The sequence below is a fragment of the Gimesia aquarii genome, from assembly GCF_007748175.1.
GTDB classification, from domain to species: Bacteria; Planctomycetota; Planctomycetia; order Planctomycetales; family Planctomycetaceae; genus Gimesia; species Gimesia aquarii_A.
The window spans coordinates 6,494,506-6,725,191 of the sequence record NZ_CP037422.1 but is presented as its reverse complement, the minus strand read 5'-3'; the positions used below and the strand labels follow the sequence as shown (position 1 = coordinate 6,725,191).

Genomic DNA, 230,686 nt, shown 5'->3' with positions numbered 1-230,686 from the left:
CACGCTGGAGTCGTGATTACGATTGTCAAACAACCGCATGCTGATACGCGAAAATTGACTGATGATGTGATGGCGGCACTGAAAGATGCAGAATCAACACTTCCTGCCGATATTGTGATCAATACCAATCTATTCCAGCTCAAGAGTTTTATTGATCGAGGGATTTACTACGTTGAGGAAGCGCTTGTGATTGGAGCTGTTCTCGTTGTCATCGTACTGTTTTTGTTCCTGCTCAATCTACGCACGACGTTCATTACGCTGACGGCCATTCCTCTGTCTCTGGTGATCACAACTCTTGTATTCCGGATTATTGGTGTCATTACTGGAACTGAACTCTCTATTAATGTGATGACGCTGGGGGGAATTGCAGTTGCCATTGGTGAACTGGTGGATGATGCGATTGTGGACGTGGAAAATATTTTTCGACGTCTGGGAGAAAACAACATGAGTCCCAATCCTAAACCCGCTATTGTTGTCGTATATGAAGCAAGCAAAGAAATCCGTTCGGCAATCATATTTGGCACAGCAGTCGTTGTGCTGGCTTTTATGCCACTTTTTGCTCTGTCTGGTGTGGAAGGTCGCCTGTTTGCCCCACTGGGAGTTGCTTATATTGTCTCTATCCTGGCGTCCTTACTGGTTTCACTGACTGTCACACCGGTACTTTCTTACTACCTTCTGCCTCAAGCAAAGGCAACGCATAACCACCAGGATGGTCGATTACTGCGAGTGCTAAAGTGGGGAGCCAGCTTCCTGATTCGTTTCAGTATACGACGTGCAGGAATCTTACTGGTTTTGACCTGGGTATTGGTTGGTTTTAGTGTTTGGGAATTGTCGAAGTTAGGAGCTGATTTCCTACCCAAGTTTGATGAAGGCAGTGTGCAGATCAACGTGACTTTACCGGGTGGATCTTCCCTCAAAGCATCGAATGAAGCATCTGCCCTGATCGACAAGCAACTTGTGAAAATGCAGAAATCTTCGGACAACCCAAATGGACCAGTGTTACACTTTTTTCGTAGGACCGGTCGGGCCGAACTGGATGAGCACGCTCAACCAGTCAATGTGGGTGAGTACATTTTGACAATGAACCCCGATTCCGATCACGGTCGTGATGAGTTTCTGGATACTTTACTTTCAGATTTGCGTTCCAACGTGCCCGGGGTGGGAATTGAGGCAGAACAACCGCTTTCACACCTCATCAGTCATATGTTGTCCGGCGTCAAAGCCCAGATTGGTATTAAGCTTTATGGGGATGATCTGGATAAACTGCGCGAGTTGGCCGGACAGGTTCGCGATGTCATCGCTGATGTACCAGGTGTCACGCCCCCGATCATCGATCCACAAGAACGAGTAGACGAGTTGCATGTTGTTCTCAAGCCAGATGAACTGGCCTTTTTCGGACTGAGTCGGGAGTACGTAGCCAATTTTGTGCAGACTGCATTAAAAGGCGAAGCGATATCACAAGTATTAGTGGGGCAACGACGATTTGACCTGGTGATTAAACTCAATGAGCTATACCGTTCCGATCCCTATAACCTGGGAGAGCTGCGCCTTGATCTTCCTGATGGACGAGGGCAAATTCGTTTACGAGAGGTGGCTGATTTCCCGGGGTCAGCCAGTGGTCCTAATCTGGTCAATCGGGAAAATGTCAGAAGGCGACAAACAATACGTAGTAATGTCTCAGGACGTGACCTCGCCAGCGCTGTCGTTGAGATTGAAAAACGAGTGCGTGATCAGGTCGCTCTGCCGACCGGTTACTTTGTTGAGTTCGGAGGACAATTTGAAGCACAGAGGTCTGCCACGTTTCTAATTACTATTCTGGCGATAGTTTCAGTCGCAGGAATTTTTATTGTTCTTATGATGCTCTATCCGTCAGTCCGAATCACGTTTCAAATTTTGAATGCCATTCCGACAGCCTTCATTGGTGGTGTCTTCGCACTGGTACTAACTAATCAGACTCTCACGGTAGCAAGTATGGTAGGCTTTGTGTCTCTCGGAGGAATCGCCGTTCGCAATGGAATTCTGCTAGTCACTCACTATTTCCATTTAATGGAAAAAGAGGGAGAAGCTTTTACCCCTCAAATGGTATTGCGCGGCAGTCTGGAAAGACTTTCTCCGGTCTTGATGACCGCGTTGACTGCCGGTATTGCATTAGTTCCTCTTGTTGTCGGTGGTAACAAACCGGGGCTGGAAATTTTATACCCCGTTGCCACTGTAATCTTAGGAGGATTAATCACTTCAACGTTTTGCGAATTTTTTATTCACCCCGGACTATTCTGGAAGTTCTCGGGGAAAGATGCCGATCGACTAGTCCGCAATGAAAGTTCTGATGAAGAACTACTGCGAGCTGTATAAAGATGAAATACACTCTCACTATTTTTCTAATGCAAAGGAAAACAAAATGATGTATACAAAAATTTTAAGCCTGATTCTAGCGGCGTCAATTGTCACAGGTTGTTCAGACAAAGGCGGCACAGACGCTCCGACGACTAAAACCACACCACAACCCGAAAAGAATAATGAAGTCAATAGCAACAAAGAACAGGCACCACACGTCCACGGTGCGGGACCGAACGGAGGTGTTGTATTTGATCTTGGCAAGCATCACGCCGAGTTCACCGCCGATCATGCCAAGCAGGAATGCATGATTCTTTTTATCGGTGACGATGAACAAACACCAGTGGCGGTTACAGCCAAAGAACTAACTTTAACTACAAAAGAAACAAAGACAGAAGAGGGAAAAGTCGTGCCTCCCATGACAGTGAAACTGGTCCCCCAAGATGAAACTGACGGGAAAGCAACAAAGTTCGTGGGGACAGATCCTGGAATTGGTAATGTAGCCAACTTTGAAGGGACTGTTCTGGGAGAGGTTGATGGCAAGCCTTCTCAAGGTGAGTTTAAAGAATAAACTATCTGGAATGAAGCTAAGAAACCTATTGAGGTCGCCGCCATTGCTTAAAAACAGTTGCGGCGGTCTTTTGACACTGTCACATAGATAAAAACAAGAAAATAGTTCTGCAATTTCTGCTAAAAAAAAGTGCGGTCCACAAAATCTGTTTTCTTGCATCAGTAACGCCACTGTTGTAAGGTGAAAACACTTACGTTGAAGCCGCATTCGATAATCCTTCCCGCCATCTTGCAATGAACAGGAATCTACAGCATGAACCCCAAACTCATTCTCGCTATCGTATTCCCACTTCTATCCCTCAATAACGTTGCGCTTGCACAGAAGTTGACGTCAGATATTCCATACGTAGAGAACGGTCACAATCGTCATGTTCTTGATATTTACACGCCGGAAAATCCTACCAAGAAGAGCCTGCCCGTCCTCTTCTGGATTCACGGTGGCGGATGGCAAGTTGGGGACAAGAGTGATGTCGCACTGAAACCGAAAGTACTGACCGATCGCGGTTTTGTCTTTGTTTCAACGAATTATCGACTTCTTCCGGAAGTGAACATGGAGGAGTTGATTGCCGATGTCGCCAAGTCGCTCGCTTGGGTGCACAAACACATTGCCAAGTATGGCGGTGATCCCAACCGAATCTTTGTGGGGGGACATTCCGCCGGCGCTCAGTTGGCAGCATTAATTTGTATCGACGATCGCTATTTAAAGAAAGAAGGGCTGTCGTTTGATGTGCTCAAAGGTTGTATTCCGGTTGACGGAGATACTTACGACATCCCCAAGATCATCATGACAGCAGAGTTCCGCCAGGCACTCTACGGCGGCAAGATGTTTACCTTTGGTCATCGGCAAAAATTCGGAAACGATCCGGAGAAGCATGTTGATTTTTCTGCCGTAACACATGTGAAGAAAGGCAAAGGCATACCGCCGTTCCTCATCCTCTATTTTCCCGGCAATCCAAACACAAGAGCTCAGGCGCGAAGATTGGAAAGTGTCCTGAAGGCGTCGGAGATTCCCACAACAGCATATGGTAAAAGCGATAGTAACCACAGTCGCCTGAATAACGACCTTGGCAAACCCGATGACCCGGCAACACAGCAACTTTATCAGTTTCTGGATCCATTAGTTTCGCAGTGATAAGTGGTATGCGAGAGATAATGCCGACACTCCGGTTGTGTCTTCCGATTCATTCGCGCAACTCTCAGATTATTGGCAGGTGATGATTTTGCACAAGATCTCCAAATCAACGTCGTCCATCTTGAAAAAATGGAGAAAAATCACCACGCGTTAGACACGAGAGAACCGCAGCAGTTATAATCATGGCTGTCTATATCTGGAGCGTTTCCAAGCTGATTCATATTAGGAAATCTCTGTTTATGATTTTTTCCAAATTACTGTAGTTAGATTTAGATAAGATTAAAGAAATAATTTTAGGAAAGCTGAGAAATCAAATGGTTCGTGTCCAGTTTGCTTGTGTTCTACTTCTAGGCATTTCGCTGATTGTGGGTTGTGGCAGACCTGCTACTCAATCAGCTCCCACAAGTTCGACACCCAAAGATCCTGAAGAAGCAGCATTGCGAACTGTTGCAACAATTTATGGATTTTGTGCGATGAAGCATAAAACTGGTCCCAAGGGTTGGGAAGTGCTTGAAGAGCATGCCTCCAGTTTGAGCAGCCCGGCTCGAGAAAAAGCTCTAGATGCAATCAAGAAACTACAGTTGCTGGGTTATAAGGTTACCTGGGGGATCGACATGCTAACGCTTGTGCAACAGGAGAAGGATCCGAATGAATTTATCATTATTGAATCGCCAGATGGGCGGCTGAAAGCTCCCTTCAGTGGGAATAAAATTATAAAAGAAGAAGTTGATCAAAAAAAGCCAACTTCTGATACCGAAAATTCTGACTCAGGTGCTCCCAAGTAACGGCGGTTATTTTTGGGTTTTCATACTTAGATTATGATATTGAACTCACCTCATAACCCATCTTGACGGATTCCATTTTCGCCCAGGGTGGCGGCCGCGTGTGACCTGCTGTAGATGGTTACAAGATTTTTAAATCCGCTGTCATGTCGATCTTTCCTAATCAACTCCAATTGGGGACGCAAGTCCATATCGTATCAATTGATAATAGGCAGAAGTCCTGATAAATTTAAATAGAATTTGATTCTGTCTATCAATAGTTAGATATCTTGATACTAATGAATACAAACTATTTAAACACTGATTTAGATTTAAAAAGTTATCAAGAAATTACGCTGCTCGGTAAGCATTTTGATAAACACGCTGATTTGCTCCGTTGTGAAAATGATGATGGTGTTTGGTGGGCGGTAGTTGAAGATTCCCATTCAAATTGTAACGCACTTCCAACTGACAATATCAACAATCTTCTTGATGTGATTCAAAATTTGGAGCCTGATCTCAAAGCGATTTTAGATACTTGTCATGTTAAAGATTTTAATATCGGTATAGAAACTGGCGACACTCACGGTTTTAATCTTGGTATCGACCACGCAACACTCAAAAGGATCGTAGATCTTAATTTCACTATTTCTTTCACCACGTATCCAAACTGCGACGAATAACCTAACACGTATGTGGATTTGTTCGTCAAAGTCGCGTATGTTGATTTGTTGAAAAAGAAAACAGTTTTTTTCTATCATCTGTAACGTTCTGTGTACCGACTTTTGCGTTCTGTCGGACACTCTATTGCAAATAGGGAGGATTTCTCTTGAATACATTGGAAGCCATTCGCAATCGTCGTGCGATCAAGCATTTTGACCCTGAACACTCTCTTTCCGAAGCTGAGGAACGTAGCTTGTTCGAGGCAACCATACTTGCCCCGACAAGTTTTAACATTCAGCACTGGCGTTTTGTCGTTCTGCGCGATCCGGAGCTCCGATCGCGGATTCGCACGGAATTCGGAAATGACCAGTCGCAGATGACCGATGCGTCCCTGCTTGTGCTTTTCACAGCAGATATGAAAGCATGGCAGAAGCAACCGGAACGATATTGGGTCAATGCGCCAAAAGAGGTTGCTGAACTGCTTGTGGGCTGGATGGGCCCGTTTCATGAAGGACGCGAATGGCTGCAAAGGGATGAAGCCCAACGGTCAATCGGTATGGCAATGCAAACGCTGATGCTGGCGGCGCAGGAACTTGGTTATCAGTCTTGTCCCATGATTGGCTTTGACATCGAAAAAGTGGCAGAGCTCATCAATCTACCGGACGACCACGTCATGGGACCGATGGTGGCCATTGGCAAAGGCCTCAAAGATGCGTGGCCAAAACCGGGGCAGTTACCTCTCGAAGAGATTGTTGTGGATAACAGCTTCTAGTATCTAGTAATAGAACAATCCGTAGCATCGGAGCCCGGTCGATACCTTTTAAACTTGCAATTGATAATAGACAGAAATCCTGATAGATTTAGACAGAACTTAATTCTGTCTAGTAATTGGTATGCCGCAAACTTGAGGGCACTTACAATGGCTCGCAAAAAGACGAAGACTACGCCCAAACGAGCCGCTGCAAAGCCGAAACTGCTCACGGGCGGCAATCCACAAATCCCGAAAGGTGATGGCGACGCTCCAGTTCAGGCTTACATCAAAGCCATGCCAGAATGGAAAAGTGAGATCGGGCGGCGTTTGGACGAAATGATCGTTTACACTGTGTCCAACGTACGCAAAGCCGTGAGGTGGAACACGCCGTTCTATGGCATCGAGGGTCAGGGCTGGTTTGTCGCCTTCGACTGCACCACAAAATATGTCAAAGTGGCCTTTTTCGCGGGCATGTCTCTTAATCCTGTTCCGCCAATAGAATCCAAGCAGAAGACCGTGCGGTACTTCCACATTTATGAAAATGACGAGCTAGACGAAGAAGCTTTCACGAATTGGGTACGTCAGGCCTCTGAATTACCCGGCGAAGACGTATTCTAAAGGTGTCTGCAATTTCAAAGCGACATAACAAGGCGTTGCACCAGAGCCACCGATCTAGTCGTTTTCAAATGGTGAGTCACTTGGCGGCGGTCCGGTATTGCTGGTCATTATGTTCAAAAACTTTGTGAAATCAAATTGCAGGATGAGACATGATTTATAAGGTTCTCGACAAACGCAATCAAAGTGAAGTAACAGACCTTTTTAGGTCAGTCTTCACAGCATCTGAAGGAGAGAAAGAAGGCAAATTGATTGGCAATCTTGCCTCAGAGTTGTCTTCAAATATCGACAATCAAGAAATAATCTGTCTTGGCACATATGAAAATGAAATACTCATTGCAGTGATTTTCTTTACTCGTCTTCGATTTAATGAGTCTATCCGGGTTTACATGCTTGCTCCTGTTGCAGTAAGCATTGACCATCAGAGAAAAGGCGTCGGACAGGCACTAATCAATTATGGGCTTAATGAGCTCAAAAACCGTGCTGTGAATGTTGCTGTCACATATGGCGATCCCGCTTTCTACTCCAAAGTAGGATTCGAAGCTCTGTCAGAAAATGTCATCCAGGCTCCCTTGGAGCTTTCAATACCGGTAGGTTGGCAAGGGCAATCTTTATCAGAAGAACCAATCCCAGTGATCAAAGAACGTCCTATATGCGTTAGTGAATTCAATGATCCCGTTTATTGGTAATGAACATCACAACGCAAATTAACTTCGATTGCTAATGCCGCTGCGATTCATTCGCTGCGAGTTGTGGAAATGAAGGGGTCTAAGAAGTCAGGTTTTCTATTATAAAGTTCCTAGCCGCCCACATTACTTTTGGTACCAATCTGACTTATGATTGTAGGGTCTTTAATTTTTTTGTCATCTGCCAGCAGAAAGGCTTTGCTGAGAATAATCGAGAGCACGTTGTCCCCTTCAAAGGGAAGAAACAGGTTTTCGGAGCTTTTATCGACGGCCGACTGTTTACGAACGATGCAGAGATAGGCGTCGTTAGGAGACATTAAAATGTTACCGCTACCCAGATGAATTTTATAGCTGCGTATTTCTCCTTGGACCACCAGAAATTTATCCTCAAACGAACATTGTTTTGCGATTTTGAGCCGAGGGATCAAACGCTGTAAAATTTCTTTACGGGTATTTGCTGACTCGGATAATTCGCCGAACGAGTACTCATGCCAATAATTTACATAACGTCCTTCCGGGCCACCATCAGACCAAGTCGGATCGTTGGCAACGGAAGCCACTCCCACAAACAGGTCGACATCACGCATCAATTCACTTAGTACCAAGGGCGGAATTTCTTTTAATTCGATCGGGGTGTCACTCCCTTCCTCTCCCCATGTAGCGTAGCCGCCTCCGCTAGCATGGGCTGTGCGTTGGGGTGCAGTCAGTGGGTAAAACCGAACCTGATCGGTGGCGAGATAGAGATACGTACCGGTTTCGTTTGTGTCCGTTCCATAGTTGTCTCCTACACCTTCCACCCAGAACTCGACGCGCAAGTCCCACTTGGGTAGCATCTTCATGGCGGGGGGATAATCACCATCGACCATCAGCCGTAACTGGTTTTTCCATCCTCGGGCCGCGCAAAGTGCATTGAATTGATGTTGCTTGATAATATGAGCCGCGTAACGATTGGAATAAACGTTCGTGTTTCGTTCTGCGTCTGTCAGCAAATACACTTCACGATGAGCCTGCTTGAAGGGCTGCTGAATTTCATGTTGCTCAAGCCATTCACGCCATGCTAAAATCTCTTCTGTTGATTTTTCAATGGAATGCCAAAGTTCAACAGTGGTATCTGGATTCAGATTGCTGAGGGGATTACTTTCGTGGTCCACGATTTTGTCATCAAGCCAGATTCCATTGACGGTTTTGTTATCCGTATTGAATCGCCAGATAATTCGCCGGGCGAGAGTTCCCATCAGAGGATGGTTGAGATACCGCTCCTTCCACGTTTCGTACGGCCATACTTTTTGTTCTAAAAAAAGGTTGTCGATGCGTTCTCTTTGGGCGGGTAGCATCTTCTGAATATCTTTGGCGGTGGCCTTGAGATCTTTGAGTTCTTCCGAAAACTCCTTCTTGACGGCAGCCGGAACTGACTTTTGTGTTTTGCCATCAGGTTTGATCCACACGAGTTGCGTTGTGGTTGTTCCGGTAATATTGAGCTGGGCTGTAAATTCTCCTAATGTTTCTTCCAATTGTCCGACGTCAGTCAGTCCGTAGGCGGGAACCCCCATTTCTTCGATCTCATCGCGGGGGACATTCAAGCGTTCGGCGGTCGCGTTCAGTGCTTTCTCGATCCCAATTTGTGCAGTTCCGAATTTGACTTTCACTTTCAGAAATGCCAACTGGCTGAGTGCCGTATCACTGGGAATCTGTCCCAGTGACCAGACACAGGCATTTCCCACTTTGATCGCACGAGGACCAACGCCAGGAATTTTTTTATAAGTTGAAATCGCTAATGCCGAGATGGCTCGTGTCAGCTTTGCATTCTCGACCAGGCTACAACACCAGAGTAGCCCTTTGAGTGTATCCTGATGCTGTAGCCAGTTCCATTCATTCAAAGATCCCGTGTTTTGTTTATCAACCAGTGGAAACCATTCCAAAAGCGACTCGATGAATAGCTCTTGTCCCACTTCGGCGAGAAGCGATTCCGCTGTCTTTAGCCATTTTTTAGAAGGCTTGCCTGCTGATGCTGTCTGGCAATGCAACAGCAATGCCGTCCATGCAATTCGTTGTGGATCGGTCATCGTTTGGCTGTCCGCCAGTGCTCGATCAGACCAAGCTTCTCCCGGTTGCAGAGGAAACTCTACCTGGTCTGCAATGATACCCTCGAGTGTTTTAAAGTACTTTAGGTCATTCCCAGAATATAATGACATTTGCGATTCTAACAAATTAACAAGCGATTTTCTTAGCTGTTCATCTAGCTGCTCCTTTGAATGGTCTAGATACCTTTTGATGTGATTGATTAGTGCCGGGAGATGCGGATTTTTCCACTTATAGATATCTTGGGCTTGGGTACAGCGATCTGCCAGCCAGGCATATTCTTGTATGCTGAAAGGAAAGTTTCGGAGCAACAGTCGGGCCGCAGTCTGAATTGCTATGATTGCAATACCTGGTCTCTTATCTGGCAGAGATTGATATAATTTTTTGAGACATTCCGGCCAATCTTCCGAATTGGGATCATGATACATCAGCCCGAATGTCAGAAAGATAAAATTCTTTTGCACAGTTTTCTCTTCTGCTAGAATTTCCTTTACGATGGGGAATGTACCAACTTCATTCAAAGTATAAATTTCCCTATCAACATCATTCAGTAATTGCCGGTAGAGTTCGTCAGCGCGAAGAGAATATTCCATAGGAGTGAATCTGTCTTGTGCTTTTATTGTTTGTGGAGTTGTTGGATGCGGCAGGTTTTCAAGCTCGTAGACTAATAAATGTCAGCGGATCAGCCTCCCACCAGGAGAGTCAGTTTCAGAAACGTTACTTCGGTTTGAGGGGAAACCGTGATTTCCTCTTCCAGTGTTTCGGCTTGATGATCGTTGATCAGGATCAGCACCTGATTCCGTTCAAACGCCTCAATGACTTTTTCATACTGTTGATTCCAGTCGATTTCACGGCGTGTTTTTTGTTTGAAGCCATTGAGTGTTTCTTCGGTATCTGTTGGACGGACCAGGCCATGAAAATGCTCAGGTTGTGTCGTGTTATAGTCTTTCACTTCCTGATAAACCCGACTGCGAATCAACTCGCGCACGGTTATGGTTTCTGTCAGAAACTCTAAAGTCAATTCTCCGGTAATGTTTCCGGTCATGGTTTCATCACGAATTGTCAAAGTAGTCGCTGACATAAGGGGGTCCTTCTGAAAAACTCGATGAAACGTACAACGTGATCAATAAATTAAGGGGTGAGATACTCAAATTTGATTCACTGTACGATTATACTCTTACATAGTCCCTGGTTCCAGCATCGAGGAAGCGATTGACTTCACATCTAGGTAAATGGCTTAGTGAAAATACTCGCGATAGTATTGACAAAGCACACTTATTGCTTTGTCTTATTTCTCTAATATCCATGGCCCTGATCAACAATTCTGAAATGGGAATTGTGTGCTTGTAATTTCAGGAATACGACCATTTTTGTACGCATCATTCACAAAAACCGGTTCAGAGACTAGAATCTGCTACACACGTCGAACTCATCCGTTTCGAATGTGTCTCTTTAGGTATCCGTAGTAGTATATTTGCCAGAACTTGATATAAAACCTTAACTTAGAAGCAGCTATGATTACGATTGTCGATTATGGAATGGGAAATCTGCGAAGTGTCCAGAAAGCCTTTGAAAAGGTGGGCTCACAGGCGGTTATCAGTTGCCGGCCGGAAGAAATTTCGCAGGCGTCTAAATTGGTGCTCCCCGGTGTGGGAGCCTTCCGAGACGCAATCCATGCTTTAAAAGAGCAGTCGTTAGTCGAACCCATTCTGGAGCAGATTCAATCCGGCAAACCCTTTCTGGGAATTTGCCTGGGTTTGCAATTGCTCTTCGAAACCAGTTATGAAGACGGAGAATACGCAGGGTTGGGCGTGATTCCGGGAAAAGTGATCCGTTTTCAGGATCAGCCCGGTCTGAAAATTCCACACATGGGTTGGAATCAGATTGAACCAACGGCCCCTCATCCGATTCTGGAAGGCATTCCCGAACAGGAATATTTCTATTTTGTGCACAGTTATTATGTCGCCCCTGAAGAGGAATCAGTTGTTGCTGCTTACACTGATTATGGCTGTCGCTTTGCTTCGATGGTTGCCCGCGATAACATTGTCGCTGCCCAGTTTCATCCTGAAAAAAGTCAAAGTGCAGGATTGAAACTACTGGAAAATTTTGCTTCATTCTAATTCGAGACAAATCGAATTAAACAGGAATCTAGAAAGACTGATCAACTATGGAAATATTGCCCGCCATCGATATTCGAGGAGGCAAGTGTGTGCGTTTGCGACAAGGCGATTACGGCCAGGAAACCGTCTTCGGTGATGATCCCACAGAAATGGCACTCCGCTGGGCAGAGGGAGGCGCACAACGTTTGCATCTGGTGGACCTCGATGGCGCCAAGGCTGGAAAACCCGTCAATCATGAAGTCGTGAAAAAGATTGTGGATGCAGTCTCAGTGCCCTGTCAGATGGGTGGTGGAATCCGGGATGAAGCCGCGATTCAGTTGATGCTGGATGACATTGGCATTGATCGGGTGATTGTGGGTACGCAGGCGTTGAAAGACCCGCAATGGTTCAAAGAAATGGTACAGCGTTATCCGCAAAGGCTGGCATTGGGTCTGGATGCCCGCGATTCGAAAGTTGCTACCGAGGGCTGGCTGGATGTCTCTGAAACTTCAGCCCTCGATTTGGCGAAAGAGTATGTCGGCGTCGATCTGGCTGCCGTCATTTATACGAACATTGCCAATGACGGCATGATGCAGGGAGTCGATGAAGCCACGATTCAGGACATGATCCAGTTAACAGAACTCGGGTTGCCTGTCATCGCTTCGGGGGGAGTCACAACGCTCAAAGATGTTTCACGTCTGGGGGAAGTCCATCAACAACATCCTCGATTAATGGGCGCAATCATTGGTCGTGCCTTATACGAAGGAACGATTGAAGTCCCCGCCGCCATTGCTGCCACAAATCTGTAATCGATTTTGGCAGTAGCAGGAACAGATTGCCTTCAATCATGAATGACGTTGATCGTAGAAAGCTGTTCCGAGCCCGACTCTTAATACTTTTGGCTTCCGTATTGTGGAGTCTGAGCGGTCTGTTTATTAAGTCGCCACCTTTCTTGTCCATTCCTGAGGCAGACCGCGGGCTGATTCTGGCCTGTTATCGCGTCTTCTTTGCGGGTTTATTCCTGCTGCCGTTTGTTAAATTAAACCAAATCCGTTGGCGCCCTGTTTTGATACCACTCTTGGTTACCTTTGGTTTGATGAATCTACTGTTTATGGTCGCGATGACCAAGACATCAGCGGCGGCCGCGATTTTTCTGCAGAATACAAGTGTGGCGTGGGCGATGCTGTTTGGTTTTCTCCTTTTGAAAGAGAGAATTGAACGAGGATCGATTCTCTCCATTTTGATTGTGATGATGGGAATTGGTTTTATCGTGTTTGCAGATGGCGCGGGCAAAAATTTTATGGGAAATCTGTTTGCTTTGTTGAGTGGGATTACTTATGCGCTTGTTGTCATTTTCTTTCGAATGTTGAGGGATGAACATCCCGCCTGGCTGGTTGCGTTATGTCTGTTGTTTTCTTCCGCACTGGTCGCTCCCTGGGCGCTGACACTGGGAATCTCTCTCACTGGTGTGCAATTTGGTCTGATCGCCTTAATGGGTGTGATTCAGATGGGAGCCCCGTATGTGATCTTTTCCCACGCGGTCAAAACAGTCAATTCACAGGAAGCGGCACTATTGGTTCTGGCTGAACCGATTTTGAATCCGATCTGGGTCTGGATATTTTGGGGTGAGACTGTCTCGTTCACAACGCTTGTTGGCTGTACGTTGATTGTTCTGGGGTTAGCAGTACGATTTTTGTTTTTCAGACCAAAATTGATTTTGGAACCGAATCCGGATCAACCTTGAGAGAGCTTCACTGTTTGCATCTCATGGTAGCGTGCGCCCTGAGATCTGAGTTCCGACTGATAAAATTTGATTGTATCAATCGTGGTTTCACCCCATTCTGCGTTTCGCCGATCCTCTAAAATTTGAAACAGTTCATCCGGGGGTTGAGTTTTGATACGGGCCAGTGTGAGATGTGGATGAAAACTTTTGCGTTCAGGAGCATAGCCCAGTTTCCCTGTTTCTGTTTCTAAATACTCTGCCATTTCTGTTAACACCGTAGCATTGGTAGTGATACCTGCCCAAATCACATTCGGGCGGTCAGGGCGGGGGAATGCGCCCAGGCCCTTGAATGCCAGTTTTGTACGTGAAAATTGAGTTCGCATGGTTTTCAGAATCGAACTAAGGGGCATGATGTCATCTAAATCAGTCGGACCCAAAAACTTCAACGTAATATGCATCTGATTTACGGGAATGGGTCTCACTCCTGAGCCTAGTTTTTCCAACTTGGGCATTAGTTTTTTGAGGCCGCGCGGAGGTTGAATGGGGACAGCGATAAAAGTGCGGGTACGATTCGTGTGCATCATGAGTCAATTTGTATTTCTGTCAGCATCGCAGAAATTTGATTTCCCTATTTCTTTTTCTGGTTCCAAAGTGCTTTTAATTGATCGAAACCTTGTAATGGCTGCTCACCCGATTTCATTTCATCCGAAAGTTTAGCCGCAGGGGGCGTCTTCTTTTTCGGAGTTCGTTTCTTTTTGGGTCTCTGCTCAGTTTGACTGGATCCTGAGGGAGTGGGCTTTTTTTTGTCGAACTGTTTTTGAGGAGCCTTTGGTTTCGAAAAGGATTCTTTTTTCGACTGGCGATCCGTACCCGGTTTGATCAGCGTCAGTGATACCCGGCGCCGTTCCAGATCTACACCTAGAACCCAGGCCGTAATCACATCACCCACGGATACAAACTGATAGGGATTTTCAATGAAGTGAGTGGCCATTTCGCTCACGTGAATGAGTGCGCTGTCTTTTAAACCAACATCGACAAACGCACCAAAATCAACGACGTTCAGAACGGTTCCCTGCAACTCCATATCTTTGACCAGTTGTTCAAGTTTTAAAACTCCTTTCTTGAAAATTGGTCCGGGTAAGTCGGAACGTGGATCGCGTCTTGGTTTTCCAATCGCCTCCAGAATATCTTCCAGAGTTGGTAAGCCGATCTTGAGACTCTCACTCAATTGCGTTTTATCAACCTGAGAGACCTTTTCAATAATCGCAGCGCGATCGTTGGCTGACGTTTTCAGGCTGTCCTGCGGTAGATTGAGTTGTGTGAGAACTTTGTGAGCGTGTTCATAACTCTCTGGGTGAATCCAGGTCGAATCGAGAGGTTCATCGCCTTCGTCAATTTTCAAAAAACCTGCGGCTTGTGTAAAAGTGGCTTCCCCAATTCCAGCGACATCGAGAAGTTGTTTTCGATTCTGGAATGAGCCATGTTTGTCGCGCCATTCTGTAATTCGTCTGGCGATCAATTGATTCATACCTGAAACATGTCGTAGTAATGACGCACTGGCGTTATTCAGATTTACGCCAACATAATTGACACACGATTCGATTACCTCATCCAGTGATTCTTTAAGACGCTTCGAATTGACATCGTGTTGATACATGCCGACACCCAGATGTTGAGGATCGATTTTTACCAATTCGCTCAAAGGGTCCTGCAATCGTCGTCCGATGGAAATGGTGCCTCTAATTGTTGCGTCCAGGTCGGGGAATTCTTCGCGTGCCACCGGGCTGGCAGAATAGATGCTGGCTCCCGCTTCGTTCACGATTAAATACCGTGCTTCGGGTAAGTTCTGCTCGATCATCTCTGTAATGATTTCTTCCGTTTCCCGGCAGGCAGTACCGTTACCAATGGCGACCAGTCTGCATTCGTGTTCCTGCATGAACTCAGCTAATTTGTTGCGTGCATAATCTTTTTTCTCTGCGGAACCCGTGACATATACCAAGTCATTCGCCAGACAATTTCCGAGTTCGTCAAGTACCGCTAATTTGCAGCCGGTTCGTAATCCGGGATCGATGGCCAGGATGCGTTCGCCTCGCAAGGGGGGCTGGAGCAGTAAGTTTTTCAGGTTACTGGCAAAAACGGAAACAGCATGTTTTTCTGCTTTTTCGGTCAGCTCGCGGCGGATTTCGCGTTCGAGGCTGGGTAGGATCAAACGTTGTTGCGCGTCGTTGATTACCTGTGTGAGAAATTTTGCAAAGCGATGGTGACTTAAATTCAATTGGCGGGCGATTGATGTGCAGGCAGACTCTTCGTCCCATTCAAAGCGGACGCGCAGTGCGCCCGACTTTTCTCCTCTGTTCATCGCCAATGTGCGATGATGAGGCACTTTGACAACATGCTCTGAGAACTTAAAGTAATCGCGATATTCCTGACCGGACTCTTCAGCATTCTTTGTGGCATTCGCAACCAGCCGTCCCGATTTCCAGGCAATCTTGCGAGAGATTTCACGCACGTCGGCATCTTCACCAATCTTTTCCGCCAGGATGTCAGCAGCCCCCTTTAATACCTCATCCGTTGTGCGGGCTCCTTCTTCACCTTTCGTATATTTTAATGCTTCTTTTGAGAGATCCTCAATGTGAGCGTCACCTTTCCAGATCGCATCTGCCAATGGTTCGAAACCACGCTTTCTGGCAGTCGCGGCACGGGAGGTTCGTTTGGGCCGATAGGGGCGATAAAGATCTTCGAGACGTTTGAGTGTATCGGCTTTTTCTATTTCTGCTTTTAACTCAGGCGTGAGTTGCTGTTGTGCTTCAATTAAACGCAGGATTGTGGAAGCACGTTCCCATATTTGTCGTTTTGATTGTACCCGCTTTTGAATATTGCGAATCTGAACTTCATCCAGATTGCCAGTTCGTTCTTTTCGGTAGCGTGTAATAAAGGGAACCGTATTCCCTTCATCCAGCAATGCAATCACATTGAGAATTTGCTGTGAGGAGAGATTCAAATCCAAAGCCATTTGCTCTGCATCGTGTTCAGAGAAATGCTTGTTCGACTGATTCGATTTTATCTCAATCGTATCCATCCCGATCTCGATTCGTTCCGATCAATTAAGTTTTTTAAACTCAAATTTTGAATTAGATTCAATGACAGGATCTACTGACAAACAATTTATTAAGAATAACGATTTTAAGAAAAAATAGAAACGGTAACACGGTATCATCCAATGAGAGGACTGCGCGGCATTTCTGGAAAGTGTAATGGGGAATGCTCAAGTCTGATAGGCTTAAGTGGCCCAAAAGATGCCTTGCGAAACCGGATTCCACTTTGAAAGTAAGTGACTCATCCGCTTTTTGAGCTTCACAATTCTATGTCTTTTCTTATGTCTTTAACATGTGTGGTTACTTAACAGTACAAACAAATTTGAGCATCACATTTCAGCCAACTTTTTTCTGCTGATTGTCTGTAACAGGAAGTAGGGTGACATTGCTTAACATGTTGTGAGTAAGCCATCTCAAGCCTTTTGCTTTTAGTGTATGTAATTATCTCTCTTATTCTTTCGATAGAATCGTTTTTCTCGTTAGGACCGAACCTTTTGTCTGCCGATACAAAGACAAAGGGATAGCCTCAAATGGTTATCGGTCTGACATGCGCAAGAGGGGCCTTCGCGTACTGACGAGTGATTCTACCACGATCAAATTAAGGGGGAGATGGCATGACGACTGCCGTCAAAGTAAACACGTATCTGCTTATCTTATTAGTGGTTAGCTTAGCAACTACTGCCGAAGCCGAAGCAGGCTGGCCTTGGCATTCTAAAGAAGAAAAAGAAGCGAAGTGGGCAGAGAAAGCTGCTCGACCTGTTGGCTCCCGACAAAAATACAAATTTGGTGAGCTTTGGCCGCCAGTTCCCCGACCCACTGGACCAAAACGGCACTTTTGGAACAAATACCATCATGCTCACTATTGGCCGTATCCCTATAATTGTGAAGATCAGGCTTACGTGCGTGACATCATGGCGCGACAGATACACAACGGATGGACCGATCAAACAACGCTTTATGATTATCACTTTGATAAAGATGGAAACAAGTTGACAGAAGCAGGTTTAATCCATTTACGTTGGATTTTGGAACATGCTCCTGAGAACCGTCGCGTGATTTTTGTTCAGACAGCAGATCATTCTATTGCGAGCCAGGAACGATTGGCGAATGTCCAATATGCGGCTTCTGAGATGTCAGGTGGTCAAAGTATTCCATCGGCAATGCTAAGAGTCGCTCCTGCCTATGGTCGTCCGGCACGCGAAGAAGATCTGAAATACCGAGCCTACGTGGGTTCTATTTTAGCACCGCGAATTCAGTATACAGCCGGTGGAGGTTCAGCCGCTAATGGGGGGGAATAACTCCTGTTTTTTTCTGCTGTGACTTCGTTGGTATTTCTAATTCACTTTAGTGTAAACGTTAACTAAAATGATTGATCGACCTACGGAAGACGAATCTCAGAATCCACCCGATGATTCCATTTTAGAGTATATGAAAGGCTCTACAAAAGAGACAGGTTCAGAAGAGGAGCCTCGATATACTGCGAAGAACCACGATCTCTCTGATTTGTATAACGACTTGTTTCAGAAAAAAAAGCCGACTGAGGACCCACAAAAAGTCGTTGTCAAAGAGGAACCCGAAGAGGTCGTTCCTTTAGGCAACGACCAGTATGAGGGCGAATCGATTCCAGCGCCACAGACACTGGAAGAGAGTGGCTTGTCCTTAATGCAGCTGTGCAATCTGGTTTTGAAGCAACTCTATTTGCAAGGCAGTGCTCTGGGAATTGAAATCTCCCGCAGCGCACACCTTCCGTTTGGGATTATCGATGAAGCATTGATTTTTCTGAAAGAAGACAAATGCATTGAGGTGAGTTCAGGTAAGATGATCGGTCGATCTTCGTATCGTTTTAATCTGACTGAACTGGGACGTATTCGCGCACGGGAAGCGTTTGAACAATGTCGCTATGTCGGACCTGCTCCAGTTCCACTACATGATTATGTACGTCAGTGTCGTTTGCAAACTGTTACAGGCATTGATTGTACTCCCGAGAAATTAGAGCATGCCTTTGAGGATTTCATTCTGCGCGAAGGACTTCTGAACGAATTGGGCCCCGCAGTCTGTAGTGGACGTTCGATATTTATTTATGGTCCGCCCGGGAATGGTAAAACATTGATTGCAAAAGGATTGGGGCAATTTCTGAATCGTCAGGGAGGAGACATCTATGTGCCCTATGCGTTGCAGATGGAAAACAGCATTATCACATTGTTTGACCCAACGATTCATCAAACAACCGACGATCTTGAATTGCAGGAACGGAATTCGGTTGAAACGCAGAATGCCGACAGAATTTCAAAAATGAAAGACTGGGATAAGCCTGAAATTGACCTGCGATGGCGACGAATCAGACGGCCGGTTGTGATTACCGGTGGCGAACTGACCTTAGAAATGCTCGATTTACGTTACAATAAATCCAGCAACTATTATACAGCGCCACTTCACATTAAGGCGAATGGCGGTGTGTTTCTGATCGACGATTTTGGGAGACAGTTGGTTAGCCCCAAAAACCTTCTCAACCGGTGGATTTTGCCGCTTGAAGACCGAGTAGATTACTTGACGCTGGCAACAGGCAAAAAATTCTCCGTTCCCTTTGAACAGCTGATTGTATTCTCGACAAATTTGGATCCCAATGATCTTGTAGATGAAGCCTTTCTACGGCGGATTCGACATAAAATTCAGATTAGCGCTCCCTCCCGGCAGATCTTTACAGAAATTTGCAAGCTGTGTTGTCGTCAGCGCGACATCGAATATGATCCATCTTTTGTAAACTACCTATATGACAATTGCTATCGTCAGGGAAAAGCTCCCAGATCAAGCGACCCGCGAGATTTACTGGAGATTATTCAGTCAATCTGCCGATTTAAAGGACAGAAACCCATCATTTCCACCCAACTAATCTCAGAAGCAGCGCAACGTTTCTTCTGTCAAATATAAGTTCCTTTCTTACATCGCTTGATTGAACCTTTCATATAAGGTCATAAAGCAACTGGATTCTTTCATTTTATTCGTACCTGCCAATTGCTGTTTTTCCATCAATTGGAAATCACAATATGAATGGGTAGTGCCCCATCAGAAAAATGATTGATTCGCAATTCACGTCTTTCACGTGCACCTCATGGAGGTAATGAAATGTCAGTACGGATGACTAAACAAACATGGATTACTGGAATTGCCTGTGCCTTACTACTCTGTAATGGTTGTTCTTCGATGCGCCAGGCATCAGTTGCCAGTACAGATGAAGCACCGACCAGTTTGAAAGATAAAATTTTTGTTGCGAAACAAAAACTGAAAGATCCAGACAAGTTTTACATTACGCATGGTCAGCTTCAGGAAAAAATGGGCGATGTGAAGACAGCGCGTTCTTCCTATGAAGTTGCTTTGGGGCAAAACCCAAAATCAGTAGAAGCTGTGTTGGGACTTGCCCGCTTAGATCAGGTTGCCGGCGATAAAGCTTCTGCAGAAAAAGGATTTCAGAAAGCGCTCGAAATGGCCCCGGAAGATCCCAAGGTCCGTGCCAGCATCGGTCAATTTTATGCGGCTGAGAAAAAGTGGGATCAAGCGGTCGCTCTGTTAAATGAAGCAGTGCAGTCTGCTCCAGCAGATAAAAACATTCGTTATCAACTGGGAATCGCAATGGCCTCTTCTGGTGACTATCAGGGAGCAATGCCCCATTTGATTCGTGCTGTGGGTGAAGCAGAAGCCCATTATAACATTGGCTACATTTTAAGAGATCGAGGACAGCTACAGGCGAGTGAGCAGCAGTTCCTCCAGGCAGTCTTATTGAAACCGGAATTCAACGAGGCGCAGTATTGGCTCGACGAAATTCGTCGAGAGAAAGAAAATCGTCTGATGTTAGCAGGAGTGACATCAGGTGAAACGAAAGGCCTCAATGCGGGAGCCAAACAGGTTTCGTATTCCAACTCACAAGCAAAAAATCAAAGGTCAGCTCAAGTCAGGCAACAAAAATCGGGTGCTGTACAAGGCATGAGCCGTGCAAGCGTATCACCACAAAAACATAAATTGGGATCCAATGCGAAATCAGCCGCACCACCTGCAAACCTGACTGCTGAACAACTGGAACAGTGGCGTAATCAACGAAAGTTTTAATTCAGAGACATCGACTAATAATTGTATCAACGCAACAAACCCTGGTAATTACCAGGGTTTGTTGCGTTGATGGCCAGTGATTTTCAATTAGGCGGAGGCAGTTGCAGCCTGAAGTTCGATCGCCAGTTTTCCACACAAACGTTGTAGAAGTGCAATTGAGTCTCGCGCCTGTTCTTCTGTCATCGTCATGGGGGGGCTGACGCGTAATACGTTGCCGGCCAAAGCACCCAGCAGGTGAATGCCGTCTCCACCTTCTTCACCAAGATAACAGGCTTTGACAAACTCGATAGCGACTTCCTGGCTGGTTTTACCACCCAGTTCGGCGCACTCAATTCCAAATACCATTCCTTCTCCGCGAACTTTGGCGATGACCCCTGTTTCTTTCAGACTTTGCAGGCCTTCGATATAGATTTTCGAAAGTTTCTGAGTGTTTTCCATCACGTCAGTGCTTTCGAATTCATCAAGTGTCGCCAACACAGAAGCAGAGGAGACGGGGTTTGCACTCCAAGTGTCGGATGCTTCCCCATACTTCAGGCAGGAAATGACATCAGAGCGTCCTACAGTCGCAGCGACAGGAATTCCATTTCCCAGCCCTTTTCCGAGTACTACGAAGTCAGGTTCGATCTGGTATTTTTCGAAGGCATACATGCATCCGGTACGCCCAAAGTTCGCTTGAACTTCATCCAGAACTAACATGATATCATGCTCCCGGCAGAAATCCTGCAAAACTTGATGGTATTCAATCTGCGGATGGTAACTTCCCCCTCCACCAAGATAAGGTTCGGTAATCAAGCAGTTAATCCGGTCGCCATAGGCATTCCAGAGTTCTTCTAACTCGTTCCGATATTTGTTTGTATCCAGAGGTTGATTACATTTGGTGACATCATCACATTCTGTCCGGGGGAAACTGATAAATTTCACATGGGGATCGCGATCCGGATCTGTCTCTGATCCGGTGACTGCACCAGCCAACCCTTTTTTACCGTGAAATCCATAACGTGTTGCCAGGATAATATCTCGCTCGGGATCTCGGTGTAAACAAGCCCAAAGTGCCTTTTGCACGGCTTCTGACCCTGAAGCGGCCCAGATAACCTTGTCGCAACGATTGCCTCCCTTGAAGGATTGAATATTGGCGATGAGCCGTTTGCTGGCTTCCGTTTCAATTTCAGTGACGGCGTTATAGGCGGTGAGTGTGACTGCTTCAAAGTAATCACCTTCCCCTTCGCCGGTAATGTGTTCGGGTTTCCATCCAAGATACTCACTGAACCGCTTCATCCAGCGTCGAGGGTTGTGCCCTAAATTTGCAACGAGCACACCCGAGGTGAAGTCATACAGACGACGTCCTTCAGGCGTCCAGTGAAAGCAACCTGCTGATTTTGCGAGCACCGCTTGACTGGGAGTGAATGTCCGTAAGGCCAGGGGTTCTGTCTGAAACAGATCTTGACGAATCGCGTTCGATTGATTTTCGTTATCAAATTGAATGGCTGTGGTCATAGTTTTCTCTTTTGATTTAGGATGATAAAGGGACACTAAAGAATGTTTTAAAGAGTGAAAAATTCATTAAAGCTTAAACCGTACCTTCGTAAAGCACTTCTGCCTCCGATGAGCCTGGACTGAAGAGGACCAGACCGCCACGTTTGTCGTTAACACGGACGACGCAATCCGGTTCACCTTGAACGTGTTTTTCGAGAATCGCTTCCAATGCCTGCACGGCTGCAACGGTCTGGCGGTCAGCTGATAAGTCGTTGTAACTTAATCCTCGTACTTCTTCCAGACGCTGTTGGCGTTCCGCTGAGGGACCGCCATGCTCAATGAAAGCGACCTCACGGGCAAAACGTTCGATGACCTCAATGCCATAACCGCGTTGTGAACAGGTTCCCCAGGGTTCGACAAAAGTGCCGTTATAATGGTTGTTCATCGAGTTTTTGAGTGTGAATGGTGTTTTCTCTTCTACCGTACACTCAACACCACGTTTGCGGGAATGGCCGTTCCATAACCCATTGTCGAAACGAAATTGAACTTCCTGTTCGACATAACCGGGAAAATTATCCGGTGTGACCCATGATGTGTGAATATCAAAGGCGGCTTCGCGTCCGGAGTCATATTCATAAACCATCCGCATCTGGCAACTATCCCAGGTAGGACCATATTTCTCGCCAACCAAACCACGTTGACCTGATGCGGTAATCGTTTTTAGTTTTCCACCAAACGTAAAATCAATCAGTTTGATATAGTGAACGGCGACATAAGTACCCGGGTTGCGGCCGGTAATCCACTGTGCGAACTGACTTCCAGAAATGGATTTGGGCTCCAGCAAAGAGCAATAGCCGTTATTGACATGTTGCAGCACATCGTCATGGACGAGCGTTCTCAGTTTTTTATGATCGGGATCGAGCAGCTTATGATAAACAATCTTTGCGGCAACATTATTTTCCTCAGCAAGTGCAGTCAGTTCGTCCAGTTCCTGCAATTTCAGAACCGAGGGTTTCTCAACGATCAAATGTGTTTCGGACTCGAGAACTTTTTTACAGGAATCAAAGTGGCGATCATCGGGAGAAGCAACACAGGCAAAATCCAGTCCCGAAGCGACCATCTGTTCAATCGCATTATTTCCTGAGAAGCTTTGAAATCCTCCCACTTTTTCACCACGTTCAGCCAGATACTTCTCAGCACGAGCACCGGTTCGCGTAGCGACCGCCTCCAGTGAAATCTCAATGGGACCTGTGTTGCGTTGGTAGAGGCCCGTTTCGTGGACTGTTTCAAAGAAGGGACGATATGTCTCATCAACGATCATCCCAAATCCGACCAAACCAGCTTTCAGCTTGTTTTCTTGTGTTTTTGAACTCATGAAATATTCCTAAGTGAATTCAGATTATGTGGATTTAAAGTCTGTAAAATTCATATAATCTGTTATAATCAGGGTTGTGTGAATCTTGCGCTCAATGTTATTCTCTTGAAGTGAATGCACTTTATGCGTTTGCTGAGGGATTGTCAAGTCAATCAGAGGGCTTTGTCAATCAAAGAAGCTGATCTCGCAGTGTCCGTTCTGGCTATTTTAGTGATTGTTAGATTTCGAACTTTTCAGATGAAACGAGGTTCGCGTGACTAATGACGTTTCTTTAGTATCCGATTTGAGTGAACAAAATGTTCGAGAAGACGATGAGAGTCTTTCTCTTGTCGATGAGGTTTATCAGAAACTGTTACTCAGGATCATTCGTTGTGAACTTCCCGGCGGGACGGAACTGAAAAGTACGCAATTAGCACGTGAACTTAGTGTGAGCCGAACTCCAGTAGTACAAGCTTTAGCCCGTTTACAGGCTGATGGAATTGTGATTCAGCAAAAGAACCATCGTGCCGTTGTCAGAGAAGGGGCTGAGAACTGGTTAGTCGAAATTCATGAACTGCGATTGTTATTAGAACCCTCCGCTGCTGCGATGGCCGCACAAACGATTACTGAAGCTGAGTTGATACAATTGGAAAACCAGGCGGCTGAAGTCAAAGCCTGTCAGCAGCAGTATGAAGCGGGAGACCATTCTAGCGAACACTTACAGAAGTGGAGCACGGCATCTCGTTCGTTTGACTACGCTTTACATCTGGCCATTGCCGAATATTGTGGGAATTTACCAATTTCTGAAGCCATTCATAAATGCTGGAGTTATAAGCGGGTTTCCTATTCCGCAGCTGAAGAAACTCCAGAAATTATGACGCGGGGCTTATATGATCATACTGTTCTCCTGGATTCCTTAAAGAATCGCGACTCTGAAACCGCTTCTGTTGCCATGGAGATGCATTTACGAAATGCTTCCCGGATGCGGCCCGATCGCTTGATTGTTTGACAGGTGCAACTGGTAGTTCGATGATCAAAATGATGAAATGCAGTTGAAAAGCGAGTGCGATTTTCTCCTGGCTCTTGAAAGTTATCCCCAACCTGTCAAAAATGGCTTCGACGAAGACAATTTCGTTGGTTTACTCTTTTATCCGCTTTAGATTTTGAAACAAAAGGCAAAAATTCGTCATGTCAGACAACCCACGTGTGATTTTAAGTGCATTTGCAGATGAAGCAGCAAATCATAAAACTGCAATTGAACAAATGGTGGCACTCTCTGCTTTAGGGCTGAAATATTACAGTCCTCGGTTTATCGATGTGAAGGGTGATGGAAACGTCAAACATGTCGTGGATTTGAATAAAGCGGAATATAAACAGCTGCTTAAGCTGCATGATGAATATGGCATGAGCGTCACCAGCATTGGAGCCCGTGTTGGAAAGATCAAGCTGGTTGATAAAGATGATGGTTCTCATAATGTGTTTGTACCCTTCAAAAAGTATTTGAAAACAGAAGTTGCCAACACGATTAATGCCGCCACCACGTTGGGAACGAAGTTGATTCGAGGTTTTTCTTTTTATCCTCCCAAAGGAGAAGATCCCAAGCCCTATATGAATCAGGCCGTCGACCAGATTGGTCAGATTGCTGATCTTTGTGCGAAAAAGGGTTTGATTTACGGTCTCGAAATCGAGCCGAACTTAATTGGAGAAACCGGACCCTTACTGGCTGAGCTGGCGCGTAAAGTCAAACGCGCTAACATGGTAACTATTTATGATGGCGGAAATATCGCGGCGCAGAATAAAGATGCAATGCAGTGTTTGAGCGAGTTTCATGATATGAGCAAATCGATGGGTTGGCTACATATCAAAGACTATGCCGTCGATTCTGATTTGGAATGGACCGGCGTTGTCGATGAAGAACGCTTGAAAAACTTTGTGCCGGCAAACGTTGGTGATGCCGGGCACGAATTTGTTTTACGTGAACTGCGTACGATTCTTCCAAAAATGGAGAAAAAAATGAAGAAGCTGGGGGCGCCCGGTGTCTTTCTGGAAGTAGAACCACATTTGAAGGGCGGGGGACAATTTGGCGGGTTTAGTGGACCCGACGGCATTGGAGTGGCGGTAAGAGCCCTTTGTTCGGTTCTCGATTATGTCGGCATTGATTATGATCTACGAACCTTCAAAGATATCCAGATTTTACGCGGTTTCTAATTCCTCTTATTTGCTTTTCAATGAGTATCGAATGGTAGAAATTCCTGGTTCAAGAGAAAACCGTGGTTGCCTGCTGTATTTGTTACAATTACACTAAAGTTGTCCAAGAGTAAAAACAATGTCTTTTGATCCTCAGCATTTGCAGGACATTATCGCCTGTCCGAAAACAAAAGCAAAACTTGTGCGTGATGGTGATTTTCTAGTTTCTATCGATCCAGCATCGCGGTTGAGGTATCCTATCAAAGATGGGATACCGGTGATGCTGGTGGAGGAAGCGACTAAAGTTCCTCAGGAAGAGTGGGCTGAAATCATGAAACGCAATGACCGAAATCCTGTTTCAGGAGAGTTGGTTTCCTGAACTAAATTCCTGCCAGAGGAGAGAAACTGATGGATGCATCGCAGAAATTTCTAGCTTGGAATCGTTTCATCAGATTCTCATTTTATGTTCTGGTAAGTGGTGGGTTTACTCTTCCGCTCATTGCCGATGAACCTGCGACAGTATCTCAGAAGCAGAGCCAGCAGGATTCAAAAAAAACGCTCTATACTTATCAGCGGGATCATGACCCGAATGGTATCGGTAAATTCTATCGGGGACGCGAAATCGCCCGTGTAATGGGTTATCAGGGAGCTCCCTGGCTGGAACGCAAAACACGCGAGCAGGAAGAACGACTGTCTTTGCTTCCGAAAGCATTGAAACTGAAGCCCGGCATGGCGATTGCAGATATCGGTGCGGGCAGCGGCGTCATTTCCGTGATTCTAGCCGATCATGTGAGCCCTGACGGTAAAGTTTATGCGGTGGATGTTCAAAAAGAGATGCTGGAACTGCTTAATAAAAAACTTGAAAAACAAGGTGTCAAGAATATTCATCCCGTGTTGGGAACTCAGAAATCACCCGGACTCAAACCAGAATCAATTGATGTAGCGATTATGGTAGATGTATATCATGAATTTGAATTTCCCTTTGAAATGATGCAGGAAATTTCAAAAGCATTAAAGCCGAAAGGGCGTGTGGTGCTGGTGGAATATCGCAAAGAAGATCCTACTGTGCCGATCAAACTCGTCCATAAAATGTCCGAGGCACAAGCGAAAAAAGAAGTCTCTCGACCAGAATTGAATTTGAAATGGAAAGAGACCATCGGGATTTTGCCTCGACAGCACATCCTTATTTTCGAGAAAACCTCAGCAAAATAAAATCTGATCTGAAGATCACATCAAGCCCACTTCACACACTGAAAACGGATTCCAGACTGCGGTCAACTCGCTGAGACAAGCTCCTTTAACCGGTGAAGCTCAAGCTGAATCCTGAATCGTTTCAGCACTATCCCTCCTGCCTCTCTCCTTCTCAAAGCGATCAATCCGAACGGGCCGATAAAACCGTTTGTTCTGTTTGGAATAGTTTGCTTGAGAGCCCTCTTACTTCGATTCTTTCGTGTTCTAATTTCATGGTAAAATATTGGATTTATAGCGAAAAAGCATCCGATCAACAAAAGTATGAGTAGGTAGAACTACTATAAGACGGGCTGAAACAAGCTATAACATGTGAAAACGTGAATACGTCCATCTATGATTTTGGCACTGAAGAATAGATAGGTTTAGGTTCGGTATGCAGCTTTTGAACTTGCTCGATGAGCAGAGGCAATGGTCTCCGTGCATTCTATATGTAGATGACCAGGCAAACCATTTTGTTGAATTTGAGAGAATTAATACAGAAGAGGGATATGAAATACATCATTGTCTGGATGTAAAAAATTCATTGTTGAAAGCATTAGAACTTAAGCCAGACATTATTATCTTAAGCCTCGAAATCCAGGAGATGGATTTGATTGAGGTGATCGGGTTTTACAAATCACACGCAGTACTCGCCAATACTGCGATTATGGCTACATCTCAGTTCCAGGAATCGGAGAAAATCACCATCGCGCTTGCGAATGGCGTGGATGATTTTTTGCTGCGACCTTATTGCCCGGCACTTGTTCACAAACGCATTCGAAATACACTCCAGATCATTGCCAATCAGAAGTCTGACCGGATCCAGATGGCACTGAGCAATGTGCTCGAAGAATCATTAAACGAGATTTATATTTTTGACGCCGAATCTCTGCAGCTTTTTTATGCGAGTCGGGGTGCCACAAAAAATCTGGGTTATACTTCGCAGGAACTCAATTCGATGACTCCTTTTCAATTAGTCAAGGAAGATTTCAGAGCGCAACTTGAAGAGGTATTTCATTCTTTATTAGAGAGTCACGATTCCCAAACATTTCTCAATGCAGAATTTAAAAGAAAGGGAGGGACCTGTTATCCTGCTGAAGTTTATCTTCAGAGAACTACGGTCTTTTCTAAACCGGCGATTGTGGCTCTGGTGATGGATATCACCAAATTGGTACAGGAACGAGAGCAGGTCGAGCGGTTGGCACGCGCGATTGAATCAAGCGCTGATGCAGTCTTTATTACAGACACTACAGGCACAATCACTTATGTCAATCCAGCTTTCTCTGAACTTTATGAGTGGTCGGCTGCAGACGCTCTCGGGCAGACTCCGCGTTGTCTCAAGAGTCATCTCAATCCTGAAGAAACATATCAGGAAATGTGGAATCAACTACTTTCAGGAAAAACCTGGAAGGGAACGTTAATTAATCGTCGCAAGGTAGGTCAAACGGTTTCAAGTTTACCTTTATTAGGACAGAGTTCACGGCAGGAGAAAAACTGGCTGGAACAATATCGTTGGATACACATGACGGTTTCCCCGATCTATGATAAACAGGGGGAATGTATCTCCTATGTGGCAGTACAAAGAGATATTACGAATAAGGTTTTGAACGAGAAAAAGCAGTCTCAGAAACATCTTCAAGCTGTCATTCGAGCCAGGGTGGCAAAAAGCTTACAACAACAGACGTCTCTGAAAGAAAAGTTGGATCAGGTATTGAGTGCACTGATTGACATTCCTGAATTCCAGCATCTGAAGCGGGGGTGTCTCTATCTGAATAATACAAAGACTAAACAATGTGAACTGCTCTCTCGTTTTGGAGATTTTGTTGTCTCTCCTCACTTCACCTATCATGAGTATTGGTTTAAAGAAGAGTATGCAGAATATCCTCATTCGGTGATTCAGACACATATCATTAATCAATGTCACTGTGACTCCAAAACTAAAGCAGAAGGTCAATCAGACGGATCGCATGGCCATTACCTGGTTCCCATTTCGCATCTGGGAGAGTCTCTCGGCGCAATGGTTTTATCCAGTGAAACGTTTCCGGATGATGATCCTGACCAGATACGGTTCTTGCAATCCATTGGTGATTTGATTGGTATGGCCATTATTAATGATCGATTGACTGAAGATCTGAAAGCGGCTCAGCAGCAAGCAGTGGAAGCAAACATCTCCAAGGATTTATTCCTGGCAAATATCAGCCACGAAATCCGTACTCCGATGACTGCTATTTTAGGGTATTCAGAAATTTTAACGGAGCAATTGGAATCCAGATCCCAAGTGAAAATGATTGAGACCATTAAACAAAATGGCGATTACTTACTTTGTTTGATCAATGACCTGCTCGATCTCTCAAAAATCAATTCACAAAAAATGACAGTGGAATTGATGCAATGTTCTCCCACACAAATATTATTCAATGTAGAGTCATTGCTTAAAGTACGTGCAGACAAGAAGAGTATTGAGTACACAACACAATTTGATGGCGCCATACCAGAGTATATACAAACAGATCCTACGAGATTCAAACAAATACTGGTCAATCTGATCGGGAATGCCATCAAGTTTACGGACCAGGGGGCGGTAAAAGTAATTGCACGTTACTTGGTTGAAGATCAGGTTCCTTTCTTACAAGTTGAAGTCGTAGACACCGGAGTTGGTATTACAGACAACCAGATGCAACAACTATTTCAACCCTTCATCCAGGCAGATGTGTCAATGACCCGACGTTTTGGTGGTACGGGACTGGGGCTGACGATTTGTAAAAAACTGATCGAAATGTTGAATGGGTCAATTTCTGTGACCAGTGTTTCAGCAGTAGGTTCTACTTTTGTCCTTAAAATTCCAACGGGAGTCCCGGCAGACGTGAATCTGGTTCATTATGATTCTGAAGGACAACAGGATCTGGTGATTGAAGAAGAAGCCTCGCCTGCTGTACCAGACAGTCTGAAAGAATACTTTGGTTTTTCTCCACGAGTACTGGTGGCAGATGATGGGGCTGATAATCAACATTTACTTTCTTACATACTCAAAAAATGGCAATGCGAATATGAACTTGCTGAAAATGGAAAAGTGGCTGTAGAAGCAGTACAGACTGCAGAGGAGAAGGGAACTCCTTTTGATATTATCTTAATGGATATCCAAATGCCGGTGATGGATGGTTACACTGCTACGAAAACGCTAAGAGCTTCCGGCTATTCGAAACCAATTATTGCGATCACGGCGCATGCAATGAATACCCAATTGCAGGAGTGTATTGCAGCAGGCTGTGATGCCTATACAAGCAAACCGATTAATCGTAAACAGTTGCTGAGTCTGATTTGTAAATACACTATGCGAGAACAAGCACAAACTACGAACTGAGCTGAATCTGAAAATGAACTTGTCAAATTCCATGATTGGCTTTGACTGTGAAAGGAAACAGTTGGTCTTTAAGTTCTTTTAAAGAGCGTGCAAAGACATCTGCCGTATTGATTTCCTGCTCGCTAACACGATGCCCGGTTCCTACGAGCGCCGCTGTCTTCAGCCGAGCGGCTTTTCCTGCTTTGATATCAGACAATTTATCTCCCACTAAGATTGACTCTGAGAGATTCAGATTGTGCTTTCTTTCTGCTTCCAGCAACATCCCTGGCTTAGGCTTTCGGCAGGTGCAGTCAATTCGATAGCCTCCCATTCCATGTACTGGATGATGTGGGCAGTAAAAAAAGTCTAAAATCGTAAGATGCCGTTTTGCAAACTCATCCACAACCCAGGACATCAAGTCAATGAATTGTTGTTCTGTGTAGTACTCACGCGCAATTCCAGACTGATTTGTGACTATGATTAAGCAATATCCCGACAATGTTGCCGCATGACACAACTCGAAAATTCCTTCGATAAAATCGAAGTCTTCGATCAGATGCAGATAGTGTTTTTCAACATTGACGACACCATCACGATCAAGAAACAACGCTTTTTGCAAAATGAAAAAACCTCTCTTTCAAGGTTTAAAGATCAAAACCAAAAAGTTCCGCTTCCACGCATTCACACAGGGTGTGCTCAAGAACTAAGTGTACTTCCTGGATTTGGCTTGTGAGTTCGCCCGGAGCAATCACACAAACGTCGCTCCATTTACGAACTTCCCCTCCATCGTGTCCCGTAAAAACAATGCTCGGAATTCCCTTTTCCTTGCATGCCTGTAGAGCTTTTACAATATTGGGAGAATTACCTGATGTGGTGATCCCCAGGAAAACATCATGCGTTGTGAGCTTCCCCCTAATCTGGCGAGAGAACACAGAATCGTAACCATAATCATTTCCAATGGCCGTTAAAATAGAAGAATCTGCCGTTAATGCTTCAGCAGCCAGTGGTGCACGGTCTTTTGCCAGTCGGCTCACAAATTCTGCGGCCAGATGTTGTGCATCCGCGGCAGATCCACCGTTTCCTGCAATATAGATTCGGCCTCCCTGATGATAGCTGTTAAGAACTAAATCAACAGATTTCGAAAACTCATTCTGGATATCCGGGTTTTCCAGAAGCAGTTTTTTGGCTTCAATCGATCTCTCCAAATTACGGCAGATGATTCTGATTGCCTTTTTCATATGATTCGCTCCAAAATCTCTATGCCAAAATTTTCAAAGTGGATCGGATTCGAAAAATGATCACCGATGAAAAGAGCCAGACGAGATTTTCCTGCTATTGCTACAAAGTTTGAATAGGTTGTATCAAGAGATTTACTGAGATAGGAGTATAGTTGAATCAGAAAAAGGATGACAATATTGATTCAAATCCATCTCTTTGTTTGCTGGAACATTTCATCAGCAACACGGAAATGAGAATTCATGACTTATTACATAGGTATATTTGATTTCCCAATTTTCATATCCAGGTAGCATTTTAAAGTACTTCGTAATCAGCTTTTCAATGAGGGATAACTTCAATTCAGGTGAATGCAGACAAACTTCTTCGAAAAATTGATGACCAGAGAATATCTCGGAATTTACAAAAGGCATCTTAGTAAAGTGTATGGCGCCATGTTGTCACATGGATGAATTAAAATTTGTTGTAAAAAATACAAATTGCTCTATACAGGAATAAAAATGATTGCCATTTATGTTGAAAAGTCAGGAGTTTCAATTTGAATAGACGACTCAAGCTTCACCAAAACGTCCGCAATGGTTACGGATTTCGTTTTGACGGACTCTAAGCATGCAGAACTGAAAAAAACAGGCAAATTCCTTCGATACTTAAACTTTACCATTCTTTGGTAACTAGCATGAAAAAAGCTGATCAATTACGAAAAGTGATTCTCTGCATTCGCAGATATGAACATGTCTGCTGAAGATTACGATATACAAAGATATCAATCCATAGTGTAAGGAGACACCTCCTTAATTACCGTATTAAAATGGGAAAGGATTCCTCGTGCCATCAGCTCTGAGCATTCGAGTTTCATGTTGCCTGATCTTGGCCAGTATTCTTAATGGCTGTGCAGCCGTGAATAGTATTGCGCTCATCCCACAACGTATAGGAGAGAAATGGACGTATCGCTCCAAGATCGCGCGCGAAAAACAGCTAGATAAAGCGGCCGTTCACGAAGCAAAATTGGCAGATTTAGAAGATGAGCGGGTTGTTCTCAAGATTTCTCGTGATGTTTTAGTAGAAAAACGTCGTGCTGAACGAGAAGCATTAATGGCTGATGCCAGAGCTGAGATTGAAGCGAGCCGTCCAGAATTTCGGGAGCAACTAGAGACGGATCTTGGCTTGAAATTCAACCAGCGGTTAAACGTAGGACAGTTACAAGTTGATTTAAAGAAAATGGAAGCGCTGCTTGATGATCGAAAGCAGGAGCAGAAGAAGCTAGATGAAGACTATGCGAAAAGACTAAAGTTGCATCGTGAGAATTTAGCGAAACTAAGAAGTGGAAAACAAAATTTAGAATCAGGGAGTGAAGATTGTGCGCGGCCACTTAAGGATAAATTAATAGATAAAGAAAATCTGGAAGCACCCCCAAAATTAGCTATCTTGCCAACAGAAATCCCATTGATGCTTCCCGTAACCTTGAATGTTGAATTACAAAACCCTTCATTAAGACAATCAAATATCAAACGTACCACAGTTCCACTTTTAGAGTGTAAAGAAGCGCTGGAGGATGAGTGTTGCAAAGGCTGTCTTGATGGTTGCACTCAGTGTTTGCCAACAACAAAGAAAAAACGCATATTTGGTGGTTTGGGACAAACCTTAGCTCCTCCTGCTGTTTATCAGACAGCATCTGAAGACTCGATTTTAGGGGGATTTGGGAGTGAATCTTTACCACCTGCGCCACAATCTCCCGAAAATTAACTTTCCCAGTTTCTTTTCAAGATTTTCTTTGAGAATACTTTACTAATATAAGATTAGTCCCTGGCGCCCCAAATTAAAGTTGCTCTATCAATATCATCTTGCCCAATCTCGATATCTGGTTGATATCTTTTAAACATGATGTTTCCAGGAATATCAGTGTGGTGTAGCCCAAGAATATGCCCAAATTCATGAATGGCGGCATAAAGAAATTTATCTTGTGTCCAGGTTTCGGAGATATCAAATCGTACCTCCATCAAATTCTTTTCAGGCGGCCCAACATCGGCATCAGCTAGTTTAGCCCCCAACCCGTCAAGCGCAGCACCTCGAATGACGACATTTGCTGAATCAGAACTAGTGGCTTCTTGAATATCCAGTTTAATAATACTAGCCCAGATACTCCATGCGTCAGCAATTAAGTCTATTGCATCAGGTATGTTTGGTAATGAATCTATTTCAATTTCATAGCGAAGTTTTGGCTCATCACCATCTTCGCCACCATCTGGCGATGCGTTTGGAGCGTTATTACCACTTGCTGTAAAGGTGCGAAATGCTCTTGTACCCAAACAGGATGGTAATTGTAGGAAGTTAAGAGTCTGGTTTCCAAGAATTCCATCGACAGTCACATGCTTCTTCACTGATTCTTGGAATTTTGTAATAGATTCGAGAACACGCTCAAAAAGTAGATCGCTAACAACCTCAGGCGTTTCGATATCAATCGGATTTAATTTAAGTAAGCCTTCTTCAATTAGCGTATGAATACCATTTGCTAAGCCAACTTCAGAAGGGATGCTGCCAGCGGAAAGAGTCGGATCACTCTTATTTTTTTCATTGAGTCTTTTGGCAATGTTCAAGACTAATGTGGCTATGGCGAACCCAGTAGTTGCAGGCATGGTAAACTCCAATTTAGTCTAGTCGTAGTTTTGAAAGAAAAAATAATCTTTGCGATCTATTGTTGAGGCAGTTTTTGCAGTTTCCGTCGATATTGTAAAACTTTTCGTCGATATTTTAGTGCGCGTTTCAGACTGTGTGCATTGTTAGTGTCTGGTAGTCTATTTGGGTAAAGACCCTGTAATTGGTTGATTACATTCGTAGATGATGTGCTGGTCGTACTTTGTATTCTTGTTACATTTCCTGTTCCCAAATTTCGAGCAGTCTCATATTTTTGCCTATTAATAAGCCCATTCCTGATCGCATCATATGCAAGTCGAGTTTGTTTAATATTTCCTTGCTGTTCTATGACTGACAAATCTTTATCTACTGTCTTAAATAGTGATTCCCATTTCTTACTAGCATTAATTCTTGCAAAAGAACTGGTATTTGGCTTTCCAGCAATTTTAATTGCTATGCCTGGCCTAGCCATTTTTTTAAAGAATGCATTACGCTTGGTTATCAGGTCTTCTGACAACTTCCGAATTTTTTGATTAGAATCAATTCCTTTGCTGGATTCCAGAAGGTCTGAATAGAGCTTAACTAGAAAAGGGATTGTTTTTTTATCATTTTGAGGGTCGAGTTGAATCACATCTCGATGAGCATTATAAAGATCGATAACCGTCTTATTGAGAGCCGCTAACTCATTTTCTTTCGAAGGAGAATCTGGAACAGAGAGAGTTGAATCTCTATCTTCATTAGTCTTTTCAATTGCTTTTACACTATTCAATAACTCATCATAAGCAGCTTTTTTATTGGCTTCGGTAGCTTTTTTTGCTTCAAGTATTTTTTCTACAGCAATTGTTTTTTTTACGGCTTCCAGAAGATTTTTTAATAATTTATCTTCTGACGGATTTAAAATATCAGCTTCTTCTTTTATGAACTTTTCAAGTCTGTTTTCAGCCTCTTCGAGATCTAGTTTTTTTGCTTCTTCAGACGTAATTTCATTTTCGAAAATTGCCTTTGATTTATCAAAAACACTTTTGAGTGCTTCACGACTTTTCTTTTGTTCTGCTTTTGCTTTTTTGGTCGCAACGGAAGCTTCTTGCCATTCACCTTTTAGTTCTTCAAGTTGCTCAGCCGTCGCATTTTTAAGAATTTCTATCGTGTTTTCATTATTTTTGTCATTTAATTTGGCATTGAGTTGCTTAATCTTTGCTTTTAGGTCTTTTATTTCTTGGTCTTTTGCTGCATCAGCGCACGTGAAATTCACCGCCAGGGAAAGTGCCATTACAAATACCATGGACTTTAAAAACAGATTTCTCATTTTCGCGGTTCCCGATTGTTTGTTGATAGTAATAGACGTGTGCCTGAATGAGGCAGACACATTCGCGATTCTCCAGATCACTCTTTGATGCCAGTTATGAATACTCATAACGCATGATAGAATATAGATTACATATACAATAATGCCCGTATACAATAATGAACTCAAGCATATATATGTGTAAATCTGCGCTGTTTTCGCAAAATTCCTATTTTACGGTTTATTCAGAGTAGCTGTCTCACGCCTCTAATCATTGGATACCAAGATTAACGATTGTTTAAGCATCCCAATTAGGGAGAGTGTGCGTTTTTACTTAGCGTGAGAGGCGATTCAAAGCACATGAGGTAGCAGAGAGAATGCACACCATACTGAGATTTGTGGGGACTTTGAATGATTCTAAATCACAGTGATTCTTAATTTCGTATTAACTGTGATACAGAATTTGATAGCGCTATTCGACTAAAATTGAAAAGGGTGAGTAACGGGGGTCGAACCCGCGACCTCCGGAATCACAATCCGGCGCTCTAACCAACTGAGCTATACCCACCACATGAAGTCGACTGGCTGATGATTTTGCCAGTTTCTGTCAGCATAGATCCGATTCTAACTAAATATTGTACGTCTGAAAAGACTCCTGCTGAGACAAAAGGTTCAATTTTTACGTTATCAAAGCGGATTTAGAGATGCAACGAATCTATGGCTTCGAATCAGTAAAATTCCCTCTATACGTGCATCTCCTGTCAAGAATCTGTAGAATTGATGCATCAAGATTTCCCTATGAAATCAACACAGAACAAACACAATGAAAACAGGGAAAAAAACATGAAAACACTTAGACTCACCTGCATGATTCTAATCACTTTCGTATTGAGTCTCTTTCAATTAGCAACGCAGGCTCAGGATTCCGTGAATTTTCCAACCATTGGAGAAGTGGTCAGACTTGATCCGCGGCTGGATGAACTCATTGATAAAGATGCCAAGATCCAGGTTCTCTCCTCTGGATTTGATTGGAGCGAAGGTCCTGTTTGGATCGGAGATGCCAAGGATGGATATTTGCTATTTTCGGATATTCCCAAGAACTCCGTAATGAAATGGAAAGAGGGAGTTGGTGCCTCATTGTTTCTGAAACCCTCTGGATACACCGGAGTTGTCAAATATGGGGGAGAACCCGGATCGAATGGTCTTTTACTAGACCAGAAAGGGCGTCTCGTTTCCTGTGAACACGGCGATCGTCGTGTTTCGGTTCTTACTAAAGACGGAGGAAAGCGGACGCTCGTCGATAACTATATGGGTAAGCGACTCAACAGTCCCAACGATGGGGTTTATAAGTCAAATGGCGATCTCTATTTTACAGACCCGCCTTATGGTCTGCCGAATCGCTATGACGATCCTCGCAGAGAACTTGATTTCTGCGGTGTCTATCGACTGGCAAAGGATGGCACGTTGACTTTATTAACGAAGGAAATGACACGCCCGAATGGGATTACCTTTTCTCCCGATGAAAAAACATTATATGTGGCACAATCTGATCCCAAGGCGGCAATCTGGAAAGCATTCCCTGTGAACGAAGATGGAACGTTGGAAAAAGGGAAAATACTCTATGATGCCACTTCAGCCGTTGGTAAACTTCCGGGTTTACCCGATGGTATGAAAACGGATCTTAAGGGCAACATATTTGCAACAGGACCAGGTGGCTGTTATGTTTTTACCCCATCAGGAGATTTATTGGGCAGAATTAGTACCGGTGAGCGCACAGCCAACTGCGCCTGGGGTGGTGATGGTTCAACACTCTATCTGACCGCTGACACTTATCTGGTACGCATACCAACCAAAACCAAAGGCCGTATTGGCGCTGCTAAATAGTTGATTTCACAACGATATCAAACTCTTGTCCTCTGGTAGTTCCTTTAGCGAGGAGCTGCCGGGGTAGGGGTTCCTGTTGAGTTTTTAAACACAAAGAGCACTTTGATTGGTGTTTTCGTTTGATTGAGATTCCGCGATTTAGAGAACGGTAGAGAACGGTTTTTAGTAAGGTGAGTCAGTTTATCGGTCGCTTTATTCCCAGTCGGTTTTGAGGCAGCGAGAGGAGATTCCGGTGATGGCAGTGCCCCCGCTGATGACCCCAATAGCATGGATTTTCTGCCTTTGGTGGCTTTAGATCGTACTAATGTTTCTTCAGGGAGTTGCATGCGATAACGAGTCTGAAATGAACGCGAAAGATCCCGTTTTAAATCTTTACCGACTTTTGAATCGGCAATCGTTTTTTTAAACTTTGCGGATGAACGATTTTCTTGTGCCGCTCCATTGGATTTTTCAGTATCAGTAGGTTTTTTTGCTCCATTTTTGGCTTCAAAATAAGCATCATGATTAGATCGTGGCGTGTTGGATTTGTATGCCAGAAGTTTTGGCAGTTCTTCAATCTTCTCAGTGAGAGACCGTTCGCTAATCGCAGGCTGTAATGAGAGGCTCACAAGCTGATCTCGTTTAAGATCGTTTTGGAACTCCTGGAGTGCCGTAGATAATTGATTGTCAGTGGCTTCCACGTAGACAGCAAACAATTCATTTTCAGATTCGTCCCTTCTCTGAGCCAGTGATTGCCCTTTGGCTTTGAGTTCACTTTTAGAACTGGATTGAGGATTCTGAAGCTGGCGTTCCACCTCAGACTGTTTCTTTTGATTAATGGGAATATTGTTGCGCGCCAGAAGCAATTCCATCGTTCCCAGAGCCTGTTGAACATCGACAACACGAACTTCAATCACTGCCACTTTTCCATCAATATCACCAATGTAAGGTAAAACGTCTCCAATACGAATGGTATCGAGAGGAATATGAGCGGGAATCCCTTGTGAAGGAGGTACCATAGAAGTCCTGAGTCTATTGCTAGAATGGTCACTAAAATTAACACCCTCAGGAAGTTTATTCATGACCGAGAATTTACCCAATGATTTAGCTGCCGTTGGTGCATTCAAACTTTCGACGACCATTTCCTTTTTGCCAGACGAGACATTTCCTCTAAGACCAAGACGATTAGTCTGATTATCGGCCATCAGAACATCAAGTAATGCAGTGACCTTCTCATTTTGGTGGGCTTCTAAGTCTGCACTAACGCCGTCTGTACTCACATCGGCACTGGCGTTTTCTTCTCGAACGAGTTCTGTTGTTTTAACTGCAGTTTCCATGCTGGAGCGCGGAGTAGACGGTCGTGATATAGCAAAACCTTGGCTGAATTCTGGTTGGGTGGGAGTTACGTAAGAGTTCATCAACAATACGAATAAAACGAGTGCCGCCAGTGAAGAACAGGTACTAACTGCAACAGCAATACGATAACGAAATACAGAGGGAGTATGTTTTACTGCAGCGTGAGTTGTTTGAGTCAGCAGAGTTTCCTGCTCAATTCGTTTACGAATGGAAGGTGCCAGTTCAGGTGGGGCAGATTCCGTAGCAGTTTCCTGAAGAAGTCGGGAAAGTTCTCCGATTTCGTGTAGTTCCTGCCGTGCTTCAACTGAATTCTCCAGAAGCGACTCTAATTGTCTGCGCTCCTCGGATGAGACTTCATGATCGAAGTAAGCAGAAAGATCTTCGTTTGATGGTTGTTGACTACTCATTTTGATTCACTTACCGATGACTCGTGGTCAGATTTGAAAGCACGCGAGACTGGTTCGGTCTGGAAAAGCGTGTTCAATTTCTGTTTTAATTCGTTCCTTCCTCTAAAAATGCGGCTCCTTACAGTTCCTAATGGAATTTCCGTGATCTCTGCAATTTCCCCGTATGACATTCCCTCCAGTTCTCGCAGTATCAGAGGGGTACGATATTCCTCTTGTAATTCATTTAAGGCCTGATGGACCATTTTTTTTCGTTCGGAGAGTTCGGCAACATCGGAGGGGCGGTTTTCAGGGTGTGTATCAACCAGCCAATTGCCAGCCGGGTTATCTTGTGTATCCAGTGTGGTGGAAGTTCGTTTTATTTTTCTTTTCTGAGTAATCGCGGCATTGAAGGCGATGCGAAATAACCAGGAATAAAATGCGGCTGTTCCTCTGAATGTGTTCAATTTAAAAAAAGCCTGTGTAAAACCTTCCTGTGCCGCATCGCGCGCATCATCATTCGAACCCAGAATCCGCACTAACGTTCGAAACAGGCGATCCTGATATTTCAGAACCAGTTGATCGAACGCCTCTGTACGACCTGCCAAACATTCTTGAATCAAGTGTTGATCATTGTTGGTCACAGTATCTAATTGACGAATGAGAGACAAAATAAGTTCCCGCTCTCAAAAGAAAACGGGGATTTTAGGGGATATGTAAGTATCTTCTTATTTTTTAACACGTTACGTCAATACCAGATGGTAAATACAGACCAGGAAAGTAGATTTCAGTCTATTGAGGCTCAATTTAAGGTGCAATTGTCAATCAAACGAGTGGTTCCTACAAAAGCTGCCACCAAAGCGACCATTTTGGGGTGAGGAGTTTCTATCTCTTCCAGAGTCTGGGCATCCACGATGGTGGCGTAGTCGAGTTTTACCAACGGGGTTGTTGTTAAAAGTCGTTGCATCTCGGTTTTAATGTGGCTCAGGTTGGTTTCGCCAGCTTGTATTTTTTCTTTCGCCAGATTCAGAGCATGTGAGAGTGATAAGGCTGACTCACGTTCCGTCTCTGAGAGATATGTATTTCGGCTGCTTAGAGCTAAGCCATCCGCATCTCGAACAGTAGGGCAGGTTTTAATTTCGACAGGGATATTCAAGTCGAGGCACATCTGTCGAATGATTGCCTGCTGTTGGTAGTCTTTCGCTCCAAAAAACGCTTTGTCTGGCAAACAACTCAGGAGGAGTTTGGTAACAATGGTCGTGACACCCTGAAAATGATTTGTACGTGTTGCCCCTTCGAGAATTTCAGAGAGTGTTTTCACTTCAACATATGTCGAGAAATGAGGAGGATACATGATATCGGTTGTTGGTACCCAGACCAGATCTGCTCCTGCTGTCTGGCATTTCTCCAGATCTTGTGCTAACAATCGAGGATAGCTGTCAAAGTCTTCATTTGGTCCGAATTGAGTCGGATTCACAAAAATGGAAACGACAACAAAATCACATTCTTCTCGTGCTGCCTCAATCAGGCTGACATGACCAGCATGAAGTGCTCCCATCGTAGGAACGAAACCAATCGAAGCGTCCTGTTTTCGTTGTGATTGGATCAACGTTCGTAGTTCGGGAATTTCCTGGACAGTTTTGATAGGTGAGGTGAATGGTTCCGACATGAGATCAAAACTTTCAGGATGTGCTAGATGTCCTGATTAAACCGGAGTGTCAAGTCATTAGACTATTTCAAGTGACTGAGACAACTCAGCCATCTTAAAATAACCGTTATGTCGAAGACTTTTTAGAAGACCGTGAGCGATTTCCACCTCGCTTATTAGACGAGCGTCGTGATCGTTTAGGGTGTCTTCGATTGGGACTTTCGGACTTCGATGAAGATTGTTTTTCCCCCTCGTCGTCTTTACCTGATTTACTATCAACAAGTTTAGGATTCAGAAGATAGGAAATTGCTTCTTCCCAACTTGGGACGTTGGGATATTTATTTTTTGCTTCACTTTTATTTGGGTGTGAAGAGGATTCGTCTTCAGAAAGTTCTTCCAAGTCGGTTGAATCCGAACGAGGCGTTTTTTTACGTCTACGGGAGCGCCTTCGTGAAGGTCTCTTCGATTTGCGTTCTTCAGATTCCTCTAATTCTTCATCTTCGCTGTCAGTCTGGAGTTCGACATCTTCGTCTTCTTCACCTTGTTCGTCTTCAGCACTCTCGATGGTCTCCTGATTTTTACGAGAACGGGAACGCCTGCGTCGCCGACGCCTTCGGGGACGTTTTGTTTCCGTTGATTCTGCTTCTTCTTCACGTTCCTCAGCGACAGCTTCTTCTTCTGATTCGAGTTCGTCTTCATCAGAATCAAAGGCAACTTCCTCAAATTCGACTTCTTGAGAAATGAGGCCAAAACCGAAGGAATCGTCATCGTCAAGGCGCTCATCTGCTCGTGTTTGACTATTTTTTGCAGGCTTAGAACGAGACTTTTTCGCTCGCGGTTTCTTCTGAGCAGGTTGTTTTGATTCAACAGTTTCGTCTAGGGCCTCATCATCTTCCTCAGTTGCGTTTACGTCGGTACTTACAATCGCAGAATCATCTTCATCCCAATTCCAGCCATCAAGCGCGTCCCAGTACGTATCTTTTTCTTCTTCTTCGGCGTCGTCTTCCTCTTCTATTTCAGTCATATTTGAAACAGGGGAGAACTCAACCTCATTTTCTTCTAATTCCTCTTCGGCTTCAAAAACCTCGATGAACTCTTCTTCCAGGTCTTCCTCTTCAATTTCGAAGTCAGCCTCGGAATCAAGATCTTGCTCTGTGTCGTCGGCTGTTTCAGGAACTGAGGGACTGAATTCCTCATCTTCTTCAAATATGGATGAACCGAAATGATTGTCATCTATATATGCTTCTGATGAAGTCTCTGATACCGGTTGCTCAACCGGAGGTTCTTCTGCTGGAGTCTGTTCTTCAGAGGATGCTTCTTCGCCCTCATCTGCCAGTTCCTCTTCAATATTCGTAGGTACAGGCTCAACTTCTTGATTGAAATCGATTCCAAACAGATCACCAGCGAGAGACTCCCAGGAGTCACCTTCGCCTGACGGATTGATGCCAAAAGGCTCTTTGCTTTTATTCATATGCGCAAAGTACACGTTCCCCGAGGATTTTTCAAGATTTGCCTCGGGGTGAATCAAGCTTCTCAGCGAAATTAGCGTCCTTTTGCGTATTCGATATGTCGAATTACGGCCTGTAATTTACGGGCTTTTTCCAGCATCGCGTGGTATCGAGGAACTTTCGAATAACCAATCTGCCGCGCTAAGAGATCTGCTTCTGAGCTGAGAATGACAGTACAGGGTATCGATTTTACCTTCAGAACGTTGGCAATTTCTCGATCTTTGTCAAAATCCAGATGAACTGGTTCAAAGGCTTGATTGAGATATTTAGCCATTCTGGGGTCAGAAAGTGTATCTTTTTCCAGCTTTCGGCAGTAAGTACACCAACTGGCATCAAAGACAATAAAAATTGGCTTATTGCTTTTTAATGAAGCTTGATGTGCTGTTTCCAGATCCGTATGCCAGTTAATGGGATCTTCCGTCTGACTGGCTGAACGCGTTTTCGTTTCTGCCTGAGAGAGATCGAAAAATAACCCCACTAACAGGACAGTCAATAAGCAAGTCAGGATCCATTGATTTTTAGTTTGAAGTCTTTGCATTTCTGTGACTCCTTCACAAGTACAAGCTGCAATTCCTTTGCAACTGTCTTATATGAGTGATAATTTGATGACCCGGTTAAGAGAGCTGAACTTACAAAATCGTTATAACTCATCCATTAAGCTTTATCGGTAGGAGATGAGGATCTTTCATGAACGATTCGATCCGAAATTTCCGCATAATATGGACGTGGCCAGTAAAGTTTATCTAACCGGTAGAGCGCGGGTTCAGGCGCCTATAAAAGAAGCCGTATCTGAGGGATACACTTGCAGACGGAAGTGCACCATCGATTCGGCTTTATAAAAATGCTGGATTTATGATCAGTTTTTTTGAGGCGTTTTGGACTGAGATGGTTCTTTTGGTTTTGCTTTGGGAGCTTTTGCAGTACCCGTTTCTTTTTCTTTCGTGGACTGCTTGGCTGGCTGCTTTTTCGGTTGGGTATCAGATTCCTTCTTCGAAGGACTTGGTTTCTTGTTGGGTGAAGGCTTGGGTTTCGTAGAACCAGCATTTGGTTTTGGGGCTGGTTTACCATCCTTGGCTGCTGGTTTGCCTGCACCTTCTGGAAGAGTTGTTTTGCTGCTTTCCTCTTTGGGTTTCTCAATGGGTTCAATCAGTGCTTTGCGTGACATTCTCAGAGTTTCAAAGCTCTTAGCAGAAATCACATAATACCAGTCTGCAAAACGTTCATTCAGTTTTTGTACGATTTCATTACCCTTCACCACTTTCTCGTCATACTCTTTCAACTTCTTTTCATAAGTCTTGAGTTCTGACTGATACTTTTTCATCGCAATTTCGTATTCTTCTTCAGGGGTGGGTTTTTCTTCCTCTTTCTTCTTGTTTTCTTTAGAGGTGTCCTCTTTTTTGTCAGCAGGTTTGGTATCGACTTTCTTTTTATCTTCCGCCTTTTTTTCTTTGAGACCCGCGGGTTTTTGGGGCTCTTCTGGTTTTTGTGGAGGATCACCAATAAAGGAAGGATTAAACGAAACAGTCACGAATAAATAGCGACTGGTTTTTAAGGCACTATCATCCGTCTTTTCGTCTTCTTTTTTGTCCGCATCTGTTTTTTCCTCTGAATCAGAAGCGTCTGCTTTTTCTTTTGGTTTTTCTTCTTTCTTTTTTGCGCTGTTACCTGCTTCAATATCCAGAGTACTACCAGTAAATATTTCTCCGAAGTAGAGTGAATACAAGACGCCTTGATTTGTAGCGACGATCACTTCTCCTTCATTAGAGACCAGCTGTTGATTTCCCTGGGGGTCACTGGCCAGGATAAAGCCCTTACTTTGCAGATCCACAAAATCGAGGGGATCAAGCCGTAGATTACCCGAAGTTTTCAGTTCCTTGGCAATGCCAGGAGGTTTAGGACGAATACCCTGGATTTTTAAATCACTTAACGTATTGATCATCTGGTTGACATCACTGGTATTCAGCTTTTCGGTTTCTTTATTCAAACCTTCCAGTTCCCAGGGCTCAGTCGATTTTTTACGTTTTAGCGTGGCCAACTCCCGGTTCACGATCCGCCGTTGTTGTGTATCAATTGAATACTTATTGACAATGATTTCAACCAGCCTGTCTCGTTCCACTTTCAGCAGATCTGGCTCAATCCAATCAGAAAATTCTGAGGAGAGATCCACATTGAGTTTGGTTCGATACACAGAATCTTCGTCAATTTTGCGGACGTAATACTCGTTTGATTGTTCAGGAACTTCCTTACCAATAATAAAATCGACCAGTGGTGTCCCACCTTCTTTTGCGAGCGTCAGCCTTTGCCCACGACCTTTGAGATTCGTATTCGATTCGTCTAATGGATCAATCACACCGAAGCGTTCGTGGTCACTTTTTCGTCTGCTTTCCAAAGCACCCCGCACAACGCCTACCAGTGATGCTGCGGTTTCAGCCAATTCGTCTTCGGCGTCAGCCGGATAATCGTGATGCGAAGGGATTTTCCAAACGCCGTCTTTGAATTCGACATTGAAGATTTTCAGAGTAGCAGAATCTTCGTTGTAACTGACGACACGCAGTGATCTGGCTTGTGTCGGATCAGAAAATTCAGGATAGAATTCCTCTCCCACATTTTCATAGCCAGTTAATTGAGCCGGTTGAGATGCGCGATCGGTGATGAAAGCCGCTACTAAAGCAACGGCAGCAATCCCTACAAAGGTCAGTGTTTTGGTCGTTTCATTCATGGTAAACGATTTTACTTAAAAACAGTGGTTTCAATTGAATTCAAACAGGACGCAGTTCAACTTCTATGTGAGATCACAGGCTGACTTTTTCAGTGAGCCTGCGATTATTTCTTTAATCTTCGGTCAGGGGAAATGTTCTGGTTTTCATTGGTCGTTCTGAAAAACAGGAAGCAGATCCCTAACAGAATTGCCGGAAAGGGTGGCACAAGAATCGCATACCAGCGGATACGGTCTTCGATTTCACGAATCTGGCGTTCTGTCCTGGCCTTGATTTTTGCAACTTGTTGTTGTTTTTCCAACTCAATATTCGCTTCATCAACTTCCAGACGTCGTTTTTCATTTTCTTCGGCCATGCGTAACATGATCTGTTTCGTTCGACTATTAAGTGCTTTATCCTGCTCGATTTTCTCCCGTTCCGCCTTCAATCGATCACGGGCATCTTGCAGTTTTGCTTCTGCATCTTTCGTCGCTTTTTCGCGTTCCTCGTTACGTTCTTTAACAAAGACAGAGGTTTCCCGTTCAACAAGCGTCAGTGTGCGATGCTTCGAACGACGTTTTCGTAGTGCAATATAGGAATCATCGCCCGCTAATTGATCGACGCAGTTAAGTAAAAATGTCACATTATCAATCTTTAAGCCGAATGCCTGTCGTTCACGAATATTGAATAATTCATCGGAAATCAAATCAGCATCTGCGACAAAAATGACATTGATGTTCTTCTCTTTTGACTTCGATGTTGAAGTGATATGGGCTGCCAGCACATGGGCGTCAGAATCAATCTGCCGCGGTGGATCTTGAGCAATCCGAATCGAGTTGAAGAAGGGGCTGGTGATTTCTCCCCAATCCAAAAGTCCCGAGTTTGGTCCCGTTCTCAGGAGCGGTTCAAAATTGAGGTCTCTGCCTTTACGAGGACGAATGCTACCGGGGAAGAACGTTAAGATTTCCTGTAATCCACTGGTGATGTTACTGTCTAAATTAAAGGCTCCCCGTGTACCACTTTTCGGAGTAATGAAAATCAACTCAGGACGTACGACTTCAGAAAATTCAGGATGAGGATTGAAATAATCGAATACAACTTCACCGTTATTCCACGCAATCTGTAATACGTTGAGCAGCGAGGTCAATCGGCCTTCATCTGCTTTAGGGGTTGGAGGAGGTTGCCGCATTCCCATCATGCCTCCGCCCGGGCTGGGTTTGGGCATACGTGGAGCGGCTTGAATACCTCGACCACCACCAAAGACAGGCAGTGGGTCATCACAAATCAGCGTTGGTTTTCCTTTTTTCACGTAGTCGACCAGATTCTTTAATTGTGGTTGTGTCAATGAGGAAGGCAGAACAGCAATCAATACATCATATTCCGTATCACTAATGGGCGAGTCGGGAGAAACCTGTTGTACGCGGTACTGTTTCTTGAGTTCACTGACAATGAGCCAGGGGGGCTGGTTACCGCCTGCTGCCATATTAAATCCACCAAAGATGTTGGCATCGGTATTTAAGATTCCTACTGTCAGCCGATCATCTTTGGAGACGGTACGAATCGAACGCGTTAATTCATATTCAATGGGAGTTCCCACGTTAAAGAATGGAATGACAACTTCATCGGTACCACTTTTAACGACAGCCCCCATGAAGATCGTATCGACATAGGCACGACCGCCGCGTTCTGTTTGAACTTGTTGTGGAGTAATATTCAGCAGTCTGGCTTCTTCCTCTTCTTTACTGAAAGGCACGACATCAACAAACCGGACCTGTAATTTTTTCCCACCGATCTGATTGTATTCACGTAACAGGCCAATTAAGCGTTTGCGAATGGGGACATACTCTCGTGCAACATCGGGGCTGATAAATGCTTCCATTGTGACGGGATTCTTATCATCGATTTTCGAGATCAGATCCTTGGTTGTTTGTGACAGACTGAATACTTTTTCATTGGTCATGTCGATACGGCTACTGCCATAAGAGACGATAACGTTCACACTGATCAAGATGACTGCCAGAGAAACTGTGCGAGCCAAAAATTGTAATCCCATGGAGTTTTGTTCTTGAGAACTCCAGTGTCTGCGGGTAATCAGCACTCGGTTCAAATAAAGCATCATCACAGCCAGCGAGATGAAATACAGGATCGAGCCTAATGGCAGGACCCCTGTACCAAAATCTTGAAATTGTGTGACCAGACTCAAGCCCTGAACCAGATTATTAGTGGGGGCAACCTGACCGATAAAAATGGGGATCGCACAGATGGCGGTTCCCAGAACAAAGGCAACAGTGGTGCTACTGGTTAATGCGGAAGCAAACATCCCTGCCGCCAGTAAAGACGCACCGGCGAGCCAGTATCCAAAGTATGTGGTAAACATTAAACCGATATCCGGATTTCCAATTCGCAATAATACCAGGATGTGTGTGACAGAAAACAGGAGCGCGATCGTATAGACGGCCAGCACTGCAAAGAACTTGCCAAGTAAGACTTCGACATCGGAAGCAGGGAGTGTAAACAGCAACTCATCGGTGCCCATTTTCTTTTCATCAGCCCAGACGCTCATCGTAATTGCCGGGATAATGAATAGCAGCAATAAGGGGTACCAGAGAGTCAGTTGATCCAGGTTTGCCTGGTTGTTCGCGAAAAATTGTTGATTGAAGGCGGCAAAAGCACCAGCAACTACGAAGACGACAATAAACAGATAACCCAGCACTCCAGAAAAGTAACTTTGTACGTTTCGCTTGAAGATGGCCAGTACAACGTTGTTCCGCAACATAATAGAAGGGTCCTTACGTCAGCTTTATCATGAATTAGAATGAATCGGTTTAGAGTTTACGCGTGTGTCAATTTGTGGAAGCTGGTTTCCATATCATCCTGACTGCCACCGAGGTCTGATACAGATCCATCAAAAACAATGGAGCCCTGATTAATCAGAATTACACGACTACAGACAGCTTTCACTTCCTGGAGAATATGTGTGGAAAGCAGAATCGTTTTTGTTTTTCCCAGGCTGCGGATCAAATCGCGCACTGACTGATTCTGATTCGGATCGAGTCCACTCGTTGGTTCATCCAATATTAAGATATCCGGGTCATGCAGTAATGCTTGTGCCATGCCTACGCGTTGTCGAAAACCACGCGACAATTTCCGAATGGGTTTCTTCCAGACGCTGCTCAAGTCGCATTTATCCATCACGAACTCTAGCCTGTTACTGAGTTCCGCTTTTGACATACCTCGCACACCTCCGGCATACTTCAAAAAGCCTCGAGGTGTCATTTCTTCATAAAGTGGTCCATTTTCTGGAAGGTAGCCCAGTTTCTGACTGGCCTCAATCCGATGCGTACTCACGTCAAAACCACCCACGCGCGCGTGACCTTCACTGGGAGAAAGAAAGCCCGAGAGCAGTTTCATTGTGGTTGATTTGCCCGCGCCATTGGGACCGAGGAAGGCGGCCACCTGACCGCGGGGGACAGAAAATGTGACATCTTTTGTTGCAGTGAACTGACCATAGAATTTGCTCAATCCAATGGATTCGATCATCATCTCCTGAGCTGAACTGTTTGACTGTTCTGCAGGAGATTGCTGAACCTGTTCCGACATTGCAATAATACTCCCGATGATTGTCTTGTGGGTTGATTCAACAGAATAAGTCTATGTTTAGGGTTTCGTTGAAACTCAAAAGTCTTCGATTCGTAGCCAGTGAGGATGGCATGGTAAATTTACCGAACTTGTCCATTTTTAACTTGATAGCGTTAAAAACACAACGTAAGAGGGAGTCTACGTTTTGACTTAACTGAATTTCTTTTGTTTAAAAAATCATAAATCAAAAAAACTGATAAGTCTCTTTGACTACCTATGGTCTATTTTCAATGAAATACGACCAGCGGTTTCCTATATGATTAATATACAAATTTCATGATGTCCAGTCTTTTCGCTGGTGATTTTTGAAAAATAGTTTCTCATAAATCTAAAAATCAAAACGTCGGAAATTAAGGGCATACGCCTATCAATACGGAGGCAACCCTTTTTCTGTTAGCAAAAAATTAGAATTTATTCGACGTTTTCTTCAGGTCCTTCCACCTGCTCAAAGAATTTCTGAACCTGATATTTTTCTTCAATGCCACGGCTCCATTCGTAGTTAGTCTGCTGTTGTTCCATCTGAGCTAGTGGGAGATAAGGAGAGAAAAAGAAGAATAAGTCTGTTTTTAGAAATTCCTGGTACATGGCAGTGAGCCCGCCCGAAGTCGAAGGGATACGATTCATTACTTTTACCACGTAGCAGATTGATTTGTCTGCATTCATGACGACTGCTACATCACCGTTATCCATGTTATCGAATACCTGTTCCATAAATTCATTCCCGGCACCATCAATGGCGCTAATACTGGATAACTCGGGACGAGGCATTGAAAACGGATTACTGGCTCCAGCAGTGGAAGTTCGCATCCAGCTGAATGACTCAGTCGTTTGAGTTAAGAGTTCTTCTCCTTCTTTTTGACCAGTTATTGTTTGACCTTTGAGCGCTTCGGCCATTTCTTTATCACCGGCATCGGTAATTAACTTTTTCAGTTCTTCTGCCCGTTTTGTGGCAATCGGGCGGGCACCTTCTATTTTTAATTGCTGAGTAATCGATTCCTGGGTTTCCGGGTCAGAAAATTTTGGAATCGTGGCATCAACATGTTTCACTTTCCAGTAAGCAATTAATGCACTTGAAAATGAGTCTTCTGCTTCATAGGTCGTGTAAAGCAACTCAAGGGGTGTCTCAAACAATTGTTCAATGACGGTTCTGGGTTGCGCAGTAAATTGATTGAGGCTGGGTTCTTTTGCCGTTCCCAGTGGATATTTTTCAGACTCTTCAATTTGCTGAGCCGACATCAGAGGAGTAATGTTGTAGATCAACTGGTGTTTGGCCGCATAAGCTTTCAGTTTTTCTGTAATTTCTTTTGGTGTGGGCGGTGTTGTACCTTCCGCAGGGCTATTAATGAGGTAGCTAAGATCGTTCATGAAGATCACAGCAGCCGCAATTTTTTCCTTCATCAGAGCGAGAGTACGTTCTCTTAATAATTGATCACGAATTTCACTTTTTAAATCGTCGTCTAGTGGACGATAAGGTTCGAGTGGTGCTGGAGCTGTCGTAGGATTTTTTTTCTTATCCTCAACAGGCGGTGTATTAGGTTTCGTTGCGACCGTAGGTTTTTCTGAGGGCTTTTCATCTAATAGAGAAACAAATGTGGTGAGATCGGAATCAAGCGCGCTCGATTCTTCTTTCTTTTCTGTCGCATTTTGGGGCGTGGGGTCTTTGGGTTTGGTTTCTTTTGAGGGTTCTTTATCTGCTTTAGATGAGGGTGTCGTTTCTTTCGTTGATTTCTGATCATCGTTGACTGGTTTCACTGCTTCGATTGGTTGGTCTGGTGCAGAGGGCGCTTCCATGTCAGGCATATCCGGAATCGGATTGTTCTTATACAGCCGCTCTTTATTCACTTCATAAAAAGCGGTGATTTCCTCTTCAGTTACAGGGGGGACCAACTTTTCAGTCTCTTCATAGTCGGCCATTAAATATTCTACTTCCACTTTTTGTGGTTGACGCAATCCCGGAGATCCGGGGCCTGTTTCATTGGGGAAAACCGCCTTGTATTTCTCAAAGAATTCTTGTTTTTCTGCTTCCGTAGGGGCAGGGACCTGATCTTCAAAGTCTTTGACTGGTAACGCGACCACTTCTAATTCTTCGCGCACGTTGAACTTTTTGTAGAAGTTCCAGTATTGATCGGGAGTCAGCGAAACTTCAGGCATGAGTAACCGAAATACGAGACGTGCTTTGAGTTGATCTTTGAAAATCGTATAGATCTGCCCTTCCGTTATCCCCATGCTTAGGCAGGTTTTCTGAAAGGATTCACTGCTGAGTTTATTATTGGTATAGCGTGAAATATATTGAGTCACTGCATCGTCAGAAACGATGAGATTCATTTTGTCAGCTTCTTTGCGGAACAGGAATTCCAGAATGATGTCATCTTCTGTATCCCGACCAAAACCAAACATATATCCGCGTGGCGGTTGAGCACGCTGTCGTTCTTCCTCGGTCAATGACTCAAAGTAAGTCCTGACAATGAACTGATTCGCAATTTGTCGATTCCTGATGAGTTCCTGAAATTCCCGTTGGTCGATGTCACCTGCCGTAGTGGTCACAACCATCGCAGCACCAGGTCGGGGCATATAAGCATAGCCCAAAAAGAAGCCAATAATGATACCAATGACAGCGAATAACGTTCCCTTGCCGCGATCTTTTCCCAGGTACCAGAATAGGGCGCCAAAGACCAGCATTCCTAAAATCGGTGGAAATTGCTCAGGTTTCAACTGGTCCATGACGATAAATGCGAACATTGCCAGGATGGTGAGCGGAACCATTAACACTTTTTGTTTTTTACGAAACAATTCCAGTGGCGAGGCCATTCTGTTTCCTTCTTCAGTCTGCAAGTCGAATGAAATCGAATTTTGGTAGTGAAAATTTGACTGCAACCATGTCTGATTGACGAGATCACTACTTTTCGTATCTTCAAATTAGAAAAGAGTTTTCTGTTTATTTTATGTGTTGTAATTTATTCGGGCCATTCGTGAAAGTCTTCTCTCAAAGAATCCTGTTGTTTCCTGGCTGATCTTAAGGCAAAAAGTACCTCATTCTGAGAGCACATTAGGGATGAAAAAATAAATACAGGCTTGACAGAGAGTTTTGTGGCGGTTATGGATTGCCGAGATAAAGTATCAATCTGATCCGGCTAAAGATCTCAAAGTAAGAAAATAATGGCAGAAATTAAGCCGCGTATTGTATCCAAGATTACATTGGTGACAAGGTTTACGCCGGTTTCTCAGGAAGGGCAGGTCTGGTGGCAAAGAAAAAGCTGAAAGCATTGGTGATTGTTGAATCACCGGCCAAAGCCAAGAAAATCGGTGGCTATTTAGGCAGTAAGTATCGGGTCCTGGCCAGTATGGGGCACGTACGTGATTTGCCTGCAAAGGCTTCTGATGTTCCTTCCGAATTCAAGAAAAAGCACAAATGGGCTACCTTGGGGGTCAATACCGAGTCAGAATTTGAGCCTTATTATCTGGTACCCAAAGAGAAGAAAAAGACGGTAAAGGAACTCAAAGACGCGCTAAAGGATGCCGAAGAGCTCATTCTTGCGACTGACGAAGACCGTGAAGGTGAAAGTATCGGTTGGCATCTGACTGAGCTATTGAAACCAAAAGTACCCGTAAAACGCATGGTTTTCTCTGAAATCACAGAAGATGCCATTCAGGAAGCGATTGCTAATCCGCGGGAACTTGATTTGAATCTGGTCTCTGCCCAGGAGACGCGACGTGTACTGGACCGTTTGTATGGATTTACATTAAGCCCCCTACTTTGGAAAAAAGTTGCCCGTGGACTCTCTGCTGGGCGTGTGCAGTCTGTCGCGGTCCGAATTCTGGTCCAGCGGGAGCTGGAACGACTTGCTTTTCGAAGTGGTACCTATTGGGACTTGAAGGCATTATTAAAGACTTCTGATGGAGCCGAATTTGAATCGATGCTCTCAGCGGTCGGAGGCAAAAAAGTTGCCAGCGGTAAAGATTTCGACGAGTCCACAGGCAAGCTGAAGACCGATGCGGATGTGTTGTTGTTGAATGAGCAGCAGGCAGACGAATTGCTCGAACGTGTCAAAAAGTCTGATTGGACTGTCACTTCAGTCGAACAACGACTGCAGTCACGCAAGCCCCCTGCGCCGTTTACTACCAGCACGTTGCAACAGGAGGGGAACCGCAAGTTAAACATGTCGGCCCGTGAAACGATGCAGGTTGCTCAGCGTTTATACGAAGATGGCCACATTACTTATATGCGTACTGACAGCGTGAATCTCTCGAATGAAGCGATTTCTGCATCGCGAGATCGGATTGAAGATTTATATGGCAAAGATTACCTCAACCCGGAGATACGCCGATTTGATACGAAGTCCAAGGGCGCCCAGGAAGCACACGAGGCGATTCGACCCGCTGGCAAGTCGATGAAAACGGCAGAAGAGATCGGACTAAAGGGACAACAAGCCAAACTGTATGCAATGATCTGGAAACGGACGATGGCCACACAGATGGAAGAAGCCAAGCTGCGTTTTCAAACAGTGACCATCACCGCCGATAATGCTGAGTTTCGTGCCACAGGACGCCATGTGGAATTTCCTGGCTTCTTCCGTGCCTACGTTGAAGGGGTTGACGATCCGGAAGCCGCTTTGGACGACAGTGAATCGATGCTGCCACCGCTGGAGGAAAATCAGGCCCTCGAAACCAACCAGGTTGATCCCCTCAAGCACGAAACAAAACCCCCCGCGCGCTATACAGAAGCGACTATCGTGCGGAAATTGGAGAGTGAAGGGGTGGGACGACCGAGTACGTACGCTTCCATCATCGGGACCATTCAGGACCGCGGCTATGTGAAAAAGTCAGGTAGCCAACTTGTGCCCACATTTACCGCACTGGCAGTCACTCGCTTACTGGAACAGTTCTTCCCCAATCTGGTGGACCTGCAATTTACGGCCGCCATGGAGCAGGAATTAGACGATATCGCCGTCGGCGAAGGGGATCGGTTACCGTATTTGAACCAATTCTACCGAGGAAAAGAAGGCCTCGATGAGCAGGTCAAATCCAAGGAAGAAACAATCGATGCGCGGGAAATCTGTACGCTTAATTTAGAAGGGATTGAGTCGGCAGTGCGCGTCGGTCGTTATGGGCCGTATGTCACTGACGGTGCAGAAGAAGAACCTGTTTCTGCTTCGATTCCCGACAATATCGCACCAGCAGATCTCACCAATGAACTTGCAGAAAAACTCATTCGCCAGAAAAGTGAAGGGCCGAAGTCACTCGGGATGCATCCTGAAGAAAACACGCCCATTTACAAGTTATTTGGTCCTTTTGGTCCCTACCTGCAATTGGGGGATGTGATTGAAGATGGACCAAAACCAAAACGCGTCAGTATTCCCAAGACGGTCGACCCGGACACGATCGGTCTGGAAGAGGCGCTCAAATACTTGAGTCTGCCACGTTTTTTGGGTGAGCATCCCGAAACAGGAAAGAAAGTCAACGCGGGCATTGGTCGCTTCGGTCCCTATGTCTTGCACGACAAGGTCTACAAATCTCTGACGAAGGATGATGACATTCTGACGATTGAGTTACCTCGTGCTGTAGAACTCTTAAAGCAGGCGCGTCAACGAAGTGCACCGACACCCATTCGTGAATTAGGAAAACATCCGGAAGACGAAGAAACGGTTGCCATTTTTGATGGTCGCTACGGGCCTTATGTAAAACATGGCAAAATCAATGCGACCATTCCCAAAGGGTACGAAGTTGAAAATGTGGTGCTAGAACAGGCGCTCGAATGGTTGGAAGCGAAAGCAGCCAAAAAAGGTACAAAGAAGAAGGCCGCCAAGAAAAAGACAACTAAGAAATCAGCGGGGACCAAGGCGAAAAAAACAGCCGCAAAGAAAACACCTGCCAAGAAAGCGAAAGCAGCTGCGAAGAAAACCACGAAAAAAGCAGCCGCCAAAAAGAAGACAACGAAAAAAGCAGCTAAGAAGAAATCCGCCAAGAAAAAAACTGCTGAAGAATAGACGGCTGATTCAGGTCAAGCAGACACTTTGGGGTCATCTCCTTCCGCCGGATCTAGGGAAAGCGCATTTTGTTCTGCTTCTTCCTCACATCTCCTACGATCTACTGATTTGACTTCTTTATCGCTCAAATCAAATTCTTCAATTAGTTCACGACGGCGAATATTCACCTGACGGTCAAACTCTGAGAGCACATCCAGCGCACGATCACGCGAAGTGACTAAGCCGATAATCAAGTATTGTGTAATCGCTATTCCATAACAGACCCAACCTATCATGTCGGGGATGATTGCTGACAAAATCGCAAATACAGGGGAGGAGCGATTGATATGCTGGCACACAACCCCCTTCAGAATGGCTCGCCATTTTTCTCTCAGTTCCCGGAAAATGCCATATTTTTTTGATAACAATAGCTTGGGGGGACCAGGGTGAATGATTGAAAATAATTCCTGATCGGGCATGGCTTCAATCACACTAATAGCCAGCAAGATCCTAAATCCTGTCAGTATTATACTCTCGATTCCCTGTAGGCTTGGGGAGACCTTGTCAAATAGGTCAGGTACCCAGGCAAACAGAGCTGCTTCCATATTCACTGTCGCTACCAGAAGTAACAAAGAACCGCGAAACCATTGTTCGAGATCCTTTTCCAATTCTGCATCTAATTCCTGAACACGAATAACCTTGTTAAGGATCAGATGAAAAATCGGGATCGCAATAAGCCCGACAATAAAACGCGTTAATGGTTTTAACAGCGGTTTTACCAGGTAATTTAAAAATCCACCCACAATAATTCCTTACATTTTGTGAGAGTATGGCATGAAAATGACTTATTAGTGTATAAAACGGATTCCAATTAAATTGGGATTAAACAATCACAGTTTTTTCCAGCAAGAAGGGTAGTAGAATACCTATTATGCATCAATCAGAGCCAACATACCAAGGCAAATTCATGTAGTGAAATTACCAGCGGATTTGCTGATAAAGCTGGAGTAAACGTTGGCCACGATTTGGGTTCAGTTGTTGAACATAGGCCACGCGTCCTCGGAGATGACTGGCGAAATCGGGGTGACCTTCCCGGTTTTGGCTGGCAGGCCCCTTTCGAATGCAATTCGTGAGGATCGCTTTCAACAGATCGAATTCTTTGCGCGGCACATTCGTGTGTTCATTCACAACAACGCCAGTCACTTTTTGTTGTTGGTTATTTCGGAGGATGCGTCGTTTCGATTGATTGACCTGAAATCGTTCTGACCGAATGATTTGCTCCACCAGTGGAATAAAGACACGCAGAGAACGCAAAAATTGGTCGGAACCGGAAAAGGTTAAATCGTCGGCATAGCGTGTGTATTCTGCATCAAACGATCGCGCTAAACCTGAGAGCCTGACGTCCAGGGAAAATGCAGACAGATTCGCCAGTGCAGGGGATGTTGGTGCGCCTTGCGGAAGATGGCGAGAGAGATAAGGATATAGTGGTCGCAAACTTCCATCAGGAAAAGGCATGCTCATGGGAATGGCAGTCGTCGTCAGCCGCGCGAGCCAAATCGCAGCTTCACGACAGTAGCCAACACTGCGATAGATGGAAATGACGCGAGAGAATTTGACACTGGCATAAAAGTTTTCCAGGTCAAATTTCACTACCACACGTTTGCCTGTATGAGGTACTGCATTGGTCACCTGAGAATGGCCGGTGACGAATCCATGTGCAGTTGGATGCGCTGGGATTTTATTGAGTATGTCTTGTAAAATCTGTTGTTGAGCCATTTTCATAAAGGGTTTCGGGGATTCAATTAGCCGATAGCCATTCCGTTTTGGAAGCCAATGATAAGTATAATGCGATTCATTCACATCATCCGGTCGATCAGCTTGATTAAATCGGTGAGTTAGCCATGCCAGTTTTCCGAGAGGGTATTCGAGCCAGTTTGCAATTTCTTCGGGTGTAGAAAACGCGGGTAGATGGTATTGTCTTAGTTTTTGATGATCCACATCTTGAGTCATATCAAGATAATGATCAGATTGTGATCGGTATCGCAGCAGTTCATACGGGCGTGCAAGCTTATACGGCAACGGTGATACATCAACCATGTCAGGTGAATCGCGATTTTTCTTTTTGTTAAATCGCAGTGGTTGTAGACGTGGTTTGCGACGTGGCCGAGAAGGCTTAATTTGTTTCAGGGCTGAATGGGTATCTGCAGGCGCAATTGGTCTACTTGGTGATGAACCAAACAGGAGCCGGCGTATGAATTGAAATATGCCCATTCAGAAACCCTGCAGTCAGGTTAAAATATGGTATTACTTTACTCAATAAAGTAACAAAGATGACCAGCGGGCCGCACAACCGATCCTGTAGCGAAGTATTGCTACGATAAGAGTCTATCGTAGCGATACTTCACATATCGTAGAATGGTCAATACTTCTCCCACGGGGTATCCCCGCAGTACTCTAAGTGATCCGTCAGGATTCAGTTAGAGTCAGAACTTGTGCGACCCACTGCCCATCAAGACTGCAAATCGTATCCTTTTCGTGAACTGCGTCAATGTTAAGTCTTGTGAATCTGGATAAAGCCCCTATATTCCAACACGATTTCAGTACTGTAAACTGATTCAATAAAAACTGATACAAAAAAAGTAGCATTATGCATGTCACATGAACTGCAATTGCCTTGATTTTATAGCTAGGATACATTTGAAACAGAATTAAGAGATTCCAGCGATGAACGATTCAAATAGAAATCGAGTATGCTGTCTGGTACTACTTTAGTTTCTCATTACTGCGGAGCCGTTTTGCTAATAGTGAAAATAGAAAGTTAAGATGATGCTGGGGAACGTTAATCCCACAGAATTTGATTTGCGTTTCTCTCTGTTTGGGATTCCAGTCCGCGTACATCCATTATTCTGGGCTGTGTCAGCGTTCATGGGATGGTACCCCGATGATCCAAAAATGACGCTGATCTGGATTGCCTGTGTTTTTGTATCAATTCTGATTCATGAGTTGGGTCATGCCGTCATGGCAAAACACTTTGGTTGGCCCCCTGAAATTATGTTATATCATTTTGGAGGTCTGGCCACGTTTCAGCCTTATTCGGGGATGACAACCCAGCGGTCAATCATTGTATCAGCAGCAGGACCATTGGCCGGTTTCGGACTGCTCGGAGCAGTCATGTTTTTTAAATACATTTCCATAAGGTTCGGTTTTTGGAATAACTTGGATCAGCAAGGGGCAATCTATGTTAGTACTACATTCCATTACTTGTATTTCATCAATTTATATTGGGGATTGATTAATCTCGCTCCCGTGCTGCCCCTGGATGGGGGACACATTTGTGAGGATATCTGCAAAGCCGTCAAACGTTATCGAGGTGATGTGTTGGCTCTACAGATTTCAATGGTCGCTGCGGGCGCACTAGCCTTTTATTTTTTCAAAGAGCAATATCGCTTTGCAGGCATTATGTTTGCTTTATTTGCCTTTTTTAACTTTCAGGCATACCAACAGCGGAATAATCCCTGGTAGAAGTGTTTCTCGTGTCTAGAACCCGAGACCATCACCGTTGAGTTCGGCCGTTTTGACTGTTCCATCAGTGATGTTAAACATACCCGGATAAGAGCGTGTCCACTTTTTGTTTGGGCCAGGGCAATATTGGCGGCCATTACCTTCAATTGCGGCTATGGTTGGAATTCGAGCCGCTAAACTGGCAGAATGCAGAAAAGAATAACCGCAGCAAGTCAAATCCTGCACACAGAGAAACATATCAAACTTCTGCGCGGCAGCTCCCAAAAACAGTGATTCCGTTTGACCTTTGCAGGCTTTTAAAGCGACACCTGAATAACCCAGATCGCGACTTAGTAACAGCGAATCATAGTCGACCAGAGATTCATCAATGACCACTGGTTTGATCTTGGCTGCTTCATGCATTTTATTTTCCGGATTGGCTTTAAGGTCCCGATTTGTGGGTTGTTCGATATATTGAACTCGATCAAAGGCAGCCGGTGTCTGCTCGCGTATTTTGTTCAAAAAGTCGAGAACATAATCTACATTTTCACATTTCTCATTAAAATCCAGTGAGTAAAACCAGGTATCTTGCCCTCGTTCTCCTTGTGCTTTGACTGCTTCATTTTCAATAGCAATCACACGGCTGATATCCCAGTCGAGATTATCGCCAGAGAGCTTGATTTTTAGATGGGTCAGCCCGTCTGCTTTGATCCACTCTCCCAGTGTCTCAGGTAAACCATCATCAATGCGTTCAGAAACATCGGCTTCAGTAATCGGATCTAGCGCTCCCACAAGATGGTAGAGCGGCAGCATTGGTTTGGGGTCACGGAGTGTGTACTGATCCAGGTATTCTCCCTGGAACTGATCGTCCAGGTATTCCATCAGATCATAGTTCATATATTCCGAGGAGAGGCCGTTATAGCTGTTGATATGATTCGCACGTCCAAAACCATCATGAATGGCTGCATCCAATGGACTGGATGCAACGAGCTGGGCCAGCTCGGGAATTTCCTCCTCAAGGCCTAGTTTTTTCGAAAGTTTTTTTCCCATGAAATGGTACTCAGCCGAAATATGATACATCAGATCAATCGGGTGCGCAATTTCCGGACAGATATTGGCAATTTCGACAGCTTCTTCCAGGAACGCGATCATGGCTTTCAGGCCGTCATCGGGGCTGACAACAGTCGATGGCCAAGCCCAGATGTTTCCAGCAGGCATGCTGCCAATTCCGATACCCTGTTTTCCATTGCGTGTTTCAACAACGACTTCCACATTTAACAGGACACTGCTGTCCATTACTCGTCCACCGAATTTCAGAGGGGTACGAAATGGAACTTCTTCAGTTGAAAATTTCGCCTCAACAATTTTGATATCAGTTGACTTGGACATCGCTCTGTAATTAATCCTTCATACTGCGTGATAAACTATTGCAATGGTTTATTTTTTGTTTTGTAGATCATCCGCTAGAATGTCATTTCCTAAGTTGATTTTATAACCATTTCGTTTAATCTTCAAGAAACGAATGCGATTCATTCTCGCTTGTGAAAAAACGGGAAAAAAGGGAATTTTCTGTTTTCATTTCAGGCCATAGCTTGTTAATGATGGCCTTCGCGTTATTTTCTCTCCGGGAATCCGCTTGAAAAAGCCGCGTATACTCGACGATTCTCTCAGCCAGTGACTGGAGACAGGATTGGTGGTTCTCTCCGACTCCATAAACTGAACAGATGGGAGAACCATTTTGAATGACTGTTCCTGGATGGGGGATATCAGCGAGTTCCGGGATTTGGTAGAGGTCTTTTGACAAATTGTGGTTCCAATCAATGTCAGGACAAGTCGTATCCTGAGCCGCGTAGAGAATCCCTTTGGCAATTTGAGGTCGCGTCTGGTTTTGGGCTTCTAGAAGCTGTTTTTGTAGTTGTAACGGAGTCTCAAAGTCGATCTTTTGCTCTTCAAAGGTGCGACAGGCGGCCATGTGCCAATATAGGATTGGAAGCTGAGATTGTAGTTCAAATAATTCAGTTAACGCTGTATAGCGCGGGTTAACTTCATTCAACCAGATTCGATTTTCTTGCATTGGGTCCAGGATGAGATCACAGCCAAAAATGCCCTGTATGTGACACCGTTGTGCAATTGTTTGCCCCAGTTCTTGTATGGCATGATTCCATGAGGATGGAAAAGAATTAAGTGTGACTCCACCACAAAATTGAAATGGTTTCGCATTGAGGGCGGCATTTCCAACAAATTGCATGGAAATACCCACTAAAACAGAGACGTGGCGAAAAGCAATAAACAGGGCCGAAAGTGGAATTCCAGGTTGGTAGCGCTGTATATAGCAAGCTTTGTTTCTCAGAGACTTTGAATAGGTCGCGTCCACAAAATGGATTCCGTGGCCTCCTGAACCATGCGTTGGTTTACTCAACCATTTCAAATTTCCATCTGGCTTGGAGTCAGCCGTAAGACAGGTGGGAGTTTGGACTTTTGTTCGAGACAGGATTTCTTCTAGGAAAAAAGGATCCCGGGCATAAGACAGACTTTCTGGATCACAGCCTCGCAGCTGATGTTTTAGACTGATTTGCTCGATAAATTTCGGATGATTTTCCATTCCCCCAGTATAGATCCACTCCATTGAAGAACGTTCGTCAAGGTCCTGCAACCAATTTGATTCATCGCTTGTTTTGGGAAGCATTTGCGCAATTTCACGAAGATCCTGGTCGGCATATTGATCTACACAGAGCGGCTGGAATTGGGCACGCAGGGCAGAAAATGCGGCAGCTCGTGTGCTCGCTCCAACAATGAGTAGCTCAGGGTTCTTTGGAATTTCTATCTGTTCTTGTTTATTCATCAAATTGTGAATTGGGAGTAGGTGATAATATTTTATGAGGATTTAGTGTGAATTCTAGCGGATTACTGGCAATCCTGTTCTTAAATTGTTATTAAATAGGACAGGCTACGAATGATCCAAGGCGAATCAAAACGAGAGTTTGCTTCGTCGTCCCTCCAGGACTGCGGTATTCGTGATCCGTTTTAATTTGTGCACTGCGCATAATTGTAAGAACCTAATACGAAATGGAGAACGAAGAATGTCAATGTTTGTCGGTGAGTCACTTGTTGGTGAAGGTAATGAAGTTTCTCATATCGATTTATTGATTGGTGACAAAAATGGTCCTGTCGGAGTGGCTTTTGCAAATGCTCTCTCCAGCCAGAAAATGGGACATAGTAATCTGCTTGCGGTACTCTCACCTAACTTGGCTGTGAAACCTGCTACAGTTATGGTGACAAAGGTAACTATTAAAGGGGCTAAGCAAGCAGTTCAAATGTTTGGACCCGCTCAGTACGCTGTTGCAAAAGCTGTTGCAGACAGTGTTGAAGCAGGTGTCATTCCCAAAGACCAGTGTGAAGATCTCGTGATTGTCTGTGGTGTATTCATTCACTGGGAAGCAGATGATGACAAGAAGATCTTTGATTACAATTACGAAGCCACCAAGGAAGCAATTGCTCGCGCCATGAAAAGCGAGCCTTCTGCTGACGAAATGCTAGCCAAGAAGAGTGAAGCCTCTCATCCCTTCTACGCTGGCTAAAATTTTTGATTAGGTGGAAAGATCGAATTCAGACCCCTGTTCATTCAGAGCAGGGGTTTTTCGTTCTGTCTATTACAATTCCCTGGCTTTGATGAGTTTCAGAACTAACATGAAAAAGATATTGATTCAATTGGATACTGATGCGCAGCCCAGCACATTTGATCGTGTTGTCGCCATCGACGCTGGTGTTGATGAGCTGATGAGTTACGGTGATATCACACCTGAAAATGTGACACCATTGGTACATGGAGCGATGTTTACTCGCGGGGCCAAAGACTTGCATCACACGGCGTTGTTTGTGGGGGGGAGCCAGATTCAGGAAGGGGAGACACTCTTTCAAAGAGTTCAAGAGTTGTTTTTCGGCCCGGTTCGTGTCTCCGTAATGATTGATTCCAATGGCTCCAATACGACAGCGGCCGCTGCAGTCTTGGCGGCGGGGAAGCATCTCAACTTTTCTGAAACGACTGCATTGATTTTGGGAGGAACCGGTCCCGTTGGTCAGCGTGCAGCACAATTACTGGCAAAACTCGGGGCAAATGTGATTGTGGCTTCCCGTTCTGAAGAGCGCGCTCAGGCTACCTGTGATGCAATTACTACTGTTGTGCAAGGAGCACAATTAAAAGCCCTCTCTTTAAAAGACCACAAGCAGATTGAAGCAGTCAATCAGGATACAAACCTCATTATTTCCGCTGGTGCAGCGGGGGTGAAACTGCTCCCGGCAGCCTGTTGGAAGCCGATGAAGCAGCTTAAAGTTGCCATTGATTTGAATGCGGTTCCACCAGCGGGGATTGAGGAAGTTGACGTGATGGATAAGGCTACAGATCGGGAAGGGGTTCTCTGTTACGGAGCGATTGGAGCAGGAGGTACAAAGATGAAGATTCATAAAGCGGCCATCCAAAAGCTGTTTGAATCGAATGATCTCCTGCTGGATACCGAAGAAATTTACCAGATTGGCGTTGATCTTAAAGACTAAATGCTGCTTAAGAACTGGAGAATGAGCAATTCAGGTTGCATCGACTCTCTGAGTCTCGATAGAATTGGTGAGTTGAGAATACACTTCCAAATAAGGGAAATGCGTTTTGTAAGCTCTTGGAGCTATAGCAGTTTAACTTCCGGATCATTTTCATGTATGACGATGCCACCATTATGAAACGCGTCTGTGCAGGAGAGTATCTTCTGTTCGATGAATTGGTGGTACGTTATCGTAAGCGTCTGTTACGGTTTGCCTGGAGTAAATTTGGTCATTTTTCGGCCGCGGAAGATTTGGTGCAGGAAGCATTTTTGTCTGCATTCGCTGCACGTGAGACCTATAATCCTTCATTTGCATTTTCGACCTGGCTCTGGACTATTTTTTTAAACTTGTGTCGTCGTCATTATAAGCGGGAACAACGCCAGCCGCGTGAAATTGTTCATTCGTCAATGACTGATGCAGTTGTGGTACCCGAACCCAGTTCGTCAGAGACTCCCTTACAAATTGCCTTGAAAACAGAACAATTTGCGCTATTGGCGCGATACCTTTGTGAATTACCGGAAGTGCAAGCCGATGCGCTGCGATTGCGTTTTTTCGGCGGAATGAAATTTACTGAGATTGCTTTAACCATGGATTGTAGTTTGTCAGCAGCAAAAATACGTGTGAAAAACGGATTGCTTCAATTGGCCCATCGTTTTTCTGAAGCTTCGACTTCGGAAGGAGATGTATCATGAATTGTGACGAAGCGTTTGATCTAATTACTCATCCTACTGATCACAATTGCGAAGAGTTGCAATGGCATCTTCAATTGTGCTCTCGCTGTCGGCAGATGAAAGAAACTCTTGCGCCAGCATTGGATACATTTCATCAGATTCTAAATGATGATATGGCAGCTGATGATTTCAACGAGTACGGTACTGATCTTCATCAGACTCAGGATCAGAAATCTTTCGGCCTTTTCCCACAAGCTGAGCATCCATTTTTGTCTGCAGAATCTGTACGGATGGCGGATCAAGCGGCAACACGTTTAAGGGCAGAAGCAGAATCGCATCAACTTACAAAACGGTCTGCAAAGTCAAAGCTTTATCAAAGACGGCTTATGAACGCAGCGTTGATTCTATTTGCTGGGATTCTAATGGGGTGGGGAGTTTCTACATTTGCTCCCGAAAATCACATCCCCATAGGAGCAAATAATTTACAGAAACAACAGTCCTGCCTTTGGATCGCCCAGCGTGAAGAGAAAGCGAATCGAACTTTTCGGGCAAAAATGGATAAAATGTCAGCCAGCAATGTGGTTTTGTCCTGTGTTGCCTGTCACTTAAGTTCAACCACTGACTAGCAGATGGATCTAATTACCGTCAATCAATTCAGTCAATTCACTTCGCCTTTCCCGTCTTGATATCTCGCATGATACGTGTAACAAAACTTGTAAGTCTTACAAGTAATTTTGCCACAAACAGTACTTTTTTCAATTGATGTCACCAATTCTGATCGTCATTGAAAAACTCATCTTGCGGCTGTTTTCAATTTCCGTTATTTGTACGTAACCCACTGTTAACCGGAGGGAACATTTCCTGTCTAACACTCCCTTTTCTCATTTCCTCCCTGAGATCACAGGGCCATTGAAAAAGAGATTTTCAACCTGTCACACAGAAGTGAACCTCGTATCTTTTCTCGCAAAAATTACAATTGGATTCGACATGATAAGAGGTGTCTTGTCTGACACCAGATGCGGCAACGCATTGCGATGGGCATCGAGCCTGATCCTGGTACAGATTATTTTGTTCGGAGTCTGCATCAACGGGAATTTTCCTGTGATGAAATCAGCCTCTGCGCAGGAAGGAAAAAAGAGCGCCATATCCTTGGATGAACCTCTTTTCGACATCCGCGTGGAAGGAAATGAGTCCATTCCAGCACTCTCGATTTTACAAAAGACCAAAAGCCAACGCGGCCGACCTGCCTCACGCACACAAGTGCTTGAAGATATGCGGCTCCTATTTGCGACCCGTTGGTTTTCCAGCGTGGAACCCGTTTATCGAAAAACGGAACAGGGTTTGGTGTTGATCTTCAAGGTCAAAGAACGTCCTATAGTGGAAAAGGTCGAATTTCGTGGTAATAAGAAAATCAAAACCAAACGCCTGGAAGCGACAACCGGTTTAAAAGTCGGTTCCCCGTTTGATGTTTCTGCTAATCAGGAATCAGTACATCGGATTAAGCAACTTTATGTAGAACGCGGATATCGTTTTGCCGAGATTACACTCGTCAAAGGAGGTCTTGCCGATGATCGTGAAGTGATTTTCGAGATCAAAGAAGGCCCCAAGGTGGTTGTTTCAGGAATCAAATTCCGGGGTAACAAATTTGTGAGCTCAGGTGTGCTCAAAACAAAACTGCAGACCAAAAAAGCGCCTCTTGGTCTGAGTATTTTGGGAGGAAAATATGATCCTTCCACAGTCGAAGATGATCTAGTCTCTCTGAAGCAATACTACAACGGTCTGGGTTTTTTCGATGTGAAAATTAAGGAAAAGGTAGGCTATAACAAAGATCGTTCTCGCGTTCAAATTGAATATACGATTAACGAGGGTAAACGCTACAAAATTCGTGAAATCCTGATTCAGGGAAATCGGATTTTCTCGGAAGAAGAAATTCGCGACGATTTTAAATTAGTCTCGGGAGAGTTTTTCAACAGTCGTACTCTTTCAAAGGATGTTGATAAACTAACCACAAGATATGGAGAAATAGGGCATTTATTTGCAAAAGTGAATCCGGTTCCCCGATTTTTGGAAGCACCAGGCCAAGTCGATTTGGTCTATCAGATCAACGAAGACAAACCGTACCGTATTCGTCGTATTACACCGCATATTGCAGGAGACAATCCGCGCACCAAGAGTTCAGTTTTAACGAATCCATTGCTTGTTGCTCCCGGTGATCTGGCAAATCAACGTTTGATTCAGAAGAGTAAGCGTCGTATCGAAGGGGGACAGGTTTTTGAAAAAGGTCAAAATGGACCACGGATTAACATAACAAAAGTCGATCCGCAACGCGAAGTGATTAACAGTCGCAAAAACGATGTTTTGCGAGGTCAAAATAATGAACGTGACCAAAATATAAAACGTACCCGATATAACGAACTCGACCAAAATTATGAACGTGGGCAAATTTACGATGACGGTATTTTAAACGAACAAAATCGAACCCAGAAAATATTACGTGGACAAAACAAAATATTTCGCGGACAAAATTACGATAATGGCATTCCAGAACCTCTGAATCCTTTATTTGGCAACAGCCCACTTGGCGATCCAATGGGAACCGAATTTCCCCAGCAACAACCGGGTTGGGTGGATTTGGATGTTTATGCTTCCGAAAGCCGTACTGGGCGTTTGATGTTTGGAGTCGGCGTCAATAGTGATGCGGGGGTTGTTGGTTCGATCGTTCTGCAGGAAGAAAACTTTGATATTCTAAGACCTCCCCGTAGCATGGAAGATCTGCTGGACGGTACTGCTTGGCGTGGTGGCGGGCAACGTTTCCGTGCGGAAGCAGTTCCCGGTGATCAGGTCAGCCGATATTTACTCAACTGGACCGATCCTTATTTCCTGGATACTAATTTCAGTTTGGGAGTCAGTGGTTTTTACTTCACACGATTCTATGAGGATTGGGATGAAGAACGCGTAGGTACACGTTTGACTCTGGGGCGTCAATTGACTCAAGAGTGGTCAATTAACGGACAGTTCCGACTGGAAAATGTCGACCTGCGAAACCCGCGCACACCGACACCTCCCATTGTTCAACAGTCTGTCGGTAATAATTTGCTGAATACATTTCGAATTGCCGCCACACATGATACACGTGATGCAGCGTTTCTACCGGCAGAAGGACATATTTTCGAAGCTGCAGTCGAGCAAGCTGTGGGAGATTTTGATTATAGCCGACTGGAAACCAATGCCAGTCAATATTTTACTCTTTTCAGTCGCCCCGATGGTGGCGGACGTCATATCCTCTCTATCAGTGCCTCGCTGGGTTGGACCGATTCAGATACTCCCGTATTTGAACGATACTATGCCGGTGGTTTCCAGACCTTCCGTGGTTTTGAATTCCGTGGAGTCACACCGCGGGAAAATGGAATTGCCGTAGGTGGTCGATGGAGCTTTCTGGGTAGTGCACAGTATATGGTTCCGATTACTGCCGATGAGATGATCCAAATGGTGTTCTTCAGTGATTTTGGTACCGTTGAAGAAAGTGTTTCTCTCGATCAGTTCCGTGTTTCTGTTGGTGCCGGTCTTCGTTTAACAGTTCCTGCAATGGGACCTGTTCCAGTAGCTTTGGATTTTGCTGTTCCATTGGCAAAAGAGACATTCGACGAAACACAGGTCTTCAGCTTCTATGTTGGGTTCACCCGTTAATTGATCAATGTTTCCCGACAACGCTTTTGTGTGAATATAACTGCTGACAGGACGGAATTTCTACGTCGCCACCAGTTTCATCGGGCTTTCTTCTGGGCTATGATAGTGGATTGTTATGTGGCAGATTGTTCGTTCAGAGAGCAGCTCAGATGATTTTGGAAGGCATTGTCAGCAGTAGAAATCGACAGGGAGAATTGAATATTGCCCCGATGGGACCACTGGTCAATCCTGAGATGAGCCAGTTTGTGTTACGACCATTTCAGACGTCTCGAACCTTCCATAATCTGAAGGAGACCCGTTGCGGAGTATTCCACGTTGTTGATGATGTGTTATTGCTGGCAAAAGCGGCTATCAGTCAGTTGGATGAGCCCCCAAACACATTTCCTGCGGAGCAAATTGAAGGTGATGTGATCTCCTCAGCTTGTCGCTGGTATGAATTTCAAATCGATACGATTGATGAATCTGCCGATCGCACTGTGATGCAGGCTTCAGTAGTCCATCATGGTAGAATTCGGGATTATTTTGGCCTTAACCGGGCTAAGCATGCTGTGCTGGAAGCAGCGATTCTGGCAACACGCATTCATATAATAGAGAAACATGATTTGCAGACACAGTATCGTGCTTTGGCAGAGATTGTGAAAAAAACTGCCGGTCCGGAAGAACACACGGCTTTCAACTTACTGGAAGAGTATATTTCCAAAGCGTATGCTTAGATGATCGTGAACCAAAAACTCAACAACTCTCAGAAGCACTTATCTGTCATGTCACGCGAAGTCATCGTAACCACGGGAAGCCGATTACATTGGGGATTGCTGTCAATTGCCCCGTTAGCAGGCCGGGAATTTGGTGGCATTGGTTTAATGGTCGATGAGCCACGATTGACTCTCTCAGTAAAAAAATCAGCTGAAGAAAAAGATCATATTGTTTGTAGTGAGAATTACATTTCAAAAATTGAAAATGTGATCAACATGACTCGCCGAAATCTGACTGGTGCGTCACGTGAGTGTTATTATTCTGTAGAAGTACAATCTGAAATTCCACAACATTGTGGTTTTGGTTCGGGAACTCAATTGAGTTTGGCAGTCGCGCGCGCCATTTTGATGTTAAATGAAAAAGATCAGTTTTCTTCTATGGAGTTGGCACAGTGCGTTCAACGTGGGGCACGCTCTGCCCTCGGGATACATGGTTTTGAATCGGGTGGATTTATCGTAGAAGGAGGCAAAAACGATTCAAGTGAAATCAGTCCCTTGGTTCTGCGGGTTGATTTTCCCGTAGACTGGAAAGTTTTATTGATCACACCCACTGATCGGGCAGGCATTTCCGGTAACATAGAAGCGAAAGCCATTCAGAAGTTAGGCTCTATGCCTGTTTCTCTTACCGACAAGCTTTGTCGCCTTATTCTGATGCAGCTTATTCCGTCAATAAGGGTACAGGACTTTGAAGGTTTTAGTGCGGGTTTGACAGAGTATGGACACGCTGTAGGTGAGTTTTTTCAGCCTGCTCAAGGGGGAATCTTTGCTCATCCCCGGATGGCCGAGCTAGAAAATTTACTGAGTTTAAAAGAAATTCTGGGAATGACCCAGACCTCCTGGGGGCCGACTTTATCGGTCGTTTGCCGGGATTCTACACACGCTGAATATGTTTCAAGTATATTATTTGAAAATGGTTACGGAGAATTTTGTTCGATTAAAATTGTAAAGCCTTTAAACCGTGGTGCTTATACTCAGTTGAGAAACATTGCATGAACATTAGATATAGATTTCTAAGATCTCGAAACATATTGAATTCTACTAGAGGAAATCTTCGCCAATAGTCGAACCTTGTTATAATGTTACCATCCCGAAATAAAACAATGTAATCCATAAAGTAGTGAGAACTGTCTTTTATGCGTTCCAAGCAAAATCACTCCGAGGTATCGCGGCGAGATTTCCTGCGTGTCGGAAGCCTGAGCTTCGCCGGATTGTCAATGTCTGAGCGAGCTGCCTTATCAGCTTCGAAAAGAGATCGTTCACAGAAAAACTGTATCTTGATCATGATGACAGGTGGCGCCAGCCAACTGGAAACATTTGACCCTAAGCCTGAAGCGCCTTCTGAAATTCGTGGTCCACTAAAAGCAATTTCGACGTCTGTTCCTGGTGTTTTTCTTAGCGAGTGCTTTCCTCAATTGGCCCAGCGAGCTGGACAGTTCTCGATAATAAGATCAATGTATCACGAAGCTGCTCCCATTCACGAGACGGGGCATCAACTCATTCAGACAGGAAGATTGTCGCGAGGAGCAATCAATTATCCTTGTTTTGGTTCAGTCGTATCCAGGCAATGGGGGCCACGTGGTGATGCACCTCCCTTTGTTGTTTTACCACGCTTGATCGGCTCATTAGGAGTGAATACCTATCGTGGACAGCAGGCAACATTTTTAGGCGAAGAATTCGAGCCTGCAACATCAATGGGAGAATTATCGGCTACGAGCGAACATGAGATTGAAGTCGCCGGAGAATCGATGGCGATCCAGCAACAATACGGAAAACAGCGATTCGGCAGGTTACTACTTCAGGCTCGGCAGCTAGTCGAACGGGGGACGCGGTGTGTGATTGTCAATTTGTTTGATAATCTACATCAGCAATTGTCCTGGGACTGTCATGGCACAGGAGCGGGAACATCCGGAAAAGTTTATGATTATCGGGATTCACTGGGGCCCGCCTTTGATAAAGCATTATCAACATTACTTGATGATCTCTCTTCAAAAGGATTGCTTGATGATACGCTTGTGGTTACGACAGGAGAGTTTGGCCGCACCCCACAACTCAATGCTTATGGCGGTCGGGATCATTGGCCTCATGTATGGTCGGCATTGATTGCCGGCGGCGGCACACCTGGAGGGCAGGTTGTGGGGGCAAGTGATGCGCGGGGCAGTGCTCCCGTAGATCGTCCCGTTCATGCGTCTGAATTGACGGCAACGATTTATCGTCATTTGGGTTTAAATCCTGAGAGCCTGCTTGCCCAAACGGATGATCAGGAAATCAAACTGATAGAAGCAGCACCGGTTCAGGAATTAGTAACAGCGTGACCAGAATTCAAAATTTGAGTCAATAGCGACTCATGCAACATCTGTATTGTGTTGTTCATTTTCTTCAGTCAGGATGGTTTCTATTTCAGACACACTGTGTTGAAAACAGTTACTGATTTCCTGTACTGAAAATCCTGCCTGGCTGAGGAAAACAATCATTGATCTCTGTTCAAGTGATGCACTGATTTTTCGAGAGCTCTCATACATTGAAATATCTGGTCCCGGTTGATTAGTAGGTTCGCTGGAATTCTGTTGGGTGAGAGCCAGTTGCTGACGTAGTCGATTAATCTCTCGGTCTGCATCCTGCAATAACTCATCAAGGACTCGCAGGCGGTCATCGGAACGCGCTTCTACTTCTCGACCGTAATCAAAGAGCTTGACTTCAAGTTGATTGAGCCGGTTGACTTGTTTTTGTTCGGTTCGGGCAATTTCGTGTTTTGCTTCTTGTAACGGATCACGATCGCGTACGCGCTTTTGCATGCGAAAATTCTTCTTTAATGACCATGCAATTGCAATCAATAATATACCTGTCAGTATGACATTGGGGTCACTTAAATTAAACATGATTGGTAAGTCATCCTTTACTTCCAAACAAGATCAGACGTGCTGATCCAAAAGTGATCTCTTGACGATCTTCCTGATCATCTTTAAAGAGACTTTTAGTGGTCGTGGTCGTGGTCGTGGTCGTGGTCGTGGTCGTGGTCGTGGTCGTGGTCGTGGTCGTGGTCGTGGTCGTGGTCGTGGGGCACATTTGCATCGTTAAGATTGGGGCTGTTACTTGATTTGCTTTCAATCATAAAAGCTGCTTCAGCCGCACGATAAATGGTTCGCAATGAAACTCCTTGCTCTACCGCAATCAGTGCGCACGATTCATATTCCGGAGTAAATTGTGATTGCTGATGTTGTGTCAGAGAGATTTTGCCTTCAACATGTCCCCAAGCTGTTTTCACAGTATGTTTTTGGCGAGGCCGAATCGAACGTTGCAATTGATGCCGACGAATCCCCAGTGTTTCTGTTTCCTGAAAAAGAATCGATTCGAGTTTATCCGATGATTCCGGTTTACAAATGACACTGAGCAGGGTGGCAGGTCGGTCTTTTTTCATCTGAATTGCAGAAGAGTAAACGTCCAACGCCCCCGATTCCAATAGTTTTTGTTTTGTATAGCCTATAATTTCTCCAGAAATGTCATCGAGATTGGTTTCCAGTAGAGTAACGTTGTCAGTATTATTTTTTGTAGCGAGCTCCCCGACAAAAATTCTTAAGAGATTCGCTCTTTCGGGAAACGTTTTCGTACCCGCCCCGTATCCGATTTCTTCTATGGTCATGGGCGGGATCATTGAAAAACGATCAACAAGTGTCGAAATAATGGCTGCGCCCGTGGGAGTCGTTAGCTCTGCTTCAATGGGAATGTCTGCAAGAGGAATCCCTTTCAAGAGTTCAGCTGTGCCTGGTGCAGGGACGGTACAGATTCCATGATCGATTTTTATTTGTCCGAAACCTGTGGGAACAGGACTTGAAATCACTTGTTCGACACCCAACAGGTCGAAACCAATTGCCACTCCTACAATATCGACGATTGAATCGATAGCACCGACTTCATGGAAATGAACTTGATCGATTGTAGAACCGTGAACCTTGGCCTCCGCTGATGCAATTGCTGTGAACAGCGAGAGTGAAATTTCAAATTGCTTCGCAGTGAGCTGATTGGATTGTTTCAGGATTTTAACGATATCGCTTAAGTGGCGATGAGCGTGTTGCTCCGGATGGTCAATTTGAACTGACGTTGCATGAAAACCACCTTTCATGGTGGAGGAAAAAGTCAGCTTTACATCAGGCAGGCCAAGCGAATCAATGCCGGCACAAATCTGATCTGCACTGACACCGGCGTCAACCAGTGCCGCCAACGTCATATCACCACTGATTCCGGTAGAACAATCTAAATAGGCAATCCGCACAGTCAGTATCCAAGTGTGTTAATATTTGGGGGATCTGGAAAATTTCGGAAACGAATTCTAAGAGTAATCCGCTGGTTCTCCAAGGTCAATTCGAAGCCAGTCGGATTTGATAGAATACGCTAACTCTAATAATATCAAACAGATGCCAGAGAGCAGAAGATACTGGTTTTAGAAAGAGGGCAGTTTTCATCGCTTTTAGGCTGAGTGACATCACTCGATCTACGTTTGAACCAAAACAGGTTAAGTGTTTCAGGCATGAGAATCAGGCTCAATTCAACGTTGGTAGATCGGCAGGTACTGATATTCGACGGCGAGAGCCAGGACCGCGAGAGAAGTGGAATAAACTTTACCCGCTCCCTTTTCACTGCCTTTCGTAGCGAGCCAGCTTCCATCATGTTTCTGCATTTCCAGTAATTGCGGAATAATTGCTGCTCGTGTCTTTTTCCAGTACTCTCCCCCCATTTTAAACATGCCCACACTGCAGTAATAGGCTCCATAGTAGTAATAAAATTCATCGGGTTTCAAAGGGTGCTGAACCAGGTAATCGCCTGCTTCCAGCGCGTCTCTCGTATGGTGTTTTCCACAGATTTCCAGAGCGAGAATTCCTGTACCCGTTCTTGTTGCGCTGGGAGCTCCGCCGGGTTGGTATGCAAAGCCAACATTATTTCGTCCCCGACAATGACGCACATAGGCGACTGCCCGGTCGATATGGTCTGCAGAAATATCACATCCAATATTCTTTGCGGCACGTAGTGCTAATAGTTGCCACCCTGTGACACTCAGGTCGCTATCTTTACTCGTTTGAGAATAACGCCAGCCACCCGCGTTCCTTTTATCTTTAGCAACATCCTGCGCAGAGATGATCACTTTCACGGCGCGTTCCAATACCTGACGGCATTTTTTCTCTCGTTCTCCTTTCAGCATTCCCGCTACTTCTGCCAGCATCAGTGTGCTGATGCCGTGGCTGTACATCGGGCCGTGACTTTTATGATGTACGACCAGGCCGTTCGCTGCCTGATGAGACAGGACCCAGTCGATGCCTTTATTCATCTGCTCGCCGTAGGGGCCTTCTTCTGGAACATAGCCTGCGGCCATAAACGCCATGATTGCCAATGAAGTCGCAGCCGTTGATTCACCGTAGGAATTGAAGGACCAGGCTCCTGAAGGCTGTTGTGAGATTGACAAAAACTGAATTGCCCGTTGAATACCTTCATCAAGTTGTTTTTTTTGTTGATCGAGTTCTTGGGCCCAGCAATGTGTTTGCTTAGATACAGAAAAAACAAGAACAATGCATACTACTAACCAGCGCATCATAGGAAATTTCCTGTTATAGAGCTTTGAATCTAAGGCTTAGTTGTTATCAGATTTCGATTTGGCAATTGCTTCAAAATAGTGTTTGATCAAACGCGCGTACTCCGGATCTGTTTTGCTTCGCGAGCCTTGCAAAATTTCCGTATCCAGATTACCCGGTAGTTCTCCCCAGTTCCGACTGGACATCGCTTTTAACTTTGTTTTGAGTTGTGAAAAGTCGACACTGTTTATGGCACCCCCGCCTTCACTTTGGCCTTGCCCCTTTCCAGAAGCCATATTTTTGGATGCGGTCTGTGATTCCTGTCCTTTTCCGGGATTCGAGCCTTGTTGAGCTTTTGATTTCAGTTCTGTCGCTGCCTGTGAAAGCGACTCTGCTGCACGTTTCAGCGCTTCTGCTGCTTTTTTAGATGAAGAGGATTGAGAAGGTTTTCCGGATTTCGATTGTTGACTCTGACTTTTTGAATTCTGGGCGACCTGTTCTTTCGAGGATTGTGCGTCTTTCCCGCGCTTTGTATCCTCTAATTTGTTTTGCTCTCTGGCTTGAGAGTCTTCTTGTTGTGATGACTGAGTTTGATTTGATTTTGAGTTCGATTCTCCGGATTTCGCCTGGCTCTTTTGAGCCAGAGTTTGGTCACCAGCTTTAAACTCAGGGGTTTGTTCAAGTTGTTTTTGTGCGTTACGTAGTTGCATCGCGGCATCAGTAACCTGATTACCGACTTTTTCAGGAACGGGAGTCTCTGCCTGACGCTGTGGTCTTGATTTTTGAGCCTGTTGTGCCGCTTCTTGCAGTGTTCTGGCTGCTTGTTGTGCTTGTTGAGACGCGCGTTTGAGGTCTTCTTTCGAAAGGTCTTCCACTGCTTTCTGCATTTGCTGTTCGGCTTTTGCAGTTTTCTCTTGGGTGCGTTCCGCTTGTTTTCCCTCTTTTTTCAATCCAATCGGATTCGTGTTTAGCTTTTGTGAAGTTTCTGCCAGTTGTTGCGACAATGCTTTTGTTTGTTGTGCCAAGGCTTGCTGTGAATTTTTAAGTGCCTCCTGACGCAAAGCTTCTGATGTGGAAGCTTCTTCCAGTTTTCCTGCGAGCTCTTGCTGCATATTCACAAGTTTCTCAGTTTGCTCTTTAAAAGCGTCTCGTTCTGTCTGGTCTTTATTTTGCGCCTCGTGTGCACTCATGATTTCTTCGGCGATTTTGGCGGCACGATTGGCAGCCTGGCTGGCTTCATGTAAGCGACCGGCGTTTGCCTCTTTTTGTGCCTTGATTGACTCTTCGGCTAATTGAGTCGCTTTGCGAGTCGGTTCCGATTGGGGACCAAATTCTTGTGCTGCTTCCAACACAAAATTTGTTGCTGCTGCGGCTAAATCTTGTTGTTGTTTTTGTAAATCCAGAACAGATTCTGACAGATTCTGAGCCGCAGGAGTATTCGTGGGACTCATTTGGGGTTCGGTTGCTTGGGCTGTTTTCACCGGTTCAGAATCTCCAGGGCCAGCTGCTGCCGTTTGGATCTCAGGCCCTTTAGCGGTTTCATTTCCAGGGGTAGAAGCCGTTTGAGGTTGATTTTCAGAATCTTTGTTTTTTACATCCTGGGCAGCTGATTGATTTTGTGGTTCATTCGTATCAGGTTTACTGGCCGCTAAAGGTGCCTGCTGCTCTATAGCCTGGGCAAGCTGTCTTTGTGGTTCGACAAGCTGAGAAGTTTGATTTACCAGCGAATCTAGCTGCTTTAATTGGAAATTACGAGCCGCATCTACCAACTCCGGCCTGCGTTTCAGTAAGTTGTTTAACTCCTCGGAAAGTCGCGACTGGCGGTGCTTCAGTTCGTTTTGAAAGTTAGCCAGATCCTGTTCGATTTCGGGTGACAACTTTTGCTTTTCCGCATGCTGTTTTTCTTGTGAATTCGGAGTTTTTTGATTTTCATTTGCTTTTGTATCTGGCTGTTGTGTCGCAGACTCTACTTTGTCGTTAAAGGCAAGTAAATCATTCGCGAGATGGTCTGTCTCTTCGGCTAGCCGATTCAGATTGAGTAGATCATTCTCTAACTCAACCAGTTTCTCGTACTGCTGAGCAAGCTCGTCGAGTTTCTTGTCTGTTGCAGACATCGCCTTAGGAGTTGAACTCAATTCTTTTCGCGCCTGTTCAATAGTTTCTTTATCAGCCGCTGATTTCAGTGTGTCATGATGTTTGACGAAATCATGACGTGCAACTTCTTGCGTTTGTTCTGCTAGTTTCTGATAGAGGGGCAGCTGTAGAAAATCATTGGCTAAGGCTTCTAGGCGTTGCGCGATTTTGCGTTCTTCTTTGCTCAACTCTTGTAATTCTTGTTGATCCTCTCCTTTTAGTTTTCCTTTTTCCTTTGGCTGTTTTAAATTTGCAATCTTTTGATCAACGGCCTTCTGATGTTTTTTAAAATCCTCTTGAATTTTTCTAAGCTCATCTCGCAGTTTCTGTTGGCGAGCGATCACTCCTGCTGAAAGTTGCTCTTCGGCATTTTTATCAATCCCGAAAACACGTGGTGTTGACCAGACGACATTTGGTGAGGGGACTTCTCGATTATCAGCAGCACGGACTCGATAAGTAAAGATATCAGCTTGTTTCGCTTTGATTTCCTTGAGGTCAATTTTAAACTCATGACTGACCGATTTTGTTCCCAACTGTTCCGCAGGAACTTTGATCAAGATCGGTTTTTCATCCAGCTTTTGAACATGGACTTCCAGCTCTTTGACAGAATAATCATCGATGACTTTGACGGGGACTGATAGTATTTCATCAGGCTTAAAGAATTCTGACTGGTTATAAAGAGAAATTTCAATTTCAGGGGCATGGTCTGGAATCACTTTTACAAGATGTTCTGATGTTTTCGTCGTCAAATTTCCCTTTTCACTTTTGAATTCAATATGGAACACAAAACTTTTTTTATGGACAGGAAGTTCGAGTTGTGCTGATAGCCGGTCTTCACTCAATACAAATTTTTGATGTTCAACTGGGGGGCGCTGTTGGTTATCGGAACCTGCCAAATAATACTGGTATTGAAGCTTCGCATCTTTAACAGCGCGGTCAAAGGTGAGATTGATTTTAAATTGGCTTTGTTCTGGAACACTGATTTCGCTGGGGAGCACTGTGAATTCTTGTGGTTTTTTGTGTGTGTATCCTGGTGGCATGATCGTCAAAAGGGTATCAGTGATCGAAGGAGGCTCAGAAATCTGAATTGTATATCGCTTACTCCGGCTGCGTTCAGTTGTGATAATATATTGGAATCCACTCAGCAGACGCGGAAACTGAGTAGTGTATTGCCCTGTTGTCTCGTTTAGATCCATACGTCTGGAAAAGGGTTCGCCTTGTGAGTCTTCCCATTCAATCCACACTTCTTTGATTGTTTCAGGCTGCTTTGTGTGCCAGTGAGGAGTCGCTAATATTTGCAGATCTTTACCACGCGCAACTGTTTCGTCTCCCGGTTGAACTTCAAAATAAAGTGAACTAACGGTTGCAAAATTACCCCAGGGAATCACACTTCGCGAAAGTAACAGTTTGTACGCATCAGGCCAGACGAGTAAGGGAGTTAAAAACAGGAGAATGGCGATTCCCGCACTCATGATAAACCGCATGGCACGATCAGAGGGGACGGAATCTGTGATATTGAATGTTGTAAGCGAAGCAATCGTTTCTTTTGCTAAATGCTCCCGCATTAAAATCGAGCTGGATTCATTTTGAACCGATGACAATTCCAGCACAGATGTCAGTCGCTCGTTGAGCGTCGATTGCGATTCTTCCACAATCGCAGCCAATTCGACAGGCGTCCTTTTATGAAATACCCTGCGTAGCATCGCAAACCAAATACAGCCGACCAAAACCGTCAGAGAGAGAGAACTCAAGACAACGCGTGCGGTTGTGCCTAATGAGAACAGAAAATCCAGACTGATTTGTAACGTGATCAAACAAATCAGAACGAGAATTACCAAACCGAGTCCGCGTAACAGAGCCAACGAACGGATTCTGCGGTCAAGCTGGTTTAACTGTCGTTTCAGTTCGTTCACAAAAAGAGTTAACTGCCCATCCATAGTTGATCTCTGCGGGAAGTGGTTTTTAAATTGAAAGCTGCGAATTATTGAGCCTGTACCTCTAGCTATTGTATCATCAGAATGACTTCGCAGACCAGTTACCCTGATATTGTAACAATATTTGGTGGTAAATAGTGATGAAAAAATGGTTTACAGCCCAAAATCTTTTCAAGGCAAACCATTCAATTTGCGAATGGCCCATTCCACGGTGAGAATACCCATGATCAAAACGAGAATAAACCAGTGATCCCAAAGCGATATTTCGTCCTGATTCGTCGTTTCCTGGCTTAATGAAGGCAATAATTCCAAGAGTTGGTCCATGGTCTGGGGAGTCAGTAATTGCCCTCCACTGGACTCAGCGATTTCTGTAAGTAATTGCGGGTTCGAAGTCAAATTTCCCAGCTCAATCGTTTTAATTTCATGAACAAACAAAGGAGTTGTGATTTCCTTTCCCTGGGCTACTTCCGTAGAGGTGATTAGTTTGAGTTCATATTCACCCGCCGGAAGCGATGGAATGTTGGCTTCATGAATGAGTGGCTGGTTCTTTTGTCTGATTAATTCGAATGAATTAATGACTTTTTCCGGGTCTGTGGTTTTGTAAATCGCAACGGTGGATTTCACATCCGGGAATTGATCAAGATACGCCTGTGTCCAACGCGCGGTGGCGGTCGAAATTTCGCCGGCATAGATATCTGTTTTACTCAAACTGAATTTGACAAATTCATTACCTGCGGCTGCTTTGTTTCGCGCAGCCCAGCGTGCTAATTGTCCCCAGAAGCGATGGTGATAGCGGTCGCCTACACGAAATCGCCAGCGCCAAGTACTATCGATGCCAATCCAAATCACTTGACCGGCTCCATAGTGACGATGAATGATGACGCCATCTTTACTTTCGTCCAGGGGAGCATTGAATGGAGAGACGCCATAGGCTAAGACTGTTGTTCCTGGTTTTTGATCTCCCTGGATGAACCAGAGGTGCCCTGGAAGTTGATCCCAGATCTCACGGTTGAATTCCGGTGTCACATCAAACTGGAACAGTGACTCTTTTTCTCCTTCTGGCGTGAGTCTGAGACGCATACCTCGTTCTGCAGGAGGTACTTTGAAATTCGCCTGATTCCAGTTCACGATTTTCATTTTATCGATTGGTAGTAATTCTTCTAGAATTTCAGAGCGATGTGCTAAGGGAAGATATTTTTTCCCTGCCAGCAGCACTAGAGTGCCTCCCTGTTCTGCGACAAATTTTTTAATATGATCCCAATTCTCTTCTTTGAGATGATTGGGTGAAACATCTCCAATAATAATCAAATCCTTTTCACCAAACGGATTTGAACTTTTATCCTGGTTTGGTGGTTCGTTTTCAGGAGGGAATTTTGTTGATAATTGATTTGGAAAGAACGGTTTTGGTAAAAGTCCCAGATAAGGTTGCTCGAACAGAACCTGTTCCAGATCGATTCGCTTATCACGCTGCAAAGCATTATGCAAGAAACGAAATTCCCAGCGAGCCGTCTCATCAACCAGCAAGACATGGGACTTATCATCAACGATATTAATGGCAAAGTTTTTTTCGTTATTATCATCACGAGTTTCTCCTGGCAAGATATCTGTTTGCAGCGTAAATTCCTGTCTTCCCAGTTTGTCTGCCTTCAATTCAAATTCAAGAATTTTGCTCTTGCCCCGAGCGGTGAAATTTCTTACGTCAAGCTCACGATCATTTTGTTTCAAGATGACGCGGACGTCTTTGCCTTCGTACCCATTTGTACCAATCCGAGCTTTTAATAATGGTCGATCATCTTTAAACGCAGTCTGTGGAAAATCGAGTGCGGAAACAGAAATATCTTTTGGTTGATATGCTGATCCGAGCACAACCGGATAAACGGGAATCTGGATCTGCCCCAGTTGTTCTGCCGTAGAAACAGGATCAAGCTGGCTGTTATCTCGTCCATCGGTCAGCAGAATATAACTGGAGATGGGGGCGGCACTCGTATCAGAATTACTCGGGGCAGATTTGAGCGCTTGGGAGAGATTTGATAGTTCCATATGGACTTGATCGGGCACATCAGTCAGTGTTTTATTCAAGACTTCCCTCTCTGTAGAAATGGCATCACCTGCAAAGAGGACCAGATCGACTTGTCCTCGCTCTTGCAATTTCTCCAGAATGGGATTCGCGGGATTCAAGAGCAATTTTTGCGCAATTTCCTTACGGGAGAGTTGATCAAGTTCTTCAAAAATGGATTGAAGGTTGCTTTTGCGACTGCTGGCTAATTGCGCCTTCTTTTCGGGATTGGCGGTTTCATTTTCGTCCACCCATTCTGGTTCCTTATTCGCAGCGTAAGCGGCTTCCCAGCGATCAAGCCGACTATCGACATTTTTGTTGCCGATCATTTTCAGAGCACGCGCCAATCGCAGTTTTTCCAAATCAGTAGCGTGTCGGTCCTGGGTATTCATACTGTCAGAAACATCAAGGGCTACGACGAGTCGTCCGGTCTTTTCGGTATTAAAAGACCAGGTGAGAACGGGCTCCAGAAATGTGAACAAGATTAATACAAGTGCGATTATTCTGAGAGCGATAAGTGTATTTCCAACTGAGTGGGTGACTAAACGACGCTCATAGCGAAACAGCAGAACGATGGTGACGATCGCCAGAATTACAGCGCAGACTCCGACGATAGTCCACCCGCTTAATTCAAATCCATTAAACTGAAAGTGCCGTTCACTCATTTTAGTAGAGATCTTACTACAGTGTATTGTTTGATTGTTCTAAACCATCGGGGAGCGCACTATGGCCACCTTGTACAAGTCGTCGGGTGAGAAATAACTCTCCGATCATTAAAAGCAGAAAGAACAATAAGAGAACTCTCCAGAACTCCGTTTCCGAGACGTCGGAAAACATAGCCTGTTTCAGTTCATCCAGTGTCTTAAAAAATGTTAGTTTGTATTCATCAGTCAGAGTTTTCTGTTGTTCTTCAGAGAGCGGAGTCAAATCTGATTCACTGCGATCAAAATTGACAACAAAGCGGTCTGGCTTGAGTTCTGTCTTAATACCAGGTTTCGGATTCAAAGCATAAATGCCGGGCAACGATGTTTGTGAACAATGAAAGGTGCCGCCATTGGTAGATTCATCGATTGTTCCTGTCACAGGTTCACCATTGGGATCCAGGAATTCTAATTGATTAATGGTTGTTTTGGCCGGCACTCCAACGACAATCGGTTCATCAGTATTGATATTACGAAACACACGGCCGGATGAAAGTTCAAAAACTGCTTCATGTAAGAAGGGGACGTAATCAGGTTTGGCAGGTAAATTATTCCAATCTGCATCGAGCGATGATGTCATTAAGAGCACGCGGCCTCGTTGATGATTCATCAAGAGCATCAGTGGTTTGTCATTAGAAAGTTGGGCAATTTCAATAGGAGCCGTTTGAAGTTTCGTCTCTGATTCTGTCTTATCATCTGGCAGAGGTTTTTTATTTGCAATCGAAACATCCCACCACTGATTATAGCGGGCTGAGGTGAGTCCGTTTGCATATTCTCCACGAAATCGTGTCAACCAGGGGGTCTGTAAACTATTTGACTTAATTTGGGTCAGGTTTCCGAATTCGACACCGCTATTCGTTTCACGGGTCTTTAAGTTGAGAGGGATTAAGCCCTCAGGATGGAACAATAACTTCTGATATTGTTCAACATCAATTTGATCGCCCAACGTGATCATCACTCCCCCACCTTGGTGATTGACAAAATCAATCAACGCTCCTGCTTGGACTTCCGTGAGTGCATCAACATTTGCCAGAATGACAACAGCCTGGTTTTTTAGGATCTCGCTTGTTAGCTGTTCTTTTTCGATAATGGTTGTCTGGATCCAGGGAGTACGATTAGTGGGAGCCATTAATGCTAAATTGGCGAAAAAAACTTCGCTTCTTGTTGCATCAAAGTTGGGGGTCCCATCAACCAGTAGAACAGGTAGCGCGCTAGTGACGTGTAATGCGGCATCAGATCGATCATCGCCCGGTAGCTGATCGGAATCGAGTACGACGCTTACCACATGAGTACCTTCATTCTCGAATCGATGTTGGAATTCAATAGCTGCTTCTCCGTGATTTTCGATTTTCACAGATTGGGTTTTTTCTTTGATACGCTGCCCATCTACCTCGAAATACACCGGACAGATCAGAGTCGGCTCTGGCCCATCATAACGAATGGTTGTCGAAATTTTTACAGGGAGGTTTTTGACACAGACTTCGCGTGAGACATCCAGTTGTCCTACTCGTAAATTTGATTGTAAACCCTGGTTTCTTTCCCCGGAAACATTTGTGGCCCACAGGTCAATGGGAACTGCAGATTGCTGCAGTAGATCTTGCACTTGTTCCCAGAGGATCGGGTCTTCTGGAGTCCAGCATAGTGCTTGATCATCTGTCAGAATAATGATTTCCCGTTCCAGGTTGGTTGTTGTACTGAGAGTTTGAATGGCTTTGGAAATCGAATTTGCCAGATTCGATGTGCCGGAAGGCGGGGGTAGATGATTTAATTTTTCTCGTACTGCTGCAAACTGATGTGTAGGTGACTCCGTTACCAGCCGTGGTTGATTGCGAGCATCGATAATGGAAACCGTATCGCCAGGATTCAATTCTTCCATAAAGCGGTGAACCCACTGTATTGCAGCAGAATGAGGGGTTGTGGCCTCACCCTCCCATCCCATGCTGTAAGAGCCGTCAATGATGAAGACGACATCGCGAGATTGTGTCGAAATATATTTTGATAAAAAGCCGCCAGAAACCCAGGGACGAGCCAATGCCAATGCGATGAGTGCAATGAGCAGCATGCGAATTGCCAGTAGCAGCCAACCTTCGAGCCGGATTTTACGTCTGGTGCGCCGTCCCAATTGCAGAAATTGCATAGCGCCCCACTGAACAACGTCATAGCGTTTACGGCTTAGTAAATGTACTAAGATGGGTAACGCAATGCCCAACAGGCCTAGCAGCATCATCGGATTGAGGAAATCAAATGTCATTATCGCTGAAACTATGTGCGAGATGAAGAATTTGCATGGGAATCGTTTAAAATCTGGTTCATATATAATTATATGTTGAAATCGTCGTAAATGGTATTGCTTACATAATTAACACTCTAAGTCGGAGATAAAAACGGATTTGCGGCGGAAGGTTTGGAATTGACGAATGATTGATTATGATGGACTGATCGAGTTCATGTAAGCATGTGAGGTGTTTTTTTATTTTTCACTAAAAAACACGAAATGATTTGATGAACTTAAATCCATAGTCACAGCTAATACGAAATTGAGCCGGTCTTTGTTAGTAATGATTCTGTTTATCGTCTTTTTCAAGATAGTAAGTAGGAAATGTGTAAGTGCTGAGCAGCTCAGATTGAACGTAAAATCTTCGATCTAAATCCCCAGCTTAAATATTCAATCATATAAAACGATCAAAGCGTTCCTGACGCGATAAGGTAAATACATGTTGAATCGTGTTTTCAGATATATCCTGAGCCTCTTCATTTTTGTGTCTTCGTACAATCTCTTTAGTCAGAATCTTCAGGCAGATCTTTTTACCTATGTAGATGAATCTGGCCAGTCAGTCACCGTTGAGGCAATGCTCTATGGATCTGGAAAGAGACGGGGAGAGATGCTGCATGCTTTAATACTACCTGATGGGTCTATCCGTCTTGTTCCACAGGGAAAAATCAAAAAACGCATGCTGAAAGAAGCCCCCAGGCCTCTGACAGTACAAGAGATGTCTGAAGGACTAGCAACGAAATTTGGTACTGAAAAATTTCGATTTCATTTGCAGAGCCCATTCCTTGTGGGTGTTGTACTGGCTGCACCATTGGATGGGACTGACAGAACAGAACTTCGTGTCAAAACGTTTCTGGAGAAAGCAGGACGATTCTTAAAAAATGTGGAAGTCATCTTCGAAACTTATAGTAAAAAAATGGGTATTGAATTGACTGATTATGAATTTCCAATGGCAATGCTCATCTTCGAATCAGATGATGATTTTGAAGCGTATGCTAAAGAAACAACTTCACTGGGGGCTGGTGTCAAGAATGTATTAGCCTATTATTCCAGCGTTTCTAATAACTTGATCCTTCGAATGAGTGAATGTAGTTCTTTTGAAACGCCTTTACATGAAGCCATTCATTTACAGACATCCAACCGAGGTGTTGTGAAGCGATTTGCGCCGATTCCGACGTGGTTTATGGAAGGGATTGCAACCGGATTTGAAGGTAAAGGGGATCGAATCAATGTAAGTCCCGAGCGAATTAATTCACATTATGCTCTGATGTCAGGCGTCGCAGAATTGCTGAATTGGGGAGAAGTGGTTGCACTCAATGGAGTATTTCGTGGGAGTATTTTATCAGGAGATGCTTATGTGCATGCCTGGGGTCTGCATTGGATGCTGGTCAACCAGTATCCGAAGGAGTATCTCACTTACGTGCAGAGTCTTTCGGCTAAAGAACCGTTCGAAGAGTCATCGCCGAAGCAGCAGTACGAAGAGTTTGTTGAAATTATGAAAGTCCGCCCGGAGTCTTTGCAGCTTAAATTTAAAGTCGAATTAGTGCAATCGATTCTAAAGCAGAAGCTGAAACTTCCTCCCTTAGATGACAAAACTGTTCATCTGGAAAAACATAAGCAGGAGATGGCCATTGTGAAAATGACGGCGACATCATACTCTCGGCTTGCTCCTCCGCGAATAGAAGGTTGGCTGCAGAATATTTCTCCCTTTCGTCCTATGACGTTTCATGTCACAGTACAGACAAATGCTGGTACTTATGCAGAGTGGTACTTGCCTAACGTCGGGATTCGTAAGAAAATTAAGCTGAAGCCACAGAATGCTAAGCAATTGATGCAGGGGGGGTTAGGAGGCAATTGGAAAACATACCATGTTGAGGTGGAATCGGCTTATCCAAACAGTAAAACTGCAAAGGAATGGGCCGAGGGGAACTTACCGGTTCCTGTTTTTTATCGCAGAACGACAACTCCCTCAAATTAATGTTTGAGATTGCACTCTTAGATTGATTGAAAGGTAACAGATGAAGCTTTCACTTTCAGTGAGGATTGCTGAAGCTGCTTGCAAGACAAAGTTAAATATTTCATTTACAGAATTAGCGGATATCGCCGTTGAGTCTGGTTATTCAGCACTCTGTATGCGAGCCAGTGTGGTAGGCATTCAGAGTTCGCAGTCAGAGCTGGATCAGATTCGGTCCATAGTGGATCGGGCAGGGCTGGTCGTTTCGATGGTCACAGCCGACTTTAATATTCCACAAAATAACGATCACGCACCTGAAGCACTAAAAGATATCGAACCCAGTTTGAATGTGGCCGAGACGCTGGGATGTAAAATGATTCGAGTCTGCTTGAAATCTGAAGCAGACATTTTCCATGCACAACGAGCTGCCGATCTTGCTGCGGAACGAGGTATGCAACTGGTACATCAGTTCCACCCAGCTTGTCTCTTTGAGGAAGTAGAAAAGTCTGTTGCCATTCTGAATCAAATTGATCGTCCCAATTTCGGTCTGATTTATGAACCGGCAAGTTTACTGATGTGTGGTCAGGAGTACGGGGAGAGAACACTCAAAAAAATTCTGCCCTGGCTCATGAATGTTTATGTTCAGAACTTAGTGATCACAACGGATGGTCCCGATCATCTTGAAACCTGGTGTCTGGGGGATCGCCCTTTTCAATTATTACCTTATTGGGATGAAAGCGGGCGAGGAATTGACTTTAAGCACATGATGTCCGGATTAAAAGCAGTCGACTTTAATCGCTTTTTTACAGTTCATCAGGCAGAGGGCATTGTGACCGCCGCCGACGCACGTGCATATGCTGTGCGGTGTAAGGCTTGGTTTGACTCCCTGAGTTGATGACAGGTACATATAGTGATATGAAAAAAGCGTTTATCGTCAGCTTTGAACAATTGCCAGCTTGTATGCTGGGCTGTTACGGTCATCAGTGGATCGAAACACCAAACTTTGACCGGTTGGCTTCACTTTCCATTCTTTTTGATCAACATTTTGCCAATGATTTGCGCACCACCCAAAACTCGTTTCCCTGGTGGACTGGGAAAACCATTCCAGATGTATTTGAAGCAGGCGAACAAAACAGTGCTTCTTTCATTTCACATCTTAAAACAAAAGGTGTGAAGTCAAGCTTGCTAGTGGAATCAGATAGTCAAACGGGGCGCAATGCAGTTGATCGATCTCAAGCGGACTTTTTTGAAGAATTCGATCAGGTCGAGACGATCGTTGGAAAAAACGGATTCAAAGTCAGCGAAGAAAAAACTCCCGTAGCGCAGTTGATGCAAGCTGCAATCGAACGACTGCCAGAGTGGATGGAAGATTCTCATGAGCAATTAATCTGGATTCGGTCCGCAGGGGTCCCTTTCTCGCCGTTAGCTCCAGAGTTTTTCTCTACGTTGTATCTTGATGAAGTACTCGATCAGGGAGATACGGAAGAAGAGAATTTTGATGAAGTTAATCTTGTAGGAGATCATGCTGAGCATAGCTTATCAGAGGAAGATGAACCGTCGGATTATTCAGAACCAGATCTTGATGCAGAGGACTGGCAGGAATTGATCACGGTTGTCGCTGAGTTATTTACCAATCCTGAAGAGTTGTCTGAACTCGATGGCCATGAACGACAGATGGCACGGGCCATCTATGCAGGTTATGTAACATTGCTCGATCAATGGTTTGGACGTTTCCTCGATCGAATGTTAGATTATGCAGAAACACATTCATTTCTATTGATAGTGACGGCAGCGAAGGGGGGGAATGCGCTTCTAGGACCAGTTCGGCAAGCAGAGAACTGGGGGCTGTTTGAAGAAATGAGCCACGTACCTTTGTTTATTTACGATTCCAGGAACGAACAGCAAGGAAACAGACGGCAATTTCTCTCGCAGCCAGCAGATCTTCCCGTTTCAGTATCATCCTGGTTCGGAAAACCACTCGAGAAAGATCCCAGCCTTGGAAATAATTTACTCGATGTGATTCTAGATCGAATGGCTTTTCCAGAGCCCATAATTTATGCCGCCAGTGATCAGGCTATTGCATTACGTTCGACAGATTTTTATTATCTGCGACTAGCAATTAATCGGGAGTCTTTCGATTCTGAAGAGACTGAAATGTTGAGTGATAACCTGACAACGCAACTTTATCAAAAGCCGATGGACCGATGGGATGTCTACGAGTTGCATGCACAACTACCTGAAGTCGTAGCACAGTTTTCCTCTCGACTTGAACAGAGCAAAAAAAGATGATCAAAATTTATCATAATCCACGTTGTAGTAAGAGTCGTCAAGCACTGGCTCTGATTGAAGAATCAGGTAATCAACTACAAATCGTCGAATATTTAAAATCACCTCCGACTGCTGAAGAGTTAGATTCCATATTGAAAAAGTTAAATCGAGAGCCGCAAGAATTAATGCGTAAAGGAGAAAAAATTTATCGCGAACTGAATCTTGCTGAACAGGAGATGTCTCGCGAAGAAGCGATTGCTGTTATGGTAGAGCATCCCAAATTGATTGAACGACCCATCGTGGTCAAGGGACGAAAAGCTGTACTGGGACGGCCTCCAGAGAATGTCAACGAACTCTTATAAAATATTAATTCTGAGTTGCGTTTGGAGCGGCAGGTAGCACATTGGACATATTTCTGCCTACAAGCAAACCGATTGAAAAAGTCAATGCAGCAAATGTAATTAGAATAATCACCCAGGTTCCCGTGGGTAGTTCATACTTTGCAGAACGTTTCAACCGCGCTTTCTTTTTTTCTACCAGCATATCGGCGGCACGTTTTTGTGCGAGGCTGGCTAGGTTGGTCAATTCGTGTTCATGGTCTAAATCGGTTGGGTTGACTTGATCTGTTGCTGCTGACTGGTTGACGGGAGCTACTGGTGTTGCCGGCATCGGAGTCGGGTTGATTTCTTCAACTTGTTGAACCAGGGCACTATGATTAATTTCCCTGACTGGGATGGCTTTGAATGCCTCTGCTGAACTTGGCTCTTTGACTTGAGGTTCAGGGGCTGTTGAATTAGGAATCTGAAGATCGGGGTCGTGATCGGAATTTACTTGCTTGTCAAGCGTAACGTTAGTGCCGATTGACGCTAATTCATCCAGCGCATTAGACAACTCTGAATCTTTTAGATTCAGCTTAGGCTGAGGGATGGGGGCAATTTGACCATCCAGACCAGGGACTCGCACCGATAAACCGCAGGTCGGGCAGTCTACAATTTCGCCTGCTTTGGAGCGTGAAATTCCCATGAGCTGATCACAATGTTGACACCGAAATTTGATAGGCATTCGAAAGTTTCTTTTTGATCGCTTTCAAGATTGGAGGATTGGTTTAGTGCATCATACTGATAACGTCTGTAGAACTATTTTTACTACAATGAATTCATGTTGAAAAGTAAGTAAAAAGAATCGGAGAATTTTTTGTTCAGTTCTTAGGGATAACACGTGTTTTAATGTAACAGAAATGGGGCTCCTTCATAGAATGAAGGTCTGACAAACGTACTTATACCTGATATAATAATAGACATTCAATTGTGCATAATAAATCCATGAACTGAATGAAATACAAAAGTTCTTATGAGTCCGTAAGTTAAGCGAGAGGTTTTTTGTGGACGTAGAAGAATTTCTGAAAAGAGACGTGAATCGTCGTCAATTTCTAGATCGAAGTGCGCGAAATGCTGCCGGAATGGCTGCGGGCGTTGTTGGCTTGGCCAGTAATGTATCACTGGCAGAATCTTCGCCAAATGAACGAGTCGTCTTGGCCGGGATTGGCGTTCGTGGGCAGGGGAAATTTTTAACTTCCAGTATGGCCGGTTTTTCCGATGTCCGATTCAAGACCATCTGTGATGTAGATGAATCAGTAATACCTGCAGCTATGAAGTCGATTGAAAAGGCACAGGGAGTAGGACCAAACTTCGTAACCGATTTTCGACATGTACTGGATGACCCGGAAATTGATGGAGTTGTCATCGCGACGCCTGACCATTGGCATGCATTGATGGCAATCATGGCTTGTCAGGCGGGAAAAGACGTCTATGTAGAAAAGCCTGTTTCACATAACTTCAATGAAGGAATGAAGATTATCGAGGCAGGGAGAAAGCACCAGCGTGTGATTCAATCCGGAATTCATCAACGTAGTGGTGCGCATTTTCAATCTGCAGTTGATTTTGTACGTAGTGGAAAATTAGGCAACGTTAAATTGGCTAAAGCCTGGATGATTCATCGTCGGAAACCAATCGGTAAAAAGAAAAATGCATCAATTCCGACCGGAGTGAATTATGACCTCTGGTTGGGACCGGCTGCGAAACGTCCTTTTAATCCAAATCGATTTCATTATAACTGGCACTGGTTCTGGGATTATGGAACTGGTGAGATGGGCAACTGGGGAGTGCATATGCTGGATATTGCACGCTGGGGCCTTGGTGTAGAACTACCAGAGAAAATATCCGCTTCAGGAGGAAAATATTTCTTTGACGACGATCAGGAAACACCAGATACCCAAACTGTACAGTTTAGTTATGCAGATAAAACACTTCTATGGGAGCATCGACTTTGGAGCGTGCATGGCATGGAAGGTCGAAATGCTGCCGCTGCTTTTTATGGGGATCGAGGAACACTTGTGGTCGATCGAGGGGGGTGGAAAGTTTACGATCAGAAAGAGGCTGCTACTTCCGGAACCAGTGATCAGGCTGTAACACATCATCGCAATTTTGTGGATTGCATCAAGACAAGAAACAGACCAACTTCTGATATTGAGATTGGCCATACTTCAAGTGCTTTATGTCACCTGGGTAACATTGCTTATCGAGTCGGTAGAGAAATTCACTTTGACAAAAAACAAGCTTGTTTTGTCAATGACGAACAAGCAAATGGATTCCTGGGACGAGAATACCGACAAAATTGGGAATTGCCACAGATCTAATCTCAACTGATTCATACCAAAATATAAAACTTCCTGGTGAGGTACCTCGCCAGGAAGTTTTTATTGAATTCAAAGATCTGGTTAACGGTTTCCAAGATCACGGAACAAATCAGTCGTACTATTCAGACTATCGCTTCCACCAGAATTGAAGAAGTTAGAAAGTTCTACAATCGCCGGTCCCAACAGGAAGATATAAATCGCAGGCATCAGACAAAGAACAGTGGGAAATAGTAGTTTGAACGTTGCTTTGTTGGCTTTTTCATCTGCACGTTGCTGCAGACTTTCTCGCATATTATCACTGTATTCTTGAAGCGCAGATGTTACATCAGTTCCCATTTGGTCCGTTTGAATCAACAAAGAGGCGAACGAATGAACTTCGGGAACGTCAATTCGCTTACTGAAATTCGAAAGTGCTTGCGAAAAGGTCCCAATATTTGTCTGTTCAATCACAATTCTTAGCTCCTGTGCTAAAGCTGGATAGACTTTACCTAATTCACCACTCACTCTTTGCAAGGCACGAGGAACCATCATCCCTTGCGACACACACATATTGAGCATGTCTAGCATATCGGGAATTCCCTGTTCAATTTCACTTCTTCGGTCGGAAGCCTTGCTGGTGATGTAGAGGAATGGAGTCGCCCAAACAAGGATGGGCACCAGAATCATGCCAATCAGGATCGGGATTTCAAATCGTTCTGGTGCCAGGATCAATGCGATACCAAAAAGCATGAGTGTGCCGAGAATCGAAAGATAACGAATCGCAGAAAAGTTTTGTAGAGCGTGTGGTTGATAGTAGCCCGCTGCCTGTAACTCTTTTTTCGTTTGAACTTGTCTGCCTTCAGATTCCGGCATCATTTCAGCCAGGGCAGGGGTCGCTGAGCCAAATACATAGTCATCAGTACCCATCACGGGGACATCGGCTGCTTCGACTTGTGGTAGAGCGGTCACAGAATCTTGTCCGCTTGTAGTATTAGAGGAAAACAACTGACGGTTTTTCCACGTTACAGGGGCAGATGCTGATGAAGTCGTTGAAGGTGTTAATGACGTTTCTTCAGTTTCAATCGCTGCTTCATGAGTTTCCTGCTCTATTGGCTGAGGAGTCTTTTTTCGGATAATGCGATACAACATCCACAGAATGATAAGACCACAAACTGCATAAAAGACTGTAATTGTTGTTGGTGTAAACATAGGATTGCCCTCGCCATCTTGTGGCAGGTCTCATTAATATAGTTTGATCAGGTACGTTGACTTGTTTTAAGGACTCTTAGAACCCAGATGGATCCAATTATTTGTAATGCGATAGCAGTAAATGTCGCTCCACGACCCCAGGAAGACGCCATCAACGTGGTCAAATAAGTTGAATCACGTAAGATGAAGAACCCTAAAATCAAAGGGGGCAGGGCAATCATCAAAACTGCCGTCGCACGGCTACCAGCAGTGGCTGTACGCAATCGACCCAAAAATAACATACGGTCACGAATGGTTCTTGCCAGTCGTTCAAGAACTTTGACCAGGTCGCCCCCGGTTTCCTGGTGAACAATTAATGCCATCGAAAGAATGTTCAAACTCGCTACACCGGTTTGTTCGTAAAGTCCATCCAAAGCCGCCTTCATCGAAACGCCCATTTGTAACCTTCGAGCTGACTTTTTGAGTTCATCACCTAAAGGTGCTGCGGTTTTTTCTGCGACATCGATAAAACAGTGGGTTAAGCTACGTCCCGTTTTTGCAGAACGAGCCAGTTCGTCAATCATATCCGAAAGTTGTTCATTGATTTGTTTCTGGCGTCGACTGCGTCGAAAAATTAAATAGCCGATAGGTAGCATGGCCCCGAACATTACAGCCATCGATGTGGAAAGGAAATTTTCCTGTAAAATAAAGACCAGTCCGCCTAGCAGGATCGACATCATCAAGCAGAAAAACAAGACAACACTTGGATGGGCGTCGATTCCAGATTGGACAATCAACTCATCAAAACCACCATTTACGCGATTCCCAATTTCTTTAGAATCGGTGGTGGCATATTTATTTCGATCGCGGAGAATTTCGGAAAAATCATCTGCAGAATTTCGGGTATTAATTGCGGCATCGGTTGCCATCGGTAAATCTCCTATTCATCCTGCTTGTCTGATGGTTTTTGAGTTAATTCTAATTCACGTGCATGAAAGAGGTCTTCGGAGTCGTTAAAGTTAGTCTGAGTTAACCAGTTCATTGCAACCGGTTTATGCCCGGTGGCATAAAATGAGCCATGCACTTCACCTTCTGAATCAACATTCGTAATGCGATAGACAAACAGGTCTTCCACCATATATTCGCCATTCTGGAACCCGATCAGTTCCGAAATACGCATAACTTTTCGTTTACCATTAGGGAGTCGAGTAATGTGTACCAGCAAGTGAACGGCTGAAGCGATATAACGACGGGCAATAGTGTTAGGAAGCTCTGCCCCGGATAGTGCGATCATCAACTCAAGCCGGTCTAAGGCGTCACGTGTATCATTGGCGTGAACGGTACTCATCGAACCATCGTGACCAGTATTCATCGCCTGCAGCATTTCCAATACTTCACCGCCACGCGATTCACCAACAATAATGCGATCAGGCCGCATTCGAAGACTGTTTTTCAATAAGTCTCTCTGGTTAATTTCTCCTTGACCTTCAATGTTGGAAGGGCGGGCTTCGAGAGAAACCACATCTGGTTGCTGAAGTTGTAATTCCGCCGTCTGTTCGATGGTGACAATTCGTTCTTTACCAGAAATATAACGGCTCAGATTATTCAAGAGCGTCGTTTTTCCAGCACCAGTACCACCACTAATCAGGATATTAAGGCGACCATTAACCGCGATTTCCAGAAACTTTGCCATGTCAGGTGCTAACGACTCCATTCGCACCATATCATCAAAGAGTAAAGCCTGTGTTCGGAAACGTCGAATAGAAAGTGTTGGACCTTTTAAAGCCAACGGTGGAATCACTGCATTTAAACGGGAGCCATCGGGAAGTTTGGCATCGACCATCGGCGAGACTTCATCGATTCGGCGACCAGCGCGACCCACGAGACGGTGAATCAATTGGATCAAGTGTTCGTCGTCGGCAAAGTTGATATCGGTTTGTTCCAAAACCCCGTTACGTTCAATGAAAACTTTGTCGGCACCATTTACCAGCACATCGCTGATGTCAGGATCACTCATTAATGGTTCCAGTGGACCAAAACCGTAGATTTCGTCCAGGATTTCGCGCACCATCACATCGCGATTATTTTGGTTCAATTCAATATCTTGTTGCATGCAGAGATGCTCTGCTAATCCTCGCAACTTCACACGCAAATCTTCCTCAGGCAGTTCCCCTGCTTTCGAAAAATCAATGGCGTCAACCATCTGATGATGCAGTTGCGTTTTCAACCTTTGAAAGGCTTTTTTGGCTTCTACTGTTGAAGTCTCAACGGTAGTTTCGCTTTGTAATACCATTTTAATCTCCGCCCTTACTGGGTCAGATAAAGCTTGTAAATGTATTTATTTTGACGTTCTTCTTTGTTGTCTTTTTCTTTTGATGCTTTCTGAGCAGAATTTGAGTCTGTTTCAGATGGAATTATTTCTGCTAGAATCACAGCACGCGATGTGATCACTCCGGGTTGAAGAATGATTTCGCACGACTGATTATCAAGTCTCTTAATCGCCATAATTCTTCCGGCAACCATATTTGTACAATCGGCAGTCCCATTAAAAGATCGAGATGTCGCATCGACTTTGTCATACAAGAAACAAATACGGCACTGACCAATCATTCGCTGAAACGCATCCTGCTCACTATCTTCAATATTGGGGCTACAGGTAATTTGGATTGATCCTGAATCAAACAGTAATTGACCATGAAAGTCTTTTAAATTCTGTTCGGACAACCCTGATAAAATTTGTTGATCAACAATTTCAGAATTAAACTTTGAGCCGAAGTCCAGAATTTGCATATTCGCGTCTGAAATATTTCCTCGACGTGGTTTACTTGTCAGTCGAATTTCCGGGATTCCGTCAGAACCTTTTTTGACAGTTTGAGTTTCAGGGTCGAATTGATATTCGTCTTTTCCTTGTTTTTGATCAATCTGAAGCTCCCAGGTCTCCATGTGTTTTCCAGAAGGATCATTCTTCAGAATTGCCAGCGGAAATGCAGGAATAGAAACATTTTCAAAAGGACGGACCCCAATAATATTGTTGTCAACGGAAGCTTCAATCTGTGCCCCGGCTGTTCCCAGATTTGTCTGCATTAAATCAGACATGAATTCTGCCACAGGGTTATTAAGTCGATTTGCATGATACGTTTTAATTTGAACGCTCGTTGGTCGATTATCGGTTTGGACAAATTGTCTCACTCCGGTGCCAGCCACGGGAATCGATTTCCCAAAGAGTAAATTGTCACCTTTGGTCAGTTGAATTCCAATTCTTTGCCCTGCGACAGTATTCAGAATAATTGCTTTGTTGGCAGTCTTTTCGGCTCGATTCATCAGAGTCTGAAAATCAGGTTTTTCCTTCAACAACTCATCAGATGCCAATTCATGGCCAGCCGCTAACACTGCTGTTTCGACACAAGTCGTCACTTCCAAAGAAGCCGCATCTAACCAGAGGCGATTCACAATCAGTGCGATCCCTGCCATTACAATTAGCATCACCATCGCAGCCAGAGGGGTTATGATCCCTCGTCGACCAGCGATGGTCTGTGATACTCTGGTGGTAGTTTTCGGATAACGTTTCATGAGTGTCAAATTCAGTAATCAACGACAACTGGAATAAAAATAACGAGAAATTCTGTGGTTCTTTAACGTCCCACTCTTCGGTTTAGTGCAAAAGAACGAGCGTTCGTACCCTGTCTACCACTGGTAGCACCTTGAGGGCCTCTTTGCGCGGATGGTCCTACTTCTCTTTGACCATTACCTTGGGGACCTGATGCTCGGTTTGCGGGAGCACTGATGGAATCTCTGTTATAGGAGTCGTATCCTTGACCGCGTCCCCAGTCCGGGTTGAGATATCCTCCGGAGTTGAATGCACGGCCTCTACCACGATTGAAATTGTTATAATCACCAATACGCAAACCGTTACGATCGAATTGATTTACGCTGCGACTGGAACCATAATAGCCTTCGATTACAAATGGTTTGGGAGGCTCCGCTATTTTTTCGGGGGCTTTTAATCCTAAAATTTCATACAGAGTGGCTCGATCTGCACTACTGACAGCCACGCCTCCATCTCCCTTACCTTCTGGGTTATAGCTCATCGTGATATCACCCTTGTCACGAGCGAGAATCATGATATTGGCCTGTTCTGGAGTTAACTCAAGTGTCACATTTGTGCCTCGTCTTGAATTAGCACTTTGTGTATAGCTTCGATTGATGGCAATGACACGCACGCCTTTAAATAAGGTGAGAGTCAGTCCGCCATTCAAGCGTCTGTCATCAGTCATACCAGTGGGAGTCATGTGGACGTCAACGTATTCTCCTGGTTTTATCAATCCATCTACAAGATCAACCGATGATTCAAGAGGCACAGAGATGGCACGCATTCCTGGATCGATTTTAAGAGGTGGAGTTTCTCCGGCAGGGTAGAGCTGGCTGGTTGAGATTGGAGTAGCAGCTGGAATTGGCTCTTTCACAATTCGTCCGACAATGACACGATTTGAAGTCATCATTTCCGGCTTCAAATCTTTGATAGCGATCGGACCCAATCCCAAGTGCTCTTCAGTAACCAACGTACCTGGCTCTAATTCACTGATTGCCATAGGAATGTTTCGTGTTGCCACAGGCGGTGCTTCTTCTTTTCCCGCCAGTAGTCTCTTTCCGATATAAGCTGCAATCAGGATACCAAAGATGCCAAACATCAACAGAGTCACTTTTGCAGGGGTCAGGCTTTTCACCGGATCAATCTCCCATTACTGAATGAAGCAGTATATTCAAATGCTTCCAACATTCCCTCCCGTTAATTCGTCGGAGGGCTACACGGTTATTTCAATATTTAAAAATGATGTTGAGTAAATTTGTTCTTGGCTTACTCTTTAATCATTCTGGTTTCTGAATACAAATTTTGTTCTGTTAAGTCGTAACCAATGGGCCAAAGTAAATTAGGAGATGCCAGTGACATGGGTATGCTAACAGCAACTGTAACGACATCTCCTGCATGTTCTCCCAGCTCCGTTTGGATTACAGCCCCTTGGCCTAATTGTGGTGGAAGTATTTTGAGTACTTCTTGTTCTACATTTTCCTGTGTTACACCTGGTAATGTTGCCAGACGAGCACCAATGCGGCTGGCTTCAACTACATCCGCACGAGCGTAAAAAAGGAGTGTAAACTCCAAAAGTGCAAACAAAACAATTCCGAAGATTGGTAGTACCAACACGAGTTCCATACTCAGAAACCCGCTTCGCTTTGTTTGCTTCTTAGTTCTTTTATGAATTCGTTTGAATTTCATAGTCGAATTCTTTCATCGGTTTTTCTTATCTCTTTTTTTCTGCAGACGATCTCTACTGGAGTACTACAGATTTAACCACCATCCAGGTCGTCACACTCCAGGTTGCCAATACAACAGGAAGTGCAAAAGGCATCAGGCCTCTCTTTTGCTTTTGTTCCATTGTTTCAGGTTTCTGTTTCTTTTTACTCTTTAAGGTCTTACCAGTTGCCAGATAGGTTTCTTTCGTTTTACGTGTTCCCTTTGTAATCACACTCCAGAACAATATTGCAAATGAGCCAAACAGCACAAAGACCGTACCAACAATCATGACAGCAAGTGTCGCTTTAAAACCTAACCAAACAGATAAGGCGCCCATCATTTTCACGTCTCCGGCAGCACCACTACCCACGATCCAGATCAGGAAAAATGATCCAAACCCTGCCAGAAAACCTAATCCACCATACATCAAACCTTCCCAGCCATTGAAAACCGCTTGATAAACAATACCAAGAACAAAGAAAGGGACGGTTAATACGTTATAGATTTTTCTCGCTTTGAGGTCCGTGATGGCTGCAATGACTGTGAAAATCCCCACACTTATTGCCATGACATATAGTGAGAGCTGTGTTAACGGAAAATCCATTTGTTGTCTTTTCAATCAGATTTGTTTTGTTATGAAATATCTACCATGACTGATGGGTAGCATTATGAGTGCATCAATTTGGTACCTATTACTAGGTGTTGAAAATATACATCATGTTTCCTACCCGATGCATTTTATCTGAAAAATTTCCGCATGTTGACTTGCTTTACTGTTTGCAATACGCAACACCGATTAATGGAATTGATAGATCAGTTACAATCGTATTACTTAGTTCAATCGTGAAAATCGTTACAATCTGTCTGTCATAGTATGCGTGGTGACAAGTCAATCAGCAGATAAATCTTAGGACCAGTGAAATAGACCCGGCAAAATAACGTAAGCGGTTGCCATCATTGAAGTCAGAGAATGTGTGTTTTCGATAGGCAGGGAGTTTTGAGTATTCGATGAAGGTGGAAAAGAATTACGAATTCAAAATGCTGATGGTTCACGATTAGTCATGAGATTCTTAGAATAGCATTAGATTGAATAATTGTAATAACCCGAAAAATGGTACGTTTTTCTGAGGATTTTATCTGATTCTAATGCGACATCATGAATTGGCATTTGGAATCTGATTTGAGATCGATGTAGACAACGGCTCAAAACACGTTTCAAGGAAGGTATCACATTGAATTCCACTGAATTGATAAAAACTGCTGAGACTGCTGCTCGACTGGGAGCAAAATGCCTGCTGGATTGGGTTGACAAGTTCCAAGTCTCTGAAAAAGGAAGAGCCGATCTGGTAACGGATGCTGATTTTGCATCACAAACGGCAATTGTAGAACATATCAGCCAGCAGTTTCCGTCTCATCATATGTTAGGCGAAGAGGGACTGGCACACCAGGAGGGAGAATCTGACTATCGTTGGGTGATTGATCCGCTTGATGGTACATCAAATTACGTCCACGGCTTCCCCTACTATTGCGTGTCTATCGGCCTCGAATTTAAGGGTGAACTGATCTTGGGAGTTGTCTACGATCCTAATGCTGATGAGATGTTTTCTGCCTTTCGTGAACAGGGAGCAAAGTTAAACGGGAAGCCTATCACCCCTTCTCAGATTCCGTCTCTTGATCAAGCGATGGTAGTGGCCAGCTTACCAGTTGGGACTTCAGCACAAGACATTGCCGTTAAACGATTTTTAAGAGTGCTACCTGAAGCACAGACAGTCCAACGTACGGGTTCCGCTGCTTTGAATTTATGCTATGTTTCGGCCGGTCGAATCGATGGATACTGGTCCAGCAATCTGAAACCGTGGGATATGGCAGCCGGTGTACTCATCTGCCGTGAATCTGGAGGTACGGTGACATCCATCGAAGACGGTTCCTATTCCATTGAAATTCCTAGTATTTTAGCAACAAATGGAACAAATATTCATAACGAGTTACAAACATTGTTAGCTGAGCCTCTTTTTTAGTCAGCTTTGAGATTCGTTCTTTAATGTGCCCAAAATACGACGTATGATATACAGTGTCAAAGGGGACGTAATGAGAACTTGATTTTGATGAAATGTGAACATATGTGACTGTCTGCTTTTAAGGCCGGAAGACTCTCATTCTTTCAGCTTTTAGAGGACGGGTGTGGGGGATTCGTTGTGTATTCGTTCCCTCAAGAAAAGGTATCATTTTCAGTCAAACTTTTCTTGCTCCCGCAATATGGAATCGACCTTCGATTATGTCATTTTTTGCTCGTTTACTTATAACCTCTTTGGGGCTGACTGTGCTGTTGTCATTCGGCGCGGAACGTGCGTCTCACAATCTTTATGCGCAAAAAAAGTCTACTCCCACAGATAGTGCTCAGAAAAGTGAGAGTAAATTCGACAGAGAAACAGATCTTAAAAAATCTGCGAACTTAGGAAAAAATAGTTCAAAATCAGTTTCTAGTTCCAAAGAAACAAATATTGAGAAGCCGCAGGAAAAGACAAACCCCAAACAAGAAGTGTTTTTCAAAGGAGACGACGATCAGTATTTTCCAGTACCTAACTTGAGCTTAGATCAAGTACTTGATTATCTGAAACAGAAGCAGGCGGTGCAGCCAGAACACTCACCGAAGTATGCGGTTTCCTCTGTGTCTCTTTCTGGCAAGGTTGAAGACGATCGTGCGATTCTTGACGTGCAAATTGTTGTGTTGATCAATGAAGCAAATTCATGGGTCCGCATTCCTTTGAAGCTCAATGAATCAATCTTCCTGAAAACAAGTTATTCCGGTGATGGAGAGTCGAGCCCTGGTGGATTTAATCGTAACGATGGATATCTCTGGTGGTTTCGAGGTAAAGGCACCCATAAAATCAATCTCACGTTGAGCATCTCACTTAAACAGCAATTACCTTCAAGACGTCTTCAGTTATTATTACCTCAGACTGCCGTGAGTAATTTACAGCTAACAATCCCATTACCACAAATCAGTCTGGAGGTTCCGACAGGAGTTGCTGTATCAAAGAAGGCAATTTCAGCTAACCAGAGCTTGATCGAAATGTTCGGGTTAGGTGATCAACTGGATCTTTCCTGGCAGCCAATTCCTGATGAGAAGAAAGTTGAAACTGTTTTACAAGCTGAAACATTGCTTACAACTGATTTCACTTCAGATTCTGTTTTACTGAATGCATCACAATCAATCAAAGCCTTAACGGGGAGCTTCCAATCAGTCAAAGTCAAATTACCTGAGGCATTTCGATTACTGGACGTGAAATGTGAGAGTTATAAAAGCCATAAAGTTACAAAAGGGAATCTAGTAGAGGTGTCTCTGACTGAGCCTACTGTTGGCCCGATTGAATTGCAGTGGACACTGGAAACAGATTTTCCCGAAGTGGAAGGTCATTTTTTAATTGATGGTTTCGAGATAGACCGCGCGAAGAGACAAACTGGTATTATTGATATTCAGACACTTGATGGATATCGCATTTTTCGGGAAGAGGGGCAAAATCGATTTGTCTACCAAATCAAATCAAATCAGAAAGATTTGGATAGTTCGTATCGCTTTTTGAAACAGCCATTTCGACTGCCTCTGAAAATAGAGCGAGTCAAACCATACTTTTCTGCCAAGCCCTTTTATCTAGTACAGATGTTTGGTAACCGGGCTGAACTCGAAGCACGAGTACAAATTAATGTCTTTCAAGGTGCATTGGATAAAGTCTCAATTAACTGGCCTCATCGCATTGAAGAAGGCTGGGAATTGGAATTGATGCAGGAACCTTCATTGACTGAAGCGATCGAGATTGATCAGGGCCAGGCAGAAAAGATTAACATCAATTTATTAAAACGATCTAAGGGGGAGTTCGAAGTTACCTTCCGCGCCCGACGTCCTGTGATTGCAGATGAGGAACCATTTAGTTTTACTCTTCCTGAAATCACGGCGCCCAGTCTTTCTGCGACTTCCCTGGTGATAGCCAATGATTTCAACGTCGTAACTGATCTAACCCCATCTCCTAAAACACAAGTCCTTTCCTCACCGTTAGTCCAAATCGAAAAATTTTCTTTGCCTGCTAAAGTTCAAGCATTGAGGAAGGATGAATTCCAAATTCAACCTGGTGTGAACGAATTTTCTGCTGTTGTTTCAATTCATAGTCAAGAAATTATTGCGACAAGTGCAGCACAACTGGAAATGGATGATTCCAAGGTGCGTGTCGAGCAGGAAATTAAATATTTGGTAGAGTATGAACCACTTTCGGAAATCCGATTGCTTGTACCTCTGTCGTTGAAAAATCATGTTGATTTTTATTTGGATGATGAGCAAAACCCTCTTGTGCCGACTTGGATCTCGGATGAAACAGATCCCATTCAAAAAGCACGACTTTCATTACGAAGCAAAAAATTGGGGCCTGTGAAAATCACTGCCATTTACTTATTACCTCAGAAATCTGAAACAGAAGTCTCTGTGCCACTCATTCGCTCTGATGATGTTCCTTATTCAGAAAGTCGATTTGAACTTTCAATACAGAATCAAGAGGGGGCACAGTTCATCGAAGTCGAAAGTACAGATACTGCCTGGCAACAACAGTTAGCCATGAATAAAGATGCGTTTTGGAGAGCCGTTGATCCTGAGGAAGACATCAACCTGAAACTGAAAAAAAGTGATTCACGATCTTTATTTTCATACGCGATCCGTCAGGCTTGGATTCATTGTAGTTTCGATTTAGCAGGTCTTTATAAAGCTCATGCTCAATATGAGTTTCCCGCTAACCCACAAACGCTTTCATTCAGAATGCCTGAAAATGCGAACGTTAAAATAGATGAGGTTTGGTGGAACGAGGAGCCAGTCACATTCAATCAAGTCCCTGGAAATTCCACTGAATACCAACTCAATTTGCCGCAGATTCAAAGAAACGAAAATTCTTTAAACGTTCTTACTATCAAATACCATTCCACAAAACGCATGCGAGAATCACAATTTAGTCTCCTCTCGGTTAGTGCCGCTGAATTTTCTAATAATTTGTGGGTGGAAAAGACAATGTGGAAAGTAAGTCTGCCCAACAGCCAACATCTATTCACAATTCCACGTGGATATACCCCCCAGTTTCGTTGGAAGAATCAAGGAGTTTTCTGGTCACGTGAGTTTACAGGACAGGATGAGATTCCTGTCGCTTTGAAGAATGTACCTCTGGAATCAAATGATTCAATTGGAATGAATAGCTATCAGTTTTACCGGCTCGGTCCAGCGACTTCTCTGGAATTTCATGCCTTATCTCGTTCGATGATTGTATTCATTGGTGCCGGAACTTCGCTCTTACTGGGGTTCATTTTAATGAGTATCTCTCCCCTCAGAAGTGTTTTAGTGTTACTGATTATGATGACTGCTGTTTCTGCTGTTGCGTTGTGGTATACCGCTCCTGTGGAAGTACTTCTGCAGCCTGCTATTTTTGGATTATTATTAGCCGTTGTTGCAGCTTTGATAAATGGTACTTCAAGAAAACGAAGAGAATCCAAGCTTTTAGCAATGTCAGCACACAGCGATTTTATACCACCGCCTTCGTATTCTGAACGCATTCAACCTTCGGAAGTTGATCCTGAAGACATCACAGCTGTCAGACCTGGCTCTGAACTTATTGACAAACCCGTATCTTCATCAGAAGCTGGGGCGAATCGATGACAGCGAAGTCAAGAATACAGATGAATCAGAGCTTTACTCTTAAAATGGCCTGCCTCTTTTTTCTCGGAATGATATTTCTGTCCCAACCGGCATTGATAAGGGCTGCTGAGAATCAGATATTCAATATCTCGCCTTCATTACAAATAAAAGAAGTTAAGGTATCCGGCAAAGATCCTTCTCAATGGCCTGAGGGAAACTGGTACCCTTTTTCTGCAAAAAAATACCACTTGCTTAAAAGTAAAGCGTTACTAAAAAAAAATACTCCCAAAAGCTCCTGGATTCAAGAAGCGACTTATGAGGCGACACTAAATGATGATCACCTAGTTAATGGCCGTTTAACCTACGTTCTACATAGTTCCAAACGTGAACCGCGATTTGTTGAACTCTCAAGTTTAAATCTTGCGATTCATGAATTCAAATGGGGCAATCAAGATGCGGTTTGGGGGTTGGCACCTGATCAAAAAAAATTGCTACTCGTCGATCATTTTAATGAATCCTTAGCTGGTCAATGGAGCCTGAAAGGTCGACAACTTCCTCGCCGAACAGAATTTTTTTTCCAATTACCAGAAACAGTTGTGTCTCGGATTCATCTCAAGATACCACAAGGAATGATTCTCACAACTTCTGTAGGTTATGTCTCTGAACCAATAAAATCAGATATCCCCAAGTATGATTTATGGAAGATCGAGTTAGGTGGCCAGTCTCAGTTTCATGCAGTGATTCATCAAAAAGAGAAACTACAAAATTCTCCTGCACAGATTCTTTATCATCAATTTGCTCAAGTAGGTATTAGAGAAGATGGGTTACGATTGCGAGAAGATTTTCAAATTGAAGTTTTGAATAAACCCATCAGGAAATTGGAATTTGAAGCTGCGCCAGAATTTGAAGTTTATTCGGTAACTTTGGGAAATGATTTATCATTACCATTTGATATTAAAAAACAGAAAGACAAGAGTCTGATCATTGTTGATTTGATCGACCCACTTATGGGTATCAGCCGTCCCTTATCGGTTCGCGCACTGGCATCCCCTTCTTTAGAGGAAGAAGTAATAATTCCTCGATTAAATTTAACCCAGGCCCATTTTTTGGGGGGAACAGTTCATGTTGATATCTCTGCTCCATTAGAAACCCATGAGATTAAATTAGCTGATTTACGCCAAACAGGGGTACTGATTCAAGAAGAACAGGGAGAGGCCTATGACTTCAAGCAGTACTCTTCTGACGCGAAATTGTCATATCGATTAGCCTTACCTGATCTCAATCTTTCTGCAAAAGTTCACAGTCTGATTCAAGTAGAAGATAAAGAATGGAAATTGAAATCGCGTATACATTGGTCTTCTGCCGCTGGTTCTACATATCGTCTTGAATCCATTATCCCCGCTGGATGGGAAATAACTCAAGTGAAAAGTCTGGCCAAGAATACTTCCGGGGATCTAGTTTGGGATGTCGAAAAAAGAGGGAAGCAGCAAAACTTGGGAATTCGGCTTCCCATTTCCGTATCACCTGATTCTCCTTATTCGATAGAGATCCAGGCGAAGCAAATCATTCTTGGATCGAATCGAACCATTGCCCTTTCCTGCGTTAAGCCATTGGGATGTAATAATATTGATCGGTTTTTGGAACTCACTACAACTTCAGAAAATCAATTAGTATTTGAATCTGTTAAAGAGGTTGAAGAGATCGAGTCCAGCGCGCTTCCCCAAAGCTGGAAATATCCAGTCTCGAACTTAGGTAAATCTCAGTTTTTTCATCTCTCTCCTTATTCCGGTTCGAGATGGGGACAAGTAAATCGTTCTGAGTTGGACCAATCATTACAAGTTGTTGCTAATACATATATTACACTTAATAACGATATGGTTCAGGAAAATTTTATTCTCAATTGTACTCCTTCTATTCGTGGTATGAAGCGCGTGTTGGTTTATTTATCAGAAAGCAAAGAGGGTGATCCCGTAACATGGTCACTCTCTTCGGAAAGTAGTTTACAGTCAAAATTCAGTAGTCAAAAGCTAGCTATTTCCAATCATCAAAAGTGGAATGTCCCCAATTTAGGTGAACTGTGGGAACTGACATTTTCAACTCCGATTTTTAAAGAAGTTGAGATTCGGGGGGAACGCAGTCGCCCGTTTTTGAATAATGTACGGACATCTTTGGTTTACGCTCCTCAAGCTAAACCATTTCGTGGCATGATTCGTGTTTTGAATTCAAACGAATTAAATTTACGCATCAAAGCGGAAGGTCTTGTCATAAATTCCGAACCAATGACAAAGAAGACTTTTCAGAGAAAACAGAGAAATTATGAATGGGAATACGAGCAACCATTCGGTGCATTGACTATTGGGCGATTTTCAGAAATGTCAGATAATAGTTCTGAGCAAGGCACTGCAACAATTAGCGTTGACACACAATTTGGGCACGGTGATGGAGAGCCTGATGTGCATCAAGCGACAGTAATGCTTGACTTATCAAAATCATTTGATGATAAATTCATGTTCCGTTTTCCAGCAAACGTGAAACTGATTTCAACTTCAGTTGGAGACAGAAGAATCACGCCGATTGAGTTAGAGGATCAATATTTGGTTCCGTTATTTGATCAGTTAAATTCTTACAAGATCACTATTCAGTATCAAACTTTGTCATCACCAAACCAATTGACTGTAACCCGTCAGATCCCTTTTCCTCAAGTCAACCAACTTGTATTGGCAACAGACTGGAACTTTATATTGCCATCTGGGATCAGACTCGTCAGTGGACCTGAAAATATGGCCTTGCAGGAGGCTTTACCTGAAGAATCATTATTCCGTCGATTCTTTGGAGTGCTGGGGCAAAAACAAGCGGAAACTGATAACTCTGAGACAAAATGGCATGCTATTGTCTTCTTTCCAGTGAAGTATGCAACTCTTGAAACGTCAAACACAAATCAAGGAAAGATTTTCTCTTGGATTGTTTTATTAGCAACAATTTTGACTGGGCTTTTTTTACGAATTTATCGTATAGGCATTCGTAATAAGCTTTGTGTGATTTTAGCACTACTCTCTTTGATATTTTCCTGGATATTACCTTTTACGTTAGCGCAGATTGCTGGAAGTTGTTTTACTGGTATCTTAATTGTAATGCTGATTCCACGACGATTTCTCTGGCAGGAAAATAAAACCCAGGTAGAAGATCAAAGTACGAAAGCATATCAGCAACCAGTTTCGTCAATTTATAGTACAGCCCGATTATTAATATTTATTATCCTGAGTGTCACGGCAACTGGATATGCACAAAGTTTACCCGTGGTACCTAATTCACCAGTCAAAGGTCATTCTACGGAACGACGAACAGAATTAGTTCTCTTGCCGAATAAGTCAGACTCCAGTTCAGAATCAATTGTTTATCTTACCTCTGAATTAATTCAAGAATTAGAAAACTTTGTAACGGAGTCTGCTCAACCAGAATACCTGCTGAACTCTGCGCTTTATGAAGGTTCGATGCGTGACAATCAACTTCTGACCGTTAAGGCAATGTTTCAGGTTCAAATCCCAGCAGAGAGATCATTCGCATTGATCCAATTACCCATGAGTGGGGGTAATTTGGGAGGCCCTGACTCATGTATGGTTGATGGTAAAGTGAGCCCTGTTTTATTAAGCGCAGATGGGCGAAGCATATTAATCAAAGTAGAAAATAAAAAAACTCAGTTACCAAAAATACTACAAAAAGGGGGAGAACCCGTTGAAGCTCAAAAACCAGTACTTCCTTTTACATATCAGGATCACCAGATCCAGTTAGTGTTACATCCGGCTGTGAAATTAAGTCCAACTAGTGGGCAGTTTGAAATAGGAATTCCTCGTATCTCTAAAAATCAGCTCGCTTTTCAGTTCGAAGATTCTATCAATCTTATCGAAATCACTGAAGATAGTAGGATTTCTATTTATGAGTTAGCAGGCAAAAAGCAATTTTCTACTTTTCTTAAAGAGAGTTCACGACTCAATATAAAATGGATGACAGATCGAGATTTTGATGATAATCCATTACAACTGGAAGCGGTCGTTTTCGTAAATACTGAAGTTTCCCCTTCTTTAATTCATCTGGAAGTAAAAGCTAAATACAATGTAATTAATGGAAAAGTGGATTTTCTAACGTGGAAACTTCCATCTGGAATGATATTACGTAGTGTGAAGTCTCCTGAAATTAGTATCAAGTCATCATTGAACATAGTACAAGATAGTAAGACCCAAGAGTTACTCTTAGAATTTTCTGAATCCAAAACAGGTGAATTTGTAGTTGACGCCGTATTCGATTTTGCTGTCAATAATTCTCAAGGGCAGAAAGTCAGTATTCCAGTCTTTGATTTTAGTTCTGAAAAGGACAAACCTAAAACCTCAAAGACTAAGGTGGTGTCACACCAAATAGGTGTACGAGCTGGACCTGAATTTGAGATACAGCAGGTAGGAACGCTGCCAGATGGAGTCGTCACTATTTCGTTTAACCCTCTTGGAAAGCAAATCGAAAATAGTATCTTAAAATCTTCTGCTTTGTTATTTCAGGTTAATCAACCTGCGCCTATTTCGTTGATTCTCAAATCCAAACAACCAGAACGAAAAGCACGTATCAATCAGTCTGTTGTAGTGAATAGGAAAAATATCGATTGGAATTTTTCCGCAGAACTACGGGTCAGTCAGGCACCTGCCTTTCGGCATTCCATCATCGTTCCAGAAGGCCTCAGAATTGAATCACTTTCTATAAAAGAAGAAGACGTAGAACGGTTGGCTCATTGGCATCGAATTGGAAACAAAATTATATTGTTTTTGAAAAATAAAACCTCTGGGTTACAGGATCTCACACTAAATGGATGGCTACCAGTCCGAAAATTTGGAAAACTAAATGTTCCAAATATTCAAATTGAAGGAGCTGAAATTGAAGACTCACAATTGACACTATTTAAAAAAAATCAAGTTGACGTCAAGTTCATCTCTTCGCATTATCAACGAATTGAAGATGATTCAGCTAAAGCTGTTTCAAGTACAGATCTCGATTCATTTGTCGGACGCTTTCAGGCCATTGAGTCTCATCATCAGCCGCTATCACTTCTCATCAAACCGCGGAATTTCATGGTATCTGCTGATTCTCTGACCATTGTACAATTATTAGAAGATTCAAAAATTGAAGTGTCTCAATCTTTGCATTTTTCAATACCTCCTGGTGAGAACAAAAAACTATCTCTGATAGTCCCTGCAGATTATAGTAGTGCATTCACGATAGATGGAATGCCATACGAAATTCTGGATAAAATGTCCGATGGTAGACAAAGAGTTGAGTTACAACCCGGTAACTCTGAAACGAGTGACAAGACAGTAACGGTCAGGTCTACGATCTTGAAACCTGTCAACGAATTCGATGTGAATCCCATCATTATGGAGAACTCTGAAACAGAAAATCACTTTCTTTTGTTATCTTCTTCCCTTAAGTATGAATTAACGAATCAAGAAAAGAGGAATATCGTTGCACCAGAAAATATTCCGGATTGGATCCAAGCCAGGTGTAATGCATCTCCTGATTTAGATTGTGAGCGATTATTTATTTCTTCACAGATGCCATGGAAACTGAATGTTACATTGTCTAATACAGGTGAATCTAATCAAGAATTTATTCCATTTATGGAGTCAGAAATTCTTTTAGGGAATGACGGCACGGCTATTGGTTCTACTTACATTAAGTTATTTAATCATACGAACCGAGAGCTGATGTTAGAGTGGCCTGAAAACACTAAGTTGATGGCAGTTCTGATGAATGATGAAGTTGATACAACGATCGAACAACAAAATGGAATGCTGACAGTTCCATTAAATGGTGGGCCACTTTTTTATGAGATTACCTTGTTCTGGAAGTCTCAACATATCGATCGTCAATTTTTTGGGGAAAAGATCGATTTAGAAATTCCGCGACCATCGAATATTCAATTTGATAAGAACCTCATCAAAGTTGTAACATCAGAAAAGAATAGAACATTTTTATCAAACTATGTCATTCCCTTTATATACATAGCAGACAAATTAGAAGCACATCTCAAAATTGCTGAAATTGAGTTGGAACTAGGGGAAAAGGCAAACGTATCGCAATCTACTTGGGACGCTATTCAGACGGAGTTCAATCAGCTGGAATCAATTCTGTCTAGCTCTTCTAACAAGTTTCAAAGGATTCGTGAAAAACTGAATCGTTTTGATATTTTGAAGGATCGAGTTTTCGTAATAAAACAATATGTAGAACCAGCAAAACAAACGCCTCCCCAAGAACACTCATTTATGAAGCAGTTTCAGCGTAACTTAGCAACCGTTCCCATAGACAGGGTACGATATTATGCCAGTTCTGGGGACTCAGTCACAAACCAGGAAGCTTTAGTTGCATGGAATATCCCCAATCATTTTCTGGATATTACTATCGCGTGTCTGAGTCTACTAATTTTGCTTCCCATTACCAGTAAATGCATTCAGCCACGGTCTGCTGCATGGTTAAATGCTCATCCCACAGTTGGATTACTGGTGCTTGGTTTGCTCTGGATTCTCTTTTTATCTCCACAAGTCATTGGGATAGTGATTGTCTCTATTTCTGTCTTCATGGCACTTAATACAAATCGAACAGCTCCGCCCAGGTCAAACCAGCCGATTACAAACTTCTCTGGAACGCAAAGCTTAAAAGAATAAAAGCCAATGCTTGAGATCGTTGTGTCAAGTAAAACCTGATTTTATTGTACTTGATAACAACAGACATTAAATTCGGTCCAGGCTGTCTGCCCAGCGACCAATTTCTTCTAAAAATGGTTTGTCAAGATATTCCCCAGCTTGATTCTTACTCTTAATCATTTGGAATACCGTTGGATAGTTCATTTTGCGTAAGATTTCTATTTGCGGTTTTAGGAACTGATTAAAGGGGTTTTGGGCATTTAAGACAAAGTAGATGCTGAGTGGGAAATCAGGGTCGGTTTCAGGAGGCTTACTTTTTATGGATGATTCTGAAACGGCAATTCCTCGAAAGAATTCTCGATACTTAAATACTAGATGGAAGGCGAAATCACTCCCGTCAGTGTGGCTAAGCAGAAAAATGCGTTTTGGATCAATAGAATATTGAGCCAGCATTGATTCAACGACTTCTTTGACAAACTCGGATTCACCTCGATTCCAACGAATCACATCTTGTGCTGTCGGACCAACAATGATGATTCCACGTTGCTCACAAATACTCTTCCAACTCTTTAAAATATTGGATTCCATCGTATTTCCGTGAGGGTGAATCCATACCATCAGACCATATTGGTTATCGGGATTATAGTCCTCAGGGACATAAGCCCAAAATTTTTGTTCATCGCCGGGGAGCGTATCTTTAAAGTGCCCTTTTTTGAAAGCTGGTTTGTTTTTGAGGGCAGTTTTAGATGAAACGATCTGGCTTGGCAAAGTATTTTCGACAGTATGCGGAATCGATTGTAAAGTGACTTTAACTGTTAACGGTTGTTCTTCACGTAACAGCAATAATTCTGCAGAATCACCAGGACGTAAATGGTTGACCATTGATGCCAGTGATTTGGAATTGGTAACCTTCTGCCGATTAAATTCTAAAATCTGGTCATTTAATTTCAAGCCTGCTAGTTCAGCGGGAGATTTTGAAAACACATACCGGACACGTACTCCTCTTTCTGATGGATCGTTGAATTCTCGTTGGGGGAGTATTCCTAAAAATCCTGATTCAAATGGAACTAGTTTTTTTACCAAGGTTGCTTTAAGAGTTAGAGGTTCTTTTGAGCCGGTTCGAGTAACTGTGAGGCTAACTGATTCGCCAGCATACTTATTCATCAAGACATGTTTTACTTGGGAATGCATACTGACGGTGTGGCCGTCCAGCTTTGTCAAAACATCGCCAGATTTAATTCCAGCTTCTTGAGCAGGGCTTCCATAGCGAACGCGATCCAGTTTCATATCAGTAGACAGATTTCCCTTTCCACTCAATGTGATGCCTAATAATCCAGGATAGAGATCTTTTCCGGTATTCAGTCGAGGAATAATTTTTAGTACATCTTGTATGGGAATCGCAAATCCGATTCCTGAGTCGTACCATTCAACGCCCGCTGTTTCTCCGGTTGCTCCAGGAGAGAGCGGGACCAGAATGCCCATCAGGCGACCATTAATGTCTACCAGTGGACCTCCGTAATTGACCGGGGAAATTTTTGCATCGGTCTGAATGGCTTTTCCCCAGATTCTCTCCAAGGCACTCACAATTCCGACAGATACACTTGGTTGTTCCAAATTAAATGTTCGTCCTAGGGCAATCGACCACATACCTACTTGGATTTCATTTTCAGGGACTGCCAAAGGGACCGGAAGGTTTTGTGCTTCGATTTTCAATAAAGTCAGCATCTTCAAATGGTCACTCGCGACAATCTGTGCTGGAAAGCGGCGTTCATCTGGCAGAGTCACTAATATTGAAGTTGGTTTTCCAATAAAATTGAAGGCACTGGATATAATCAAACCATCTTTGCTAACAATGACACCGGAAGTGGGGCCGGTACCGGTCACAATTTTTCCTACGCGTTCTTGCCCACCGACAGTTTCAATTCTGACGATAGAGGGATTCATAAACGCGGCAGCTTGTTTGAAGGCTCGTTCTTCCAGTAATTCCAGGTCAGGTTGAGAAGACTGACCATGAACAGCTTGAAGCTGCACGCTGATAATCGTTGTCAAAGTGAGAAATAATTTTGTGATTGTCTGAGTCATAATTTATCGATTGTATATTAGTTATTTTTTTCAGGTGGGACTTGGAATTCAATAGAGACCAATTGATTCTTACGACGAACAACCAGACGTAGTAAATCGCCAGCTTCAAGCTTTCCTAGTTCAGCATTAAGTGTCTTACACGATTTAACGAGTTCATCATTTACAAAAACAACCAGGTCATCAGGTTTCAGACCCGCTTTAGCGACTAACGAACCAGGAAGGACACTATCAATATAAGCTGGAGTGCGATACAGGACATCGGGTACCATTACCATTCCGAAGTCGACAGGGCGATATCGTTCTGGTGCTTGTGTTACTGTTTTTTTTTGATTTTCGCTAGATTCAAATTTGCCGGTAATAATTTGCTCGATACTTTTACTTAATACATCAATTGGGAGAGAGTAATTGACCCAAGTGTTGGTTTTGGCATTTCGAACCTGTTTTCCGATCATTCCTAATAGTTTGCCATCATAAGTCAAAATGGCCCCTCCAGCAGCGCCCGGGTTGTTGGTAATGGCATCGACAACATAGACATCACCTGAGTAAGCGAGTTCGAAAGCACCTCTTCTTCGAGGTAATTCCGTTCGAGCTTCAATCACTCCATGCAATACAGATACTGGTTCATCCCCTGTAGCAACACGAAACATGTTACTAAAACCCAGTATTCGTGTACCTGGACCAGCGATTACTTTTTCACGAAAGTCGAAATAGGGCAGATTCAGTTCACGTTCTGTTTTTAATTTGATTATTGCCAAATCAAGATATGGTTCGGCTCCAAGCACTTCTGCATCAAATCTTCGTCCATCGTTGAGGACAACTGAAAGACGATCAGTGTCAAGAACAGGACTCCAAATAGTAGCAATATGTCCTTGAGGAGATACCAGAAAACCAGTGCTATATGCATATAGATTCTTTACACCGCCGGCACCAAATATTTTTACCAATCGCGGTAAAGCATGATTGATCGTTGATTGTGAGGAGGCCTTGGCTGTAAGCGGGACTATCAAGCAAGAACCTATTAGACATAAACAAACGAAAATGACTTTTACTATGTTCTCTTTTTTCACTGAAAATTAACTTTCATCTCTAACGAAATCTATTTTTTCATGTCCTCTAAAGTTTCTAGTTTCAACCGTTCAATTTTTAATTTCATGACGGGACGATTTCCAATAAAGACATCTAATTCGCTTGGGAAATCTTGTCCATTGAGAGTTTGAAATTGCTCAAAACGAATTGTACAAACTTCTGAATTTTCTGTGAGATAAAAGTCAAAGCCTCGCAGAGAAAGGTCTGATTTACTGAAGTACCAGCGGGAAATGGCACCTGTTAGTGTGCCGACCAACACATCAACCATTTCATTTTTTCCGTCAAGGGGTTCACTACCCAAGTAATAAAAGTCGGTGAAGCGCTTCGTCTGACCGGATAGTAATAACCGGAAGTGATGTAAAGCTGCCAACAGGCCACCAGTTCCAGGTGGTTCATCCACTAGGATTCCGGACTCCAGTGATTGCAGGAACACCTCATCGCCAATTTCAAAGCCCACGCCTTTATCAGCTAACGTGAGTGTAAATTCATCGCCATCAATCTGTTTGCCGGTCAGAGTCCAAGTTCCTTTACGGTCAGAAAAATCACTACGATCCGTTAAGGTTTGTAATAATCGGTCTTGGTGTTGTTGATTAAAGTAATAATTTGCAAACCCGGTTTTAGGAACGTAGAGATGTTTATATTTCTCTGGAGGTGGTGTCACAGTTGGTTTTGCATGTGGATTAGGAATCCGAGGAGCTTTTTTGTCTTCAGGTGTGGGGGCCTTATCAGGAATCACTTTTTTTTGTCCTGCTTGTTCCTGTAGTTCCGAAGCGCTATGCAAATTTTGAAGGCGCACATAGATTTTCGTCTTTTTCTCATCCCGTCGATAGACAAGCGGCAAAGTCCAGCCTGCAGGATAGATTCCTAAGATATTTTTAAATTGGTTGACACTACGCATAGGGCGGCCTGCAAAAGATACAATCTCATCACCCAACTGCAGACCTTTTCGATAAACGTCTGATTCTTCCAGAATCTCAGAAACATCAATCGTAGAGTCAGCACCCGTGGAAACAGTTGCTCCCAAAGCGGCATGGTCTACGATGCGACCACTCTTGAGATGATCCCAGAAATGTTTGATCTGATTAATAGAAATGGCGTATCCCGCACCTGAATTAACTCGTCCTCGTTTTTCAAATGAGCCGCGTCCATTAATTCCGATTAATTCACCACGCGCGTTAAACAGAGGTCCTCCCGAGTTTCCTGGATTGATTGATGAATCAACTTGAATACAATCTGTATATTCTAAAAATGTGCCAGCGGGATATTGATATCGATGTACTCCACTGACAATTCCATAGGTAATTGTCGGTTGAAAATCAGTTGCCAATAAAAATGGGTTTCCCATGGCATAAGCCCAGTCCCCAACTTTGACCGTATCACTATTTCCCAATTTTGCTATGGGAAAGTCATTACGCCCGAGTAACCTGATCATTGCGACATCACCAGTGGGATCAATACTCACAATAACAGCATCATAGAGTTTGCCATCGTTGAGACCACACTTCATGAAGTTACCAGCTCCGGAAACAACGTGAAAGTTTGTCAGAGCATATCCATCTGGAGTAACGAGCACGCCCGAACCTCCTCCTTGTCCAGATCCACCAAAGATGGCAACGACTGAAGGAGAGACTGCTTTAATGACATCAATACGCTGTTTTTGCGCTGCCAAGACTGCTGGATCGACAACTGCTGACTGTGAAGAAGCAGGCAGCAACAAAATCAACAGAATGCTAGTTACTATCTGAGTACAGACGAATTTTCTCTGCATCTAATTTCCTTTATACTTCAAAAAGTAAGGTAAGCAGCATTATATCGCTAACTTGCCTGGTACAGATCATTTAATGAAGCGCGCATCGCATAAATCGAGATGATCACAAATTTCCAAGTTATCACCAAAATCAACTAAAATATCAAAATCACGCACCCCGCGAATGTCGAGATTCAACTCTACTGGGGGATCTGCACTGCGCACATTTCCGGAGTAAAGTATTCGGCCATCGCCTTTGATTTCGACATAGACAAATCCAATTCCGGGAACAGAATCATCAATACCCATGACAGCCCGAAAATTCCGATATTGATTTCTAATGCGATATTGCAGGAGTGTCTTTGAATGGATGTAAAGTCCGCGGGTATACTCTTTACCATCCAGACGAAGTGGGCCTCCATCACGATGTTTGTCTTTGCGATATTTCCAGATAGTGTCGAAGAAGGGGGTGTATTCTATATTACGTGGTTCCAGATCTGATAGGTAACATACTTTTCCTTGGCTGAAATCCAGATTCGCAATCGATTCTGTGACAAACTTAGTTTGAACGCCGTTTAGTAATGTTGCTTTAAATTCGTTATCGGCATATGTAATTGACGACGTCTGGATCAATCCATTATTCGTTAATCGGATCGTACAAAATGACGACGTTTCTGGAAGTGGTTCTCTCGCATAAATGATTCCAAAAACTCGCTTGCGATTGACGGCGACTTCATCATCTCCTGTAAAAAATTGAATTTTTTCATCTGTCACAGAACCGATCACACCATCAATAAAATCAAGTACGTTTTCCTTCTGAACGATGAGCAGATCTTTACTATTTTTGCCTCTCGCTAGCTTTTCCCAGGCTTCTCGAATATTTGAATTCAGTGGCTCAAAGCGAATTGAGGAGATATTCTTTGCTGGTAAGATTAATGTCCCAGTTAGCTCTCCACTTACTTTGGTCTGTCGTTCATTGCTTTGTAAAGACTGGACAGGAAATTTTGATCCATCAGTTAACCTGACTATAATTGGTGATTGCAGGCTGCGTTGAAAACGGTTTTTGGGAAATCGAATGTTGAGTACACCTGAAAGTGAAATCTCTTTTGCTGTTTCTCCCTGTTTCAGATTGATGGTGGATTTGCTCAATGACTGTAGATTTCCTGATACAGAATCTCCATTTAAAGAAGTCAATTCGACTTCAGGTGAAACGGCAAGCAGTATTGACATTGAAGCTACAAGCAGAGAATGCATGAAAACCTCTTTTTAAAACTCACTATTATACAAGTTGAAATCTGTTAGCGTTAAAATGTTTAATTGCTTGAACTTGCTTTTCGAGTTGCTAATTTCTTGAAATATTTTTCAATTGCCTTGCGGTAGTGTGAGGGGAAATTGCGGTTAATAATGTTCTTGGCGGAAGCTTGTTTCTTAGGAGGAAGCTGTCCCCAGCCACCGTTGTTTGATAACTTTTTTTTGTCGATCTCTCCAGGGGCGGTCTGCCCTTTCACACGGCTTTCATTTGAGCCTGAACTGGGTGATCTGGACTGACCTGCGCCTGATGAGGAAGAGGATGCACTTTTTGCCTGATCTTCCATTTGTTTTATGAGTTTATCCAGAGAGGCAATAATATCGTCTTCAACTTTTTGAACTTTTTCTCCTGAGTTTCCTAATTCAAGTCTGCGTTCAACATCACTCATTTTTCGCGAGATTTCATCCAAACTTTCTTCTTTAAGGTCTGCCAGATCTGCCTGCATGAGTGTGGCAACCTGTGTATATCTTTGAGGAACGTTTTCTGTATGGTTTAGAAGTAATTTCAAAGACTTCTCACATTCTTCTTTCTGCAACAAATGGTGCTCACAAACAGCTTTGAAAAACAAATAACCCGCGGGATCTATTACAAGCTTCGGATTGATGGAATTGAACATGTCCAGAGCTTGATCAATCATTCGAAATTGTGTTAGATTCCTTGCGACGTAATAACGAATATTTGACAGGTAAAACGATTCTGCCTGACCTTCGACCAATAATGGATGGCTGGAAAGTTGAGGGAGTCGGTCTGAAATTTGGTATGCCTGGATTAGTTGTTTCGATTCCAGATTCATTTCAGAAAAAACCTGTATTGCCAGCTCCAGCTTTTCTTCACTCGAAAGTGGAGACTCCAGCTTTGTTAATAAGCCTGCAACATTCTTTAACTGGTCTGGTTTTTTTACTTTTTGCTCCGCAGCCCAATTCTGTAAATGCATTTTGATTTCAGAGGTAGTGGGGGCTGCATGTAATTCGGGATTGATTTCTGGTGTTTTCTTAGGTTTTTCTTTCGCTGGTAGAGAGACAGAGGTTATCAATACAAAAACCAAAGCGACTAGTGATACTACCCGCAGATTAAGATTGGATGCTTGTTGTTTCTGGAGAAATTGATATGAATCGATCATGTTAATCTTTGGCCTTCAAATTATTTATTCTTGCCTGTTGCCAGAATATAAGTAGCATTTTGTATTCGGGTTTGGCGATCGGATAACTGCTGCAGTTGCTCAAGAATTTCTGCCTGGTTTGCGTCTTTTTCCAAAGCCATTTTTTCAATCCTGCGAGTACGCTTGTTGACACGAAGCTGTAAAGAACGCAGCATTTTAATTTCTGCCAACAGTTCCACCAGAGATTTGTCTTTGGGAGAGCCTTGCTGTTGTTGCTGCTGCTGTTGTTTTTGCTCTTCAGACTTTTCCATTTCTTTCTGAAGTGCTTCAATCATTTCTTCCAACGAACTGATAATATCCTTTTCAATTTCCTGAGTCAGTTCTCCGACCTGCGTTCGATTTAAACGGTATGCAACAGTTTGAACGTCTTCCCTTACTTCTGATAAGGCTTCACTGAATGCAACGGATGATCCTTCATCTCTTAATAGCAACATTGCCTTCTCCACTTCTAAGCCGATTACATTTTCTTCGCGTGCCAGTTGGACGGCTCTAGCTGTATGGCGACTGTTCCGTTCATTTTCAGGGACCTGCCCGATAGAGAGCGTACCAGAATAAATGCGTTTCTGTTGTGCCAGAATCTTTTGCAGTCTGGCTTCCATTGCGGCCAACAAAAGCTCTCGCTCCTCTTCACGGAGCTGACGTAGCATTTCCTCCAGTTTTTCTTTTGCTTCTGCTAATTTACGAATCGCATCATCCTGATGTTGTGATGCTGCTTCTTTTTGTTTTTTTTCCAGTTCCTCAATCGCTTTTTCCATCTCTTGTCGAGCTTGTTCTATTTGCTCTCGGCCTGGAGTCTGTTTCTCTTGTTGACTTTGAGACTGCTGATTTTTTCCTTGCTGCGATTGGCTTTCTTGTCCCTGCTGTTGTTGAGACTTTGATTGCTTTCCTTGTTGAGATTGTTGCTGTTGTGATGAACTCTGCTTCTTAGGTGTTGACTTTCCTTGTTGAGAAGAATTCCCTTTCGATTTTGACTTTTGAGAATTTTTAGAGTCGGAGCTTGATTTACCATTCTGGGATTTTTGCTGTTCTTCACTCTTTTGTGACTGCTTATTTCGTTGATCATTTTCGGATTTTTGTGAACGGTTTTTTTCTGTGTCTTGCTTATCGATTTTTTCAATCAACTTCTGAGCGTTGTTTGCAGTTTTTTTCTGTTTCTTTTTTAAATCAGCTTGTTTACCACCACGTTCCGTTGCAGCTCTGACATCTTTTTCCTGTCCTAACAGGCGATTGACATCTTTTAAAAGGTCCTGAATACGCTTCTTCTCTTTTTCCACTTCGCTCATTCTGTCTTCACTTTGAAGGAGCGCTAGTAATGCTTGCATGTTTTTGACAAGATTTTCCTGCCGTTCTACAGCATCACCTAATTGACCATTTTGCAACATCTGTAGAACTTGTTGCATTTCCACTGTCATTTGTTTTTGTTTACTTTGACCAAACGCACGAAAAAGAAGATCAGCCCGGGCAGGGTCTGTCTTTTTCATATATTCGCCTAGATCGTGCAGGGTTGTTTCAAATCGTTTAAACTGTTGAGAGATCGCCTCTTGTTTATCCGAGAGTTTCTGATCTTGGCCGCTTGAATTACTGGCATTTGCTTGCGGATTCTTATCCTGAGCAATGCACAAATTCGGAGTGACGATACTCATAACGAGAGCCATTAGTACAACGGCGATCTGAGGACGATTCAACATGCGGGTTCTCCCGTCAAAATTCTCATAATAATTTCAGAGCTGATAAGGGAGGATAAATGTAAAATTGCTGATCCTTTAAAGAACTCATACGTAAATTCCCTGTTATTATTATATCAAGTGATTGTCTTTGGCCGAAGCGTGTTTTTTTGTACATTTTTCTGGCTTGGGTAATCGCTCAGACCTTCAATCTATTATTTAGCTTAATCTCTAGAGTTTTAGTCCAATCCTAGCCCTTTGAGACGATCTAAAAGTTTGTTTTTGCGAAACTTTTTTGTGTCTTCTGTCAGTTCTTTCTCCTTTTCGATCAGATTCTTCAGCATCTCAATGGCTTCATGGAACTCCAACAAGTCCTGCATTTCATTCAGAACGTTCTGCATACGGACCAACATGGCGTCCAAAAGCTCAATACTTGTCTGAATTTCTTGCAACGGACTATCTTCTTTTTCGATTGCGAGGCGAAATAGTCCTAATTGCTGATCAACGTCAGGGAAATCCTGTAGGTGGATGATGGTAAGAGGCTCAAGAATTTTATCATCTATGCGACCCAGAATTTGTGTGGTTGCAACACCATTGTTAACTAGCTCTGCTCGAATATCATGAAATGACTCGACAACCGAAGCGGTCTCAGTCGCATTTTTTCGAGTCCCATACAGAGAGCGATCAGCAGAAGTAGCAACCGCATTACTGATTTCTACAAGTGTTGCTTGCCATCCGGGGTCTGATTGTCCTTGTTTTTGTTTTTCTTTGATTGTTTGAGAGTGTTGTAGTTGTTCGATTCGTTGACTTAGATCATCGCGCGTTTGCCTTACTTCTTTATAGATTTGCTCAAATCGCTTTCGTAGGTTTAATTCTTTAGAGTAAAGGAGGGAAAGTAGCTCTTCATCAGTAACAATTTCAAAGTGATAGATTTCTCCATGAGTTTGATGTGGTCCACTTAGGTTATCGGCGTCTTTGGCTTTAACAGTAAGACTCAATTTTTGTCCGACTTTTAAGTCAAGTGGTAATACTTCAAACCGCTCCCAGCGATTTTTTTCGCTTCTTTGCAGGGTAAATTCTTTTGGTCTTCCTGTTGGCTTCTTACGGAAAGGACGCGGCCTGAAGTCTTTTTCCTGATCGACGAGAAAATCAAAATGAGCAGACTGAATTCCATAATCATCAGTAATGACCCCCTCCAACGGAATCATTGCTTTACGGGTAACCGACTTACCGATTCCTGTTAGTTGTGTGTCTACTTTGGGGGCCTGATCAACGATGCCATTGATACTTAGTCGAATTGGTTCTGTTACCAGTAAACCATCTTCGTCTTCCAAATAGATACGAATGGGTTGATCTGCTAGCAGAGGAATATTTTTCGGAATCGAGTTTGTTTTCAAAGAAGGGGTTTCGTGTTTCACTTCAGTAGTTAAAGCAAACGGAATTCGAAAATGGAGTCCATTGGTGTCTATCATCTGAGCAACGTGTGATCGATTGAGTTCGATCTGATTTATCACTGTTCCGTCTGAGTTTTTCCATGCCAGAAAATTACTGGGTTCAGTAGTCGAATCTTTTGTTTTTCGTTCTAACTGGAGCTTCAATTGGTCAGTTTCAAATGAGTACCGAGTGATCGGTTTATTGGCGGTCGAAATCATATTAAATTTTGTATTAATCGGCAGAGCGATTTGTGTTCCCTGAACATTTTGCATGTCTGCGAGTGGCTTACCAGTATCAGAATCAACCTGGTTTAATCCTGTGTATTTGGGGTAATAACAATCCAATTGAATCTGATCGAGAACAGGAGTTTCAACAACTTCAACAACGTAGGGCTCAGGGTTTGTAAAGTCGTTTCCGGAGACCCAGACCTGAATCCCATCCAATAAATCAGTAATGGTATGTTTAAATCGACCTTCACCCATGCGCGACATTACGGTTCGTCCACCCCCACGACCGTTCTGCATGCGGTACGTCAACTGCACACGTTCGGGGGCTTTGGTGCTGTCAACGGTCTCTACCAACAGTGTCAGGTCATTACCAAGACCATGTTTATACGAAAGATCCTGGAACTCTTTGATTCGATCACCGGGTTGAGCAATCACTTTCACAATGAGACCAGTCTCACGATTCCAGTAATCGCTTTGCAGTTCGAGATACCCCTTAGCCCAACGAGCCATGGCAGGTTGGTTAATGACCGCCAGGCTAAGAATCGAAATAAATAACGCAAAGGCCCCGAAAACAGCGCGCCTTAACGGGCGTTTATCAAATACATCTTCCAATGGAAGTTGCTGGCTGCCTTGCGCAACTTCTTTCACTGTTCTTGCCAACATCGCTTGCGTTAAAGCGTTTTGTGGTCTGTTGTCTTCATTCAATTCGATCGCTGTAGCCAATCGATCATTTAGTTCCGGAAAACGTTTTTCCAATACCAGAGCCAATGCTTTTCGTTTCATTCTTTTCATGAGCCGCAAGAAGATGAAGCTGCCAGACAGAACGAGGATCGCAGTCAGTGAAATGAGAATGTAGGAAGCACGAAACCAGATGGGTAGTTCAAGATGGCTGAGTTGAAAGTAAACCCAATCGACAATAAAGCTGAACCAAAAGATGAGACCAATGACTGCCAGCAGTCTGGCGGTTCCTTCAAGCAGAATGTATCTACGTATTTTCTTATTTAACCTGTTCAACAGGTTTGTGATTTCATGGGGTATTGATGAATTAGACGGTTCGTTCATTCTTTTACTTAACGCTGACGTGATTGAGTTAAACTAAATTTCTTTTATAACGAGTATTATTTATGACAATTTAAATAGCTTTCTAGTAAGCCACTCTGTTGCCAAAAGTCCGGTTAACAGAAAGAAAACCCATTGTTGATCCCAGAGGGTTTTCAGGCGTTCGTCTACTAAAAACTCTTCCCCTAGATCAGGTAAGAGTGCCGGAATCTGTGCTGCTTCGCCAATAGCAAGATAAGTGCCGCCCGTATCGAGGGACAATTCTTTGAGTCCTTTTATATTCTGGCTCAGAGATTCATCTTCCAGCCGGGGCAATAAAACTGAGAGGTTTCCTTCAACAGTTTGTCCTTTCGAATTGGGAACGATGATTTTGAAGCGATATTTCCCTGCAAGACTCGCGCGGAAACTGGTAAAATACTCTCCCGGTCGGTTTCGATCATGCATTAATAATAAGTTAGGAACTAAAAGTCTTCCGCGTGGATCTGTAACTTCCATCGGTACAGACTCCTGAATCAAAGGTTTAAATTCAGGATTAAGTAATCTCGCACGCACAGAAACGGTTTGACCAAGTAAGTATTCGTCTCGTTCTAAAACTAATGTGCCTCGTTTGGTACCTCTTTTGGTACGCCCTTGCCCGATATTTCGGATAAGCTTCGTCCAGAAACGATCATAGTAATCTTCTTCAATCGATCGTAGACGCCAAAGTTCCGGGCTACCCAGATAAAAGCAACGACCTTCGCCGTAATATTGGGATGCCATCAATATTGGGAAACCGAATTCAGTCTGTGTTTTGGGGTCAGGGAAATAGGCATAGACGGTAGCGGCAGCTTTGGCACCATTAGAAGGATAGCACCGGTACATACCAGGGAAATTTTCCCATAACTGTTTAGACGTCGCCGGATCATCGGTCAACATGAGAAAACCGATATCCAGGCCTGCTTGAGTCCACTCAATTCTGCGGATTTGAGTCGCTTCTTCATCAAGGTAATCACGCACAAACGAATTGATTGCTACGGGATATAGGTCGAGAATTGGTTCGAATCGTTCGATATCCCGGGCAAGCTTAGGTGTGTATACATCGCCAGCAACCAGAGCAATTCCCCCGCCTCCGGTTGCAACCCATTCATTCAATGTTTGCATCTGTTCTTGTGAAAGCAGTTCCCAATTCACATCGAAGGCAAGTATCACGTCATACTCAAACAATGCAGTTCGTTCTGGGAATTCAAATAACATCTGGTCCGCATCCTGAGAGACACCAGGAGACGCTGTTTGTAACCAGACATCTGACTTGATAGAAGGATGTCGAAAGAGCATCGTGCGTGCAAAACGGTAGTCACGCATTGGCCCGCCGGCTATGATCAGCACTTTTGTTGGACGACTGAAAACATTGACTGTATGTTCCAGCTCATTGTCCATTGTATTGGCATCTTGTACCAGTTGATTTCCCCGCACTCGAATCACATAACTGATTTCGCCTTCTTCACTGGGGATGCGTTCAAATTTCACATCAAGAGGAAGCCCTTCTTCTGTGGGCAGGAGAATATCGCGCGACTCGACGACTGTGGGCTGTGCTTCTCCCTCTAGTTTTTTCAATAATTCAATTGTAATGTTTTTGCCCGGCATTCCGACTGCTTGCAGGAGCGCAGTGATTTCGAAACTGTCACCAAATTGCACATCTGTGGGAGCAATAATTTTTGAGACTTGTACATTCGCTGGTTTCGTGGGACTCCCGACGCCGAATGTGATCAGGCGAACCTTTGACTCCTTTGCTGTTTCATTAGCACTAAGTAAATCAGTACCTGCGTTCGAAGCACCATCTGTGGCAATAATGATCCCAGAAAGAGTAGACCCATTGATTTCTCGAATTAACTGTCCCAGTAATTCTCCCAATCTTGTCTCTAGTCCTTGAGGTTGTAAGAGGCTGTTCCAATCGATTTGGGATATCGTTTTAGTTTCGGCATTTTCGTTATTGGCTATTTTTGTAGCTTGCTCTCTTTGAAAGACATGATGTGGCCCAGTTAATTTTTGATCGAATGTGTAAACGCTGACTTGATGCTTCTTTTGCAGGTCTGTAATTAATGGTGATTCAGCCAGTAGTTTTTCCACAGCCTGCATACGACTGGAAACCATGCGATTCGCGGGAGAGCTTGAATTCAGGGGCACATTTTGATTCGGATGCCGCATCGAGAGAGAAGTATCAATCAATACCGCTACTCGAGATGGACGAAATGACATTTTCTGAGTTCGTTCATGTGGATTGAACACGATGATCATCAAAGCAAGTAATACGCTGAGTCTTAATCCAATTAACCAGCAACGCCATGGAAGAGAGAGCTGGAAGGAGTCTTTCCAGGAAGTCCGGAAAGAGAGAATCAAAACAAAAATCAGGCCAGAAAGTAGCAGCATCCACCCCCAGCCTGATTCGGGCGTATCATACTCGATCGAACGAAACGCAGTTGTTTCGTCTACGGCCAAGATCAATGAATCAGAAATGAGAGAAAAAAAACTCATGCAACAGCACTCACTACTTTAGGGTGATAGCTTAACCTATAGGCCAATAGCTGTTCACAAATTAGTAAAAGAAACAGGAGTATTAAAATAGTATTCGTAATTTCCCGGCCTGCTTCTTGTCCTTGAATCCATTGGAACTCTCCCGGTTCCTGAATTTGGATTTGTGGATTATTTCCAAGCTGCTTGATTAAGTCATCCGAAGCTGTCAACTCCAGATTACTTTCTGTCACTGGGAAGTTATACGCGTACATTTTTTGTTCAACTGTTTGATCTTGTCGTTTCAATTGAACGGAATAGACGCCGGGTTGATCTGTTTCTCGGTAAGTGGTTATTAACTGTAACAAACCATTCTGTGCCGCATCTGTGATTTGTTTAGGAGATGCTATGAGCCTGATGGTTCTTTCGCCCTCGGAAGTGGGTGTTTGGATTTGAATCTCATCAGAGTACAACGAGGCGTCGAGAGAAAATGCAATCGGATCGCCAACAATTTGTGCTTGTTCGTGGGATTGAGATTGGACCAGGTATTTTTGCAGTTCCAATTGAAACACAATATAGCTCGGGTTGAGTGCCCAGGAGTTCCAGGGTTCGCCTTCATTCGAAAGTAAGGGACCTGCTGATGTTAGACAAGTGATAATTCGCCCTTTACCAAACCGATGTTCAATGATAAATGGTTCTTGATTTCTAAGCGTGGCGATCACATTAACGCCTGATACATTTTGTGATTTTGTTTGCAGCCATCTCTGTGAAAGAGGGAAATATTTTGAAATTGTGACTGCTTCAATGAGTGGATTGTCCTGACCTGCAAATACGGAAAAGAGAGGGTGATCACTGACTTGCATATCCACAGTGGAATTGGTTTCTCGCGCCGGTAACTCTCGAGGCGATGGTTCTAGCGGGGCAGGAAAGAGTCCGTTCCCATTTTTATATAGCTTATCGTTATAAAAGGCTGGCTGGATTGAAGGGCCAACGAACCAGATTAAGCCTCCACCCGTTGAGACAAACTCTTCTAAAGGGGTGATCGCATCGAGTGGAAGTTCGGCAACATTCAGCAGATAAATGTTTTTAAATTGATCTAAGGCATGTCTGCGAAGGTAGTCTACGCTTTCAACAGACGGCGCAAAACCAGTGGTCGCCATATCGGGAGCAATCGCCGTTTGAATATACATCCACTCGTTACCTGAGGGATTACCATCGATGATTAATACGGGATTTGAAGGTTTGACATTAATGGCCAGAAATCGTTCATTATCGCCGGCAAGTACATCATTTGTCAGACTGACATTGACTTGATGTAAATGGGGCTTATTAAAAACAACGTCAAAGTCTTGGGAGATCTCACTTCCCGCTTCTATTTTATCAAAGACAATACTCATCGGTAGCTTATTATTATCAACAAATGCGGCAACACGCACATCCTCAACGACCTGATCGCCAAAATTTTTAATGCTGACTTTTAAGCGCAGAGGAATATCAACGGCAGCCATTTCGGTTGCGCCAGAAAGCTCAGTAATTGCCAGATTCGGTTGAGAATCCGGAACCGTTTTAATCAAGTTTATTGCGATATCATCATTACTTAAATCTTCGATGGTGGAGGCAATGCCCTTTTTATCCTGCCAGTCTGACTTTCTGAAGTCAGAAATCAAATGGAGGGTTTGGATCACAGCACGGTCTTCATTGAGCAATTCCGTAGCCGCCTCTAAACCTTGATTCAGATCGAGGCTCTGGTGTGAACAATTAAGATTAGTCAGCTTTGCGTCCAATTCATTGATGAGTTCTTCATTAATGTCTCTTTGTAAAAAAAGCGGTGCATTGGCACGAGAGAGCACGATCAGAGACAATTTTTCTGTATCTGGGCGATTTGTTCCTTCTGCTACTATTTTACGGATCACCTGTAGGCCTTCGTTAAAGGCAGTCTGCTCTCCCCAGACATTTTGCATGGATCCACTATCATCCAGTAAGATCACGTGATGTGATTTCGCACCTCGAAACATCGATAATTGATTAGGATCGAGAATCAGTCGCGCAATCAATAATAACAGGCAGATAATCAGCAGAATTCGTAGCAACAAGAGCAGTAATTGTTCGAGCAATACTCGCCTTTGATTCGTCTGCTGGCTTTGCAACAGAAATTCCATTGCTGCAAATTGAACACGTTTGTATTGAAAGCGATTAATTAAATGAATGATAATAGGCGCAGCAACCATCAACGCACCGGCGTAGACCAGCGTGGAATTCACAAAATGTTGTGTTAACCATGTTTCCATAAGATGCGTTATCAGTTACTTGAGTTAAAGCTTGTTAAGGTCTGAAGTTGAGGGAGTGCTTATTGTCTAATGGATTGTTGCATACCAATTCGATGGTTGAGATAATGTGCTAAAGCTGCGTCTAAATATTCACTGGTTCGTATTGTTTGATAGTCAAATTTATTTTTGGCACAACGCCTTCTGATTTCATTTAAAAAATCATGCATTGCGTCGAGGTATCCTTCTCTTAAAGAACGAGGATCACATACAAGTTCGCCGGTCTCTTCCATCCCTTCAAAGCGAGTTGTGCCTGCATAACTGAAATCGAGTTCCTCGTCATCCAGAATATGCAAGAGCATCACATCGTGTCCCCGATATTGTAATAGTCTTAAGCCTTTAAACAGGCTTTCCCGGTTCACAAACAGGTCAGAAATGAGAACGATGGTTCCTTTTTTCGACCGAGTTTCGGCGACCTCTTTTAATACGTCGAAAATGTCAGTTTTTTGAGCAGGTTTTTCTGTAGCCAATGCAGTGAGCAGGGAATTTAAGTGGTTTCGCTTACTTAATGCCTGGACTTTGGAACGAATGGCATCATCAAATGTAATCAAACCAACGGCATCCTGTTGCTTCAACAGGAGATATGCCAGAGCGGCGGCTGCCGTACAGCCATATTCATATTTGTTGAGAGGTCCTGTACCAAACCGCATCGATTCACTGACATCAACTAATAATGTTGTTCTTAAATTAGTATCCTCTTCATACTGTTTGATGTAGTATTTATCTGTTTTTGACCAGACCTTCCAGTCAATATTCCGTGCATCATCTCCAGGTGCGTACTCACGGTGTTGAGCAAATTCCACCGATTGACCAAAAAAAGGACTACGGTGCAATCCAGACAGGAATCCCTCGACAATTGAACGCGCCCGAATTTCCAATCGAGAAATTCGGGAAATTGCTTCAGGCAGCAAATATTTTCTGTAATCTTGGGTCACTCGTCAGTTCGCCTTCCTTAGACGGAGTCTCGTCAATCAGTCTCTCAATTACACGATCTGAAGAAATTCCTTCCGACTCGGCTGAGAAGTTCGTTACGATTCGATGTCGTAATACAGGTGCCGCTAAAGCGCTGATATCTTCAGTAGAGACGTGCGTATGACCATTCAGTAATGCTCTTGTTTTTCCGCCTAATAACAGATTTTGTACAGCGCGGGGCCCGGCACCCCAGCTGAGCCATTCGTTGATGAAATCGGGAGTACCTGGCTCATTCACTCTGGTTTGCCTGACTAGCGCCAGAGCATAATCAATCACGTGGTCTGAAACAGGAACTTGACGGACGATTTTTTGGATCTCCAGAACATCTACTGCATTTAATACATGCTCAATTTTTTCATTTGTCGCAGAAGTTGTTTGTCTGGCTATTTGGCGTTCTTCTTCAAATGTGGGATATCGTACATAGACTTTAAACATAAAGCGGTCTTGTTGAGCTTCCGGCAACGAATAGGTACCTTCCTGTTCGATGGGATTTTGCGTAGCTAATACAAAAAACGGATCACTGAGTACGTGCCGCGTCTGGCCGACACTGACTTGGTGCTCCTGCATGGCCTCCAGTAAGGCAGCCTGTGTCTTCGGAGGTGTGCGGTTAATTTCGTCTGCCAGAATAACATTATGAAATAAGGGGCCTGGGATGAATCGAAACTCCCGTTCGCCTGTTTCTCGATTTTCCTGTAAGACGTCTGTTCCTGTGATATCTGCGGGCATCAAGTCCGGGGTGAATTGGATGCGGCTAAACGACATCGACAGACTTTGTGCCAAAGTACTGACCATCAGTGTTTTAGCCAGGCCGGGGACACCTTCAAGCAAACAATGACCTCGACTAAAAAGGGCAATCAGGAGTTGTTCTACGACCTGATCCTGTCCAACGATAACTTTCGACATCTGCCCATGAATCTGTTGATAGGCAGAACTAAGCTTATCGATCGATTCCTGAGTAATCTCAAATTCATGAGAGTCATTTGTATGATGATTCGTTTCCGACATCCGTTTTAACACCTTTCTACAAAGGTAAACACTGCAGGGCGCAGATAGTTCCGTTAACTCTATCGTAATGCCTGAGATAGGACTTTGCGACCATAAATCAATAAATTACAGGGGTTTCCTTCCAATCGAAGAAGGGCTGTAAATGGGAGGAATTACTTCAAAACACGATGCAAGTTACCAGCGCTAAAATTTTAGTGTGTTTCACTCATTTTACTCGCATACGGCAGGTGGGAAAGCCTTATTTTAGCCTATCTTGGAGAGATCATTGAGAAGATCGTGTTTTCAACGTTTAAAGCAAATCATATCTGTATCGAAAATACAGGTTGTACACAAAGTTTTTTTGAATTCATCAGTCCCAGTCCAGTGGGTTTTTCCAAGCTGCTTTTAGCTCATCTAAGCCGACATCAATGGCCGTTTTTCCTGATTTCCCTCTGACAGTGAACTGACTGTTACTGACAACTTCACCAATTTCAACCAGAGGTAAATCATTAAAGCAAGGTTGTAGTGCTTCAATTTTGTCTGACTCAACTTCAATCAGAAACCGCGTATTACTTTCTGAGAAAAGTAAGCTGGCAGTCGAAAGCTCCAGTGCTTCAGGAAGTCGAGCAACATCCAGCTTCATTCCATATCCACCTGCAAACGACATTTCAGCCGCTGCGACTGCCAGGCCTCCTTCACTTAAATCATGGCAACTTCTTATTAGTTGCTTTTGCATCGCTGCATGTAGCGCCCTGAATACTTCCGGGGCTTGTTCTTTGTCGACCTGCGGAACTTCACCCCCTTCCAAATGATTCACGAGAGCAAAGTGACTCCCTCCCAGTTCGTCCTGAGTTGAACCAACGAGGAAAATACGATTGCCTGGGGCTTTGAGATCCATCGTGACTGCTTTGCTTACATCGTCAATTTGTCCGATGGCACTAATCAAGAGCGAAGGTGGGATCGCAACCGTCTCTTTCTCACCTTGTTCGTTTTCATATGAAAACTCGTTATACAGGCTGTCTTTTCCGCTGATAAAGGGGGAGCCATATGCGATAGAGAATTCCTGACAGGCAAGCGCAGCAGCTACCAGGCTTCCCAGAGTTTCTGGACGGTCCGTATTTCCCCAGCAGAAATTATCGAGAATAGCGATCTTTTCTGGATCTGCTCCTACAGCCACACAATTTCTTATCGCTTCATCAATTGCTGATGCCGCCATCCAGTGTGTGTTGAAATCTCCATAACGTGGATTCATTCCACAAGAAATTACTAGACCACGCACAGAGGAAAGATCGGGACGGACAACAGCTGCATCTGAGGGGCCATCATTCTGGATCCCCACCAATGGTTTAATCACACTACCAGCTTGGACTTCCTGATCGTATTGGCGAATGATCCATTCTTTGCTGCAGACATTCAGCGAGCCTAAAATCAATTTTAGATCTTTGCTGTAGTTCTCTTTTTCGGAAGGAGTTAATGGAACAAACGCAGGTGTTTTATAGACTGCATCACGAATTACAGGGGGACGTCCATCATGCAAAAAGGACATTTCCAGATCACCAACGACTTGATCCTGGTATTTCAGCACAAGTCGATGTGTATCTGTGAATTTTCCGATGATTGATGCTTCAACCCCTTCGCTCGAACAGACTTGTTCAAACTCTTCCCAGTTTTCAGGAGGGACAGCCAGTACCATTCTTTCTTGTGCCTCAGAGATCCAAATTTCCGTATAAGAAAGTCCGGCATACTTCAACGGGCACTGATCCAACCAGACTTCCGCTCCCGTGTCTTCCCCCATTTCGCCGACAGCACTACTAAAACCGCCTGCGCCGCAGTCAGTAATCGCTGAAAATAATGATTTATCTCGTGCTTCCAGGATGACATCCATGGTCATTTTTTCCGTGATCGCATTCCCAATTTGTACGGCGCCTCCGGAGAGTGTTTCACTCTCTGAAGTCAATTCGGCAGAGGAAAAGGTGGCGCCGTGAATGCCATCTCGGCCAGTGCGTCCTCCTACAGCAACGATATAATGCCCCGGTTGTACTTTCTGCTTAGCTGATTTTCCCACCGGTAACATTGCAACGTTACCACAGTAAACGAGCGGATTCCCGAGATAGCGTTCATCAAAGTAAACAGCACCGTTGACTGTGGGAATTCCCATCCGGTTTCCATAATCACGTACACCTGAAACCACCCCTGTAGCGACGGCTTTGGGATGCAAAACACCAGCGGGAAGATCTTCATAAGAAATCTCAGGTGGAGCGAAACAGAAAACATCGGTGTTACAAACTGGTTTTCCTCCCAATCCTGTTCCCAGTGGATCGCGAATTACTCCACCTAACCCGGTATTGGCACCACCGTAGGGTTCCAGGGCTGAGGGGTGATTGTGAGTTTCGACTTTAAAACAGACATCTTGTTTATCATCAAATGTGATCACACCGGCATTGTCGGCAAAGACACTCACACACCAGTCTTGATCCCCCAGAGTTTTTCGGATTTTTGTTGTGGCGTCAAAGATGGTCTCTTTAAGCATATTTTCAAAATGAATGTCTCGTTCACCATCGCGAAAATGAATACGGCCAGCCAAGGTTTTATGCGAACAGTGTTCACTCCAAGTTTGAGCGAGACTTTCCAGCTCAATGTCAGTGGGATCTTTTACCTGATCGACATAGTAGTTTTTAATGGTTTGCATCTCAGTCAAATTTAAGTAAAGCTGTCCTTCACGACTGAGTGTTTCCAGTTGGTTGTCATTCATCGAACGTATCGGGACCGTGACCAGTTCGAAGGTATATTCGCTACCCAGTTTGATACTATCCATTTTCAGAGGGCCACGAACGACATATTCGATGGCATCATTCGAAAGTATCTTTGCAGCCATCCGATCAATTTCTTCAGATGCTGCATCCGAATTGATCCAGTATTTACGACATGTTGCCACGTTTTCAACAGAGAGACCCAGGTCATGAATCGCTTGCCGTGCACTGTTGGCGACATTGTCTGTGACTCCTGGTTTGAAGAGTACACTTAGTAATTGATCGGGATCTGATAAGTCAGTGGAATTGCTCGATAGAATTCGAATTTCAAATGTTTCCACAATTGGATCTGACAGCAGAGACTGGGCAATTTTTTCCAGCCCGTTTTGGTTTAATTCACCTTCCAGAAGATAAGAGTGTGCCGTCTGAATCGAACGAATAGAATTTGTACCAAGGACCTGGCACTCTTTAAGGATTCGAGCTCCCTCACGGTCTATCTGGTTTTTGGCAGGTTTGATTTCGACTTCGCAAAGCATGTTCATTCCAATTATGGTTTGATCAAGTCAGAAAAACAGGCGACTCTTTTTAGGTCCGTTTTTTCTGATCCGTTGAATTGAATCGTGTTTGAGAGAATTGAGTAGATAGTTCCATTACTGAGATGAATTTAATGCATCATGGTTCCTTTTACCATCTTGCAGAAGTAAACGAAGTTCATTTTCATCATTGTTATCGATGGCGTTTCTTAATGATTGCAATGATTGAGTGTATTTATCGATGCTTGACACGATGGACTCTCTATTGTTTAAGAGTATGTCAACCCAGAGTGAAGGATCGCCGGCGGCGATTCTGGTCGTGTCACGAAAACCGGTCGAAGTAAATTTCCGATTTTCAGCTGCAAGTGTACTTGCCAAAGCAGAAGAAACCACGTGAGGTAAATGGCTGGTTTCGGCCAGGATTTGGTCATGTTTTTGTGGAGAAGTCTTGAGTACACTCATCCCAAGCGCTTCCCAGAATTGTATAACCTTGTTAACGGCCTCTTGGGGTAGTGAATCGACGGGGGTTACGACGCAAGAGCGGTTCTGAAACAGTTCAGGATCTGAGAATTCAAAACCCGTCTTTTCAGAACCTGCTAAAGGGTGGGAAGCAACAAACGTCACTCCTTCGGGAAGAGTTCCGTAGAGTTCCTCACAGATATGTTGTTTCGTGCTTCCGACATCAGTGATAATCGTTCCGGGCCGGCTGTTTCGTGCGACAGTTCGAATAAAATGAGCAATATGGTTTACGGGCGTACAAACAATCACTAAATCTGATTGTGCTGAGGTTTCGGCGATGTTGGTCGTGCCACGATCTAAGAGCCCAGAGTGTTGAGCAGCGCGCATCCGAGAGGGATTTCGCCCTGCTCCCAAGATGGTCTCTGCTAATTTTCTCTTGCGTGCGGCTGCGGCAATAGAGCCTCCAAGGAGACCAACTCCGACGATGCCGATTGTTTTAAAGAGAGATGAATTTCTTATGATTGGTTCAGTCATGCCTCGTATTGTAGAAGCCCTGAATTGGGATTTCCAGCAGCTTGATATCAGTATCGATGGCCTGATCGAAAAGTCTTACAATGTTGTAAGTGGTTTAATCGAAATCTCTTGTGTTGCTTTTAATTCCTATTTGCAATCCGATAGAGATAGTCATTGGTTCGCAGGTAAATACTACCATCACTGATGGCAGGTGAGGCGTTGAACAGGTTTTCATCAGTCTCGATTTCGTTGCGAGCCAGTTCTTGATATTCAGGTACTGCTTTCAAAACAACAACTCCGTTATCACGGGTAGTGATATAAAGTTTCTCATCGGCCAGGACAATGGACGCGTAGAGTCGTCCTTTAGTGGGAAGGCGATTTTTGTAAACAACTTCTCCGTTTTCGGCATTCAAACAAAAGGCAATTCCACGGTCACTGGCCCAGTAGAGATGACCACTGTAATAAACGGGCGAAGTTACGTTAGCACCGACATTTACTTCCCAGAGCTTGTGTGTTTTTGTGACATCACCACGCCCGCCGGGACGAAGGGCAATGCTGCGATTACTACGACCTCCCAAACAGTAGAGAATTCCCTCGTTTTGAATCACAACTGGTACGACATAGTCTTGGATTCCTTCACAAGTCCACAGCTTTTCACCGGTATCAGGATCAAATCCTAGAATCTGATATTTCTGATTGACAACCAATTCCTGTTTTCCATTTGGCAAATCCACAATCGTGGGAGTGGTCCAAGCCTTCACAATATTTTCTGCTTTCCAGGCAACATCACCCGTTTTTTTATGTAAAGCATAAACTGTGTCACTTTCTATGCTGGCATTCACAATGACAAAGTCTTTGTAGAGAATCGGTGAAGAGGCAGAGCCAAAGCCAGCTGTCCCATCACCGACATCGGCTCTCCATTTGAGTTTGCCTTTTAAGTCGTAAGCAACAACGCCCGATGTTCCAAAAAACGCATAGACTCCGGTTTCATCGCAGGCAGGCGTACCACTGGCATAGCCATGGTCGACGATTCGTTTTGTGATTTTCTGAACCTGATTCAAGGGAGGAACCGATTCATCCCACATGATTTCGCCGTTCTCACGGTTGACAGCAATCACGTGTAATCGCAATTCATTCGGGTTACTTTCATCGTCAACTTTCAAGCCATACCCCGAGTAAGCAGTGAGGAAGACTTGATTGCCGAATAACACGGGGCTGGAAGATCCATGGCCGGGAAGCTTTGTTTTCCAAATGATATTTTTGTCAGCACTCCACTCAGTGGGTAGACCAGTTGAAGTAGAAATGCCATTTCCGGATGGCCCACGAAACTGTGACCAGTCTGCTGCTTGAGACTCAGAAATACTTCCGATTGAAGAGATGAATAACAGAATCACTAAAGAGCAAACGCGGTTCATGTTCAAATTCCATTGAAAAGTCGAAGGAAGGAGATTTCATGCTAAGTAATGAAACAACGATCTCGCAGGCTGGTTTCGTTATTTCATCAAATTAGAGGGAATTACTCTCTCAGGCAAGTCTTTTTCGAGTTTTGGTGGAATTTCTATCTAGTGAACAGAGTTTTTTGAAGATTAATTTAACAAATTTAAATCAGTTTTTTGATAGGATTTCCATCGCTGAGTGCCAGTGGACGACCAATGGGTGAGATTAACTCTTTGGTATAGTCGATATTCAATTTTTGGAGAATAGTGGCGTACAAATCCTGAATTTGAACTGGTTCTGCTGGTTTCTTTTCTTTGCCTGTAGGGTCCGTTTCTCCAATGATCACATTACCTTTGATGCCTCCACCTCCCACGATACAGGAAAACCCGGTAGGCCAATGGTCTCGACCGTCCAACGGATTGATTTTGGGAGTTCTGCCGAACTCGCCAATACACAAAACAATAGTAGAATCCAAAAGGTCTCTGGCTTTGAGATCTTTTAACAAACTTGAAAATCCAGGGTCAAGCATCGCGGCCTGAGTTTGGTGTCCCGTGTAATTATTCGCGTGGCTGTCCCAGCCACGAAGGTTGACCTCAATAGAATGGACTCCTTGTTCAACGAGCCTACGTGCCACCAAACAACCTCGTCCAAAGGGAGAATCTCCGTAGGCTTTACGAACAGACTCCGGCTCTTTGTCAATTTCTAATGCGTTGAGTTGTTCAGAACTCATCATTGTCAAAGCACGATCGATCGTTGATTGGTGCAATGTTTTTTGCGTTTGGATTGTTCTCCCCTTTTGGAATGCCTGGGAGACAATATTTAAATTTTCCAGTCGTCGATTTTGTCTTGGCGGTTCAACACGGGCGCGCATGTTACCAATGTTTTTTCCAGGATCACGAACACGGAATGCATCCAGATGTCCTCCGAGATAGCCGCCGCGTGCTGGGAATTCAGTGTTACCTAAAGAAATATGTTGAGGTATTTCAAGATCTGGGTTAGGGGCTTGATGTGTGATAACCGCACCGAGTGCAGGGTAGACTGTTGTTGGTTCAGGGCGGTAACCCGTTTTGAAGTATTTTGTTCCGCGCTCGTGATCGCCTTCTTTTGAGACCATGGAGCGAATGACTGACATGGATTCGATCTGTTCGGCGAGCAGCGGATACATATCGGAAATTTGTAGTCCGGGCATTGTCGTTTTAATTGCTTTTCCTGGACCGCCAATTTTTGTGCCGGGATGAGGATCCCAGGTCTCTAACTGGCTAGGGCCGCCTCCCATCCAAAGGATGATGACCGATTTCCGCCGTTCTGGGCCGCGTTTTTCAGCTGCTTTGAAATCGAAACCGGGTAGTGCAAATGAGAGCGTGCTACCAACAGCAATTTTACATAAGTCGCGGCGATTCATTTTGCCTGATAGAGAGATGGGATCAAACATGGCTCAATGGTTCCAGGAAAATTCAGGTGAATTATATAAAGACCAAAAGAGGTCTTCCGTCACTTTAACACGTTCGTTTTGATTCTGAGTGGCCTGATACTGTTTTAAAAAGTAGTCTTTTTCAGAAGAGGTGGGGGGACGGGTCAGACAGACTAAAAAACAGGTCTCAATTCGTTTTTCGTCTGAAAAATCTAATCCCGCTATGCGTCCTACGGAGTTCAGTGGGGAAGCAGTGCCGTTATCCTGGGCAAATTCACCATTCATTCTAAGTAATGCCTGAGGAATCGTTCCCGGGAAATCATTTAATTCATCACTGCCCAAGTCACCATATTCATTGATAAAGTTGATTTCAGAGAAAAACCGGCGACCTCGCATAAATAAATTGGAGTTCTGATCAATCGTCTTTAACGACGAAGCCTGAAGCATCGAACCGATAATTTGTTCGGGACGTAATCGGACTAGCGGAAACAGAGCCCAGGAATCATTCAATCGTTCTACCTCTTCTTCAGATACAGGACTTTTTGATTGAGAAGACAGCCGAAATGGTTTTGAAGCAACAATGATTTGAATCATCCGTTTGATATCATAACCGTTTTCACGAAAATCCTTCCCCAGAATATCGAGTACATCAGGAGGAAATTCCGAAAGGTCTGTCGGAGCTGGAAGGTCATCAACGGGGTTAATATATGGGACTCCAAATAAGAGTCCCCAAATACGATTCGCTGAAGCGCGTTCAAACCTTCGGTTTTGAGGGTGTGTTACCCAGGCCGCCAGTTTTTCGCGAAGCGTTCCCTCTTGAGGCAGACATTCATCAAGAAATGGAACTTGAGGAGAAACAACACGTTTTTCCAATGTTTCTCGATCTTCTACTTCATATTTTAAATCTTCGTTCTGTCTGACTCCAAATAGTTGAACTTCGACTTGCCCATAAAAGGCGGTGAGCCCTTCAAAGTCGGATTGTTTCCAGTGGTCAAAGGGATGGTCATGGCATTGCGCACAATCAATACGCTGTCCCAGAAAGGCGCGTACTGTGTTTCCGGTTAACTTATTACGATCAAGATTTCCGTCAGCAGAGGCGGCAGTAATATAGTTTGTCTCGGGATCACCGGTCCAAAGACCCTCTCCTGAAATCAGAGTTTTTGCCAGTTCATCATACGGTGTATTCGCTTCAATCTGCTCGCTCAACCAGGCTTTGAATCGATCACGGCGGAATATGATAAACTGACCTTGGTCTACACCTACAAAAGCACGGGCCAGTCGTTCAGAAAAGTAATCGGCGAATCGTCGGTCTGCTAATAGTTTTTGAGTCCAGCGTTCTAATCGATCGTTTCCCTCCATTTGTTCAAACTCGCGGATTTCTTCCAACGAGGGAACAGTTCCATGCAAGGCAAGGGAAAGTCTTCTTATTTGGTTAAGGTCATCTGTGGATTTTGATGCAGAGATGTTGCTTTCTGACCATTGATCTTCAAAAAACTGATCAACCTGTTTCACAGTATTTTGGAAGGGGTTTCCCTCTATGGTCACGGGAGCTTTGGGAGAGTTCTTGATAGGGCTACTTGACGCCCACGTCACCAGAGTAATAACCAGAGCTACAACACAGAGCGGCAGGCAAACAGCTTTCCACTTGAGAATGTTCTGCTTCATGAAATGATCTCTGAATAAATGTGAATGACAAGGCAGCGGTTGAGAGATTCAATCACGCTTTCATGTAATCATACCAGATCGGTAATTCGAAAGTTTCAGCCAATTATTGAAACTTAGGACTTTTTTCTGAGTACCATTAAGAGAGCTGCTGAGAATATTGCTGTGTTAATTCTCGATACTGCGATAAATATCTGTTATATGTTGGACTTACCTATACACAGGTGATACTTTGAAAAACCATGCCGATTCTGGGAAAACCTTAAATTTAAAATCAGCGTCCCGAATTTCTAAGAATCAGACGGAGCATCTTGTGAACGAAAATTCCGCGCAAGATAACGATTATGAGGATTCACAAACGGGCAAGTTGGTAACTGCGTTTGAAGTAGAGGATTTTATTTCAGAAGAGGTTGAAGTTGAGGCTGAGTCGATTGAGGTTGACCAGTTTTATCCTGATGAAGTTGTAGGAAATATTCCCCCTTTTCCCCATCTATTTCGTCATCCAATTAAAGCTGCCTTCTGGATGATGCGAATGACTTTTGGAATTTTTTGTCTGGTTATTTTTCTAGCGCTGATTGCGGCTGTTCCCTTAGTCAACTTTATCGCTTTAGGGTATCTGTTGGATGTTGAAGGACGCGTCGCGCGCACGGGCAAGATACGTCTGGCATTTCCTCTATTAGACATCGCCCCTCGTATGGGAACCATTGTCATTGGTGTGACACTATGGTTAATACCTTTGTTATTACTTGCAGGAGCCGCTGCAGATGCCAGATTGATTGAACCGGGTGGGCCTTCTGACCAGACATTACACGCTCTCACATTACTGGCATCCATTTTAATTTCGATTCATCTCTGTCTTGCATTAGCAAGAGGAGGAACTTTTTCCTGTTTTATTCGTCCTCTCAAAAATGCGATTTGGTTAATTAAACAGATTCGTGCTGGTGGTTACTTCGACAGGGCAGCGCTTAATGTCAGTTCATTTGTTGCCTCTCTCAAACTGGGGGAGAATTTTTCTTTGGGCTTACGAGGTTTCCTGGGAGCGTTCATATGGTTGGTCATTCCTTCGTTGATGTTAGCAGCTACCAGTTCTCCTGAGAGTAATAAAGGGATTTCCGTCTTGATCACCTTGTTAGGAGGAGCGAGTCTTGTGATTGTACTTGGCTGGTTGCCTTTGCTGCAGGCTCATTTTGCAGCAGAGAATCGGTTCTCTGCAATGTTTGAATTGCGAGCGATCAGAAGCAAATTTAAACGCACGCCGATAGCATGGATGTTGGCGATCATTGTGGTTTTTGTATTGTCTTTACCGTTGTATCTGTTTAAAGTGGCTGCATTACCCCGTGATGCTGTTTGGGGAATTACTTTGATTTTTGTGGCGACCATTTATCCCACAAAACTTCTCTTAGGCTGGGTGTATTTTCGTGCTTCTTCCCGGACAAAAAATGCCTGGTTTGGCTGGCGTTGGTTGAGTCGCACCATCGTACTACCGCTTTTGGCAGTCTATGTATTTATTGTGTTCTTTACACAGTTTATTGGAGTTCATGGAAGTGGAGTTCTACTTGAGCACCATTTATTTTTATTACCAGTTCCATTCTAAATTTGCTTGATCTTGTATTTAAGCCGCGTTATCAGCTTGTCTTGCGAAAATCCACTTTCTATTTGCAGGCTTCTTTCTTCTGCCTATTTTAAGGCATGTAGGGTTATTTCTGATTGCAAGTCTATTTTTCAGAAAATCCTTTCGCCTTTTAGAAACCCAAAAGTTATCCTTTTGTTAGAGGAACAATAGGATAAAGTATAAGTGTATGTAGCACACAAATGAGAATTTATCGCAAGACTGGTCCAGTTTTCTCAAGGAAAACTGGTTTAAGGATATGTCAGGGAAAAGTTCTTTTCCCCGGCACACGTTCGCATCATTTCCTGGCTAAGCGTGTTGCCTTTAACGGAACAGAGACAATACGCCCCGCCATTTTTTTAAAAAGGCAGGACGAGCGATGAACGAATACAAGGTTGATGACGTAAGGAATGTGGCATTGGTCGGCCACGGGGCTGTTGGCAAAACAACTGTAGCCGACCTTTTGCTTTTTCAATCTGGCGCCTCTACACGATTAGGTTCTGTAGATGATGGTACCAGTCAGTTGGACACCGATGAGGAAGAGATCGACCATCGGATTTCCATCGCTTCGACGCTAATTCATTTCGACTATGGTGGTCACCATATTAATCTCATAGATACACCAGGTTACCCTGATTTTATTGGGCAAGTTTCTGGTGCTCTGCGTGCTGTCGAGACGGCTATCATTTTACTGAACGCTGGCCATGGAGTCGAAATCAATGCTTTGCGAGTTTCCAAAATGTCACAGGAAGCTGGTATCGCCCGTATGATTGTCCTCAATAAATGTGATGCAGATAATATAGATTATGATTCTTTATTATCTTCTATTCGAGAAACATTTGGCTCTCATTGCATACCAATTAACCTGCCGGTTGGATTGGGAGCCGATTTTAGTGCCGTATATGATCTTGTGAAAAACTCTAATGCGCCAGGAGACGGCGTGTTAGGAGATCCAGAGGAAACGCGTCAGGCTTTGATTGAAGCCATCGTAGAATCTAATGAAACGCTACTGGAACGATTTTTTGATGGTGATGAGCTCAATGCTCAAGAATTGTCAGAGAATATACCGAAAGCAATGGCTGCAGGAACTTTGATTCCCGTATTATTCATGAGCGCCAAAACCGGTGTTGGCGTTACTGAATTTATGGATGCAATGTCGAACTACACATTATGTCCACAAGATATTCAACGAATGGAAGAGACGAAAGATGGTCGTTCAGTGATGCTCGATCCCTCTCCTGATCAACCGTTTGTCGCTCAGGTTGTTAAAACACGCATTGACCCCTTCATTTCAAGAATGAACTATTTAAGAGTCTTTTCCGGTAAGCTGAGTAAAGATTCCTCTGTCGTTAATGTTCGTACCGGGAAACCAGTCAGATTAAATCAATTACTTGATGTGCAGGGAGGAAAACAGGAACCCGTTGAAGAAGTTTCCGTGGGAGATATCTTCGCTGTGGCTAAAGTCGATGATTTAAAACTGGGGGATACGATTACCGCAGATGCGAACGGTGATGGGTTATCATTGCCTGAGATCAAATTTCCTCATCCCGTTGTAGGTTTAGCAGTAGAGCCGAAGAGTCAGAATGATCAGCAGAAAATCTCCGGGGCACTGCACAAAATTGAAGAAGAAGATCAGACGTTTCATGTCGTCCATGATGAAGAAACACATGAAATGGTTATGCAGGGAATGAGTGAGTTGCACCTGAAAATCGTACAAGAACGCCTCTTACATCGCGACAAGGTAGAAGTGGTTACGCATCAGCCTAAAGTTCCCTACCGAGAGACGATTATGGGAACTGTCGAGGGTAGCTATCGACACAAAAAACAATCCGGAGGGGCAGGGCAATTTGCTGAGGTTCACCTCAAAGTTTCTCCGATGCCGCCCGATGTTAATCCGGAAGAATACTTTACAAAAGCGAATTTTGATCATCTCCGATCATACCATTATGATCCTGACCTCAATTTTGCTTTTGTTGACCGGATTTCAGGAGGATCCATTCCGAATCAGTTCATTCCCGCTGTTGAAAAAGGAGTGCGGGAGCGGATGAAACAAGGCGTGATTGCAAGTTGTCAAGCGCAAGATTTAATTTGTGAAGTCTTCTTCGGCAAGGACCATCCTGTAGACAGTAACGAAACAGCTTTCAAAATTGCAGGGAGTAAGTGCTTTGCCGAGTTATTTGAAAAAGCACGGCCTGCTTTACTGGAACCAATTGTTCGAATCGAAATACTCATCCCCGAAGAAAATGTGGGAGATATCAGTAGCGATCTTTCCAGTCGACGAGGACGAATGGAAGGCATGCAGGTTTCTCCAGGTGGTTACGAAATTATTCAGGCGCGCGTCCCGCTAGCTGAGGTGATGACTTACGCCCGCACTCTTTCCAGTATGACCGGGGGACGGGGCACTTATGATATTGAATTAAGTCATTACGAAATGATTCCACCTAATGAACAGGGAAAAATCGTCGATTTGCTCAACAAACCAAAGGAGTAGGATGGCTTAAGTCCAAAACAGTTTTCTTCCCGCCACAGTGATAGCTTCACTGTGGCGGGGATCGCCGCTCATCGCTTGCAAGAGTCTTGTGTTTACTCTTTATTCTTTTTCTTTCGATTGCGAGCCAGTGGTTGATTCCATAATTTCAGTTGTTTTTTGATATCATCGAGAGACATTGGAACTGGCGACAGTTTAATTTCTGTTTCGATGTCATACTGCTCACTGGTAACTTTTTCGTCTAATCGATCAATTTCATCTTCCAGATTTCTCATCCAGTCAGGCACATCAATTCCTGAACCAATTGTAGATGCCAGGTAACGCTCGATTTCCTCTCGGAGAATCGAAAAAGCAGCAGAGTCTTCGTTTCCATTGCGGGCATCATTCATGGCACGGGGTACAAGTGCCATCATTCGATTTACCGCCAATGGTTTAACAAATCTCTCATTCAGGTGATCTGAAATCAGTGGGAGATTAATTTTGTATTCCGATTCTGTTTGTTTCAGTTTTTTCAGATGTTTTTTTGCAATCTCTTCAGAGTTTGCTTCAAAGACGGCTTCCCAAATTAATGCAGATTCGTTGCGGTCTTCTTGGGCGAGAACTTTATGGGCGATCAACAATGGGACCATCTTCCAATCATCACGTTCATAAGCGGCTTCGATACGTAAAAAGTCTAACAAACAGTAGAACATTTCGCCGTAGTCTGATTGAGTGGTTGTGCTATTGTATTCTACGAATCGATCGAATTTATCAACAACGGAATCGAAGATGATCTTGAGATTAGACACTGCTTCATCCATGTCAATTTCTCCCTCTTCAAGATCAGTGAGCAGAAGCATAGGCTCGGCAGGTTCATGGTACTCTGCCAAGTAATTCAGGTATTGTTCGATTCCGTTATGTAGAATTGCCCGCAGATTTCCCAATGTGAGATATTGGGCGTGGAACAATTCCGATCCATACTGTTGGATGAACTGTTTCACTTCCATCCAGACAAATTCCTGATTCAACGCTTCGGCACTGGAAAGTCGCATTGTGCGACTATGTTTGAGCCATTGTTCTCGATATTTTTCGACGAGTTTTCCTGCAATATCAATCAATTTTTCATCGTCCAATTGCTCAGAATCCCAAGCATGAGCCGATCGAATAATTGCTGAGAGGGAACTTCTCAACGCCGTTCTAAACAGGCGATCAAATTCACTCACTGCAATCCCTTCCGGACGTGAAGAACGCTCCATTCGGTATACGGTTTTTAATAATTGCCAGGTTTCACGTAGCATTGCCAAACTGGGTAACTGTGATAGTAGAAACCGTAAGATCATTTGCAATGACCGAACTTTCAGAACAACATTTGGTTTTCCACCTTGATCCAGGGGAGTATATAGAAGTGGAGTCTCTGAAATGTTACTCAAAAATGTTGGAAATTCTTTTTGCACCAGTTCGATGTCTCGAGTGAGCACTCCACGATAGATGGGAACCAGTATTTTCTCATTTTCCGTAAGTTCTGGTTCTGAGTCGGACTTTGGAAGTGTAGAGAGTAGCATTAACCTTGCAGAACGACAATTGACCGTTGTTATGATAATGGCATGCATCAAATAAAATTTTGTCTGGAGCTGTAAGTCATATTCAATATTTGAATCATGATCTCCACTCGGCTTAGGAATTTGATAATTCCAAATCGAGTTGAGTAGAACCACTAATTCCTGTTGTAAGTGTTCGGTATGTTGGATCCAGCCTTCGATGGACTGTTTGGTTGAACGGTCAAACAACTGTGATTGTTCTGTAGCTTGAGAGTCATCGACTTGTTCCTTATGCAGAATGATCTCTGATTCACAGAAAAAGGCAGCTGAGATTTGCCAAAGTTGAGAAAGTGTATTCAAAAACTTGAGTCGTGGTTCCAGTTGCCGATTAATAGATTCGATTTCAGAGTTACTGGATGAGTATCCAGAATCCATCATCTCACCTTGGACACCATCGTCGGCACTGTCCCGAAACGTGACATTTTCATATGCGGCATCGAACAGAGAATCTTCCTCATCCGGATCTTCAAGATTATCCTCGAAAGGATCTTCAATTTCTTTTTCAGGAGCAGGTAAGACTGCGTCAAATCGAGGCACCGACCAATAATCGGCAGCATTGGCTTCCAGGTAATCGAACATCTTACGAATGGAAAGACAGTTTGCTGCAATCGTTTTCGGATCAAGGTTGGATGTGAGCTGACGCATCCATTGTAGTAGTACGGAATGAATCGAATAAGGTCCCGATTCAAGTCCGGTCTGATCAACTTGACTGAGCCATTGCATGATTAGCCCGATAGCAGCGACATGATCTCGTTTTTGCAAGAGTGCATCGACCGTTAATGCATATGCTTTTGCAGATTCGAACCGGTCGACGTGCTGTCTCCAGAATGAGATATCTCCTACAGATTCTCCTCCGTTCTTCCACTCAGTCAGAATTTGTGAAACATGTGCCGCTGATTCAAATGAGTCCTGACCATTGACCTGAGGTAAATCTTCAACCGTAGTTGTGGCATAGCGATCCCATTTCTCTGCCAATTTTTGAAAACGATCAGAAATTTGAAGTTTGAGCTTATTGTTTCCTTGTGCAGCCGCTTCACTGAGAGTTGCTGAATAGGCAGAAAAAATTTCTTCCATCAGATCAAGGAGGACTTCGCTACGTTGGTCAGGTATGCTGTCTTCACGGGAAATGAAAAGCGGAAATAAACCTTGAAACCCTAAGATATTCCAAGGGTCAATTAATGCTCCGCATTCGATACCCCTTGTTAAAAAATCCTCTATTTCGGGTATGAGATTCCAGGCTTCTTCCAGTTCATATCGTTCTAAATGAAGGTGAACCAAGGTCACTCTCCATTGGATTTCACACTCGAATCGAACTGAAGTGCACGGAATAACTGCAGATTCACAACGAGCCGCTGTTGCGAAACCCATGCGCGCATAAATCCTTGAAAGCTGGCGATGCTGTACCTGTTGCGCTCCGTAACGCGCTAAATGTAAATTCAGATAATGACGAATGTGTCCAAAGGGTTGTTGTGACTGTTTTGCTTCTTTCAGTAGCCTTTCTGCACGCTGTCCTGATGCAGAAGCCAATAGTCGATTGTAATAGTCATCACGCTGTCGGGCGACTTTGGGAAGTAGTGACGTTAAGCTGGTTTCACTAGAGTGAGTATCTGGCCCTGATCCACTAATCGAAGACGCCATCAGCATGGTACCACTCAAGACAGCGGCGGCATCCTGTAAGCGTTCTTGCAGAGGCAGCTCTTTGTTTTCGTCGATCCAGGCTAACAATGAGTCAAGAATTAATTTACGGATAATAAACCGACGATAGTAACCCTGGTTGTCTATGGTGTGGGGATCCCATTCCCCAAACATATAGTTGGTTCGTTTGTTAACGGGATGCAGGTGATCGTGTGCACGTAAATCAATAGCGATTTCATCCATTTTATCCAGTCCAAAATGCGCCTGGTGCAACAGATCGTTCGGGGTGGATTGTAATGTCTTAAGGGTGAATTCAATTAATCGCTGATATGGTCCACAGGCAACACCGCTTTCACGAAAGTAGAGAGGAATAGGGCGAAATTTCTCATGCGGGTAAACCTGCATTTTTTGGTTATTCTCAAGAATAGCTACAGGTCGAAAACCGACAAAATCATTTAGTTTATCAATCGCCCCTTGAACGACATGTGTGTCTGATTCCCAGGGAGTTTGCTGTTCGAGGATCGCTTCAAACAGAACCGCCAAAAAATAAGGCTGTAAAAAATCTTGTTCTGTGACATGAAATAACAAATCGCGATGATGCTGTTTGTATTTAGGAAGGCATTCCTTGAAAGCGATTCGAAGCACATTTTCCGCCTGCTTGATTTCCTGGAAAGCCGGAGTTGTACCTTTGAGTGCATTTAGTTCAGAGGACAAAAGCGAGTAAAGTATTTCTGAAGAAGGAAGTCTATCTAATTCGGAAAAGAGTTGATTCCAGTTAAAGCGAAATTTGGGATCAGGTTTTCCATTTGAAAAATTCAGATATCCCAAAATCTCCCGTGTGATTAATTTATCAACGGTGGGTAATGAATTTTGTCCCGAGCTATGATTTCGCGATGTAGTCATATTAGCAAACGTGAATGTTTGAATCAGTAAAAAATAAATTGAACAAAGACAACTACCAATCAGCAGTAAAACAGCCTGTTTCCTTCGTGAACAGTCCAAAAGGACTGAATCCCAGAAGCAATTTTTCTTTTTAGTAGTTTGGAGTCAAAACGGCATCCAGTTTGTGAATTCTAACTTCAATTGTCAAAGCAGTTTATCGAAAAATATTCATCAAATATCTTATCATCGGTTTTGCCTATATAAGATAGTGTTCATGTGGATGGACTTGATTACTTTTTCCTTCTCAACTTGAGACAGAACTTTTCTTCAACTTGGATGTCACAATATGTCGATTATAACGAATATGCGTATTACTCAAGTGACAGGTAATTGAGTGATTTTCCATAAATGGAATCAAAATCGACTCTGATTACCAAGCTCTGATAAGAGTTCATTGTCACCAGTTTTTAGGTATTACCACAAGTTTATCAGCTTTCGCAAGAAGGTGATGGACCTCAAACGGTACGACCCCTATGGGGTTAAACCCAAACACTAAGCTCGATAGAGCACCAGCGCCTTTTAGGATGTGAGCATACAGATGGAACATGCAGAATTGCTGACGAAAAGTGAAAAAGAAGATCACTTGTTGAATTGGTCAAAAGCAGTCCTGAAATCTCCCCTTTTTTGGGGGACAGCTGCCACCTTTGGATTTTACGCGCTGATTCCACATCTTCCTTTATATCAGGCGCTCGTAGAACGGTATTTTTGTAGTCATCCGCTTGAATACGCAACGACAGCTCTCTTCTTTATTGGTATGGCAATTATCGGTGTGAAGGGCATCGGTATGCATGGCCAGAATAAATCATTAACAGAAACAAACATTGACTGGGAAACAATAGGTGAAGTTGAAGACATTAACGAGCGAATTGATGTTTTTGAGGAGCAGGTTCAAATTCTTCCCGGTTGGATTGGAGAGACTTATCTTGGCAAAAGACTACAGGATGTAGTTTCCTATGTGAAAGCACGAAGGTCTGTTCAGGATCTTGATGAGCATCTCAAGTATTTGGCAGAACTGGCATCTGAGCAGATGCATGCCAGCTATTCTCTCATTCGAACAATTACCTGGGCAGTTCCCATTATCGGATTCCTGGGGACGGTAATTGGTATCACGATTGCCATTGCTAATGTCACACCCGATCAACTGGATACCTCTCTATCAGAAGTGACTGGTGGATTGGCGGTTGCCTTTGATACGACGGCATTGGCATTAGGTTTATCTTTGGTTTTGGTCTTTTCGACTTTTGTTGTAGAACGTATGGAACAAAAACAACTTGAGAAAATTGAGTTGTTTGGGATTCAAAATATTGCGACTTGTATGAGTGTTTCAGAAAAGTCTGTTAGTCCGTTAGAGCTAGCAGAAGCAGAGGCAGCCCAGCAATTGGTTCAGAGTACAGAAGAAATGATACAGCGCCAAACAGAGCTTTGGCAGCAAAACCTGGAGTCATTGCGGAGTCGTTGGAACGAGGTGATGGAGCGGCAACAAGTCAATTTTGATCAATCGATGCAGCAAGGAATGTCAAATACTCTAGATACTCACTCTTCACAATTGGAATCATTGCGTAACGAGTTCCTGAGTGCCTATCAATCAACGACCGAACAAATTGAGCTCATGATGACTCGCTGGCAAGAAACACAGAAAGAATCGAACAATCAGTTTTCAAAGCATCTGGCCCAGATTTGGAACGAAGTTCATCAGGATGTGATATCGGCACAAACACGACAGACATCACAAATCGAGGAAGCCACTAAAGAAATAGCTGGTGAAGTTAGACAGTGGAATCATCAGTTGAAAGAAACATCTGAAGTTTCTTCTTTACAGATTGAAGCGCTTAATTCACAGAGTGAAAATCTTCTAAAAATAGTTGGTCAGGAAGAGCATCTGGTTGGTTTACAGAAAAGATTGAATGAAAATCTAGATGCTATTCGTGCTGCAGAGACTTTTGAAGAAACTTTGCATAGTTTAAGTGCGGCAGTACATCTACTCACAGCTCGATCGAATCGAAATAATGCTGCTTGATAATGAAAACGGATGTTGAGATTCTTATTTATTTCATACTGAACGAAGTCTATTTCCCCGGTTTAATTCATGAGTAAGCATGGTCGCGAAACACGTTCGGTATCGCTATTTCCGTTTTTAGCGGTTCTTATTTGTGCGATGGGGGCTTTGATTTTTCTGTTGGTCGTCACCACGCGCCGGATCCGTCACCAGGCTCTGCAGCAGGTACAAAGCGTCTCCGTGGAAGAGGTGGTCGATGAAGACTTTTATCCTCCTGTGTTATTTGCTGCAGAAGTTCTTGAACCGGAACTACCTGCGCCGAAAATAATAAGACCGGAAGAGCCTGTTGTTATCACAGAGCCAGAACCTCAAGTGATTAATCTAGCGTTAGAGCAGGAAGCAAAGTTAAGAGCTCTCAGTTTAGAGAGAGCAAAAAAGTTGGCGGATCTGAAATCACAGAATCAAAAATTGATCCGATTGAAAAATGAATTGACTCAATCCGAAAAATTATTGATTGAGAGTAAACAACAACTTCAAGTCTTAAGTCAAAAAGATCAAGAACTCAATGATAAAATGACACAAATCACGCAGCAAAAGCTCCGTGTTGCTGAACTGCTTCAAGAAGAATTACACTTACTTAAAGAGAAAAAACAGTCACAAAAGACCGCGCGCAGTAAATATTCTGTGATTCCTTATGATGGTCAGACCGGGACTGCGAAACGGCCTATTTTGATTGAATGTACTGATAAGGGACTGACGTTTATTCCGGAAGGAATTACTTTGACTCCGGATGATTTAAAAGACTTTACACCTGGGTACAATCCTTTGTTGGCTGGTACGCGGGCATTAGTGGAACACTGGCAGAATAATAGTCAACAATCAAATCGGGAACCGTATGTCTTGATTCTGGTCAGACCAAGTGGAAGTGTGGGTTATTATGTTGCGAGAAAGTTATTAAATAATTTGAAACTAGATTCCGGTTATGAGCTAATTGATGCTGACTGGGACTTTGAGCTACCTGAAAAAGATTTAATTGCAGAACAGGTCTGTCAGGATGCCATCGATCGGGTTTTAAGTGAACGTAAACAACTTGTCTCACAGCTGCATCAGCATCAGGAAGGATCAGGTTCTGGTGGCCGCAGACTACAATTTGACGCGCGTACCGGCATGGTACGAGTTATTGAACCTGAAGATGAGCTGGGAACAGGAGCAGGGTCACATCAACAGGCACGAAAACGGGCAAAACATAAGCGTGGTACAGCTGATGGTGAGTCTCGTTTTAGTGACGTATTAACCGCGCGACAACAACTGGCACGTGCAAAATATTTACAACGGCTCGCAAATCAACGACATATTGTAGCTGACGAAGGTGAAGGAACTTCCAATTCTGAACAACGAGGATTGCATTCCAGTAAACACTCTATTTCAACACCGCAACATGCTGACACTTTCAAGCGAATCCCCGGAAGTCGACAAAGAGCAGAAGTTTATGATCTGGCAGATTTAAAAGCACAAAGTGGTCAGCGCCAAGGCGAAAGTAATAGTGTCGGATTGAAGCAGGCAAAAGTAATGGGACGTGACCAACTCAAACAGCAGGCAGAGCAACATTTAGTTGCCCTTGATGGAACACAGACGAGTGGAGTTTCAGATATTCGAAAACAGGAGCAGCGAAGTAGGTCTGCAACGATGTCTGCTTCAGATCGCATGATTGAAAACGCATTTGGAAGGGAAGGAACTCAAAGCCAGAGAACTCAAAATGACGAAAACCAAACCGAAGCTGGATCAAAAATTTCGAAAGTAGAGAAAAGAAACTCTCAATCGCAGGCTCGTTCGTCAGGAGCCCCTCCCGGGAAGTCTGCTTCAGGCGCAGGAAACAGTATGAGTTCATTCGCTTTTAATCGAAGTAAAGGTAGCCCTCATTCAGAAATAGAGTCTGCAAACAAACAACGCTGGCGCCCTCATCAATCTCGATCAGGGATCGGATTCGAAAGAGAGATCTCGGTTCAGGTGGGAGCCGACAGAATTATCGTCGGTGAAAATCAAAGTGTGAAGCTTAATCAGGGAGTGACACAAGAAGAATTACTACAATCAATGATTATGGTGATGGATCAACACGTTAACGCCTGGGGGCCGGCACCAAAAGGTTTTTACTGGGTTCCCACGATTCAGTTTACGGTCAGTCCGGGCGGGAATCAGTTTTATGAGCGATTGAAATCGTCAGCCCAGAAAATGGGTTTACAGACAGCGGCAAAACATACGTTAGATCCTTTGCCAGTCATTTCTTCTCCCCAATCTGAGAAGGGGCAATAATATGAGCCGCCGCACACCACAGGGGGAAGCTAATTTTGGTTCTGATTCCTTTTTGGATATCGTTGCCAATATTGTGGGGATTCTCATTATTTTGATTGTGATTGCTGGTGTCAGGATGAGTCAGGCTCCGGTTACGATGACTGAGAACCAACCGCTTAGTCCACCACAACCAGAAATTATTGATACTGATTTAGAGGTGTTTCTTCCCAAAATAGAAGCAGATCCACCAATAAAGGAAGCGCCTGGGCTACTTCTTACTCAACAGGCACCTGAACCAAAGCAGATTGTTCCTCAACAACCAAGAATTATCTATAAAGAACCTTCAGCAGAATTGCTTAGTGAGGTACGGAGAATGGAAGCAGAGTTGTCAGAGTTGGATCAAGTGATGCAAAATCGAAAAATCGGTACCCAGGAATTATTATTCCAAAAACAGACTGTCAGCGGAAAAGTGCAATCATTGGTTTCTCAGCTTGAACGAAAAAGCGATACGTTAGAAGAGCGTTATGAAAAATTATTAGGTTTAGTGACGTCGAAAGAAGAAACACAAAGAGAGCTGGAACGGGTCGTGGCCCAGTCTCGCCAGGTTTCCGTACCACGCGATGAAGTGAAGCAACTGAAGCATCGGCTGACTCCCGTGAGCCAGTTGGTGACTGATAAAGAGTGGCACTTTTTACTTTCTGAAAATAAAGTATCTTATGTACCGATCAATGAATTACTTGATGATTTGAGAGATCAAGTCATGAAACGCGGAAATTGGCTTGCCAAATATCGAGAACATCATGGTAAGGTGGGGCCCATTCGAGGATATACCATGAAGTATGTAGTTGAACGCCAGGTACTCTCGGCCATGGATCAATTAAGGAACGGAGGTAGTAGGGGATTTCGTGTGGGGGTAACCAAGTGGGAAATTGATCGTGATAATGATGTGCGTGAAGAGAATGAAGAAGTAGCACTTCAGGTTCAATCTCGATTTTATCAGGCATTAACAGATATCGGGACAGGTTCTACACTCACATTTTGGGTGTATCCTGATAGCTTTGAGCTTTATCGTGCCTTACAGAAACATGCGCACTCTTTAGGCTATCAGGTCGCTGGTCGCCCTTTACCATTTGGAGTACCAATTGCAGGTTCTCCGCAGGGAACCAGATCTGCCGGACAATGATCACATCATTAATAAAGCAGTGTCGCCAGTTTTTTGCGATAAGTACTTGCTAGAGTCGATTGTGGCCCAAGTACGTCAAAAATTTTCAAGGCTGTATCTTTGGCTTCAACTCCAGCTCCTGTTTTATCTTGTTCGATGATTGAAAGACAGATTTCGAGAGCCTCTCCGTGTTTGTTCGCAATCGCCAGGGCATCTGCTAATGCAATTTTTAGTGTCGCATTTTCCGGGTCTGCAGCTAAAGTCGCTCTTGCTTCTTCGACACCGCCTGCTTCATCTGCTGCTGCCTGAAGTTCGAGTTGCGATTTGATCTGCTCTGCTTCGGGTTCCAGAAACCCCCTCGCTTCCAGTTCATTGATGATTGTCGCGCATTCTTCAAATCGAGACTGCTTTGCTAACACCGCTGCGATCCGTAATTTTAACACATCATTATCAGGTTCCAAGTGGAAGGCTTCACGATATTTGGCTTCCGCCAGTCCAGGATCTTCCTCTTCAACATCTTGCCCCTCCTGTAACAAAATTTGAGCAGGTGAGGGGATCAGTCGACCGATCCATTCTTTTAATGTTTCTTCAGGTAAAATTCCCTGAAAGTGATCGACGGGTTGCCCATTTAGAAAAGCAACAACAGTGGGGATGGATTGTACTTGAAACGCAGCCGCCAAACCCTGTTGTTCATCGATATTGATTTTAGCGAGGTGAAATTTTCCCTGATACTCCTCAAGCAGTTTCTCCAGGATCGGAGTTAACTGCTGGCAAGGGCCACACCAGGGAGCCCAGAAATCAATTAGAACTGGTGTTTGTTCAGATTGTTTTACGACACCTGATTCAAAGTTTTCTTCAGTGATATCGGTAATCCATGTAGTATTGGCTGACATTTTTGATTCCTTGGTTGGTTCATATTCTTATCTTGAAATTTGGTAGAACATCAGTTTTGAGGTATGGCAAGTTGACAGATAGCCCATTGCCCAAAGTTTTCTTCCACTTCAATTTGTAATAGTTCGAGCTGACTCGACGCATTAGATCCTATCACAGGCATTAATTGCAGGCCAATCCAATGAGCAATTAATTCTGCAGTTGTATTTTCAATAGGCAGCAAAATGCAATCTTCTTTTGGAAATACCCAACGCCGCTTTTCAAAAGTTGCTTGGACTTCTTCATCGATTTCTGATACTTCAATCATGTGATGCTTCATCGGGAGCAAGACGCGGTGATCGAGGGAGTCAACTGTTTTTTGTAATCGATCTCGTAACGCAATAAAGTCAAACACATAACAATTTTCATCCAATGGCCCAGATAATTCAGCGGCGACTCGCCAATTATGTCCGTGGAGCCTTTCACAAATATTTCCATTAAAAGTAATGAAATGAGCGGCACTAAATACAAGATGATCTTTGGTGACGCGTACTTTGTATTGTGCTGAATTATTCATGATTTGGGATCATTCTCAAGTCGGTTACATATTTTGGGGGAATCTGTTTTGTGATTGTACTAAGATCAGGAGTGGGAATAAAACCATCCCGCATTGCAACAAAAAGGCCGGCAACAATCAAATCAGCTGTAGTTCCCGGATTGCGTTGGTTTCCGTTATCGCGTAGCCACGCATCGAATCGAGTTAAACTTTTGAAGAATTGGTTAGAGTTCTGGACTTCGCGTGCAAACTGTCCAGCTTGCCATGCCTCTTCACGACCACATTTTCTCGCGATCAAAGTGTCTGGGAACTCAGCCATTAGTTGAAGCTGCAGCCGAATGATGACCTCTTCCCAATTAAGGCATGTATTCCATAGTTCTTTCAACACCGGCGCTGCTGTGCCCAGGGTAATTTGAAAATTATTTGCGTATTCACTGGCAACAGAATCTCGATCAGCGGCCAGCCCCATCACTTCTCGAAGTGTTCCCGTCGGTTCAGTAGTCACGTCTTCTGCTTCTGTTTTTCCCAGCCCTCCTGGTTTGGCAATGCGAATTGCTTCGTAAACTTCTCTGGCATCCTCAATGGAAAGATGATTCAAAATAGTTTGAATTCCTTCAGCCACAGTTTCTTCTAACGAAACAGCTGACAACGGTGCCAGTAATAATACGATTCCGAGGTTTGAGTTACTTGGAATGGCTTTCTGCGTCTCTTTGATGCATTCCTTAATCACAGAACCTATATTTTGTGAACATGAATTAACCAGGATGGGGGCAATCACGTTGGCAGATTTCAAAAAATCACGATAGGTTAAATCAGGGAATGAAGCTTCAGGATGTACGTTTCCCGGTTTTCTGGCGGTTGCTTCCATTAAACAAGCTAGATAAAGCCAGTTTTCGAGTTGTAGATTATTTTTGCTCATAAGCCTCGGTGAGATTGATGGCGAGAGGGATTCCGCGTACAACAGTATGTAAAGAAAATTAATTTATCTTGCTGGATTTCAGTTTATCGTTTCAATTTTGCAGGATGAAACCCCGGAAATGAAGTCTCTGGCGTATCGATCTCCCCAGGTAACAGGAATTGTTTTATGAGCCTCCAAATAGAGAACCAACAACTGCAAACTGTTCACATTGTACCTCTGACGGCTTTTGATCAAAACGATCAGATTAATGCAGAAGTACAATCTGCTCATACTGCAAAATTATATGAAGCAGGGATGCGCGTTTTTCTGCCCGGAGCGGGTACCAGTGAATTTCATAGCTTGCTTCCAGAGGAAATTATTGAGTTGGTGAAAATTACGCGCGAAGTAGCCGGGCCGGATGCCCTTATCTTTGCTCCGATTGGGTATCAGGTTGGTGTCGCTTGTCAGACTGCGATTGATTCCATGAAAGCTGGTGCTACAGGAATCATGTTCATGCCGTTTGCCCACCCTTACATGAGTGATCGTGGTGCGGAAGAGTATTATCTGAGTGTGATGGATGCCGCGGATTGCCCGACTTTGTACTACAAAAAGTCAGACATTCCCAGCGATTCATTGCTGCTTAAATTAGCCGCCGATAAGCGATCGATTGGAGTAAAGTACTCGGTGAATCAGATGCATCAGTTCCGCACGACGGTTAACGCAGATCAAGATGGTTTAGAATGGATTTGTGGTTCAGCCGAGCGATTTGCTCCGTATTATATGCTGGCTGGTTCAGGTGGGTTTACGAGTGGTGCTGGAAATCTTTGTCCACATTTATCATTGGCTATGCACGCTGCCTTTGCTTCGGGGGAATTTGAGCGAGGGATGCAAATTCAACAACTGATTCTGCCCATTGAGGACTATCGGGCTAGAGCAGGGGATAGTTTCAATATTAGTATGCTGAAATATGCGATTACTTTGACAGGTGTAGATTTCGGTCCACCACGCCCGCCACAGCGAACACTCACTGCTGAACAAGAAAAGGAGATTCGGCAATTAATGGAACCGATTCTCGAGGCGGAAGAGGAATTCGCGCAACAAAAAAGCCCCGTTTAACAAAACGGGGCTTTTATCTGGTTTAGAACTTAGGCTGTTGCCATGCGTTCTTCTTTTTCTTTCAGACGTCGTGCCACGACCTCTTCTTGAATATTTCTGGGGACCTGAGAGTAACGAGAGAATTCCATGCTGAATCCACCTTTACCCTGTGTCATCGAACGTAGTTCATTGGCATAGTCGAACATGTTTGCCAGTGGTACTTCCGCGATGAAAATACTGGTTCCCATTTTCGTTTCAGAAGTATTGATCACGCCTCGTTTCTGTGCGACATGACCGGAAACAGCCCCCTGATATTCTTCAGGAACTTCCACTTCCAGTTTCATAATGGGTTCAAGCAGAGCCATGTTCGCTTTCTTCAATGCATCTCGCATACAATTGAAACCAGCAACATTGAAAGCCATTTCTGATGAGTCGACGTCATGATAGCTACCATCAGAAAGTGTGGCTTTAACTCCCACGACTTCGCACTCGCAAAGAGGACCTTTGACCAAAGCTCGCTGAAAACCTTTATCTACAGCAGGAATGTATTCTCGAGGAATACGACCCTGGCTAATATCATTGATAAACTCATAAGTTTCACTATCGTTCTCAACAGCGATCGGCTCAATTTGCCCAACGACGTGAGCGTATTGACCAGAACCACCAGTTTGCTTTTTGTGCTTGTGATTGTATTCCACAGGAATAGTAGGAGTCTCGCGATAAGCGACACGTGGCTCACCAACAATACATTCCACTTTATATTCACGTTTGATACGCTCGATATAAACATCCAGGTGTAACTGGCCCATTCCTGCGATGATGGTCTGATTGGTTTCTTCATCAGTCATCACGTGGAAAGTAGGATCTTCTCGGTTAAAGCGTTGAATGGCTTTAGCCAGACGGTCTGCTCCATCCCGGTCGAGTGGTTCAATGGAAAGCCGAATGACAGGCTCGGGAACAAAGATACTCTCGAGTGCAAAGTTAACATCATCACTACAGAAGGTATCCCCAGAGGCACATTCCATACCAACAGCGGCAATAATATCACCGGCTTCACCGCAATCTACATCTTCACGGCTGTCAGCATGCATACGTACCAAGCGACCAAACCGGGTAGAGTTCCCTGTTCTGGTATTAATGTAACTTTGACCTTTTTCAATTTTACCTTGATAAATACGCATGTATGTCAATTGGCCGAATGTCTCATCGACAATCTTGAACGCCATGGCTACCAAAGGTTTATCAGAAGAATGTGACAGTTTGGTTCGGAAAGATTCGCTGTCTGTCTTTTCCTGACCTTCTTTAATTGCTTTCTGTTGTGCGTCCAGATCAATTGCAGAGATTTCACGGTCAAGTGGGCTAGGCAAGAAGCGTACGACTGCATCAAGCAGAGTTTGAACTCCTTTGTTTTTGAATGCAGTACCCATCATGACTGGGGTGATTTCGTGTGAAAGCGTAGCATCACGGATAACCGTATAGATATCTTCCACAGGAACTTCTGCTTCCTCGAGCAATGCAACCATCAAGTCGTCACTGAACATGGAGAGCGTTTCAAGCATCGCAGAGCGCGCTTCTTCAGCAGCTTCTTTAAATTGTTCAGGAATCTCGCCAAAGATCTCATTTTCGCCTTGCTCACCTTCATAGGTGACAGCTTGCATGGTAACCAGATCAATGACACCTTCGAATTGCGCTCCTTCACCCATTGGAATCTGTAATGGCAGAGGTACGACGTGCAGCTTTTCTTCGATTTGCTGAATCACGCTGGCAGAGTCTGCACCAGTACGGTCCATCTTGTTGATAAACGCGATACGGGGGACACCATAACGTTTCATCTGACGGTCAACCGTTAATGATTGACTTTGCACACCACCTACAGAGCAAAGTACCAGCACAGCACCATCCAGCACACGCAGGCTACGTTCTACTTCCACAGTGAAGTCAACGTGACCCGGGGTGTCAATGATATTAATCGTTGTATCTTTCCACTGGACCTGCGTCGCTGCGGAAGCGATTGTGATACCTCGCTCACGTTCAAGGTCCATGCTGTCCATGGTAGCGCCACCATCGCCGCCACGTACTTCACGTACTTTATGAATTCGTCCTGAATAGTACAGAACTCGTTCGGTAAGTGTCGTTTTACCAGAGTCAATGTGAGCCGAAATTCCAATGTTTCGATACTTGTCCAGATTTTTCATGGCTTTGATGAACGTTTAATTAAGGTAACAGGTTATGGATACAAAACGGACGGCAACATACCGACCTAGTTAAAGAGCTCAATTCTTACAGGAACGTTTAGTGAGAAGAAACACTCAAGTTTTCACAGGGGATGGCCCTGCAAAATCGCATCACTCTACTGGTGTGATGGTTGATCCGGCAGGTTTTGTAAACATGGGATCACTGTCATCGGGACATTCGCAAGTAGGCAATCTGAGCGTAAGGTGTGAGCGTAGAATCTTATCGTTGTATCGTCTTTGGGGGAAGAGGATTTTTGGTTAAATTCAGAAAACTCACTGATTTATTACTTAATTCACATATTCGGATCATTTTGAAATTCAAGGCAAAAGAAACAGGGAGAGATTTACATGAATCTCTCCCTGTTGTTAAGTACTTTCTTTAAATAGTCTTAGGCATTTTCTTCCAGGACGGCCTGGGCTGCTGCCAACCGGGCAATAGGCACTCGGAAGGGAGAGCAACTCACATAGTCAAGACCTAGTTTATGGCAGAAGATGACACTGGCAGGATCACCGCCATGTTCACCACAAATACCGATTTTCAGATCCGAGCGAGCTCCACGACCTCGTTCGACACCTGTTTTCATAAGACGTCCCACTCCATCCTGATCGATGGTTTGGAAGGGATCTGCGGGAACAATGTCGTTTTCACGGTAATGACCGATGAATGTACCATAATCATCACGGCTCATTCCGAGAGTCGTTTGTGTTAAGTCATTGGTTCCAAAGCTGAAAAATTCAGCTGTTTCCGCGATCTGATCAGCACAAATCGCAGCACGAGGAAGTTCAACCATTGTACCAACTAGATAGTTGACTTTGACGCCTTTCTCCTGCAGTACTTTTTCCGCTTCATTGCGAATAATGGCTGCCTGGTTATCAAATTCTGTTTTGAATCCGGCCAGAGGGACCATGATTTCAGGATAGACATCAATTCCAGAACTCTGGACATCACAGGCAGCTTCCATTATGGCTCGTGCCTGCATTGCTGTAATTTCTGGATAAACAATTCCCAGGCGGCAACCACGGTGACCAAGCATCGGGTTCAGTTCATGGAGTTCTTCTACACGACGACGGATGAATTCAACTGTAACACCCAACTCATTTGCAAGTTCCTCAGCCAATGTCGGGTTTTCTTCGAGGTGGCGATCAGAAAGGAATTCGTGCAACGGTGGATCTAAGAGTCGAATCGTAACCGGTAACCCATTCATTGCCTTGAAGATTCCAGTAAAGTCCTCACGTTGGAACGGAAGCAGTTTGTTGACTGCTTTGGTTCGGGACTCAACATCGCCAGCTGCAATCATCTCGCGAATTTCAGCCAGATGGTGGAAGAACATATGCTCGGTACGGCAAAGTCCAATTCCTTCAGCACCAAATGCAATCGCTTCAGCAGATTGATCTGGCTGATCGGCGTTAGTGCGTACTTTTAGTTTTCGAATTTCATCAACCCAACTCATCAGTTGTTGATAGCGTTGGAATGTTTCTGAATCTTCCGGTTTCATTGTTTTTGAAATCAGCACTTCGACAATTTCACTTGGTTTTGTTTCCACTTTTCCAGCAAAGACCTCGCCTGTGAAACCGTCGATGCTGATCCAGTCACCCTTTTTGAGTACTTTGTCACCTGCTGTGATAGTTCCCGCTTCATTATCTATTTTTAGTTCTGAAGCTCCCACAATACAGGCTTTTCCCATTTGACGGCTCACAAGGGCTGCGTGAGAACTGGCACCACCCAAGGCTGTCAAAATTCCCTTGGAGACACGCATGCCTCGCAAGTCTTCTGGGCTGGTTTCTCTTCGAACTAAAACAAGCTCTGCTGAGTTATCGTTGTTATAAATTGCCTCTGCATCTTCAGCACTGAAGCAGATGTGACCACAAGCAGCACCGGGGCCGGCATTGATCCCTTTGGTAAGAAGATTTCCTTCTTTCGTCGCTTTTTCCTTTTCTGCAGGATCGAAAATTGGTTGAAGTAATTGGTTCAAGTCATCGGCGGGAATCCGTTTTTTTGTAATTGCCTGCTCTTTGCTGACCAGGCCTTCGTTGACCATATCGACGGCAATACGAACAGCAGCAAAACCGGTACGTTTTGCATTTCGAGTTTGCAGCATCCAGACTCTACCACGTTGAATCGTAAACTCGATATCCTGAACATCTTTGTAATGCTGTTCCAGCTTTCGCCCGATGTCGTCGAGCTGTTTGTAGCCATCGGGCATGTCCGTGCTCAAAGTCAACTCAATCTGTTTGGGAGTGCGAATTCCGGCAACCACGTCTTCACCCTGAGCGTTGATAAGGTAGTCACCACAGAAACCGGGTTCTCCGGTCGAGCAATTTCGAGTTAGTCCAACGCCAGTGGCACAGTCATCCCCCAAGTTTCCGTAGACCATTGCTTGTACGTTACAGGCAGTACCCCAATTGTGAGGTATGCCATAGTCACGTCGGTAAACGACAGCACGGTCATTGTCCCAGCTGCTGAATACCGCTCCAATGGCACCCCAGATCTGTTGTTTAGGATCAGTAGGGAAGTCCAAACCGGTTCCTTCTTTGATCAACTGTTTGAATTCAGCGACCAGTTCTTTTAGTTGTTCTGCATTCAGCTCCGAATCGTATTGAACCCCGGCAGCTTCACGTTTGGCTTCTAGAGCGTGTTCAAATGGGTCTTCGTCTGCTCCTTTCATGCCTAGTACGACATCACCATACATTTGCACGAAGCGGCGATAGCTGTCCCATGCGAATGCTTCGTTGCCAGACTGCTTAGCCAAGGCTTCGACAGTCGTATCATTGAGCCCAATATTCAAGACCGTGTCCATCATACCTGGCATTGATTCGCGTGCCCCAGAGCGGCAGGAGACCAGAAGCGGGTTGGTAGCACAACCAAATTTTGCACCCATGGCTTCTTCCACTTGTGCCAGTGCTTTTTCGACTTGTTCTTCAATGCCTTCCGGGTATTCTCCTTTTGTTTTGCTGTAGTGAATACACACATCTGTATTCAAAGTGAATCCGGCTGGTACAGGAAGGCCGATATTAATCATTTCTGCCAGGTTCGCTCCTTTACCCCCCAGGGTATTCCGCATTGTGGCGTCGCCATCTGCTTTTCCATCGCCGAAGAAGTACACATACTTTTGACCTGACATACTTAAATCCTCTTAATGTTAATCGATTAGGCTTGCGGTTCCTTCACGTGAAGAAACTGGTTGCTAACCAGTACATATCTATTGTTAAGAAGCTTAATGCTTCCTTTTAAGATGAGGGGCTGAGATTCAGCACCCTCTCATATTCAATTCCGGAAATCGCGGCAGCGATTGTCTTAAGATAGACTCGTATATGACACCTGATGTCCCGTTGATCCGAATACTGCAGAATCATTTTCAGGCTGATTTTTCTCGTTGATTGTGATTGAATCACTATACGCTAAGCCATCAGTTTGCAGCATATTTACTAGGGACACTACCATTGCTCAGTCTCACCGTCAAGCGACTGGCCCTATTCAGGTTAAATGCCATTCGAATTCTTCTGATTCAGCCGGAAGCATCTCATCGAATAGACAATTTTCACTTTATACTGATCTGGGTAAATTCGCATGGAAATTGCTTTTAGGTTTGATAACATGCATGAAATGGCCTTCAATTTCTATTGACTTTGCATCTCTCTCAATAACAATAAATTATATAAAAACAGTTACTTATGTATTTTAGGTCTTACTCTGGGCTGCACACATGATAGCGCGATTGATTCCTGTAAATGGAGGCCAGCCCATTGTTTTGAAAAATGATGTGACTGTTGTCGGTCGCAAATCTGATTTGTGTGACATTCAGATTGATACGAATAGTGTTTCAAAGATTCATTGCGTGATTATCAAAACAGATGGACTTCTATTTGTCCGAGATCTCTGTAGCACAAATGGTACACGTGTGAATGGCCAAAAGATAATTCGTGGTGCATTGTTACCGGGAGATGAATTATCGATCGCTTCTACAAAATACGAAGTGGAACTATCTGGGGAGCATAAAGAAGACGATCCACCTACCGCAATTCATCAGAGGACAGAGATGCTGACGGCATTCAATCTGGAAATCGAAAACGATCGCCTCGATTCGGACAGCGGGAACGAAATCAAATTGATTTCTGAATGAAATCTCTTGGGATTGAATTATGGGATTGAATTAGTTGAGACATGTCTTTAACTGGCTAATTGCAAAGTTAGTTCTTCTTCATTGAGTGAAACGATTGCAATCCCTAATTTGTCTGCCAGATCGGCAACTTCCTGCTGATCAATCATGATGGTCTGATTGCTTTCGATTGCTAGAACGCGTCCCCCAGCTTCGTGCATGGTTTGTAGAGTTTTAATACCGACTGTGGGAACATCAAATCGTCGATCCTGCTGTGGTTTGGCTACTTTCACGACACAGAAGCCACCTCGTTTACATAACTCTCCCGCACGTTGGATGGCCCTGTCTGTACCTTCAATCGCTTCGACTGCTATGACTGCTTTATCATTGATTACAACACTTTGTCCAATATCTAATTGACCCATTTGTTTGGCGATATCCCATCCCATTTTAATATCTTCCCATTGAGATGGATTGGGGTGTCTTTTTGTAAGAAATCCATGTTTCACAAGTAACTCCGGACAATAATCCAAGGCAGATTCAAAATATAAATTATCGCGTTCAAACTCTTTGATGACGGCCAGTAACAAGGTATCGTCTTTTCGATCTTTTTTGGCATATCGATACCACATATGCAATGTGCGCAGATCCGGTAGTAATTTAAAAATTCGAAACGGACTGAATAATACTGTTTTTTCAATTTTCCCAGCCATCACAATACGCTTTACTTTTTCGTGATGAAATAGCTTGATTGCTCGGCCGATGCGTGCCAAAGGAATCCAGTGGAACGTGTCGCAGACATCTATTAACTCTTCACTGGCCATTCCAAAGATTCCAAGGCAACAAACGGAATATCCTTGCTTACGTGCTTGCTTTGCAAACACGATAGGGAATCGACCTGCTCCTGCCAGAAGCCCAATTTGCTTTAGCGGTGTTGTGTTCTTGGATTGAAGTTTATTCATCAATATGAGAGGGTTTTATTCTGATTTCTTTAAACAGCTATCATCTCAGTTTAGTGCAGATTTATGCTGCAGGGGATTCATTTTTTAATTCTTCAAAGCGTTGATTCAGTTCTTGAATGTGTTTTTCCAGATCACGAATTTGTTTTCTCATTTCCGGAACTTTTCGAATGGACATTACGATCTTACGCTGTTCTTTTTCAGGAGCCGCTGGAGTCCCAATATGAATTTCTCCAGAAGGAATATCACGATGAACGCCAGCGCGTGCCCCCAATGTCGCTTTATCTCCAACATGAACGTGATCTGCAATCCCAACTTGGCCGGCACAGCGAACATAGTCTCCAGTTGTAATAGAACCTGCAAATCCAACTTGTGAAGCGAAAGCGTTGTGTTTTCCAATCTCGCAGTTGTGGGCAATCATGACCTGATTATCAATTTTTGATCCTTCTCCAATGACGGTGGCTCCGATCATCCCTCGGTCAATCGTAGTGCCTGCTCCAATTTCGACGTCTTCTTCAATTTGCACACTTCCCAAGTGAGGAATTTTGAGATAACTGCCATTCTCAAATCGATAGCCAAAACCATCGCATCCCAGAACTGCAGTTGCATGTATGAGTACACGATTTGCTATCTTTACATCGGGATACAAAACGGCGTTTGCATGAATGGTGACATCGTCTCCAATGACACAATCATCACCTATGTAAACACCGGGATAAATTCTACAATTATTACCGATTTGAACTCCAGGACGAATCGTAACCTGAGGATATATATGGCAGTTATTGCCTATTGTCACTTCATTGCTAATTTCTGCTTCGGATGAAATTCCTATTTCGGGTAATGAACGTGGGGGACGCAGCTTCTGGATAATTTGAATAAATGCTGCCTGTGCATCGACTACTGTTAGGGATGCGAAGGTTGCACCCTCATATGTCTTTTGAAACGACTCTTCCAACCGTTGCTCAACGATTACCGCACCTGCGTTGCTTGATTGTAGTCGCTTTAGATTGAGTTCGTCGCCGACGAATGTAATGTCATGCGGTCCTGCTTTCAGAACAGATTCTGCGCCATGTATTTCCAGCCTCTGATTACCCCTCGCTGGGCAGTCCAGTGCTTGAGCGATCCACTCGACAGTCGTCGACATCAAGGAGTCCTTTCCAAAAGATGCACGTTATTAAATTTAATATCCAGACTTATTTCAGGAGAATGAGTGACACCATCATGGTGATCCTTATGGTTCTATTCTCCTCTGATCAAGTAAAGAGAGCGGTTTTTACCTGATAAAGCGAAAGTAACGCAAGAGCATTTTTAAAAATGCAGCCTGATCGACTTCTAGTTGCTATTTTGTTAAGTATTACTGATCATTATAGTTAAACTTCATTACATGGTCATAGGTTGTCCATAATTTGAGAATGCAACTAGTAGCGAACAGCCGATGAATTAGTTAGGATGTGATTATGGCTGTTTTAGTTATTCCCGGTTAACAAAGTCGTGTTTATCAGCTTTTGAATACTGGATCGGGATTGCAACAGATTTTTTTATAGATACATGGTATTTGCGATGTCGGTGCGTGGAATTCGTGGTGCAACAACGGTAACTCAGGATAACTCTGTGGAGGTATTGTCCGCAACACGTGGGTTACTTGAGCAGCTTCTTACAGCAAATCAAATCGATAACTATGAAGATATCGTATCTGTCTTTTTTACGACAACGCCAGATCTAACCTCAGTATTTCCAGCTGAAGCAGCACGCGAATTGGGTATGAAATCAGTGCCTTTAATTTGTGCTTCTGAAATCGCTGTAAAAGGGGCAATGCCTCGTTGTATCCGTGTCATGCTTCATGTAAATACTAGTCAGAAACAATCAGAGGTTGTTCACGTCTATTTAAACGAAGCACAAAAGCTTCGTCCGGATGTGGCATCCGCACAATGACTTTGAGAAATGCCGAATTGATTGAGGCAAAATAATATCGCCTATTTTATTTTGTCCAGCCTAGGATCAGGCGGATCAGTTCCAATAATTGCTTCTGTAGAAGTCCATTGCAGGCGATCGTTAGAATCTATTTCATCTATTGTGAAGGGAATTCCGTGTTCTTCAAGTGGATCTAAAAGATCTTCAAGAGGGTTTTTTAGAAATTCAGGAGGTAAGACCTCTTTCAATTCATCCCAATGAGTTCTGACCAGATTGACATTTTCTGGAGGGATTTGAATGAGATGTTCTGCACGATTCACACGTGCGATCCACATTGCTTCATTTAGTGTGCGGTGTCGCTCTTCTAGTGAGAGTGATGAGAAAGGTCGCTTATCTAACTGAAGTTGATGAATAACTTTATTACCCTTCTGCATGATCGCTTCCAGATTTTGATCTTCGCGTAGTTGGTGACGGCTCGCTGCCAGACCAATGGCCAATGTAATACTGATGAACTGGTCTTTGGACATTTCCCTGCGGTGCAACGCTTTTTTCAACGTTCGGTTTCGATTTCCAAAGTGATCACTAATCCGTTCTATTTCCCACAACTGCGATAAATTGATTTGTTCGCTGTTAACAAGATCTTCAATGGGTAAAGAGCGAATATGACTCCAATTGGGAGCAGGAGCGTAAACGGAAGGAAAAGGTGGGACTTTTTTTTGTGGTAACAGCCTGATAACTTTGAGGTATTTTTTCAGTTCGCTTTCAGTGACTTTTTCGTTGATTTGTTTGAGTTCAGTATAGTCGAGAGAATTATCAGAACAAGAAACGTTAAAGCAAAAGCTTATCAGACTCAGACTATAGAAGATCATAGAATCTCTGAAATGTGACAAGATTCTGTTCATATTAACCATGGATAGAATCCAAAATCTTAAGACACAGATTGACGATCATGCTTTGATTGAGTATCAAGGACATAACATTTGATAAGATACCTCTCTACAATTATCGACATGTTTTAGTGGTGAAGCAGTTCCGCTCATAAGAATTACGAATATCGGGATTATATGGAATATGTGCGGGCCATCAACGATGGCACAATCGGAAAATTTTGACTTGCACACAAACCTCTATCCGGGAGGAAAGTGAAAGCCTGTGATTCTGCTGACAGTCGCCACGCAGACAACAGCTTGAGCGATCAAAGCAACAATCCAAACCGATTGTGATTTTAGAAAAGCGGATGGTGCAGAATAATTTAAAGTTGATTCGATCTGAATCATGTGCCAGTACGGGATTGTCATTAGCAGGAACCATGGAAGAAATATTAACCAGAGGCGAGCAGCCTCCCCCATATTTTTTCCAGAGAGCCATAACAGTCCCAATACGATGACACAAGAAAATACTAGATTTTTTAAACTTGGGTCAAAGTACTCATATTCTTGATTACACAGAAAAAGTTTCTGGCGATAGAAAGATTTCACAACAAGCCAGGACAAAGGTAACCCGAGTGCCAGGCTAATTTCAATTGGATTCACCAGTAACCATTTCCAGTAAGTACGTGGATATTGCAAATAAAAGCCGGCGTGATTTTGTAAATTTAAAATCCAGACATTTAACAGGTTGAGATCAAATAAAACTGCCATTAAGAGTGTGGGGATCAAGAAACCGAGAAGACCATAAAATACAGCGAAAAAAAACGGCTTCCAGAGAGGTTTGTGTTGGCTTTTATCGAAGTGAAGATACCAAACTTCTAATATGCAATAGAATATCGCACAAAGCGCTACAGGCAGAAAGGCCAGTGACAAGAAAAAGCCGATCCAGAGGAATAAACCAGCCAGTACAAACAGCGACTTAGAGTTGTGTCTCCAGGCAATGACCCAGAAGTATAAAAACAGAACCGCGATGACGGAATAGAGTGCGTCTGATTTCGGTTGAAAAATCAATGTGGATGGTATCAACGGCCAGAATGCGGATACTTGCCAGCTAACTTCACGTGATGTGAATTCTCGCGACAGCCAAAAAAGGGGAATCACTGTAAGTGAAGACATTATGAGGGTGATGATGGTTGCTAGCCAGAGTACAGCGCTATCAAGATTTGTGAATGGGTTTTCAGATGCAGCAGTAATTTGAGTAATCGTTTCCGTGGCTTCCTGAAAAGAGGTCGGTTGTGAATTAAGAAGCAAGGATTGTAATTCAGGAACGTTTTCACAAAGCTGAATCAGGCTGAGATAAAAAAGGGGGAGCCCAGGAGGGTGAGTTCCTTCGTGCAACACATCTCCCTTTTTCATTTTTTCTTCATAATGCGTCATAAAATCACTGGCATCAGTTATCTCATCGCGTGCTTCAGTAAAATAACCTGAGGAACCTTTGTAATAGAGAACAAATGGTGCTTTTGAAAGTCGGTACTCAGCTGGTGGGCTGTCCTGTAACATTAGCGACCAAATTATTCCCGAAGTCGCTAAGTAAACTAGCCAGATTGATAATTCCCAACGTGAACAAAATTTGATTCGGGAAAGAACGAACAGAGTTACCAGTAAATAGACTCCGAAAATAATTCCGGAAACTATCCACCCAAGGATCATTTCTGGTCCCACATCTGTCAGTCGCTGCCAAGCCCATTCATCGGTAATTCCCAATGGTATTTTCGAAAACCAAAAAAGGCAGATTGTAATAACTACTGTGATCAGAAAAGGGAGTAATGTTCGTAATTGCATGAACTGAGCCAGATTGAAAATTGAAGCAAACAGTTTGCAAAGGAGCGTGAGATATTGAGGCTTCTATTGTGGAGTAGCATAAATCGTTAATCAGTAAATAAAACGATGCAGGTTATATTATCTTTTGATCCTCCTTCTTGTGCCGCTTTTACAATTGCTTCAGCTGTAGCCTGTGGATCTTCTGACTTTCCCAGCAGCTCTTGTAGATTTTCGTCCGGAAGCCCATCGGTAACTCCATCTGAGCAGAGGATAATGCGATCCTGCGGTAAAGGATCTAACTGTCGCGCTTGCGTGCCAGCACTTCCATCTTTTGTGCCTAGATATCGATAGAGTACATTTTTGTATCGATGAGTTTGTGCTTCTTCTTCTGTAATGGTACCAGCATCGACTAATGCTTGTGTGAGAGAATGATCTGTGGTTAACTGATGCAGTGTATTATTTCTCAATAAATAAACACGACTATCGCCAACGCCTCCAATAAAAAATTTTCCATTAACCTGAATGGCAAAGACGATTGTTGTTCCCATACTCCGGCAATTAGGGTCCACTTCTCCAAGTGCCATAATTTCTGTGTTTGCATGAGAGACTGCATTATCAATGGATTGGATCACGTTTTCTGCATTATCATTCTCAAAGTCGATAAGTTCATTCAATTTTTCTGGAATCAATTCGATCGCTAATTGGCTGGCCTTTTCACCTGCACTCTGTCCTCCCATACCATCTGCAACCAGAAAGTATTTATTGAGAGAATCAATGTAATAATTGTCTTCATTATTTTCGCGGAAATTTCCGGTAATGCTGACAGTGCCGTAACGAATTCCAACCATTTATAAGCCTGTTTTACTCGCGATGATCTATCAAGTAGAGGTTGAGATCTCATTTTCCAAATGTCTAATATCTCCGTGGCATGATAACATCTTTTATAGGAGATGGAAATTTTAAAAAGGCTGTATCTAGTGGTTTTTTATTGTCTTAGAAAAAAGTTAGGGGCAAACAGTCTGCACCAGGTCTCGTACTCCCAGTGTTGTTGAACAGATAAAGAGTTCTCCCGCATCAAATCCGGCACTGGTTCCCAACAGAGTGTTCTGGCTTTCAACGAGACGAAATATGCGTTCTTTTTCAGGAGGAAACTGGGATTGATAGGCACGTATGGAATCCAGCTTTTGTTGCAGTGTTTCTGAAATATCGACAACAAAGTGCCCACTTCCTTCTGGATAATTTAATGAACCAAATCCCAGGGGGTACCACACTTGTTTTTTAATTGTATGAGGTTCTGTGTTGTTAAAATGTTCGTTCCACTTTGTCAAACGAGAATAAAAAACCGCTGCATCTGTAATCTGCATGGCTTGCCAATGGTCCGGAGAAGCCATTGGTGTTTTTCCTGCTAATCCCAGGACAACTTGTGGACGATATTTTCGAAAAAGAGTAGCCAAAGCGACGCGGTTTTCAAAGTTATCGAAAAGCCGTCGATTTGTCAGTTCCAATGTTTCTCGGACATGAACTCCCAGAATTTCTGCTGCTTTTTCTGCTTCTTTCAGTCTTGCTTCAGGCCCTGGACTTAAAGGAGTTGGTTCACCGTCAGTAAGATCAACAATTCCAACACGATAACCTTGCAGGACTAGTTTTGCCAATGTTCCGCCGCAGGCGATCTCAACGTCATCAGGGTGTGCACCAACGGCGATTACGTCAAGCGGTTCCAGTGGCTCTGCGTTCATAAGCTTGGTTCTCATGCAATTTGAAAATTGAGATGTTTTTTAGTTTTGATAAAAATTTGATGTCTTTCAGTTTAGAAATAACACCTATATAAAAGCATTGGGAACTATTCTTTGTCTTTAATAAGTATTCGTCAACGATAGAAACTTGAATATCTTGAGAATCGTAATAATCGAAGTCAGTAATGTTACACTTTGATTCACAATTCGTAATTAATTTCGTTTGAAGAGATGATGAAGTTCGATCTAAGAATTGAGTAAGATGAGAGGATATCGCGTTTCAATTAGTAAATGAGAAATCAGTAAAACGATACAAAACCCAGTTCAGATTGTGCTTGAAACAATGCTCTTCAGTTTGAAAATTGTCGAGGGACAAAGCTTGCTTTAGTTGATACTAAATTTCGGCTATTTTTTTTTCTGCTTCGATTATCACGTGTCTCGTTTGCTGTGGAGTAGGTGCCTCACGTAATTGGTCTAAAAAGTCTGGAAGTTGTATCATCCTCCCTAATCTGGCAAGTACTGAAAGGTGTGTCGATGTATCACTACAGATTACAAGAAAAAAAATATCTGTGAGTTTGCCATTGGGGGCGCCAAAAGGAATTCCGGAAAGTGTACGCCCATAGGCTATTAATAGATCACCTACTGCATCGGGAATTGAATTTCTGGGGTGAGGAATGGCAACACCATTTTCAAAAGCGGTAGAATACGCTTCTTCACGTTGTTGGACTGCTGTCAAAACGGTTGCCGGCTCCCAGATTTGCCAAGTTCTACCAGCAGTTTCAATTAAAGTTTCCAGTACGGATCTTTTTGTGCGAGCATTTAGTGGAACCTCAATTAATTTCTCAGGCATTAAACTACTAATCAGATAATCTGAGTCAAGTTGAGGGTGCGAATTGTTTTGTTCCACTTGCTCAAGTTCAGAGATCGTATAGCCACGCATCTCTTTTTCCAGCCAATGTGTAATTTCCGTGGGATGGAATTGCCATTCGCCATTTACTTTCCGGCCTGGAATTCTTCCTCTGTTCGCCAGTTTCTCAAGCTCGCGTCTGTCTCTACCGAGTTGCTTTGATAAATCATTCAGGCTAAAAGGTCTGTGAGCCATTTCAGATTACCATATTTTGGAAGAAATTTAGGAATGAAAAGTCAGCTATAATCTTTGCCAAGAATCAGTTTCTGATTCAAATGAATTACGATTCGCAATACTTAATGTCGTCGGAAACAGTAATTAGCAAAAATCATAGGAATGCAGCAAGGGTTGGAAGAATCTCACGATTGTGCCATATTAGTGGATTTCATCTACACAATGGTAACGCAAAAGTGAGTGAGTAATCAACATAACAGGCTTTGTTATTACAGTTGATCCCTGAATTCAGGTGTAATATCAAGTGGATTGTATCAGAACTCTGAGGGTAGTTCCGTTTGACATGCTAAACGTAGTTGAGATAAGAGGTTCTGATAATCTGAATACCAAACCTGTTCAGACCAGATTTCCAGATCAAAAAAACCATCGTAACCGGCATGGTCAATGGCTTCGATGATATCAAGATGAGAAAAAGATTGTTGAGGTGACGTGCCAAGCTTAAAGTCAGAAATCTGCACTGCTGCAATCATGGATATAATTTCTGAAAATAGACCTTGCGCATTGATTTCATAACAAATTTGAGTGGAGTCAATTGCAATTCCAACAGCGGGGTGATTGCAAGCTTCGATAATCTCTAGAGCTGAATCTAAAGAATTAAGGAATGTCCAATTTTTTCCAAGGGGCAATTGCATCACTTTTAAAGCTAGCTTGGTACCATGCAAAGCAGCCGCATCGCCTAACTGTTTAAGCGCGTCAATGGTCAATTGCTTCGCATGATTTCTAGTGTGTCCCGCACGCGGACCACTTACAACTTGGATCGCTGCAGCATTTACTTGGCCACCAAATTTGATTATCTCGAGGGCATCTGAAATTGCTTCTTTAAAAGAATATTCATTACCACCCGTAAATCCACCGCCAAGAGAAATGGTCGAGACTTTCAATTTTGAGTCAATGACTAGCTCAGCGGCTTGAGCCAGTTCAATATCAAGTATTTTTCGATTCCATAGACCAATCGCAGGAATACCGGCAGAACATAAACCTAGTAGACTTTCTTTGAGTGACCATTGATAGGTCGTGATTTGATGAACTGAAATACGATCAATAAGGGAAATTGAACGTTTGCTATTTTGACATTCAATAGAGGATAGAGGAGAAGAGAACGAATTGACTTTACGCTGTGAGAGAAGCTCTTTAGTCACTCGGTCACCTGTGGTCTTGAGAGTAGATCAGGTATATATATTCAATCAGATTTTATGGATCTGATTGTCAATAACAATAAGTTGGTAGTCAGGAAAATAATCTATGAGCTTTTACTATCTACTTTGCTGATAGGCCTTGCCAGGATATCATAGGAGACTCTAAAAAATTTTCCATAGTAAAAAATCAAAGAAAGTTTTTTACTACAGACCAATATTGCTTATCAAGCGAGAAAGTCAACCGACATTGATAAGCGTTTTAAAGAGTTCAAAAAAACTTTCTTTTTATGTTCTGTATGGTTAAGCATTTTCTAAAATAAAAGTAGTGAATTTGATGAATTGATATACAGGGAAAATTTCTATGCAGGATGGATTAAAAGAGTTGGTATGAATTGAAAATAATTAGAGGTGAATTTATCGGATCACAGACGCAGCTATGAAAATGGAGTTTTTACTTTGTGAAACATGCAATAACGAGCAGGAAAATTTTTTCCTGCTCGTTCGAATGCTCACGGGTCAAAGCGGGAAACGCCTCAATAGCATTGCAATTCATAAGAACCGACATCGATTTCAACAGACAGATCGAAATAGCACTTTCAGATACATTTCTTTCAATTTATAAAATGCTTCGTCACATAAATTAACTGGCAATAATTTGTGTTTTTGGATCATCGGAGACATTGACCCAGACATGCACATGAGGAGCGCCTCGGTAATGCCAGACAAAGGCAGGTCCTTCAAGTCGCCAATTGTCCCAAACTTGGTCATTACCGATATCACCGGATTGATAAAAAGAAATTCGGCATTGATCCAGGCCACCCTGTTTTTTGATACATTTTCGAACTTCACTTTGATCAGAAGTTCTGAAAGGTTCGATTAACGAACTGAGAACTTTTTGCATCTCCTGTTTTTGATCGCGGGTCATATCAGCAATCTTTAATCCGGTGATCTTATCGGCTGATTTTTTGAAATGAACTTTGGTTTCACGTGGTGCCTGGGGAATTAAGGCGACCTTACGTTGTTTGCCATCGAGAATTTTATAGACGTGATTCGCTTTTAATGCTTGTTCCCAGAAAACGTTTCCGGGATGGTTGGCTGTTTCATTAAAACCACTTGCTGCATGACCATAGAAAATGGGGCCACCAAAGGCAAGATGTTCTGCGCTGTCCCCATCACAGCGCACTGTCGTATGACGACCGGTCATCACAAATTGAAATCGATCAGTGCCAGGAGTTCCAAAAATGGCAATTGATTGTTCTTCACCATACCCCCCCTGGTCATCCTGAAGTTGTTTGCGAATCTTCTTATGCCAACTGGGATCAAAGTGACCGAAGAAAATAGCTTCAATCATTTCTTGTTGATCTTTGGTAAAGAAATCACTGTTCACAGTGGGATCTGTAATATTCCAGTTTGCTTGTATGTGTTGGCGCAGTAGTCCATGTTTGTCTTTATGATCCCAATCAAAACAGACTTTCGTTTTTTGTTCTGGTTTCATGCTTTCATAAAGTTTTTTGACGAGAGGTTCAGGAGTTGGCTGAGAAGACTCCTCAGGCTGTCCTGCTGTTAGTAGTCTGTCAGCACCGAGAAAGTGTGTGCCAGCCAGGGCAGCGCCCATTGTTCTCATAAAATGACGTCGTGAGATCTGCTGAGAGTCAGAACTGAAGGCTTGTAGCGAAGAGAGAGAGTTAAATTCCATGAGAACACCAATCTTTTTTATAGTGTGTTAATAGGGGCGCCGTCTGGCAGATAAATTTAGTTTATCAACCATTTGACTTAGTCGTCAAATAAAATCACGATGATTGATATGGCTTTGGTCTCACGATTGATGAGGTTCCCTGGCCGTCAGACCTGGCTAATTTCCTGGGAATCATAAGGATTTGTACTTGGTGGCCCGCCTGAGTTTTCGATAGACAGGGGTGTGTTCTTGTGTATACTTTTGTAGGTTGGACATTTATGAAATCTCGTGGAACCAGATACGGACATAATTGAATGTTGATGAGTATCAGTTTAGAATACTTGGCTCTCTTATCTACATTTCCACAATCGTTTTCTTTTAACAGTCTAGTCGGGCAAAAAAAAGCGTGCTGAATTTTCATCGTCGAATTTGGGATAAGTTACGACAGAGATCTGTCTCTACGAATCAAATTAAAATAAAGAAACGATATTCTTTGTTACTCTTGGTAGGTGGATTGGCGCATTTTGTATTGGGCATGTCGTATGCTAATGCCCAGGAACCAGCCACTCCAACAAAGTTGAGTCCTCCTCAAAATTTAGAGAAAACAACTGCAGCAACGAAAAAAATTCCTGGGCCTGAGAAGTTATTAAATGGTGGAAATTTCTGGGATCACTGGAAATATATCAGCGAAGAAGAGAAAGAGGCCAACCGAAACGTCACCTGGAAAGTTGTCAGTGGTGGCAAGGACCAACCAAGTATATTGATTTGCTCTGGTAAGCCTTACGGTTATATCCGTACGCAAAAGTCATACGAAAATTTTCGATTCAGTATGGAGTGGATGTATCCCAATGACCCCAATGCAAACAGTGGAATTTTATTATTTACTTCTGGACCAGATAAAGTCTGGCCTAAGGCATTTCAAGTACAGTTACATCGACCAGAGGCTGGCAATGTTTTCCCTACTCCAGGCAGTGGCGCCAAATCTGCGAATGGACTTTCACCGGCAACTCCTTTGGATTTACCTGTCGGAAAATGGCATAAATGTGTCTTGACGTGTCGGAAAGGTACGATTTCCGTCATGATCAATGGGGTGAAACTGGGCGAAGTAACCGGTTGTGATCCAAGTAAAGGTGCAATTGCCCTCCAGAGTGAAGGGTCTGAAATCCATTTTCGAAATTTAATCGTCGAAATACTCAATCCAGAACCAGTTGTCCCTCCGAAATCAACAGTCTCAAAGCCAGAGACGACACCGAAATCAAATTGAATTCTGCATTCTTATTTTTTAGACTGTCGTAGTACTAAGGTGGGGCAAGGGGCATGTCTAAGTACACGCTCGGCGACTGATCCTAATGCCAGTCTGGCGATACCCGTATAGCCATGTGAAGGAATGACAATCAGTTCTATTCCGTTTTCTTTGGCAAAGTCTGCCAATTTGATGCCTGGGTCACCAACCAGTGTCTGGAACGCAACTCCTGCAATTTGATGTTTTGCGAATTCTTCTTTTGCATGTTTTTCGACGTGCTCTGTACGTTTTTCATCTGTCAGGCCTCCAAAGAGTACCCCTGGAGAGACCATATCCAAGGGGACCATTACATGCACTACTGTCACATTAGCAGGGTCTTCTGAAATTTGAATTGCCTTTGTAACCGCTTGCAGAGAGCTTTCAGAAAAATCGACAGGAACGAGAATTTTTTTCCCAGTAAAGTAGCCCATGGTATAGTGCTTTCATAATGCAGAAGATATCAAGTAAGCTCAATTGTATGAAATTTCAACAGGAGGCAACAATGGTAATCTCTTTTGTATTTCAATCAGCTTTTCTGATTATCGAATTCGCCAGATTTGTAGCGTTTCCAATAATCATCCAGTTCTCTTTTGACTTGGTTAGAAAGTAAGAGTACTCCCAGGATATTCGGAAAGGCCATTCCCAGAATCATTAAATCACCAAAGTCTAAAACATTCGTTGCAGAAACAATTGAACCAAGTACAACAAATACCAGGAAGAGAATGCGATAGGATAGCGAAGCCGATCTACTGTCACCAAACAGAAACGCCCAGCAGCGCTCCCCGTAGTAAGACCAGGAAATCATCGTTGAATAAGCGAATAAGATGACAGATACCGATAGCACATACTGAAAACCGGGGATCTGCGAGTTCATTGCTTCTGAAGTCAACGCTGCGCCGTTATCGCTTTTAATCAGGTCAGCGTATTGGGGATCATTATAGGCACCTGTAATGATCATCACGAGAGCCGTCATGGTACAGATTACAATCGTGTCGACAAATGGCCCTAGTGAAGCAACGATTCCCTCTCGCACGGGGTAATTTGTTTTTGCTGCCGAGTGAGCGATTGCTGCAGAGCCAACACCGGCTTCATTCGAAAAGGCAGCTCGTTTAAACCCAAGAATCAACACGCCTAAGAAGCCACCGTAGAGGGCATCCTTGTCAAATGCGCCATCAATGATCGCTGTAAAAGATTCGGGGATTTTTCCAACATTGATTACCAGAATTGCCAGGCAAGCAAGAACATAAATACCACACATGATGGGAACGATCTTTTCCGTGGTGCGTGCAATGCTGCGGATTCCACCGATGATGACAATGCCTACAAAAAATGCCATAAGCAGACCATAGACCCAGCTGTAATCTTTTAGAATGGGAATCGTTTCAGTGACTGCGCCCAATGATTGTTTGACTTGAAACGAATTGCCACCCGCCAGGGAACCTCCGATACATAGGATGGCAAAGAAAACAGCTAAGAACTTTCCCAATCCATTCGCTGCTGGATTAGAAGGAAACTGTTCTCTTAACCCCTCTGAGAGATAGCACATCGGGCCGCCCATCACACGTCCATCTGGACTGATGCGGCGATAAATTTGTGCCAAAGTACATTCCGCAAATTTGGACGTCATGCCTAATAAGCCTGCCAGCATCATCCAGAACATTGCTCCGGGACCACCAGTGCCGATGGCGATCGCTACGCCAGCAATGTTACCTAATCCGACAGTTGCAGAAAGGGCTGCAGTTAATGCTTGAAAGTGTGTGACTTCCCCTTCATCTTCTGGATTATCATACTTTCCGAGAACTAATAAAATGGCATGTTTGAAGGCGCGTATATTAATAAAATTCATGCGGAACGTGAAATAGGTCGCACCGATGATGAGCCATAATACGGCCAGAGGGAATCCCTCCTTCTTTTGAAATTGTTCTAATGTAAATGGAACAGGATAAAAGAAAACACCTGCAACAATTCCATTGAACTGTCCAAATACATCATCAATCTTTTTCTCAATGCGTGCAAATCCTTTCGGTTCCGATTTTTCGATTTCGTTTGCTGCTTTTGGGATACTTTTATTTGCCTCAGGAGAATTCTGCGCGGCTTCCAAGCGAGTATTAGCTGGGTTTAGGACCAGAAACACGAGAACTGCTGCCAATCCCAAACAAAGTAGCAAATTGGTGGGGCTGTGTTGCCGGTCAAAATTCATAAAAGTGAGTCCCTATTTGCAGATAAGAATTGTCAGAGATAAAAATCAAATCAGATTTAGATCGTTTGATATAGACCAAAGCGTAAAAAAAATGATTTGTTACAGGATTTCTTCAAAATTGTGAATTGAGTCGGTAATTTTTTATCTTGAATTTGAGTTGAGCGCCAGTCCCTCAGGATTTGTACTTTGAAAACAAACTGATCTAATTGTTGTATGAGGCTATCAAATAACGGTTTACGTTCCAAGGTGATTTTAGAAAAAGTCCTGCAAATACACTTGGCTTCTGAAACTGAATCTCAATTATTTATTTTTGACAATATTGGTTGTCAAAAATAATAAATATGCCTAGGATTCTGCTATAAAGAGTATGAAGTGGAAGCTGGACGTATTGACTCGGGTTTGCAGCGTCTAAAGTACCATTTTTGAAATACATCGTTACTTCTCTTAAACGGTAGAAAACAATTCATGCGAGTTTCCATTGATGAAAATGATCGTAGTTTTTTGCTGAGTCTCAATCAGCTTAAGTCCGCGACAATTCAAGAAATTTGTGAGCAAGAAGGTGTGACGGCTACTGCTGTTCGTCAACGTTTGGTACGTTTGCAAGGTTTGGATTTAATTGCGCGTACTCAGGTAAAAGAAGGGCGTGGACGGCCTCATTACGTTTATTCAGTGACGAGTCTGGGGATGCGACTTCTGGGTGACAATTATGCAGAACTAGCTAATATTCTCTGGGAAGAGCTTAAAGCCATTGATGACGAAGACCTGCGATGTCGATTAGCGACGCGAATCCAAACTGCTTTAGTGCAACAGTATAGTAGAAGTGTTGATGCTACTTCGCTGCAAGGACGTATGGAGCAGTTGAAGCAAGCTTTGCAGGAACGTGGTTTTGTTGTTGAGATAGATCAAACTGGCCCACTTCCTATTTTAAGAGAGCATAATTGTCCCTATCACGATATTGCCAGTGGCGACTCATCTATTTGTGAACTGGAGCAACGAGTTTTTGAGCGGGTTTTGGGAACAAAAATGAATCTGGCAGAATGTTGTTTGGATGGTCATCATTGTTGTGAATTTGAAGCACAAATCAGCTAAGTTGGATAAAATTGAACTAAATTTATGTTTCTGGATTTATTTAAAATTCTGAATAAATAGGACAAGTATTAAAAATGAGTTTGTTGAAAATTTCCGATCTGCATGTATCAGTTGGTGACACCCCGATCTTAAAAGGAGTCGACCTTGAAATTAATCAGGGGGAAATCCATGCTTTGATGGGCCCCAATGGTTCCGGAAAAAGCACACTGGCGTACGCCATGGCGGGGCATCCGCGTTACGAGATTACACAAGGAAAAATCGAGATTGAGGGAACTGATATCTCAGAACTTGACCCTAACGAACGTGCTCGATTGGGGCTATTTTTGGCATTCCAATATCCTGTTGTGATCCCCGGTGTCAAGGTTGCTGATTTTCTGCGGCATGCTATTTCTAATGTTCGGAATCCAGATCGTAAAGAGGGGGAAAAGCTCATTCCTATGCGTGAATTTCGTAAAGAGTTACGAGACAGGATGAGCGAATTGGGTATGGACCCTGAAATGGCACGTCGTTATTTGAATGATGGCTTTTCTGGTGGTGAAAAGAAACGTATGGAAATCCTACAGCTTGCAATGTTAAAACCAAAATTTGCTGTACTTGATGAAACAGACAGTGGATTGGATAGTGATGCCGTCAAAGTGGTCAGCGAAGGCCTTAACCGGTTATCCGGACCTGAAATGGGAGTCTTAATCATTACCCACCATGAGCGATTACTAGAGTTCAATCAGCCGCAATTCACACATGTGATGTTAGCAGGCAGAGTCGTCGAGACGGGAGATGCTCAGTTGGCAGCAGAGCTGCATGAGCATGGTTATTCCAGCGTTCGCGAACGTCACCCCGAAGCAGCTGCAGAAGAAGTTGTAGAAGCGGTATAACTTATATTTTTGAAATACTGATTCTGAACAGAGCTCAGTGATATTAAACGAATAAACCTATTCAATTTAAAAAAAGACAATCCCGCAATTAGGGGTAGTTTTAATAAATTTCTGGAGAAATTCAAATGGCAACGAAGCTGGATACGAATTCTGAAAATGAAAACCCCGATATCGGTGAGTATCAATATGGATTTCACGATCCTACTGACAAATATGTGTTTACTGGTGAAAAAGGTTTAAATGCTAACATTGTCGCTCAAATCTCCGAGATGAAAAATGAACCAACTTGGATGCGGGATTTTCGTTTGAGGTCATACGAAATCTTCGAGCAAAAACCAACTCCGCAATGGGGTGGGAATCTGAACGATATCAATTATCAGGATATCCACTACTTTGTTCGAGCGTCAGAAGGGCAGGAACGAAGTTGGGACGATGTGCCTGATGACATTCGAAAAACTTATGATCGTTTGGGGATCCCTGAAGCAGAGAAGAAGTTTCTTGCTGGAGTCAAAGCTCAGTATGAATCTGAGGTTGTCTACGGTAGCTTACAGGAAGATCTGGCGAAGCAGGGAGTCATTTTTACTGACACTGATTCCGCTTTAAAGGATCATCCAGATCTCTTTAAAGAATATTTTGGGACAATCATTCCTCCAGATGATAATAAATATGCTGCCTTGAATTCGGCTGTCTGGTCGGGTGGCTCATTTGTGTATGTCCCTCCCGGAGTGAATATTGAATTTCCTCTTCAGGCATATTTCCGAATCAATTCGGAAAATATGGGACAGTTTGAACGTACCCTGGTGATTGTAGATGAAGGGGCTTCCTGCCATTATGTTGAAGGCTGTACGGCACCCACTTACAGTTCTAATAGTCTGCATTCAGCCGTTGTCGAGATCATGGTGAAGAAAGGCGGACGGTTCCGTTATACCACAATTCAGAACTGGTCGAATAATGTCTATAATCTTGTGACGAAGCGGGCCTTTGCCTATGAAGATGCACTCATGGAGTGGGTTGATGGTAATTTGGGTTCCCAGTTAACGATGAAGTATCCTGGAATCTTCTTGATGGGAGAAGGGGCACGAGGAGAGACTCTGTCGATTGCCTTTGCCGGTGATGGGCAGCATCAGGATGCAGGTGCTAAAATGGTTCACTGTGCTCCTAACACCTCGAGCCGTATTATTTCCAAGAGTATTTCAAAAGATGGTGGAAGATCCAGTTATCGTGGGTTGGTTAAAGTCGATCCTGAAGCTCATGGATGCAAATCGAACGTTGTCTGTGATGCACTCTTATTGGATCCGGCAAGCCGTAGCGATACTTATCCCTATATTGAAATTGAAGATAATGATGTTGCGATCGAACACGAAGCCAGTGTTTCCAAAATTGGAGAGGAACAGTTGTTTTATCTCATGAGCCGTGGTCTCACAGAAGCAGAGGCTTCTTCAATGATCGTCACAGGCTTTATCGAGCCATTGGTGAAAGAATTGCCGATGGAATACGCGGTTGAGATGAATCGGCTGATCGAATTACAAATGGAAGGCTCGATTGGTTAATAGCGACAAGTTAAGTTGCTGACTTACTACAAAAGCTAACTTTAAACAGATCTTACAAGTGAAAGTAGAATACTTTCAAATTGTTAATCTAACTGCAAGATATTGAAGGCATAATAGAAATAGTTATGAGTACTTCTTCGATTAATACATCTGCTGAGATCCCAGTCGGATTTGGTGAAGCAGCCTTTGAAGCCTTTCTGACGACTCGTGATGAACCTGACTGGGTGACTCAATTACGGCGACAGGCTTTCAAGCGATATTGTGAGCTTTTGGAATCAGAATTGGATCCTGAAGAATGGCGTCGAGTCGATTTACGAGCGCTGCGTCCGGATCGTTTTCAGCTAAGTGCTGGATCAGAGGTCGCTAAATATTCAGCAGAAACTTTGCTAAAAGGTCAAGCTGAATTTGCAGGACACGTCACTCACATTGATGGTCAACTGGCTTCCACTGAATTGGCGCCGGAATTGGCAGAGAAAGGAGTCATCTTTGGTGATCTGAGTATGGTTGCCAAAGAGCATAGCGAGCTGATTCAAAAACACTTTATGACGAAAGCTGTTTGTAGTGAGACAGATCGTTTTTCAGCATGGCATGCCGCATTCTGGACTGGTGGTACTGTCTTGTATGTGCCGCGCAATGTTGTCATCGAGACTCCCTTACACAGTTTGATTTCTCTTCAGGCAGAGAAAACCGCTGATTTTAGTCATACACTCATTATTCTGGAGGAGGGGGCTTCAGCTACATTACTAGAAGAGACTGCTTCTGCCACGGAAGAAAATCTGGGGCTCCATGTTGGTGCCGTCGAATTGATCCTGGCCAAAGAAGCACGATTGCGGTATGTTCAATTACAGAATTGGAATGATAAAGTTTGGCATATTGCACATCAGGCAGGCCGAGTGGAGAATAATGGTTTTCTTCAATGGACAGTCGGAGGGATTGGTGCCAAATTGGCCCATATTCATCAGGATGTAGTACTAGATGGTCGTGGCTCAGAAGCTGAGGTGAATGGTGTGACCTTTGCTACAGATAAGCAAATTCACTCATTCTACACGCAACAAGCTCACAATGCCCCAGAAACGCGTTCAGATTTATTGTACAAGCAGGTTTTACGTGACCATTCCCGTGCGATTTGGCGGGGAATGATTCGTGTTGAACCAGAAGGTCAGCAGACAAACGGATATCAGCGGAATGATTCCTTAATGTTATCTCCCACCTGTCGTACTGATGCCATTCCGGGCTTAGAGATTGAAGCCGATGATGTGCGTTGTACTCATGGTGCAACCGCAGGCCGTGTTGATGAAGAACAAATCTTCTATTGCATGACACGTGGCATGTCCGAGTATGAAGCCATGCACATGATTGTAGAGGGATTCTTCCAAACTGTATTTGATCGGATTCCGGTTGAGGTGGTACGTGAGACGCTAAATCAGGCAATTATTAAAAAATTAGGATTTGGACGGTAATATTCTGCCGCCATTAGACAATAGTAGTAAGAGATATGCCTGATTTTGAAGAAATTGCATCCACCGATGAATTCGGTTCTCTTGATCGGTTGGAGGTATTTGTAGATGATATACCTGTACTGCTTATTCGCTTAAATGATCAGTACTTAGCAATAGAAGATGTGTGTACCCATGACGGTCAACCTTTGACTGCTGGTTGTATTGAGAATGGGGAAATTATTTGTCCCCGTCATGGTGCTCGCTTTGATTTACTTACAGGGAATGCTCTCTGTATGCCTGCCACCAAGCCGATTCAGACTTTTGAGATCAAAGTAAAAGATTCAAAAATCTTTGCACGTCCTAGAGATTAATTGTTAAATCTGAGATTTTTATAGATATTCATACGAATTTATTCACTTCTTGTGGAAGTTCATTATTTAGCTATTATTAATTTATACTGTGTCTATGTGTCGTAAGGGGTAAACTATGTCAGATGAAATAAACAATGTCTCTGAGGAAAATAGTGAAGAAGGACAACTACCAGTATTTTCTGCGGTGAAGGGAGTCGGAGGGGAAGATGCATTAGTTGATGCCCTGAAGCAGGTAATTGATCCCGAACTCAACATCAATATCGTTGATTTGGGGTTGGTTTATGAAATTCAGAGAGCAGAAGAAAACAGTTCGAAGGTCTCTGTTTGTATGACATTAACGAGCCCTGCCTGTCCAGCTGGTCCTCAAATTATTCAACAGGCGAAAATGGCGTTAGAGCGTCTCGATGATGTAGACGAGGTGAGCATTCAACTAACCATGACACCTCCTTGGTCACCAGATTTAATGACAGATGATGCGCGCGATGAATTGGGGATTTTTTAATATCCCCTGATCCTGGCTGATCGTGGGCCATGCCGAAAATGGGAGTTCGTTTTAACTCATTTTTTCAATTAAGAGTTGACGAACCATTTTCGGATCTGCTCCTTTGATTTCACGCATGACCTGGCCAATCAGTGCGCCCACCGCAGCTTGTTTTCCGCTCTGAAAATCAGCTACCGCTTTTGCATTTTTATCAACGACCGCTTGGATGATCGCATCAAGTTCGCCCGTATCAGAGACAAGTCCCAAACCTTTTTCTTCAACAATATGCTGTATTTGTTCAGCTCGGGGAGCATCTTTTGAATTGTTAAGTAGCTCCTGGAATACGATGCGGGCACTATTATTCGTAATTTCATTGGCTTTGACTTTTTGCAGGATTGCAGAGAGAACATCTGGTTTAATTGGAAACTCTGCGATTTCTAGTTCCCGTTCTTTTAACTCACGTAGCACATCCTGTGTGATCCAGTTGGAGGCTTGTTTACCATTTTGAGAACTTTCGGCAACGGCTTCAAAATAGTCAGCAAAATCAATTCCCTGATCAATAATGACTGCTGCATCATAGGAAGAGAGTTGATAGCGTTCTTCAAGGCGGGCTCTGCGCTCGGCCGGGCGTTCGCATAGTTTTTCTAAGATACGTTCGCGATCTGCGTCAGTGACTTTGACAGGTGCCAGGTCCGGATCGGGAAAATAGCGGTAGTCTGCTGCATCTTCTTTTCCCCGTTGTTCCAAAGTGATACCGCGATCTGCATCCCAGCCACGAGTCTCTTTAGGTACTTCTTTCAGGCTGAGCCCCGTTTCCTGCCATGCTTTCCATTGTCTTTGTATTTCGTATTCTATTGCTTGCTCTACGCCTCGAAAGCTATTCAGATTTTTGATTTCCACAATCGGAGTTGGTATGGATTCACCAGTCTCTTGATGGACATGGAGATTTACATTGGCGTCACAGCGAAGGCTCCCTTCCTGCATATTGCAGTCGGAAACGTCGATATATGTTAGTAACAGTTTCAATTCTTCCAGATAGGTACGAGCTTCCTGAGCTGATCGTAAATCTGGTTCGGAAACAATCTCTACTAAAGGCGTTCCACAACGGTTCAGATCAACCTTGCTATCTTGTCCCCTCCCAGATTCATCATGGCTGTTTTTGCCGGCATCTTCTTCGAGATGAGCCCGGATGATCCCGATTTTTTTCTTCTCACGAGTTTCAGAATTAATTTCGATTTCCAGCCAGCCGTTTTGACTCATAGGGAGATCATATTGGCTGATTTGGTATGCCTTGGGAAGATCAGGATAGTAGTATTGTTTACGGTCCCATTTTGTAAAAGAAGGAATCTCACAATTAATGGCCAATCCTGTCTTCATGCCTAATTCAAATGCTTCTCGATTTAATACCGGCAGTGCACCAGGTAAACCCAGACAGACGGGACAGGTCTGTGTATTAGGCTCATCCGGGTTGAATTTTGTAGAACAGCCACAGAAGAGTTTGGTGTTGGTCTGTAACTGCACGTGAACTTCAAGACCGATGATGACCGTATAGTCCATTATGTCACGCTAACCTTTATTTCAATGTTCTAGATTCAGTTAAAAGTAATTTCGTAATGAGAAATATCGTCCATTTATTTTATTCTGGATGCTTCAAGTGCCATTCTGTTTCCCGCTCAAACATGCGGGCGGCACGTAAGAGTCTTTCTTCTTCCAGTGGAGGTGCCAATAATTGTAAGCCGATCGGCAATTTATTTTCACTGAAGCCGGCAGGAATTGAGATTCCTGGGATACCAGAAAGATTAGCGCTGGTTGTAAAGATGTCAGCCAGATACATTGCCAGCGGATCATCTACATGTTCACCGATAGCAAAAGCGGGAGTGGGTGTTACCGGCGAAGCGATGATATCAACTGATTGAAACGCCTGCTCAAAATCATTTCGAATCAATCGCCTGACCTTCAATGCTTTGAGGTAATAGGCATCGTAGTAACCGGATGAGAGTGAATAAGTCCCCAGCATAATACGGCGTTTGACTTCATCACCAAATGCTTCCCCGCGGCTTGCAGCATACATATCAATCATATTTTCAAAATGATCAGCACGATAACCGTAATGCACGCCATCGTAACGGGCAAGATTACTGGAGGCTTCGGAAGGAGCGATAATGTAATAAGTGGCAACACAATATTTAGCGTGCGGCAACTTAATTGGGACCAGTTCTGCTCCCAAAGATTTATAAACATCCAGTGCACGAAGAGTCGCTTCTCTGACTTCGTCGTGAAGCCCTTCTTCTTGTAGGTGTTCGACATATCCGACTTTGAGATTTTCGAGTGGTTGTTCTAACTCCGATGTAAATTCAGGAACTGCTGCATCAAGACTTGTAGTATCACGGTGGTCTTTACCTGCGATAATTTCCATCACTAGTGCGGCATCGGTGACATCTCTGGCAAAAGGGCCGATTTGATCGAGAGAACTGGCAAAAGCAATTAATCCATAACGAGAAACGCGGCCATAAGTAGGCTTCAAACCAACAACGCCACAAAAGCTGGCTGGTTGACGAATAGATCCACCTGTATCACTGCCTAATGCCAGCGGCGCAAAACCAGCGGCTACCGCTGCTGCTGAGCCTCCACTTGAACCACCGGCGGCGTGGGCAGTATTCCAGGGGTTGGTTGTGGTCTTGAACGCTGAATTTTCGGTTGACGAACCCATGGCAAATTCATCCTGATTGGTTTTGCCAATCAAGACCGCGTCAGCCGCTTTCAGCCTTTCAACAATATGGGCATCATAAGGCGGAACGAAATTCTCCAGCATTCTACTGGCGCAAGTAGTGTTCACGCCTTCGGTACAGATATTGTCTTTGAGTGCAACGGGGATGCCTGCCAGCTTTCCCAGCGGCTTTCCCGCTGTTCGTTTTTGATCGACTTCTCGCGCTTTCTCTAATGCAGATTCCTGCTGGACAGAGAGAAAGGCGTTGATGTTGTTGTCTCGGTGGGCGATTTCATTCAAACAGGCAGAAGTGATTTCTTCACTGCTGATTTCACCTGAACTCATTTTCGCAAGCAATTTACTTGCGGTCATTGACATGTTGGACATGGAATGTCGAGTCTCCCTTTTAGTTTTAAAGGCCCGACTTGTGATCAAGCCGGGCCTTGGAATTTTTTGCTTTCAGGTAAGCAATTGTTTAAACGCCGGACAACTAGAGAATTGCGGGAACGAGGAAGTAATTTCCATCCGTTTGAGGCGCATTAGAGAGCGCTTTGTCTCGTGGCAGGCTTTCCTGCAGTTGATCATTGCGAAAGATATTGGAAATCTCAATCGCGTGAGCCATGGGTTCGATGGATTTGGTATCCAACTCGTTTAGCATGTCGATATACTTCAACACGGACTCCATCTGTTTCCCCAGAGTATGAACTTCCGTCTCGGAGAGTTTTAGTCGGGAAAGTGAAGCAACTTTAAGTACATCATCCTCTGAGAGTTGAGTGCTCATCGTTTGTTCTATTTTAGAGCGAGACTAATACTATTTAGTTGGTAGCGTAAACGGTTTTCTAGCGACGGCTTTGGTAACTCTACCAGATCGAATGCATTGGGTACAAACACGTAGTGTTTGAACGCTGCCTCCAACTTGAACACGGATTTTTTGCAAGTTCGGCTTGAAAACTCGTTTGGAAATACCCGTTGTCTGACGACCGTTACCGCCTAGGTATTTGTATTTACCACGTTGACGAACTCGATTACCGACTACAGGAGTCTTGCCACAGGAATCACACTTTTGACCCATTTGTAAACTCTTTGACTATCTAGTGGGTTCTAAAAAACTCAGCGCTTGCTGAGACTACTTGACGTAAGATGATCGCAGTTTTGAAGCTCGATCCTTTAAAGGAACCCAATAGTATATTTGCCCAGTCCCATAATGCAACCGAAGCCGCACCCTTATCGTTTCCTACCCTTGGAAAAGATAAAAATCATGTCCTGAGAATATTACCCAATTGAAAATTGTACTATTGGGAACAGATTATTGAAAAAAGGACTGTGGTTTGAACGAAATACAAAACTAATGAAAAAGTCTTAAGTGATTTCTGATAAATATCTTAAGGGAAATATGTCTGTGCAGAAATTGGATTGGCACACTAATCGCATTAAGTATTTGCAGATGACCAACAGATTGCTTGTGGACAGGCAATTTTGGACAAAAGTAAACTAATTATGCATCTGGGCTAGGATCGAATGATAAAGGAGTAGTGATCATGCTGGTTTTGACACGGAAGTTGACTGAGGAAATCCGAATTGGAGATGAAATTCTGGTGAAAGTGATTCGTACAGGAAAAGGCTCCATCAAAATTGGCGTTGATGCTCCAGATCACCTCCGCGTTGTTAGAGGTGAATTATTCGAGGAAGAACTAGAGGCAGAAAGTAAACCAGTGCATAAGAGCCGGGAGGATAATCGGGACGGCGATTCTCTTCCCGGCTCAACGTCGATCGGAGTACTTTCCGTTGCAGAAGCAGCCCGGTTAGTTTGTTAAATACACGAAGAGTAGATAACCGCTGCTGACGATCTATCTGCCCAGGGGGGATTTCCAAATCATTTCGGTTTGGAAATGGACAGATTAAAGCTGGGAAGCGCGATTTGCCTTCCCGGCAGCGAGTAAAGAAAGGAGTTTGACGGAAACAGATACTGTAACAACAAGCGCGGCTTGTATGGGTTGTAATCGTGAAGTGGCAAGCCGTGCGATGCTGTTCCAGATCTTTTAACAGAAAATGATCATCCTTTGATGGTTTTCTGTCATGTCATTAATTACCGGGTGTTCAAATTTGATGGTCAGTGTGTATGTGGGGTAGGTTGACTGTCTTTTTCCGAACACCCGGTAATTTTTTATCATATACCCTTGGATTAAATCCAGCTGTGATAGTAATTCGAATAAAACCTTGATCATACAGAGTAATCTGGTCAAGATAGAGATTCGTGTTGGTCAATCATTTCGAGGAGATTCAAGGTGAAGCGTGTTCTTTTTTTGCTCGTGTCGTTACTTATTCCGGCTTTCATACATGCAAAAGAATATCGTGTTACTATTCCACCTGATGCATTGAAGCTACCCAAGGCATATACCAAATATGTAAGTGCGAGTGGTTATCCGGTTGTTGCTTTTGACCAAGTGAACGATTATGCCTTGAAAGAAGCAGCCTGGCTTATTGATATCATGCTTGCCCATCGGCCAGATATCCGTAAAGCAATGATTGAAAGCGGCTCACGATTTATTGTGATTCCCTGTAATGCTTTTACAACCGACATTCCGGAGTATGCACACCTTAAACCTAAGGATTATTGGGACGTACGTGCGCGGGGCTTGGGAGGGTCAGCTACAGATCCCGTTTGTTCATGTGGAGAAGAAAATTTGCTTGCATTTCCCGGTGACCCGTATGCAGCGGAATGCATCTTAATTCATGAGTTTGCACATAACATTCATTTAAGAGGTCTGAATCAGATTGATCCGACGTTTGATGAGCGACTAGAAAAAGTATATCAACAAGCGATGAAAGCAGGTTTATGGAAAGGAAAATATCCTTCGGTGAACCGGATGGAATATTTTGCGGAAGGCGTACAATCCTGGTTCAATAATAATCGCGAAAATGATTTGGACCATAATCATGTCAATACGCGAGAAGAATTAGTTGCCTATGATCCAGATTTGGCTGCTTTATGCAAAGAGGTTTTTGGCGAGACAAAGTTGGTTTACAGTAAACCTCTGCTAAGACTCAAGAATCACTTACAAGGGTATGATCCTGTGAAGGCCAAGCATTTTAAATGGCCAGAACGTTTGAAAGCAGCCCAGAAAAAAATCATCGAAGATGCAAAAAAACGAAATCAACAATCTCAAACGTCAAATTAAGATTCGAATTTGTTTGAGCCAAATCATCTTTGTGCGTGTTGATACAATTAGGAAAGAGTAAGCTTGTTTCATGACGATTCATGTTGACTATCTGGTTCTGGGCTTAGGTGGTATGGGCAGTAGTGCGTTATATCATCTCGCACGACGCGGCTTGAATGTGCTGGGTATTGAGCAGTTCGGAGTGGCCCATGATCGTGGAAGCTCTCATGGTGAGACGCGCATCATTCGCAAGGCTTATTTCGAGCATCCCAATTATATTCCTTTGCTTGAGCGTGCATACGAATTGTGGCGTGAACTGGAGCAGGCCTCGGGAAAATTGCTTTTCAATCCCTGCGGCTTAATGGTAGCGGGCCCACCCGATGGTCAAGTGATTCGAGGTGTGTACGAGGCTGCCCGATTATATGATGTCGCCGTTGAGAAAGTTTCTTCAGAAGATGCTGTCGAGCGTTTTCCAGGATTTCAAATCCCCCATGATTTTGAAGTCACCTATGAATCCGAAGCTGGACTACTGTATGTGGAAGAATGTGTGCGTACTCATATTGAGTGTGCGATAGAGCAGGGCGCTCAGGTTTGTCTCGATGAGAAAATACACTCCGTTTCAATTCATGATGACTCGATTGAAGTGACGACTGACGTTCAAGAATATTCTGCTTCCGCTGTGATCGTGACGGCAGGAGCGTGGAGTAGTACCTATCTGCAGGATCTGAATTTGCCACTCGAAGTAGTGCGAAAGCTTCTGTTTTGGAATCCGGTTAAACAACCAGTTTATGATTTAGATGCGGGAAGGGGAGGTTTCTTTTTTGATATGCCTTATGGCGAGTTCTATGGCTTTCCTTCCCTTGATGGGGAGACTCTCAAGCTGGCTGAACACACTGGAGGAGAAACGGTTGTTGATCCAGGGAACTTGAATCGAGACTTACTGGAGACGGACATGCATTCCATTTCGCGTTTTATCAGCGAAGTTATGTCTGAGTTAGAATCAATGCCAACAAGGCATGGAACGTGTATGTATACGAGGACTCCCGATGGTCACTTCATCATTGATCGTCACGCACTTAATCACCGGGTTGTGTATGGAGCCGGTTTTTCAGGACACGGATTCAAGTTTGCTTCAGTGATCGGAGAAATACTGGCCGATTTAGTAACGCAAGGTACGACCAAGCACCCGATCAATTTTCTCTCAGCGAGCCGTTTCTCTTCTGCGTGAATTCAATCAGCGGGAGTGGTCGGCAGAATGTGTCCCATCTTATCGCGTTTGGTCTGCAGATAGAACTCACGGTCTTTATGAGGTGGCGCTACGATCGGTACTTGTTCTACAACTTCCAAATCGAAGCCTGTGTAAACGTCTGAGTCTGTTTTTTTGGGGTTATTGGTCAGCAAACGTACTTTGGTAAGTCCCAGATCTTTTAAGATCTGGACTCCCACGGTGAAGTCTCGGCTATCCGCTTTGAATCCTAACTGAAGATTTGCTTCTACTGTATCGAGACCCTCATCTTGCAGTACGTATGCTTTGAGTTTGGGAATCAATCCAATACCGCGTCCCTCCTGCGGGAGATAAACAACGGCTCCCGCTTTCTCTTGGCAGATTGCCTCCATTGCCATATGCAATTGATCTCCACAATCACAGCGCAAAGAATCGAGCAAGTCACCTGTAAAACATGAAGAATGCATTCGGACCAGAGGAGCTTCAGTTGCTGAAAGATTACCCCAGACTAATGCCACAGGTTGTTGACTCTCATGTTCCACCGAATAACCAATTACTTGAACTGTGCCATACTTTTTTGTTTTGATAGGGACTTCTACTTCACGGTGCACCAGTTTTTCACTAATGTATCGATGCCGAATAACCTCGGCTGTCGAAATAATGGGAATATCAAACTGATCAGAAATTTCTCGGAGTTCGTCGGCGTCAGCCATTCCGAATCCTTTCTGACTGAGAATTTCGATGAGCACACCTACAGGCTTTAGCCCGGCCATTTGTAGTAAGTCACCTGTGGCTTCTGTATGACCAGCGCGACGAAGTATACCACCCTGCTTGGCAAGTAACGGGTGAATATGACCGGGGCGGACAAAATCGGATGCTTGGGAATGTTCGTCACTCAAAGCGCGAATTGTGAGAGCTCTAAACTCTGCACTCACGCCGCTTCCACTATCTTTATGATCGACGGGGATGAGAAACTGTGTCTGGTTAGGAGCCGTATTTTCATCAGGTCCTACTATGGGATTTAGTTGCAGGCGTTCGGCGACTTCCTCGGGAAGAGAGACACACAATTCTCCACTACCATAACGTAAGAGGAATTGCACAATCTGTGGTGTGATCGATTCAGCGGCGACGATAAAATCACCTTCATTTTCTCGCTCAGTGGAATCGGTCACAATAACCGGTTTGCCTGCTCGTAGTTGTTCAAAGACAAGTTGAATATTGGGAATTTGAGGACTGGAATTTTCTGAGTCAGACATGTGATTGTTTTGGAGCCACCTGGAAAGTTAGTAAGAAAGTTGATTCTCAAAATTTACTCAACGAGAAAGCCCTGAGGCAGAATCTGTGCTAACTTTTATTCTATAGAAGAGATATTTACTGGCAATCAAAGAAATCCTGTTTTTGAAAGAACTGACTGATTCCAGTGAGATTTATTGGCAAAGAACACTGTTTTAAGGTGGTTAATACATTTTAATTATTGTACGAGTTTTGCGAGTGAATCGGCTTTTGACAGTTGTACTAATCACAATTGAATCAAATGGCAATGTGTAGCGAATCATGAGTGTGGCAATTGAATGTGTTCAAAATAACAGTTTCTTTCGCAAGTGCTTGGTTAAAAGATTGACAATTCAATAAACTTTGATACATTGAATAAATAGGAAAAGTCCATTCAGTAATGGGCTTGGCCAAGTCCGCAAAACTTAACCAACTGGTCTGAACTGGTTGGTAAGCTTACCTAAAAAAACTTTCCTTATAAACCAACCAGATTACTAACGTTTTCAGATTTAAACCCATATTTTGAAAAGGTCTGCTCGTAGTCGCACAAAATAGTTTGTTGACAGGCCTGAAGCTAAAAATAAAACCAGTTGCACAGGAGTGATTAAGTATGGATTTCCGATTCAAGGGCTCTCGGATGCCACAGATCCTTATGCTATGTGGAGTGATGTTTCTTATCTCTGGTTTCGGTGCAACGAATGTGTTGGGGGCGCCGGCTGCCAATGTGCCTGCGGACTTTAAGGAAATCCAGATTGGACCTCATCCGGGTGAGAAAGAATTGCTTTTGTTAAGAGGCCCCGATTCACGCCAGCAAGTTTTTGTGACTGGAGTTTTGGCGAGCGGTAAATTGCAGGACTTGACTCGCAATGTGACTTATGCAATTACGAATCAGAATATTGCTACGATTTCAAGCGATGGTTATATCACACCACATAATGATGGCCAGACTCAACTCACTGTCACTGCAAAAAATGGTAAGAAGGCATCGATTCCTATCTCAGTCCAGGGAATCGCATCACCCGAGGCGATCAATTTCAAGAATCAAGTAGTTCCTATATTTACCAAGCTGACTTGTAATAGCGGTGGGTGTCACGGAAAAGCCAGCGGACAGAACGGTTTTAAATTATCACTGCTTGGATTTTATCCTGAAGATGATTATGAGTTTCTTGTCAAAGAAGGCCGGGGGCGTCGGTTGTTTCCTACGTCGCCCGCAGAAAGTCTCCTTTTGATGAAAGGGACCGGCGTTACTCCACACGGTGGTGGAAAATTGATCAAATCCGATTCCTATGAGTATCGTTTGCTTTATCGTTGGATAGAGCAGGGGATGCCTTATGGGAGTGATCAGGATCGCACAGTTGCCTCAATTGAATGTTTTCCTCAGTCAAGAACAATGGGGCAGGAAGCCGAACAGCAGATCTCAGTCATTGCCACTTATTCAGATGGTTCTACGGAAGACGTCACTCGGATGGCTCTTTTCGAAGCCAACGACACTGAGATGGCGGAAGTCAATAAAACCGGTTTGGTTAAAACTTTAAACTTATCTGGTGAGGTTGCCATAATGGCCCGTTATCAAGGGCAGGTGTCTACCTTCCGGGCGACGATTCCTCTGGGGGTCACGATTGCGAATCTCCCTAAATCGCGTAATCTGATTGATGAAGCTGTTTTCAATAAGTTGAAGGTTTTAGGAATTCCTCCTTCACCTGTATCCGATGATGCTACGTTCATGCGGAGAGTCTATATCGATATTACAGGTTCGACACCCACTGAAGACGAAGTAAAAGTGTTCCTGGCAGATAAAGATCCTGTGAAACGGGACAAACTGATTGATCGTTTGATCGACAGTCCCGCTTACGCGGACTATTTTGCCAATAAATGGAATATGGTTTTACGTAACAAAAAACTTCAACCGATTGATATCGCAGGTACGAATGCTTTTTATAAATGGATTTGGAATAGTCTCTATGAGAATAAGCCATACAATGAATTCGTAGGCGAAATTCTTTCTGCATCGGGAGAATATCGACAGAATCCTGCGGTGGTCTGGTATCGTGAAGTCAATACCGTCGAAGAACAAGTGGAAGACACAGCCCAACTATTCCTAGGGCTTCGTATTCAATGTGCTCGTTGTCACCATCATCCCTTTGAGAAGTGGAGCCAGAATGATTATTACGGACTCGCTGCTTTCTTCAGTCGTGTGGGGACGAAAGATCCCAGCTCTGGACCCATTGGTACAAGAGGTTTTCGTGATAAGCGAATTTTCCATAAAGAAGGTACTGCAACTGCAAAGAATATTCGTTCGGGAGAAAATCTAAAACCAACGGCTCTGGGAATGGAACCTTTTGAATTAAGCCCAGAACGTGATCCTCGTGTGGCACTTGTGCAGTGGTTGTCTCGAACGGATAACCCGTTCTTTGCCAAAGCGCTGGTTAATCGTTACTGGAAACATTTCTTTGGTCGAGGAATTGTTGAACCCGAAGACGATATGCGGGCGACTAATCCTCCCGCTAATCCGGAACTTCTGGACGGTCTATCAAAACATTTTGTCGAAAGTGGATTCGACTTAAAGGAACTCGTGCGTGCGATTTGTCGTTCCAATGCCTATCAACTGAGTTCATTGCCCAATGAGCACAACTTGAAAGATAAACAAAATTTCTCACGCTATTATCCCAAGCGACTCACTGCAGAAGTTTTGTATGATGTCTTTCATCAAGTCACGAATTCGACACAACGTTTTTCCGGACTGCCTGCGGAAGCGAAAGCGATTCAAATTACAGATGCGACTTCAGCACCTTATTTTTTGAAAGTCTTTGGACAACCTCAGGCGGATACGGCTTGTGAGTGCGAGCGTTCACAAAGTGCCAACCTTGCTCAGAGTTTACATTTGCTGAACAGTAAGGAAGTACAGGATAAGATCACGAATGGATCCAGCCGCGCTGCAACTCTCGCTAAAGATACCAAGCGGTCAAATGAAGAGAAAATTCAGGAGCTTTATCGTTGGGTGTATTCCCGTGCTCCTCAAGAGCAGGAAATGAAGTTCGCGCTTTCGTACATCGAAAAGCATAAAGCGAAACCACAAATTGCTTATGAGGATATTATATGGGCTCTGATTAATACTAAAGAATTCTTGTTTAATCACTAATTTCGATATTTGATAAACTCTTTGAAATTCAAGCTGACAGCTATTTTAGGTTTAGACAATGGCTGTCGGCTTTTTTACAATAAACTAAAGATAGCCTGCGATTTTCGTTTCTTTTATAAGAGAAAAAGAGATTGTTGGCGATCTCCTCCCATGATTCCTCCCAGAAACTTCCATCCAGAAAATTGGTAGCATTACTATGACGCAAACGCAATTTTTTGACCGACGTCGTTTTTTTGCGAAGGTTGTCTGCTTTTTCGTTGCAGGAGTGAGTTCCCTCTTCCTGTCGAATTCTCAGATGCTTTGGGCACAGTTACCGCAGACAATTGTGTATGCAGTCTCTCCATCGGGAGGCCAAAAAGGACAAACCTTTGAATTAAAGGTTACCAATGGAAAAGATCTGGAAAAACTCGATTCACTGTGGTTCAGTCACGCCGGAATTACCGCCGTACCTAAAATGCAAGAGAGTAATGGCAAAAAGACTCCAGTGCTGAATACATTCCTGGTAACCATTGGTAAAGATGTCCCTGCCGGAGTTTATGATATCAGAGCACATGGTTTATATGGACTCAGCAATCCTCGTTCGTTTGTTGTCAGCGATATAAAGGAACAAGCAGAGGTTGAGCCGAATAACCAATTAAATCAGGCAACCCCAATGGAATTAAATTCGGTTGTGAATGCAGCTTTGCAGGGAGCAACTGATATTGATTACTTTTCTTTTACTGGTAAGAAGGGCGAGAAGGTTTCTATCGACTGTCGTGCAGCGCGAATTGATTCACCCATGGTTGCGATTGTCGAGGTCTATGGTCCTGATCAAAGACGTCTTGCCAGTGAACGCGACACGTTTCGTAGTGACCCGTATGTCAATCTTACACTTCCTCTGGACGGAACATATCAGGTTAAAGTTTATGATCTGACTTACTCTGGCGGCGCGCAACATATTTATCGCTTGAGTGTCCACAAAAAACCTCATATTGAATTCATCATTCCACCCTCCGGAACTCCGGGGACTACTTCGAACTATACTTTGTACGGTTATAATCTGCCGGGAGGTAAAGTCTCGAATTTAAGCATTGGCAAAGAGTCACTTCAGGAAGTGCAGGTTCAAATTGCACTACCTGCTAAACCAAAAACATTACAAATGGGGGAGCAGGGTTTTTCTTATGAAGTCAGTTCTGATGGCTTTCCTTACGTTTGGGAAACACCCGCAGGAAGTTCGAATCCTGTAACTATTTTCTATGCGGAAGGCAAAATTGTTCAAGATGAACAGAACATCGAAGAAAAATTGGCCTTACCAGGAGAATTTGTCGGTCAATTTGAAGCAAAGAATGACGTTGACATGTTTCGCTTTACAGGAAAAGCGAAAGAAAAATACTCGATTGAAGTCTATGGGCAGAGAAACGGAATGGTCATGGACCCTGTGATTGTTGTCGATCAGGTTATTAAAGACAAAGAAGGAAAAGAAACGTTCAAACGATTAGCTTCTGTGGGGGCAACGAGTGTCTTTCCTGACCTTGGTGGCAAATTATTTGATACACGAAGTGATGACCCGTATTACATTTTGACTGCTCCCGCTGATGGTGAATACCGTGTTACTATTCGTGACCTGCAGTTTGAAACGCGAGGCAATCCACAAATGGTTTACCGCGCTATTGTTCGACAACCAAAGCCCGATTATCGACTTGTTGCATTACCCTTGTATCCTCAGGCCGTGAATACAGGAGGAGGACCTGCTGCAATTGCTCTGCGTAAGGGAGATTGTTTCAAGATTTCTGTCATGGCCCTTAGACAGGATGGGTTTAATGAAACAATAGATCTATCAGTGAAAGGTTTACCACCAGGTGTATCTTGCAAAGCGGCCAGCATCGGTGCTGGCAAGAATAATACAGAAATGATTATCCAGGCGGATGAAACCGCAAAAAAATGGTCAGGTCAGATTGAAATCGTAGGTCATGCTGCAGGAGCAGATGCTAAGAAGCTGGAACGAGTTGCACGTGCTGCCACTGTATTGCGTCCTGTTGCAAATAATGTTCGTGCAGAGTCGCGTATTGCACGTTCCCTGGGACTTTCAGTAATTGATGAGGTGGCTCCCTATCAAGTCGTAGCCGATGTGAAAGAGGTAAATGTGAATCAGGGCAGACAAATTCTGGTTCCCGTCAAAGTCGTGAAGCGGACTGGCTTCGATAACGCTGTTGCCTTGGCCTGGAATGGTATTCCCAAAAACAGCAATATCACGATCCAGAATAAAACAATTGCTAAAGGGAAGCAGGACGAATTGTTTCAGATCTTCGTCAAAAATAATGCGAAGCCTGGTGTGTATACCACTTATTTACAATCAACAGTTGATGTCTCATACCGCCGCAATCCAGGTCAAGTAGATGAGGCGAAGAAAGAACAGGCTGAATTTACTAAGCGATTGACTGAAGCCCAGGCAGTTCTTGCCGCTGCAACAAAAACACGCGATGCACTTACCAAAGCGAAAGGTAAAACTCCTGAGCAAATGAAAGCAGAACAGGCTAAAGCCGCGCAGGAAGTGAAAGCAGCCACAGATCGTGTGAAAGCAGCTGATGCTGCTAAAAAAGCAGCTGATAAACGAGTCACCGCCGCGGAAAAGGCAGCCGCTCCTAAGAAAATCAAGGTATATGCCCCTTCGACTCCTTTAGTTATTCGTGTCAATCCGGCACCGGTTACTTTGGCTCTCAGTGTTCCCGGTGGTGGAGCATTGAAAAAAGGAGCGACCATCGATGTAAAAGCGACTGTTAAACGCATTAACGGATTCAAAGGACCAGTCGAATTGACATTGCCACTTCCTCCCGGAGTAAAGGGAGTCACTGCGGGCACTGCTCAAATCCCTGCGGACAAGACAGAAGTAACGTTTCCAATTAAAGCGAGTGCTGAAGCCACTGAAGGTGACCTTGCCAACTTGGTTGTCCAGGCAAAAGCTGACTTTCAAGGAAAAGCATTAGTTGATGCACCTATTAAGTTAAAAGTCACAAAGTAGTTTTAAATCAATCAGATTAAATTATTTCAAATAAAAAACAGTTGATCGTTTATCTCAACTGTCCAAACAGTGATAAAAGAGGGACAAGTTATGTGGAACCGGTTTACAAATTTATGTGTCATGTTAGCTATCGTCCTCGTGGTGGGGCGCTTTTCAGTGGCTGAAGAGAAACCGATTCAACCTGCGAAAGTGGAGTTGGGGCGCCCTGTCAGCTTCGAGAAGGATGTATTTCCGATCCTCGATGCCAACTGTATTGCCTGTCATAACGTTGCCAAAAAGGAAGGCGCGCTTGTTCTGGAAAACGTAAAGGATTTGCTCAAAGGAGGAGACAGCGGGGCTTCTGTTGTACCCGGTAAGCCGGATGAAAGTTATCTCTATCAAGTAGCGTCCCGCACAGAAGAAAGCTTCATGCCTCCTCTGCCAAATAAGGTAGGTGCAAAAGCTCTTACTCCTCAGCAGGTTGGTATCCTGCGTCAGTGGATTCTTGAAGGAGCCAAATCCAGTGGAAAGTCAACTGATGCGGGTATTGTCTGGCAGTCATTACCACCTGGTTTGAATTCAATTTATAGTACAGCACTTTCTCCCTGGGCACGTTATGCTGCGGTCGGACGCGCGAATCGGATTGCCATCTATGACCTTGCTACAGGAATAGAAGCAGCGAATTTAAATGATCCTGCTTTAGTGAAATTAAAAAAGGGAAGCAAACCATTTTACCCACAAGGAGCCGCACATCGTGATTTTGTTCATTCGCTGGCGTTTAATTCCGATGGTAACATGCTGGCCTCTGGCGGTTATCGAGTTGTGAAACTTTGGAAAAAATCATTAGGAGCGGTTGTAAAAAAAATGGACCTGCCTGCGGCGATTACCGGTTTGGCATTAAACGCAGATCGGAGTGTGTTGGCTGTGGCAACCGCCGATAACAGCGCCTCTCTCTGGAAATTGCCTGAAGGACAGAAACTCGTTGAGTTGAAAGGACATGGCGGTGAAATCAAAGGTTTGGCTTTTACGCCAGATCGTACGAAAATAGTCACATCATCTGCTGATCAAAGTCTGCGTGTTTGGAATGCCGCAGATGGCAAGCAAATTTCTACAATGAAAACTCCTGCGATCATCAACACATTGACAGTCAGTAAAGATGGTATACAGGTGATTGCTGGTGGAGTCAACAATATTATTTATGTCTGGTCGCTGGTGATTCCTGTACCGAAAGCAGGAGAAAAAGCACCAGAAATTCCTGCTGCTTTATTTGAACTCAAAGGACACGCTAAACCAGTCACTTCATTAAAGCTAGTCATGCCAGCCGGCGTACAATTGGTTTCAGGTAGTGAAGATAACACCGTTCGTATTTGGGATTTGAAAGGCAAAAAGCAAATCAGATCGATTAATCATGGAGCTCCCGTGAGTGATCTTGATGTCAGCCCGGATGCTAAGAATTTAGTATCGGTTTCTGTAAATGGAACCGGGAAAATCTGGCAGTTAAGTAACGGTAAAATGCTCAAAGAGTTCCGAGGTGATTTGAGTAAAGAGCGTCAAATGATTCTAGCAACAGAAGCTCAGACAGTCGCGAAGCAAAAGGTTGCTTTGGGTGATGCAGCAGTGAAAGCCGCTGACAAGAATGTGAAAGACCGTGAAGCGGAATTGAAAAAACGAAATGAAGAATTAGCGGCAGCGAAAAAGGCGTTACCAGAAGCACAGAAGAAGGTTACGGATTATGCCCCTAAAGTGAAAGCAGCTAAGGATGAACAGTTAAAACTGTTAGCAGATCATAAGAAGAAAGGCGAAGATGCTGTCAAAGCAGCAAATGCACAAAAAGTGGCGGCCGATAAAGCAGTAGCAGATGCTGATGCAAAACTAAAGCAGGTGAACCAGGCAAATCAGACTGCTATAACCACTGTAGAAAAAGAAGTCGCTGTTGCTAAAAAAGCATTGGATGTTGCTAATGCGGTCAAGCCTGATCCTGCTGATAAAGCTGCCGTACAAAAGAAAAAAGACGCTGTCGCAAAAGCTAAGGCGACATTTGATGCCACTCAGAAAAAATTAGCAGCAGCCAAACTGAAAAAAACAAATGACGAAAAGCAGGCGGCAAAGGCTGTTAATTCTGCAAAACAAGCAGTCACAAAAGCAATTGCTGCTGTGACGGCTGCGACTAAGCTTGCTGCCAGTAAGCCAAATACCAAAGCCGTCGATAAGAAGGTTACAGATACGGAAGCGGAAGCAAAAAAACTGGCTGATGCTGCCGCAGCTGCCGCAAAAAAGATTACGTCTGCTGAGCGGTCCGTGAAGGTTGCTGGTACAACGTTGACAAAAATCAAAGGCCAATTTGCAGAGCGTACCAAAGAGAAAACTGCTTTGGATGCAACGGCCAAACAAATGGATGCTGCATTAGCAGAAGTAAAAAAGCAAGCGACCGTTTTATATCCAATAAAGTCAGTCGCCTTTTCAGAAGATGGTAAGCAAATCGTGACTGGTGATGACAGCCAGAAAGTACGCATCTGGGATGTCACCACTGGTAAGGAACTGGACACACTGTCTGGCCATACCGCTGCAGTATCTGCCGTAGCGTATACATCAAAAACGACAGTCGTTTCAGGTAGTACTGATAAAACAGTATTAGTTCAAAGTATCCAACCTGTATGGTCTCTGATGGCTCAATTAGGGACCGACCCTAAAGATCCAACCAAAGTTGGGAACTCACCGATTTCCAATCGGGCACTTTGTTTGAGTTTCAGTCCAGATGGAAAGCTACTTGCTGTAGGTGGGGGAGACCCTTCTCGGAGTGGAGAAATCATCTTGTGGGATGTGGCTACTGGAAAAGTTGTACGAACATTTGAAAACGCTCATAGTGATACCGTTTTGGGAATACGTTTTTCTCCTACAGGAAAATCATTGCTGAGTGGTGCGGCTGACAAATTTGTTAAAATCTTCGATGTCGCAACAGGTAAGTTTGTTAAGTCATTTGAAGGCCATACACACCATGTTCTAGATGTAGCCTGGAAAGCAGATGAATCGACGATTGTCAGTTCAGGTGCAGATAATGTGATCAAAGTCTGGAATATCGAAACTGGCGAACAAAAACGTACTATTAAAGGTTATTCTAAGCAGGTAACATCCATTTCCTTCATTGGGCTGGGCGCTAATGTTGTCAGTGGGGGAGGCGACAAAACTGTTCGTCTGCATTTGACTACCAACGGCTCCAATTATCGTAACTTGGGTGGTTCAACAGATTATGTTTATAGTGTTGCTGCCAGTCGAGATGAAGCGACCGTGATTGCTGGAGGAGAAGATGGGGTTTTAAGAGTCTGGGATGCAAAAACAGGTAAGCTACGTAACAGCTTTAATCCACCCCCAGTTCCTTCACAAAATCAACAGGCCAAAGTGGGAAAATAATTCTTTCATACATTTAGTTAATCAAGCAATATTTAGCGACTCTGTGGCATTTGACGCAGAGTCGCTTTTTTATGCATTTTGGTTACTGAAATTTATGGGAATTCACCACCTGATTGCACTGTTACGGCTGACTGATTATATTCGCTGAATACTTGATTATTGTCTGAAATTAGCAGGAACCATCTCATTATGTCTGAACAGTTAAATAAACGTATTTTTGATGAATTAGAGAGTCTCGTTCTGATTGACCCTCATACACATATCAATCCCCACTCTGCCGCTTCAACAACATTAGCAGATATAATGGGGTACCATTACTACACGGAGTTAGCACACTCTGCGGGACTCGCCAAAGAATCAATCGAAGAGCCTGGTATTGATCCCAAAGAAAAAGTAGGGCGGTTGGTCACTCAGTTGGGTGATCTGGATAATACGATACAACTCAGCTGGTTGATGGATATCTGTAGCGAATTTTTTGATTTCCAAGACGAGACAATTACAGAATCCAATTGGGAGTATCTCTATGACACAGCTGCCGAGAAAATGGCACAACCAGACTGGGAGCAACAAGTTTTAAAACAGAGTGGTCTCGAACGGGTCTTTTTAACAAATGATTTCGACGACCCTCTGGAAGGTTTCGATACCAAGCTTTACATCCCTTGTCTGAGAACGGATGATCTTGTCTTTCACCTTACAAAAAATGAAACGCGGGAACGTCTTGGGAAAGCGACTCAGGTGGATGTTGGGTGTGCTAGCACGCTGCGAGAAGCCATTGGCGAATTATTTGAACATTTCACCTCAAACGGTGCGCGGGCTTGTGCGATTTCGTTACCACCAGATTTTTCTCCTGTTTCAGTAACTGCCGATCAAGTTGACTCTACCGTGCGCTCACTTTTTGCAGGTGATGACTTAAATTCTGAAGAGTCTAAACTGGTTAGTCAATTTGTATTCTGGACACTGGCAGAATATTGCGGAGTATATAGATTACCATTTGATTTGATGATTGGGGTCAATAGACGGGTTTATGAAGCAGGAGTTTACCAGGGACAGGATTTATATGACAAACGCACATCGCTGATACAATATAAGGAGCTGTTCAACGCGTTTCCGAAAGTTACATTCCCTGTTTCTGTGTTAACAAGTACCAGCAATCAGGAACTGGTTAGTTATAGCTGGATCTTTCCAAATGTTGTCATCAATGGTCATTGGTGGTATTCGAATACGCCTGCATTTATTACGTTTGATTGTAAAAGTCGTTTGGAAGCAGTACCGAAAACAAAACTGATTGGTTATTACAGTGATATGTACAAATTGGAATTTGCTTTACCTAAATTTCGCATGTATCGTCGTGTATTAGCAAATGTTTTAGCCACGGACTTTGTAATTAACCGAAATTGGTCTGAACAGCGCGCTATTGAACTCGGTAAACTGGTTTTGCGGGGAAATGTTGAAACAATTTTCAGCTGTTAAAGTAGGCGATTCGAGTTTCTGAAGCGATTGCATCTGGAACTTGAGCACTATAAAATATTTTTCATATCCAGTTTTAATCATATCTTTAAACAAATTCTAATAAGGGTTTTCTATATGGCTACCCTGGTCATGCTGCAAGCCGGTCAAGCAGTGTCTTATTCGCTTTCCGGAGAGCAAACAGTACTAGGCAGGCACCCAGAATGCCAGATCCAACTCGATTCGAATATGGTTTCTCGCCGTCATGCACAAGTCATAGGGGAGGGAGATCAGTTTTTCGTCGAAGACCTGGGAAGTGGAAACGGGACCTTTGTCAACGGCAAAAAAATTGAAGGTCGAACCCAATTAGAGCATGAAGATCGTTTGAAGGTCGGTCCGATTCTATTTCGATTCGAGACTGATCAAGTAAATGAATCAAAGCAGTCATCGATCGGATCTGTGCTTGACTCTGGTTTTGATATCGGATTTTCTACTGACGAGGACAGTGGTGCGGCAACCATAATGGGGGCTATTTCTGGAGCTGGAGGTTTTGGTGGACTCGATGTACGTCCAGAAGCCAAATTAAAAGCGATGATTGAAATCAGTCGTAGCCTTGCGGGAACAGTTGATCTGGAGAAGCTGTTACCCCAAATTCTAACGACATTGTTCAATATTTTTCCCGCTGCAGACCGTGGTTGCATTCTACTTAAAGAGGAATCAAATGGTGAAATGGTTCCTAGAGCATTTAAACATCGTCGTGAGGGGGAAGACGCGACTGTCAAATTAAGCCGAACTATTATCAATAAGGTTCTTGAGGAAAAGTCCGGTATTTTATCGGCCGATGCGGCAAGCGACTCTCAGTTCGATGCCAGTGAATCCATTTCAAATTTATCGATCCGTTCCATGATGTGTGTCCCCATGATGGGGCTTGCAGAAGAGCCGATTGGCATTATTAATATCGATACTCAAAATCCACTGAAACAATTCCAGGAAGAAGATTTGGATCTTTTGATGTCGGTTGCCGGTCAGGCAGCGCTTTCGTATGAAAGTGCGCGACTGATGTCTTCTTTCATGGAAAAACAGAAACAAGACAATGAGATGAACATAGCGCGCGGCGTTCAACAGGGACTTCTTCCAAGTTCCGTTCCTACTGTGGAAGGTTACGAGTTTTTTGCTTCATATCATTCTGCACAGGCTGTCGGGGGAGACTACTATGACATTTTTGAGCTGCCTGATGACAAGATTGGGCTTTCGTTCGGAGATGTTGCAGGAAAGGGGGTTCCAGGGGCGATGATCATGGCTCGTATCTCAAGCTGTGTACAAAATACGATGCGATTTGTACATGAAGTCGGTCCTGCGGTCGAAGCGATTAACGACCATATGTGTGATAGTGCAGTCGAAGGACGTTTTGTGACGTATGTACTTGTCATACTGGATACCAGAAATCATCGACTTTCTCTTGTGAATGCAGGGCATATGTCTCCCATGATTTTAAAACCTGATGGGATAATCGATGAATTTCCAGAAGAGAGCATTGGTGTGCCAATTGGTGTAATGGAAGGATTTCCTTACAAAGTTGTAGAACGTGATTTGGCACCAGGTGAGATTGTGATCCTGTTTACCGATGGTGTTGATGAAGCGATGAATCCGGAAGGTGAATTGTATACGTTGGACCGCATGCGTGACTTTATTAAAGCCAATCGTGATAAAAATGCTGCTGAATTAGGACAAGCTTTGTTGGCAGATGTCAGGCGTCATGCTAATGGGCGTCCTCAGAATGACGATATTACCATAATGACATTCGGGCGTGTTTCCTGAATAATGACGTTTTCGTTACTTACAACCTGATGGCGATCGCATGTCTGCCAGTCTGTTTTTGCAAAATAATGGCAACTCTTCCAGATTGGAAATCAAGGGAGGACGGGTTACATTAGGACGACATCCTGATTGTGAAGTTTGTCTTAAGTCAAACACGGTTTCACGTCATCATGCGCGTATTACAGTTGATCTGAACCAGCAGTATCTCTTGGAAGATCTAGGCAGTGGCAATGGGACTTTTGTAAATGATGTGCTTGTTAAAGGCCCGGTTATTCTGCAATCAGGCGATCAAATTTCAATAGGTCCCTTTCTATTAGAATTTTCAGGGGATGCTGATTTTGAAAACGGTCAGCATGAAGGTCTGCTTACCTCTTATGGTTTGATTCCTTCGCTGAAAACGGTTTCTTTCAGGCCGCCTGACATTGATAAATCCACAATTCTAAGAGCAACAGATACAAACGGAGACATCAATCAGTACCAGATTAAACCCGAAATTAAATTAAAGGCGATTTTGGAAATCAGTCGCACAATCGCTTCTGCTTCTGATTTGGATTCCATGGCGGAGAAGGTTCTGGAAGGTCTATTTCGAATTTTTCCCGCTGCTGATCGTGGATGTATTTTATTAAGGGATCCCGAAAATCAGCGTTTTATGCCCAAAGCGATTCGCCATCGGCGGGATGATGACCAGGAAGCATTGCAGTTGAGTCGGACAGTCCTCAAGGCGGTAACCGATAATAAAACGGGTGTACTTTCCGCAGACGCTGCCAATGATGAACGATTTGAACATAGTGAGTCTCTCTCTACTTTAACCATTCGTTCAATTTTATGTGCACCGATGTTAGGCCGCGATGGAACTGTGATCGGTATTATTAACCTGGATACTCAAGTTGCCGGTCAGATGTTTTCGGACGATGATTTAGAACTCTTAATGGTCATTGCCGGTCAGACGGCACTTTCGTATGAGAGTGCCCGTTTAATGATCTCGCATGTTGAAAAACAACGTTATGATAATGAAATGGAAATTGCTGCTCGTGTACAGAAGGGTTTGTTGCCAGCCAAAATTCCTGAAGTCGCAGGTTATGATTTTTTTGTATCCTATGAAGCAGCCCGTGCAGTGGGAGGTGATTATTACGATTTTATTCAGACCGATGATGATCTGATCTGGTTTGCTCTGGGAGACGTTGCCGGTAAGGGAGTTCCGGCTTCGCTTGTGATGTCTCGGGTATGTAGTGCTGTGCGCAGCACAGTTGAGTTTGTGACTGATGTGACTGATGCGGTTCATCGGATTAATCATCATATCGACGAAGCAGCACACGATGGTCGGTTTATCACATTTATTCTAGGACAGATTCAACTTACACAGAACGAAATTTCCTTTGTCAACGCCGGCCACCTGGATCCTTTACTGTTTGATGCGAATGGCTCTTTAAGAGAGTTGACGGCAGAGAGTCCGAGTGTTCCTTTGGGAGTGATGGAAGATTATGAATATAAGACTCTACAGCATCAGTTAAAGCCCGGAGAACGATTGATTCTATTTACTGATGGTATTACCGAAGCCATGAATGAGGAACGTGAGCAATTTGGAATCGAGCGGTTGAAGTCAGCCATTTGTGAATCAAAGGCAGGGGCAAGTGAGTTGGGGACCCAGATCTTAAACGCTGTCAAAAAATTTGTTGGTAAAAGTGAGCAATATGACGATCTCTCATTAGTCATTATTGGGCGCGATCCGGCATAATAAAAAAAGTGAGGCACGGTTAAACCGTGCCTCACTGAATATCTTAGAATCGGAATTTTGCTAATTTTAGAGTGAAATATCAGTAGGTTCTGCGACTCTACGATAGCCCATGCTGTGTAGTACTTCCAGAACTTCACTCCAGGTTGGGAATTGACGACCACTGCGTCTTTTGTAGTCGTCCATTGCTTTCATAAAGTCGATTTCTTGGTCACTATAGTCGCGTTCGCAGGTTGTGGGATCAATCTGGCGTCTTCGCTCTGTTTTACGTCGATCTACCACATCAACGTCTTCATGCTTCTCATGGATTTCTTCTTTGGATTTCGAAGCTCTTCTACTGACGAGACGACGATCAACGACCAATTCTTTTGGGGCAGTAAGTTGTTTTACCATATTTACGTGAAACCTTATTCGAGGGGGCTGGTTGTACCTGAATCAATTTGTATTCGGATGAACTACGAAAAAACAAGATAAAACAGATAGCAAAGCATTCGTTTGCAATCATCATCCCTGAATATCTGATTTTAATATCACAGTCCATTTGTGGAAAAACGATCCACGAAGCCAAATTTTTTCTGGCCAAGTTAAGAATGTGGAGCTAACTTACTCTATTATTCCCGTCAGAATCGGGTTTGGGTGATTTGTTTAAAATAATTAACACTGATAAAGAAAATCGACATTGCCGATTGAGTAGTTATCCCGATTATTCCAATTATCAGGCGGAATTTCATTCGGTATGTTCAGAATTGTGTACAGAAGTGAGAAATCTTAATTTGTGGTATCAAGTGAGCCTAAGCCGATGATAACCCGAACTTGCGATTTTTGGAGACCGGCTGCGAAGAAGATGCCATCGAACGATTCGAGTATGCTTTTCAGTCCGGAAAGTTTTTGCTGACCTTTCTGGAGGTCTCCCCCCTGTCCCTTGGCAAGCTGTTTTGCGAGAAAGTCAGAATTTTCATCGATGAATGTTCTAATTGATGTAATATTGAGAAAACAAAGCTGATTTTCTTCTTGAAAAAAAGTTTCTTTCCATGTTTGGAAGAGCGGAAGTGCCGCCAAGCTTTCCTCCGATTTTAATGTGAAGAACTCTTTGATGAGTTCAGGAGAACTGGCAAAGACAATCTGTTGTCCATTTATTCCGTATGCCGGTTGATAAAGTCCAAGTCCTTCAATCCACCGCATTTCGTAGAGATCATGATTTTCAATTCTGAGAATGGAAGGTGGAGTATCATTTTTTAGTTTTGCGTTATGATCTGTAATCATGCTGTTCATCAGATAGTGAACTACATTTTCCAGAGCGATTTGATATTGGGGCTTGCTGGCCTTATTTGTTTCTTGGTCTGGAGATGAAAGCTCTAAGGCAACGAGCCCATCAAAGGCGATCGCGTCAAAGGAAAGCTCATCCCGAGGAATGGAATAAAACAGGAAGTTTGGTCCTAGAGTTTTGGAGAGCTCCGTCACAGGATCTAAACCCGATAATAGACCGATACTGACTGCATGAATTTTTTGCCATTTTTCGGGGTGCTTGTCAGCATAAAAATCGATGATTTTTTGTGCCAGTAAATGTACGTTAAGCTGACCTGAGACCACCGCCAATGCATTTTTCGGAATCTGAGAGAAGTTGTTGGATATTTCTGGAGGAATTCGTAGGATATCAAGCAAGGGTAGGTTGATTGCTTCGGAGTCAAACAGAATAACTGCTTCAAGAGCCACTGTGTTTTGGAGATGAAGTCCAACAGTGAATCCTCCCGTTTTCTTCCACCAGTTAAAGACACCCCTCTCGACATCATTTTTGGGTGTTTGGATATGTTCATCCCAGATACGTGGGTTCAAGAAAACAGAGCCTGCGATATTTTTAGACAAAACAGATTGGGCGCGTTGGTAAATTTTTAAATTAAATAAGCTGGCTTGATTTTTAAGAGGCTGCTTTTTCGAGTTCTGATTGACGTACAGATCGATGGCTGATTGCAAGACTTTCTCATTTTCTGAGATAACAAGTGTCTCTTCAAGGAAGGCATAGTAGGCCTGAGGTGAAGATTTTTCAGCAGAAGATGTCTGATGACTGGCTACGTAATAGGGGATGTTCTGGTATGAATCTGAAGTCAAGCTGACTTCTATTTTATCAGACCAGTTTTCAAAAAGACTTTGAACGTTAACGGGGTCTTTGACACTCGTTAAAAAAAGAAATGAAGGATTCTGTTGAGGACCATTATTAAAGATTGCCAGGCCGACCGATTGACCAAATATTTTGTTGAGCAAAGGTAGTAGAGGTTGTTGTGTTATGGATTCAATATCGTTCAATCCCTGTTTGAGGTTTTTCACATCCGGACTTTTTAACCATGATTGAAAGACATGAGATTCCTGAAAACGTGTGACGAGAGGAGAAGCAAGAAATTGTTTCACATGAGAATTAAGATCAGTAGCTTCGATAAAGATTCCCGCCTTGTCGTCTACCAACTGACTTAATGGGGCTGATGCTACTACTGACGAAGCACTTATGGATACATATATCGCAAATACAAAAGCGAGTGAAATTAGTATTCGGAAGTGTCTCGCCAGATTTCGTTGGAATGAATGCAGCTGTTTCATGTGTTTTCTATCCGTTGCATTGTCAGCGATTCTTAAACATTGAGACATAAAATGACGTTTGTAAATCTATAAAAAGAAAACCATTAAATGTTAGTCGTTTCTTCGGGAACGGAATGAATAATGAAATTCCAGGCGTGGCTGATTTGATCTTTAAGTGGTTGCATTTCATTATTGATATCGTCCACCCAGTTTGATCTATCTGTGTTGGCGTCTATTGATTCCGGCTTTTGAGGGGCAACAGGTACCAGGTTCACTGCTTCAGTCATTGCGCCGGCCGTACTTTGAGCAAGTCCCCATGAGGCTGCTCTTGCATTATGCAGTAATTGATTCAAACGGTTATTGGGTGTTGCTTGTTTTGGTGAATTTGCTTTTGGTGTCGAGTCAATATTCGTGCGTTTAGTAATAGTATTAGGTGGCACTACTTTGGATTGATCAGACCAAAACTTAAGAGAGACAGCGAATAACAAAATCGCGACAGATATCACACCTGTATAAAGCAAGCGAGTATTAGGTCGGGGTTTATTGACTAGTACAGATGATGAATCAAAAGCTTGTACCAATTCGTCTTTAGTTTGTTCTGATTCGATGAGTTGTGTCAGGACTGCTTCGACAAGATCAACTTCAGGAACTGCTTGCTTCCAGGCAGGCAATGTATGTTCCATGATCAAAAAGTCTTCCCAGATTTTGCGGTGTTCTGGCGACAATACAGCCAGATTTTCGAGCTGAGAGCGTTGGCCAAAATTATGCGTTTCGACCATGCTTTCCAGTTTTGTTTGGTATTCAACGAGATTCATGTCTGACCTCTGGTACGATTCCACGCTGTCTTAAGGTTGATGATAATTCTTGTCTGGAGCGGTGGAGCCATGTTTTGATGGTACCTTCCGGCCTATCCAGCACTTCGCCGATTTCTTGACAGCTCATTTGTTCTTGATGAAATAAGATAAAACACGTTCGATGATCTTCACGTAACAGATTGATGGCGTTCTGAAGTTCCTCACCAAGATCCTGTAATGGTTCCGGTGATTGACTGACTGCCAATTCGGGGGCGAATTCTGTTGGAATGGGTCGTTTCGACCTTTTACTCAGAAATGTTCTGCATCGATTGGCGGCGATAGTCAATAACCAGGGCTTTAAAGTTCGTGCGGAATCCCATTGGTGAAGGCTGCGAAATGCACGAACAAACACTTCCTGTGCAACGTCTTCGGCATCATGCCGATGCCCCAGCATACGGTAACAGAGTCCAAAAATAGAACTTTGAAACCTCGCAACAAATGCGCGCATCGCATCCTTATTACCTTCCAGGCAACTTCGGACTTGCGCCGCATCTTCTTCATTCACGGAGAAATCCCGTTTTTAGTTATACTTTGTGGACGTTAATTCCAGGCTTCCCTATGCCCACAAATTTCGAAACGATACACATAACAACAGAAATCTGAATCAAAACCTCAGGCCATCTAATTAAATATACCAGTTCGCGTTAATAGAGGTTTCAGGTTATGTGAAGAAATTTCATAAAGACTTAAAATGCAATACTGTACTGAATATATACTATTTGGTGTAGAGTTCGTATGAAGAATCATTTTTGAATCTCAGTGAGGCATCGTAATTTTAAAGCGGCTGATAGAAAGGTTTAGTATAGTATCCATATAATGACTAAACCCATTGAATAGAGGGTTTTATGGTAATTTTATGAAAGCGCACATCGTGTGTTTTCATATGCACATCGAGGGGCCAATGGATGGTATCCACACGCGTGCCATCAACATGATACCTGGTTTTACCTACCGCATTCTACAATATGTAGATCAGGCACCAATGTATAACGCTTATGAAGTGGATTGTGCAAACGTTTCTATGATCAATAGTGTTCATGTGTATTGTTTTTTGAGCAGTCAGACATTTGTTCGTACGGCCTTACCGGCTTTCATGTGTCCTTCAGACGTGGGGCCTGCATTTGCAGAATCTTCTGGGGTACGTTGGGGGGGAAATTATATGGGGTGTATTGGTTGGTCGAGAAATCGTTCAACAGGTTCTGATAATGGGATGTTTGGGTATGAAACCAAAACCAAGATGCGCGACATTACTAATGGGACATCAAGCACAATGATGCTGAGTGAAGGAGTGCAACGTGTGACGGTTCCCACTGGTTTCTCATGGGGTTACCCTGGTTGTTATTGGATTGGAGGTGCTCATGGTGAAGTCACATTTACGGCATTCGAGACACCAAACACTTCGGCAGCAGACCAGAACTTCCTTTGTAAAAGTACAACTGATGTGAATGCACCCTGTGTCTCGAATCAAATAGACAAATGGAACTATGCCCGGAGTAAGCATGTCGGAGGCGTACATATTGGGATGGCGGATGGAGCAGTGCGGTTTATTTCAGAAAATATTGACCGTGGTACATACCGTGCCTTGGCAACTATGTCAGGTGATGAAGTCATTGGTGAATTTTAAGTAGCTGAATACACAGAGACCATTTATTGTCCCTGATACAAATATCAGGGACAATATTATCTAACAGGAGTTATTAAATGAAAATACTTTCAGCTTTTTTGATTTTGACATGTTTGGCAGGAATGATAGTCGGTTGTGGTGGTTCAAGTGATGGGCCTGCAACGTTTCCCGTGTCTGGAAAAGTAACACTCGATGGTGAACCTTTAGCAGAAGGCGATATTATTTTTCGTGACATTGAAGGAATTGCAGCCAGTGCCGCAGGGAAAATAAAGGGGGGAGCATACTCTCTTAGATCAACTGCAGGCAAAAAAGCGGTGGTCATTACTGCGACGAAAGAAATACCGGTTAAAACAGTTGTTTGAGGTGCGCCTGACGATGTTCCCACGCCAGCGATAGAGCAGTATTTACCAGCACAATACAAAAACTACTTTGGATGCAAACGTAAGCGACTCTGGATCGAATGAGTTTTCATTTGAACTGAAAAGTGAATAGCATTTCAGTATGGTTCATTGAGCTTTTATTTGACTCGGAGATTGGCATTTTAAAAAATTAATGCTTTTGAACACACTCTCTAGCCAGGATACGAGCTTGTCTGAATGCGTGTTTGATCGTATAGGCTCGAGCCTCAACTTGTTCTTCAGTGTAATATTTGCCATGATCACTTTCGGGAAGACCAGCGAGTGCCAGAGTCAGAGGTAACAGATCAAGGAACTCACGATATCGTCTCTGAATATCATTGCTGGCATTGGCTGAATCATTCATTAAAGGATTCTCCCTTTTTCATACATCATGGTTCGCGAAATCTTAGTCATTGTCAGGGACACTGAAATGAAATGAGTTACGACCATTGAACGATCGAACTTTATACTCTGTTTGATCTCTTATAATAATTCTCGCAAACGTCCTTCAGAAAAGCAATGGGAACTCAACAGAATGAAGAAGCTAATGTCGGGAATTTGAATGACGCACTTTGAACAATGTTGTTTTCAAAATTGGTATAGCATTCAATGAATGGTGATCGCATTTTTAAAAAAGTGCACGCAGATGAGCGATAATTTTATCTTTGTTACTCTTGATTCTTGACGCCGGTTTCTTCGGGTGGTGGTAGAGTAACTGGTGGCAGATCTGGGACGACCGGCTCATTCTCTGCATTTTCTTGTGGTTGTTGAGGAGGTGGTGGCTGTTGGGGATAGCCCTGTGGTGGCACTTGGTACTGTTGAGGGTAGGCTGGCATCGGTTGTTGAGGATACCCTTGTTGTGGATAGTACTGAGGTGGCATTGGGTATGGGTATTGTTGTCCGGGCGGCATCTGTTGTGGTGGATAAGGATACTGTTGCGGAGGGTAGCCTGCTTGTTGGGCTTGTTGCTGTTGTTCTGTAGACAGAATTTGAGTATCCCCAGTATAGACCTCAGAAGTTGATGGTGTTTCAGGAGCGGGAGTCGTTTCTTCAGGAGCCGCAGCAGGTGTTTGAGAATCGTCATTAGAACGGACCGGAATATCGAACACAGTATCTGACCCAGTCAGAATTTCTCCACTGGAAGGTGCTTCGGCAACAGCTCCTGAGTCATTTTGTGAACTTTCAGCATCTGCTGACTTGGCAATAATGATTTCGAAGTCGAGTTTACCGACTTGGATCTTATCGCCGTGCGCGAGTTGAATTTCACCCTTAATTCGTTTTCCATTGACTGAAGTACCATTAGTACTGCCAAAGTCACGTAGGCGAACGCTGTATTCGTCAACTGTGAATACACAATGATGTCGACTAACCATGTCACTGTTGGGTCGTAAGTGGCAGTCTTCTTCTCGGCCGATTAAAAACTTTTTGCCTGTAATTGGAATTTGTTTTCCGTTATGACGACCGCCTATTACTTTTAACGCAGGTTGCAACATAAATCGTCCACTCCATAGGTTTCATACAGAACACATTATAGTTCTGAAATATGGTTTGACTGAAATCGTTCAGTCGTCCTATCTCCGATGACTTGTCGTTGGAACAAAAGAAGCTTGAAATGAACAAGAAACAGAAATGAGTGAAATAATTTCTAATATTCAAATGAAAGGAGCAAATTACAATGCTCAACTGGCCCGCATTGTGTGGTTTGACTCACTTCATCGTAAGTAAAGATCCACTACTGTTTTCCGTAACACTAAAATTTTTATAGATTAATATATCTACTATATAATTAACGCTATCACGCCTGTAGTGCTATGTCAATGAAGATAAAAGACAGAAGCACCATGTAAATAATTTCTTAACAATACGGATAAGTTCACTTGATTTTGGTAACTCCTGATCTGATAACTGATAAGACTATTTCTTTCGTGAGTTCCAGGTAGCTTGTGAATACTTATCTTTTTCCAGATAGTTAGCAAGCGAGAATTCCTCGTCAGTCAGGTTTTGAGACTTAAGAGGCAGATTGACCGCTTTGGCAATAGCCTGAGAGCATTCCGCAGAGAATTGCGTTAGAAATTCTTGTTGGTACAAGCTGGTTTGTTCCGCTAGATTCAGGAGTCCTGGAAATTGAGGAGCGTATTCCGAAGTAAGTAATAAAAGACTTCCGTGCTGTACTATTGCACCCTTTCTTCGCCTTTGAGCACTTCCGAGAATCTTGTGTCCAAGATATATAAGATCCCGTTCATCACCACGACCGAAACAGAGAAATGGTTCCGATTTAGCGGTAACGGAAACACCACGAAATTCCACTTTGAGCTGATGAGCAGACAAGACATCAATCAGTGGTTGATGAATTGTCAGGTAGAGATCTGGTAGTGACTTGGAAAGCCGATGGCTTGCTGGAATCGTAAAAGAATAGGTTAGCTCATGGTGATGTAAGATAGCACCGCCTCCTGAGAGCCGACGCACTCTGGAAAGATCTTGCCAAACATCACTATTCTGCTCGGTATCATTTTTTTGAAAGTAACCGAGAGAAATGGTAGGTTTTTTCCAGCGGTACCAGCGTAACGAACAAATATTTTGTGAAGCAGCCGATTCTAGTAGAGATTCATCAATGGCCATATTCCAACTCCCGGTTAAAGGAGCAGGCTCAATAATCAGACGACAGTGATCTGGAGGTGAAGTATGCGTCATACAGTGAACCAGACGTGGTGTGGCAGATCATATCATACATTCAAACAGCCTGTTATGTCTCACAGCACTGTAGAATTGGGTTACGGGCTGCGATGACTTCATCGGGCCTACTAATGTCGGTACTATGTGGTGCGTCATGTAGAAACTCCGGGGCTTCCTTTACAATCTGTCGGATTGTCTCGGCGAACGCATCCAGAGTTTCTTTTGATTCTGTTTCCGTTGGTTCGACCATAATGGCTTCAGGCACAACCAATGGGAAATAGACTGTTGGTGCATGAAAACCAAAGTCGAGCAGTCGTTTGGCGATGTCCATTGCAGTGATCCCATTTTCGGACTTCATTTTTGAGGCTGAAGCGACAAACTCGTGCATACACAATTCACCATTGGGAACCGGGAGTACATCTTTTAAGATAATTTTGAGATAGTTTGCATTCAGAACCGCATTTTCAGAGACCGCTTTTAAGCCTTCAGCTCCGAGTGTTCTCAAATAACAATATCCTCGTACTAAGATTCCGATGTTTCCGTAAAATGTTCGAATGCGTCCGATGGATTTGGAAGGGGTTTCCAGCACAAACTGATTTTCTTCCGAATCGATTTCCGTTTGTTTGATGACTGGGCCGGGGAGATAGTCAGCCAGAAAGTCGCGAACCGCAATGGGGCCAGCCCCTGGTCCCCCGGCACCATGTGGGCCAGTGAAAGTTTTATGCACATTAAAATGCATCATATCGCCTCCAAAGTCACCGGGGCGTGTGTATCCGAGGATGGCATTCATATTGGCACCATCAATATAAACCAGCCCACCTGCATCATGCACCATTTGTGCAATCTGCTTGATATCTTTTTCAAACAATCCCAGTGTGTTAGGATTCGTAACCATGAACACAGCCGTCTGGTCATCCAGATGTGTTTTGAGGTCCTCTAAATCAATCAATCCTTCTTCACTACTTTCCAGTTGCACGCAGTCAAAACCAGCAAGAGCTGCACTTGCCGGATTGGTTCCGTGAGCGCTGTTCGGAAATAGTACTTTGGTACGATTTTCTCTACGATCTTCAAAATACGCTTTTGCGGTCAATAATGCGGTGAATTCTCCTTGGGCTCCTGCAGCTGGTTGCAATGAGACGGCAGGTAATCCTGAAATTTCAGCCAGCATTTCCTGCATTCCATATAGCATTTCCAGCATGCCTTGCAGATCAGACGGATTTTGATAAGGGTGTAAATCAACAATCCCAGGCAGGCCGGCCAGTCGTTCATGACGTTTGGGATTGTATTTCATGGTACAGCTACCCAAAGGGTAAAAATGGGTATCCACACACATATTGAGGGTTGATAAATTGACAAAATGTCGAATGACATCTGGTTCTGTGACTTCAGGTAGGTCCGTAGGTTGAATAGCTAATGCCGATTGAGGGATCAATTCATTCAATGGTTTTTTAGGAACATCTGAATCAGGAAACAGGGCGCCACGTCGGCCAGGCTGGGAAAGAGCAAACAATAATTCGGTAGCCAATTGATTTCGCATGTGTATTGCTTTGAAATATCTAAAGTAAAATAGTGAGTTGTGCTAAGGAGTCGCTTGCTTGGATACTATGCTTTTAATGCCATCACGAGACGATCAATTTCTGCGCGTGTTCTTTGTTCTGTAATTGCTACAAGTACTCCGGTTTGGTAGAGTTCGGAACCATTCTGGAAATCAAAGCGGGATAGTTCCGGCCCAAGATCAAAGCCTGCCTGCCGAGCTTTACGTAATAGATAATCAGGACCTTCAGAGCAGCTTATAACAAACTCTTTGAAAAAAGGGCGATTGTTGAATAGAAGATTGATGCCCTCGATTTGGGAAAGTTGTTCGGCAGCATAATGTGCTTTTTGACAGGAAAGATTAGCCACTTCACGAATCCCCTGTTTTCCGAGGAGGGACAGATAGACGGTAGCACGGATCGCGATCAACCCCTGGTTACTACATATATTACTCGTTGCTTTATCACGACGGATGTGTTGTTCTCTCGCTTGTAGATTGAGTACAAAACAGGATTTACCGTTTCGATCGACAGTTTGGCCAATCAATCGACCTGGCATTCTGCGAACAAATTTTTTGCTGCAGGAAAATAGTCCCAGATATGGGCCGCCGAACTGTAATGGAGTTCCCAGAGACTGTCCTTCTGCGATAGCAATGTCTGCACCATAATCACCAGGACGTTTCAAAAGGCCCAGGCTGATCGGGTCATAGGAAACAACCGACAAAGCGCCGTATTTGTGGGCGATTTCAGTTAGTTGCTCAGCTTCTTCCAGTGTCCCCAAAAAATTAGGGTGCTGCATAACAAGGCATGCCGTTTGATCATTCATCACTTCGTCAACATCAGCAGGATCAACGCAACCATTAACACAGGGAACAACAACCACTTCGCAGTTCAGGTGATTTAAGTACGATTCCACAACCTGTCGATATTCGGGGTGCATTGATCCCAGCAGCACGATTCGATTATGGCGGTTTGTGACTCGCATCGCCATGAAAGTCGCTTCGCTGACGCAGGTGCCTCCTTCGTACAGGCTGGCATTCGAAACGTCCATGCCCGTTAATCGGCAGATCAACGACTGAAATTCGAAAAATGTCTGCAAGCTTCCCTGGCTGGCTTCTGCTTGATAGGGAGTGTAGGCCGTGTAAAATTCGCCACGTCGGGCAATCTCGTCAACGGCAGCAGGGATGAAATGATCATATGCCCCGCCACCCAACATGCAGACTCGTGAACTCGGGCCGATATTTTTCTCTGCCAGATTCGAGACGTGTGACTGTAGTTCCATTTCTGTCAGTGCTGGAGGGATATTAAGTTTACGGTCTAGACGTAACTCTGAAGGAATGGTCGCAAACAAAGATTCAACAGAGGAGACGCCAATGGTTTCTAGCATTTCCTGCTGTTGTTCTGGTGTATTGAAGAGGTAAGGCACTGTTCACTCGTTTTAATGCATTAGATTGTGATGGAGTTAATCGACTTAACTATGTTGATTATAGGCGCGGGGCAACCGTTGGAACTCTGTATTTTAGAATTTTCAGGCGGACAGAAAACACTTCCCTTCCTGAAGTTGGCTTTTAGCAATGTTTCTCGAAAGACGACCGATTCTGGAACGGATGGTTTTCTTTAGTGTGCTTCCGATTCACAAAATTTGCGATATTCTTCAGCATTCATAAACTGATCCAGTTCTGCTGGATTTGACATCTTGACTTTAGTGATCCAGCCAGCCCCAAAGGGGTCATCTGAAAGTGGCGACTGGTCATCGACCAGAGCACTATTTGCTTCAGTAATTTCACCGCTGACAGGCGAATACAGGTCACTGACAGCTTTGACACTTTCTACTTCCCCAAATACCTTGCCTGCTTCATAGCTCGATCCGACTTCAGGAAGCTCAATGTAAACGAGATCAGTCAACTGATTGACAGCAAAATCGGTGATGCCTACAGTTGCAATCTCACCTTCAACGCCGACCCACTCATGAGTTTTAGTAAATTTTAAACTGCCCTGATCCATGTTTGTAAAATCCTCTGTTCTAATTCTTTACTCAAGAATCCAATGTAGTGTAAGACTTGAGAAAAGAGGCCAAAAATTCCCTGATAACTCTTCGTTGACGATACAGAGATTTGCTCGGTTTGAAAAGGAATCTGTGCGGGAAATTCCACTACTACCACAGTATATCTGCAAGATCGAGATGCTATGACAAATGCAAGTTAGCAAGACTTTGAACGTTTTAGATTCAGAAGGCTCGGTTTGTCTGATAAATAGAAAGAAAGGGGGAGATATCTGTTTAGATTTTATGAGTTGGCAAAAACTACTGAGGAGGCATGTTTTGCTCTTCGACTTTGTTCAATTTTTCCAAGCGACGGGCATGTCGGCCTCCCTCAAACTCTTCTTTGAGCCAGATTTCGATCATTCGATTAACAAGCCGATCTCCAAGTAAGTCAGCAGAAAGACAAAGCACATTTGAGTCATTATGTAGACGGCTCATTTGCGCAGTAATATCATCATGACATGGGGTTGCTCTGACTCCTGCAAACTTGTTTGCGACAATGCACATCCCCATTCCTGTACCACAAATCAGGATGCCACGATCAATAGCGTCTTTACCGATGTCTTTTGCTACTTTAACAGCATAGTCCGGGTAATCCACACTTTCACCATCATCAGGTCCATAATCGAGTGCTTCATGACCTAACTGATTTAATAGTGTGAGGATTTTCTCCTTGGTAGCAAATCCTCGGTGATCACTGGCAACTGCTATTTTCATTGAGACTCTTTAAATTCACAGATAAATTAAGATGGGAAAAAACAAAACCGTTACCGACCTCTGAAAGTCAACGATGTGTTTTGTTCTATTCTAGGCAGACATTAGCGATCTACACTTCGCTTTTCTGAACTTTATTACAGACGAAATCTGATTTTGAATGATGCCTTTTCAAATGATTCTTCTTGAACAAGAAAGGCATTCACAATATCTTCATACTTATAAAGAGTAATGGTTTACAGCCTATTATAGCAAGAGTGCTCTTGCACGAGTTACGAAATTTTCCCATGGAAAAAACATTTAATTCAGGTAGATGGGGTAAAAAGCACTGTGAATTCAAGTGACGTTGATCTGTGCAATGATTGACTTCAAATGTTTCTCAATTTCTTTCTTGCAATCTACATAGCATTGAAGGCCTCCCCCAATCGGGTCAGAAATATCGTGCCCATCGGGTGAGAGCAGTTTGACAGTCTCTTCCAGATCAGGCCGTTCTGCCAGAATTGCTAAACGATGTCCTTGAGTCATGGTGTAGATATAATCGGATTGATCAAGCAGTCGCTCGGTTAGTGGCTGGCTCTCGTGGCCTCGAATATCAATTCCTTGTTCTGCTAGAATCGCAATGCTTTCCGGGCTGGGGGGGGCACCGAGTGCTGCAGCCAGGCCAGCTGAGCCAACGATAAAGCCATGGTCAGCCAATTCCTCTTCCAGGCAGCCAAGCTTCTCTGAGAGTAATTTGCGGAAAAGCCCTTCTGCCATTGGGCTGCGACAGGTATTGCCTGTGCAAACAAACATGTAAATCTCGCTTGACAATCTTTTTAGAGTAGTTTCAGTAACTACACCAGGTTCCTGGATCTTCCAGTCGTTATCGGAAATAGTGACTATGGTAGATTGATCACCAAAGCGAGAGGGGCCATCATCAATGATCAAAGCAACTTGCCCATTGAAATCAGTCATGATGGAATCGGCGGTCTGGTATTTTGATTGTTCGTTCAATAGTACTAGTGGAGCAGGGGAGAGCCGCATGGTCTGGAAAATAATTTCATGGGCAGGAGCCCGTAAACGGACATGGACGTCTGGACTGATTAGTGTCTGAATCTCTTCTGGAATATGTGAGAATAAGCTGTCATTGCTTAGTCGTTTCATTTGCATAATCACAGGACCAGGCCAGCAACGTTTAGCCAGTTTGCGGCCTATAGGGGGCATTTCTGGCAAATAATCAAGTCCTTCATCGAACCCCTTTACACAGATCACAAGTGGTTCATCTGTGTTTGAAAGTGATCTAAGTTTACTCATTGCCGCGAAATTTAGCGACTGGCCTGCGATGACATAAGCCGTTGCCGTCGGGAATGCGACCAATTCTCCATTCGCCAGATGTTGAACAGCAAGATGTATCACATCCCGGGGGTCGTCAGATTGTTTGAGATTGATCCGTTCGGTCATAGACAATTTAGGCCTTAATTTCCTTACAGAAATTCTTTTCTAGCGCAACTCAAGGGGTAAAAATGTCAAGATTTTCAGGCCCATCACGAATCACGATCAGTAAATATAACTGCTGAGATACTATTGATTTTATTGTACCGATATCACATTGATCATAACCGTTCAAATTGCATTGATCAAGCTGCTGGAATATTCGACATTCATAAGTTATTATCATTGGCACGCTTATGACACTTATAAAAAGAATGTTCTTTGGCTATTTTTAAGAATGTGGGAAATCATAGCGAATTCTCATTGCTTGATAGTTAAGATGCTTACGATTTGATTCCAGAATTAATTTTATCTTCAAAATTCCTAACTAAATTTTATAAGTACAGTGAAATATGGCTCCATTAAGTTCTCCCCAAAAAACTGGTAAAAAACGGATACGCTTAAAAAAATCATTGAAATCACTGATTGAATTTCGTGGTGGAAATCAAGTTGATCAAACCCAGTTTCAATCCACGACGCGAAAACTCTATGACGGTCCTGCAGGAGCGGTTCTTTATTTAGCGAGTAAATTATCACTGCATGACCCACTAGTTGGTCGTATTATCAAAACCCGCCGTTTTGATGTCACAGAGTTTCGCAGCATTTTAGATATCGGTTCTGGAGCAGGGCAGATTCTGGGGCACCTACTTCGTGAAACTCATCCGGATGCACGGCTGGTAGCCTGCGATTTATCGCATCAAATGTTAAAACGTGCCAGGAGCCGAATGGATAGCCAGCGCCCCAACTACCTTTCAGCTGACCTTACGAATCTACCTTTTTTGGATGAATCATTTGATTGTGTTACCTGTGGTTGGGTATTGGAGTACGTAACAGATCCAAGACATGGATTGTCAGAGATTTATCGTGTACTTCAGCCGGGGGGTAGTCTGTTTCTACTGGCAACTGAGGACAAATTCTCCGGAATGTTAAACAGTCGCACCTGGAAATGTCGCACTTATAACCGTGTTGAGTTAGAACAAGCATTCGAGGACTCGGGGTTGCCATGGAAAGAACAACTTTGGTTTACGCCAATTCATCAGTTCTTGAAGCTGGGAGGTATCATTGTTGAAGCTACCAAACCAACAGAGCCAGCGACGACTTCCATTCAATCTTCATAACGAATTTGACTCCAGTCTTTCGCCAACTGGCAAAGAATCTCTAACGTTTGAGGATTGGCACTGCAGGCCGTAATCCCTGGCAAACGCAACATGTCAGCTCGATCATCCAGCCAATGTTCATGGAAATTCACTGAAGCACCATTGTGTACCCAGACAGCATCCCCGCCTAGTATCCGGGCAATGTGTAATGAAACCGGAAAATCGTAAACATTGGGAGTATGAATGAGAGAGCCCCCAAATTCTCCGGTCGCTAGATGATCGTAAATGCTCCCCGGCATTTCTTCCGGAGGAACTCCTTTTAGTCCCGCTTCAGTCACGAGTTGGGCATTCGAAGTATCTTTGTTTTGAAAGCCGATTAGGTATATTCGATTTGACTCTGATCTTGACTGGGGATCGATGGTCGGCATAGCATCCAGAACCTCACGTGCTGGACGGTTCAAGTCATCGGGGCCACACACCACCCTTTGGTGAACGGCTTCTACCCAGGTTCCCTGATCGCCGGTTTCCGGAATATATACTAGTGAGTAGTGGACGGTTTCACTATCTCGTAGATGGATCATCACACAATAACCATCTGCGGTTTTATCGCGATACTGTTTGGTGCCATCTATTGGGTCAATTGAAAGAACGTAGGGAGAGTCCTCTGAAAAACGGTTGAGGTCTCCTGTTTTTTCTTCTGCCTCCATTCTGCATTCCAGGAAAATCGGATCGCGGTCACGGAGTGCGGCTACGATCAATTCTTGCAGAGTTAAATCTGCCAATGTCAATGCGTCTGTCAGTGCGCTACCCGAAGATTTATTTTCAACCGCGATATTGAAGTGTCTTAAACGTTTGGCAATAGCGCCTGACCACCGCAAAATCTCAGGTAAATGAGTTTGTAAAGCAGTTAAGAGTGTATTTAGTTCCACATGACCGACCTTTTCAGGAGTATTCGATATTTAACTTTGCGATGAATCTACATTGTTTCGTTTCTGTTCCAGATATTCAATTACCAGAGAAGCGACATCCACTTTTGTTACAGATTGAAAGCCGCGCCAACCCGGAACTGCATTGACTTCCAACACGTAGCACTCATTTGGAGAATCTGATCGATAAAGTAAATCTACACCTGCAAATTCGGTATATGTTAATTCCGCGGCGCGAATCGCAAGTTCTGCTTCGAGGTCATTAGGAAGATAGGATTCAGCATGCGCTTGCCGCGAAAGATTAGTGCGAAAATCATTATTACTGTGACGGCGGATAGCCCCAATTACGTTTCCATTGAGAATCAGGATACGAGTATCATAGCCAGGATGTGAAATGTATTGTTGCAGATATATTACTGCTTGTGTACGTTCCAGAGTGCGGAAGGAACGGTAGGCGAGATCAGGATCACTAATACGAAAGATGCCTCGACCTTCGGAGCCAAACAAGGGTTTGACAACAACATCGCCTCCCATTTGTTGAAATTGCTGCATGGCTGCTTCAGATGATTCGCAAACAGCCGTCGTGGGCACTGGTAGCTTCGCTGCTGCCAGACGTGATGTAGTCAGATATTTATCAACCGCACACTCAATTGATCGAGGTGAATTGAAGACGGTGACTCCTGAATGTTCCAGGCGTCCTAAGAGATCCATGCGAAAAACGACTTGCTCTAACGAGCCAGGGGGCATTGTGCGAATAATGAGACAACTAAAGTCGGTCAGCCTGTTATGGTTACTATCCGTGTCAAAACTAAAAAACTGCTCCTGTTGCATTTCCAAAACATGAGAAGCTAAATCACGGAATTCAAGTCGGAATGCCGCATGTCCGCGTGTATTTGCAGCATCGCTCAGCTTTTTACAGTACCAGCTTCCCTTATTTCCAAGAATGGCGATCCGCACAAAAAAATCCACTTAAAATATGCCAAAAGAAACTCAGAAACCAAAACTGTTTTTTAACAATGTGGTATTTGTTTGACCAAACTGAAAAACGTTTCCGGTATCGAGATTTTGAAAGATAATGACTGCTGGACTGAAAAAGCTGGGATCGATTTCATAGAAATCATGGTTCGCTTCTTTGAAGACTTCAAGAAACGGTTTTCCAAAACAGGCAGCCGAGCTGGAGGGAATTGAAGGGCCAATTTCCTGGAGAGACTTATCGTCGCCTGTAACCCAGAGTGTCACCGAACTTCCATAAAGAATTGCGTCGTTTGTACGTCCAATGCCCGACAGATGATCTTTCGCAACAGGAGCCAGAGGAGCTATGCCATAACCTGCCTGAATACGATGGACGTCGAACTCGCATTCAAACAGTTTGTGCATAGCGGTTTCAACCGAGCGAGAAATGACCTGAATATTACCAGCAATGCTCGACGTGGGAGCCACAAGCAAGGTAATATTTTTCGACTCAACTCCAGTAGCTTTAGAGATCATTTCGACTACATTCACGCTGGGAAGCGTATTTGCTTCTAGAATACCTACCGTTTTGGCAGGTGTCTCACCAAACGCCAGTATTCGATATAAGTCTTCTTTTTCAGCAGCTGCCCTCATTGAACCAGACCCCATTGCAAAAAAATCATCGACATCAATTTTCCAGCCCGCGTACTGACTGAGCAGACAGGATTCGACGGCGTGGTCAGTTTGTACCTGCAAATAGGGTAGCGTCTGTCCTTCCAGTGTCCCCGGAACGAGTTGTACATCTCCGAGATCGGACATGCAGATTCTGGCGAGTAATAAACCGGCTTGAATGCCAGCGGGCGTTTCAATTCCACAGTCAACAATGGTAGCACCATTCTCCAGTGTATGTGGAATGACTTTCAGTTCACCCGCTTTTGCCAGCAGGTATTCTGCCAGTCGGCACGCGCGTTCGTTTAAAACTCCACTCATAACGTTTATTTCAATCCAGTAAGTAAAATTAAGAGGACAGACATTTGGGGAATATCACAGACAACCAACTTCTTCCATGATGCCTTTGGTTCGTTCAATCAGTTCAGGAGTGCAGGCTGGGAACGGATGAAACAGTGTGTCGTGTTCAATTACCCCGCGCAACCTCAGGGCTGTTTTCATGGCGCCAATCACATATCCCACTTTGATGGTTCCATCCGAACAGACAAACACTTCAAACAATCGGACGATGGCTTCCTGTTGTCTAACCGCTTCCTGATGATTTTCCGCTGCCGCTGCTTCATAAAGTTGTACAAATAATTCCGGACCTACATTAGCCAGCCCCGGGACTGTTCCATCAGCACCAGCCAGGACAACGGCGTGTACCAGCATTTCGGCTCCCGTAAATAGTTTCATTCCCGGAGGTTTACTTGCGACCAGACGATGAAAGCTGACGGCATCGCCGCTTGAGTCTTTGACTCCGATGATGGTGCCTTCCTTTCCCAACGTCATCAGAGTTTCCAGTTCTATTTTGACTTTAGTCATCACGGGAATGTCGTAAGCAAAAATCGGAAGGTCAACGGATTCTCGAATAGTACGATAATGCACTAGCATGTCAGCTTGACTGGCTGGATAGTAAAAGGGAGGGCAAACGACGATTGCATCTGCACCCTGAGATTTGGCAACTATTGCTTGTTCAATAATTTGCTCAGTTCCTGGTGCAATCACACCTACTAAGAGAGGGACGCTGCCATCAATGACTTTGACTGCGATTTCTGTTGCTTGCTCCCGGTCCGCCTCTCTTAGCAATGGCCCTTCCCCCGACGTACCAAATAGAAATAGCCCATGCACACCCTGTTTCAACATAAATCGGTAAACTGATTCCGCCGAAGCAGCATCAAGCCTGCGATCTGGTGTCAACGGAGTGACTACGGGAGGGAGAACACCTTTTAGTTGTTCTGAAAGGTTAATTGCCATTTATAAAGTACCAGAATCTGTGTTCAGATAAGGGTTAATCTACGGTCATTCAATCGATTGAGCAACTTTAGACTGAGTCTTATTTTATACCAAACTGGTTTACAGGATGCGATGTTCCGAGGGATCCAACTATCGGAATCGGTTAGGCTTGGCTTGTTTGAGGTAAATCATGGTCTAATCATGACATCTGGAGCGATTTTGCAGAATCTATGAATTCAGTAGGATTCAAAGGTTGAGGAAAATCTATAAAAGTGAGTGGCAATTTTCGTCTTTCAAGGATTTCCCATGGGGAACTGGGGAAAATACTGGAGGAGCCTGTCACCAGCCGGATATAATTTAATATATGAGCAACCGACAAAAAACAATTTGTTTAGAGCATCAATGTGTTGAAGATCAGGCAACACCAGTGGGGATGGTTTGTCCTCATTGTAAGCATCGACTCTATACAAACCCACCGCAAGGTAATGTCATGAGTTTCTGGGAAAGTCAGCCAGTGGCTTATAGTTTGAAACAAGAGCCTTGTTTTGCTTATTCATTGATGTGGGAAAACTATCGTATTCGCTCTGTGCACCTACCACAAAATGATTTGGTTGCTGAAGAGTCATCCCCAATGGAATCGCATTCTTAAGTCAGCAGGCCTCGAAAATTTAAGAGACTGCCAGTGTGGCCTCTTTCACGTCAGAAACGAACATACAGCCGGGACTGTGTGTGATTGCAAATTCTCGCTTTGCCTGCATCAACACAGCTTGAGGTGTTACTCCACAGGCCCAGAACAGAGGCAGTTCATCTGATTCTACCGGTATAGAGTCACCAAAATCGGGTTGATTGAGATTCAAAATTCCAATCTGTTCCGGGAATCCCAGATGTATGGGAGCTCCATGCACAGCAGGAAAACGACTGGTGATTTGAACTGCGCGAATGGCATCGGCGGGCTTAAAGGGGCGCATCGAAACGACGAGCGGTCCGGAAAACATACCGGCAGATTCACAATTGATTGAGGTACGGTACATGGGCACATTCACACCGAGATCTAAATGTCTGACGGGCAGCCCTGCTTTGACTAACGCAGATTCAAACGTAAAAGAACAGCCAATTAGAAATGAGACCAGATCCTCCTGCCAGTGATGACTAATTTCAGTAGGTTCTTCTACCAGTTCCCCGTGCTTCCAGACTCGGTAGCGAGGGAGGTCAGTACGCAGGTCACTACTTTCAGCTAGTTTGTGGGGACAAGGATCACCGGCTTCGGTCACTTCCAGCAATGGACAAGGCTTGGGATTTCGTTCACAGAACTCTCGAAAGTCAACAGCGTCTTGCTTACGAAGAATCACCAAATTTGCCTGGGCAAAGCCAAGAGCCAGTCCCGAAGTTTGCCCGGTGAATTCACCACTACGACAGACCTGTCGAACTTGCGTACCAGTCTGTAGTGCGGAACGATCTACATCCATAACAACTACTTTTCAGAAACGACGACTTCAGATCCCGTGATTTGCACATCTTCCAGTGGGCGATCACCATGATCGGTTTCGACATTGCCAATTTCCAATACGACGGCTTCACTTTCTGCATCACAGGTTTTACCAAACACCGTGTATTGATTATCCAGATGTGGAACACGGCCCAGGCAAATAAAGAATTGGGAACCCGCTGAGTTGGGATCTCTCGTTCGTGCCATCGACAACACTCCCGTTTCATGGGGAAGATTGTTGAATTCCGCATCGATCGTATATCCCGGTCCGCCAGTACCAGTTCCCTGAGGACATCCGACTTGAACTACAAAATCAGGAATCACACGATGGAATATAATTCCATCATAAAACCCAATCTTGGTGAGGCCGATAATATTACGACAATGTCCTGGTGCAACGTCGGGGTAAAGATCCATGCGGATCTTTCCCTTGCTGGTTTCAAAGACGACTTGATAGTTGAATTTGTCGAAATCAACATCGGCCAAGGCAGAATCAACTTCTTCTCGTCGGTTTTCGGACACGGTGCTTTCCTTTTTTGTATTATTTATAAACGGTCAGTAATGTTCTTTTGAATGAAAATCTCTCTATGCGACACCTTACAGGCTTGCTATCAAAATCACAAAGCTAATTCCAGTAATAATATATTGAACGCGATAATTAACGTCTAAACTTCTGGCAATCACTAAAATCAGGCAACAAGTATTTGGAAACTAAAACGTGTTGAATGAGATTACTAACGGACTGCGAACTCTTCTGAGTTCAGCGGCAGAATTCCATTTTTATGCTTGTGTTCCAAATCCGCCTCCACCAGGAGTTTTAATTGTTAGTAGGTCACCGGCTTCAACTGACAGAGAAAACTTACCGGCTAGCGATTGCTCGTTTGTTTCGTTTGCTTTTTGCAGCAGGTTTTCTCCGATCTGGCCTGGTGAACCACCTTCCAGACCGAAGGGGGCGTAATCTCCGCGGCGTTCAGAGATCAATGATATTTTTAAAGGCTTCAGAAATTCAATACGACGGATAATTCCATTGCCTCCTGGATGCCGTCCCGCTCCTCCCGATTTTTTGCGAATGGAAAATTCATGCAATCGCACCGGATAGCGACGTTCAATGATTTCGGCGTCAGTGAGTCGTGTATTCGTCATATGTGTATGGACGGCATCCGCGCCAACTCCTTCGGCAGTGGCACCACTGCCTCCGCAGATCGTTTCATAATAGCCAAAGTTCTCGTCACCGAACGTTAAATTGTTCATCGTACCCTGGCTGGCGGCTGCTTTGTTCAAGGCGCCAAGTAGTGTATCGACGGTTCGTTGTGAGGTTTCAACATTGCCACCCACCATTGCCGCGCATTGTGCAGGCGTTTCCCGTTCGGGAGGATTCAAAAAACATTCTGGCAATATAATCTTAATAGGTGCTAAGACACCACTGTTTAGAGGAATGTCTTCTTGGATCAGACAGCGAAAGACATATAAAACTGCGGCATTCACAATGGCACGATTGGCGTTCAGGTTTGTTTCGAGTACTGGTCCTGTTCCCGTAAAATCGACCACTGCTGATGTCCCTTTAATCGTAATTTGTACGGATAAGGGAGCGCCGTGATCCAGGTGATCGGTAAACGAATAGAGACCATCTTCTATATGTGCGAGGGCCAGTTGCATCTTTTCCGTCGCCGCGCGCTGGATGTGCTGCATATAAGCTTGCACAACCGGTATGGAATAGCGAAGAACCAGATCATTAAGCAAGATCACACCACAATTGTTGGCAGCGACTTGTGCAGAGATATCAGCCAGATTGTCATCGACAGAACGAGACGGGTATTCGCCTGTCAGCAGTAAGGATCTCAGATCCTCTTCACATGAAATTCCTCGGTCAACCAGCTTAAAATTCCGAATCAGAATGCCTTCATCGGCGAGTGTTTTCGAAAACGGTGGCATACTGCCTGGCACGATCCCACCGATTTCCGCATGATGTGCGCGACTGGCCGTAAAGAACAGTAATTTCTTTGAATTCGGATCGTGGACGGGGGTGATTACGGTGACATCGGGTAGATGCGAACCACCTCGATACGGATCATTGGTAACATACACATCTCCAGGGGCTAAATTGGGGTTATCAGCAATGATTCGTTTGACTGTTTCGCTCATTGCTCCCAGGTGCACGGGGATATGAGGGGCATTCACGACCAGGTCGCCGTTGGCTGAAAAGACGGCACAACTAAAGTCGAGCCGCTCTTTTACGTTCGTCGAGATGGATGTCTTCTGTAGTGTGATTCCCATTTGCTCGGCGATAGAGGCAAATAGATTATTAAAAATTTCCAGCATCACCGGGTCGGCTTCGGTACTAATCGTTTCATGAGCCGCTGAGTTTTTGATCGTTTCGTGAATCAGCGTTTCGCCGCGTGACAAAATCTCGGCTTCAAAGCCGGGGTCAATAATGACTGTAGAAATTGCTTCACAGATAATTGCGGGGCCAGCGATCTGATCGCCAGGACGTAGTTCATCCCGCAGATAAACGCCTGTTTTGTGTGTCTTTCCCTGAAAATGAGTTTCCACTGTTTTCAGTGGATCGGGAACTCGTGAAATGACTTCAGAGGCAGGCAGGTTTGGTTCTTCCATCCGACCAACAACTTCTGTCCGTAGCGCGGTCACTTCAACAACGCGCCCTTCATGTTTATATCCGTAAAGGCGCTGGTGTTCTTGCTCAAAACAAGCGAGTTCATCTTGACCTGCTACACAGAGAATTTGGATTGTCGCATCTGTACCTAGAAAGCGCATTTCGAGTGAATGCTGTGGCTCTTCAATTCGCTCCTCTGGGACTCCTTCTGTACGGACTTCTTCTTTTACTTTTTGGTCAAGTTCCTGAAACCGGATTCCTAATTCCTGTTGTAGTTCTGCGGACCAGGGTTTAAGAACAGATTGTTGACCGAAACGTCGCACATCAGCTTGGCCGATACCAAATGCACTCAGAATTCCTGAATAGGGATGAATCAATAATTCTCGAATTCCCAGAGCGCGGGCAATCGCACATGCGTGTTGTGATCCGGCGCCACCGAAACTGACAAGCACATAGTCAGCCGGATCATAGCCGCGCGCGACTGAGATATTGCGAATGGCACGGACCATATTTGCGTTGGCAATCTGAAGAAATCCTTCTGCCAGTTCAAGAGGAGTGTACGTTTTCCCCATTGGTGAAGCCGCAATTTCCTGGCAGAGTTGAGTCAATCTGTGTTCAACTGCATTCCGATCCAGGGCAAACGGGAACTGGTTGGGAATAATTTTGCCGAGATAAAGATTCAGGTCAGTTATGGTCAATGGGCCGCCTCGACCATAGCAGGCAGGTCCGGGATCGGCTCCCGCACTGGCAGGTCCGACATGTAGCTTGATACCATCAAAGCCACAAATACTGCCGCCACCGGCTGCTACCGTTTCGATGCTAAGCATCGGTGCGACTATTCGCACACCCGCTTTTTGCGTTTCAAATTCGCGTTCGTACTCACCATCGAAGCGAGAGACATCGGTACTCGTACCACCCATATCAAAACCGATGGACTTCGGAAAACCTGCTAGCTCTGCGACGCATGAATAACCAATTACCCCTCCAGCTGGACCGGACAAGATACTGTCTTTACCGACAAAGTGAGTCGCGTCAACCAGACCACCGGCTGAAGTCATCAGCTTCAGATCACAATTTTTTAGAGGCGTACGGAGTTTACCGATATAGTCTTTCAGGATCGGATTCAGATACGCGTCCATCACTGTCGTATCGCCACGGGAAACGATTTTGATGAGCGGTGAGAGGCGACTTGAAACACTGATTTCGTCAAATCCGACCTCTTCTGCGATTCGAGCCACTAGTTCTTCGTGTTTCGGGTTCGCAAACGAGTGCAGCAGGCAAATTGCCAGTGATTCGACTCCCGTTGATTTCAAAGTTTGCAGCTGTTGCAGAATTGTTTTCGGATCAGGTGCACAGTACACAGTCCCTTCCGCAGTGATGCGCTCATCAATTTCAACAGTTGTTTCGAACAGGGGTTCTGGTTTTTGTATGACCAGATCAAACAAATGGGGACGATCCTGATTACCAATTAACAGGACATCGGCGAATCCTCTGGTTGTGATAAAAGCAGTACGGGCTCCATTACGGGTGAGAAGGGCATTCGTGCCTCTGGTTGTTCCGAGTTTAACACTGATGTGAGGGATCATGTCTGATTTTTTTAAACCAAGAATCCATCGAATTGCCAATATGGGGGCTTCTTCTCCTGAACTCAACTCGTAGCTGGTAGATTCTTTGACCGTCTCGGGTAGGGGAGGTTCGAAGTTTAAAATGCCATTTACGGAGTTAAAGTTCGTCACTTGTGCCGAATGCAGGGATTGTCCCTCTTCATTCAGAAATTCGATTTGATACTTTTGCCAGAACTCTGCCGGGGCACCGCAGCGGGAAGAATCGACAATGGTGGTGGGATTAGAGATTTTCTGAACTCGACCTTTGGTAATACCCGAACTAAGTGTCTTAAAGGGAATGAAATCATTTTCTGGAGACCGCGCGATACAGTCGGTAAACGTCCCTCCCACATCGATCCAGAATTCCCATGTTTTAGGTTTATTTTCGGCTTTTAAATCATTCATTTCATTAAATATTTCGTAAGCTTTCACATGAATTTGATAGAATTCATTGACCGGTTTGACATAAACTTACGTATGAAATAACACAACCATTGCGTAGGCACAATCAAGTAATCAGCATCTGCGGCTTCTGAATCAGTTTCAGTTGACCTAGGAAAATCGAAAAGGAGATTGTTGCTACTTGAATTATGTGCACTGTGACCTATAATTACCGTGCCTGTGAGTCATCTCTTCAGATTGATCTGCAGGCTCATTGAAATATAATACCTTTGCTCAATCCATATTCACTCGGAATATCCCGACTCACTCAATTGGAGAACACTGTCAATGAATAACTTTAGTCCTGATTATTACGACCAGGATACAACGGCTGGCGGAGGCGTTTTTGCCATTGACGCAATTGCCTCCGAGCGAGCCGCTTTTATCCGAAAAACGTACATGCACTTGGCTGGTGCGATCATGGCCTTTATGGGGTTGGAATTTATCCTGTTTAGTAGTGATACTTTAGTAAATGGTATGATGAACGCCATCGGTGGTAACTGGTGGCTGGTATTGATCGCCTTCATGGGCGCCAGTTGGGTTGCCAGTGCTATGGCATCAAGTGCGAAATCTCTCGCAACACAATATGCCGGTTTGGGAATTTATATTGTTGCCGAAGCCCTGATTTTTGTGCCTATCCTTTACATTGCAACTCAATTTGCCAATCCGACAGTCATACCTATTGCTGCGGTTATCACACTTTGCATTTTTGGAGGACTGACTGCCTATGTGTTTGTGACAGGGGCAGATTTTTCTTTCATGGGTGGTTTTCTAACTATCGCCATGTTTGGAGCTATCGGCATCGCCATCGGTGCTGCTATTTTCGGATTCTCTCTGGGGCTCTGGTTTGCCGCTGCGATGATCGTCCTGATGAGTGGCTTTATTCTGTATGACACATCAAATGTTTTGCATCACTACTCGACCGATCAGTATGTGTCTGCATCATTGGCTTTGTTTGCTGCGATTGCTACACTGTTCTGGTATGTCTTGCGTCTTGTCATGATGTTCTCATCAAACGATTAAGCGAATCTCTACCTCAAGCAGACTTAGCTTGAATGACCAATCACAAGCACAGGTGAAGTTGACTTCACCTGTGCTTTTTTTATAAATGTTGTTTGATGTGGGATCATTTCAATTGAGCATGGGAACTTGATATTCGTTCTACTTTCCGGCAGGGATAATTTACTTTGCTACGAATGAGGTGGAGTCCCTGTAGTCCTTTAATTCGCTGTTTCCGTAGATTTTTTTGACTTCAGTTTACCATTGAGATCTCCAAAAACACCTTGGCCCCAGTTGATTGAAGTTTCATGAAAAAAATTGAGGTTGTTGACTTTAAACTCCGTTTGTGCGAATTTTTTACCATCTTGGCGAATGATGAGTCGATTCTTTTCAACGACGAATTCAAGTTGGATGGGGCGATTTTTCCATTTGATCTGTGTTGCTAAATTTCCAGGCATTTGAAGTTCAACTACAGATCCGTATTCACGCCGTTGGGCATCAGTCAGAAATTTATATTTGTCAAACCATTGGTAAGTGCCCTTCGTTGATGTCGAGAGCATTAACGCGTTGCCCAGTGGAACCATGCCAGTGACACGTTGTCCCCAATGATTGGCTACCAACTCAAATTTTTTGGCTTCGGCTTCGTAGGGATGCGTTGTTTTGTCGGTGAGTTCCGGATGAGAAAACAGTCTACCCATTGAGTGCCACTTTTCTTCATCAAGGTTATATCGCCAGGCTTCGGCCCATGGCCAGACCCCCACGATCAGATCACCCCGATAGATGGCCATGGTCTGAGCTTCTCGTGCAGATGAAGAGACTCCTGGTAATTTTGGTGGCCATCCTTTTAAGCGCTTCAGTTCTTTACCACGATATTCAAAAAGTTCACCGGTGGGATATTGCGCCATCAGTAGTCGGTCATGATAATTCAGCATCGAATAAACTTGAAAACTCACTCCTTTTTGTGCTTCAGCCAAAGTCTTCCATTGTGAATCACTAAATACATAGACGCCACCATAGTTCGAAACTGTAAGGACTTCATCCCGGTATTGCCCCCAGGCGAAGGGTGTGGCACCTACATATTTTGCATCCATGACAGTGGCTTGCTTTAAATCGATCGGCTCTTTTGAATCGCTGGTCCACGGGCATGCGTAAATTTTTGTGAAACCTTTCTTCTCGCTTCGATCGGTGTGATAGAAAAATAACCGTCCCAGCGCATAATAAAAATTATAATACCTCCCTTTTTCAGGTGGGGTCAGAATTACGCGATCATTGAATGCGACCTTGCCGGAAGTAAAAGTAAGGATTCCATTTCCCAGGCGCATGATTCCATCACCAGGAAGAACGCGTCCTGTTTGAGGAATTGGTGCGTCAGACCATGTTTGAGTCTCTGGGTTCCACAAGCGAACTAAGTTATTTCGGACGCTGCTCCAGGCCTGAAGTTTTTGATCCAGGTCAAGTAAATAGATTCCACAGTCTAAATCAGGATGTGATAACCGCTTGACAGAAAAGTTTCTGGCATTGTGTTCCGGACGAACGAAGAACTGTAAAGTATGCCTGTCACTGCGAAACCGTGTGTTATAGACATCAAGGAATCCAGCCCCTGCAATCACCTGATTTTTTTTATTGCGAACTTCAAATAACGTCCCGAAGCTCTGACCAACATCTTTACCTAGATCAACTTCAACGGAAAATTTTGCAATCGGTTTCTCAGCAATCGCACCAAAAGCATTTGTAAGAATCAAAAGAAACACAGTCGGTTTCATAAGTTTGATTACACTTGAAAAAAACATAATTAATCCCCTTGAAGTGACTCTGAAGTAGTTTCACATGATTGAACTTGGCAGTAATACAGCTTCTCAGTGGTAACGACCTGAAATGAATTCATTTTAGATCGTAGCGTTTAGAGTTCTAGAGCGTCAAGTGATTAATTTAACGTATTCTGAGCGAAAAGCGTATTCAGTCTTGTGTTTAGGCTATGATAAAATAAATTCATATTACTGATTCGATATGAATTTATGAATACTGTTGAGTCATGTTCAGATCAGAGACTTTTTGGCGTTTATCGTCGACTAATCAGTATTTTAGCCCATAGTGCAGTGGTTTATTAACCAGTATAGAGTCCACTTACATACTCACCATATCCGTTATATAGCTTTGTATCGTAGCGTTTTTCAGTTCCCAGCATCCATTCAGTACGCTGGCTCCACCGAGGATGAGGGACTTCAGGATTGACGTTAGCCACGAACCCGTATTCGTCGGGGTTGACGCTATTCCAAAAGGTAACTGGTTGTTCGGAGGTGAGCTTGATTTTGACAATGGATTTACCAGATTTGAACCCATATTTCCAAGGAACAACCAGACGAATAGGGGCACCATTCTGCTTGAGTAGTGGCTTACCATACAGACCGGTTGCAATAAACGTAAGCTCGTTCATGGCTTCAGCCATACTCAAGCCTTCAGTATAAGGCCAAGGCCAGTATGCAGTGCCATTTGCTTTCATATAGGGCGCTTCGTTTGGTTTGTTGAAGGTCTCGAAGGCCACAAATTTTGCGGTTGGCTTGGGTTCTACAAGTTTCAACAAATGGGAAAGAGCGAATCCAGTCCAGGGAACGCA

The 230,686-nt window shown here is 43.8% G+C and carries 164 protein-coding genes and 1 tRNA gene (2 of these 165 running past the window's edge); 68 read left to right on the top strand and 97 right to left on the bottom strand.

Annotation, left to right across the window (positions count from 1 at the left end; all coding sequences use genetic code 11):
• From V202x_RS25375 to V202x_RS25340, 8 genes are all read left to right on the top strand, one after another.
• Positions 1 to 2,352, top strand: the 3' portion of a protein-coding gene (locus V202x_RS25375) for an efflux RND transporter permease subunit (RefSeq protein ID WP_145179584.1). The gene continues 1,074 nt to the left of window position 1, outside the view; 2,352 of the gene's 3,426 nt are visible here — the last part of the coding sequence; the start codon falls outside the window, past its left edge; the stop codon is at positions 2,350 to 2,352.
• Between the two features lie 46 nt (positions 2,353 to 2,398).
• Positions 2,399 to 2,905, top strand: a complete 507-nt coding sequence (locus tag V202x_RS25370; protein ID WP_232098707.1) for a hypothetical protein — start codon at positions 2,399 to 2,401, stop codon at positions 2,903 to 2,905.
• A 252-nt stretch (positions 2,906 to 3,157) separates the two neighbouring features.
• Entirely contained in the window at positions 3,158 to 4,036 is an 879-nt protein-coding gene (locus V202x_RS25365) for an alpha/beta hydrolase (protein WP_145179583.1), read from the top strand.
• 314 nt (positions 4,037 to 4,350) lie between these two features.
• A complete protein-coding gene (locus V202x_RS25360) occupies positions 4,351 to 4,821 on the top strand; it encodes a hypothetical protein (RefSeq protein WP_145179582.1) in 471 nt (156 codons plus the stop codon).
• Positions 4,822 to 5,096: 275 nt separating this feature from the next.
• Positions 5,097 to 5,480 carry a hypothetical protein gene (locus V202x_RS25355; protein WP_145179581.1) on the top strand — a complete coding sequence of 128 codons (384 nt, stop codon included), beginning with the start codon at positions 5,097 to 5,099 and terminating at the stop codon, positions 5,478 to 5,480.
• Positions 5,481 to 5,626: 146 nt separating this feature from the next.
• Complete coding sequence (locus tag V202x_RS25350) at positions 5,627 to 6,232, top strand: nitroreductase family protein (RefSeq protein WP_144988503.1); 606 nt, start codon at positions 5,627 to 5,629, stop codon at positions 6,230 to 6,232.
• A 147-nt stretch (positions 6,233 to 6,379) separates the two neighbouring features.
• Positions 6,380 to 6,829: a DUF1801 domain-containing protein gene (locus V202x_RS25345; RefSeq protein ID WP_145179580.1), complete on the top strand. Its 450-nt coding sequence runs from the start codon at positions 6,380 to 6,382 to the stop codon at positions 6,827 to 6,829.
• A gap of 149 nt (positions 6,830 to 6,978) precedes the next feature.
• The gene (locus V202x_RS25340) at positions 6,979 to 7,515 is read left to right on the top strand and encodes a GNAT family N-acetyltransferase (RefSeq protein WP_145179579.1); all 537 of its coding nucleotides are present in this window, start codon (positions 6,979 to 6,981) and stop codon (positions 7,513 to 7,515) included.
• Between the two features lie 110 nt (positions 7,516 to 7,625).
• On the opposite strand, the gene V202x_RS25335 is transcribed toward V202x_RS25340, so the two are convergent.
• Together V202x_RS25335 and V202x_RS25330 are read right to left on the bottom strand one after the other, a co-directional pair.
• Positions 7,626 to 10,184 carry a DUF4132 domain-containing protein gene (locus V202x_RS25335; protein ID WP_145179578.1) on the bottom strand — a complete coding sequence of 853 codons (2,559 nt, stop codon included), beginning with the start codon at positions 10,182 to 10,184 and terminating at the stop codon, positions 7,626 to 7,628.
• Positions 10,185 to 10,273: 89 nt separating this feature from the next.
• Entirely contained in the window at positions 10,274 to 10,672 is a 399-nt protein-coding gene (locus tag V202x_RS25330) for a hypothetical protein (RefSeq protein ID WP_145179577.1), read from the bottom strand.
• 433 nt (positions 10,673 to 11,105) lie between these two features.
• Here V202x_RS25330 and hisH point away from each other — a divergent pair, with 433 nt between their 5' ends.
• Genes hisH through V202x_RS25315 form a run of 3 tightly spaced genes read left to right on the top strand, consistent with a single transcriptional unit; the run spans position 11,106 to position 13,434 of the window.
• Positions 11,106 to 11,711: an imidazole glycerol phosphate synthase subunit HisH gene (gene hisH / locus V202x_RS25325; protein ID WP_145179576.1), complete on the top strand. Its 606-nt coding sequence runs from the start codon at positions 11,106 to 11,108 to the stop codon at positions 11,709 to 11,711.
• Positions 11,712 to 11,758: 47 nt separating this feature from the next.
• Positions 11,759 to 12,499, top strand: a complete 741-nt coding sequence (gene hisA / locus V202x_RS25320) for a 1-(5-phosphoribosyl)-5-[(5-phosphoribosylamino)methylideneamino]imidazole-4-carboxamide isomerase (RefSeq protein WP_145179575.1) — start codon at positions 11,759 to 11,761, stop codon at positions 12,497 to 12,499.
• 38 nt (positions 12,500 to 12,537) lie between these two features.
• Entirely contained in the window at positions 12,538 to 13,434 is an 897-nt protein-coding gene (locus tag V202x_RS25315; RefSeq protein WP_145179574.1) for a DMT family transporter, read from the top strand.
• On the opposite strand, the gene thpR is transcribed toward V202x_RS25315, so the two are convergent.
• Positions 13,425 to 13,997, bottom strand: coding sequence for an RNA 2',3'-cyclic phosphodiesterase (thpR, locus tag V202x_RS25310; RefSeq protein ID WP_145179573.1), 573 nt, complete (start codon positions 13,995 to 13,997; stop codon positions 13,425 to 13,427). The two genes, V202x_RS25315 and thpR, sit on opposite strands and share 10 nt — an antisense overlap.
• Before the next feature lie 44 nt (positions 13,998 to 14,041).
• Complete coding sequence (locus V202x_RS25305; protein WP_145179572.1) at positions 14,042 to 16,492, bottom strand: Tex family protein; 2,451 nt, start codon at positions 16,490 to 16,492, stop codon at positions 14,042 to 14,044.
• A 630-nt stretch (positions 16,493 to 17,122) separates the two neighbouring features.
• Here V202x_RS25305 and V202x_RS25300 point away from each other — a divergent pair.
• The 3 genes from V202x_RS25300 (at position 17,123) to V202x_RS25290 (ending at position 20,609) form a co-directional block, all read left to right on the top strand.
• A complete protein-coding gene (locus V202x_RS25300) occupies positions 17,123 to 17,806 on the top strand; it encodes a hypothetical protein (protein ID WP_145179571.1) in 684 nt (227 codons plus the stop codon).
• A gap of 67 nt (positions 17,807 to 17,873) precedes the next feature.
• Positions 17,874 to 19,436, top strand: coding sequence for an ATPase (locus V202x_RS25295; RefSeq protein WP_145179570.1), 1,563 nt, complete (start codon positions 17,874 to 17,876; stop codon positions 19,434 to 19,436).
• Positions 19,437 to 19,631: 195 nt separating this feature from the next.
• A complete protein-coding gene (locus V202x_RS25290; RefSeq protein WP_145179569.1) occupies positions 19,632 to 20,609 on the top strand; it encodes a tetratricopeptide repeat protein in 978 nt (325 codons plus the stop codon).
• Positions 20,610 to 20,696: 87 nt separating this feature from the next.
• Here V202x_RS25290 and V202x_RS25285 read toward each other — a convergent pair whose 3' ends face one another.
• Both V202x_RS25285 and V202x_RS25280 read right to left on the bottom strand, forming a co-directional pair.
• On the bottom strand, positions 20,697 to 22,103 hold the full coding sequence (locus tag V202x_RS25285; protein WP_145179568.1) for an aspartate aminotransferase family protein: 1,407 nt from the start codon (positions 22,101 to 22,103) through the stop codon (positions 20,697 to 20,699).
• A 73-nt stretch (positions 22,104 to 22,176) separates the two neighbouring features.
• The gene (locus V202x_RS25280) at positions 22,177 to 23,457 is read right to left on the bottom strand and encodes a Gfo/Idh/MocA family protein (protein WP_145179567.1); all 1,281 of its coding nucleotides are present in this window, start codon (positions 23,455 to 23,457) and stop codon (positions 22,177 to 22,179) included.
• Positions 23,458 to 23,710: 253 nt separating this feature from the next.
• Between V202x_RS25280 and V202x_RS25275 the strand changes: the two genes are divergently transcribed.
• From V202x_RS25275 to V202x_RS25255, 5 genes are all read left to right on the top strand, one after another.
• On the top strand, positions 23,711 to 24,445 hold the full coding sequence (locus tag V202x_RS25275; RefSeq protein ID WP_145179566.1) for a GntR family transcriptional regulator: 735 nt from the start codon (positions 23,711 to 23,713) through the stop codon (positions 24,443 to 24,445).
• A 179-nt stretch (positions 24,446 to 24,624) separates the two neighbouring features.
• Positions 24,625 to 25,644 carry a sugar phosphate isomerase/epimerase family protein gene (locus tag V202x_RS25270; protein WP_144988477.1) on the top strand — a complete coding sequence of 340 codons (1,020 nt, stop codon included), beginning with the start codon at positions 24,625 to 24,627 and terminating at the stop codon, positions 25,642 to 25,644.
• Between the two features lie 118 nt (positions 25,645 to 25,762).
• Positions 25,763 to 26,002: a Trm112 family protein gene (locus V202x_RS25265; RefSeq protein WP_145179565.1), complete on the top strand. Its 240-nt coding sequence runs from the start codon at positions 25,763 to 25,765 to the stop codon at positions 26,000 to 26,002.
• Between the two features lie 29 nt (positions 26,003 to 26,031).
• Complete coding sequence (locus V202x_RS25260) at positions 26,032 to 26,835, top strand: class I SAM-dependent methyltransferase (RefSeq protein ID WP_232098704.1); 804 nt, start codon at positions 26,032 to 26,034, stop codon at positions 26,833 to 26,835.
• Positions 26,836 to 27,247: 412 nt separating this feature from the next.
• Positions 27,248 to 30,214, top strand: a complete 2,967-nt coding sequence (locus V202x_RS25255) for a response regulator (RefSeq protein ID WP_145179563.1) — start codon at positions 27,248 to 27,250, stop codon at positions 30,212 to 30,214.
• A gap of 22 nt (positions 30,215 to 30,236) precedes the next feature.
• Here V202x_RS25255 and V202x_RS25250 read toward each other — a convergent pair whose 3' ends face one another.
• The gene (locus tag V202x_RS25250) at positions 30,237 to 30,812 is read right to left on the bottom strand and encodes a D-glycero-alpha-D-manno-heptose-1,7-bisphosphate 7-phosphatase (protein ID WP_232098702.1); all 576 of its coding nucleotides are present in this window, start codon (positions 30,810 to 30,812) and stop codon (positions 30,237 to 30,239) included.
• A gap of 25 nt (positions 30,813 to 30,837) precedes the next feature.
• On the bottom strand, positions 30,838 to 31,431 hold the full coding sequence (locus tag V202x_RS25245; protein WP_145179561.1) for an SIS domain-containing protein: 594 nt from the start codon (positions 31,429 to 31,431) through the stop codon (positions 30,838 to 30,840).
• 823 nt (positions 31,432 to 32,254) lie between these two features.
• Here V202x_RS25245 and V202x_RS25240 point away from each other — a divergent pair.
• On the top strand, positions 32,255 to 33,172 hold the full coding sequence (locus V202x_RS25240) for a hypothetical protein (protein ID WP_145179560.1): 918 nt from the start codon (positions 32,255 to 32,257) through the stop codon (positions 33,170 to 33,172).
• Positions 33,173 to 33,225: 53 nt separating this feature from the next.
• Here V202x_RS25240 and V202x_RS25235 read toward each other — a convergent pair whose 3' ends face one another.
• From V202x_RS25235 to V202x_RS25225, 3 genes are all read right to left on the bottom strand, one after another.
• The gene (locus tag V202x_RS25235) at positions 33,226 to 34,062 is read right to left on the bottom strand and encodes a matrixin family metalloprotease (RefSeq protein WP_145179559.1); all 837 of its coding nucleotides are present in this window, start codon (positions 34,060 to 34,062) and stop codon (positions 33,226 to 33,228) included.
• Between the two features lie 56 nt (positions 34,063 to 34,118).
• A complete protein-coding gene (locus V202x_RS25230) occupies positions 34,119 to 35,366 on the bottom strand; it encodes a hypothetical protein (protein WP_145179558.1) in 1,248 nt (415 codons plus the stop codon).
• Between the two features lie 473 nt (positions 35,367 to 35,839).
• Positions 35,840 to 35,913, bottom strand: a tRNA-His gene (locus tag V202x_RS25225).
• Between the two features lie 275 nt (positions 35,914 to 36,188).
• On the opposite strand from V202x_RS25225, the gene V202x_RS25220 reads away from it, so the two are divergent.
• The gene (locus V202x_RS25220) at positions 36,189 to 37,229 is read left to right on the top strand and encodes an SMP-30/gluconolactonase/LRE family protein (protein ID WP_232098700.1); all 1,041 of its coding nucleotides are present in this window, start codon (positions 36,189 to 36,191) and stop codon (positions 37,227 to 37,229) included.
• A gap of 44 nt (positions 37,230 to 37,273) precedes the next feature.
• Here V202x_RS25220 and V202x_RS25215 read toward each other — a convergent pair whose 3' ends face one another.
• From V202x_RS25215 to V202x_RS25175, 9 genes are all read right to left on the bottom strand, one after another.
• Entirely contained in the window at positions 37,274 to 38,971 is a 1,698-nt protein-coding gene (locus V202x_RS25215; RefSeq protein ID WP_145179557.1) for an anti-sigma factor family protein, read from the bottom strand.
• Positions 38,968 to 39,618 carry a sigma-70 family RNA polymerase sigma factor gene (locus tag V202x_RS25210; RefSeq protein ID WP_232098698.1) on the bottom strand — a complete coding sequence of 217 codons (651 nt, stop codon included), beginning with the start codon at positions 39,616 to 39,618 and terminating at the stop codon, positions 38,968 to 38,970. The genes V202x_RS25215 and V202x_RS25210 overlap by 4 nt, the downstream gene beginning before the upstream one ends.
• A 131-nt stretch (positions 39,619 to 39,749) precedes the next feature.
• Complete coding sequence (panC, locus tag V202x_RS25205; RefSeq protein WP_145179556.1) at positions 39,750 to 40,616, bottom strand: pantoate--beta-alanine ligase; 867 nt, start codon at positions 40,614 to 40,616, stop codon at positions 39,750 to 39,752.
• 106 nt (positions 40,617 to 40,722) lie between these two features.
• Positions 40,723 to 42,066: a hypothetical protein gene (locus tag V202x_RS25200; protein WP_145179555.1), complete on the bottom strand. Its 1,344-nt coding sequence runs from the start codon at positions 42,064 to 42,066 to the stop codon at positions 40,723 to 40,725.
• Between the two features lie 71 nt (positions 42,067 to 42,137).
• The gene (locus V202x_RS25195; protein WP_145179554.1) at positions 42,138 to 42,641 is read right to left on the bottom strand and encodes a thioredoxin family protein; all 504 of its coding nucleotides are present in this window, start codon (positions 42,639 to 42,641) and stop codon (positions 42,138 to 42,140) included.
• A 318-nt stretch (positions 42,642 to 42,959) separates the two neighbouring features.
• Positions 42,960 to 44,822 carry a DUF4340 domain-containing protein gene (locus V202x_RS25190; RefSeq protein WP_145179553.1) on the bottom strand — a complete coding sequence of 621 codons (1,863 nt, stop codon included), beginning with the start codon at positions 44,820 to 44,822 and terminating at the stop codon, positions 42,960 to 42,962.
• A gap of 104 nt (positions 44,823 to 44,926) precedes the next feature.
• Positions 44,927 to 47,575, bottom strand: a complete 2,649-nt coding sequence (locus tag V202x_RS25185; protein ID WP_145179552.1) for a Gldg family protein — start codon at positions 47,573 to 47,575, stop codon at positions 44,927 to 44,929.
• A gap of 56 nt (positions 47,576 to 47,631) precedes the next feature.
• The gene (locus tag V202x_RS25180; protein WP_144988456.1) at positions 47,632 to 48,399 is read right to left on the bottom strand and encodes an ABC transporter ATP-binding protein; all 768 of its coding nucleotides are present in this window, start codon (positions 48,397 to 48,399) and stop codon (positions 47,632 to 47,634) included.
• Positions 48,400 to 48,849: 450 nt separating this feature from the next.
• On the bottom strand, positions 48,850 to 51,246 hold the full coding sequence (locus V202x_RS25175) for a SurA N-terminal domain-containing protein (RefSeq protein ID WP_145179551.1): 2,397 nt from the start codon (positions 51,244 to 51,246) through the stop codon (positions 48,850 to 48,852).
• Positions 51,247 to 51,692: 446 nt separating this feature from the next.
• On the opposite strand from V202x_RS25175, the gene topA reads away from it, so the two are divergent.
• Complete coding sequence (gene topA / locus V202x_RS25170; RefSeq protein WP_145180815.1) at positions 51,693 to 54,422, top strand: type I DNA topoisomerase; 2,730 nt, start codon at positions 51,693 to 51,695, stop codon at positions 54,420 to 54,422.
• Positions 54,423 to 54,436: 14 nt separating this feature from the next.
• On the opposite strand, the gene V202x_RS25165 is transcribed toward topA, so the two are convergent.
• Both V202x_RS25165 and V202x_RS25160 read right to left on the bottom strand, forming a co-directional pair.
• On the bottom strand, positions 54,437 to 55,204 hold the full coding sequence (locus tag V202x_RS25165) for a DNA topoisomerase I (protein WP_145179550.1): 768 nt from the start codon (positions 55,202 to 55,204) through the stop codon (positions 54,437 to 54,439).
• Between the two features lie 175 nt (positions 55,205 to 55,379).
• Positions 55,380 to 56,672 (bottom strand): reverse transcriptase family protein, encoded by a 1,293-nt coding sequence (locus V202x_RS25160; RefSeq protein ID WP_145179549.1) that lies wholly within the window; start codon positions 56,670 to 56,672, stop codon positions 55,380 to 55,382.
• A gap of 552 nt (positions 56,673 to 57,224) precedes the next feature.
• Here V202x_RS25160 and V202x_RS25155 point away from each other — a divergent pair.
• Positions 57,225 to 57,923, top strand: a complete 699-nt coding sequence (locus V202x_RS25155; RefSeq protein WP_145179548.1) for a site-2 protease family protein — start codon at positions 57,225 to 57,227, stop codon at positions 57,921 to 57,923.
• 15 nt (positions 57,924 to 57,938) lie between these two features.
• On the opposite strand, the gene V202x_RS25150 is transcribed toward V202x_RS25155, so the two are convergent.
• The gene (locus V202x_RS25150; protein ID WP_145179547.1) at positions 57,939 to 59,291 is read right to left on the bottom strand and encodes an enolase C-terminal domain-like protein; all 1,353 of its coding nucleotides are present in this window, start codon (positions 59,289 to 59,291) and stop codon (positions 57,939 to 57,941) included.
• A gap of 115 nt (positions 59,292 to 59,406) precedes the next feature.
• Positions 59,407 to 60,744 carry an ATP-grasp domain-containing protein gene (locus V202x_RS25145; RefSeq protein WP_145179546.1) on the bottom strand — a complete coding sequence of 446 codons (1,338 nt, stop codon included), beginning with the start codon at positions 60,742 to 60,744 and terminating at the stop codon, positions 59,407 to 59,409.
• A gap of 238 nt (positions 60,745 to 60,982) precedes the next feature.
• Here V202x_RS25145 and fae point away from each other — a divergent pair, with 238 nt between their 5' ends.
• From fae to V202x_RS25105, 8 genes are all read left to right on the top strand, one after another.
• On the top strand, positions 60,983 to 61,480 hold the full coding sequence (gene fae / locus V202x_RS25140; protein WP_144988444.1) for a formaldehyde-activating enzyme: 498 nt from the start codon (positions 60,983 to 60,985) through the stop codon (positions 61,478 to 61,480).
• A gap of 109 nt (positions 61,481 to 61,589) precedes the next feature.
• Positions 61,590 to 62,453, top strand: coding sequence for an NADP-dependent methylenetetrahydromethanopterin/methylenetetrahydrofolate dehydrogenase (locus V202x_RS25135; RefSeq protein ID WP_145179545.1), 864 nt, complete (start codon positions 61,590 to 61,592; stop codon positions 62,451 to 62,453).
• A gap of 152 nt (positions 62,454 to 62,605) precedes the next feature.
• Positions 62,606 to 63,184 carry an RNA polymerase sigma factor gene (locus tag V202x_RS25130; protein WP_145179544.1) on the top strand — a complete coding sequence of 193 codons (579 nt, stop codon included), beginning with the start codon at positions 62,606 to 62,608 and terminating at the stop codon, positions 63,182 to 63,184.
• Positions 63,181 to 63,789 carry a hypothetical protein gene (locus V202x_RS25125; RefSeq protein ID WP_145179543.1) on the top strand — a complete coding sequence of 203 codons (609 nt, stop codon included), beginning with the start codon at positions 63,181 to 63,183 and terminating at the stop codon, positions 63,787 to 63,789. The genes V202x_RS25130 and V202x_RS25125 overlap by 4 nt, the downstream gene beginning before the upstream one ends.
• Before the next feature lie 478 nt (positions 63,790 to 64,267).
• The gene (locus V202x_RS25120; RefSeq protein WP_232098696.1) at positions 64,268 to 66,850 is read left to right on the top strand and encodes an outer membrane protein assembly factor; all 2,583 of its coding nucleotides are present in this window, start codon (positions 64,268 to 64,270) and stop codon (positions 66,848 to 66,850) included.
• A 149-nt stretch (positions 66,851 to 66,999) separates the two neighbouring features.
• The gene (locus tag V202x_RS25115; protein ID WP_145179541.1) at positions 67,000 to 67,563 is read left to right on the top strand and encodes a DUF447 domain-containing protein; all 564 of its coding nucleotides are present in this window, start codon (positions 67,000 to 67,002) and stop codon (positions 67,561 to 67,563) included.
• Between the two features lie 48 nt (positions 67,564 to 67,611).
• Entirely contained in the window at positions 67,612 to 68,595 is a 984-nt protein-coding gene (locus V202x_RS25110; protein ID WP_197993089.1) for a beta-ribofuranosylaminobenzene 5'-phosphate synthase family protein, read from the top strand.
• A gap of 140 nt (positions 68,596 to 68,735) precedes the next feature.
• The gene (locus tag V202x_RS25105) at positions 68,736 to 69,914 is read left to right on the top strand and encodes a DUF1501 domain-containing protein (RefSeq protein ID WP_145179539.1); all 1,179 of its coding nucleotides are present in this window, start codon (positions 68,736 to 68,738) and stop codon (positions 69,912 to 69,914) included.
• 30 nt (positions 69,915 to 69,944) lie between these two features.
• Here the strand turns inward: V202x_RS25105 and V202x_RS25100 are convergent, their stop codons facing one another.
• The 6 genes from V202x_RS25100 to V202x_RS25075 form a co-directional block, all read right to left on the bottom strand.
• Positions 69,945 to 70,478, bottom strand: a complete 534-nt coding sequence (locus tag V202x_RS25100) for a bestrophin (RefSeq protein ID WP_145179538.1) — start codon at positions 70,476 to 70,478, stop codon at positions 69,945 to 69,947.
• Between the two features lie 95 nt (positions 70,479 to 70,573).
• Positions 70,574 to 71,869: a nickel pincer cofactor biosynthesis protein LarC gene (larC, locus tag V202x_RS25095; protein ID WP_145179537.1), complete on the bottom strand. Its 1,296-nt coding sequence runs from the start codon at positions 71,867 to 71,869 to the stop codon at positions 70,574 to 70,576.
• 273 nt (positions 71,870 to 72,142) lie between these two features.
• On the bottom strand, positions 72,143 to 73,183 hold the full coding sequence (locus V202x_RS25090) for a prenyltransferase/squalene oxidase repeat-containing protein (protein WP_197993088.1): 1,041 nt from the start codon (positions 73,181 to 73,183) through the stop codon (positions 72,143 to 72,145).
• 36 nt (positions 73,184 to 73,219) lie between these two features.
• Positions 73,220 to 77,230: a DUF4175 family protein gene (locus V202x_RS25085; RefSeq protein WP_145179536.1), complete on the bottom strand. Its 4,011-nt coding sequence runs from the start codon at positions 77,228 to 77,230 to the stop codon at positions 73,220 to 73,222.
• A 168-nt stretch (positions 77,231 to 77,398) separates the two neighbouring features.
• Positions 77,399 to 79,948, bottom strand: coding sequence for a hypothetical protein (locus V202x_RS25080; protein WP_145179535.1), 2,550 nt, complete (start codon positions 79,946 to 79,948; stop codon positions 77,399 to 77,401).
• Between the two features lie 16 nt (positions 79,949 to 79,964).
• A complete protein-coding gene (locus V202x_RS25075; protein WP_145179534.1) occupies positions 79,965 to 82,235 on the bottom strand; it encodes a BatA domain-containing protein in 2,271 nt (756 codons plus the stop codon).
• A 463-nt stretch (positions 82,236 to 82,698) separates the two neighbouring features.
• On the opposite strand from V202x_RS25075, the gene V202x_RS25070 reads away from it, so the two are divergent.
• From V202x_RS25070 to arsC, 4 genes are read left to right on the top strand one after another with little or no spacing between them, the layout of a single operon-like run.
• Positions 82,699 to 84,234: a DUF1570 domain-containing protein gene (locus tag V202x_RS25070; RefSeq protein WP_145179533.1), complete on the top strand. Its 1,536-nt coding sequence runs from the start codon at positions 82,699 to 82,701 to the stop codon at positions 84,232 to 84,234.
• A gap of 40 nt (positions 84,235 to 84,274) precedes the next feature.
• Entirely contained in the window at positions 84,275 to 85,105 is an 831-nt protein-coding gene (locus V202x_RS25065) for a sugar phosphate isomerase/epimerase family protein (RefSeq protein ID WP_145179532.1), read from the top strand.
• Positions 85,106 to 85,125: 20 nt separating this feature from the next.
• Positions 85,126 to 86,499 (top strand): sulfatase-like hydrolase/transferase, encoded by a 1,374-nt coding sequence (locus V202x_RS25060; RefSeq protein ID WP_197993087.1) that lies wholly within the window; start codon positions 85,126 to 85,128, stop codon positions 86,497 to 86,499.
• Positions 86,496 to 86,840: an arsenate reductase (glutaredoxin) gene (gene arsC, locus V202x_RS25055; protein ID WP_145179530.1), complete on the top strand. Its 345-nt coding sequence runs from the start codon at positions 86,496 to 86,498 to the stop codon at positions 86,838 to 86,840. Before V202x_RS25060 ends, arsC begins: the two co-directional genes overlap by 4 nt.
• A 4-nt stretch (positions 86,841 to 86,844) precedes the next feature.
• Here the strand turns inward: arsC and V202x_RS25050 are convergent, their stop codons facing one another.
• Positions 86,845 to 87,540 carry a hypothetical protein gene (locus tag V202x_RS25050; RefSeq protein ID WP_145179529.1) on the bottom strand — a complete coding sequence of 232 codons (696 nt, stop codon included), beginning with the start codon at positions 87,538 to 87,540 and terminating at the stop codon, positions 86,845 to 86,847.
• A 349-nt stretch (positions 87,541 to 87,889) separates the two neighbouring features.
• On the opposite strand from V202x_RS25050, the gene V202x_RS25045 reads away from it, so the two are divergent.
• Positions 87,890 to 89,173, top strand: a complete 1,284-nt coding sequence (locus V202x_RS25045) for a Gfo/Idh/MocA family protein (protein ID WP_232098695.1) — start codon at positions 87,890 to 87,892, stop codon at positions 89,171 to 89,173.
• 81 nt (positions 89,174 to 89,254) lie between these two features.
• Here the strand turns inward: V202x_RS25045 and V202x_RS25040 are convergent, their stop codons facing one another.
• The 7 genes from V202x_RS25040 to V202x_RS25010 form a co-directional block, all read right to left on the bottom strand.
• The gene (locus V202x_RS25040) at positions 89,255 to 90,361 is read right to left on the bottom strand and encodes a type II secretion system F family protein (protein WP_145179527.1); all 1,107 of its coding nucleotides are present in this window, start codon (positions 90,359 to 90,361) and stop codon (positions 89,255 to 89,257) included.
• Positions 90,362 to 90,408: 47 nt separating this feature from the next.
• Positions 90,409 to 91,269, bottom strand: a complete 861-nt coding sequence (locus tag V202x_RS25035) for a type II secretion system F family protein (RefSeq protein WP_145179526.1) — start codon at positions 91,267 to 91,269, stop codon at positions 90,409 to 90,411.
• An 11-nt stretch (positions 91,270 to 91,280) separates the two neighbouring features.
• A complete protein-coding gene (locus V202x_RS25030) occupies positions 91,281 to 92,633 on the bottom strand; it encodes a CpaF family protein (RefSeq protein WP_145179525.1) in 1,353 nt (450 codons plus the stop codon).
• A 14-nt stretch (positions 92,634 to 92,647) separates the two neighbouring features.
• Positions 92,648 to 93,910, bottom strand: coding sequence for a hypothetical protein (locus V202x_RS25025; RefSeq protein WP_145179524.1), 1,263 nt, complete (start codon positions 93,908 to 93,910; stop codon positions 92,648 to 92,650).
• Positions 93,911 to 93,972: 62 nt separating this feature from the next.
• On the bottom strand, positions 93,973 to 95,064 hold the full coding sequence (gene cpaB, locus V202x_RS25020; RefSeq protein ID WP_145179523.1) for a Flp pilus assembly protein CpaB: 1,092 nt from the start codon (positions 95,062 to 95,064) through the stop codon (positions 93,973 to 93,975).
• A gap of 131 nt (positions 95,065 to 95,195) precedes the next feature.
• Positions 95,196 to 95,615 carry a TadE/TadG family type IV pilus assembly protein gene (locus V202x_RS25015; protein WP_144988396.1) on the bottom strand — a complete coding sequence of 140 codons (420 nt, stop codon included), beginning with the start codon at positions 95,613 to 95,615 and terminating at the stop codon, positions 95,196 to 95,198.
• Between the two features lie 52 nt (positions 95,616 to 95,667).
• Complete coding sequence (locus V202x_RS25010; protein ID WP_145179522.1) at positions 95,668 to 96,237, bottom strand: prepilin peptidase; 570 nt, start codon at positions 96,235 to 96,237, stop codon at positions 95,668 to 95,670.
• A gap of 628 nt (positions 96,238 to 96,865) precedes the next feature.
• Between V202x_RS25010 and V202x_RS25005 the strand changes: the two genes are divergently transcribed.
• From V202x_RS25005 to V202x_RS24995, 3 genes are all read left to right on the top strand, one after another.
• On the top strand, positions 96,866 to 97,651 hold the full coding sequence (locus V202x_RS25005) for an inositol monophosphatase family protein (protein WP_145179521.1): 786 nt from the start codon (positions 96,866 to 96,868) through the stop codon (positions 97,649 to 97,651).
• Between the two features lie 257 nt (positions 97,652 to 97,908).
• Positions 97,909 to 101,319 carry a hypothetical protein gene (locus V202x_RS25000; protein ID WP_145179520.1) on the top strand — a complete coding sequence of 1,137 codons (3,411 nt, stop codon included), beginning with the start codon at positions 97,909 to 97,911 and terminating at the stop codon, positions 101,317 to 101,319.
• A 1,616-nt stretch (positions 101,320 to 102,935) separates the two neighbouring features.
• Positions 102,936 to 107,999, top strand: a complete 5,064-nt coding sequence (locus V202x_RS24995) for a hypothetical protein (protein ID WP_145179519.1) — start codon at positions 102,936 to 102,938, stop codon at positions 107,997 to 107,999.
• Between the two features lie 66 nt (positions 108,000 to 108,065).
• On the opposite strand, the gene V202x_RS24990 is transcribed toward V202x_RS24995, so the two are convergent.
• The 16 genes from V202x_RS24990 to V202x_RS24915 all read right to left on the bottom strand — a co-directional run bounded on the left by V202x_RS24990 (position 108,066) and on the right by V202x_RS24915 (position 135,280).
• Entirely contained in the window at positions 108,066 to 110,060 is a 1,995-nt protein-coding gene (locus V202x_RS24990; protein WP_145179518.1) for a PDZ domain-containing protein, read from the bottom strand.
• A gap of 17 nt (positions 110,061 to 110,077) precedes the next feature.
• On the bottom strand, positions 110,078 to 111,067 hold the full coding sequence (locus V202x_RS24985) for a S1C family serine protease (protein ID WP_232098692.1): 990 nt from the start codon (positions 111,065 to 111,067) through the stop codon (positions 110,078 to 110,080).
• A gap of 89 nt (positions 111,068 to 111,156) precedes the next feature.
• Positions 111,157 to 112,914 carry a S1C family serine protease gene (locus V202x_RS24980; protein ID WP_145179516.1) on the bottom strand — a complete coding sequence of 586 codons (1,758 nt, stop codon included), beginning with the start codon at positions 112,912 to 112,914 and terminating at the stop codon, positions 111,157 to 111,159.
• Positions 112,915 to 112,980: 66 nt separating this feature from the next.
• On the bottom strand, positions 112,981 to 114,147 hold the full coding sequence (locus V202x_RS24975) for an NPCBM/NEW2 domain-containing protein (protein WP_145179515.1): 1,167 nt from the start codon (positions 114,145 to 114,147) through the stop codon (positions 112,981 to 112,983).
• 59 nt (positions 114,148 to 114,206) lie between these two features.
• A complete protein-coding gene (locus V202x_RS24970; RefSeq protein WP_145179514.1) occupies positions 114,207 to 115,322 on the bottom strand; it encodes a hypothetical protein in 1,116 nt (371 codons plus the stop codon).
• 20 nt (positions 115,323 to 115,342) lie between these two features.
• The gene (locus V202x_RS24965) at positions 115,343 to 117,049 is read right to left on the bottom strand and encodes a hypothetical protein (protein WP_145179513.1); all 1,707 of its coding nucleotides are present in this window, start codon (positions 117,047 to 117,049) and stop codon (positions 115,343 to 115,345) included.
• Positions 117,050 to 117,264: 215 nt separating this feature from the next.
• Positions 117,265 to 119,748 (bottom strand): hypothetical protein, encoded by a 2,484-nt coding sequence (locus V202x_RS24960; protein WP_145179512.1) that lies wholly within the window; start codon positions 119,746 to 119,748, stop codon positions 117,265 to 117,267.
• A 60-nt stretch (positions 119,749 to 119,808) separates the two neighbouring features.
• Positions 119,809 to 122,256: a vWA domain-containing protein gene (locus V202x_RS24955; RefSeq protein WP_145179511.1), complete on the bottom strand. Its 2,448-nt coding sequence runs from the start codon at positions 122,254 to 122,256 to the stop codon at positions 119,809 to 119,811.
• On the bottom strand, positions 122,253 to 124,520 hold the full coding sequence (locus V202x_RS24950; protein WP_145179510.1) for a BatA domain-containing protein: 2,268 nt from the start codon (positions 124,518 to 124,520) through the stop codon (positions 122,253 to 122,255). The genes V202x_RS24955 and V202x_RS24950 overlap by 4 nt, the downstream gene beginning before the upstream one ends.
• A gap of 59 nt (positions 124,521 to 124,579) precedes the next feature.
• On the bottom strand, positions 124,580 to 125,491 hold the full coding sequence (locus V202x_RS24945) for a DUF58 domain-containing protein (protein ID WP_197993086.1): 912 nt from the start codon (positions 125,489 to 125,491) through the stop codon (positions 124,580 to 124,582).
• Complete coding sequence (locus V202x_RS24940) at positions 125,457 to 126,533, bottom strand: AAA family ATPase (RefSeq protein WP_145179509.1); 1,077 nt, start codon at positions 126,531 to 126,533, stop codon at positions 125,457 to 125,459. Before V202x_RS24940 ends, V202x_RS24945 begins: the two co-directional genes overlap by 35 nt.
• A gap of 349 nt (positions 126,534 to 126,882) precedes the next feature.
• Entirely contained in the window at positions 126,883 to 129,798 is a 2,916-nt protein-coding gene (gene purL, locus V202x_RS24935) for a phosphoribosylformylglycinamidine synthase subunit PurL (RefSeq protein ID WP_145179508.1), read from the bottom strand.
• Between the two features lie 114 nt (positions 129,799 to 129,912).
• A complete protein-coding gene (locus V202x_RS24930) occupies positions 129,913 to 130,788 on the bottom strand; it encodes a prephenate dehydrogenase (protein WP_145179507.1) in 876 nt (291 codons plus the stop codon).
• Between the two features lie 119 nt (positions 130,789 to 130,907).
• Complete coding sequence (locus V202x_RS24925; RefSeq protein ID WP_145179506.1) at positions 130,908 to 132,182, bottom strand: PQQ-binding-like beta-propeller repeat protein; 1,275 nt, start codon at positions 132,180 to 132,182, stop codon at positions 130,908 to 130,910.
• A gap of 185 nt (positions 132,183 to 132,367) precedes the next feature.
• Entirely contained in the window at positions 132,368 to 133,636 is a 1,269-nt protein-coding gene (locus V202x_RS24920) for a DUF1501 domain-containing protein (protein WP_145179505.1), read from the bottom strand.
• A gap of 3 nt (positions 133,637 to 133,639) precedes the next feature.
• A complete protein-coding gene (locus V202x_RS24915; protein WP_145179504.1) occupies positions 133,640 to 135,280 on the bottom strand; it encodes a DUF1549 domain-containing protein in 1,641 nt (546 codons plus the stop codon).
• 310 nt (positions 135,281 to 135,590) lie between these two features.
• Here V202x_RS24915 and V202x_RS24910 point away from each other — a divergent pair, with 310 nt between their 5' ends.
• Together V202x_RS24910 and V202x_RS24905 are read left to right on the top strand one after the other, a co-directional pair.
• Positions 135,591 to 136,871 (top strand): DUF4013 domain-containing protein, encoded by a 1,281-nt coding sequence (locus V202x_RS24910; protein WP_145179503.1) that lies wholly within the window; start codon positions 135,591 to 135,593, stop codon positions 136,869 to 136,871.
• Between the two features lie 394 nt (positions 136,872 to 137,265).
• Positions 137,266 to 139,377: an elongation factor G gene (locus V202x_RS24905; protein WP_145179502.1), complete on the top strand. Its 2,112-nt coding sequence runs from the start codon at positions 137,266 to 137,268 to the stop codon at positions 139,375 to 139,377.
• A 92-nt stretch (positions 139,378 to 139,469) separates the two neighbouring features.
• On the opposite strand, the gene V202x_RS24900 is transcribed toward V202x_RS24905, so the two are convergent.
• The gene (locus V202x_RS24900) at positions 139,470 to 143,489 is read right to left on the bottom strand and encodes a hypothetical protein (RefSeq protein WP_145179501.1); all 4,020 of its coding nucleotides are present in this window, start codon (positions 143,487 to 143,489) and stop codon (positions 139,470 to 139,472) included.
• Between the two features lie 577 nt (positions 143,490 to 144,066).
• Between V202x_RS24900 and V202x_RS24895 the strand changes: the two genes are divergently transcribed.
• The 3 genes from V202x_RS24895 (at position 144,067) to V202x_RS24885 (ending at position 148,996) form a co-directional block, all read left to right on the top strand.
• Entirely contained in the window at positions 144,067 to 145,545 is a 1,479-nt protein-coding gene (locus tag V202x_RS24895; protein WP_145179500.1) for a MotA/TolQ/ExbB proton channel family protein, read from the top strand.
• Between the two features lie 69 nt (positions 145,546 to 145,614).
• A complete protein-coding gene (locus V202x_RS24890; RefSeq protein ID WP_145179499.1) occupies positions 145,615 to 147,834 on the top strand; it encodes a hypothetical protein in 2,220 nt (739 codons plus the stop codon).
• A gap of 1 nt (position 147,835) precedes the next feature.
• Complete coding sequence (locus V202x_RS24885; protein ID WP_145179498.1) at positions 147,836 to 148,996, top strand: hypothetical protein; 1,161 nt, start codon at positions 147,836 to 147,838, stop codon at positions 148,994 to 148,996.
• Between the two features lie 8 nt (positions 148,997 to 149,004).
• Here the strand turns inward: V202x_RS24885 and trxA are convergent, their stop codons facing one another.
• Genes trxA through V202x_RS24870 form a run of 3 tightly spaced genes read right to left on the bottom strand, consistent with a single transcriptional unit; the run spans position 149,005 to position 151,320 of the window.
• On the bottom strand, positions 149,005 to 149,868 hold the full coding sequence (gene trxA / locus V202x_RS28065; RefSeq protein ID WP_145179497.1) for a thioredoxin: 864 nt from the start codon (positions 149,866 to 149,868) through the stop codon (positions 149,005 to 149,007).
• 50 nt (positions 149,869 to 149,918) lie between these two features.
• On the bottom strand, positions 149,919 to 150,422 hold the full coding sequence (locus V202x_RS24875) for a 6-pyruvoyl trahydropterin synthase family protein (RefSeq protein WP_145179496.1): 504 nt from the start codon (positions 150,420 to 150,422) through the stop codon (positions 149,919 to 149,921).
• Positions 150,415 to 151,320 carry a triphosphoribosyl-dephospho-CoA synthase gene (locus V202x_RS24870; RefSeq protein WP_145179495.1) on the bottom strand — a complete coding sequence of 302 codons (906 nt, stop codon included), beginning with the start codon at positions 151,318 to 151,320 and terminating at the stop codon, positions 150,415 to 150,417. Before V202x_RS24870 ends, V202x_RS24875 begins: the two co-directional genes overlap by 8 nt.
• A 165-nt stretch (positions 151,321 to 151,485) precedes the next feature.
• Here V202x_RS24870 and V202x_RS24865 point away from each other — a divergent pair, with 165 nt between their 5' ends.
• Positions 151,486 to 152,415 (top strand): dihydrodipicolinate synthase family protein, encoded by a 930-nt coding sequence (locus tag V202x_RS24865; RefSeq protein ID WP_145179494.1) that lies wholly within the window; start codon positions 151,486 to 151,488, stop codon positions 152,413 to 152,415.
• A gap of 29 nt (positions 152,416 to 152,444) precedes the next feature.
• Here V202x_RS24865 and fusA read toward each other — a convergent pair whose 3' ends face one another.
• Positions 152,445 to 154,589 carry an elongation factor G gene (gene fusA, locus V202x_RS24860; RefSeq protein WP_145179493.1) on the bottom strand — a complete coding sequence of 715 codons (2,145 nt, stop codon included), beginning with the start codon at positions 154,587 to 154,589 and terminating at the stop codon, positions 152,445 to 152,447.
• A gap of 428 nt (positions 154,590 to 155,017) precedes the next feature.
• Positions 155,018 to 157,750, bottom strand: coding sequence for a pyruvate, phosphate dikinase (gene ppdK, locus V202x_RS24855; RefSeq protein WP_145179492.1), 2,733 nt, complete (start codon positions 157,748 to 157,750; stop codon positions 155,018 to 155,020).
• A gap of 582 nt (positions 157,751 to 158,332) precedes the next feature.
• Between ppdK and V202x_RS24850 the strand changes: the two genes are divergently transcribed.
• Positions 158,333 to 158,749 (top strand): FHA domain-containing protein, encoded by a 417-nt coding sequence (locus V202x_RS24850; protein WP_197993085.1) that lies wholly within the window; start codon positions 158,333 to 158,335, stop codon positions 158,747 to 158,749.
• 47 nt (positions 158,750 to 158,796) lie between these two features.
• Here the strand turns inward: V202x_RS24850 and V202x_RS24845 are convergent, their stop codons facing one another.
• Together V202x_RS24845 and lpxD are read right to left on the bottom strand one after the other, a co-directional pair.
• Positions 158,797 to 159,687, bottom strand: a complete 891-nt coding sequence (locus V202x_RS24845) for an LpxI family protein (RefSeq protein ID WP_145179491.1) — start codon at positions 159,685 to 159,687, stop codon at positions 158,797 to 158,799.
• 61 nt (positions 159,688 to 159,748) lie between these two features.
• A complete protein-coding gene (gene lpxD, locus V202x_RS24840; RefSeq protein WP_145179490.1) occupies positions 159,749 to 160,831 on the bottom strand; it encodes a UDP-3-O-(3-hydroxymyristoyl)glucosamine N-acyltransferase in 1,083 nt (360 codons plus the stop codon).
• A 416-nt stretch (positions 160,832 to 161,247) separates the two neighbouring features.
• On the opposite strand from lpxD, the gene aroH reads away from it, so the two are divergent.
• Entirely contained in the window at positions 161,248 to 161,619 is a 372-nt protein-coding gene (gene aroH / locus V202x_RS24835) for a chorismate mutase (RefSeq protein WP_145179489.1), read from the top strand.
• Positions 161,620 to 161,660: 41 nt separating this feature from the next.
• On the opposite strand, the gene V202x_RS24830 is transcribed toward aroH, so the two are convergent.
• The 7 genes from V202x_RS24830 to V202x_RS24800 form a co-directional block, all read right to left on the bottom strand.
• Positions 161,661 to 162,467, bottom strand: a complete 807-nt coding sequence (locus V202x_RS24830) for a hypothetical protein (protein ID WP_145179488.1) — start codon at positions 162,465 to 162,467, stop codon at positions 161,661 to 161,663.
• Positions 162,468 to 162,725: 258 nt separating this feature from the next.
• Complete coding sequence (locus V202x_RS24825) at positions 162,726 to 164,309, bottom strand: hypothetical protein (RefSeq protein WP_145179487.1); 1,584 nt, start codon at positions 164,307 to 164,309, stop codon at positions 162,726 to 162,728.
• A gap of 86 nt (positions 164,310 to 164,395) precedes the next feature.
• Complete coding sequence (locus V202x_RS24820) at positions 164,396 to 165,136, bottom strand: PP2C family protein-serine/threonine phosphatase (protein ID WP_145179486.1); 741 nt, start codon at positions 165,134 to 165,136, stop codon at positions 164,396 to 164,398.
• Positions 165,137 to 165,292: 156 nt separating this feature from the next.
• On the bottom strand, positions 165,293 to 166,024 hold the full coding sequence (locus V202x_RS24815) for a PIG-L family deacetylase (protein ID WP_145179485.1): 732 nt from the start codon (positions 166,022 to 166,024) through the stop codon (positions 165,293 to 165,295).
• Between the two features lie 391 nt (positions 166,025 to 166,415).
• Positions 166,416 to 167,123: a PTS sugar transporter subunit IIA gene (locus V202x_RS24810; protein ID WP_145179484.1), complete on the bottom strand. Its 708-nt coding sequence runs from the start codon at positions 167,121 to 167,123 to the stop codon at positions 166,416 to 166,418.
• A gap of 293 nt (positions 167,124 to 167,416) precedes the next feature.
• Positions 167,417 to 168,301 (bottom strand): sugar phosphate isomerase/epimerase family protein, encoded by an 885-nt coding sequence (locus V202x_RS24805; RefSeq protein ID WP_145179483.1) that lies wholly within the window; start codon positions 168,299 to 168,301, stop codon positions 167,417 to 167,419.
• A gap of 637 nt (positions 168,302 to 168,938) precedes the next feature.
• Positions 168,939 to 169,994 carry a DUF3500 domain-containing protein gene (locus V202x_RS24800; protein WP_145179482.1) on the bottom strand — a complete coding sequence of 352 codons (1,056 nt, stop codon included), beginning with the start codon at positions 169,992 to 169,994 and terminating at the stop codon, positions 168,939 to 168,941.
• Positions 169,995 to 170,466: 472 nt separating this feature from the next.
• On the opposite strand from V202x_RS24800, the gene V202x_RS24795 reads away from it, so the two are divergent.
• Positions 170,467 to 171,237, top strand: a complete 771-nt coding sequence (locus V202x_RS24795; protein WP_145179481.1) for a DUF1080 domain-containing protein — start codon at positions 170,467 to 170,469, stop codon at positions 171,235 to 171,237.
• Positions 171,238 to 171,248: 11 nt separating this feature from the next.
• Here V202x_RS24795 and V202x_RS24790 read toward each other — a convergent pair whose 3' ends face one another.
• Both V202x_RS24790 and V202x_RS24785 read right to left on the bottom strand, forming a co-directional pair.
• Entirely contained in the window at positions 171,249 to 171,686 is a 438-nt protein-coding gene (locus V202x_RS24790; RefSeq protein ID WP_145179480.1) for a universal stress protein, read from the bottom strand.
• 95 nt (positions 171,687 to 171,781) lie between these two features.
• Entirely contained in the window at positions 171,782 to 173,455 is a 1,674-nt protein-coding gene (locus V202x_RS24785) for an alanine/glycine:cation symporter family protein (protein WP_232098689.1), read from the bottom strand.
• 465 nt (positions 173,456 to 173,920) lie between these two features.
• Between V202x_RS24785 and V202x_RS24780 the strand changes: the two genes are divergently transcribed.
• The 6 genes from V202x_RS24780 (at position 173,921) to V202x_RS24755 (ending at position 179,278) form a co-directional block, all read left to right on the top strand.
• Positions 173,921 to 174,544, top strand: a complete 624-nt coding sequence (locus V202x_RS24780; RefSeq protein WP_145179479.1) for a helix-turn-helix transcriptional regulator — start codon at positions 173,921 to 173,923, stop codon at positions 174,542 to 174,544.
• 74 nt (positions 174,545 to 174,618) lie between these two features.
• A complete protein-coding gene (gene sufC / locus V202x_RS24775) occupies positions 174,619 to 175,416 on the top strand; it encodes a Fe-S cluster assembly ATPase SufC (RefSeq protein WP_145179478.1) in 798 nt (265 codons plus the stop codon).
• A gap of 125 nt (positions 175,417 to 175,541) precedes the next feature.
• Positions 175,542 to 176,966 (top strand): Fe-S cluster assembly protein SufB, encoded by a 1,425-nt coding sequence (gene sufB / locus V202x_RS24770; protein WP_144988304.1) that lies wholly within the window; start codon positions 175,542 to 175,544, stop codon positions 176,964 to 176,966.
• Between the two features lie 125 nt (positions 176,967 to 177,091).
• The gene (gene sufD / locus V202x_RS24765) at positions 177,092 to 178,426 is read left to right on the top strand and encodes a Fe-S cluster assembly protein SufD (protein ID WP_145179477.1); all 1,335 of its coding nucleotides are present in this window, start codon (positions 177,092 to 177,094) and stop codon (positions 178,424 to 178,426) included.
• Between the two features lie 35 nt (positions 178,427 to 178,461).
• On the top strand, positions 178,462 to 178,776 hold the full coding sequence (locus V202x_RS24760) for a Rieske (2Fe-2S) protein (RefSeq protein WP_145179476.1): 315 nt from the start codon (positions 178,462 to 178,464) through the stop codon (positions 178,774 to 178,776).
• Between the two features lie 115 nt (positions 178,777 to 178,891).
• A complete protein-coding gene (locus V202x_RS24755) occupies positions 178,892 to 179,278 on the top strand; it encodes a metal-sulfur cluster assembly factor (protein WP_145179475.1) in 387 nt (128 codons plus the stop codon).
• 51 nt (positions 179,279 to 179,329) lie between these two features.
• Here the strand turns inward: V202x_RS24755 and gatB are convergent, their stop codons facing one another.
• From gatB to rpmB, 4 genes are all read right to left on the bottom strand, one after another.
• On the bottom strand, positions 179,330 to 180,814 hold the full coding sequence (gatB, locus tag V202x_RS24750; RefSeq protein ID WP_145179474.1) for an Asp-tRNA(Asn)/Glu-tRNA(Gln) amidotransferase subunit GatB: 1,485 nt from the start codon (positions 180,812 to 180,814) through the stop codon (positions 179,330 to 179,332).
• 79 nt (positions 180,815 to 180,893) lie between these two features.
• Entirely contained in the window at positions 180,894 to 182,351 is a 1,458-nt protein-coding gene (gene gatA / locus V202x_RS24745; protein ID WP_145179473.1) for an Asp-tRNA(Asn)/Glu-tRNA(Gln) amidotransferase subunit GatA, read from the bottom strand.
• 103 nt (positions 182,352 to 182,454) lie between these two features.
• Positions 182,455 to 182,745 carry an Asp-tRNA(Asn)/Glu-tRNA(Gln) amidotransferase subunit GatC gene (gene gatC, locus V202x_RS24740; RefSeq protein ID WP_145179472.1) on the bottom strand — a complete coding sequence of 97 codons (291 nt, stop codon included), beginning with the start codon at positions 182,743 to 182,745 and terminating at the stop codon, positions 182,455 to 182,457.
• Between the two features lie 30 nt (positions 182,746 to 182,775).
• Entirely contained in the window at positions 182,776 to 183,036 is a 261-nt protein-coding gene (gene rpmB / locus V202x_RS24735; protein WP_145179471.1) for a 50S ribosomal protein L28, read from the bottom strand.
• A 466-nt stretch (positions 183,037 to 183,502) separates the two neighbouring features.
• Here rpmB and V202x_RS24730 point away from each other — a divergent pair, with 466 nt between their 5' ends.
• From V202x_RS24730 to solA, 3 genes are all read left to right on the top strand, one after another.
• Entirely contained in the window at positions 183,503 to 183,778 is a 276-nt protein-coding gene (locus tag V202x_RS24730) for a carbon storage regulator (protein ID WP_144988288.1), read from the top strand.
• A gap of 471 nt (positions 183,779 to 184,249) precedes the next feature.
• The gene (locus tag V202x_RS24725) at positions 184,250 to 185,143 is read left to right on the top strand and encodes a hypothetical protein (protein ID WP_145179470.1); all 894 of its coding nucleotides are present in this window, start codon (positions 184,250 to 184,252) and stop codon (positions 185,141 to 185,143) included.
• A 70-nt stretch (positions 185,144 to 185,213) separates the two neighbouring features.
• A complete protein-coding gene (solA, locus tag V202x_RS24720; protein WP_145179469.1) occupies positions 185,214 to 186,350 on the top strand; it encodes an N-methyl-L-tryptophan oxidase in 1,137 nt (378 codons plus the stop codon).
• A gap of 2 nt (positions 186,351 to 186,352) precedes the next feature.
• Here solA and ribA read toward each other — a convergent pair whose 3' ends face one another.
• On the bottom strand, positions 186,353 to 187,603 hold the full coding sequence (ribA, locus tag V202x_RS24715) for a GTP cyclohydrolase II (protein WP_197993084.1): 1,251 nt from the start codon (positions 187,601 to 187,603) through the stop codon (positions 186,353 to 186,355).
• Positions 187,604 to 188,256: 653 nt separating this feature from the next.
• On the opposite strand from ribA, the gene V202x_RS24710 reads away from it, so the two are divergent.
• The 6 genes from V202x_RS24710 (at position 188,257) to V202x_RS24685 (ending at position 202,142) form a co-directional block, all read left to right on the top strand.
• The gene (locus V202x_RS24710; RefSeq protein WP_232098687.1) at positions 188,257 to 190,758 is read left to right on the top strand and encodes a DUF1549 domain-containing protein; all 2,502 of its coding nucleotides are present in this window, start codon (positions 188,257 to 188,259) and stop codon (positions 190,756 to 190,758) included.
• A 196-nt stretch (positions 190,759 to 190,954) separates the two neighbouring features.
• Entirely contained in the window at positions 190,955 to 193,756 is a 2,802-nt protein-coding gene (locus V202x_RS24705; protein ID WP_145179468.1) for a hypothetical protein, read from the top strand.
• A 90-nt stretch (positions 193,757 to 193,846) separates the two neighbouring features.
• Complete coding sequence (locus V202x_RS24700; protein WP_145179467.1) at positions 193,847 to 197,143, top strand: c-type cytochrome domain-containing protein; 3,297 nt, start codon at positions 193,847 to 193,849, stop codon at positions 197,141 to 197,143.
• Between the two features lie 189 nt (positions 197,144 to 197,332).
• Positions 197,333 to 198,613, top strand: coding sequence for a glucuronate isomerase (locus V202x_RS24695; RefSeq protein WP_145179466.1), 1,281 nt, complete (start codon positions 197,333 to 197,335; stop codon positions 198,611 to 198,613).
• Between the two features lie 114 nt (positions 198,614 to 198,727).
• Complete coding sequence (locus tag V202x_RS24690; protein ID WP_145179465.1) at positions 198,728 to 200,407, top strand: SpoIIE family protein phosphatase; 1,680 nt, start codon at positions 198,728 to 198,730, stop codon at positions 200,405 to 200,407.
• A gap of 40 nt (positions 200,408 to 200,447) precedes the next feature.
• Positions 200,448 to 202,142: a SpoIIE family protein phosphatase gene (locus tag V202x_RS24685; protein WP_145179464.1), complete on the top strand. Its 1,695-nt coding sequence runs from the start codon at positions 200,448 to 200,450 to the stop codon at positions 202,140 to 202,142.
• A 66-nt stretch (positions 202,143 to 202,208) separates the two neighbouring features.
• Here V202x_RS24685 and V202x_RS24680 read toward each other — a convergent pair whose 3' ends face one another.
• From V202x_RS24680 to V202x_RS24665, 4 genes are all read right to left on the bottom strand, one after another.
• On the bottom strand, positions 202,209 to 202,532 hold the full coding sequence (locus V202x_RS24680) for a hypothetical protein (protein ID WP_144988272.1): 324 nt from the start codon (positions 202,530 to 202,532) through the stop codon (positions 202,209 to 202,211).
• A 375-nt stretch (positions 202,533 to 202,907) separates the two neighbouring features.
• The gene (locus tag V202x_RS24675) at positions 202,908 to 204,728 is read right to left on the bottom strand and encodes a DUF3352 domain-containing protein (RefSeq protein WP_197993083.1); all 1,821 of its coding nucleotides are present in this window, start codon (positions 204,726 to 204,728) and stop codon (positions 202,908 to 202,910) included.
• An 83-nt stretch (positions 204,729 to 204,811) separates the two neighbouring features.
• Positions 204,812 to 205,522 (bottom strand): hypothetical protein, encoded by a 711-nt coding sequence (locus tag V202x_RS24670; RefSeq protein ID WP_145179462.1) that lies wholly within the window; start codon positions 205,520 to 205,522, stop codon positions 204,812 to 204,814.
• The gene (locus V202x_RS24665) at positions 205,509 to 206,066 is read right to left on the bottom strand and encodes an RNA polymerase sigma factor (protein WP_145179461.1); all 558 of its coding nucleotides are present in this window, start codon (positions 206,064 to 206,066) and stop codon (positions 205,509 to 205,511) included. The genes V202x_RS24670 and V202x_RS24665 overlap by 14 nt, the downstream gene beginning before the upstream one ends.
• 351 nt (positions 206,067 to 206,417) lie before the next feature.
• Between V202x_RS24665 and V202x_RS24660 the strand changes: the two genes are divergently transcribed.
• Both V202x_RS24660 and V202x_RS24655 read left to right on the top strand, forming a co-directional pair.
• Positions 206,418 to 207,185 (top strand): DUF1559 domain-containing protein, encoded by a 768-nt coding sequence (locus V202x_RS24660; protein WP_145179460.1) that lies wholly within the window; start codon positions 206,418 to 206,420, stop codon positions 207,183 to 207,185.
• Between the two features lie 77 nt (positions 207,186 to 207,262).
• Positions 207,263 to 207,547, top strand: coding sequence for a hypothetical protein (locus V202x_RS24655; RefSeq protein WP_145179459.1), 285 nt, complete (start codon positions 207,263 to 207,265; stop codon positions 207,545 to 207,547).
• Between the two features lie 187 nt (positions 207,548 to 207,734).
• On the opposite strand, the gene V202x_RS24650 is transcribed toward V202x_RS24655, so the two are convergent.
• From V202x_RS24650 to V202x_RS24615, 8 genes are all read right to left on the bottom strand, one after another.
• Positions 207,735 to 207,947: a hypothetical protein gene (locus tag V202x_RS24650; RefSeq protein WP_145179458.1), complete on the bottom strand. Its 213-nt coding sequence runs from the start codon at positions 207,945 to 207,947 to the stop codon at positions 207,735 to 207,737.
• Between the two features lie 304 nt (positions 207,948 to 208,251).
• Positions 208,252 to 209,076, bottom strand: a complete 825-nt coding sequence (locus V202x_RS24645) for an FHA domain-containing protein (protein WP_145179457.1) — start codon at positions 209,074 to 209,076, stop codon at positions 208,252 to 208,254.
• Positions 209,077 to 209,497: 421 nt separating this feature from the next.
• Positions 209,498 to 210,274, bottom strand: coding sequence for a biotin/lipoate A/B protein ligase family protein (locus V202x_RS24640; protein WP_145179456.1), 777 nt, complete (start codon positions 210,272 to 210,274; stop codon positions 209,498 to 209,500).
• A 52-nt stretch (positions 210,275 to 210,326) separates the two neighbouring features.
• Positions 210,327 to 211,793: an aminomethyl-transferring glycine dehydrogenase subunit GcvPB gene (gene gcvPB / locus V202x_RS24635; RefSeq protein ID WP_145179455.1), complete on the bottom strand. Its 1,467-nt coding sequence runs from the start codon at positions 211,791 to 211,793 to the stop codon at positions 210,327 to 210,329.
• 65 nt (positions 211,794 to 211,858) lie between these two features.
• A complete protein-coding gene (gcvPA, locus tag V202x_RS24630; protein WP_145179454.1) occupies positions 211,859 to 213,214 on the bottom strand; it encodes an aminomethyl-transferring glycine dehydrogenase subunit GcvPA in 1,356 nt (451 codons plus the stop codon).
• Between the two features lie 191 nt (positions 213,215 to 213,405).
• Entirely contained in the window at positions 213,406 to 213,792 is a 387-nt protein-coding gene (gene gcvH, locus V202x_RS24625; protein WP_145179453.1) for a glycine cleavage system protein GcvH, read from the bottom strand.
• Positions 213,793 to 214,090: 298 nt separating this feature from the next.
• A complete protein-coding gene (gene rpiB / locus V202x_RS24620) occupies positions 214,091 to 214,546 on the bottom strand; it encodes a ribose 5-phosphate isomerase B (protein ID WP_145179452.1) in 456 nt (151 codons plus the stop codon).
• A 333-nt stretch (positions 214,547 to 214,879) separates the two neighbouring features.
• Positions 214,880 to 215,983 (bottom strand): Sua5/YciO/YrdC/YwlC family protein, encoded by a 1,104-nt coding sequence (locus V202x_RS24615; RefSeq protein ID WP_145179451.1) that lies wholly within the window; start codon positions 215,981 to 215,983, stop codon positions 214,880 to 214,882.
• Positions 215,984 to 216,366: 383 nt separating this feature from the next.
• Between V202x_RS24615 and V202x_RS24610 the strand changes: the two genes are divergently transcribed.
• Positions 216,367 to 217,131, top strand: coding sequence for a class I SAM-dependent methyltransferase (locus V202x_RS24610; RefSeq protein ID WP_145179450.1), 765 nt, complete (start codon positions 216,367 to 216,369; stop codon positions 217,129 to 217,131).
• Here the strand turns inward: V202x_RS24610 and V202x_RS24605 are convergent.
• The 4 genes from V202x_RS24605 to V202x_RS24590 are packed head-to-tail and all read right to left on the bottom strand — an operon-like array spanning position 217,119 to position 220,952.
• The gene (locus V202x_RS24605) at positions 217,119 to 218,039 is read right to left on the bottom strand and encodes an inositol monophosphatase family protein (RefSeq protein WP_145179449.1); all 921 of its coding nucleotides are present in this window, start codon (positions 218,037 to 218,039) and stop codon (positions 217,119 to 217,121) included. The genes V202x_RS24610 and V202x_RS24605 overlap by 13 nt on opposite strands.
• A 30-nt stretch (positions 218,040 to 218,069) precedes the next feature.
• Complete coding sequence (locus tag V202x_RS24600) at positions 218,070 to 218,993, bottom strand: RimK family alpha-L-glutamate ligase (protein ID WP_197993082.1); 924 nt, start codon at positions 218,991 to 218,993, stop codon at positions 218,070 to 218,072.
• A gap of 33 nt (positions 218,994 to 219,026) precedes the next feature.
• Complete coding sequence (mch, locus tag V202x_RS24595) at positions 219,027 to 219,977, bottom strand: methenyltetrahydromethanopterin cyclohydrolase (RefSeq protein WP_145179447.1); 951 nt, start codon at positions 219,975 to 219,977, stop codon at positions 219,027 to 219,029.
• Between the two features lie 54 nt (positions 219,978 to 220,031).
• Entirely contained in the window at positions 220,032 to 220,952 is a 921-nt protein-coding gene (locus V202x_RS24590; protein ID WP_145179446.1) for a dihydrodipicolinate synthase family protein, read from the bottom strand.
• Between the two features lie 343 nt (positions 220,953 to 221,295).
• Between V202x_RS24590 and V202x_RS24585 the strand changes: the two genes are divergently transcribed.
• A complete protein-coding gene (locus V202x_RS24585) occupies positions 221,296 to 221,580 on the top strand; it encodes a hypothetical protein (RefSeq protein ID WP_145179445.1) in 285 nt (94 codons plus the stop codon).
• A 19-nt stretch (positions 221,581 to 221,599) separates the two neighbouring features.
• Here the strand turns inward: V202x_RS24585 and V202x_RS24580 are convergent, their stop codons facing one another.
• The 3 genes from V202x_RS24580 to V202x_RS24570 form a co-directional block, all read right to left on the bottom strand.
• Positions 221,600 to 222,397 (bottom strand): putative hydro-lyase, encoded by a 798-nt coding sequence (locus tag V202x_RS24580; RefSeq protein ID WP_145179444.1) that lies wholly within the window; start codon positions 222,395 to 222,397, stop codon positions 221,600 to 221,602.
• A 5-nt stretch (positions 222,398 to 222,402) separates the two neighbouring features.
• Positions 222,403 to 222,939 (bottom strand): peptidylprolyl isomerase, encoded by a 537-nt coding sequence (locus V202x_RS24575; RefSeq protein ID WP_145179443.1) that lies wholly within the window; start codon positions 222,937 to 222,939, stop codon positions 222,403 to 222,405.
• Positions 222,940 to 223,197: 258 nt separating this feature from the next.
• A complete protein-coding gene (locus V202x_RS24570; RefSeq protein ID WP_232098685.1) occupies positions 223,198 to 227,037 on the bottom strand; it encodes a hydantoinase B/oxoprolinase family protein in 3,840 nt (1,279 codons plus the stop codon).
• Between the two features lie 324 nt (positions 227,038 to 227,361).
• Here V202x_RS24570 and V202x_RS24565 point away from each other — a divergent pair, with 324 nt between their 5' ends.
• Positions 227,362 to 228,096: a Bax inhibitor-1 family protein gene (locus V202x_RS24565; RefSeq protein ID WP_145179441.1), complete on the top strand. Its 735-nt coding sequence runs from the start codon at positions 227,362 to 227,364 to the stop codon at positions 228,094 to 228,096.
• A 197-nt stretch (positions 228,097 to 228,293) separates the two neighbouring features.
• Here the strand turns inward: V202x_RS24565 and V202x_RS24560 are convergent, their stop codons facing one another.
• On the bottom strand, positions 228,294 to 229,862 hold the full coding sequence (locus V202x_RS24560; RefSeq protein WP_145179440.1) for a hypothetical protein: 1,569 nt from the start codon (positions 229,860 to 229,862) through the stop codon (positions 228,294 to 228,296).
• Positions 229,863 to 230,176: 314 nt separating this feature from the next.
• Positions 230,177 to 230,686, bottom strand: partial view of a protein-methionine-sulfoxide reductase catalytic subunit MsrP gene (msrP, locus tag V202x_RS24555; protein WP_145179439.1) — the 3' portion only. 498 nt of this gene lie beyond the right edge of the window; only the last 510 of its 1,008 coding nucleotides appear in the window; its start codon lies off the right edge, out of view; it ends in the stop codon at positions 230,177 to 230,179.

What these genes read in the sequence shown, in the direction of transcription:
- V202x_RS24780 (WP_145179479.1), top strand. Translation starts at nt 173,921, where the DNA reads ATGCGAGTTTCCATTGATGAAAATGATCGTAGTTTTTTGCTGAGTCTC.
- V202x_RS25315 (WP_145179574.1), top strand. Translation starts at nt 12,538, where the DNA reads ATGAATGACGTTGATCGTAGAAAGCTGTTCCGAGCCCGACTCTTAATA.
- V202x_RS25220 (WP_232098700.1), top strand. Translation starts at nt 36,189, where the DNA reads ATGAAAACACTTAGACTCACCTGCATGATTCTAATCACTTTCGTATTG.
- V202x_RS24965 (WP_145179513.1), bottom strand. Translation starts at nt 117,049, where the DNA reads ATGTTGAATCGTCCTCAGATCGCCGTTGTACTAATGGCTCTCGTTATG.
- V202x_RS24825 (WP_145179487.1), bottom strand. Translation starts at nt 164,309, where the DNA reads ATGCAATTACGAACATTACTCCCTTTTCTGATCACAGTAGTTATTACA.
- V202x_RS25190 (WP_145179553.1), bottom strand. Translation starts at nt 44,822, where the DNA reads ATGAATGAAACGACCAAAACACTGACCTTTGTAGGGATTGCTGCCGTT.
- V202x_RS24655 (WP_145179459.1), top strand. Translation starts at nt 207,263, where the DNA reads ATGAAAATACTTTCAGCTTTTTTGATTTTGACATGTTTGGCAGGAATG.
- V202x_RS25260 (WP_232098704.1), top strand. Translation starts at nt 26,032, where the DNA reads ATGGATGCATCGCAGAAATTTCTAGCTTGGAATCGTTTCATCAGATTC.
- V202x_RS25235 (WP_145179559.1), bottom strand. Translation starts at nt 34,062, where the DNA reads ATGCCTGCAACTACTGGGTTCGCCATAGCCACATTAGTCTTGAACATT.
- V202x_RS24590 (WP_145179446.1), bottom strand. Translation starts at nt 220,952, where the DNA reads ATGGCAATTAACCTTTCAGAACAACTAAAAGGTGTTCTCCCTCCCGTA.
- V202x_RS25075 (WP_145179534.1), bottom strand. Translation starts at nt 82,235, where the DNA reads ATGACATTTGATTTCCTCAATCCGATGATGCTGCTAGGCCTGTTGGGC.
- V202x_RS25035 (WP_145179526.1), bottom strand. Translation starts at nt 91,269, where the DNA reads ATGGCAACCGATGCCGCAATTAATACCCGAAATTCTGCAGATGATTTT.
- V202x_RS24705 (WP_145179468.1), top strand. Translation starts at nt 190,955, where the DNA reads ATGACGCAAACGCAATTTTTTGACCGACGTCGTTTTTTTGCGAAGGTT.
- V202x_RS25000 (WP_145179520.1), top strand. Translation starts at nt 97,909, where the DNA reads ATGTCATTTTTTGCTCGTTTACTTATAACCTCTTTGGGGCTGACTGTG.
- V202x_RS24970 (WP_145179514.1), bottom strand. Translation starts at nt 115,322, where the DNA reads ATGATCGATTCATATCAATTTCTCCAGAAACAACAAGCATCCAATCTT.
- sufB (WP_144988304.1), top strand. Translation starts at nt 175,542, where the DNA reads ATGGCAACGAAGCTGGATACGAATTCTGAAAATGAAAACCCCGATATC.
- V202x_RS24785 (WP_232098689.1), bottom strand. Translation starts at nt 173,455, where the DNA reads ATGAATTTTGACCGGCAACACAGCCCCACCAATTTGCTACTTTGTTTG.
- V202x_RS25100 (WP_145179538.1), bottom strand. Translation starts at nt 70,478, where the DNA reads ATGTTTAATTTAAGTGACCCCAATGTCATACTGACAGGTATATTATTG.
- V202x_RS24695 (WP_145179466.1), top strand. Translation starts at nt 197,333, where the DNA reads ATGTCTGAACAGTTAAATAAACGTATTTTTGATGAATTAGAGAGTCTC.
- gcvH (WP_145179453.1), bottom strand. Translation starts at nt 213,792, where the DNA reads ATGGATCAGGGCAGTTTAAAATTTACTAAAACTCATGAGTGGGTCGGC.
- V202x_RS25090 (WP_197993088.1), bottom strand. Translation starts at nt 73,183, where the DNA reads ATGATGCGCTGGTTAGTAGTATGCATTGTTCTTGTTTTTTCTGTATCT.
- ribA (WP_197993084.1), bottom strand. Translation starts at nt 187,603, where the DNA reads ATGTCTGACTCAGAAAATTCCAGTCCTCAAATTCCCAATATTCAACTT.
- V202x_RS24810 (WP_145179484.1), bottom strand. Translation starts at nt 167,123, where the DNA reads ATGGCTCACAGACCTTTTAGCCTGAATGATTTATCAAAGCAACTCGGT.
- V202x_RS25290 (WP_145179569.1), top strand. Translation starts at nt 19,632, where the DNA reads ATGTCAGTACGGATGACTAAACAAACATGGATTACTGGAATTGCCTGT.
- V202x_RS24685 (WP_145179464.1), top strand. Translation starts at nt 200,448, where the DNA reads ATGTCTGCCAGTCTGTTTTTGCAAAATAATGGCAACTCTTCCAGATTG.
- V202x_RS25195 (WP_145179554.1), bottom strand. Translation starts at nt 42,641, where the DNA reads ATGCAAAGACTTCAAACTAAAAATCAATGGATCCTGACTTGCTTATTG.
- V202x_RS25110 (WP_197993089.1), top strand. Translation starts at nt 67,612, where the DNA reads ATGTCACGCGAAGTCATCGTAACCACGGGAAGCCGATTACATTGGGGA.
- V202x_RS24760 (WP_145179476.1), top strand. Translation starts at nt 178,462, where the DNA reads ATGCCTGATTTTGAAGAAATTGCATCCACCGATGAATTCGGTTCTCTT.
- V202x_RS25255 (WP_145179563.1), top strand. Translation starts at nt 27,248, where the DNA reads ATGCAGCTTTTGAACTTGCTCGATGAGCAGAGGCAATGGTCTCCGTGC.
- V202x_RS25025 (WP_145179524.1), bottom strand. Translation starts at nt 93,910, where the DNA reads ATGAAACGTTATCCGAAAACTACCACCAGAGTATCACAGACCATCGCT.
- V202x_RS25070 (WP_145179533.1), top strand. Translation starts at nt 82,699, where the DNA reads ATGTTGAATCGTGTTTTCAGATATATCCTGAGCCTCTTCATTTTTGTG.
- V202x_RS24700 (WP_145179467.1), top strand. Translation starts at nt 193,847, where the DNA reads ATGTGGAACCGGTTTACAAATTTATGTGTCATGTTAGCTATCGTCCTC.
- V202x_RS25040 (WP_145179527.1), bottom strand. Translation starts at nt 90,361, where the DNA reads ATGTTTACACCAACAACAATTACAGTCTTTTATGCAGTTTGTGGTCTT.
- V202x_RS24660 (WP_145179460.1), top strand. Translation starts at nt 206,418, where the DNA reads ATGAAAGCGCACATCGTGTGTTTTCATATGCACATCGAGGGGCCAATG.
- V202x_RS24845 (WP_145179491.1), bottom strand. Translation starts at nt 159,687, where the DNA reads ATGAATAAACTTCAATCCAAGAACACAACACCGCTAAAGCAAATTGGG.
- V202x_RS24990 (WP_145179518.1), bottom strand. Translation starts at nt 110,060, where the DNA reads ATGACTCAGACAATCACAAAATTATTTCTCACTTTGACAACGATTATC.
- V202x_RS24980 (WP_145179516.1), bottom strand. Translation starts at nt 112,914, where the DNA reads ATGCAGAGAAAATTCGTCTGTACTCAGATAGTAACTAGCATTCTGTTG.
- V202x_RS25295 (WP_145179570.1), top strand. Translation starts at nt 17,874, where the DNA reads ATGATTGATCGACCTACGGAAGACGAATCTCAGAATCCACCCGATGAT.
- V202x_RS25330 (WP_145179577.1), bottom strand. Translation starts at nt 10,672, where the DNA reads ATGTCAGCGACTACTTTGACAATTCGTGATGAAACCATGACCGGAAAC.
- V202x_RS25010 (WP_145179522.1), bottom strand. Translation starts at nt 96,237, where the DNA reads ATGGATTTTCCGTTAACACAGCTCTCACTATATGTCATGGCAATAAGT.
- gatC (WP_145179472.1), bottom strand. Translation starts at nt 182,745, where the DNA reads ATGAGCACTCAACTCTCAGAGGATGATGTACTTAAAGTTGCTTCACTT.
- rpmB (WP_145179471.1), bottom strand. Translation starts at nt 183,036, where the DNA reads ATGGGTCAAAAGTGTGATTCCTGTGGCAAGACTCCTGTAGTCGGTAAT.
- V202x_RS25145 (WP_145179546.1), bottom strand. Translation starts at nt 60,744, where the DNA reads ATGAATAAACAAGAACAGATAGAAATTCCAAAGAACCCTGAGCTACTC.
- V202x_RS25065 (WP_145179532.1), top strand. Translation starts at nt 84,275, where the DNA reads ATGAAGCTTTCACTTTCAGTGAGGATTGCTGAAGCTGCTTGCAAGACA.
- V202x_RS25085 (WP_145179536.1), bottom strand. Translation starts at nt 77,230, where the DNA reads ATGGATGGGCAGTTAACTCTTTTTGTGAACGAACTGAAACGACAGTTA.
- gcvPB (WP_145179455.1), bottom strand. Translation starts at nt 211,793, where the DNA reads ATGCGAAATCAATTGGCTACCGAATTATTGTTTGCTCTTTCCCAGCCT.
- purL (WP_145179508.1), bottom strand. Translation starts at nt 129,798, where the DNA reads ATGCTTTGCGAAGTCGAAATCAAACCTGCCAAAAACCAGATAGACCGT.
- V202x_RS25360 (WP_145179582.1), top strand. Translation starts at nt 4,351, where the DNA reads ATGGTTCGTGTCCAGTTTGCTTGTGTTCTACTTCTAGGCATTTCGCTG.
- trxA (WP_145179497.1), bottom strand. Translation starts at nt 149,868, where the DNA reads ATGTCAGCCAATACTACATGGATTACCGATATCACTGAAGAAAACTTT.
- V202x_RS24585 (WP_145179445.1), top strand. Translation starts at nt 221,296, where the DNA reads ATGAGCAACCGACAAAAAACAATTTGTTTAGAGCATCAATGTGTTGAA.
- V202x_RS25030 (WP_145179525.1), bottom strand. Translation starts at nt 92,633, where the DNA reads ATGGTATTACAAAGCGAAACTACCGTTGAGACTTCAACAGTAGAAGCC.
- aroH (WP_145179489.1), top strand. Translation starts at nt 161,248, where the DNA reads ATGTCGGTGCGTGGAATTCGTGGTGCAACAACGGTAACTCAGGATAAC.
- V202x_RS25155 (WP_145179548.1), top strand. Translation starts at nt 57,225, where the DNA reads ATGATGCTGGGGAACGTTAATCCCACAGAATTTGATTTGCGTTTCTCT.
- rpiB (WP_145179452.1), bottom strand. Translation starts at nt 214,546, where the DNA reads ATGAAAATAGCAGTTGCCAGTGATCACCGAGGATTTGCTACCAAGGAG.
- V202x_RS25120 (WP_232098696.1), top strand. Translation starts at nt 64,268, where the DNA reads ATGAAATCAGCCTCTGCGCAGGAAGGAAAAAAGAGCGCCATATCCTTG.
- V202x_RS24940 (WP_145179509.1), bottom strand. Translation starts at nt 126,533, where the DNA reads ATGTCGGAAACGAATCATCATACAAATGACTCTCATGAATTTGAGATT.
- V202x_RS24570 (WP_232098685.1), bottom strand. Translation starts at nt 227,037, where the DNA reads ATGAATGATTTAAAAGCCGAAAATAAACCTAAAACATGGGAATTCTGG.
- V202x_RS24645 (WP_145179457.1), bottom strand. Translation starts at nt 209,076, where the DNA reads ATGTTGCAACCTGCGTTAAAAGTAATAGGCGGTCGTCATAACGGAAAA.
- V202x_RS25125 (WP_145179543.1), top strand. Translation starts at nt 63,181, where the DNA reads ATGAATTGTGACGAAGCGTTTGATCTAATTACTCATCCTACTGATCAC.
- V202x_RS24950 (WP_145179510.1), bottom strand. Translation starts at nt 124,520, where the DNA reads ATGGAAACATGGTTAACACAACATTTTGTGAATTCCACGCTGGTCTAC.
- V202x_RS24920 (WP_145179505.1), bottom strand. Translation starts at nt 133,636, where the DNA reads ATGTTTGATCCCATCTCTCTATCAGGCAAAATGAATCGCCGCGACTTA.
- sufD (WP_145179477.1), top strand. Translation starts at nt 177,092, where the DNA reads ATGAGTACTTCTTCGATTAATACATCTGCTGAGATCCCAGTCGGATTT.
- V202x_RS25015 (WP_144988396.1), bottom strand. Translation starts at nt 95,615, where the DNA reads ATGAAATTCAAACGAATTCATAAAAGAACTAAGAAGCAAACAAAGCGA.
- V202x_RS25370 (WP_232098707.1), top strand. Translation starts at nt 2,399, where the DNA reads ATGATGTATACAAAAATTTTAAGCCTGATTCTAGCGGCGTCAATTGTC.
- V202x_RS24820 (WP_145179486.1), bottom strand. Translation starts at nt 165,136, where the DNA reads ATGGTTGGAATTCGTTACGGCACTGTCAGCATTACCGGAAATTTCCGC.
- gatB (WP_145179474.1), bottom strand. Translation starts at nt 180,814, where the DNA reads ATGGACTATACGGTCATCATCGGTCTTGAAGTTCACGTGCAGTTACAG.
- V202x_RS25115 (WP_145179541.1), top strand. Translation starts at nt 67,000, where the DNA reads ATGATTTTGGAAGGCATTGTCAGCAGTAGAAATCGACAGGGAGAATTG.
- V202x_RS24690 (WP_145179465.1), top strand. Translation starts at nt 198,728, where the DNA reads ATGGCTACCCTGGTCATGCTGCAAGCCGGTCAAGCAGTGTCTTATTCG.
- V202x_RS25175 (WP_145179551.1), bottom strand. Translation starts at nt 51,246, where the DNA reads ATGGCCTCGCCACTGGAATTGTTTCGTAAAAAACAAAAAGTGTTAATG.
- V202x_RS24640 (WP_145179456.1), bottom strand. Translation starts at nt 210,274, where the DNA reads ATGACGCATACTTCACCTCCAGATCACTGTCGTCTGATTATTGAGCCT.
- hisH (WP_145179576.1), top strand. Translation starts at nt 11,106, where the DNA reads ATGATTACGATTGTCGATTATGGAATGGGAAATCTGCGAAGTGTCCAG.
- V202x_RS25355 (WP_145179581.1), top strand. Translation starts at nt 5,097, where the DNA reads ATGAATACAAACTATTTAAACACTGATTTAGATTTAAAAAGTTATCAA.
- V202x_RS25185 (WP_145179552.1), bottom strand. Translation starts at nt 47,575, where the DNA reads ATGTTGCGGAACAACGTTGTACTGGCCATCTTCAAGCGAAACGTACAA.
- fae (WP_144988444.1), top strand. Translation starts at nt 60,983, where the DNA reads ATGTCAATGTTTGTCGGTGAGTCACTTGTTGGTGAAGGTAATGAAGTT.
- V202x_RS24975 (WP_145179515.1), bottom strand. Translation starts at nt 114,147, where the DNA reads ATGCATTCTCTGCTTGTAGCTTCAATGTCAATACTGCTTGCCGTTTCA.
- V202x_RS25285 (WP_145179568.1), bottom strand. Translation starts at nt 22,103, where the DNA reads ATGACCACAGCCATTCAATTTGATAACGAAAATCAATCGAACGCGATT.
- V202x_RS24905 (WP_145179502.1), top strand. Translation starts at nt 137,266, where the DNA reads ATGAACGAATACAAGGTTGATGACGTAAGGAATGTGGCATTGGTCGGC.
- V202x_RS24815 (WP_145179485.1), bottom strand. Translation starts at nt 166,024, where the DNA reads ATGAACGCAGAGCCACTGGAACCGCTTGACGTAATCGCCGTTGGTGCA.
- V202x_RS24960 (WP_145179512.1), bottom strand. Translation starts at nt 119,748, where the DNA reads ATGAACGAACCGTCTAATTCATCAATACCCCATGAAATCACAAACCTG.
- V202x_RS25080 (WP_145179535.1), bottom strand. Translation starts at nt 79,948, where the DNA reads ATGAGTGAACGGCACTTTCAGTTTAATGGATTTGAATTAAGCGGGTGG.
- V202x_RS24755 (WP_145179475.1), top strand. Translation starts at nt 178,892, where the DNA reads ATGTCAGATGAAATAAACAATGTCTCTGAGGAAAATAGTGAAGAAGGA.
- V202x_RS24955 (WP_145179511.1), bottom strand. Translation starts at nt 122,256, where the DNA reads ATGAGTTTTTTTTCTCTCATTTCTGATTCATTGATCTTGGCCGTAGAC.
- mch (WP_145179447.1), bottom strand. Translation starts at nt 219,977, where the DNA reads ATGAGTGGAGTTTTAAACGAACGCGCGTGCCGACTGGCAGAATACCTG.
- V202x_RS24615 (WP_145179451.1), bottom strand. Translation starts at nt 215,983, where the DNA reads ATGACCGAACGGATCAATCTCAAACAATCTGACGACCCCCGGGATGTG.
- lpxD (WP_145179490.1), bottom strand. Translation starts at nt 160,831, where the DNA reads ATGTCGACGACTGTCGAGTGGATCGCTCAAGCACTGGACTGCCCAGCG.
- V202x_RS24915 (WP_145179504.1), bottom strand. Translation starts at nt 135,280, where the DNA reads ATGAAGCAGAACATTCTCAAGTGGAAAGCTGTTTGCCTGCCGCTCTGT.
- V202x_RS24830 (WP_145179488.1), bottom strand. Translation starts at nt 162,467, where the DNA reads ATGATCTTCTATAGTCTGAGTCTGATAAGCTTTTGCTTTAACGTTTCT.
- V202x_RS25335 (WP_145179578.1), bottom strand. Translation starts at nt 10,184, where the DNA reads ATGGAATATTCTCTTCGCGCTGACGAACTCTACCGGCAATTACTGAAT.
- V202x_RS25105 (WP_145179539.1), top strand. Translation starts at nt 68,736, where the DNA reads ATGCGTTCCAAGCAAAATCACTCCGAGGTATCGCGGCGAGATTTCCTG.
- V202x_RS24850 (WP_197993085.1), top strand. Translation starts at nt 158,333, where the DNA reads ATGATAGCGCGATTGATTCCTGTAAATGGAGGCCAGCCCATTGTTTTG.
- V202x_RS24710 (WP_232098687.1), top strand. Translation starts at nt 188,257, where the DNA reads ATGCCACAGATCCTTATGCTATGTGGAGTGATGTTTCTTATCTCTGGT.
- V202x_RS24610 (WP_145179450.1), top strand. Translation starts at nt 216,367, where the DNA reads ATGGCTCCATTAAGTTCTCCCCAAAAAACTGGTAAAAAACGGATACGC.
- V202x_RS24870 (WP_145179495.1), bottom strand. Translation starts at nt 151,320, where the DNA reads ATGAGCAAAAATAATCTACAACTCGAAAACTGGCTTTATCTAGCTTGT.
- V202x_RS25050 (WP_145179529.1), bottom strand. Translation starts at nt 87,540, where the DNA reads ATGCCTATCAAATTTCGGTGTCAACATTGTGATCAGCTCATGGGAATT.
- thpR (WP_145179573.1), bottom strand. Translation starts at nt 13,997, where the DNA reads ATGATGCACACGAATCGTACCCGCACTTTTATCGCTGTCCCCATTCAA.
- V202x_RS25160 (WP_145179549.1), bottom strand. Translation starts at nt 56,672, where the DNA reads ATGGGCATATTTCAATTCATACGCCGGCTCCTGTTTGGTTCATCACCA.
- V202x_RS25130 (WP_145179544.1), top strand. Translation starts at nt 62,606, where the DNA reads ATGTATGACGATGCCACCATTATGAAACGCGTCTGTGCAGGAGAGTAT.
- V202x_RS25215 (WP_145179557.1), bottom strand. Translation starts at nt 38,971, where the DNA reads ATGAGTAGTCAACAACCATCAAACGAAGATCTTTCTGCTTACTTCGAT.
- V202x_RS25300 (WP_145179571.1), top strand. Translation starts at nt 17,123, where the DNA reads ATGACGACTGCCGTCAAAGTAAACACGTATCTGCTTATCTTATTAGTG.
- V202x_RS25200 (WP_145179555.1), bottom strand. Translation starts at nt 42,066, where the DNA reads ATGAATAAAAGCAAAGAGCCTTTTGGCATCAATCCGTCAGGCGAAGGT.
- V202x_RS24875 (WP_145179496.1), bottom strand. Translation starts at nt 150,422, where the DNA reads ATGAATAATTCAGCACAATACAAAGTACGCGTCACCAAAGATCATCTT.
- arsC (WP_145179530.1), top strand. Translation starts at nt 86,496, where the DNA reads ATGATCAAAATTTATCATAATCCACGTTGTAGTAAGAGTCGTCAAGCA.
- ppdK (WP_145179492.1), bottom strand. Translation starts at nt 157,750, where the DNA reads ATGTCAGGTCAAAAGTATGTGTACTTCTTCGGCGATGGAAAAGCAGAT.
- V202x_RS24790 (WP_145179480.1), bottom strand. Translation starts at nt 171,686, where the DNA reads ATGGGCTACTTTACTGGGAAAAAAATTCTCGTTCCTGTCGATTTTTCT.
- V202x_RS25265 (WP_145179565.1), top strand. Translation starts at nt 25,763, where the DNA reads ATGTCTTTTGATCCTCAGCATTTGCAGGACATTATCGCCTGTCCGAAA.
- V202x_RS25270 (WP_144988477.1), top strand. Translation starts at nt 24,625, where the DNA reads ATGTCAGACAACCCACGTGTGATTTTAAGTGCATTTGCAGATGAAGCA.
- V202x_RS24890 (WP_145179499.1), top strand. Translation starts at nt 145,615, where the DNA reads ATGAGTAAGCATGGTCGCGAAACACGTTCGGTATCGCTATTTCCGTTT.
- V202x_RS24675 (WP_197993083.1), bottom strand. Translation starts at nt 204,728, where the DNA reads ATGAAACAGCTGCATTCATTCCAACGAAATCTGGCGAGACACTTCCGA.
- gatA (WP_145179473.1), bottom strand. Translation starts at nt 182,351, where the DNA reads ATGTCCAACATGTCAATGACCGCAAGTAAATTGCTTGCGAAAATGAGT.
- V202x_RS24680 (WP_144988272.1), bottom strand. Translation starts at nt 202,532, where the DNA reads ATGGTAAAACAACTTACTGCCCCAAAAGAATTGGTCGTTGATCGTCGT.
- V202x_RS25150 (WP_145179547.1), bottom strand. Translation starts at nt 59,291, where the DNA reads ATGTCCAAGTCAACTGATATCAAAATTGTTGAGGCGAAATTTTCAACT.
- V202x_RS24580 (WP_145179444.1), bottom strand. Translation starts at nt 222,397, where the DNA reads ATGGATGTAGATCGTTCCGCACTACAGACTGGTACGCAAGTTCGACAG.
- V202x_RS24900 (WP_145179501.1), bottom strand. Translation starts at nt 143,489, where the DNA reads ATGACTACATCGCGAAATCATAGCTCGGGACAAAATTCATTACCCACC.
- V202x_RS25180 (WP_144988456.1), bottom strand. Translation starts at nt 48,399, where the DNA reads ATGTCGGAACAGGTTCAGCAATCTCCTGCAGAACAGTCAAACAGTTCA.
- V202x_RS24925 (WP_145179506.1), bottom strand. Translation starts at nt 132,182, where the DNA reads ATGAACCGCGTTTGCTCTTTAGTGATTCTGTTATTCATCTCTTCAATC.
- V202x_RS25060 (WP_197993087.1), top strand. Translation starts at nt 85,126, where the DNA reads ATGAAAAAAGCGTTTATCGTCAGCTTTGAACAATTGCCAGCTTGTATG.
- V202x_RS25230 (WP_145179558.1), bottom strand. Translation starts at nt 35,366, where the DNA reads ATGAGAAATCTGTTTTTAAAGTCCATGGTATTTGTAATGGCACTTTCC.
- sufC (WP_145179478.1), top strand. Translation starts at nt 174,619, where the DNA reads ATGAGTTTGTTGAAAATTTCCGATCTGCATGTATCAGTTGGTGACACC.
- V202x_RS24885 (WP_145179498.1), top strand. Translation starts at nt 147,836, where the DNA reads ATGAGCCGCCGCACACCACAGGGGGAAGCTAATTTTGGTTCTGATTCC.
- hisA (WP_145179575.1), top strand. Translation starts at nt 11,759, where the DNA reads ATGGAAATATTGCCCGCCATCGATATTCGAGGAGGCAAGTGTGTGCGT.
- V202x_RS25135 (WP_145179545.1), top strand. Translation starts at nt 61,590, where the DNA reads ATGAAAAAGATATTGATTCAATTGGATACTGATGCGCAGCCCAGCACA.
- V202x_RS24560 (WP_145179440.1), bottom strand. Translation starts at nt 229,862, where the DNA reads ATGTTTTTTTCAAGTGTAATCAAACTTATGAAACCGACTGTGTTTCTT.
- V202x_RS25245 (WP_145179561.1), bottom strand. Translation starts at nt 31,431, where the DNA reads ATGAAAAAGGCAATCAGAATCATCTGCCGTAATTTGGAGAGATCGATT.
- V202x_RS25365 (WP_145179583.1), top strand. Translation starts at nt 3,158, where the DNA reads ATGAACCCCAAACTCATTCTCGCTATCGTATTCCCACTTCTATCCCTC.
- fusA (WP_145179493.1), bottom strand. Translation starts at nt 154,589, where the DNA reads ATGAAAAATCTGGACAAGTATCGAAACATTGGAATTTCGGCTCACATT.
- V202x_RS25280 (WP_145179567.1), bottom strand. Translation starts at nt 23,457, where the DNA reads ATGAGTTCAAAAACACAAGAAAACAAGCTGAAAGCTGGTTTGGTCGGA.
- solA (WP_145179469.1), top strand. Translation starts at nt 185,214, where the DNA reads ATGACGATTCATGTTGACTATCTGGTTCTGGGCTTAGGTGGTATGGGC.
- V202x_RS24670 (WP_145179462.1), bottom strand. Translation starts at nt 205,522, where the DNA reads ATGAATCTCGTTGAATACCAAACAAAACTGGAAAGCATGGTCGAAACG.
- V202x_RS24930 (WP_145179507.1), bottom strand. Translation starts at nt 130,788, where the DNA reads ATGACTGAACCAATCATAAGAAATTCATCTCTCTTTAAAACAATCGGC.
- V202x_RS24650 (WP_145179458.1), bottom strand. Translation starts at nt 207,947, where the DNA reads ATGAATGATTCAGCCAATGCCAGCAATGATATTCAGAGACGATATCGT.
- V202x_RS25305 (WP_145179572.1), bottom strand. Translation starts at nt 16,492, where the DNA reads ATGGATACGATTGAGATAAAATCGAATCAGTCGAACAAGCATTTCTCT.
- V202x_RS24800 (WP_145179482.1), bottom strand. Translation starts at nt 169,994, where the DNA reads ATGGAATTTAACTCTCTCTCTTCGCTACAAGCCTTCAGTTCTGACTCT.
- V202x_RS24565 (WP_145179441.1), top strand. Translation starts at nt 227,362, where the DNA reads ATGAATAACTTTAGTCCTGATTATTACGACCAGGATACAACGGCTGGC.
- panC (WP_145179556.1), bottom strand. Translation starts at nt 40,616, where the DNA reads ATGTCGGAACCATTCACCTCACCTATCAAAACTGTCCAGGAAATTCCC.
- V202x_RS25340 (WP_145179579.1), top strand. Translation starts at nt 6,979, where the DNA reads ATGATTTATAAGGTTCTCGACAAACGCAATCAAAGTGAAGTAACAGAC.
- V202x_RS24895 (WP_145179500.1), top strand. Translation starts at nt 144,067, where the DNA reads ATGGAACATGCAGAATTGCTGACGAAAAGTGAAAAAGAAGATCACTTG.
- V202x_RS24865 (WP_145179494.1), top strand. Translation starts at nt 151,486, where the DNA reads ATGAGCCTCCAAATAGAGAACCAACAACTGCAAACTGTTCACATTGTA.
- V202x_RS24730 (WP_144988288.1), top strand. Translation starts at nt 183,503, where the DNA reads ATGCTGGTTTTGACACGGAAGTTGACTGAGGAAATCCGAATTGGAGAT.
- V202x_RS25345 (WP_145179580.1), top strand. Translation starts at nt 6,380, where the DNA reads ATGGCTCGCAAAAAGACGAAGACTACGCCCAAACGAGCCGCTGCAAAG.